Source organism: Roseixanthobacter glucoisosaccharinicivorans, assembly GCF_043195095.2.
Lineage (GTDB): Bacteria > Pseudomonadota > Alphaproteobacteria > Rhizobiales > Xanthobacteraceae > NCEH01.
Window position 1 is genome coordinate 4,312,815 of record NZ_CM195538.1, and the last position, 228,506, is coordinate 4,541,320.

At 67.0% G+C, this 228,506-nt stretch carries 206 protein-coding genes, 1 pseudogene and 1 riboswitch (2 of these 208 cut by a window edge); of the genes and pseudogenes, 125 read left to right on the forward strand and 82 right to left on the reverse strand.

Annotated features, from left to right (window positions below):
* Positions 1-969: the 5' portion of an alpha/beta hydrolase gene (locus V5F78_RS19980; protein ID WP_394070474.1), read on the reverse strand. The gene continues 267 nt to the left of window position 1, outside the view; 969 of the gene's 1,236 nt are visible here — the first part of the coding sequence; the start codon lies at positions 967-969; the stop codon falls past the left edge of the window.
* 193 nt (positions 970-1,162) lie between these two features.
* Here V5F78_RS19980 and V5F78_RS19985 point away from each other — a divergent pair, with 193 nt between their 5' ends.
* From V5F78_RS19985 to eda, 4 genes are all read left to right on the forward strand, one after another.
* A complete protein-coding gene (locus V5F78_RS19985) occupies positions 1,163-2,353 on the forward strand; it encodes an MFS transporter (protein ID WP_394070476.1) in 1,191 nt (396 codons plus the stop codon).
* Between the two features lie 159 nt (positions 2,354-2,512).
* Positions 2,513-2,677 (forward strand): Flp family type IVb pilin, encoded by a 165-nt coding sequence (locus tag V5F78_RS19990; RefSeq protein WP_348845587.1) that lies wholly within the window; start codon positions 2,513-2,515, stop codon positions 2,675-2,677.
* 5 nt (positions 2,678-2,682) lie between these two features.
* A complete protein-coding gene (locus tag V5F78_RS19995; protein ID WP_394070478.1) occupies positions 2,683-3,159 on the forward strand; it encodes a prepilin peptidase in 477 nt (158 codons plus the stop codon).
* 164 nt (positions 3,160-3,323) lie between these two features.
* Entirely contained in the window at positions 3,324-3,971 is a 648-nt protein-coding gene (gene eda / locus V5F78_RS20000; protein WP_394070479.1) for a bifunctional 4-hydroxy-2-oxoglutarate aldolase/2-dehydro-3-deoxy-phosphogluconate aldolase, read from the forward strand.
* Between the two features lie 47 nt (positions 3,972-4,018).
* On the opposite strand, the gene V5F78_RS20005 is transcribed toward eda, so the two are convergent.
* The 3 genes from V5F78_RS20005 to V5F78_RS20015 all read right to left on the reverse strand — a co-directional run bounded on the left by V5F78_RS20005 (position 4,019) and on the right by V5F78_RS20015 (position 7,112).
* Complete coding sequence (locus V5F78_RS20005; protein ID WP_394070481.1) at positions 4,019-4,942, reverse strand: sugar kinase; 924 nt, start codon at positions 4,940-4,942, stop codon at positions 4,019-4,021.
* 323 nt (positions 4,943-5,265) lie between these two features.
* Positions 5,266-5,889 (reverse strand): lysozyme inhibitor LprI family protein, encoded by a 624-nt coding sequence (locus V5F78_RS20010; protein WP_394070483.1) that lies wholly within the window; start codon positions 5,887-5,889, stop codon positions 5,266-5,268.
* Positions 5,890-5,927: 38 nt separating this feature from the next.
* A complete protein-coding gene (locus tag V5F78_RS20015) occupies positions 5,928-7,112 on the reverse strand; it encodes a pyridoxal phosphate-dependent aminotransferase (RefSeq protein WP_394070485.1) in 1,185 nt (394 codons plus the stop codon).
* Positions 7,113-7,255: 143 nt separating this feature from the next.
* On the opposite strand from V5F78_RS20015, the gene V5F78_RS20020 reads away from it, so the two are divergent.
* A complete protein-coding gene (locus V5F78_RS20020) occupies positions 7,256-7,822 on the forward strand; it encodes a type 1 glutamine amidotransferase domain-containing protein (RefSeq protein WP_394070487.1) in 567 nt (188 codons plus the stop codon).
* Positions 7,823-7,894: 72 nt separating this feature from the next.
* On the opposite strand, the gene V5F78_RS20025 is transcribed toward V5F78_RS20020, so the two are convergent.
* A complete protein-coding gene (locus V5F78_RS20025) occupies positions 7,895-9,124 on the reverse strand; it encodes a polyhydroxyalkanoate depolymerase (RefSeq protein ID WP_394070489.1) in 1,230 nt (409 codons plus the stop codon).
* A gap of 297 nt (positions 9,125-9,421) precedes the next feature.
* Between V5F78_RS20025 and V5F78_RS20030 the strand changes: the two genes are divergently transcribed.
* Positions 9,422-10,072: a glutathione S-transferase family protein gene (locus V5F78_RS20030; protein WP_394070491.1), complete on the forward strand. Its 651-nt coding sequence runs from the start codon at positions 9,422-9,424 to the stop codon at positions 10,070-10,072.
* 242 nt (positions 10,073-10,314) lie between these two features.
* Here the strand turns inward: V5F78_RS20030 and V5F78_RS20035 are convergent, their stop codons facing one another.
* A complete protein-coding gene (locus tag V5F78_RS20035) occupies positions 10,315-11,214 on the reverse strand; it encodes a LysR family transcriptional regulator (protein ID WP_394070493.1) in 900 nt (299 codons plus the stop codon).
* A 76-nt stretch (positions 11,215-11,290) separates the two neighbouring features.
* Here V5F78_RS20035 and V5F78_RS20040 point away from each other — a divergent pair, with 76 nt between their 5' ends.
* On the forward strand, positions 11,291-12,061 hold the full coding sequence (locus V5F78_RS20040) for a TSUP family transporter (protein ID WP_394070495.1): 771 nt from the start codon (positions 11,291-11,293) through the stop codon (positions 12,059-12,061).
* Positions 12,062-12,136: 75 nt separating this feature from the next.
* Here V5F78_RS20040 and V5F78_RS20045 read toward each other — a convergent pair whose 3' ends face one another.
* The 3 genes from V5F78_RS20045 to V5F78_RS20055 form a co-directional block, all read right to left on the reverse strand.
* Positions 12,137-13,288, reverse strand: a complete 1,152-nt coding sequence (locus V5F78_RS20045) for a patatin-like phospholipase family protein (protein ID WP_394070497.1) — start codon at positions 13,286-13,288, stop codon at positions 12,137-12,139.
* Positions 13,289-13,445: 157 nt separating this feature from the next.
* Positions 13,446-14,192, reverse strand: a complete 747-nt coding sequence (locus V5F78_RS20050) for an acetoacetate decarboxylase (RefSeq protein WP_394070498.1) — start codon at positions 14,190-14,192, stop codon at positions 13,446-13,448.
* Between the two features lie 368 nt (positions 14,193-14,560).
* Positions 14,561-15,553: a WD40 repeat domain-containing protein gene (locus V5F78_RS20055; protein ID WP_394070500.1), complete on the reverse strand. Its 993-nt coding sequence runs from the start codon at positions 15,551-15,553 to the stop codon at positions 14,561-14,563.
* Positions 15,554-15,703: 150 nt separating this feature from the next.
* Here V5F78_RS20055 and hrpB point away from each other — a divergent pair, with 150 nt between their 5' ends.
* The 3 genes from hrpB to V5F78_RS20070 all read left to right on the forward strand — a co-directional run bounded on the left by hrpB (position 15,704) and on the right by V5F78_RS20070 (position 20,966).
* A complete protein-coding gene (hrpB, locus tag V5F78_RS20060; protein WP_394070502.1) occupies positions 15,704-18,187 on the forward strand; it encodes an ATP-dependent helicase HrpB in 2,484 nt (827 codons plus the stop codon).
* A gap of 168 nt (positions 18,188-18,355) precedes the next feature.
* A complete protein-coding gene (locus tag V5F78_RS20065) occupies positions 18,356-19,783 on the forward strand; it encodes a sodium:proton antiporter (protein ID WP_394070504.1) in 1,428 nt (475 codons plus the stop codon).
* A gap of 121 nt (positions 19,784-19,904) precedes the next feature.
* Positions 19,905-20,966, forward strand: a complete 1,062-nt coding sequence (locus tag V5F78_RS20070; RefSeq protein WP_394070506.1) for a hypothetical protein — start codon at positions 19,905-19,907, stop codon at positions 20,964-20,966.
* A gap of 48 nt (positions 20,967-21,014) precedes the next feature.
* On the opposite strand, the gene V5F78_RS20075 is transcribed toward V5F78_RS20070, so the two are convergent.
* The 6 genes from V5F78_RS20075 to V5F78_RS20100 all read right to left on the reverse strand — a co-directional run bounded on the left by V5F78_RS20075 (position 21,015) and on the right by V5F78_RS20100 (position 25,946).
* Positions 21,015-21,824 carry a methyltransferase domain-containing protein gene (locus V5F78_RS20075; RefSeq protein WP_394070508.1) on the reverse strand — a complete coding sequence of 270 codons (810 nt, stop codon included), beginning with the start codon at positions 21,822-21,824 and terminating at the stop codon, positions 21,015-21,017.
* A gap of 172 nt (positions 21,825-21,996) precedes the next feature.
* On the reverse strand, positions 21,997-23,073 hold the full coding sequence (locus V5F78_RS20080; protein ID WP_394070510.1) for a CobW family GTP-binding protein: 1,077 nt from the start codon (positions 23,071-23,073) through the stop codon (positions 21,997-21,999).
* A gap of 103 nt (positions 23,074-23,176) precedes the next feature.
* Complete coding sequence (locus tag V5F78_RS20085; protein ID WP_394070512.1) at positions 23,177-24,133, reverse strand: metal ABC transporter substrate-binding protein; 957 nt, start codon at positions 24,131-24,133, stop codon at positions 23,177-23,179.
* An 11-nt stretch (positions 24,134-24,144) separates the two neighbouring features.
* Positions 24,145-24,969, reverse strand: coding sequence for a metal ABC transporter permease (locus V5F78_RS20090; RefSeq protein WP_394070892.1), 825 nt, complete (start codon positions 24,967-24,969; stop codon positions 24,145-24,147).
* A 51-nt stretch (positions 24,970-25,020) separates the two neighbouring features.
* The gene (gene aztA, locus V5F78_RS20095) at positions 25,021-25,767 is read right to left on the reverse strand and encodes a zinc ABC transporter ATP-binding protein AztA (RefSeq protein ID WP_394070514.1); all 747 of its coding nucleotides are present in this window, start codon (positions 25,765-25,767) and stop codon (positions 25,021-25,023) included.
* Positions 25,764-25,946 carry a hypothetical protein gene (locus V5F78_RS20100; protein ID WP_394070516.1) on the reverse strand — a complete coding sequence of 61 codons (183 nt, stop codon included), beginning with the start codon at positions 25,944-25,946 and terminating at the stop codon, positions 25,764-25,766. Before V5F78_RS20100 ends, aztA begins: the two co-directional genes overlap by 4 nt.
* Positions 25,947-26,109: 163 nt before the next feature.
* On the opposite strand from V5F78_RS20100, the gene mobA reads away from it, so the two are divergent.
* From mobA to V5F78_RS20155, 11 genes are all read left to right on the forward strand, one after another.
* Positions 26,110-26,760, forward strand: coding sequence for a molybdenum cofactor guanylyltransferase (gene mobA / locus V5F78_RS20105; RefSeq protein ID WP_394070518.1), 651 nt, complete (start codon positions 26,110-26,112; stop codon positions 26,758-26,760).
* Between the two features lie 34 nt (positions 26,761-26,794).
* The gene (locus V5F78_RS20110) at positions 26,795-27,187 is read left to right on the forward strand and encodes a group II truncated hemoglobin (RefSeq protein ID WP_394070520.1); all 393 of its coding nucleotides are present in this window, start codon (positions 26,795-26,797) and stop codon (positions 27,185-27,187) included.
* 413 nt (positions 27,188-27,600) lie between these two features.
* Positions 27,601-29,031 carry a homospermidine synthase gene (locus V5F78_RS20115; RefSeq protein ID WP_394070522.1) on the forward strand — a complete coding sequence of 477 codons (1,431 nt, stop codon included), beginning with the start codon at positions 27,601-27,603 and terminating at the stop codon, positions 29,029-29,031.
* Positions 29,032-29,297: 266 nt separating this feature from the next.
* On the forward strand, positions 29,298-31,190 hold the full coding sequence (locus V5F78_RS20120) for an extracellular solute-binding protein (RefSeq protein ID WP_394070524.1): 1,893 nt from the start codon (positions 29,298-29,300) through the stop codon (positions 31,188-31,190).
* Complete coding sequence (locus tag V5F78_RS20125) at positions 31,187-33,106, forward strand: extracellular solute-binding protein (RefSeq protein WP_394070526.1); 1,920 nt, start codon at positions 31,187-31,189, stop codon at positions 33,104-33,106. Before V5F78_RS20120 ends, V5F78_RS20125 begins: the two co-directional genes overlap by 4 nt.
* A gap of 46 nt (positions 33,107-33,152) precedes the next feature.
* Positions 33,153-34,265, forward strand: coding sequence for a microcin C ABC transporter permease YejB (locus V5F78_RS20130; protein ID WP_394070528.1), 1,113 nt, complete (start codon positions 33,153-33,155; stop codon positions 34,263-34,265).
* 3 nt (positions 34,266-34,268) lie between these two features.
* Complete coding sequence (locus V5F78_RS20135; protein ID WP_394070530.1) at positions 34,269-35,435, forward strand: ABC transporter permease; 1,167 nt, start codon at positions 34,269-34,271, stop codon at positions 35,433-35,435.
* 34 nt (positions 35,436-35,469) lie between these two features.
* Positions 35,470-35,694 (forward strand): hypothetical protein, encoded by a 225-nt coding sequence (locus V5F78_RS20140; protein WP_394070532.1) that lies wholly within the window; start codon positions 35,470-35,472, stop codon positions 35,692-35,694.
* Positions 35,678-36,160, forward strand: coding sequence for a type II toxin-antitoxin system VapC family toxin (locus tag V5F78_RS20145; protein WP_394070534.1), 483 nt, complete (start codon positions 35,678-35,680; stop codon positions 36,158-36,160). Before V5F78_RS20140 ends, V5F78_RS20145 begins: the two co-directional genes overlap by 17 nt.
* On the forward strand, positions 36,157-37,788 hold the full coding sequence (locus tag V5F78_RS20150) for an ABC transporter ATP-binding protein (protein WP_394070536.1): 1,632 nt from the start codon (positions 36,157-36,159) through the stop codon (positions 37,786-37,788). Before V5F78_RS20145 ends, V5F78_RS20150 begins: the two co-directional genes overlap by 4 nt.
* The gene (locus tag V5F78_RS20155; RefSeq protein WP_394070538.1) at positions 37,785-38,444 is read left to right on the forward strand and encodes an NUDIX domain-containing protein; all 660 of its coding nucleotides are present in this window, start codon (positions 37,785-37,787) and stop codon (positions 38,442-38,444) included. Before V5F78_RS20150 ends, V5F78_RS20155 begins: the two co-directional genes overlap by 4 nt.
* Before the next feature lie 330 nt (positions 38,445-38,774).
* Here the strand turns inward: V5F78_RS20155 and V5F78_RS20160 are convergent, their stop codons facing one another.
* Both V5F78_RS20160 and V5F78_RS20165 read right to left on the reverse strand, forming a co-directional pair.
* Positions 38,775-39,788: an Ldh family oxidoreductase gene (locus V5F78_RS20160; RefSeq protein ID WP_394070540.1), complete on the reverse strand. Its 1,014-nt coding sequence runs from the start codon at positions 39,786-39,788 to the stop codon at positions 38,775-38,777.
* Positions 39,785-40,600, reverse strand: a complete 816-nt coding sequence (locus V5F78_RS20165) for a creatininase family protein (protein WP_394070542.1) — start codon at positions 40,598-40,600, stop codon at positions 39,785-39,787. Before V5F78_RS20165 ends, V5F78_RS20160 begins: the two co-directional genes overlap by 4 nt.
* A 245-nt stretch (positions 40,601-40,845) precedes the next feature.
* Here V5F78_RS20165 and V5F78_RS20170 point away from each other — a divergent pair, with 245 nt between their 5' ends.
* The 4 genes from V5F78_RS20170 (at position 40,846) to V5F78_RS20185 (ending at position 44,310) form a co-directional block, all read left to right on the forward strand.
* Positions 40,846-41,337 (forward strand): MarR family winged helix-turn-helix transcriptional regulator, encoded by a 492-nt coding sequence (locus V5F78_RS20170; RefSeq protein WP_394070544.1) that lies wholly within the window; start codon positions 40,846-40,848, stop codon positions 41,335-41,337.
* Between the two features lie 297 nt (positions 41,338-41,634).
* Positions 41,635-42,387 (forward strand): SDR family NAD(P)-dependent oxidoreductase, encoded by a 753-nt coding sequence (locus V5F78_RS20175; protein WP_394070546.1) that lies wholly within the window; start codon positions 41,635-41,637, stop codon positions 42,385-42,387.
* Between the two features lie 41 nt (positions 42,388-42,428).
* Positions 42,429-43,358, forward strand: coding sequence for a DMT family transporter (locus tag V5F78_RS20180; protein ID WP_394070548.1), 930 nt, complete (start codon positions 42,429-42,431; stop codon positions 43,356-43,358).
* An 85-nt stretch (positions 43,359-43,443) separates the two neighbouring features.
* The gene (locus V5F78_RS20185; protein WP_394070550.1) at positions 43,444-44,310 is read left to right on the forward strand and encodes a type 1 glutamine amidotransferase; all 867 of its coding nucleotides are present in this window, start codon (positions 43,444-43,446) and stop codon (positions 44,308-44,310) included.
* A gap of 280 nt (positions 44,311-44,590) precedes the next feature.
* On the opposite strand, the gene V5F78_RS20190 is transcribed toward V5F78_RS20185, so the two are convergent.
* From V5F78_RS20190 to V5F78_RS20215, 6 genes are all read right to left on the reverse strand, one after another.
* A complete protein-coding gene (locus tag V5F78_RS20190) occupies positions 44,591-45,493 on the reverse strand; it encodes a hydroxymethylglutaryl-CoA lyase (protein ID WP_394070552.1) in 903 nt (300 codons plus the stop codon).
* Positions 45,490-47,493 carry an acetyl/propionyl/methylcrotonyl-CoA carboxylase subunit alpha gene (locus V5F78_RS20195; RefSeq protein WP_394070554.1) on the reverse strand — a complete coding sequence of 668 codons (2,004 nt, stop codon included), beginning with the start codon at positions 47,491-47,493 and terminating at the stop codon, positions 45,490-45,492. Before V5F78_RS20195 ends, V5F78_RS20190 begins: the two co-directional genes overlap by 4 nt.
* Positions 47,490-48,266, reverse strand: a complete 777-nt coding sequence (locus V5F78_RS20200; RefSeq protein ID WP_394070556.1) for an enoyl-CoA hydratase/isomerase family protein — start codon at positions 48,264-48,266, stop codon at positions 47,490-47,492. Before V5F78_RS20200 ends, V5F78_RS20195 begins: the two co-directional genes overlap by 4 nt.
* 178 nt (positions 48,267-48,444) lie before the next feature.
* Positions 48,445-50,052, reverse strand: coding sequence for a carboxyl transferase domain-containing protein (locus V5F78_RS20205; protein ID WP_394070558.1), 1,608 nt, complete (start codon positions 50,050-50,052; stop codon positions 48,445-48,447).
* Between the two features lie 154 nt (positions 50,053-50,206).
* Positions 50,207-50,887: a TetR/AcrR family transcriptional regulator gene (locus V5F78_RS20210; RefSeq protein WP_394070560.1), complete on the reverse strand. Its 681-nt coding sequence runs from the start codon at positions 50,885-50,887 to the stop codon at positions 50,207-50,209.
* 265 nt (positions 50,888-51,152) lie between these two features.
* Positions 51,153-52,778: an AMP-binding protein gene (locus tag V5F78_RS20215; protein WP_394070562.1), complete on the reverse strand. Its 1,626-nt coding sequence runs from the start codon at positions 52,776-52,778 to the stop codon at positions 51,153-51,155.
* A 168-nt stretch (positions 52,779-52,946) separates the two neighbouring features.
* Here V5F78_RS20215 and V5F78_RS20220 point away from each other — a divergent pair, with 168 nt between their 5' ends.
* The 7 genes from V5F78_RS20220 to V5F78_RS20250 all read left to right on the forward strand — a co-directional run bounded on the left by V5F78_RS20220 (position 52,947) and on the right by V5F78_RS20250 (position 61,782).
* Complete coding sequence (locus V5F78_RS20220) at positions 52,947-53,795, forward strand: ABC transporter ATP-binding protein (protein WP_394070564.1); 849 nt, start codon at positions 52,947-52,949, stop codon at positions 53,793-53,795.
* Between the two features lie 7 nt (positions 53,796-53,802).
* Entirely contained in the window at positions 53,803-55,761 is a 1,959-nt protein-coding gene (locus tag V5F78_RS20225) for a long-chain fatty acid--CoA ligase (protein WP_394070566.1), read from the forward strand.
* Between the two features lie 271 nt (positions 55,762-56,032).
* A complete protein-coding gene (locus V5F78_RS20230) occupies positions 56,033-56,926 on the forward strand; it encodes a branched-chain amino acid ABC transporter permease (RefSeq protein WP_394070568.1) in 894 nt (297 codons plus the stop codon).
* 4 nt (positions 56,927-56,930) lie between these two features.
* A complete protein-coding gene (locus tag V5F78_RS20235; RefSeq protein ID WP_394070570.1) occupies positions 56,931-58,001 on the forward strand; it encodes a branched-chain amino acid ABC transporter permease in 1,071 nt (356 codons plus the stop codon).
* A gap of 136 nt (positions 58,002-58,137) precedes the next feature.
* On the forward strand, positions 58,138-59,358 hold the full coding sequence (locus tag V5F78_RS20240) for an ABC transporter substrate-binding protein (RefSeq protein ID WP_394070893.1): 1,221 nt from the start codon (positions 58,138-58,140) through the stop codon (positions 59,356-59,358).
* 140 nt (positions 59,359-59,498) lie between these two features.
* Positions 59,499-60,338, forward strand: a complete 840-nt coding sequence (locus V5F78_RS20245; protein ID WP_394070572.1) for an ABC transporter ATP-binding protein — start codon at positions 59,499-59,501, stop codon at positions 60,336-60,338.
* Positions 60,339-60,534: 196 nt separating this feature from the next.
* A complete protein-coding gene (locus V5F78_RS20250) occupies positions 60,535-61,782 on the forward strand; it encodes a phenylacetate--CoA ligase family protein (RefSeq protein WP_394070574.1) in 1,248 nt (415 codons plus the stop codon).
* Between the two features lie 190 nt (positions 61,783-61,972).
* On the opposite strand, the gene V5F78_RS20255 is transcribed toward V5F78_RS20250, so the two are convergent.
* The 5 genes from V5F78_RS20255 to V5F78_RS20275 form a co-directional block, all read right to left on the reverse strand.
* Positions 61,973-63,085, reverse strand: coding sequence for an alanine racemase (locus tag V5F78_RS20255; protein WP_394070576.1), 1,113 nt, complete (start codon positions 63,083-63,085; stop codon positions 61,973-61,975).
* A gap of 116 nt (positions 63,086-63,201) precedes the next feature.
* A complete protein-coding gene (locus V5F78_RS20260) occupies positions 63,202-63,825 on the reverse strand; it encodes a YceI family protein (RefSeq protein WP_394070578.1) in 624 nt (207 codons plus the stop codon).
* A 351-nt stretch (positions 63,826-64,176) separates the two neighbouring features.
* The gene (gene ispG, locus V5F78_RS20265) at positions 64,177-65,472 is read right to left on the reverse strand and encodes a flavodoxin-dependent (E)-4-hydroxy-3-methylbut-2-enyl-diphosphate synthase (RefSeq protein WP_394070580.1); all 1,296 of its coding nucleotides are present in this window, start codon (positions 65,470-65,472) and stop codon (positions 64,177-64,179) included.
* Between the two features lie 114 nt (positions 65,473-65,586).
* The gene (locus tag V5F78_RS20270) at positions 65,587-66,069 is read right to left on the reverse strand and encodes a Fur family transcriptional regulator (RefSeq protein WP_394070582.1); all 483 of its coding nucleotides are present in this window, start codon (positions 66,067-66,069) and stop codon (positions 65,587-65,589) included.
* Positions 66,070-66,472: 403 nt separating this feature from the next.
* Positions 66,473-66,991, reverse strand: coding sequence for a hypothetical protein (locus tag V5F78_RS20275; RefSeq protein ID WP_394070584.1), 519 nt, complete (start codon positions 66,989-66,991; stop codon positions 66,473-66,475).
* Positions 66,992-67,188: 197 nt separating this feature from the next.
* Here V5F78_RS20275 and V5F78_RS20280 point away from each other — a divergent pair, with 197 nt between their 5' ends.
* Complete coding sequence (locus tag V5F78_RS20280; RefSeq protein ID WP_394070586.1) at positions 67,189-67,947, forward strand: RluA family pseudouridine synthase; 759 nt, start codon at positions 67,189-67,191, stop codon at positions 67,945-67,947.
* Between the two features lie 3 nt (positions 67,948-67,950).
* Here the strand turns inward: V5F78_RS20280 and V5F78_RS20285 are convergent, their stop codons facing one another.
* A complete protein-coding gene (locus tag V5F78_RS20285) occupies positions 67,951-68,859 on the reverse strand; it encodes a DMT family transporter (protein WP_394070588.1) in 909 nt (302 codons plus the stop codon).
* A 132-nt stretch (positions 68,860-68,991) separates the two neighbouring features.
* On the opposite strand from V5F78_RS20285, the gene V5F78_RS20290 reads away from it, so the two are divergent.
* Positions 68,992-69,858 (forward strand): LysR substrate-binding domain-containing protein, encoded by an 867-nt coding sequence (locus V5F78_RS20290; RefSeq protein ID WP_394070590.1) that lies wholly within the window; start codon positions 68,992-68,994, stop codon positions 69,856-69,858.
* A gap of 13 nt (positions 69,859-69,871) precedes the next feature.
* On the opposite strand, the gene V5F78_RS20295 is transcribed toward V5F78_RS20290, so the two are convergent.
* The 3 genes from V5F78_RS20295 to V5F78_RS20305 form a co-directional block, all read right to left on the reverse strand.
* On the reverse strand, positions 69,872-71,584 hold the full coding sequence (locus V5F78_RS20295; RefSeq protein ID WP_394070592.1) for a carbamoyltransferase C-terminal domain-containing protein: 1,713 nt from the start codon (positions 71,582-71,584) through the stop codon (positions 69,872-69,874).
* A 153-nt stretch (positions 71,585-71,737) separates the two neighbouring features.
* Complete coding sequence (locus tag V5F78_RS20300) at positions 71,738-72,499, reverse strand: ABC transporter permease (RefSeq protein ID WP_394070594.1); 762 nt, start codon at positions 72,497-72,499, stop codon at positions 71,738-71,740.
* Positions 72,496-73,422: an ABC transporter ATP-binding protein gene (locus tag V5F78_RS20305; RefSeq protein ID WP_394070596.1), complete on the reverse strand. Its 927-nt coding sequence runs from the start codon at positions 73,420-73,422 to the stop codon at positions 72,496-72,498. The genes V5F78_RS20300 and V5F78_RS20305 overlap by 4 nt, the downstream gene beginning before the upstream one ends.
* Positions 73,423-73,561: 139 nt before the next feature.
* Here V5F78_RS20305 and V5F78_RS20310 point away from each other — a divergent pair, with 139 nt between their 5' ends.
* A complete protein-coding gene (locus V5F78_RS20310; protein ID WP_394070598.1) occupies positions 73,562-73,816 on the forward strand; it encodes an Ada metal-binding domain-containing protein in 255 nt (84 codons plus the stop codon).
* An 87-nt stretch (positions 73,817-73,903) separates the two neighbouring features.
* Here the strand turns inward: V5F78_RS20310 and V5F78_RS20315 are convergent, their stop codons facing one another.
* Positions 73,904-74,629, reverse strand: a complete 726-nt coding sequence (locus V5F78_RS20315) for an FCD domain-containing protein (protein ID WP_509276332.1) — start codon at positions 74,627-74,629, stop codon at positions 73,904-73,906.
* 111 nt (positions 74,630-74,740) lie between these two features.
* Here V5F78_RS20315 and V5F78_RS20320 point away from each other — a divergent pair, with 111 nt between their 5' ends.
* The 8 genes from V5F78_RS20320 (at position 74,741) to V5F78_RS20355 (ending at position 83,160) form a co-directional block, all read left to right on the forward strand.
* Entirely contained in the window at positions 74,741-75,880 is a 1,140-nt protein-coding gene (locus tag V5F78_RS20320; RefSeq protein ID WP_394070602.1) for an ABC transporter substrate-binding protein, read from the forward strand.
* Positions 75,881-76,108: 228 nt separating this feature from the next.
* A complete protein-coding gene (locus V5F78_RS20325) occupies positions 76,109-76,984 on the forward strand; it encodes a branched-chain amino acid ABC transporter permease (RefSeq protein ID WP_394070604.1) in 876 nt (291 codons plus the stop codon).
* A 10-nt stretch (positions 76,985-76,994) separates the two neighbouring features.
* Entirely contained in the window at positions 76,995-78,749 is a 1,755-nt protein-coding gene (locus V5F78_RS20330; protein WP_394070606.1) for a branched-chain amino acid ABC transporter ATP-binding protein/permease, read from the forward strand.
* On the forward strand, positions 78,736-79,467 hold the full coding sequence (locus V5F78_RS20335; protein ID WP_394070608.1) for an ABC transporter ATP-binding protein: 732 nt from the start codon (positions 78,736-78,738) through the stop codon (positions 79,465-79,467). The genes V5F78_RS20330 and V5F78_RS20335 overlap by 14 nt, the downstream gene beginning before the upstream one ends.
* 79 nt (positions 79,468-79,546) lie before the next feature.
* Complete coding sequence (locus V5F78_RS20340) at positions 79,547-80,491, forward strand: 3-hydroxyacyl-CoA dehydrogenase (protein WP_394070610.1); 945 nt, start codon at positions 79,547-79,549, stop codon at positions 80,489-80,491.
* A gap of 52 nt (positions 80,492-80,543) precedes the next feature.
* Positions 80,544-81,824: a 3-oxo-tetronate kinase gene (gene otnK, locus V5F78_RS20345; RefSeq protein ID WP_394070612.1), complete on the forward strand. Its 1,281-nt coding sequence runs from the start codon at positions 80,544-80,546 to the stop codon at positions 81,822-81,824.
* A 3-nt stretch (positions 81,825-81,827) separates the two neighbouring features.
* Positions 81,828-82,460 carry a 3-oxo-tetronate 4-phosphate decarboxylase gene (gene otnC, locus V5F78_RS20350; protein WP_394070614.1) on the forward strand — a complete coding sequence of 211 codons (633 nt, stop codon included), beginning with the start codon at positions 81,828-81,830 and terminating at the stop codon, positions 82,458-82,460.
* A gap of 16 nt (positions 82,461-82,476) precedes the next feature.
* Positions 82,477-83,160 (forward strand): aspartate/glutamate racemase family protein, encoded by a 684-nt coding sequence (locus V5F78_RS20355; RefSeq protein WP_394070615.1) that lies wholly within the window; start codon positions 82,477-82,479, stop codon positions 83,158-83,160.
* 324 nt (positions 83,161-83,484) lie between these two features.
* Here the strand turns inward: V5F78_RS20355 and V5F78_RS20360 are convergent, their stop codons facing one another.
* Complete coding sequence (locus V5F78_RS20360; RefSeq protein ID WP_394070617.1) at positions 83,485-84,447, reverse strand: LysR family transcriptional regulator; 963 nt, start codon at positions 84,445-84,447, stop codon at positions 83,485-83,487.
* 346 nt (positions 84,448-84,793) lie between these two features.
* On the opposite strand from V5F78_RS20360, the gene V5F78_RS20365 reads away from it, so the two are divergent.
* The 7 genes from V5F78_RS20365 (at position 84,794) to V5F78_RS20395 (ending at position 93,311) form a co-directional block, all read left to right on the forward strand.
* A complete protein-coding gene (locus tag V5F78_RS20365) occupies positions 84,794-85,942 on the forward strand; it encodes an ABC transporter substrate-binding protein (protein ID WP_394070894.1) in 1,149 nt (382 codons plus the stop codon).
* 294 nt (positions 85,943-86,236) lie between these two features.
* Positions 86,237-87,112 (forward strand): branched-chain amino acid ABC transporter permease, encoded by an 876-nt coding sequence (locus V5F78_RS20370; protein ID WP_394070618.1) that lies wholly within the window; start codon positions 86,237-86,239, stop codon positions 87,110-87,112.
* Entirely contained in the window at positions 87,109-88,902 is a 1,794-nt protein-coding gene (locus tag V5F78_RS20375) for a branched-chain amino acid ABC transporter ATP-binding protein/permease (RefSeq protein ID WP_394070620.1), read from the forward strand. The genes V5F78_RS20370 and V5F78_RS20375 overlap by 4 nt, the downstream gene beginning before the upstream one ends.
* A complete protein-coding gene (locus V5F78_RS20380; protein WP_394070622.1) occupies positions 88,899-89,642 on the forward strand; it encodes an ABC transporter ATP-binding protein in 744 nt (247 codons plus the stop codon). The genes V5F78_RS20375 and V5F78_RS20380 overlap by 4 nt, the downstream gene beginning before the upstream one ends.
* Positions 89,643-89,696: 54 nt before the next feature.
* On the forward strand, positions 89,697-90,392 hold the full coding sequence (locus tag V5F78_RS20385; RefSeq protein WP_394070624.1) for a cyclase family protein: 696 nt from the start codon (positions 89,697-89,699) through the stop codon (positions 90,390-90,392).
* Between the two features lie 181 nt (positions 90,393-90,573).
* Entirely contained in the window at positions 90,574-91,980 is a 1,407-nt protein-coding gene (locus tag V5F78_RS20390; protein ID WP_394070626.1) for an amidase family protein, read from the forward strand.
* 251 nt (positions 91,981-92,231) lie between these two features.
* Positions 92,232-93,311, forward strand: coding sequence for a fumarylacetoacetate hydrolase family protein (locus V5F78_RS20395; protein ID WP_394070627.1), 1,080 nt, complete (start codon positions 92,232-92,234; stop codon positions 93,309-93,311).
* A gap of 45 nt (positions 93,312-93,356) precedes the next feature.
* On the opposite strand, the gene V5F78_RS20400 is transcribed toward V5F78_RS20395, so the two are convergent.
* Positions 93,357-93,767, reverse strand: a complete 411-nt coding sequence (locus V5F78_RS20400; RefSeq protein ID WP_394070628.1) for a VOC family protein — start codon at positions 93,765-93,767, stop codon at positions 93,357-93,359.
* A 72-nt stretch (positions 93,768-93,839) separates the two neighbouring features.
* A complete protein-coding gene (locus V5F78_RS20405) occupies positions 93,840-94,595 on the reverse strand; it encodes a GntR family transcriptional regulator (protein WP_394070629.1) in 756 nt (251 codons plus the stop codon).
* Positions 94,596-94,962: 367 nt separating this feature from the next.
* On the opposite strand from V5F78_RS20405, the gene V5F78_RS20410 reads away from it, so the two are divergent.
* From V5F78_RS20410 to V5F78_RS20495, 18 genes are all read left to right on the forward strand, one after another.
* On the forward strand, positions 94,963-95,661 hold the full coding sequence (locus V5F78_RS20410) for an HpcH/HpaI aldolase family protein (protein ID WP_394070630.1): 699 nt from the start codon (positions 94,963-94,965) through the stop codon (positions 95,659-95,661).
* Between the two features lie 46 nt (positions 95,662-95,707).
* Positions 95,708-96,589, forward strand: coding sequence for a polysaccharide deacetylase family protein (locus tag V5F78_RS20415; RefSeq protein WP_394070631.1), 882 nt, complete (start codon positions 95,708-95,710; stop codon positions 96,587-96,589).
* Positions 96,590-96,597: 8 nt separating this feature from the next.
* Positions 96,598-97,305 carry a fumarylacetoacetate hydrolase family protein gene (locus V5F78_RS20420; protein WP_394070632.1) on the forward strand — a complete coding sequence of 236 codons (708 nt, stop codon included), beginning with the start codon at positions 96,598-96,600 and terminating at the stop codon, positions 97,303-97,305.
* Positions 97,306-97,308: 3 nt separating this feature from the next.
* A complete protein-coding gene (locus V5F78_RS20425; RefSeq protein ID WP_394070633.1) occupies positions 97,309-98,205 on the forward strand; it encodes a polysaccharide deacetylase family protein in 897 nt (298 codons plus the stop codon).
* Positions 98,202-99,062 (forward strand): branched-chain amino acid ABC transporter permease, encoded by an 861-nt coding sequence (locus V5F78_RS20430; RefSeq protein WP_394070634.1) that lies wholly within the window; start codon positions 98,202-98,204, stop codon positions 99,060-99,062. Before V5F78_RS20425 ends, V5F78_RS20430 begins: the two co-directional genes overlap by 4 nt.
* Positions 99,062-100,036 (forward strand): branched-chain amino acid ABC transporter permease, encoded by a 975-nt coding sequence (locus V5F78_RS20435; RefSeq protein WP_394070635.1) that lies wholly within the window; start codon positions 99,062-99,064, stop codon positions 100,034-100,036. Before V5F78_RS20430 ends, V5F78_RS20435 begins: the two co-directional genes overlap by 1 nt.
* 37 nt (positions 100,037-100,073) lie before the next feature.
* Complete coding sequence (locus V5F78_RS20440) at positions 100,074-101,330, forward strand: ABC transporter substrate-binding protein (RefSeq protein WP_394070637.1); 1,257 nt, start codon at positions 100,074-100,076, stop codon at positions 101,328-101,330.
* 143 nt (positions 101,331-101,473) lie between these two features.
* The gene (locus V5F78_RS20445; RefSeq protein WP_394070639.1) at positions 101,474-102,229 is read left to right on the forward strand and encodes an ABC transporter ATP-binding protein; all 756 of its coding nucleotides are present in this window, start codon (positions 101,474-101,476) and stop codon (positions 102,227-102,229) included.
* Positions 102,222-102,926: an ABC transporter ATP-binding protein gene (locus tag V5F78_RS20450; protein WP_394070641.1), complete on the forward strand. Its 705-nt coding sequence runs from the start codon at positions 102,222-102,224 to the stop codon at positions 102,924-102,926. Before V5F78_RS20445 ends, V5F78_RS20450 begins: the two co-directional genes overlap by 8 nt.
* An 11-nt stretch (positions 102,927-102,937) precedes the next feature.
* The gene (locus V5F78_RS20455; RefSeq protein WP_394070642.1) at positions 102,938-103,156 is read left to right on the forward strand and encodes a hypothetical protein; all 219 of its coding nucleotides are present in this window, start codon (positions 102,938-102,940) and stop codon (positions 103,154-103,156) included.
* A complete protein-coding gene (locus V5F78_RS20460; protein WP_394070644.1) occupies positions 103,153-104,565 on the forward strand; it encodes an amidase in 1,413 nt (470 codons plus the stop codon). The genes V5F78_RS20455 and V5F78_RS20460 overlap by 4 nt, the downstream gene beginning before the upstream one ends.
* Positions 104,566-105,058: 493 nt before the next feature.
* Positions 105,059-105,907 carry an ABC transporter ATP-binding protein gene (locus tag V5F78_RS20465; protein ID WP_394070645.1) on the forward strand — a complete coding sequence of 283 codons (849 nt, stop codon included), beginning with the start codon at positions 105,059-105,061 and terminating at the stop codon, positions 105,905-105,907.
* Positions 105,894-106,745 carry an ABC transporter permease gene (locus V5F78_RS20470; RefSeq protein WP_394070647.1) on the forward strand — a complete coding sequence of 284 codons (852 nt, stop codon included), beginning with the start codon at positions 105,894-105,896 and terminating at the stop codon, positions 106,743-106,745. The genes V5F78_RS20465 and V5F78_RS20470 overlap by 14 nt, the downstream gene beginning before the upstream one ends.
* A 35-nt stretch (positions 106,746-106,780) precedes the next feature.
* Entirely contained in the window at positions 106,781-107,761 is a 981-nt protein-coding gene (locus V5F78_RS20475) for an ABC transporter substrate-binding protein (RefSeq protein ID WP_394070649.1), read from the forward strand.
* 30 nt (positions 107,762-107,791) lie between these two features.
* Positions 107,792-108,499, forward strand: coding sequence for a GntR family transcriptional regulator (locus tag V5F78_RS20480; protein ID WP_394070651.1), 708 nt, complete (start codon positions 107,792-107,794; stop codon positions 108,497-108,499).
* Positions 108,500-108,516: 17 nt separating this feature from the next.
* Positions 108,517-110,220 carry a thiamine pyrophosphate-requiring protein gene (locus V5F78_RS20485; RefSeq protein ID WP_394070653.1) on the forward strand — a complete coding sequence of 568 codons (1,704 nt, stop codon included), beginning with the start codon at positions 108,517-108,519 and terminating at the stop codon, positions 110,218-110,220.
* Positions 110,221-110,252: 32 nt separating this feature from the next.
* Positions 110,253-111,761, forward strand: a complete 1,509-nt coding sequence (locus V5F78_RS20490) for an aldehyde dehydrogenase (RefSeq protein WP_394070655.1) — start codon at positions 110,253-110,255, stop codon at positions 111,759-111,761.
* On the forward strand, positions 111,761-112,753 hold the full coding sequence (locus V5F78_RS20495) for an amidohydrolase family protein (RefSeq protein WP_394070657.1): 993 nt from the start codon (positions 111,761-111,763) through the stop codon (positions 112,751-112,753). Before V5F78_RS20490 ends, V5F78_RS20495 begins: the two co-directional genes overlap by 1 nt.
* Before the next feature lie 64 nt (positions 112,754-112,817).
* On the opposite strand, the gene V5F78_RS20500 is transcribed toward V5F78_RS20495, so the two are convergent.
* The 4 genes from V5F78_RS20500 to V5F78_RS20515 form a co-directional block, all read right to left on the reverse strand.
* Positions 112,818-114,329, reverse strand: a complete 1,512-nt coding sequence (locus V5F78_RS20500; RefSeq protein WP_348845699.1) for a tripartite tricarboxylate transporter permease — start codon at positions 114,327-114,329, stop codon at positions 112,818-112,820.
* An 11-nt stretch (positions 114,330-114,340) separates the two neighbouring features.
* Entirely contained in the window at positions 114,341-114,859 is a 519-nt protein-coding gene (locus V5F78_RS20505; RefSeq protein WP_394070659.1) for a tripartite tricarboxylate transporter TctB family protein, read from the reverse strand.
* Positions 114,860-115,009: 150 nt separating this feature from the next.
* Complete coding sequence (locus V5F78_RS20510; RefSeq protein WP_394070661.1) at positions 115,010-116,017, reverse strand: Bug family tripartite tricarboxylate transporter substrate binding protein; 1,008 nt, start codon at positions 116,015-116,017, stop codon at positions 115,010-115,012.
* 67 nt (positions 116,018-116,084) lie between these two features.
* A complete protein-coding gene (locus V5F78_RS20515; protein ID WP_394070663.1) occupies positions 116,085-119,051 on the reverse strand; it encodes an FAD-binding and (Fe-S)-binding domain-containing protein in 2,967 nt (988 codons plus the stop codon).
* A gap of 230 nt (positions 119,052-119,281) precedes the next feature.
* Between V5F78_RS20515 and V5F78_RS20520 the strand changes: the two genes are divergently transcribed.
* Positions 119,282-120,490, forward strand: a complete 1,209-nt coding sequence (locus tag V5F78_RS20520) for a pyridoxal-phosphate-dependent aminotransferase family protein (protein WP_394070664.1) — start codon at positions 119,282-119,284, stop codon at positions 120,488-120,490.
* Positions 120,491-120,567: 77 nt separating this feature from the next.
* Complete coding sequence (locus V5F78_RS20525) at positions 120,568-121,401, forward strand: GntR family transcriptional regulator (protein ID WP_394070666.1); 834 nt, start codon at positions 120,568-120,570, stop codon at positions 121,399-121,401.
* Here the strand turns inward: V5F78_RS20525 and V5F78_RS20530 are convergent, their stop codons facing one another.
* Both V5F78_RS20530 and V5F78_RS20535 read right to left on the reverse strand, forming a co-directional pair.
* The gene (locus V5F78_RS20530; protein WP_394070667.1) at positions 121,402-122,211 is read right to left on the reverse strand and encodes a carbon-nitrogen hydrolase family protein; all 810 of its coding nucleotides are present in this window, start codon (positions 122,209-122,211) and stop codon (positions 121,402-121,404) included.
* Positions 122,212-122,251: 40 nt separating this feature from the next.
* Positions 122,252-122,875 carry a TetR/AcrR family transcriptional regulator gene (locus V5F78_RS20535; RefSeq protein WP_394070669.1) on the reverse strand — a complete coding sequence of 208 codons (624 nt, stop codon included), beginning with the start codon at positions 122,873-122,875 and terminating at the stop codon, positions 122,252-122,254.
* 269 nt (positions 122,876-123,144) lie between these two features.
* Here V5F78_RS20535 and V5F78_RS20540 point away from each other — a divergent pair, with 269 nt between their 5' ends.
* From V5F78_RS20540 to V5F78_RS20565, 6 genes are read left to right on the forward strand one after another with little or no spacing between them, the layout of a single operon-like run.
* The gene (locus tag V5F78_RS20540; RefSeq protein WP_394070671.1) at positions 123,145-124,230 is read left to right on the forward strand and encodes a putative urea ABC transporter substrate-binding protein; all 1,086 of its coding nucleotides are present in this window, start codon (positions 123,145-123,147) and stop codon (positions 124,228-124,230) included.
* 30 nt (positions 124,231-124,260) lie between these two features.
* A complete protein-coding gene (locus tag V5F78_RS20545) occupies positions 124,261-125,079 on the forward strand; it encodes an ABC transporter permease (RefSeq protein WP_394070673.1) in 819 nt (272 codons plus the stop codon).
* Position 125,080: 1 nt separating this feature from the next.
* Complete coding sequence (locus V5F78_RS20550) at positions 125,081-125,929, forward strand: ABC transporter ATP-binding protein (protein ID WP_394070675.1); 849 nt, start codon at positions 125,081-125,083, stop codon at positions 125,927-125,929.
* A gap of 44 nt (positions 125,930-125,973) precedes the next feature.
* On the forward strand, positions 125,974-127,287 hold the full coding sequence (locus V5F78_RS20555; protein ID WP_394070677.1) for an NtaA/DmoA family FMN-dependent monooxygenase: 1,314 nt from the start codon (positions 125,974-125,976) through the stop codon (positions 127,285-127,287).
* Positions 127,288-127,337: 50 nt separating this feature from the next.
* Complete coding sequence (locus V5F78_RS20560; protein WP_394070679.1) at positions 127,338-127,943, forward strand: malonic semialdehyde reductase; 606 nt, start codon at positions 127,338-127,340, stop codon at positions 127,941-127,943.
* A 47-nt stretch (positions 127,944-127,990) separates the two neighbouring features.
* On the forward strand, positions 127,991-128,533 hold the full coding sequence (locus tag V5F78_RS20565) for a flavin reductase (protein WP_394070681.1): 543 nt from the start codon (positions 127,991-127,993) through the stop codon (positions 128,531-128,533).
* 54 nt (positions 128,534-128,587) lie between these two features.
* Here the strand turns inward: V5F78_RS20565 and V5F78_RS20570 are convergent, their stop codons facing one another.
* Positions 128,588-129,598, reverse strand: a complete 1,011-nt coding sequence (locus V5F78_RS20570; protein ID WP_394070683.1) for a 4-hydroxythreonine-4-phosphate dehydrogenase PdxA — start codon at positions 129,596-129,598, stop codon at positions 128,588-128,590.
* A gap of 166 nt (positions 129,599-129,764) precedes the next feature.
* Here V5F78_RS20570 and V5F78_RS20575 point away from each other — a divergent pair, with 166 nt between their 5' ends.
* The 9 genes from V5F78_RS20575 to V5F78_RS20615 all read left to right on the forward strand — a co-directional run bounded on the left by V5F78_RS20575 (position 129,765) and on the right by V5F78_RS20615 (position 139,133).
* A complete protein-coding gene (locus V5F78_RS20575) occupies positions 129,765-131,288 on the forward strand; it encodes an aldehyde dehydrogenase family protein (protein WP_394070685.1) in 1,524 nt (507 codons plus the stop codon).
* Between the two features lie 10 nt (positions 131,289-131,298).
* Entirely contained in the window at positions 131,299-132,240 is a 942-nt protein-coding gene (mmsB, locus tag V5F78_RS20580) for a 3-hydroxyisobutyrate dehydrogenase (RefSeq protein ID WP_394070687.1), read from the forward strand.
* A 194-nt stretch (positions 132,241-132,434) separates the two neighbouring features.
* Entirely contained in the window at positions 132,435-133,193 is a 759-nt protein-coding gene (locus tag V5F78_RS20585) for an ABC transporter ATP-binding protein (protein WP_394070689.1), read from the forward strand.
* Positions 133,180-133,899, forward strand: a complete 720-nt coding sequence (locus tag V5F78_RS20590; RefSeq protein WP_394070691.1) for an ABC transporter ATP-binding protein — start codon at positions 133,180-133,182, stop codon at positions 133,897-133,899. The genes V5F78_RS20585 and V5F78_RS20590 overlap by 14 nt, the downstream gene beginning before the upstream one ends.
* 21 nt (positions 133,900-133,920) lie before the next feature.
* Positions 133,921-134,808, forward strand: a complete 888-nt coding sequence (locus tag V5F78_RS20595) for a branched-chain amino acid ABC transporter permease (RefSeq protein ID WP_394070895.1) — start codon at positions 133,921-133,923, stop codon at positions 134,806-134,808.
* Positions 134,809-134,816: 8 nt separating this feature from the next.
* A complete protein-coding gene (locus V5F78_RS20600; protein ID WP_394070896.1) occupies positions 134,817-135,920 on the forward strand; it encodes a branched-chain amino acid ABC transporter permease in 1,104 nt (367 codons plus the stop codon).
* Entirely contained in the window at positions 135,917-136,933 is a 1,017-nt protein-coding gene (locus V5F78_RS20605) for a LacI family DNA-binding transcriptional regulator (RefSeq protein ID WP_394070692.1), read from the forward strand. Before V5F78_RS20600 ends, V5F78_RS20605 begins: the two co-directional genes overlap by 4 nt.
* 110 nt (positions 136,934-137,043) lie before the next feature.
* Positions 137,044-138,258, forward strand: coding sequence for an ABC transporter substrate-binding protein (locus V5F78_RS20610; protein WP_394070693.1), 1,215 nt, complete (start codon positions 137,044-137,046; stop codon positions 138,256-138,258).
* A gap of 125 nt (positions 138,259-138,383) precedes the next feature.
* Positions 138,384-139,133 carry an SDR family NAD(P)-dependent oxidoreductase gene (locus V5F78_RS20615; protein WP_394070694.1) on the forward strand — a complete coding sequence of 250 codons (750 nt, stop codon included), beginning with the start codon at positions 138,384-138,386 and terminating at the stop codon, positions 139,131-139,133.
* Positions 139,134-139,197: 64 nt separating this feature from the next.
* Here V5F78_RS20615 and pap read toward each other — a convergent pair whose 3' ends face one another.
* The gene (gene pap, locus V5F78_RS20620) at positions 139,198-140,706 is read right to left on the reverse strand and encodes a polyphosphate:AMP phosphotransferase (protein ID WP_394070696.1); all 1,509 of its coding nucleotides are present in this window, start codon (positions 140,704-140,706) and stop codon (positions 139,198-139,200) included.
* Between the two features lie 332 nt (positions 140,707-141,038).
* Between pap and V5F78_RS20625 the strand changes: the two genes are divergently transcribed.
* The 15 genes and pseudogenes from V5F78_RS20625 to V5F78_RS20695 all read left to right on the forward strand — a co-directional run bounded on the left by V5F78_RS20625 (position 141,039) and on the right by V5F78_RS20695 (position 158,528).
* Entirely contained in the window at positions 141,039-143,543 is a 2,505-nt protein-coding gene (locus tag V5F78_RS20625) for a glycoside hydrolase family 18 protein (RefSeq protein WP_394070697.1), read from the forward strand.
* Positions 143,544-143,746: 203 nt separating this feature from the next.
* Positions 143,747-143,859: riboswitch (guanidine-I (ykkC/yxkD leader) on the forward strand.
* Between the two features lie 76 nt (positions 143,860-143,935).
* A complete protein-coding gene (locus tag V5F78_RS20630) occupies positions 143,936-145,006 on the forward strand; it encodes a putative urea ABC transporter substrate-binding protein (RefSeq protein WP_394070699.1) in 1,071 nt (356 codons plus the stop codon).
* A 204-nt stretch (positions 145,007-145,210) separates the two neighbouring features.
* The gene (locus V5F78_RS20635; RefSeq protein ID WP_394070701.1) at positions 145,211-146,023 is read left to right on the forward strand and encodes an ABC transporter permease; all 813 of its coding nucleotides are present in this window, start codon (positions 145,211-145,213) and stop codon (positions 146,021-146,023) included.
* Entirely contained in the window at positions 146,020-146,838 is an 819-nt protein-coding gene (locus V5F78_RS20640) for an ABC transporter ATP-binding protein (protein ID WP_394070703.1), read from the forward strand. The genes V5F78_RS20635 and V5F78_RS20640 overlap by 4 nt, the downstream gene beginning before the upstream one ends.
* A gap of 16 nt (positions 146,839-146,854) precedes the next feature.
* On the forward strand, positions 146,855-147,658 hold the full coding sequence (locus tag V5F78_RS20645) for an urea amidolyase associated protein UAAP1 (protein ID WP_394070897.1): 804 nt from the start codon (positions 146,855-146,857) through the stop codon (positions 147,656-147,658).
* Positions 147,659-147,670: 12 nt separating this feature from the next.
* Positions 147,671-148,327 carry an urea amidolyase associated protein UAAP2 gene (locus V5F78_RS20650; protein WP_394070705.1) on the forward strand — a complete coding sequence of 219 codons (657 nt, stop codon included), beginning with the start codon at positions 147,671-147,673 and terminating at the stop codon, positions 148,325-148,327.
* A gap of 3 nt (positions 148,328-148,330) precedes the next feature.
* Positions 148,331-151,873 (forward strand): urea carboxylase, encoded by a 3,543-nt coding sequence (uca, locus tag V5F78_RS20655; protein WP_394070707.1) that lies wholly within the window; start codon positions 148,331-148,333, stop codon positions 151,871-151,873.
* 86 nt (positions 151,874-151,959) lie between these two features.
* A pseudogene (locus V5F78_RS20660) lies at positions 151,960-152,349 on the forward strand (allophanate hydrolase-related protein); the annotation flags it as partial.
* Between the two features lie 181 nt (positions 152,350-152,530).
* Entirely contained in the window at positions 152,531-153,739 is a 1,209-nt protein-coding gene (locus V5F78_RS20665) for a LacI family DNA-binding transcriptional regulator (RefSeq protein ID WP_394070709.1), read from the forward strand.
* Complete coding sequence (locus V5F78_RS20670) at positions 153,736-154,410, forward strand: amino acid ABC transporter permease (protein WP_394070711.1); 675 nt, start codon at positions 153,736-153,738, stop codon at positions 154,408-154,410. The genes V5F78_RS20665 and V5F78_RS20670 overlap by 4 nt, the downstream gene beginning before the upstream one ends.
* Before the next feature lie 10 nt (positions 154,411-154,420).
* A complete protein-coding gene (locus V5F78_RS20675; protein ID WP_394070713.1) occupies positions 154,421-155,074 on the forward strand; it encodes an amino acid ABC transporter permease in 654 nt (217 codons plus the stop codon).
* A gap of 86 nt (positions 155,075-155,160) precedes the next feature.
* Complete coding sequence (locus V5F78_RS20680) at positions 155,161-155,976, forward strand: transporter substrate-binding domain-containing protein (RefSeq protein ID WP_394070715.1); 816 nt, start codon at positions 155,161-155,163, stop codon at positions 155,974-155,976.
* An 80-nt stretch (positions 155,977-156,056) separates the two neighbouring features.
* A complete protein-coding gene (locus V5F78_RS20685; protein ID WP_394070717.1) occupies positions 156,057-156,881 on the forward strand; it encodes an amino acid ABC transporter ATP-binding protein in 825 nt (274 codons plus the stop codon).
* 79 nt (positions 156,882-156,960) lie between these two features.
* Positions 156,961-157,875, forward strand: a complete 915-nt coding sequence (locus V5F78_RS20690; protein WP_394070719.1) for a 2-dehydro-3-deoxygalactonokinase — start codon at positions 156,961-156,963, stop codon at positions 157,873-157,875.
* A gap of 23 nt (positions 157,876-157,898) precedes the next feature.
* Positions 157,899-158,528, forward strand: a complete 630-nt coding sequence (locus tag V5F78_RS20695; RefSeq protein WP_394070721.1) for a 2-dehydro-3-deoxy-6-phosphogalactonate aldolase — start codon at positions 157,899-157,901, stop codon at positions 158,526-158,528.
* Positions 158,529-158,538: 10 nt separating this feature from the next.
* On the opposite strand, the gene V5F78_RS20700 is transcribed toward V5F78_RS20695, so the two are convergent.
* The 15 genes from V5F78_RS20700 to V5F78_RS20770 all read right to left on the reverse strand — a co-directional run bounded on the left by V5F78_RS20700 (position 158,539) and on the right by V5F78_RS20770 (position 174,977).
* Positions 158,539-160,863 (reverse strand): putative bifunctional diguanylate cyclase/phosphodiesterase, encoded by a 2,325-nt coding sequence (locus tag V5F78_RS20700; RefSeq protein ID WP_394070723.1) that lies wholly within the window; start codon positions 160,861-160,863, stop codon positions 158,539-158,541.
* A gap of 78 nt (positions 160,864-160,941) precedes the next feature.
* Positions 160,942-161,691 (reverse strand): SDR family oxidoreductase, encoded by a 750-nt coding sequence (locus tag V5F78_RS20705; protein WP_394070725.1) that lies wholly within the window; start codon positions 161,689-161,691, stop codon positions 160,942-160,944.
* A gap of 196 nt (positions 161,692-161,887) precedes the next feature.
* Positions 161,888-163,039: an MFS transporter gene (locus V5F78_RS20710; RefSeq protein WP_394070727.1), complete on the reverse strand. Its 1,152-nt coding sequence runs from the start codon at positions 163,037-163,039 to the stop codon at positions 161,888-161,890.
* A complete protein-coding gene (gene ccoS, locus V5F78_RS20715; RefSeq protein WP_394070729.1) occupies positions 163,036-163,221 on the reverse strand; it encodes a cbb3-type cytochrome oxidase assembly protein CcoS in 186 nt (61 codons plus the stop codon). The genes V5F78_RS20710 and ccoS overlap by 4 nt, the downstream gene beginning before the upstream one ends.
* The gene (locus tag V5F78_RS20720; RefSeq protein ID WP_394070731.1) at positions 163,218-165,419 is read right to left on the reverse strand and encodes a heavy metal translocating P-type ATPase; all 2,202 of its coding nucleotides are present in this window, start codon (positions 165,417-165,419) and stop codon (positions 163,218-163,220) included. The genes ccoS and V5F78_RS20720 overlap by 4 nt, the downstream gene beginning before the upstream one ends.
* Positions 165,420-165,477: 58 nt before the next feature.
* Positions 165,478-165,981: a FixH family protein gene (locus V5F78_RS20725; protein WP_394070732.1), complete on the reverse strand. Its 504-nt coding sequence runs from the start codon at positions 165,979-165,981 to the stop codon at positions 165,478-165,480.
* A gap of 11 nt (positions 165,982-165,992) precedes the next feature.
* A complete protein-coding gene (ccoG, locus tag V5F78_RS20730; protein ID WP_394070734.1) occupies positions 165,993-167,468 on the reverse strand; it encodes a cytochrome c oxidase accessory protein CcoG in 1,476 nt (491 codons plus the stop codon).
* Between the two features lie 103 nt (positions 167,469-167,571).
* Positions 167,572-168,468: a cytochrome-c oxidase, cbb3-type subunit III gene (ccoP, locus tag V5F78_RS20735; RefSeq protein WP_394070736.1), complete on the reverse strand. Its 897-nt coding sequence runs from the start codon at positions 168,466-168,468 to the stop codon at positions 167,572-167,574.
* 4 nt (positions 168,469-168,472) lie between these two features.
* Positions 168,473-168,634: a cbb3-type cytochrome c oxidase subunit 3 gene (locus tag V5F78_RS20740; protein WP_348845743.1), complete on the reverse strand. Its 162-nt coding sequence runs from the start codon at positions 168,632-168,634 to the stop codon at positions 168,473-168,475.
* Between the two features lie 3 nt (positions 168,635-168,637).
* Positions 168,638-169,387, reverse strand: coding sequence for a cytochrome-c oxidase, cbb3-type subunit II (ccoO, locus tag V5F78_RS20745; protein WP_394070738.1), 750 nt, complete (start codon positions 169,385-169,387; stop codon positions 168,638-168,640).
* A gap of 11 nt (positions 169,388-169,398) precedes the next feature.
* The gene (gene ccoN, locus V5F78_RS20750) at positions 169,399-171,057 is read right to left on the reverse strand and encodes a cytochrome-c oxidase, cbb3-type subunit I (RefSeq protein ID WP_394070740.1); all 1,659 of its coding nucleotides are present in this window, start codon (positions 171,055-171,057) and stop codon (positions 169,399-169,401) included.
* Between the two features lie 152 nt (positions 171,058-171,209).
* On the reverse strand, positions 171,210-172,337 hold the full coding sequence (locus V5F78_RS20755; RefSeq protein ID WP_394070742.1) for an ABC transporter permease: 1,128 nt from the start codon (positions 172,335-172,337) through the stop codon (positions 171,210-171,212).
* A complete protein-coding gene (locus V5F78_RS20760; RefSeq protein ID WP_394070744.1) occupies positions 172,334-173,335 on the reverse strand; it encodes an ABC transporter ATP-binding protein in 1,002 nt (333 codons plus the stop codon). The genes V5F78_RS20755 and V5F78_RS20760 overlap by 4 nt, the downstream gene beginning before the upstream one ends.
* Entirely contained in the window at positions 173,332-174,315 is a 984-nt protein-coding gene (locus V5F78_RS20765; protein ID WP_394070745.1) for an HlyD family secretion protein, read from the reverse strand. Before V5F78_RS20765 ends, V5F78_RS20760 begins: the two co-directional genes overlap by 4 nt.
* Positions 174,312-174,977 (reverse strand): TetR/AcrR family transcriptional regulator, encoded by a 666-nt coding sequence (locus V5F78_RS20770; RefSeq protein WP_394070746.1) that lies wholly within the window; start codon positions 174,975-174,977, stop codon positions 174,312-174,314. Before V5F78_RS20770 ends, V5F78_RS20765 begins: the two co-directional genes overlap by 4 nt.
* A 235-nt stretch (positions 174,978-175,212) precedes the next feature.
* On the opposite strand from V5F78_RS20770, the gene V5F78_RS20775 reads away from it, so the two are divergent.
* The 4 genes from V5F78_RS20775 (at position 175,213) to croR (ending at position 178,395) form a co-directional block, all read left to right on the forward strand.
* The gene (locus V5F78_RS20775; RefSeq protein ID WP_394070898.1) at positions 175,213-176,535 is read left to right on the forward strand and encodes an HD-GYP domain-containing protein; all 1,323 of its coding nucleotides are present in this window, start codon (positions 175,213-175,215) and stop codon (positions 176,533-176,535) included.
* A 161-nt stretch (positions 176,536-176,696) separates the two neighbouring features.
* A complete protein-coding gene (locus V5F78_RS20780; RefSeq protein WP_394070748.1) occupies positions 176,697-177,116 on the forward strand; it encodes a cysteine rich repeat-containing protein in 420 nt (139 codons plus the stop codon).
* A gap of 42 nt (positions 177,117-177,158) precedes the next feature.
* Complete coding sequence (locus V5F78_RS20785; protein WP_394015422.1) at positions 177,159-177,749, forward strand: OmpA family protein; 591 nt, start codon at positions 177,159-177,161, stop codon at positions 177,747-177,749.
* A 178-nt stretch (positions 177,750-177,927) separates the two neighbouring features.
* The gene (gene croR / locus V5F78_RS20790) at positions 177,928-178,395 is read left to right on the forward strand and encodes a 3-hydroxybutyryl-CoA dehydratase (protein WP_394070749.1); all 468 of its coding nucleotides are present in this window, start codon (positions 177,928-177,930) and stop codon (positions 178,393-178,395) included.
* 260 nt (positions 178,396-178,655) lie between these two features.
* Here croR and V5F78_RS20795 read toward each other — a convergent pair whose 3' ends face one another.
* Genes V5F78_RS20795 through V5F78_RS20805 form a run of 3 tightly spaced genes read right to left on the reverse strand, consistent with a single transcriptional unit; the run spans position 178,656 to position 180,011 of the window.
* Positions 178,656-179,240, reverse strand: a complete 585-nt coding sequence (locus V5F78_RS20795) for a cob(I)yrinic acid a,c-diamide adenosyltransferase (protein WP_394070750.1) — start codon at positions 179,238-179,240, stop codon at positions 178,656-178,658.
* A gap of 12 nt (positions 179,241-179,252) precedes the next feature.
* Positions 179,253-179,447: a twin transmembrane helix small protein gene (locus V5F78_RS20800; protein WP_348845754.1), complete on the reverse strand. Its 195-nt coding sequence runs from the start codon at positions 179,445-179,447 to the stop codon at positions 179,253-179,255.
* A gap of 60 nt (positions 179,448-179,507) precedes the next feature.
* Complete coding sequence (locus V5F78_RS20805) at positions 179,508-180,011, reverse strand: TspO/MBR family protein (RefSeq protein ID WP_394070751.1); 504 nt, start codon at positions 180,009-180,011, stop codon at positions 179,508-179,510.
* A gap of 260 nt (positions 180,012-180,271) precedes the next feature.
* Here V5F78_RS20805 and V5F78_RS20810 point away from each other — a divergent pair, with 260 nt between their 5' ends.
* Positions 180,272-181,606, forward strand: a complete 1,335-nt coding sequence (locus tag V5F78_RS20810; RefSeq protein WP_394070752.1) for an MFS transporter — start codon at positions 180,272-180,274, stop codon at positions 181,604-181,606.
* An 86-nt stretch (positions 181,607-181,692) separates the two neighbouring features.
* Here the strand turns inward: V5F78_RS20810 and V5F78_RS20815 are convergent, their stop codons facing one another.
* Complete coding sequence (locus V5F78_RS20815) at positions 181,693-183,393, reverse strand: acyl-CoA dehydrogenase family protein (RefSeq protein WP_394070754.1); 1,701 nt, start codon at positions 183,391-183,393, stop codon at positions 181,693-181,695.
* 131 nt (positions 183,394-183,524) lie between these two features.
* The gene (locus V5F78_RS20820) at positions 183,525-184,580 is read right to left on the reverse strand and encodes an FUSC family protein (RefSeq protein WP_394070755.1); all 1,056 of its coding nucleotides are present in this window, start codon (positions 184,578-184,580) and stop codon (positions 183,525-183,527) included.
* A 126-nt stretch (positions 184,581-184,706) separates the two neighbouring features.
* Between V5F78_RS20820 and V5F78_RS20825 the strand changes: the two genes are divergently transcribed.
* Positions 184,707-185,591, forward strand: coding sequence for a YihY/virulence factor BrkB family protein (locus V5F78_RS20825; RefSeq protein WP_394070757.1), 885 nt, complete (start codon positions 184,707-184,709; stop codon positions 185,589-185,591).
* Positions 185,588-186,079, forward strand: a complete 492-nt coding sequence (locus V5F78_RS20830; protein WP_394070759.1) for an MmcB family DNA repair protein — start codon at positions 185,588-185,590, stop codon at positions 186,077-186,079. Before V5F78_RS20825 ends, V5F78_RS20830 begins: the two co-directional genes overlap by 4 nt.
* Positions 186,080-186,443: 364 nt before the next feature.
* Here V5F78_RS20830 and V5F78_RS20835 read toward each other — a convergent pair whose 3' ends face one another.
* The 3 genes from V5F78_RS20835 to V5F78_RS20845 form a co-directional block, all read right to left on the reverse strand.
* Positions 186,444-186,827, reverse strand: coding sequence for a DUF4174 domain-containing protein (locus V5F78_RS20835; RefSeq protein ID WP_394070761.1), 384 nt, complete (start codon positions 186,825-186,827; stop codon positions 186,444-186,446).
* Positions 186,828-186,982: 155 nt separating this feature from the next.
* Positions 186,983-187,540 (reverse strand): ActR/PrrA/RegA family redox response regulator transcription factor, encoded by a 558-nt coding sequence (locus tag V5F78_RS20840; protein ID WP_394070763.1) that lies wholly within the window; start codon positions 187,538-187,540, stop codon positions 186,983-186,985.
* Between the two features lie 69 nt (positions 187,541-187,609).
* Entirely contained in the window at positions 187,610-188,968 is a 1,359-nt protein-coding gene (locus tag V5F78_RS20845) for an ActS/PrrB/RegB family redox-sensitive histidine kinase (RefSeq protein ID WP_394070765.1), read from the reverse strand.
* 156 nt (positions 188,969-189,124) lie between these two features.
* On the opposite strand from V5F78_RS20845, the gene V5F78_RS20850 reads away from it, so the two are divergent.
* Positions 189,125-190,495 carry a polyhydroxyalkanoate depolymerase gene (locus V5F78_RS20850; protein WP_394070767.1) on the forward strand — a complete coding sequence of 457 codons (1,371 nt, stop codon included), beginning with the start codon at positions 189,125-189,127 and terminating at the stop codon, positions 190,493-190,495.
* A 340-nt stretch (positions 190,496-190,835) separates the two neighbouring features.
* A complete protein-coding gene (locus tag V5F78_RS20855) occupies positions 190,836-191,597 on the forward strand; it encodes a M48 family metallopeptidase (RefSeq protein ID WP_394070769.1) in 762 nt (253 codons plus the stop codon).
* Positions 191,598-191,614: 17 nt separating this feature from the next.
* Here V5F78_RS20855 and V5F78_RS20860 read toward each other — a convergent pair whose 3' ends face one another.
* From V5F78_RS20860 to V5F78_RS20870, 3 genes are all read right to left on the reverse strand, one after another.
* On the reverse strand, positions 191,615-192,022 hold the full coding sequence (locus tag V5F78_RS20860) for a DoxX family protein (protein ID WP_394070771.1): 408 nt from the start codon (positions 192,020-192,022) through the stop codon (positions 191,615-191,617).
* 104 nt (positions 192,023-192,126) lie between these two features.
* Positions 192,127-193,191, reverse strand: coding sequence for an AbrB family protein (locus tag V5F78_RS20865; RefSeq protein WP_394070773.1), 1,065 nt, complete (start codon positions 193,189-193,191; stop codon positions 192,127-192,129).
* 18 nt (positions 193,192-193,209) lie between these two features.
* Positions 193,210-194,448 carry a pyridoxal phosphate-dependent aminotransferase gene (locus V5F78_RS20870; RefSeq protein WP_394070775.1) on the reverse strand — a complete coding sequence of 413 codons (1,239 nt, stop codon included), beginning with the start codon at positions 194,446-194,448 and terminating at the stop codon, positions 193,210-193,212.
* Positions 194,449-194,716: 268 nt separating this feature from the next.
* Here V5F78_RS20870 and V5F78_RS20875 point away from each other — a divergent pair, with 268 nt between their 5' ends.
* Complete coding sequence (locus V5F78_RS20875; protein WP_394070777.1) at positions 194,717-195,307, forward strand: malonic semialdehyde reductase; 591 nt, start codon at positions 194,717-194,719, stop codon at positions 195,305-195,307.
* Positions 195,308-195,589: 282 nt separating this feature from the next.
* Here the strand turns inward: V5F78_RS20875 and V5F78_RS20880 are convergent, their stop codons facing one another.
* Together V5F78_RS20880 and V5F78_RS20885 are read right to left on the reverse strand one after the other, a co-directional pair.
* Positions 195,590-196,126 (reverse strand): D-glycero-alpha-D-manno-heptose-1,7-bisphosphate 7-phosphatase, encoded by a 537-nt coding sequence (locus V5F78_RS20880; RefSeq protein WP_394070779.1) that lies wholly within the window; start codon positions 196,124-196,126, stop codon positions 195,590-195,592.
* Positions 196,127-196,128: 2 nt separating this feature from the next.
* The gene (locus tag V5F78_RS20885; RefSeq protein ID WP_394070781.1) at positions 196,129-196,563 is read right to left on the reverse strand and encodes a GlcG/HbpS family heme-binding protein; all 435 of its coding nucleotides are present in this window, start codon (positions 196,561-196,563) and stop codon (positions 196,129-196,131) included.
* 179 nt (positions 196,564-196,742) lie between these two features.
* On the opposite strand from V5F78_RS20885, the gene V5F78_RS20890 reads away from it, so the two are divergent.
* Positions 196,743-197,258 carry a universal stress protein gene (locus V5F78_RS20890; protein WP_394070783.1) on the forward strand — a complete coding sequence of 172 codons (516 nt, stop codon included), beginning with the start codon at positions 196,743-196,745 and terminating at the stop codon, positions 197,256-197,258.
* Positions 197,259-197,321: 63 nt separating this feature from the next.
* Entirely contained in the window at positions 197,322-199,340 is a 2,019-nt protein-coding gene (locus V5F78_RS20895; RefSeq protein WP_394070785.1) for a SpoIIE family protein phosphatase, read from the forward strand.
* 16 nt (positions 199,341-199,356) lie between these two features.
* Here the strand turns inward: V5F78_RS20895 and V5F78_RS20900 are convergent, their stop codons facing one another.
* The 3 genes from V5F78_RS20900 to V5F78_RS20910 form a co-directional block, all read right to left on the reverse strand.
* Positions 199,357-200,271: a Rossmann-fold NAD(P)-binding domain-containing protein gene (locus V5F78_RS20900; protein ID WP_394070787.1), complete on the reverse strand. Its 915-nt coding sequence runs from the start codon at positions 200,269-200,271 to the stop codon at positions 199,357-199,359.
* A 59-nt stretch (positions 200,272-200,330) separates the two neighbouring features.
* Positions 200,331-201,527 carry a tRNA epoxyqueuosine(34) reductase QueG gene (gene queG, locus V5F78_RS20905; protein ID WP_394070789.1) on the reverse strand — a complete coding sequence of 399 codons (1,197 nt, stop codon included), beginning with the start codon at positions 201,525-201,527 and terminating at the stop codon, positions 200,331-200,333.
* 94 nt (positions 201,528-201,621) lie between these two features.
* Positions 201,622-202,311, reverse strand: a complete 690-nt coding sequence (locus V5F78_RS20910; RefSeq protein WP_394070791.1) for a glutathione S-transferase family protein — start codon at positions 202,309-202,311, stop codon at positions 201,622-201,624.
* 244 nt (positions 202,312-202,555) lie between these two features.
* On the opposite strand from V5F78_RS20910, the gene V5F78_RS20915 reads away from it, so the two are divergent.
* Positions 202,556-203,362, forward strand: a complete 807-nt coding sequence (locus tag V5F78_RS20915; RefSeq protein WP_394070792.1) for an undecaprenyl-diphosphate phosphatase — start codon at positions 202,556-202,558, stop codon at positions 203,360-203,362.
* Between the two features lie 10 nt (positions 203,363-203,372).
* Here V5F78_RS20915 and V5F78_RS20920 read toward each other — a convergent pair whose 3' ends face one another.
* A complete protein-coding gene (locus tag V5F78_RS20920) occupies positions 203,373-203,582 on the reverse strand; it encodes a DUF1674 domain-containing protein (protein WP_394070794.1) in 210 nt (69 codons plus the stop codon).
* Positions 203,583-203,715: 133 nt separating this feature from the next.
* On the opposite strand from V5F78_RS20920, the gene secB reads away from it, so the two are divergent.
* Positions 203,716-204,198 (forward strand): protein-export chaperone SecB, encoded by a 483-nt coding sequence (gene secB, locus V5F78_RS20925; protein WP_348845776.1) that lies wholly within the window; start codon positions 203,716-203,718, stop codon positions 204,196-204,198.
* A gap of 169 nt (positions 204,199-204,367) precedes the next feature.
* On the opposite strand, the gene dnaQ is transcribed toward secB, so the two are convergent.
* Genes dnaQ through V5F78_RS20950 form a run of 5 tightly spaced genes read right to left on the reverse strand, consistent with a single transcriptional unit; the run spans position 204,368 to position 208,056 of the window.
* Positions 204,368-205,102: a DNA polymerase III subunit epsilon gene (gene dnaQ, locus V5F78_RS20930; RefSeq protein WP_394070796.1), complete on the reverse strand. Its 735-nt coding sequence runs from the start codon at positions 205,100-205,102 to the stop codon at positions 204,368-204,370.
* 12 nt (positions 205,103-205,114) lie between these two features.
* Positions 205,115-205,723, reverse strand: a complete 609-nt coding sequence (gene coaE / locus V5F78_RS20935; protein ID WP_394070798.1) for a dephospho-CoA kinase — start codon at positions 205,721-205,723, stop codon at positions 205,115-205,117.
* 2 nt (positions 205,724-205,725) lie between these two features.
* Positions 205,726-206,574: a shikimate dehydrogenase gene (locus V5F78_RS20940; protein WP_394070800.1), complete on the reverse strand. Its 849-nt coding sequence runs from the start codon at positions 206,572-206,574 to the stop codon at positions 205,726-205,728.
* Positions 206,571-207,185 (reverse strand): Maf family protein, encoded by a 615-nt coding sequence (locus V5F78_RS20945; RefSeq protein ID WP_394070802.1) that lies wholly within the window; start codon positions 207,183-207,185, stop codon positions 206,571-206,573. The genes V5F78_RS20940 and V5F78_RS20945 overlap by 4 nt, the downstream gene beginning before the upstream one ends.
* 16 nt (positions 207,186-207,201) lie before the next feature.
* A complete protein-coding gene (locus V5F78_RS20950) occupies positions 207,202-208,056 on the reverse strand; it encodes a pyruvate, water dikinase regulatory protein (protein WP_394070804.1) in 855 nt (284 codons plus the stop codon).
* A gap of 340 nt (positions 208,057-208,396) precedes the next feature.
* On the opposite strand from V5F78_RS20950, the gene hemE reads away from it, so the two are divergent.
* From hemE to V5F78_RS20970, 4 genes are all read left to right on the forward strand, one after another.
* A complete protein-coding gene (hemE, locus tag V5F78_RS20955) occupies positions 208,397-209,443 on the forward strand; it encodes a uroporphyrinogen decarboxylase (RefSeq protein WP_394070806.1) in 1,047 nt (348 codons plus the stop codon).
* Positions 209,444-209,482: 39 nt separating this feature from the next.
* Entirely contained in the window at positions 209,483-209,908 is a 426-nt protein-coding gene (hemJ, locus tag V5F78_RS20960; protein ID WP_394070808.1) for a protoporphyrinogen oxidase HemJ, read from the forward strand.
* A gap of 245 nt (positions 209,909-210,153) precedes the next feature.
* On the forward strand, positions 210,154-211,419 hold the full coding sequence (gene rho / locus V5F78_RS20965; protein WP_348845784.1) for a transcription termination factor Rho: 1,266 nt from the start codon (positions 210,154-210,156) through the stop codon (positions 211,417-211,419).
* A gap of 163 nt (positions 211,420-211,582) precedes the next feature.
* Positions 211,583-213,019 (forward strand): glycosyltransferase, encoded by a 1,437-nt coding sequence (locus V5F78_RS20970; RefSeq protein WP_394070810.1) that lies wholly within the window; start codon positions 211,583-211,585, stop codon positions 213,017-213,019.
* 171 nt (positions 213,020-213,190) lie between these two features.
* Here V5F78_RS20970 and V5F78_RS20975 read toward each other — a convergent pair whose 3' ends face one another.
* Positions 213,191-215,206 carry a thioredoxin domain-containing protein gene (locus V5F78_RS20975; protein WP_394070812.1) on the reverse strand — a complete coding sequence of 672 codons (2,016 nt, stop codon included), beginning with the start codon at positions 215,204-215,206 and terminating at the stop codon, positions 213,191-213,193.
* A 32-nt stretch (positions 215,207-215,238) separates the two neighbouring features.
* Here V5F78_RS20975 and mnmE point away from each other — a divergent pair, with 32 nt between their 5' ends.
* The 7 genes from mnmE to mutS all read left to right on the forward strand — a co-directional run.
* A complete protein-coding gene (gene mnmE / locus V5F78_RS20980; protein WP_394070814.1) occupies positions 215,239-216,561 on the forward strand; it encodes a tRNA uridine-5-carboxymethylaminomethyl(34) synthesis GTPase MnmE in 1,323 nt (440 codons plus the stop codon).
* A gap of 2,673 nt (positions 216,562-219,234) precedes the next feature.
* Positions 219,235-221,151, forward strand: a complete 1,917-nt coding sequence (mnmG, locus tag V5F78_RS20985; RefSeq protein ID WP_394070816.1) for a tRNA uridine-5-carboxymethylaminomethyl(34) synthesis enzyme MnmG — start codon at positions 219,235-219,237, stop codon at positions 221,149-221,151.
* Positions 221,152-221,406: 255 nt separating this feature from the next.
* Positions 221,407-222,096, forward strand: coding sequence for a 16S rRNA (guanine(527)-N(7))-methyltransferase RsmG (gene rsmG, locus V5F78_RS20990; RefSeq protein WP_394070818.1), 690 nt, complete (start codon positions 221,407-221,409; stop codon positions 222,094-222,096).
* A complete protein-coding gene (locus V5F78_RS20995; RefSeq protein ID WP_394070820.1) occupies positions 222,089-222,931 on the forward strand; it encodes a ParA family protein in 843 nt (280 codons plus the stop codon). Before rsmG ends, V5F78_RS20995 begins: the two co-directional genes overlap by 8 nt.
* Positions 222,932-222,960: 29 nt before the next feature.
* The gene (locus V5F78_RS21000) at positions 222,961-223,845 is read left to right on the forward strand and encodes a ParB/RepB/Spo0J family partition protein (RefSeq protein ID WP_394070822.1); all 885 of its coding nucleotides are present in this window, start codon (positions 222,961-222,963) and stop codon (positions 223,843-223,845) included.
* Positions 223,846-223,995: 150 nt separating this feature from the next.
* Entirely contained in the window at positions 223,996-225,636 is a 1,641-nt protein-coding gene (locus V5F78_RS21005; protein WP_394070824.1) for an inorganic phosphate transporter, read from the forward strand.
* Between the two features lie 168 nt (positions 225,637-225,804).
* A protein-coding gene (mutS, locus tag V5F78_RS21010) for a DNA mismatch repair protein MutS (RefSeq protein WP_394070826.1) crosses the window boundary here: on the forward strand, positions 225,805-228,506 show its 5' portion. Its footprint extends 88 nt past the window's final position; the window shows 2,702 of its 2,790 coding nt (coding positions 1-2,702); the start codon lies at positions 225,805-225,807; its stop codon lies off the right edge, out of view.

The window sequence follows — 228,506 nt, forward strand, 5'->3', positions numbered from 1 at the left end:
AACGCCGTTGACGAGCAGGCCGCGCCGCAGGCCCCAACCCTTGGTGGGGTGGCGCATCATGCGTTCCATCATGCGGCTCAGCACCCGGCGGGTGAGGGGATTGCCCTTCGGCAGGCCACGCCCGAGCCAGCGCGGCAGGCGCGCCCGCATCTCGTCCAGCAGCGCATATTGGCCGGGATCGACCACCAGAGCGGCCAGGCGCGGCTCGCCGCTGGCGCCGCGCGCCGCCAGATGACCGCCGAGGCTGAGGCCGTAGAGCGCGATGCGCTCAGGATCCACCCCCGGCTGGGCGAGAACGAAATCCACCACCGGCCGCAGCACGTTTTCCCAATCCGGCCGCAAATATAGGCCTTGCTTGAACAGCGCCTCGCCCTGCCCCGGCCCGTCATAGAGCAGCACGTTATAGCCGCGCTCCAGCGCCGCCGCGCCGCTGAAGAAATAATTCTCCTCCGCCGTGCCGTCATAGCCCCCGGTGACGATCAGCGTCGCGCGCGGCGTGTCGTCCGCCGACGGGCGCAGGAACAGGCCGTGGAGGCTCGTGTCCTCGAACGGAATGCGCACGCTTTCCACCGGATGCGCCATCAGCGCGCAAGCGCGGGCAAAGGCTTCGGCCTGGCGCTCATAGGCCTTGACCGCGCGGGGATCGAGAGGCGCCGCCAGAAGGAACAGGGCCGAGGCACGGAAATAATTGGCGGCGCGCAAAAAGGCCTGGCGCGCGCTGGTGCCCCGGCCGGCGGCGAGGCTCGCCTGGCCGGCGTCATAGAGCCGTTCGGCCAGCGCATTCCATTCGCCATACCAGCGCTCGGTGTCGCCCTGCGGAATGCGGGCGGCGAGCGCCAGGCATTCGCCGATATCGGCGCCGCCGTAATACGTGTGGCCGAGCGTGCGCAGGAACTGGGCCTCAAACAGATCGTCCTTGAACCACAGCCCCATGGCGCGTGTCTCCCGCCCCGTCAAACGCAGCTTCATAGCAACATATCAGACACAAGCGCGCTGTCGCGATGCGAAGGCTTCGCCATTGGGAATGAGGGGCGTCGGCAAAACAGCACAGTGCTGCGCCACTGCATGGCTGGCCATACCGCAGCGCACTTGCTGCGGCGCATCAATTTGATCAAAGTCAAATCTTACGCTTCGCCCGGCCCCTCTCAGCGCGGACGTTCCCATGCCCTTGTCGCTCCTGTCCCTCGCCGTCGCCGCCTTCGGCATCGGCACCACGGAATTCGTGGTGATGGGCCTTCTGCCCGACGTGGCGCGCGACCTCGGCGTCACCATTCCCCAGGCCGGGCTTCTGGTGACCGGCTATGCGCTCGGCGTGGTGGTGGGCGCGCCGCTGCTCGCCATCCTCACCGCGAACTGGCCGCGTAAGACCACGCTGGTGGGGCTGATGGCGGTGTTCATCGGCGGCAACATATTGTGCGCGCTCTCGCCCAGCTATGGCCTGCTGATGGGCGCGCGCATCGTCACCGCCTTCTGCCATGCCGCCTTCTTCGGCATCGGCTCGGTGGTCGCCTCCGACCTCGTACCGCGCCACAAGCGGGCACAGGCGATCGCCCTGATGTTCGCGGGCCTCACCATCGCCAATGTGCTCGGGGTTCCGGCGGGCACGGCGCTCGGCCAATGGCTCGGCTGGCGCTCCACCTTCTTTGCGGTGGCGGTCATCGGGGCCGCAGCGCTCGCCGCCTTGGTGGTGCTGCTGCCGCGCGGCCTGCCCATGAAGAGCGGCCGCATCCTCAGCGAATTCCGCGTGCTGGGCGATGTCCAGGTGGCGCTGGCGATGCTCATCAGCGTGCTGTGCTCGGCCAGCCTGTTCAGCGTCTTCACTTATATCTCGCCCCTGCTGGCACAGGTGACCGGGCTTTCCGCGAACGCCATCACCGGCGCCCTGCTGCTGTTCGGTGTGGGGCTCACCGCCGGCAACATGCTGGGCGGCAAGCTTGCGGACTGGCGGCTGATGCCCTCGCTCATCGGGACCTTGGTGGCGCTGATCGCGGTGCTGGTGGTCTTCGTGCCCGCGAGCACCTTGCCCGCGCCCGCGCTCGCTGTGCTCACGGTGTGGGGCGTGCTCGCCTTCGCGCTGGTGCCGCTGCTGCAATTGCGCGTGGTGGACACCGCCGCCTCGGCGCCGAACCTTGCCTCCACCCTCAACCAGGGCGCCTTCAACCTCGGCAATGCGGCCGGCGCCTGGATCGGCGCCATCGCCATCACCCACGGCCTTCCTTATCAGAACCTGCCGTTCGTGGGCATTGCGCTGGCGTGCGCGGCGCTCTGCCTCGGGCTTGTCTCCCAGCGGCTGGACGCTCGCGCGCAGCGGCAGGAGGCTCGCGCGCAACCGGTCGCGGCCGAGGGCTGCTGAGGGAGCGTTAACCTTCCGCACAAGCTGTGCCGGCACGAGAGGTGCCGGGCGGGGCGCGTTTACCACTCGGCAAAGGAGCATCCCCTAGCGTCGGAACCAAGGACGGCATCTCACACCGTCTGAGACAGCCGCGCGGGACAGCGCGGACGAGGGTGCGCGATGAAGCTCTTGCTGGCCCGCTTCGTAAGGGAAGAACACGGCTCGACGGCCCTGGAATACGGGCTGATCGCCGCCGGGCTGTCCATTGCCATCGTCACCGTGCTGACCCAGATCGGCCTCACCCTGGCGCGCCTGAAGGCCGGCGCCGCAGCGGCGGGAAATTGAGCGGCGTGGTGCTTTTTCCGCTCGACCATCTGCTGGTGCTCGGGCTGTTTCCGGCGGCCCTGGCGGTGGCGATCGCCACCGATCTGTCGCGCCGCATCATCCCCAATCTCATCATCCTCGCCCTCGCCGGCGGCTTTGCCGTGCTCGCCGCCTCGGGACGGGTGGGCGACCTGCCGCTGCGGGCGATGCTGGCGGCCGGCGTGCTGGCGGCCGGCTTCTGCCTGTTCGCCCATGATCTGATCGGCGCGGGCGACGCCAAGCTCGCCGCCGCGCTGGCGCTGTGGCTCGATCCCTCCCAATTGCCGGCCTTCGCCCTGATCTGCGGCGTGTTCGGCGCGCTTCTGGTGGGCGGTGTCACGCTGTGGGCGCGGCGCGGATGGCGCGGATTCGCGGTGGCCGGAAGCCTGCCCTACGGAGTGGCGCTTGCCGGCGCCGGGCTGGCGCTGTTCCCAAGCTCCAGCCTGATGACCGCCCTGGTCTGACCCGCCGCGCGCCGGGCCGCCGATTTTCCGTCGAGCATTTCTTAAATCGTTTCAACCCCTTGACGCGCAACGCCCACGACCGCGCCGCCCGCCCCCGCGCGATGCCCCCTCGACAGCGGACGGCGGGTGGGGTTCAAAGGCGGCTCGGTTGAGAGAGACACATCATGAGCCTTCCAAGCCCGCTCCCCTTCGTCGCCCGCGCGCCCGTCATCCCGGTGGTGGTGATCGAGCGCCTGGAAGATGCCGTGCCGCTCGCCCGCGCCCTGGTGCAGGGCGGCCTGCCGCTGATCGAAGTGACGCTGCGCACGCCGGTGGCGCTGGAAGCCATCCGCCATATCGTGCGCGACGTGGAGGGTGCGCTCGCTGGCGCCGGGACGGTGACCGACCAGGCGCAGGTGGAAGCTTCCATCGAGGCCGGCGCGGCCTATCTGGTGAGCCCGGGCACGACGCCCCGTTTCGCCGAATCCCTGGCCCAGGCGCCGGTGCCCGTGCTGCCCGGCTGCGCCACCACGAGCGAAGCCATGGTGCTCTCCGGCCTCGGCTTCGAGGTGCTGAAATTCTTCCCCGCCGAGGCTTCGGGTGGCGTCGCTTTCCTGAAATCCGTCGCCGGGCCGCTGCCGCATCTGCGCTTCTGCCCCACCGGCGGCATCGGGCCGGCCAATGTGGCGAACTATCTCGCGCTGCCGAACGTGGTGGCGGTGGGCGGCTCCTGGGTGGTGCCGGCCGATTTGATCCGCGCCCGCGATTTCACCGCCATCCGCGATCTCGCCAGCGTCGCCGCCGCCTTGCCGCGCGCGGCGAAGTTCGGCTGAGGCTGGTTCTGCCGCAATAAAGCAGGGCGCCTGGAGCGCCCCGCCGCTCAATGCGCGGACACGCCCTCTTGCGCCGTCCGCGGGATGATGGCGCCGCGATGCAGGATCACCGTGCCGGCGAGGCGGTGGCCGGCGCGCGCCGCCTCTTCCGCGCTGGCGCCCTTCAGGCGGGCGGCGAGATAGGCGGCGTTGAAGCTGTCGCCCGCCCCCGTGGTGTCCACGGGCCGCACTTCGCGCTCCACCGGCACCTCGACGATGCGGCCCTCGGCATAGACCAGCGCGCCGCCGGCGCCGTTCTTCACCACCACTTCGCTCACCCCATAGGTGGTCATGCGCTCGATGGTGGCGTGCGGCGAGGCATCGCCCCAGAGCGCCGCCTCGTCCTCGAAGGTGGGCATGGCGATGGAGGCGCGTTTCAGCGCCTCAGCGAACACCAGGCGGGCGCGCGCGACGTCGCCACCCCAGCCGCGCGGACGATAATTGCCGTCGAACACGCGCCAGGCGCCGCGCTCGCCCGCCATCTCCAGCGCGGCGAGGAACCGGCCGAGCCCGACATTGGAATAGAGCGACAAGGTGATGCCGGAGAAATAGGTTGCGCGCGCATCCACGAGGATCTCGGCGACGCCCTGCCAGCCCTCGAATTCGAACAGCGAACGGGCGGGGGCGGTGTCGCGCCAATAATGGAAGGTGCGCTCGCCCCGGTCGTCGGTGGTGATGAGATAGAGCCCCGGCACCCGCCCCTTGGCGATCAGCACCGCATCGCGCTCAACGCCCTCTGTGGCGGCAAGGTCGAGGATCTGGGCGGAATAGGCATCGTCGCCGAGTGCGGTGGCATAAGCGGTCTCGATGCCCGCACGGGCCAGGTAAACGGCGGTGTTGAAGGTATCGCCGCCGAAGGCAAGGCCGAACCGGCCGTCATTGCCGCGCGCCAGTTCCACCATCACTTCGCCCACGCAAACCACTTTGGCCATTGTACTTCCTCGAACGCTTTCCGCCCGCACCTTTGGCGAAAGGCAGGGGGTGGCGCAAGTCTAATGGATTTAAGCGGAGGGATGGCTGCCCCCTCACCCCAACCCTCTCCCCGGCGGGGAGAGGGGGCATTCTCTCAACCGACCGACGATCTGACTTTCTGGAAACCTCACCTCTCCCCGACGGGGAGAGGTCGACCGCGCAGCGGGCGGGTGAGGGGGACCCTCGGCAGGAACGTGCCCGGCCCCGTTCTCCAGCCGCGCCCCCTCACCCCAGCCCTTTCCCCGGCGGGGAGAGGGGGTTTTCACTCTGGAAGCTCGCCCGGCTAATCCAGCGGCCGCGCCACAGCGGTCAGCCAGGTGGCGGGGCGGGTGCCGATATTCTCCACCACGACGGCGGGCACGGGGGCGGCGGGCGGCGGCACCTCGCCATAGCGGCGGCGCAGATCCTCCGCCCGGCGCTCGTTATTGGCGATCAGGCACAAGGCCCGCTGCTCGAAATTGCCGATGCCGCGCGGCCCCTCGAACGGCGCGACGCTCTGGCAATCGAAATTGCGGTACATGCCGTAGCGGATCTGCGCCTCGTCGAGCAGCAGGCGCCAGCGGTTGCGTTGCGAGGGCAGAAGGTCCGAGCGTGCCTCGATCACCGCGAAAGCATTGGCAAGCGCCGCTTCCATCCCCTTCTCGGACACCTGGATGGCATCGTAGAGGCAGCGATTATACTCGCGGGCCAGCACCTCGCCGCTGCGGCAGCGGGGGGCGGCGGCCCAGGGCTCCGCCGCCATCGTCTTCGGCGCCGGTACCGGCGGCTGGGCGTGCGCCGGCGCGCTCGGTGCGCCGAGCAGGAGCGCCGCCGCCAGCACAAGAGAGGCCGCCCCAGCCTGCCCCGGCGCGACGGGCGCCCGGGCACGGCCGGCAAACATTCTGCGGGCGAAGGCGCGGCGTATCATTCCCCCTCCGCCCGCCGGCCGCTCACGCGACCTGCCACTCAGGCTACTTGCCGCTGCGCCAGGAAGGCCGCGATGCGGCCAAGGGCGGCGCGGATGTTCTCGGCCGAATTGGCATAGGACAGCCGCAGATAGCCTTCGCCATAGACGCCGAAATCCGGCCCGCCGATCACCGCCACGCCCGCGTCCTCCAGCAAAGCGGAGGCGAGCGCCTTGGCCGAGGTCCACCCTGTGCCGGCGATGTTCGGGAAGGCATAGAAGGCGCCACCCGGCGTCGCGCAGGAGATGCCCGGCAGCGCGTTCAGCCCCTCCACCACGATGTGGCGGCGGCGGTCGAACTCCGCGACCATGGCATGCACCGCGTCCTGTGGCCCCTGAAGCGCGGCGATGCCGGCATATTGGGTCGCGGCATTGACGCAGCTCCAGGCGTTCACGGAGAGCTTGCGCACCTGCTCGTACAGGCCCTTCGGCCAGATGGAATAGCCGAGCCGCCAGCCGGTCATAGCATAGGTCTTGGACCAGCCGTTGAGCAGGATCAGCCGGTCGCGGATGTCCGGATAGGCGAGCAGGGTCTGGTGGGTTTCCCCATCGAACACGAAATGATCGTAGATCTCGTCCGACATGATCGCCACATGGGGATGGGCGGCGAGGCCCTTCACCAGCTTGTCGATCTCCGCCTTGGGCGTGACGCCGCCGGTCGGGTTGGCGGGGGAATTGATGATCAAAAGCCGCGTCTTAGGCGTGATGAGCGCCAGCGTCTCCTCGGCCGAGAAGGCGAAGGCATTCGATTCGCGGATCGGCACGGGAACCGGGGTCGCGCCGGTATGCTCGATCATCGAGCGGTAGATGGGGAAGCCGGGATCGGGATAGAGGATTTCCGCGCCCGGCTCGCCGAACAGGCGGATCGCCGCATACATGGTGACCTTGCCGCCGGGCACGATCATCACAAGGCCGGGATCCACGTCCACGCCGTAGCGCTTGTGGAGATCGCCCGCCACCGCCTCGCGCAGCGGCGCGATGCCCACCGAGGGCGTATAGCCGTGCTGCCCGTCGCGCAGCGCCTTGATGGCGGCCTCGACGACATGCTCGGGGGTGCGGAAATCGGGCTGGCCGATGCCGAGATTGATGATGTCGCGGCCCTGGCTCGCGAGCGTGGTGGCGCGCGCCAGCACGGCGAACGCATTTTCCTCGCCGATCCGGTCGAAGGCGGCGACGGTTTTCAACATGGGGTCTCTCCCTCGGGCTCCCGGCGGCGCCAGGAACCCCTTGCTGCTTCCTCGGGTTGTTCCCCGGGGCCGGACGGGGCTCGTCCTCTCGCCACAGGGCTTGAGCGCACCGATAGCACCAATGAGCAAAAAGGAGAATTTCCATGGCTAACCGTCTCGACGGACGCAGGATCGCAGTCCTGGTCGCCAACGGCTTCGAGAATGTGGAGCTGACCGAACCGGTGAAGGCCCTCAAGGCCGCCGGCGCCGACGTGAAAATCGTCAGCCCGGAGAAGGGTGAGGTGCAGGGCGTCAATCACGACAAGCCCGCCGACCGCATCAAGGTGGATGTCGCGCTCGACCAGGCCGACGCGAAAAACTTCGACGCCTTGCTGCTGCCGGGCGGGGTCATGAACCCCGACGCGCTGCGCATCAATGACAAGGCGCTCGCCTTCACGCGCGCCTTCTTCGCCGATCACAAACCCGTGGCCGCCATCTGCCACGGCCCGCAGGTGCTGATCTCGGCCGGGCTGGTGAAGGGGCGGTCGATGACCGGCTACAAGGCGATCCATGTGGATCTCGCCAATGCCGGGGCGAAGGTGGAGGACAAATCGGTGATGGTGGACCAGGGCCTCGTCACCAGCCGCAACCCGAAGGATATTCCCGACTTCAACGCCAAGATGATCGAGGAATTCGCCGAGGGGAAACACGGCCGCCAGCGCGCGGCGTGACGATGCCTGCCTGAATGAAACCGCCCCATGCGCGGCGCTTCGCCCCCGGCCGCCCGGCCGGGGGGAGTGGTGTCAATCGCTGGCGAGGATGTGGTTACGCACCAGGGGATAGACCTGTCCGGCCCATTTGCGCCCGCTGAACACGCCGTAATGCCCCACGCCCGCCTGCATGTGATGGCGCTTGCGATGGGGCCGCAGGCCCGAGCAGATATCCTGCGCCGCCATGGTCTGGCCGATGGAGCAGATATCGTCGCGCTCGCCTTCCACGGTGAGCAAAGCGGTGCGGCGGATCGCCTTGAAGTCGATGGGATTGCCGCGATAGGTCAATTCGCCCTTCGGCAGGAGATAATCCTGGAAGACGTATTTCACCGTCTCCAGGTAGAATTCCGAGGCGAGATCCAGAACGGCGAAATATTCATCGTAGAAATGCTTTGTGGCCTCGGCCTTTTCCAGCTCCCCGGCGGCGAGGTTCTCGTACAGCTCCATGTGCGCCTTCACATGGCGGTTCATGTTCATGCTGACGAAGGCGGTCAACTGGATGAAGCCGGGATAGACCTTTCGCCCCGCGCCCTTGAAGCCCATCGGCACGGTGGCGATGAGGTTCTTCTCGAACCATTCGATGGGCTTGGAGGTGGCGAGCTCGTTCACCTTGGTGGGATTGATGCGGCAGTCGATGGGGCCGGCCATCAGCGTCATGGAGCGCGGATAGGCGGGGTTGCCTTCCTGCGCCATCACGGCAGCAGCCACCAGCACCTGCACGCACGGCTGGCACACGCCGAGGATGTGGCAGCCTGGGCCCATGAATTCCAGGAACTTGATGACGTGCTCGACATAATCATCGAAGCCGAAGGCGCCGTGCTCCAGGCTCACGTCGCGGGCATTGTGCCAGTCGGTGATATAGACGTCGTGGTCCGGCAGAAGGGTCTTCACCGTGCCCACCAGCAGGGTCGCGAAATGGCCGGAGAGCGGGGCCACCACCAGCACCCGCGGCTGCGGCACCGTGGTGTCCTTCTTGAAGTGGAGCAGCGTGCCAAACGGCAGCACATGGGCCGGCTCCTCGGTGACCTCCACCTCCTGGTTGCCGACCATGGTGCTGGAAATGCCGAACGGCAGGCGCGCGTGGCTGAGCCCGGCGCGCTCCACCATCTCGAACGCGGCCGAGAGATGGCGCATGCCGGTGCGCATGCTCTCGGTGCTGAACAGGGAGAGGAAGGAATTGTCGAGCGCGCGCCGGGCCATGTGGGCCCCGAAGCGCAAGGGATCCATCAGATCGGACTGGGTCTGGTAAGCGAGGTACATCATGATGCCCTTCGCTGCCGGCAAGAGGGGGGCTGGGTCCTGGAAGACAGGTTCTTTTTCATCGCGTTTGAACGCCTTTTACCCGCTGGATACCCGCTGAGCGAGCCGCGCCGACAACCGGGCCGGCCCGCAATTCGACCTGTCCGAAAGAGCTAAGGCTTTGGCGCAATTTCTGTTCTACACTTCCCTACGCGCTCGTTCGGATGTACTTCTAGAAAGGATATTGGAGCGGGGGGTGGTGCATTGCAACACACAACCGCTAAGATTGCTCCAGATGCCTTCGAGCCAGCGGTGACGTTCATGAGCGCCCTCACCATTTCGAGCAAAAATTACTCCTCCTGGTCGTTGCGCGGCTGGTTGCTGTGCAAGATGGCGGGCCTCGCCTTCGAGGAGGAGCGGGTGCCGGTGGACGATCCGGACGCGAAGGCCGAACTGCTGCTGCTCTCCCCCTCCTTCCTCGTGCCGCGCCTGGTGCATGAGGGCGTGACCGTGTGGGATACGCTGGCCATCGCCTCCTATCTCAACGAAGTCTTCCCCGAAGCCCAGCTGCTGCCTGCCGACCGCGCGGCGCGGGCGCACTGCCTTTCCATCTCCGGCGAGATGCATTCCGGTTTTGCCAACATGCGCTCGGCCCTGCCGATGAACATGAAGGCGCATTTCCCGGGCTTCAAGGTGTGGGCCGGTGCCCAGGCCGACATCGAGCGCATTCTCGCCATCTGGCGCGGCTGCTTCGCCGCCCATGGCGGGCCGTATCTGATGGGCGCGAACATCACGCTCGCGGACGCCATGTATGCGCCGGTGTGCTCGCGCTTCTCCACTTATGACGTCGCCCTCGACGCCGCCTGCGCCGCCTATCGCGACCGCATGATGGCCCATCCGCTCATGCAGGAATGGATCGCCGGCGCGAAGGCCGAGCCGGAAGAGCTGGAAGAGCTGGACGTCGAATTTTAGGGCCGATCGACTTCAGCGGCATGGAGCATCGTCGAGGCGGGTGCCTTCGATGCTCATCGACCGATTGTCATCTCTCTCGCGTCATGGCCGGGCCTGTCCCGGCCATCCACGCCGGGCCGCGGGCGCGAGCCTGGAAACGCTGGCACCAACGGTGCCGCGTGGATGCACGGGACAGGCCCGTGCATGACAAAGCTCTGCTTCAAGAGCGCCAAGCCAGCCGTGAATGTCGTGTGTCCTAGCCGTCACGTCACCGGCCGCAGATAGGCGAGCAGGCGCTGGGCATAAGCGGGCAGCACGTCTTCCCGCCGCACGGCGATCACCAAAGTGCGGCGCGCCCAGGGTTCGTCCAGCGGCACGAAGGCGAGCGCGTGGCTCTCGCGCAATTGCTGCGCCACCGCCGCCGGAATCACCGCGATGCCCACATGGGCCTCGATGTGCGGCCCTACCATGGTGGCGACAGCGGCGAAGCCGTTCACCCGCACCCGATATTTGAGTGCCCCGCCGGCCCGCACCGCATTGCGTTCCACCAGGCTTTGCAGGCCGTTTCCCTCGGGCAGGCCGACGAACGGCTCGTCCAGCACATCGGCGATGCGCAGGCGCGCGCGTTGGCAAAGCGGATGGCCGCGCGGCATGGCCACCACCAGCTGGTCTTCCCGATACCGCGTCAGCTGCAGGCCCGAGGTGTCGGCGGCGTCCGAGGTGATGCCGAGATGGATCAGCCCCTCGGCCAGCGCCTGGGCGATCTGCCAGCTCGGCCGCTCTTCCAGGTCCATGTCGATGCTGGGATTGGCGGCGAGAAATTGCGCCAGCTGCGCCGACAGGCCATGGCCGAAGGCCGCGGTGTTGCACCACAGGCGCACATGGCCCTTCAACCCTTTGCCATAGCCGGCGAGTTCGCCGCGCATGCGCTCGCTCTGCGCCAGCATCAGGCGGGCGTGATGCACCAGCGCTTCCCCGGCCGGGGTGACGGCGATGCCGGCGCGGCCGCGCTCCAGCAGCGGCGTGCCGATCTCCGCCTCCATGTCGCGGATCCGCGCGCTCACCGAGGCCAGCGCCAGATGGGCGCGCGCGGCCCCGGCGGTCAGGCTGCCGGCCTCAACCACATTCAGGAACAGCCGCAGGTCCGAGAGGTCAAAGCGCATGGAAGGAGCTTATCCTACGGAATTTCCGAAGGCTAGAAGCGGAAGTTCCACATTGCCGCGATCGGGCGGAAGCAGCATGTTCGCGCCCATGTCCGACTGGTCTTTGCTCATCCTCATCTTCATCACCTTCGCGCTGGTCCTCGCCGGTGTCGTGAAGGGTGTCATCGCCATGGGCCTGCCGACCATCGGCGTCGGCCTGCTCAGCATCGTCATGCCGCCCTCCCATGCGGCGGCGATCATCATCATTCCGGCGACCGTGACCAACGTGCTGCAATTGTTCAGCGGTCCGCGCGTGCTGCCCAATGCGAAGCGGTTCTGGGCGCTGCTGCTCACGCTCATGACAGGAACGCTGATCGGCGGCTATTGGCTGGGCGGGCTCAGCTCCCATTGGGCGCCGCCGTTGCTGGGGCTGACCTTGTCGGTCTATGGCGTACTCGGCCTGCGGGCGATCCATTTCCACACGCCCAGCGCGTGGGAAGGGTGGCTCTCGCCGCTGATCGGCCTCGCCTCGGGCTTTCTCACCGGCACCACGGGTGTCACGGTCATGCCGTCCGCGCCCTATCTGCAATCGCTCGCGCTGGAGCGCGAGGACCTGATCCAGGCGCTCGGCCTCACCTTCACGGTGGCGAACTTCACCCTCGCCTTCGCGCTCACGGGAGGCGATGCGCCGCTCGCCGATCCGCACGCGGTGATGCTGTCGCTGATCGCCTTGGTGCCGGCGCTGATCGGCATGGAGGTCGGCCGGCGCATGCGCCTGACCTTCTCCCCCGCGACGTTCAAGACCTGCTTCTTCGCCGGTCTCCTCGGCCTCGGCATCTTCATGCTGGCGCGCGGCTTCCTCCTGTGAGGCACCCGCCGCGCGGATGAAAGCCCCAAGGCGCGGCGCCGCGGATGCTCGCGCTTCCGCGCCGCCTTGGCGCGCTCAGTCGTCGGTGCGATGCACGTCGTGGACGACGATGGCCGTGCTCTTGTCCGGCTTCACCAGCCATTGCGGATGGCGCAAGGTCTTCACCGTATCCTCGAAGCCCGACGCCCAATGGTCGCGCATGGAGCTGCCGGAGAATTCGTAATCCTTGAAGTCGCGCTCGTAATCCTTCTCCTGATAGATCAGGTGGCAGATATTGACGGCGCCCGACTTCTCGTAATCGGAGATCACCTGAAGGTCTTCCTCGGTGCGCAACTGCTCGGGAATGCGCAGCACCGCTTCCGCATGCTTGGAGCGCAGCAATTGCACCCGGCGGAACAGGTCCGTGGTGTAGCGCGTGCGGCTGGAATAACCGATGTCCTTCTGCCGTTCGATCACCTGGAACATGTCACGGGGCAGATCGCCGCGCGCGGAGAACAGATCCACCTGGAACACCAGCGCGCCGGGATGGTCCGGCTGGTCCAGCAGCCATTGCAGCGGGGTGTTGGAGACCACGCCGCCGTCCCAATAATATTCGCCGTCGATGCGCACCGGCGGGAATGCCGGCGGCAGGGCGCCGGAAGCCATCACATGCTCGGGACCGATGCGGTGGGTGGTATTGTCGAAATAGATGAAGTTGCCGGTGCGCACGTTTGCGGCGCCCACGGAAAAGCGCTTCGCACCATTGTTGATCAGGTCGAAATCGACCAGCTTCACCAGGGTCTCACGCAAGGGTTCGGTGTCGTACAGGCTGGTGGCGTTTGCCGAGCCGGTGGGCAGCAGCCAAGGATTGGGAAAGCGCGGCTTGAAGAAGCCCGGTTGACCCAGATTCATGGTGACCATCGCGCTCATCTGGTTGCGCAGCGCGCGGAACACGTCGCCATCGGGCGTGAACGGCCAGATCTTGCGGCCGGAGACCGTTTCCCAGAATTCCCGCAGGCGGGGAATGCGGTTTTCCGGCGTGTTGCCGGCAATGATCGCGGAATTGATGGCGCCGATGGAGACGCCGGAAATCCAGTTGGGCTCGGCGCCGGCGATCGAGAGCGCCTCATAGACGCCCGCCTGATAGGCCCCGAGCGCGCCGCCACCCTGGAACACCAGCGCGACCCGGTCGTAATCCTTGACGATCTCGCTGATATCGTTTGGATTTTCACAGATCCGCGTGCGCATGTCTTTCCCCATCAGCTTGCCGGCCAGCGGCCCGTTCAGCACGCGCGGGGTGAGGCGTCTGCGCCACCCCGCGCCGGATCATGCCGTCGTGTTTGAAGAAGGCAGAATCAGGCACCGGAGCGCAAGCGCCAAAAGGCGGCGCGCGCTCCGGGCCGGATCATTTCGGTTCGGCCATGTAGTCATAAACCACTTCGCCCATGCCGAGCGTCAGGTCGGCGCGCAGGTGCAGGGCGGAAACCACTTCCAGCACCGGCAGCTTGGCGACATCCGCCATCACATGCGGGTAGAGGCCGAGCGCGGCCGGGCCGGTCCAGCATTCCTTGAGCTGGATGTCTTCCAGATAATAACGCACCAGCTCGCAAATCCGCGGGGTGGCATCCACATGGGGGATGATCTTGATGAGGAAGCTCGGAGTCTTCAGGGCGGCGAGCACCGCGTCCTTGTCGGCCTGCTTGTGCTTGTAGCCCATGGTGGCTTCCACGCACAGGGTCTTGCCATAGTGCAGGCGGCCGACCAGGACGTCCTTTTCCACTTCCATCTTGGGGTGGGCATACTTCTTGGGGAAGCCCCACAGCTCGCGGCCGCCGGCGATCGGCGCCTCGTCGTCCAGATACATGGAATGGACGTAGCCGCCTTCCACGCCGTTGAGCTTCACCGGGATCACCTGTCCGGTCTCGGTATAATCGCCGAAGCCGGTGGAATCGGGCATGCGGATGAATTCGTACTTCACCAGCGGCTCGTACACCTCGAGCGGCTCGGGCACGACGCGGCGCAGGGCCTCGATGTCGGTGCGGTAGGTGATGATCATGAACTCGCGGTCGAAGAAGCGGTAGGGTCCCGGCGGATAAGCGGGATTCGTCAGGGGCATGGAGTAGGCGTTGCGGCGAACGTCCTCGATCTTCATGGAGCATCTCCGACCGGCATGGTGCATCTCGCGCCTGCGAGATGACGCTGACGTTAGCCGATAGCCGCTCGACGTGACAGCCCCGCGACGATCACAAGCAGGCAGCGGCGCGGGCGCGATCCATGCGGCCCCGCGGTGCAGGGCGCGAACTTCACCCCGCCCCCGTGCAGCAGAACCTCGTCATGCACGTGCTTGTCCCGTGCATCCACGCGGCACCGCTGGCATCGGCTTTTCAATCCCCGCGCGGGCGGCCCGGCGTGGATGCCCAGGACGCCCCCGGCCATGACGGCTTGTAAAAGAAAGACCATGTCGCGCACCCGCCGTCAGGTGCCTCGACGCGGCACCAGACTGCTGAAGGTCGATCGGTCCTAGAATTCCAGCAGCCCGGCGCTTCCGCCCGCCGTGCCGAACGCCACCGCGCCGCCGTCCTTGCGCCAGGCGATGGCCGAGACGGGGGAAGCGTCGGGCGCCCGCAGCAGGATTTCCGCGCCGTCGGTCAGGCGCACCATCAGCACCATGCCGTCGTCATAGCCGCACGCCATCACCGGGTCCTTGGGATGGCACGCCACCACCGTCACGCGCCCGCCGCTCGCCGAGGGCGCCTGCATGGAGGGCTGCTTGCCGATGGGGCCGTCCTTGGTGGCGAACGGCCAGAGCACCACCTCGGTGGAACCGGAGGAGGCCAGCCACTTTCCGTCATGGGTGAATTCGAAACTCTTCACCCGCGCCGGATAGCCGGTCATGCGCATGTGCGCGCCGTCGGCGAGGCGCCAGCCGTGCAGCGAGGGTTCCTGCATGGTGGTGATGATGAAGCGCCCGTCCGGCGAATAGGTGACGCCGAGATGGGAGCCCTTCCATTCCAGCACCTCGGGCTTCGCGTCGGCGGCGTTGGGATACCACAGGCTCACCCCGCCATAATGCGCCACCGCCACCCGCAACCCCTTGGGGGCGAAGGCAAGGCCGCCCACCGTCGAGGGTGCGGCAAAGCTGCGCACCTCGCCCTTCGCCGGCACCAGGAAAGCGCTCTTGCCGGCGGAATAGGCGACGGAGCCGTCCGGCCCCAGCGCGATCCGGTCGATCCAGCGGCCCTTCTGGGTGGCGATGGTCTTCGCTTCACCGGTGGCGAGCACCTCCCTCACCTTGCCGTCATCCCCGCCGGTGACAAGGCGCTGCCCGTCGCCGGCGGCGCACAGCACCACGCCGTCATGCAGCGCGAGCGTGCTGTCCGTCGCCGGGAACAGCGCGGCGCCAGCCTCGGAGATGAAGACGCAGGTGCCGCGCAGGAAGGCGGCGGCGGCGGTCGCCCCGTCGAGGGCGAAGGTGCGCACCTTGTCGGTGAGCGAGGACGGCGTGGACGGCATTTCGGGCGACATTCCATGAAGGCGGTCGGATGCCGCCTTCATAAGCCAAGGCCGCCGGCTTGTCCCGCCATTGGGCTGCGCGGAAGGCGCCGCTCTGGATTTCCCCGCGTTTTGATGGCCTAAGGGGCGGCTCCCTCGGTCGCCACGCTTATGTTCGACACCCGCCTGCCCATAGACGATGTGCTTCCCCTCCTGCGCGAGACGCTGCGCGCGCGGGTGAGTGCCGTGCTGGTCGCCCCGCCGGGCGCGGGCAAGACCACGCGCGTGCCGCTGGCGCTGATGGACGAGCCCTGGGTCGCGGGCCGGCGCATCCTGGTGCTGGAGCCGCGCCGCCTCGCGGCCCGCGCCGCTGCCCACCGCATGGCGCAGACGCTCGGTGAGCGCGTGGGCGATCGGGTCGGCTACCGGGTGCGCCTGCGCTCGGAAGTCTCCCGGCGCACCCAGATTGAGGTCATCACCGAAGGCGTCTTCACCCGCATGATCCTGGACGATCCGGAATTGTCCGGCGTCGCGGCGGTGCTGTTCGACGAATATCACGAGCGCAGCCTGGACGCCGACCTCGGCCTTGCCCTCTCGCTCGAGTCCCAAGGCGCGCTGCGCGAGGACCTGCGCCTGCTGCCCATGTCGGCGACGCTGGATGGCGCCCGCGTCGCCGCGCTGCTGGGCGGGGCGGGCGCGCCGGCGCCGGTGGTGGAGAGCGAGGGCCGGGCCTTTCCCGTCACCACCCGCTATCTCGGCCGCGATGCCCGCTCCCCCATCGACACCCAGGTGGCGGACGCGGTGAAGACCGCGCTTGCCGCCGAGCGCGGCTCGGTGCTGGCGTTTTTGCCCGGCGCGGGCGAGATCCGCCGCACGGAAAACCTGCTGCGCGCTCAAGTGCGCGATTCCGCCGTCGATATCGTGCCGCTCTATGGCGCGCTCGATGCCGCCGAGCAGGATCGCGCGGTGCTGCCCGCCCCGGCCGGACGGCGCAAGGTGGTGCTCGCCACCTCCATCGCCGAAACCAGCCTCACCATCGAAGGCGTGCGCGTGGTGGTCGACGGCGGGCTTGCCCGCGTGCCGCGCTTCGAGCCGGACGTGGGGCTTACGCGGCTGGAAACCGTGCGCGTGTCCCGCGCCGCCGCCGACCAGCGGCGCGGCCGCGCGGGCCGCACGGAGCCGGGCGTGTGCTATCGCCTGTGGGGCGAAGGGGAGACGGCGAGCCTTCAGCCCTTCGCGACCCCGGAAATCCTCGCCGCCGACCTCTCCGGCCTGGTGCTCGATCTCGCGGTATGGGGCGTGCGCGATGCCCGCAGCCTCGCTTTTCTCGATCCGCCGCCGCTGCCCGCCCTCATCGAGGCGAAGTCATTGCTGGGGCTGCTGGGCGCGCTCGACGAAGACGGCGCGGTGACGCCGCTCGGCCAGCGCATGGCCCGCCTGCCCCTGCCGCCGCGCCTCGCCCATATGGTGGTGATGGGCGCCGATGCCGGCGCGGCCGCGCTGGCATCCGAAATCGCCGCGCTCCTGGTGGAGCGTGGACTCGGCGGCGAGAGCGTCGATCTGCTCCACCGCCTGGAGGAATTCCGCCGCGACCGCTCGCGCCGCGCGGACGACGCCCGCCGCCTCGCGGAGCGCTGGGGCGATCTTGCCGGCGCACGCGGGGCGAAGACGGTGGAGCCTCCCTCCCCCGCGGCCTTGCTGGCCCTGGCCTTTCCCGACCGGGTGGCGAAGGCGCGCGGCGACGGCACGCGCTTCCTCCTGGCGAACGGGCGCGGCGGGGTGATGGAGCCGTCCGCCGCGCTCGCCAAGGCGCCGCTGCTGTCGGTCGCGGAGATCTCCGGCCGGGCGGAGGCGGCGCGCATCTCGCTTGCCGCCGCGCTGTCCGAGGAGGAGCTGGAGCGCCTGTTCGCGGGCGAGATCCGCACCGGCACCGAAATCGGCTTCGATGCCGAGGCCGCCGCCGTGCGGGCGCGCGAGACGCGGCGCCTGCGCGCGCTCGTGCTGGCGGACCGGCCGCGCCCGGTGCCGACGGGTGCGGAAACCGCGCGGGTGCTGGCGCAGGGGATCGCCGCGCTCGGCCTTGCCCGCCTGCCCTGGACGGCGGCGCTTGCCCAATGGCGCGACCGGGTGGAATTCCTGCGCCATGCGGAAGGCGAGGCGCAGGGCTGGCCCGACCTTTCCGACACGACCCTCGCCGCCTCGGCGGACGCCTGGCTCGCCCCGTTTCTCGACGGCAAATCATCGCTTGCCCAGATCGGCGCGGGTGATCTCGGCAACGCGCTTCACGCTCTGCTGCCCTATGCGCTCACCGCCCGCCTGGAGGCGGAGGCGCCGACCCATTTCGATGCCCCCTCGGGCTCGCGCCTGCCCATCGACTATGAAAATCCCGAAGGCCCGCTGCTGGCGGTGCGGGTGCAGGAACTGTTCGGTCTCACCCGCCATCCCGCCATCGCGGGGGGCAAGGTGCCGCTGATTCTCTCCTTGCTCTCGCCCGCGCACCGGCCGATCCAGGTGACGAAGGATCTGCCGCAATTCTGGCGCGGCTCCTGGCGCGACGTGCGCGCCGAAATGCGCGGGCGCTATCCCCGCCATCCCTGGCCGGAGGACCCGGCGAGCGCGCCGCCGACGCACCGGGCGAAACCGCGCGGCACCTGATCCCTCCTGACGCCGCAGCATCTCCAGTGCCGAAAGCGGAGGGCCCAGCTTGCGTTAGCTGCCGCCATCGTCCATCAAAAGGCCTGGGGCGAACTGGGAGGACGAATGGTGGGGCCAAATCCGGAACGTGAAACCGCAAGGCCGCATGCCCCCCGCACGGGGGCCGGATTGCGCCTTCTCACCGGCACCCTGGCCGCCCTCCCCGTCCTGCTGAGTGCCTCGCTCGCCCAGGCCGCCTTGCCCGGCGCGGCGAGCATCAACGGCGCCGACCTGAACCTGCTGTGGGGCCTGCCGTTCGCCGGCATGCTGCTGTCGATCGCGCTGTTTCCGCTGCTCGCCAACCATTTCTGGCACCATCATTACGGCAAGGTCGCGCTGTTCTGGGCCGCTTGCTTCGTGGTGCCGTTCGCGCTCACCTACGGACCCAGCCTGACCCTGCACGAAGTGGTGCATACGGCGGCTCTGGAATATATTCCTTTCATCATTTTGCTGTTCTCGCTGTTCACGGTGTCCGGCGGCATCCTGATCGCCGGCAACATCCACGGCACGCCGCTGACCAACACCGCGATCCTCGCCTTCGGCACCGTGATCGCCAGCCTCATCGGCACCACCGGCGCCTCCATGGTGTTGATCCGGCCGCTGCTGCGGGCGAACGACAACCGCCGCTACAATGTGCATGTGGTGGTGTTCTTCATCTTCCTGGTGTCGAACATCGGCGGCTCGCTGACCCCGCTCGGCGACCCGCCGCTGTTCCTGGGCTTCCTGAAGGGCGTCAGCTTCTTCTGGACCACCACCCATCTGCTGCACGACACGGCGGTGGTCGCCGGCCTCCTGCTGCTGGCCTTCTATTTTCTCGACCGCTATTTCTATTCCAAGGAAACCCCGCCGCCGCTGGTCGATCCCACACCGGATACCGAGCACGTCACGGTGCGCGGATTGCAGAACGTGCCGCTGCTGATCGGCATCATCGGCGCCATCCTTTTGAGCGCGCTGTGGAAGCCGGGCATCGGCTTCGACGTCTACGGCACCCGCGTGGAGCTGCAATGGGTGGTGCGCGACGTGCTGCTGATCGCCATCGCCTTCGTGTCGCTCGCCATCACGCCGCGCCTCGTGCGCGAGCGCAACGGCTTCGACTGGGAGCCAATCCTGGAAGTGGCGAAGCTGTTTGCCGCCATCTTCCTCACCATCATCCCGGTCATCGCCATCCTGCGCGCCGGCGCCACCGGCGCGCTCTCTCCCCTGGTGGACCTCGTCACCGACCCGAACGGCGAGCCGGTGAACGTCTGGTACTTCTGGCTCACCGGTATCCTGTCCTCGTTCCTGGACAATGCGCCGACCTATCTCGTCTTCTTCAACCTCGCCGGCGGCGATGCCTATCGCCTCATGGGGCCATTGCAGGTGACGCTGGAGGCGATCTCGGCGGGCGCGGTGTTCATGGGGGCCATGACCTATATCGGCAACGCCCCCAATTTCATGGTGCTCTCCATCGCGCGCCATCGCGGCGTGAAGATGCCGAGCTTCTTCGGCTATATGGGCTGGTCCTGCCTGTTCCTGCTACCCTGCTTCGCGCTCATCACCCTTCTGTATTTCATCTAGAAGACGATCCGTATCGCCGGCGTCCGGGAGGACGCATTCACCGGGGCGCGCCGGGCCGTTGCCGCGATTAACCGGGCTCTTCTCCCGTCCCGGGCGGGGCGGGAGAAGACGGAGCGAAGCCATGTCCTTCACCCGCGAACAGATCGCCGCCGCAGCCGCCGACGCCGCGATCGCGCCGGACGCGGTGGCGCGGCTGCTGGCCGCCTTGCCGGCCGACCCGTCCCCCCACGCCGCCGCGATGGCGCGGCCCCGCTTCGATCTGACCCATCTGCTCTGGTACGGCGGGGCGCTGACCATCATCGGCGCCATGACCCTGTTCGCCACCCTCGCCTTCGCGCAGATGGGCGGGACCGCCCTGGCGCTGACCGCCATCGCCTATGCCGGGGTGTTCCTGATCGCCGGCGAGCAATTGTGGCGGCGCGGGCTGACCACGCCGGGCGGATTGATGATCGCGGTCGCGGTCGGCATGGCGCCGCTCGCGGTGTTCGGCATCCAGGACACGCTCGATGCCTGGGGGCCGGGGGGGACCCCGGGCACCTATGTGGATTTCTATCGCTGGATCCACGGCAGCTGGCTGCCCATGGAGTTCGCCACCCTCGCGGCGGGCGCGCTCGCCCTTTATTTCTACCGCTTTCCCTTCATCGTCGCGATCATGGCATTCGCGCTCTGGTTTCTCTCCATGGACCTTGCCCCGGTGCTGTTCCACGCGCCGGACCTGAGCTTTGAGGAGCGGCGCGACGTCTCGCTCTATTTCGGCCTTGTGGTGCTGGCGATCGCCTGGGCGGTGGATCTCGCCGCCACGCGCGCCGATTTCGCCTTCTGGCTGCATCTGGTCGCGGCGATGACCTTCTGGGGCGGGTTGAGCTTGCACGACGGCGGCACCGAATGGGCGATGGCGCTTTATTGCCTGATCAATGTGGGGCTGGTGCTGCTCGCCATCTTCCTGGCGCGGCGCGTCTATGCCGTCTTCGGGGCGATCGGCATCTGCATCTATGTCGGGCACCTGGTGGGCGAGGTGTTCCAGGATTCGCTGCTGTTTCCGTTCGCGCTCTCGGTGCTGGGGGCGGCGGTGATGGGTGCGGGCCTGTGGCTGTACCCGCGCCGTCAGGCCTTCGCGGCCTGGATCGACCGCACCCTGCCCGCCCCGCTCCGGCGCCTGCGCCCGGCGCACGCGCGCGGCTGACCATCCGGATGAAAATCGCACCGGCGGTCGTTAAGGAAACGGCTCAGGTCAGGTCGTCGCCAGTTCGGCCTTTGGCATGAACAAATCAAGCGCCGGCGGAAGAAGCGGCTTTGCGGGCCGTGGCGCATCCCAGCGGGTGAGCGTTTTAATGCCGAAGGCTTCCCGCGAGTTCACGGGAACCTTGTCGCAAATGTCCTCAAGCGCTTCCCGCTTTAAGGTTTCCATTTCGGCGGTGATCTCAGCATCGGAGGCGGTCATCAGGCGCTCTCTAAGGCGAAAGCCCGTTTCTCTCCAATAAGTTCCCGCTGTCCAGATGGGGGTGCCGAACATCGAGGCCAGCGATTTTTCATCGTAGCCACAGACGAAATGCTCGCATTTATCCCAAGCGGCGATCCGTTTGCTCGCTGTGTTATTGGTTTCGTCGTCGGAGTAGGGAACAAGGCAATACACGTAATTCGAAGAGGCGTTTCTCATATTTGTGACGGCGCGGGGAGCGTCAGGTACATGCTCCAGCATTTCGGTGGAGCAAACCAGATCAAATTTACGCTTTGCTGGCGTCAGAACATTCCATATAGAAAAATTTAGATTATCTATGCTATTTTTAAAGCATAAATCCATCGTCTTATGGTAATTTGGATATCCCTTAGCAATAATGTCAGTCAATACGATCTTCAGATGGGGAAACTCAATCGCGATAGCAAGTTCTGCGTACCCATGCCCGCCGCCACACACGCAAATTGTCTCGATTTCAGAGCCAATTCGCAATATAAGATCGCGAAAATGTAAGTATCTTAGGTAACGCCATGTCCGGCCGCGGAGCAAAACGCACTGAATCTCAGAAAGTAAAGCCTCTGACATAATGCGCACCCAGCTGAAATTTAATATCCAAATTCTGGACGTCCCACGCTACGCGAAACACCTTGCAGTTGCAAGGCAATCCACATGGTAATCAGAAACCGTTACGGCGTGTTGCGCACTCTTCAGGGTCGTGCGCGCCGGCGGAGCGGCCGGCGCACACGTGCGCGTTCGCTCAGGCCGCGCAGCTGAGGAAGCCGTCTTCCAGCTTCGTGCGGTCGAGATTGCGGCCGATGAAGACGATGCGGCTCTGCAGCTTCTCCTCCGGCTTCCAGGGGCGCTGGTGATCCCCGTCCAGGATCATGTGCACGCCCTGGAACACGAACCGGTCCGGATCGTCCTTGAACGCCAAGATGCCCTTGGAGCGCAGGATGTTCGGCCCCTCGGTCGCCACCAGTTCCTGCACCCAGGGGAAGAATTTGTCCGGGTCCATGAGCTTGTCGGTCGAGATGGAGACCGACTGCATGTCCTCGTCGTGGAAATGCTTCAGCCCGCCATGGCCATGATGGTGGCCGTGCCCGTGGTCGTGCCCATGGTCGTGATCGTGTCCATGATCATGCCCGCAGTCCGGACCGCAGACATGGTCCGGGTCGTCCTGCTCCAGGAACGCCGGCTCCAGCGAGAGGATGCGGTCGAGATCGAACGCGCCACGGTCCAGCACCTGGTCCAAGGCGATGGCCGACTTCTGCGTGCGATGGAGCTTGGCATAGGGATTGATGGCGCGGATGCGCGCCTCCACCTCGGCCAGTTCCTCCGGGGTGACGAGATCGGTCTTGTTGAGCAGGATCACGTCGGCGAAGGCGATCTGGTTCTTCGCCTCGGGCGCGTCCTTCAGCCGGTCGGTGAGCCATTTGGCGTCGGCCACCGTGACCACCGCGTCCAATTTGGTGCGCGCGCCCATCTCCTCGTCGACGAAGAAGGTCTGGGCGACGGGGGCGGGATCGGCGAGGCCGGTGGTTTCCACGATGATGCCGTCGAAGCCGCCCTTGCGGCGCATGAGCCCGTCGATGATGCGGATCAGATCGCCGCGCACGGTGCAGCAGATGCAGCCGTTGTTCATCTCGAACACTTCCTCGTCGGCGCCGACCACCAGGTCGTTGTCGATGCCCACCTCGCCAAACTCGTTGACGATGACGGCGTATTTCTTGCCGTGCGGCTCGGAGAGGATGCGGTTGAGCAGCGTGGTCTTGCCGGCGCCGAGATAGCCGGTGAGCACGGTGACCGGGATCTTTTCAGATGCGGTTGCAGACATGATTTCTCCTGCGCGGGCTTCGGCCCCGCCTCATGCCGCACGGCCGGCGATGAAGCCGGCCGTGCGGGACCAATGAAAATCCTTTGCCCCCACCCGCTCGCGATCAGCTCGCCAGGGCGGCCGAAAGCTGGCGCAGGTTGTAGTGCACCATGTCGATGTAGGTGGTGGCGGGGCCTTTGTCATCGGACAGCGCGTCGGAATAGAGCGTGCCACCCACCTTGGCGCCGCTTTCCTTGGCAATGCGGTCGACCAAGCGCGGATTGGTGACATTCTCCAGGAACACCGCCGGCACCTTCTGCGCCTTGATCTGGCGGATGATGCGGCCGACGTCCTTGGCCGAGGCCTCGCTCTCGGTGGAGACGCCTTCCGGCGCCAGCAGCTTCAGGCCATAGGCATCGCCGAAATAGCCGAAGGCGTCATGGGAGGTGATGATGCGGCGGTGGTCGTCGGGGATGGTCGCGACGGCCTTCACCACATCCGCCTGGAGCGCGTCGAGCTTGGCGAGATATGCGGCGGCATTGGCGGTGTAGGCGTCCTTGCCGGCCGGATCGGCGGCGATCAGGCCATCGCGGATATTGGCCACATAGACCTTGGCATTGGCCACCGACTGCCAGGCGTGGGGGTCGATCGGGCCGTGGTCGTGGCCGGCGTGGGCGTCCTTCTTGGGCTTGTCGTCGTCGTCCTGCGGCTCGTCGGCGGTGCGTTCGCGCGGCGTGATGCCGACGGTGGCGACCACCACCGTCGCCTTGGTGCCGGAGGCCTTCACCAGGCGATCCATCCAGCCCTCGAAGCCGAGGCCGTTGACGAAGATCACCTTGGCGGCGGCGAGCTTCTTCGCGTCGCTCGGGGTCGGCTGGTAGACGTGGGTATCGCTATTGGGGCCCACGATGGTGGTCATGGCGATGCGGTCGCCGCCGACATTCTTCACGAAATCCCCGAGGATGGAAAAGGAAGCCACCACCGGCAGCTTCGCGGCGGGCGCGCCGGCATCGCTCTGGGCGAGCGCCGGGGTTACGCCGAGCACGAGTGCCGCGGCGAGCAGGGAACGACGAGAGAGCATGGTTTACTCCGTTAGGCTTCGAGATGCCGTCTTTGCACCCGGGCGGTCACGATGCCGCCGGCGGGACCGATGAGGACCGACACCGCATAGGCGGCACCGGCCACCAGGATGATGGCGGGCCCGGAGGGCGCGCCGAAATGGTAGGACACGAGCAGGCCGACAGCCCCGCTCGCAAAGGCGATGCAGGTGGCGAGCGCCACCAGCGGCGTCAGGTCGCGCACCCAGAAGCGCGCGGTGGCGGCGGGCAGCATCATCAGCCCCACCGAAAGCAAGGTGCCCAGCGCATGGAAGCCGCCCACGAGATTCAGCACCACCAGCGCCAGGAAGGCGATATGGCTCGGCCCGCCGGCCCGGCTCACCGAGGCGAGGAACGTCGGGTCCACGCATTCCAACACCAGCGGGCGCCAGATGATGGCCAGCGTCACCAACGTCAGCGTCGCGATGCCGGCCACCAGGATCAGCGTCGGATCGTCCAGCCCCAGCACGGTGCCGAACAGCACGTGCAGGAGATCCACGTTCGAGCCCTTGAGCGAGACGATCATCACCCCGAGCGCCAGGGAAATCAGATAGAAGGCGGCCATCGAGGCATCCTCCTTCAGTTCGGTCGCCCGAGCGATCACGCCTGCGCCCACCGCCACCAGCAGCCCGGCGGCGATGCCGCCGACCGTCATGGCGTAAAGGTTCAGCCCCGAGAACAGGAAGCCCAGCGCCGCCCCGGGTAGGATCGCATGCGCCATGGCGTCGCCGGTCAGGCTCATCCGCCGCAGCATCAGGAACGCGCCGACCGGCCCCGCCCCCAGCGCCAGGGCGAAGACGCCCACCAGGGCGCGGCGCATGAATTCGAACTCCGCGAACGGGCCGACCAGCAGGTCATAGAGGCTCACGGTTCAGGCCGCCGCACTGCACGGGGCGGCGCCAGTCTGCGGCGCTTCGGTCATGCGGCGCGCCAGCAGGAGATTGTCCGGCGCCAGAACCTCGGCGGTCGGCCCCCAGGCGACCGGCCCGCGCGCCAGAAGCAGGGTCTGCGGGAAATGCGCGCGCACCAGTTCGAAATCGTGCAGCACCGCGAGCACGGTGCGCTTTTCCCCGTGCCAGCGGCGCACCAGGTCCAGCAGGTCGGACACGGTCTTGGCGTCGAGCGCGTTGAACGGCTCGTCCAGCAGGATCAGCCGCGCGTCCTGCAACAGCAGGCGCGCGAAAAGGGTGCGCTGCATCTGCCCGCCGGAGAGCGTGCCGATGGGCCGGCGCTCAAAGCCTGTGAGGCCAACCGCAGCGATGGCGTCGGCGATGCGGGCATGGTTTGCCTTGCCGATGCCGCCGAACAGGCCGGCACGGCGCCACAGCCCCATCGCCACCAGGTCATAGACGCTGATGGGGAAGGAGCGATCCACCTCCGCCCCCTGGGGCAGATAGGCGATGTCGCGGGAATCGAGCCCGCAGCGTTCGATGGCACCGCCGAGCGGGCGCAGCGCGCCGGAAATCGCCTTCATGAGGGTGGATTTTCCGGCCCCGTTCGGCCCGCACACCGCGAGCAGCGCGCCTTCCTCCACCGCGCCGTCCAGATGATGAACCGCCGGGTGGCGCTCATAACCGAGCGTGAGATCGCGGAAGCGAAGCTGGACCGGCGCGCTCATGCGATCACCCACAAGACGAACACCCACATCACCGCGCTGAGCCCGAGCACGAAAACCAGCCGGGCTCCGAGCGAGGAGCGCAGCACCGAGAACGGCGCCGGCAACGCCTGCGCCAGCGCGCCGGAATGGCGGTGGGCGCCGTGCGCGGAGGCCTGGGAGCTGGGATCAATCAATGTCATGGGAGTTTTGATACAGAGTATCTTTATAGCTGTCCAGCATGACCAAGCGCGAGCCGCTCCACTTTTTCGCGAGCCGCGCCGCGCGGCGCGGCGCGTGCCTTGCCAGGGGCGGACGGCGCGTCCATATCCGGCCGGCCACGGGGGGGCGGGTGGAGCGGAACGGATGGGTGAGCAGCGCATTTCCGGCCTCAGCGCCGCCATTCTCGCCGGCGGCCAGGCCCGGCGCATGGGCCACGTCAACAAGGCGCTGGTGACGGTAGGCGGCGTGCCGGTGATCGACCGGCTGATCGCCCGCCTTTCGCCGCTGTGCGAGGAACTGATCGTGATCGCCGCCGATCCCGAGCCCTATGCGGCGCGCGGGCTCGCGGTCTATCCCGACATCGCGCCCGGCAACGGGGCGCTGGGCGGGCTAGAGGCGGCGCTGACATACGCGCGGGGCGACAAGGTGTTCGTATGTGCCTGCGACATGCCCTTCATCTCGCCGCCGCTGATCCACCATCTCAATGCCAGCATCGGCGCGCACGACGCCGCCGTGCCGCGTGACGGCTACGGGCTCCAGCCCCTACACGCCATCTATGCCCGCCGCATCGCGCCGCTGATCGCGCCCTTCATCACCCGCCGCACGCTGCGCATGGACGGCTTCGTCGCCGCCCTCGACGCGGTAATCCTGCCGCCGTCCGATGTGGCCGCCTATGCGGCGGAGGCGGAGATCTTCTTCAACGTCAATACCCCGGCGGACCTCGAACAGGCGCGGCTCAAGGCGCGGGAAGCTCCGCAATCGCCCCAGGATGAGCCGGCGCGCGGGCCGCGCTAGGTTCGTCGCGACAAGCGAAAAACGGGAAGGAAACATGCCAGACGTCGAGGAGCCCAGCCTCTATGCGCGGATCGGCGGCGCCGCCGCCGTGCACGCGCTCGTGGGGCGCTTCTATCATTTGATGGACACGCTGCCGGAAGCTGCCGAATGCCGCGCCATCCACCCCGCGAGCCTGGACGGCAGCGCGCGCAAGCTGGAGGAATATCTCACCTATTGGCTGGGCGGCCCGTCCGACTACGTGGCCCGCAACGGCCATCCGCGCCTGCGCATGCGCCATTTCCCAGCCGCCATCGGGCCGGCGGAGCGCGACGGCTGGCTGGCGTGCTTCCGCCAGGCGCTGGCCGAAACCGTCACGGACCGCACCGCCGCCGCCGAGCTTCTGCCCCGCGTGGAGGCGCTCGCCGCCCATATGCAGAATCGGGCCTGACCGCCGGTCGCCCCCTTTTAAAGCGCGGGCCAGCTGCGTTCACAGGCGCGCCATCCGGGCGGCAAAGCGCCACGCCGCGCGCGTTGGGGCCATCGACCGGTCCTGCGGCGCGCGCGACCCGACCCGCCCCGCCCCGCCCGTAGGCGCCGGAGGTGCGCGGCGCTCGCGCGCACGACGCTGCGGCAGCTTCCCGAAGGGCCGCGCCCGGTTCTCCCGCGCCGCGGGCGGTGTGCCCGCACCGGCGCCCCACATGACATTTTTATGTCGTCTCGGCCCCGTGCTGCGCCCGCAAAATCCCGTCCCAAGCCTTGTGTTTCTTCACTTTTCACCGGGCAAGTGTTGACGGCGGGACCCGCCGTCCGCATGGTGCGGCCGCGCTTACATCTGGGCGTTGACGAGGAGTATTCCCCATCATGAGCCAATGGCCGGTTCACGCGAAAATCGATGGACCCATTGTGATGATCGGCTTCGGGTCGATCGGTCGCGGCACGCTGCCGCTTATCGAGCGCCACTTCGAATTCGATAAATCCCGCTTCGTGGTTATCGATCCCGTGGACAAGGATCGCGCTCTGCTGGACGAACGCGGCATCCGCTTCATCCAGTCCGAGGTGACGGCGGAGAATTATCGCGACCTGCTCACCCCGCTGCTGACGGCGGGCGGCGGACGCGGCTTCTGCGTCAATCTCTCGGTGGACGTGTCGTCGATCGCGATCATGGAAATGTGCCGGGAAATCGGCGCGCTCTATGTGGATACGGTCATCGAGCCCTGGAAGGGCTTCTATTTCGACAACACCCTCGGCCCCGAGGCACGCTCCAATTACGCGCTACGCGAAGGCCTGCTGGACGCGCGCCGGCGCTCTCCCGGCGGTCCCACCGCCGTCTCCACCTGCGGCGCCAATCCGGGCATGGTGTCCTGGTTCGTGAAGCAGGCGCTGCTCAACATCGCCGCCGATACCGGGCTCGACCGGCCGGAACCCGCCAGCCGCGAGGAATGGGCGCAGCTTGCCCGCGCCCTCGGCGTCAAGGGCATCCATATCGCCGAGCGCGACACCCAGCGCGCCCGCGACCCCAAGCCGGCCGACGTGTTCGTCAACACCTGGTCGGTGGAGGGCTTCGTCTCCGAGGGCCTGCAGCCGGCCGAGCTCGGCTGGGGCACGCACGAGAAGCAGCTTCCCCCGGACGGGCGCACCCATGCCAGCGGCTGCGGCGCCGCCATCTATCTGATGCGGCCGGGCGCAGATACCCGCGTGCACAGCTGGACCCCGACCCCGGGGCCGCAGTTCGGCTATCTGGTCACGCACAATGAGGCGATCTCGATCGCCGACTATCTCACCGTGCGGGACGGGGCGAACGTGCTCTACCGCCCCACCTGCCATTATGCCTACCACCCCTGCAACGACGCGGTGCTGTCGCTGCACGAGATGTTCGGCAATGGCGGCGTGCAGCAATCGTCCTGGAAGATCCTCGACGAGAACGAGATCGTCGACGGCCGGGACGAACTGGGCGTGCTGGTCTATGGCCATGCCAAGAACGCCTATTGGTACGGTTCCCACCTCTCCATCGAGGAAGCGCGCGAGCTTGCGCCCTATCAGAACGCCACCGGCCTGCAGGTGACCTCCGCCGTGCTCGCGGGCATGGTGTGGGCGCTGGAAAATCCGGAAGCCGGCATCGTCGAAGCCGACGAGATGGACTTCCGCCGCTGCCTTGAGGTGCAGTTGCCCTATCTGGGCGAGGTGAAGGGCACCTATACCGACTGGACCCCGCTCACCAAGCGCGTGGACCTGTTCCCCGAGGATATCGACCTCGAGGATCCCTGGCAGTTCAAGAACATCATCGTGCGCTGACCGCGCGGGTCGCATCGTGCGCTGACCGCGCGGCTCGCATCGTGCGCCGCCCGAGACCCGCACTCCTGTGCCCCTGAACGAGGCCCTCCCTACCGGGAGGGCCTTTTTTCGTTTCCCGTCGCGCGCTCGCTCACCGCAACGTGCACGCCGGCTGGGGAGAATGTGGCGCCGGCCCGCGGCCTCGCCATTTTTATGCCGTCGCGGCAGGTGCCATAATCGGATATTGGCTGAAGCACGCTCGCTTATCCCAGCCTCCGGAGCCGCTGATGCATGTGAAGGTCCGCCTCGCCGCCCTCCTCGTTTCCCTCCTGCCCGTCCTGGGCCTGCCGGGGACGATCCGCGACGCGGCCGCACAGGGCGCCTCGGCGCCCGCAGCGCCGGCGGACGCCGGCCCCTTCCGCTCCGCGACCTCCTTGATGGGCACGCCGAAATATCCTGCGGACTTCAAGCATTTCGACTATGTGAACCCGGATGCGCCCAAGGGCGGCACCGTGCGCCTGTCCGAGAACGGCACGTTCGACAGCTTCAACGCCATCATCACGCGCGGCACGCCCGGCGCCGGGATCGGCCTGATCTACGACACGCTCACCACCCAGTCGCGCGACGAGGTGGCGACCGCCTATGGCCTGATCGCGGACGGCGTGCGCTTCCCGCCGGACTTCTCCTCCGTCACCTATCGCCTGCGGCCGGAAGCGAAATGGCATGATGGAACCCCCATCACGCCCGACGATGTGATCTGGTCGTTCGACGTCCTGACCAAGAACAATCCCGGCCAAGCCTTCTATTATCGCCATGTGAAGGACGTGCAGAAGACCGGCGAGCGCGAGGTGACCTTCACCTTCGATCAGGGCGGCAATCGCGAATTGCCGCAGATCGTCGGCGAAATGATGGTGCTGCCCAAGCATTGGTGGACCGGCACCGACGGCACCGGCCGCAAGCGCGACATCACCCAGGGCACGCTGGAAGCCCCGCTCGGCTCGGGCGCCTATAAGATCAAGTCCTTCGTGCCCGGCCGCACCATCGTCTACGAGCGGGTGAAGGATTATTGGGGCAAGGACCTGCCGGTGAATGTCGGCACCAATAATTTCGATGAGATCCGCTACGAATATTATCGCGATGACACGGTGGAGCTGGAGGCCTTCAAGGCCGACCAATATGACTTCCGGGTCGAGAGCTCGGCCAAGAACTGGGCCACCGCCTATGATTTCCCGGCCAAGGCCGAAGGCAATGTGCTGCTCGAAACCTTCGAGAACCGCGCCTCGGGCGTGATGCAGGCCTTCGTGCCCAATCTGCGCCGCGCCAAGTTCCAGGACCCACGCGTGCGCCGCGCGCTGAATTACGCGCTCGACTTCGAGGGCATGAACAGGACCCTGTTCTTCGGCCAGTATGAGCGCGTGAACAGCTATTTCAGCGGCACGGAGCTGGCCTCCTCCGGCCTGCCCACCGGCCGCGAGCTGGAGATCCTCACCCCGCTGAAGGACAAGCTGCCGGCGGGCGTCTTCACCACCCCTTATACCAACCCCGTCAGCGGCACCGACCAGGACCGCCGCAGCAATCTGCGCAAGGCGGCCGAGCTGCTGAAAGAGGCCGGATACGAGGTGAAGGGCAAGCAATTGGTGGATGCCTCGGGCGCCCCCTTCTCCATCGAATTCCTGCTGGCCAGCCCCGCGTTCGAGCGCGTCGCGCTGTACTACAAGCCGGCCCTGGAGCGGCTCGGCATCAGCGTGTCGGTGCGGATGGTGGACACCTCGCAATATATCAACCGCATCCGCTCGCGCGATTTCGACATGATCGTCGCGAGCTGGGGCCAGTCGCTCTCGCCGGGCAATGAGCAGCGCGATTATTGGGGCTCGGATTCGGCCACCCGCGACGGCTCGCGCAATTATGCCGGCATCGCCAATCCCGCCATCGACACGCTGATCGAGAAGGTGATCTACGCCACCAGCCGCGAAGATCTGGTGGCCGCCACCCACGCGCTCGACCGCGCGCTGCTGTGGAACGAATATGTCATCCCCGCCTGGACGCTGCACTATACCCGCACCGCCCGCTGGGACCGCTTCGGCCACCCGGAAAAGCTGCCGCGCTATTCCTATGCCTTCCCGGAAATCTGGTGGTGGGATGCGGCCAAGGCGGCCAAGATCGGGACGCGCGGGCAATGAGCGATTTCGATCGGCGCGCGGTGCTGCGCCTGGCCGCCGCCGGCGGGGCGACGCTGCTCGCCCGGCCGGCGTTCAGCCAGGCCCGGGCGGTTCCCGACGGCAAGAGCGCGGCGGAGGCCGAGGGCGGCGCATCGGCCGCGCCGGGCGCGGAGCGGCACGGCATCTCGTCCTTCGGGGAGCTGAAATATCCCAGCACCTTCCCGCATTTCGACTATGTGAACCCGGACGCTCCCAAAGGCGGCACGTTTTCGCAGATCGGCCCGACGGCGGCCTATAACCAGTCGTTCCAGACTTTCAACTCACTCAACGGCTATATCCTGCGCGGCGACGGCGCCCAGGGGCTGGCGCTGATTTTCGACAGCCTGATGGCCCGTGCCTATGACGAGCCGGATTCGCTCTACGGCCTCGTCGCCGCGAGCGTCGCGATCGGGGACGGCGGCCAGCTCTACACCTTCCGCCTGCGCCCGCAGGCGCGCTTCCACGACGGCTCGCCGCTCACCGCCGAGGATGTCGCCTTCTCGCTCAACACGCTGAAGGCGCAGGGCCACCCGCTGATCCGCCAGGCACTGCGCGAGTTCACCGGCGCCGAGGCGGACGGGACGGGCACCGTGAACCTGCGCTTCACCGCCCAGTGTCCGCGCGACGTGCCGCTCTATGCCGCGAGCCTGCCGATCTTCTCCAAGGCCTATTACACCAAGCACAAGTTCGAGGAGACGACGCTGGTGCCCCCGCTCGGCGGCGGCGCCTACAAAATCGGCCGCTTCGAGTCCGGCCGCTATATCGAATACGACCGGGTGACGGACTATTGGGCCAAGGACCTGCCGGTGAATGTGGGTCGCAACAATTTCGACACCGTGCGCTTCGAATATTTCCGCGACCGGGATGTCGGCTTCGAGGCGTTCAAGGCCCGCGTCTATCTGTTCCGCGAGGAATTCACCTCGCGTGCCTGGTCCACCCAATATGATTTCCCCGCGCTGCGCGACGGCCATGTGAAGCGCGACGTGCTGCCGGACGAGACCCCCTCGGGCGCGCAGGGCTGGTTCTTCAACACCCGCCGGGCGAAATTCTTCGATCGCTCGGTGCGCGAGGCGATCTCGCTCGCCTTCGATTTCGAATGGACCAACAAGAATCTGATGTACGGCCAGTATGAGCGCACCTGGTCATTCTTCCAGAATTCCGACCTGATGGCGCAGGGCAAGCCCTCGCCGGCCGAAGAAAAGCTGCTGCGCCCCTATGCCGAGCGCCTGCCGCAGGATGTGTTCGAGGAGGCCTATGCGCCGCCCATCACCGATGGCTCGGGCCAGGACCGCGCGCTGCTGCGCCGGGCTGCCGCCTTGCTGAAGGAGGCCGGCTATACCATCCAGCAAGGCAAGCTAGTGGATGGCAAGGGCCAGCCGCTGCAGATCGAGTTCCTCGACGACGAAGGTTCGTTCGAGCGCCACACCTCCCGCTTCATCGGCAATCTGAAGCTGCTCGGCATCGACGCGACCTATCGCATCGTCGATCCCGCCCAATATCAGGCGCGGCTGAAGGATTTCGACTTCGACATCGTGGTGCGCCGCTATTCGGTCTCGCTCAATCCGGGGGAGGAATTGCGCGCCTATTTCGGCAGCGAGGCGGCGCGCACGCGCGGATCCAACAATCTCTCCGGCATTTCCGATACCGCCGTGGACGGGCTGATCGACGTGGCGCTGGCCGCGCGGACCCGTCCGGAGCTGGTCACCGCCGCCCGCGCGCTCGACCGGGTGCTGCGTTCGGGCCGCTATTGGGTGCCGCAATGGAACAAGGCATCCCACTGGATCGCCTATTGGGATGTGTTTGAGCGGCCCGCCGTGAAGCCGAAATATGAGCGCGGGGTGCTCGACACCTGGTGGCAGAAGCCGGCATCCTCGCCACCGCCCGCAAAGGGCGGTTGACGCCGAAGGCGAGAGCCCGCACCGTCGGCGCGAACCTGGAGACCCGATGCTCGCTTATATCATCCGCCGTGTCGCCCTCATGATCCCGACCATCCTCGGCATCATGCTGGTTTCCTTCGTGGTGGTGCAGTTCGCGCCAGGCGGCCCGGTGGAGCGTGTGATCGCCCAATTGACCGGCGACGGCGCCTCCGCCACCTCGCGCATTTCCGGCCAGGGCGGCGATTTCGCCGGGGGCGCCGCCATGCCCGGCGGCGGCGGGGCCGACGCCTCGGCCTCGAAATATCGCGGCGCCCAGGGGCTGGACCCGAAATTCATCAAGGAACTGGAAAAGCAGTTCGGCTTCGACAAGCCGGCCTATGAGCGCTTCTGGATCATGATCAAGAATTACGCGACCTTCGATTTCGGCCGCTCCTATTTCCGCGACATCCGCGTCATCGACCTGATCGCCGAGAAGATGCCGGTCTCGATTTCGCTCGGCCTGTGGATGACTTTGCTCACCTACGCCATCTCGATCCCGCTCGGCATCTCCAAGGCCATGCGCGACGGCTCGCGCTTCGATGTGTGGACCTCGGCGGTGATCATCGTCGGCTATGCCATTCCCTCCTTCCTGTTCGCCATCCTGCTGATCATCCTGTTCGCTGGCGGCTCGTTCCTGGACTGGTTCCCCCTGCGCGGCCTCACCTCGGACAATTGGGCGCAATTGTCCTGGCCCGAGCGGATTCTCGATTATGGCTGGCACCTGGTGCTGCCGCTCACCTCCATGGTGCTCGGCGCCTTCGCCACCATGACCTTGCTGACCAAGAATTCGTTCCTGGAAGAAATCCGCAAGCAATATGTCACCACCGCCCGCATGAAGGGGCTCTCCGAGCGCAGCGTGCTCTATCGCCACGTGTTCCGGAACGCGATGCTGATCGTCATCGCCGGCTTTCCCGGCGCCTTCATCTCCGCCTTCTTCACCGGCTCGCTGCTGATCGAGACCATCTTCTCGCTCGACGGGCTCGGGCTGCTGGGATTCGAGAGCGTGCTGAACCGCGATTATCCGGTGGTGTTCGGCACGCTCTACATCTTCTCCTTGGCGGGCCTCGTGGTCGGCCTGCTGTCGGACCTCACCTATATGCTGGTCGATCCGCGGATTGATTTCGAGACGCGGGACGTCTGAGCCATGACGGCCCTGCCCACCCTCCCCCAGACCGAGCCCGCCACCCCGCCGGCGGCGAAGCCGACCAAGCGGCCGTTCTTCTCGCCGCTCAACCGGCGGCGGATCGCCAATTTCCGCGCCAACGGGCGCGGCTGGTGGTCGTTCGTGCTGTTCATGATCCTGTTCGTGCTCAGCCTGTTCGCGGAATTCATCGCCAACGACCGGCCGATCCTGGTGCGGCTTGACGGCGCCTATTATTTCCCGGTGCTGAAAGCCTATCCCGAGACCACGTTCGGCGGCGATTTCGAGACCACGGCGGATTATCGCGACCCCTATCTGCGCAAGCTGATCGCCGAGAAGGGCGGCTGGATGCTCTGGCCGCCGGTGCATTTCAGCTATTCCACCCACAATCTCGACCTGCCCACCCCCGCCCCCTCGCCGCCCACCTGGATGCTGAGCGAGGAGCAGTGCAAGGCAGTCGCCGAGCGCAAGGGGGTCTCGGGCTGCTCGGGGCTCGAATACAATTGGCTGGGCACCGACGACCAGGGCCGCGACGTGCTGGCCCGCCTGATCTACGGCTTCCGCATCTCGGTGCTGTTCGGGCTCGCGCTCACCCTGGTCTCCTCCGCCATCGGGGTCGCGGCGGGGGCGGTGCAGGGCTATTTCGGCGGCTGGGTGGACCTTCTGTTCCAGCGCTTCATCGAGGTATGGACCTCCATCCCCTCGCTCTACCTGCTGCTCATCATCTCCTCGGTCCTGGTGCCCGGCTTCTGGGTGCTGCTGGGCATCCTGCTGCTGTTCTCCTGGGTCTCGCTGGTGAGCCTGGTGCGCGCCGAATTCCTGCGCGCGCGCAATTTCGAATATGTGCAGGCGGCCCGCGCCCTGGGCGTGAACAATCTCACCATCATGGTGCGGCACCTCTTGCCCAACGCCATGGTGGCGACGCTCACCTTCCTGCCGTTCATCCTCTCCTCCTCGGTGATGACGCTGACCGCTTTGGACTTCCTCGGCTTCGGCCTGCCGCCCGGCTCGCCCTCGCTGGGCGAACTGCTCTCGCAAGGCAAATCCAACGTCCAGGCCCCCTGGCTGGGCCTTGCCGGCTTCTTCACCGTGGGCTTGATGCTGAGCCTTCTGATCTTCATCGGCGAGGCGGTGCGCGACGCCTTCGACCCGCGCAAGACCTTCGGGTGAGGTGTGGTAGGATGCGCACCATGGAGACGAAGCCATGAACAGGATCGTGCGGGAGCATTATCCCGTGGAGAAATTGCCGGAGGATCTGCGGGTGACCGGCAATGACAATACCGACGTTCGGGTCGTGATTGAGCGCGTGCCGGCTTCCGTGCCCGAGGAGAAACTGCGGGCGCTGCTTGCCTTAGCTCGCCGCGTCGAGCCCATCGGAGACGATTCTGTGGAACGCATCAGGAAACTGCGGGATGAATGGGACGACTGACGCCCTCGCTCGTTCGCGCATCTACCTCGACACTAATATCTTCATCGAAGCTTTCGAAGGTCGGGGACCGACATCGGAAATGCTGGTGTCCCTACTGCTTGCCGGGTGGGATGCCGAAATCCCGCCCTTGGTAACAAGCGAACTCACTCTCAGTGAACTCCTAGTGAAACCGCTCGAACTGGGCCGACTCGATCTCGTTCAAATCTATGACAATTGGACAATCTCCAACCGTCATATCGAAGTAATCCCAGTCTTCCGTGGCGTGTTACGCGATGCTGCGGATTTGAGGGCACGCGATAAAGCACTCAAGCTTCCGGACGCCATTCACCTGGCAACGGCCCTCGGGCTGGGCTGTGGAGTGTTTTTGACCAAGGATGAACGGATCAAGCCACCACCTGAGATCGATTTGGTTCGCTTGAACGAAGCGAATATTCGTAAGCTTCTTGAAAGGGGCGCCCCCGTATGACCCCCTCCCCCCTCCTCTCCGTGCAAGACCTGTCCGTCGCCTTCCGCCGGGTGGGCGGCGATTTTCTGGCGGTAAAGAACGTCTCGTTCGATGTCGCACCCGGCGAGACGGTGGCGCTGGTCGGCGAGTCCGGCTCGGGCAAGTCCGTCACCGCGCTCTCGGTGCTCAAGCTCCTGCCCTATCCCGCCGCCAGCCACCCCACCGGCAAGATCCTGTTCAAGGGCCGCGACCTACTCACCTTGCCGGAGCGCGAGTTGCGCGGCGTGCGCGGCAATGACGTGACCATGGTGTTCCAGGAACCCATGAGTTCGCTCAACCCGCTGCACACCATCTCCCAGCAGATCGGCGAGATGCTCATCCTCCATCGCGGCATGGGCGGCACGCAGGTGCGCGAGCGCACACTGGAATTGTTGCACGAGGTGGGCATTCCCGATCCCGAGCGGCGGCTGTCGGATTATCCCCACCAGCTCTCCGGCGGCCAGCGCCAGCGCGTCATGATCGCCATGGCGCTCGCGAACGAGCCGGATCTCCTGATCGCGGATGAGCCGACCACCGCGCTGGACGTCACGGTCCAGGCGCAGATTCTCAGGCTCCTGAAGGACCTCCAGGCCCGCATGGGCATGGCCATGCTGTTCATCACCCACGACCTCGGCATCGTGCGCAAGATCGCCGACCGGGTGTGCGTCATGAGCAAGGGCGAGATCGTCGAACAGGGCGGGGCGGAGGAAACCTTCCTCCATCCCAAGCACCCCTACACCCAGGCGCTGCTGCATGCGGAGCCCAAGCCCGATCCCGCCCCCGCCGCGCCGGACGCGAAAGTGGTGGTTTCCGCCCAGGACCTGAAGGTGCATTTCCCCATCAAGCGCGGCATCCTTCGCCGCACCATTGGCTACGTGAAAGCGGTGGACGGGGTGACGCTCGACATCCACGAGGGCGAGACCCTGGGCGTGGTGGGCGAATCCGGCTCGGGCAAGACCACGCTGGGGCTGGCCTTGCTGCGCCTCATCTCCTCCAGCGGCCCCATCGCCTTCCTCGGCAACCGCATCGACGGCCTGCGCTTCAAGCAATTGCGGCCCCTGCGGGCGGACATGCAGATCGTGTTCCAGGACCCCTACGGCGCGCTCTCGCCGCGCATGTCCATCGAGGACATCGTCGGCGAGGGCCTGCGCGTGCACCAGAAGGGGCTCGACGCCGATGCGCGCGAGCAGCGGGTCATCGCCGCGCTCGCCGACGTGGGCATCGACCCGGAAAGCCGGCACCTCTATCCGCACGAATTCTCCGGCGGCCAGCGCCAGCGCATCTCGATCGCGCGGGCGATGGCGCTCGAACCCTCGTTCGTGGTGCTGGACGAGCCCACGAGTGCGCTCGACATGCTGGTGCAGGCGCAGATCGTGGAATTGCTGCGCGCCCTGCAGCGGCGCCGGTCGCTCACTTATATGTTCATCTCCCACGACCTGCGGGTGGTCTCCGCGCTGGCGAGCCGCATCCTGGTGATGCGCAACGGCAAGATGGTGGAGGAAGGCCCGGCGCGAGAGGTGTTCCAGAACCCGAAGGAAGCCTATACCCAGGCCCTGTTCGCCGCTGCCTTCAATCTGGAAACCGCCCAGCCGGGAGTGACCGCGCAATGAGCGAGCCGAGCAAGACCGCCCCGCCGCGCGCCCATGGCGATGCCGCAGCCGAGGTCGCGGTCTCTCCGCCCCATCTGCTGGGCCAGGGGTTTCGCGACTATCTGCGCTATGAGGTGAAGCTGCATCACGAGCCGGGTGGCGCGGCGGAGACGTCGCAACGCGATATCGTGGTCGGGGGACGGGTGGTCGGGGTGCTGTGCTTCGATCCGGCGCGCGACCGCGTGGTGCTGATCCACCAGTTCCGCCTCGCCGCCCATCTCGCCACCGGCCTCGGCCGGATGGTGGAAATCGTCGCCGGGCGGGTCGAAACGGGCGAGGCGCCAGCGGCCGCAGCCCATCGCGAATGCCTGGAGGAGATCGGCGTCGCGCCGACGCGCCTGGAAGAGCTGTTCAAATTCATGCCGACGCCGGGCGTGACCGACGAAATCTGCACGCTCTACCTCGGCATCGTGGATTCCCACGCTTTGCCCGTCCGCGCGGGTCTCGCCCATGAGCACGAGGTCACGGCGCCCTTCACTCTCGGCCTGGATGATGCGCTCGGCCTGCTCAGCCCCGGCTGCGTGATGAACGGCTATACCCGCATCGCGCTGCAATGGCTGGCGCTCAACCGCCCGCATCTGGCCGAGCTCGCCGCCAGGGCCCGGGCCGAAGCCTGAGCTTCGCCCCTGGAGCCGCCCTCTTGCCCTAGACCGATCGACAGTCAGCGGCGGAGTATTTCGTCGAGGCGCACTACTGCAGGTGCGCGGCAGTGTCTTTGTCTGACCATTCGTCATGGCCGTGCCCGTCCCGGCCATCCACGCCGGACCGCCCGCGCAGGCCTTGAAAAGCCCGTGCCAGCGGGGCCGCGTGGATGCACGGGACAAGCCCGTGCATGACGAACGATCCTAGAACCTTTCATCGTTTCTTAGAAACAATGAAAGGCTCTAACTTATTGTGATGCCGCATTTTCTTCCCGCGAACCGGTGTCCACTTCGCTCGAAAATGCTCTAGCCCGCAAACCCGAGTTTCGCGAGTTCGCGCTCCAGGGCCGCGCTCACCAGCACCCCCTCCTGCGCGGCATGGGCGCGGGCGGCGATGCGGCGCGAGCCGGGCAGGCGCGCGCCCTCCTGGCCCTCGATGGCTTCCACCAGCCGCGCCAGATGGTCGAGATAGCCGGGCCCGCCCAGCGCGCCGGGATTGATCGCCACCAGGGTCTGGCCGATGGCGGGCGGCGGGCCTTCGCCGTCGAAGAAGGACGGGGCATCGATGGCGAAAGTGGCCGCGTTCAGCGCGGCGGAGAGCACCTCGACCATGAAGGCGAGCGCCGTGCCCTTGGCCTCGCCCATGGGCACCATGGTGCCGGCCAGACCCGCCTTGGCGTCGGTGGTGGCGCGCCCCTCGGTATCCAGCGCCCAGCCCTCGGGGATCGGCTCGCCCTTCTGCGCGGCGGCGAGGATATAGCCGCGCGCGACCTTGGAGACGGACAGATCCACCACCGCCGGCGGCCGGTCCAGCAGCGGGGTCGCGAACGCGATGGGATTGGTTCCGAACACGGGACGCCGTCCGCCCCAGGGCGCGATGGAGGCGGGCGCATTGGTGAAGGCGAGCGCGATCAGCCCCGCCTCCGCCATGCGCTCCACCGGATGGCCGGCGACGCCGAAATGACTGGAGCGGCGGATGCCGGCAATCGCGATGCCCATTTCCTTCGCCAGCGGCACGAGGTGCTGTTCCGCGAGCCGTACGGCGGGATAGGCAAAGCCGTTGGCGGCATCGACGCCGACCACCGAAGGCGCGGCCTTGCGGTGCGTGGGCACGGCATGGCCGTCGATCTTGCCGGCGAGCGCCTGGAGGCCATAGCTCGGCAGCCGGGCGAGCCCGTGGCTGGGCAGGCCGTCGGCTTCCGCCGCCACCAGCGCCTCGGCGACCACGGCCGCGTTTTCCGCACTGGTGTTGAAATGCTGGAGCGCGGCGGCGGCATAGGCACGCGCGCCGTCCATATCGAGCCTGCGGCCCTCGGTCATAACGGGTCTTCTCCTTCAGGCCGCGCATCGAACCGTGTGAGGTCGAAGGCGGCGACATCCTCAAGCAGGGCCACGAAGGCGCGGGCACCGAACTCCGCCGCCGCCGCGCCCTTTTCCGCGCTGGCCGGGCGGGCATCGCCCATGGCGCCGGCGGGGCTCAGATCCTCGCTCATCCAGCCGAAGCCGACGGGATGGTTCGCGCGCAGCTGGGCGAACTCGCGCTCCATGGCGATGCTCCAGGGCGCGAAGTCGCGCGCCTGCGCCATGTCCACCAGATCGGGGCGGAAGGCGAGCATCAGCGAGGTCTCGATATCCCCGCCATGGATGCCGTGCGCCCGCTCCTGCGGCGCGAACAGGCCGTCCGGATAGCCGAAACGGTGCATGGAGACGTTCACGGCCAGCATCTTGTGGCGCACCCGAAGCGTGCGGGACACGAGATCCATCACCGGCACGTTGCCGCCATGGGTGTTGAGCAGCACCAGCCGGCGGATGCCGGCGCGGGCCACCGCATCGCCCAGTTCCGTCCAGGCACGCAGCGCGGTTTCCGGCGACAAGGTGAGCGTGCCGGTGAAGGATTGATGCTCGTCGGACTTACCCACCGCCTGGATCGGCAGGAACAGGGCGGTCATATCGGGACGCAGCAAGGGCAGGATACGGTCGATATAGCCCTGGGAAATGAAGGTGTCGGTGCCGAGCGGCAGATGGGGCCCATGCTGTTCCACCGCCGCCACCGGCAGGATGGCGATCGCCGCCGCGCGGTCCAGCGCCGCGAGCGCCGGCGAGGACAGCGCGGCCCAGAATCGGTGTGTCATGGAAAAACCCGTGCGGTCATGCCGGCGTCATCATGGTCGCGAGGCGGGCGCGCCCGGCCCGGCGCCCGCATTTCGGCGCGGACATTAGGAGCGCGCCTGCGGCGCCGCAAGCAGGCGGCCGACACTTGTCTCCCAATCGGCACAAGACCTTCGCAAAATTGTAAGCCGGCGCGTGGATAAGGTAGGCTGCGCGCGGCAATCGACGGCCTGCGGACGATTGTGCTGGGGCGCGCCAGGGGGTTGGGATGAAGGATCCGATCGCAAAGACCATCGGCTACCGCCTCACGCACACGGCGCGGCTGCAAAAGGCCTTGTCGGCGCGGCTGCTGGCGGACCTCGGCTTGTTTCCGGGGCAGGAATCGGTGCTGAAGCTGCTGATCGACGAGGATGGCCGCACCATGGGCGACTTGGCCATGGCGTTGCGCGTGCGCCCGCCCACCGCTTCCAAGACCATCGCCCGCCTGACCACCCAGGGCCTGGTGGAACGCCGCGCCACCGACGGCGACGGGCGCCTGGTGCGCGTGTTCCTCACCGCCGCCGGCCGCGACAAGGGTGGCGCCATCGACCATGTCTGGGAAACCCTGGAAAACGAGATGGTCGCCGGCCTCGAGGGCAAGGAGCGCAAGCGGCTGCGCAAATTGCTGCGCAAGGTGGAAAAGAACCTCGCCTTGCGCCTCGGCGCCGACGGCGGCGTGGATGACGAGGCCGAGCCGGCAGACGACGACGACGATAACTGAGCGTCGAGCGCCCCTCTCCCCGGCGAGGAGAGCGTTGGGTGAAGGGGCCCGCCCGCGCGCGGGCGGGTCGCGGCGCATGGCCCTTTGCCGCGCAAAGGTGCGGCTTTTGGGCAAAACCGTCGATATCGCGGCGATGGCTTCCTCTCCCCGGCGGGGAGAGGGCGGCTGCGCTTCGCGCGCATGGGGGATTTCCCGATCCATGCAAGATTAGAGCTTTGCCCCCGTCGCAAGCTCGCGCTATTGCTGGAAATCTAATCGATTAAGAGCCGAGACTTCATTTCGGCCGGAAAGGGAGCCATGTCCAACGCCATTGATCTTGCCGGACGCTGCGCCGTCGTCACCGGAGGCGCGCAGGGCATCGGCCGCGCCGTCGTCGAGCGCTTCCTCGCCTCCGGCGCCAAGGTCGCCATCTGGGACCGCGACGCCGATCTCGCGCAGAGCCTCGCCAACACCCTCGGCCGCGAAAAAGTGGTGCCCGTGGCGGTGGACGTCACCAGCCTTCCCGAAGTGGAGCGCGCCCGCGACGCGACCCTGGCGGCGCTCGGGGCGATCCATATCCTGGTCAATAATGCCGGCATCGCCGGACCCAATCATAAGACGTGGGACTATCCGGTCGATGCCTGGGCGCAGGTGATGGCGATCAATCTCAACGGCCCGTTCAATTGCTGCCGCGCCGTGGTGCCGGGCATGATCGCCCAGAATTACGGACGCATCGTCAATGTCGCTTCCATCGCGGGCAAGGAAGGCAATCCCAACGCCTCGGCCTATTCCGCCTCCAAGGCCGGCGTGATCGCGCTGACGAAATCCCTGGGCAAGGAACTGGCGGAATATGATATCGCGGTGAATTGCGTCACCCCCGCCGCCGCCAAGACCGCCATCTTCGACCAGATCAGCGAACAGCACATCGCCTATATGCTCTCCAAGATTCCCCGCAACCGCTTCCTCCAGGTGGACGAGGCGGCCGCGACCATCGCGTTTGCCGCCTCGGCGGACTGTTCCTTCACCACCGGCGCGGTCTTCGACCTGTCGGGGGGTCGCGCCACCTATTGACCAGATGCGCCGCGCCGACGCGTGGTGCCGGAAAGCCGTTCATGACCATCGCCGGACACAAGGTGCAGGTTTCAAGGCGACGCGATTCGACGCTCGTCGGCATCGGCCTCATGTGCCTGGCGGTGGTCTGCTTCGCGCTGTGCGACGCCACCGCCAAATGGCTGAGCGGGCATATCAACGTGTTCATGGTGGTGTGGGCGCGCTATGTGGTGCAGTTCGTGCTGGCGCTTGTGGTGTTCAACCCCTGGACCGTGCCGGGCCTGATGCGCACCCGCCGTCCATGGCTGCAATTGTTCCGCTCGGCCCTGCTGTTCGCCTGCACGGCGCTGAATTTCTGCGCCCTGCAATATCTCCAGCTCGACCAGACCGTCTCCATCATGTTCTCGACGCCGTTCTTCGTCGCCTTGTTCGCCGGGCCGATGCTGGGCGAATGGATCGGGATGCGGCGGTGGGCGGCGATCCTGGTGGGCTTCGCGGGCATCATCCTGGTGGCGCGGCCGGGGGTGGGCGGCATCCATCCCGCCGCCTTGCTGATGCTGGCGGCGGCGGTGTGCTATTCGCTCTATGGCATCACCACGCGCATGCTGGCGGCGACCGACGCCTCCCAGACCACCTTGTTCTATTCCTCCCTGGTGGGCGCGCTGGTCGCCTCGGTGCCGCTGCTCTGGGTGTGGGAGACCCCGCGCGAGCCGATGGTGTTCGGCGCCATGCTGGAACTGGGCGCGGTGGTGGGCGCCGGGCATTTCCTGCTCATCCTCGCCCATGCCCGCGCACCGGCGGCGACGCTCTCGCCCTTCATCTACACCCAGATCATTTCCATGATCGTGCTCGGCTGGCTGATGTTCGGCAATCTGCCGAGCGGATGGACGCTGGCGGGCGCGGCGGTGGTGGTGAGTTCGGGAATCTATCTCCTCTTGCAGGAGCGAAAAGACCGGGCGCGCAAGACCCTCTATGCGACGACGCCCGAGTGAGGAAACAGGGAAAAGTCCCGCCGCTTCCTCGCTTTCGTCAAAATAGGCCTTATGCTGCAAGGCACAGAGTTCGGACCTTGCCCCCATGCCCGCCCCCCATTTGCTCGTCGTTGAAGGAAATACCGCAGACGCCCGCGCCCGCCAGGTGAAGTTCGGCGGCGAAGCGGCGAGCGAAGGGTATGCCCGCCTGCTGCGCGACCTGTGCCCCGGCGCCGTGGTCGACATCTGCTATCCGGCGGACCCCGGCGCCAATCTCCCCGACGCGGGGGGCCTGGAAGGCTATGACGGCATCGCCATCACCGGCTCCTCGCTCAACATCTATAATGGCGGCCTGCCCATCGAGCAGCAGATCGAACTGCTGCGCACCGCCTTCACCACCGGCACGCCGGTGTTCGGCAGCTGCTGGGGCCTTCAGCTCATCACGGTTTCGGCCGGCGGCGTGGTGCGGCGCAATCCGCGCGGGCGGGAGGTCGGCTTCGGCCGCCGCATCCGCATGACCGAGCATGGCGCGCAGCATCCCATCTTCATCGGCAAGCCGCGCGTGTTCGAGGCCATGACCGTGCATCTGGACGAGGTGGAAACCTTGCCGGAGGGCGCGCGCCTGCTCGCCACCAACGATCATTCCCAGGTTCAGGCCGCCGAAATTCCGGCCGGCGCCAGCACCGCCTGGGCCGTGCAATACCATCCCGAATATCCGTTCCGGGAAATGGCCGCCATCTTCCGCCGGCTGAGCCCCTCGCTGGTGGCGGAGGGCTTTTTCACCGACGAGGAGGCCCAGGAGAGCTTCATCGGCGATCTGGAAACCCTGGAGCGCGAGCCCGGCAACCAGCCCCTGGTCTGGCGCCACGGGGTGGACGGGGCGGTGATCTCCAAGGATCTGCGCACGGTGGAAATCCGCAACTGGATCGAACAGCTCGTGCTCCCCACCCGCGCGGCGCGCGGGCGGGGCTGAGGCGCCTTCGCGCACCGACCGCCCCCTCTCCCGCTTGCGGGGGAGGGCTGGGGTGGGGGCCTTCGCCCGCGCCGTCCTACGGCCTGTGGAGCGAGCGTGCACGGCCGCCTGTTTAACACCACCGCCCTTTCCACCGCCCCTTCCCCCTCCCTAACCCTCCCCCGCAAGCGGGAGAGGGAATTGACGAGCGCTCGGAGAGGTATAGCCCGTTTTCTGACGGGGAATTGGTCCGGATCGACCAGATCAGCGGCTGGGCCAGATCCACCGACCTCGGCGCACGCTAGAGCTTCGCCGCCAACGCCTGCGCCACCTTGGAAGCTGGAACGCGCCCCAGCGCGGCGGTGATGGCGCGGCCGGCGGCGGCCAGCTTGTCCAGGTCGACACCGGTCTCGATGCCGAGCCCGTTCAGCATATAGACCAGATCCTCGGTGGCGAGATTGCCGGAAGCGCCCTTGGCATAGGGGCAGCCGCCGAGCCCTGCCACCGCGCTGTCCACCACGCCGATGCCGAGATCGAGGCACGCCAACACATTGGCGAGCGCCTGTCCGTAAGTGTCGTGGAAATGCACCGCCGTGCGCTCCACCCCGATGGCCTCCACCACCGCGCCCGCCATGGCCTTCGCCTTGTCCGGCGTGCCGACGCCGATGGTGTCGCCGAGCGAGATTTCGTAGCAGCCCATCTCCACCAGGGCGCGCGAGACCTCCACCACTTTCTCCACCGGCACCGCGCCCTGATAGGGGCAGCCGAGCACGCAGCTCACATAGCCGCGCACCGCGATGCCGGCGACACCCGCCGCCGTGAGGACCGGCACGAAGCGCTCCAGGCTCTCGGCGATGGAGCAATTGATGTTGCGCTGGCTGAAGGCTTCCGAGGCGGCGGCGAACACAGCGATTTCGGTGACGCCACTCTCAAGCGCGGCTTCGAGCCCCTTCATATTGGGCACCAGCACCGGATAGCGCACGGTTTCGCGCGGCTGGATCGCCGCCAGAACCTGCGCCGTATCCGCCATCTGCGGCACCCATTTGGGGGAGACGAAGCTGCCCGCCTCGATGGTGGTGAGGCCGGCATCGGCCAGCGCCTCGATCAGCGCCACCTTGGCGGCAAGCGGAACGGTGCCCGGCTCGTTCTGCAGGCCGTCGCGCGGCCCCACCTCGACGATGCGCACCCGCCCCGGCCGGCTCACGCCACATCCTCCAGCACCAGCAGTTCCGCGCCTTCGTCCACGAGATCGCCGACGCCGAAGGCGACGCTCTTCACTCGCCCGTCGCGCGGGGCGGTGACCGTGTGCTCCATCTTCATGGCCTCCACCACCACCAGGGCCGTGCCCTTGGTCACCTCTTCCCCCGCGCTCACGGCGACGCGGATGATGGTGCCCGGCATGGGGGCCACCAGCCGCCCGGCGGTGCCGGTGGCCTCGATGCTGGCGAGGCGCGGGTCGATATGGTCGAGGCTGCGCTCGGTGCCGGCGGAGAAGATGGTCAGCCGCGCGCCGCTGCGCACCACGCGCGCTTTGGTACGCACGCCGTCCAGCCGGGCGATCAGGCCGCCGTCCTGCGTGCTCGTGCCCTCCACCGCCCTGCGCCCGCCCGGCAGGTCCAGCAGGAAGCCGCCGTCGGTATAATGGGCGCGCACGGGGATGCGGGTCTCATGGTCGGCGAAGGTCAGGTCCACGAAGGCGGAGCGGTTCAGCCGCCAGCCGGGCGCAAGGCCCCAGGGCGACCAGGGATCGGCGGGATCGGCCGCACCGGCGGAAATCCGCGCCTCGTCCAGCAGCAGGAACAGCGCCGCGAGCGCCAGCACCCGGTCGCCCACCGGCATCGGCTCTGGCAGCAGCGTCGCGCGGTGCCGCTCGATGAAGCCGGTGTCCAGCTCGGCCGCCGCGAACGCGGGCTCGGCGACGATCGCCTGGAGAAACATGCGGTTGGTGGGCAGGCCGACCACTTCGGTCGCCGCGAGCGCCGCCGCGAGCCGCCCCAGGGCCTCGGTGCGGTCGGCGCCCGAAGCGATGATCTTCGCGATCATGGGGTCGTAATGGATCGACACCTGATCCCCCGCGCGCACGCCGCTGTCCACCCGCAGGCCGGCGAGATCGAACGGCAGGCGCAGATGGTCGAGCCGGCCGACCTGGGGCAGGAAATCGCGCGCCGGGTCCTCGGCATAGAGCCGCACCTCGATGGCGTGGCCGATGAGGGGAATGTCGGCTTGCGCCAGCGGCAGCTTTTCGCCGCGCGCCACCCGGATTTGCCATTCCACCAGGTCCTGCCCGGTGATGGCCTCGGTGACGGGATGCTCCACCTGGAGGCGGGTGTTCATCTCCATGAAGAAGAAGTCGTCGCCCTCGGCGATGAATTCCACCGTGCCGGCGCCCACATAGCCGACCGCCTTGGCGGCATCCACGGCCGCCTTGCCCATGGCCGCCCGCCGCTCCGGTGTGAGGCCCGGGGCCGGCGCCTCTTCCACCACCTTCTGGTGGCGGCGCTGGATGGAGCAGTCGCGCTCGTGCAGATAGACCGCATTGCCGTGGGTGTCGGCGAACACCTGCACCTCGATATGGCGCGGCTTGGTCAGGTATTTCTCGATCAGCACCTGATCGTCGCCGAAGGCGTTCTTCGCCTCGCGCTTGGCGGAGGCGAGCGCCTCGGCGAACTCCTCGGCCGCGCGCACCACCTTCATGCCCTTGCCGCCACCGCCGGCGGACGCCTTGATGAGCACGGGATAGCCGATCTCGCCGGCCTTGCGGGCGAGCAAGGCTTCGTCCTGGTCCTTGCCGTGATAGCCGGGCACCAGGGGCACGCCGGCCTTCTCCATCAACGCCTTGGCCGCGCTCTTGGAGCCCATGGCGCGAATGGCGGAGGCCGGCGGGCCGACGAACACGATGTCCGCCCGCGCGCAGGCGTCCGCAAACTCCGCATTCTCCGACAGGAAGCCGTAGCCGGGATGGATCGCGTCCGCCCCGCTCATGCGCGCGGCATCGAGGATCGCGTCGATCTTCAGATAGCTCTCGCGCGCCGGCGCCGGGCCGATGGGATAGGCCTCGTCCGCGCTCTCCACATGGAGCGCGTGGGCGTCGGCTTGCGAATAGACCGCGACGGTCTTCAGCCCCATGGCTTTGGCGGTGCGCATGATCCGCACCGCGATCTCGCCCCGGTTCGCCACCAAAAGGGTGCGGATGGGTCGGGTCATGCTTGCCCCCATTCGGGTTTGCGTTTTTCCAGGAAGGAGGAGACGCCCTCGCGGCCATCGGCGCTGGCGCGCGCGTGGGCGATGCGCTCTGCGGTGTCCGCGATCAGATCGGGGGTCAGCGGCCGGTCCACCGCCGCCACCAGTTCCTTCGCCGCCTTGAGCGCCGCCGGGCTCGCCGCCTTCAAGGCCTTGAGATGCTGGGCGATGGCGCCGTCCAGCTCCTCCGCCGGCACCACCTGGTGCACGAGGCCGAGGGCAAGCGCCGTCTGCGCCGAGAAGCGCTCGGCGGTGAGAAAATAGCGCCGCGCCTGCCGCGCCCCCATGGCCCGCACCAGATAGGGGCTGATGACCGCCGGGATGAGGCCGATGCGCACCTCGGTGACGGCGAATTCCGCTTCCGGCACGGCCACCACGATGTCGCTCGCCGCGATCAGGCCGACAGCGCCGGCAAAAGCCGAGCCGTGCACCCGCGCCAGCGTCGGCTTGGGGCAGGTGTCGATGACGTGGATGAGATGGGCGAGCGCGCCCGCATCCGCGACATTCTCCTCGTGGGAATAGCCGGCCATGCGGCGCATCCAGTTGAGGTCCGCCCCGGCGCAGAAGGATTTGCCATTGGCGCGCAGCACCACGGCGCGGATCGCCGGATCGTTGCCGGCGTGATGATAGGCGGCGATCAGAAGGGCGATCAGGGCGTCGTCGAAGGCGTTGTGCACCTCCGGCCGGTCGAGCGTGAGGGTGGTGATGCCGTCTTCATGGGAAACGATGAGGCTCATGGACCTGTTCTCCGCCCGTGCTCCATGTCCCCTCCCCCCTTGCGGGGGAGGGTTAGGGTGGGGGGTATGGCCCCGCCAGGAACGCTGTCGTCGGTGCAAATGGAGAGATACCCCCCACCCCGCCCCTCCCCCACAAGGGGGGAGGGAGAGCGCCGAGCGGAGCGGAAATCGACGCCGCTCACATGCGGAACACGCCGAAGCGCGTCTCCCTGTCCGGCGCATTGAGCGCGGCGGAGAGCGCGAGCGCCAGCACCATGCGGGTGTCGGCGGGGTCGATCACCCCGTCGTCCCAGATCCGCGCGGACGAATAATACGGGTGGCCCTGGCGGTCGTATTGGGCCTGGATCGGCGCCTTGAAGGCGGCCTCCTCCTCCGCCGGCCAGGTGCCGCCCTTGCCCTCGATGCCGTCGCGCTTCACCTGGGCGAGCACGTTCGCCGCCTGCTCCCCGCCCATCACCGAGATGCGGGCATTGGGCCACATCCACAGGAAGCGCGGATCGTACGCGCGCCCGCACATGCCGTAGTTTCCGGCGCCGAAGGAATTGCCGATCACCACCGTGAATTTCGGCACGCTGGCGCAGGAGACCGCGTTCACCAGCTTGGCGCCGTCCTTGGCGATGCCGCCGGCCTCGTATTTGCGGCCCACCATGAAGCCGGTGATGTTCTGCAGGAACACCAGCGGGATATTGCGCTGGCAGCACAATTCCACGAAATGCGCGCCCTTCAGCGCGCTCTCGGAAAACAGGATGCCGTTATTGGCGATGATGCCCACGGGATAGCCGAAGATGCGGGCAAAGCCCGTCACCAAGGTCTGGCCATAGAGCGGCTTGAACTCGTCGAACTCGGAGCCGTCGACGATGCGGGCGATGATCTGGCGCACGTCGAACGGCTTCTTGGGGTCTTCCGAGACGATGCCGTAGATCTCTTCCGCATCATAGAGCGGCGCCTTGGGCGGGCGGATGTCGAGGTCGTGCCGCTTCATAAGGTTGAGATCGCCGATGATGGTGCGGGCGATGCCGAGCGCGTGGGCGTCGTTCTCCGCCATATGATCGGCGACACCGGAGACGCGGGTGTGCACGTCCGCCCCGCCCAGTTCCTCGGCGGTCACCACCTCGCCGGTCGCGGCCTTCACCAGCGGCGGGCCGCCGAGGAAGATGGTGGCCTGATTCTTCACCATGATGGACTGGTCCGCCATGGCCGGCACATAGGCGCCGCCGGCGGTGCAGGAGCCCATGACCACCGCCACCTGGGCGATGCCCTCGGCGGACATATTGGCCTGGTTGAAGAAGATGCGGCCGAAATGCTCGCGGTCGGGGAACACTTCGTCCTGGTTGGGCAGGTTCGCGCCACCGCTGTCCACGAGATAGACGCAAGGCAGGTGATTTTCCCGCGCGATGGCCTGGGCGCGCAGGTGCTTCTTCACCGTCATGGGGAAATAGGTGCCGCCCTTCACCGTCGCGTCATTGGCGACGATCATGCATTCGCGGCCCGAGACCCGGCCGATGCCGGTGATGATGCCGGCGGCGGGCACATCGCCGCCGTACATGTCATAGGCGGCGAGCTGGCTGAGTTCGAGAAAGGGCGAGCCGGTGTCCAGCAGGGTGCGGATGCGGTCGCGCGGCAGCAGCTTGCCCCGCTTCAGATGGCGCTCGCGCGCGACGTCCCCGCCGCCTTGGGAGATGCGCTCAACCTTCTCGCGCAAATCGCTGACGCTGGCGAACAGCGCGGCGCGATTGCGCTGATAGGCTTCGGAGCGGCGGTCCACCGCATCCTCGATGATTGCCATGAGGCCTCACCCCTGAGTGTCGATTGCGGAAGGACGCACGCCCGAATCCCGCGCCGGAAAGGCGGGCGGGCCCTCGAACCATGTTTCCTCCCATGCCGCTCGCGGTCGGCTTAGAAACGATCGTACGTTTTTTTATGAGAACCGCAAGGGCAAATCAGGCGCGCGCCTTGCGCTTGGCGCGGGCGGGCGGCACCTCTGCCGCAAGGCGCGGCGCTTCCAGAGCCGCCGCCGGCGCCTGCGGTGCGCCCGGCGCGACGCCTTGGGTGACGAGATCGCCATAAATGCCCACCAGATCGTCCTGGCTCAGCCGCCCATCGGGCCGGTACCACATGCAGATTCCGGTGAGCATGGAGATGATGGCGTAGGTGGAGACCCTCGGCTCGCTCACGCGGAACACGCCCTGCGCCGCCCCCTCGCGCAGGATCTGTTCCAGCAGCCCTTCGTAGCTGCGCCGCATCTCGACCACGACGGCTCGGTGCTCGTCGTCCAGCGAGCGGATTTCCATGTTGGCGATGAAGACATGGGCGCGCCGCGTCATGTGATAGCGCAGGTGAAAGCCCGTGAAAGCCCGCAGGCGCTCCAGCGGATCATCCAGCCCTTCCAGGGCCTCCCGCGCCCGGGCGATCAGGTCTTCCATGTGATCGCGCACGATGTCGAACAGCAGGCTCTGCTTGTTCTCGAAATACTTGTACAGCGAGCCGGACTGGAGCCCCACCTCGGCGGCGAGCTGCCGCAGGCTCATGGCCTCGTAGCCGTGCTTGTAGATCAGCAGCACCCCCGCCTGGCGGATTGCATGGGCGGTGCGGGCACCGTTGGAACCGACTGTACGCGCCATCTTCTTCTCAATTTGCGATCGCGCTCTTTGGCGCGCGAGCCTTGGGTGATGGATGCGGCCGCCGACCCCGGCGCCCGACCTAGAGTGGGCGCAGCGCGGCGGCGGCGCAAGACGCAAGCGGCCAAAAATGACCTTGACCGGGAGAGAAAAAGAACGTTCGATTGTTTCCAGATAACCCGACGGAATGATCGGGAACCGCGCGCCACGCCAGCCGAGACGGCCGCCATTATGGGAGAGAAAGCATGACCCGCGCACGGACGCGCCTTCAATCTTTCTGCATCAATATGGCATGGGATGCCCGGCCGCTGTAGTGGACCCATCCCTCGTCGTCGATGAAACCTGTATCGCCAAGAATATAATAGTCGCCACCGAACTCAAATCGCATCCTCGTCCTGGCATCATCCTTGAAATAGGACCGGAACCAGAACAGGGGCGAGCGTTCCACGTCGACGGCCAGGATGCCTTCGGCGCCGGCAGGCAGTTCGGCGCCATGCTTGTCCAGCACCGCAAGCGCGAAGCCGGGCATGACGCGGCCGACCGAGGACCGCCGCGAGGCGGCAGGGTCGCGGGGATCGTATTTCATCCCCACGATCATCCCGGTCTCGCGGTGTCCATATTGGTTGATCAGCGGCACCTCGAGCTTCTGCGTGACCCAGGAAATGACGTCGGGCGGCAGCGGTTCGCCGCCCACCGTGACCGTCCGGATGGCGAAGGGGGAGGTGGCATCGTTCGGATCGCCGCGCCGCCACGCCTTGATCTGGGAGGGGGCCGCCGTGAGGTTGGTGACGCGGAACTTCGACAGCACGCGATAGCCCTGCGACACATCATAAGGTCCATCGCAGAACAAAATAGAACAGCCAATCAGGAGCGGGCCGATGAGACCGTAATAGATGCCGTATTCCCAGCCCTGGTCGGCCATGTTCCAATAGACATCGTCGTCGCGGACATCCATGCCGATCCGCATATATTGCTCGATCGCCGCCAATGCCCGCACCGGCGTCAGAAGACCGAGCCGGGCCTCCACGAAGCTTGGAGCATAAGTCATGATGAAGGGGTCGTTGGCACCGTAGGTTTCCACCCCTTCGAGCGGCTCGGATGCATAGATGGACGACCAGAACTGGGTGACCTTGCCGTCGATCCGGTTGATCTGGTCGCCCTCGATCAGACAGACGAAGGTCTTCTCGTTGATGTAGCGGGAGGCGCGATCAATGAGGAACCGGTTCGCGACCACGGCCTTGACGCCACCGGCCTTCAGCCGGGCTTCGACGGCCGCGGGCGAATAGGTGGAGAAGAGCGGCATGTAGACCGCCCCGATCCGCCAGATGGCAAGCGCCGTGATGACCAGTTCCATGCCCTTGGGCAAAAGGACGGCGACCCGGTCGCCCTTCCTGATGCCCGCCGCCGCCAAGACACGGGCAAATCGAGATGAATATTCCGCGAGCTTGCCAAAGCTCAATTCAGAGGTCTGGCCCGAGACGGTCTCGTGGATCATCGCGGGATGGGCGCGTTTTACGGCCAGGTGCCGGTCGCACAGCAGGTGCGCCAGGGGGATCTTGCTGCCGCTGTACCGGTCCGGATGCGCCGCCGGGCGGGCGCCGGTCTCGGCCACGGGAAGATGGGAGGCGACATGAGCTTTGCCGGTCACGAACTTCGAGAAGAAGCCACCAAGGGAATAGCATCGCTCGCGGGGATCATAGGCCAGCAAGGTCTCGAACACCAAGGTCGTCGCCAGGCGGTGGGCGGTGGCCTTCGATAACCCGGTCCCCTGGATCAGCTCGGCGAGGCGCACCGGGTGCGGGGCGGCATTGGCCACCACCCGCAGCACCGAAATGGCGCGCCCGAGGCTTTGCGCGCCCTTGGGCGCGGCCGGATCAAGTTCGTCATCGCTCATGTCCTACAATGTGAGACAAAAAGCGCCCCACCGCAATATTTCGGACCGTGACACGCGATCACCCTTGAAAGAACCGAACGCTCGCTAGATAATCAAACCAATTCATCTCACAATGTGGGATATGGCCAAAGAAGCCAACCGCTCATATGCGGACTCCGGGAGGGGAATATGTCGACAGGCAAGGGTCCTGGCGCATCCGTCGCCGATTCGTCGCTGTTGAATGTCGATGGCATTTCGCTGCGCTTTGGCGGACTGAAAGCGCTGAGCAATGTCGGGTTTTCCGTCCGCAGCGGCGAATTGTTCTCGGTCATCGGGCCGAACGGAGCGGGGAAGACCTCGCTGCTGAACTGCATTTCCGGGCGCTACTCGCCCCAGGAAGGCAGGATCTCGTTCGACGGACAGGACATCACGCGCCTCAAGCCCAACAAGCGCGCCGCCGCCGGCATCGGCCGCACGTTCCAGAACCTCGCGCTGTTCCACCACATGAGCGTGCTCGACAACATCATGGTCGGCCGCCACCATCTGCTGAAGAACAATCTGTTCACCGGCGCGATCTATTGGATCGGCGGCGCGCAGAAGGAAGAATTGGAGCATCGCAAGGCGGTCGAGGATGTCATCGACTTTCTCGAAATCCAGCACGTGCGCAAGGCCACCGCCGGCACGCTCTCCTACGGCCTGCGCAAGCGCGTGGAACTGGCGCGCGCCGTCGCCCTGCAGCCCAAGCTGATCCTGCTCGACGAGCCCATGGCCGGCATGAACCTCGAAGAGAAAGAGGACATGGCCCGCTACATCGTCGATCTCAACGAAGAATGGGGCATGACGATCATCATGATCGAGCATGACATGGGCGTGGTCATGGACATTTCCCACCGCGTGATGGTGCTCGATTTCGGCCGCAAGATCGCCGAGGGCCTGCCCGCCGATGTGCTCGCCAATCCCAATGTCCGCAAGGCCTATCTGGGCGAGGAGGACCTCGTCGTCGAAGATGCGCCCGTTCTCCAGGCCGTATCCGCGTGAGGCAGCCATGAGCGTGAATACCCCCGCCTCCGCTTTGCCCGACGTGGCGATCTACGACACGTTCCCCAAGCTGCTCGCGCTCAATGCGCGCCAGCACCCCACGGATACCTGGCTGCGCGAGAAAGATCTCGGCATCTGGAATGCCTATACCTGGCAGCAGGTGAATGCGCGCGTGCAGAACATGGCGCTCGGCCTGATCGACCTTGGGGTCGCGCGCGGCGACGTGATCTCGCTGCTCGGCGACAACCGGCCGGAATGGCTGATGGGCGAAATCGCCATCCATGCGGTGGGCGGGCAATCGCTCGGCATCTATCGCGATGCGCTGGCGGACGAGGTCGCCTATCTCGTCACCTATGCGGACGTGGCGGTCCTGTTCGCCGAGGACGAGGAGCAGGTGGACAAGCTGCTCCAGCTGGAAGACCGCATCCCCACGGTGCGGCACATCATCTATTCCGACCCGCGCGGGCTGCGTAAGTATGAGGATGCCCGCCTGGTCTCCCTGGCGGATCTGGAAGCGCTCGGCGCCGCGCGCGCGGCGGCGGAGCCGCAAGCCTACCAGCGGCTCGTGGACCAGGGCTCCGGCGCCGACGTGGCGATCTTGTGCACCACCTCGGGCACCACGTCCCATCCCAAGCTCGCCATGCTCACAGGCGGCGCCGTGCTGCGCCATTGCGCGGCTTATCTCGCCGCCGACATGCGCGGGCCGGACGATGAATATGTCTCCGTGCTCCAGATGCCCTGGATCATGGAGCAGATCTACGCGTTCGGTCAGGCCCTGCTCTCCCGCATGAAGGTGAACTTCGTCGAGGAGCCGGAAACCACCATGGCCGACATGCGCGAGATCGGCCCCACCTTCGTGCTGTTCGCCCCGCGCGTGTGGGAGCAGATCGCCGCCGACGTGCGCGCGCGCATGATGGATGCCTCCGTGCTGAAGCGGGCGATGTTCGACTTCGGCATGAAGATCGGCCTTGCGGCGCTCGATCGCGGGCAGCGCTCCGCGTTCGCGGACTTCATCCTGTTCCGGGCGCTGCGCGACCGCCTGGGCTTCTCGCACCTGAAATCGGCGGCCACCGGCGGGGCGGCCCTGGGGCCGGATACGTTCCGCTTCTTCCTCGCGCTCGGCGTGCCCATGCGCCAGCTCTACGGCCAGACGGAACTGCTGGGCGCCTATACCATCCACACCGCCAGCGACGTGGATTTCGACACGGTCGGCGTGCCGATGAACGGCGTGGAAATCCGCATCGACGATCCCGATCCCAACGGCCTGGGCGAAATCGTCACCCGCCACGGCAATACATTCACCGGCTATTACAACAACCCGGAAGAAAGCGCGAAGTCGTTCGTGGACGGCGGCTGGATGCGCACCGGCGATGCCGGCTTCGTCAATCCGCGCGGCCATCTGGTGGTGATCGACCGCGTGCGCGACATGGCGCAGACCGCCCATGGCGATCGCTTCTCGCCGCAATATATCGAGAACAAGCTGAAGTTCTCGCCCTATGTGGCGGAAGCGGTGATCCTGGGCGATGGGCGCGAGCATCTCGCCGCCATGATCTGCATCCGCTTCCCCATCGTCTCCAAATGGGCGGAGAAGAACCGCATCTCGTTCACCACCTATACCGATCTCTCCGCCAAGCAGGAGGTGACGGACATGCTCCGCCGCGAGGTGGAGCAGGTGAACAAGACCTTGCCCGAGAAGCAGCGCATCTCGAAATTCCTGCTGCTCTACAAGGAATTGGATGCGGACGACGGCGAGCTGACGCGCACCCGCAAGGTGCGGCGCGGGGTCATCAACGAGCGCTATGGCGAGATCATCGACGCCATGTATCGCGGCGATCCGAACATCGACGTGGACACCACCATCGCCTTCCAGGATGGCACCAAGCAGCGCATCCGCACCACGCTCAAGGTGGTCGACCTGAAGCTCGCGCCCCCCGCCGCCGGTTCGAGCAAGAAGAGGGCCGCGTGATGGAGACGGCGACGCCCCGCAGCGCAACGCCCAACCCCAGGCGGCGCCATACCCCCCACCCCAACCCTCCCCCGCAAGGGGGGAGGGAGCTTGAGCGCATCCGACGGCAGCGCTCAGTCCAGCGCGGCATAACTCCCTCTCCCGCGTGCGGGGGAGGGTTGGGGAGGGGGCCCTCGCCGGCCTCTGCCCCGAGCGCCGCTCGCTCTTCCGCGTCCTTCCCCCTCCCCACCCTCCCCCGCACGCGGGAGAGGGCTTTTGCGGGCGCACGGCAATGACTTTTCAGCTCTTCATTCAGCTCTGCATCAACGGCCTCATCATCGGCACGCTCTATGGCGTGGTGGGCATGTGCTTCGTGCTCATCTACAAGGCCTCCCAAGTGGTGAATTTCGCCCAGGGCGAATTCCTGCTGATCGGCGCCTGGACCTGCTGGTGGCTTTTGACCTATTGGCAGATCCCGTTTCTCTGGGGCTTCCTGATCTCGCTCGCCTTCATGATGCTGTTCGGCCTGGCGTTGCAGATGCTGGTGCTGCGGCCCCTGATCGGCGAGCCGGTGATCTCCGTGATCATGGTCACCATCGGCCTCTCCATCTTCTTCCAGGCGCTGATGAAATGGATGTTCGGCACGTTCGCTCAGCCGTTCCCGCCGATCTTCGCGGTCAGCAAGGTGGATATATTCGGGCTCCAGGTGCAGAGCGCCTATCTGATGTCCACCGGGGTCAGCGTGCTGATCATGGCGGGCTTCGCCTGGTTCTTCAAATATTCCAAGATCGGCCTCGCCATGCGGGCCACCGCCTTCAACCAGCAGGTGGCGCAATCGCTCGGCATCTCGGTGCGCCAGATGTTCGCCCTCTCCTGGGGCATCTCGGCGGCGGTCTCTGCGGTCGCCGGCGTGGTGGTGGGCATCGTCAACGGCGTGTCCTCCGCCCTCTCCTTCTTTGGCATCAAGGTGTTCCCGGCGGTGATCCTCGGCGGGCTCGATTCGGTGTTCGGCGCGGTGGTGGGCGGGCTCATCATCGGGCTCTTGGAAAACATCGCGCATTATTTCGACAGCCAATTCCTGCACTGGGGAAACCTGTACGAAATCGTGCCCTTCTACGTCCTCATCATCATCCTCATGATCAAGCCTTACGGCCTGTTCGGCACCCGCGACATCGAGAGGGTCTAGCGCCATGGCCATCGACACCATGCGCCCGTGCGGCGACTATCGCACCAGCTACCGCGCCGACCAGACCATCTTCGATACGCGGTTGACCTTCGCGTTCATCGTCGGCGGCATCATCCTGCTGGCGCTGGCGCCGCTGGTCCTCAGCAATTATTACCTGAGCCTGATGATCCAGATCGGCTATCTCGGCATCGCCGCGCTGGGGCTCAACATATTGGTCGGCTTCTCCGGCCAGATCTCCATCGGCCACGCGGTGTTCTTCGGCTTCGGCGGCTTCGCCTCGGCGTTCCTTGCCGAACATGGCGTGCCGGTGCCCATCGCCATCGTGCTGGCGGGGCTTTGGACCACGGCGGTCGGGCTTTTGTTCGGCCTGCCGGCGACGCGGGTGAAGGGGCTCTATCTCGCCATCGCGACGCTGGCCGCCCAGTTCATCCTGCAGGACTTCTTCGTGCGGGCCGCCTGGTTCACCGGCGGCTCCTCGGGCGCGGTGGCGGCGCCGTTCACCATCCTCGGCTTCGACATGTCCGGCGACACGCGGTATTTCTACGTGGTGCTGGTGTTCGTGGTGGTGATGTATCTGTTCGCCGCCAATCTCATGCGCACCCGCGACGGGCGGGCGCTGATCGCGGTGCGCGACCATTATCTCTCGGCCGAGATGATGGGCGTGAACCTTGCTAAATACCGCACCATGGCGTTCGGCATTTCCTCCTTCTACGCCGGCATCGGCGGCGCGCTCTATGCGCACTATATCGGCTACATGTCGGTGGAGGGGTTGGACATCCTGTTCTCCATCCAGTTCCTGGCGATGATCATCATCGGCGGGCTGGGCTCCATCATGGGCTCGCTGCTGGGCACCATCTTCATGGTGCTCCTGCCGGAGCTGACCGGCGCGCTGGCCGGCGCGCTCCAGGGCAGTGCCATCGACAAGGCGCTGCACCTGAAGGACGGCATCACCTACATGCGCGAAATGCTGATCGGTGCCACCATCATCCTGTTCCTGATCTTCGAGCCGGACGGCCTCGCCCACCGCTGGAAGCAGATCAAGCCCTATTGGAAGCTCTACCCCTTCTCCTATTGAGCGGGATCGCGGACCGACGCCACCAACGAGCGCCGGCCGCACCAGGAAACGCGGACACACACCCAAGGAGACACCCATGAAACGGATCGCCACCACCTTCGCCAGCCTGCTCGCCCTCACGGCGGCCGTGCCGGCCATGGCCCAGTCCATCAATATCGGACATCTCGCCGATTATTCCGGCGGCACCTCGGACGTGGGCACGCCCTACGGCCAGGGCGTGCAGGACGCCATCGCCTATATCAACAAGAACGGCGGCGTGAACGGCAAGCCGATCAATTCCGATTTCACCGAATACGGCTACCAGGTGCCGCGCGCGCTGGCGGCGTTCAAGAAATGGGTCGGCAGCGACAAGGTGGTCGCCATCCAGGGCTGGGGCACGGCCGATACCGAGGCGCTGGTCGCCATGGTGACCAAGGAAGAAATTCCTTATTATTCCGGCTCCTATGCCGCGACCCTGACCGACCCCACCGGCAAGGGCGGCCCCAAGAGCGAGCGCGCCGCGCCGTATAATTTCTTCTACGGCCCGTCCTATTCGGATGCCGCCCGCGCCGAGGTGCAGTGGGCCGCCGAGGATTGGAAGAAGAAGGGCGGCCAGGGCAAGCCCAAGTGGGTGCACATGGGCGCCAACCATCCCTTCCCCAATTCGCCCAAGGCGGCGGCGGAAGCCTATGCCAAGGAACTCGGCTTCGAGGTGCTGGACCCCATCACCTTCGCCCTCACCCCCGGCGACTACACCGCCCAGTGCCTGACGCTGAAGCAGTCCGGCGCGAACTACGCCTATCTCGGCAACACCGCCGGCTCCAACATCTCGGTGCTCAAGGCGTGCGAGACCGCGGGCGTGAAGGTGCAGTTCTTCGGCAATGTGTGGGGCATGGACGAGAATGCCATGAAGGCCGCCGGCAGCGCCGCGAACGGCGTCATCATTCCGGTGCGCACCGCCGTGACCTGGACCGGGGACGCGCCCGGCATGGCCACCTTCAAGGACATTTCCAAGATGTCCGACCCGAGCGGCAACACCTATCGCCCGGTGCACTACATGGCCGCCATCTGCACCGTCATGTACATGAAGGAAGCGATGGAATGGGCCGACAAGAACGGCGGCGTCACCGGCCCGAAGATCCGCGACGGCATGTACCAGAAGGCAAACTGGGTGCCTAAGGGCACGGAGGGCGTGTGCAATCCCTCCACCTGGACCGCCACCGACCATCGCCCCACCACCAAGGTCGATCTCTATCGCGCCGTGGTCTCCGGCGCGACGGAAGGCACCGTGTCGGAGCTCGTGAAGAGCGGCGCCATCAAGCTGGAGAAGGTCACCACCATCGACCTGCCGCGCAAGATCGAACTGCTCGGCTGGTGATCTGACGGCCTGCGCAACGCGCGCCCTCTCCCGCTTGCGGGGGAGGGTTGGGGAGGGGGCCACGCGGGCCGCCTCCCGGCATTCCCCCTCCCTGCCCTCCCCCGCAAGCGGGAGAGGGTTCTGCGCCCAGGACCTGACCCATGTCCAACGCCGCTTTGAAGCTCGACATCCGCCCCGAGGCCGCGCCGGCGCCCATGCTGGCGGTGAACAATATCGAGGTGGTCTATAACGACGTCATCCTGGTGCTGCGCGGCCTGTCGCTGAAAGTGCCGGAGGGCAAGATCGTCGCTCTGCTGGGCTCCAACGGCGCCGGCAAGTCCACCACGCTGAAGGCGATCTCCGGCCTGCTGAAGACCGAGGACGGCGAGATCACGCGCGGCGACGTGACCTTCCTCGGCGAGCGGCTCAACGGCATCGAGCCGGACAGGATCGTGCGGCGCGGCATCTTCCAGGTCATGGAGGGCCGCCGCATCATCTCGGACATGACGGTGCTGGAAAATCTGCGGCTCGGCGCCTTCACCCGCAAGGACAATGGGGTGAAGGACGATATCGAGCGCGTCTACGGCTATTTCCCCCGCCTGAAGGAGCGCACCGGGCTCGCCGGCTATCTCTCCGGCGGCGAGCAGCAGATGCTGGCCATCGGCCGGGCCATGATGGCGCGCCCCAAATTGATCCTGATGGACGAGCCCTCCATGGGCCTCTCGCCGCTGATGGTGAAGGAGGTGTTCTCCATCATCAAGCAGCTCAACCAGGACCTGGGCGTGACCATCCTGCTGGTGGAGCAGAACGCCCGCGTGGCGCTCTCCGTGGCGGATTTCGGCTACATCATGGAGCAGGGCAAGATCGTGCTCGACGGCACCGCCGAGCAGCTCGCCAACAATGAGGACGTGAAGGAATTCTATCTCGGCCAAGGCGGCGGAGAGGAGCGCAAATCCTTCAAGAACCTCAAATCGTTCAAGCGCAGGAAAAGGTGGCTGTGAGGCGTTCCCGGTCTGCCGGCGAACGCGGGTCAAAAGAACCGCCGTCATCCCCGGGCTTGACCCGGGGACCCACGGCCAACCGTTCGCCGCGACCGGTCAAGTCATTCCCGGCGGCGCCGCGTGGATGCCCGGGTCAAGCCCGGGCATGACGGTTTGAAGGGACGCGTAACGGCCCGAAGCGAATGAGAGAAGCACGATGAACGACCGCAGCCGCCATTACGACGCCGCCGAAACCCGCGATCCCCACGTGCGCGAAGCCGCCCTCATGGAGGCGTTGGCCGCGCAGGTGGCCACCGCCAAGGCCCGCTCGGCCTATTTCGGCGCGCTCCTGAAGAACGTGGATGCAGGCGCCATCACCAGCCGCGCCGCGCTCGCGCAGCTTCCCGTCACGCGCAAGTCGGACCTGCTGGAAATCCAGCCGAAAAGCCTGCCGTTCGGCGGCCTCAACGGCGCCGCGCCAGGGCAGATGGCGCGCATCTTCATGTCGCCGGGGCCAATCTATGATCCCGAGGGCCGCCGCCCCGATTACTGGCGTTTCGCCCGCGCTTTGTTCGCGGCCGGCTTCCGGGCCGGCGAAATCGTGCACAATTGCTTTTCCTACCACCTCACCCCCGCCGGCTCGATGGTGGAGAGCGGCGCCCATGCGCTGGGCTGCGCGGTGGTGCCCGGCGGGGTCGGGCAGACCGATCTGCAATTGCGCGCCATCGCCGACATCCGCCCGCACGGTTATGGCGGCACCCCCTCCTTCCTCAAGATCCTGGTGGACAAGGCGCGCGAGGGCGGCATCGACATCTCCTCGCTGAACAAGGCGCTGGTCTCGGGCGAAGCGTTCCTGCCCAGCCAACGGGCGGAGATGAAGGCCGCCGGCATCCTCGCGCGCCAATGCTACGGCACCGCCGACCTCGGCCTCGTCGCCTATGAGAGCGAGGCGGAAGAGGGGCTGATCGCCGACGAGGACCTCATCATCGAGATCCTGCGGCCCGGCACGGGCGACCCGGTGGAGAACGAGGGCGAGGTGGGCGAAGTGGTGGTGACGCTGCTGGAGTGCGACTATCCCCTGATCCGCTTCGCCACCGGCGATCTCTCCGCCGTGCTGCCCGGCATCTCCCCGTGCGGGCGCACCAATACGCGCCTGCGCGGCTGGCTCGGGCGGGCGGATCAGGTGACCAAGATCCGCGGCATGTTCGTGCACCCGGTTCAGGTGAGCGCGGCGGTGAAGAAGCATCCCGCCATCGCGAAAGCCCGCCTGGTGGTGGACCGCGCCGGCGACGGCGACGACATGCTGCTGGAAGTGGAAGTGGCGGACGCCGGCGCGCTCTCCCAGGACGCGGTGCTGGAGGATCTGCGCGCCTCTACCAAGCTGCGCGGCCGCCTGGCCCTGCTCGCGCCCGGGACTTTGCCGGCGGACGCGAAGACCATCGAGGACCGCCGCACGGTGGGCTGACCCGCCGCGCCGAACGCCGGTTTGCCCCCTCCCCACCCCTCCCCCGCACGCGGGAGAGGGAGCAGGGCGGCGCGTATGGGACACGCCCTCTCAGCCCATACGGTAAATCCCCTCTCCCGCGTGCGGGGGAGGGTTAGGGAGGGGGCTTTCGCCGGTCGCGCGTGGCCAATTCCAACTCAGCTCAAGCCCTTCAGCGGTTGGCGCCGAGCTGGTCGCGATATTCCCAGCTGCCGTCGACGCGCCGCACCAGGGCGCGGGAATAAAGATAAGCCGCCGTGCAGGCGTGGCGCGGCACCAGGGGCACCTGCGCGCCGACGCTGAGCGCCTTGGTTTCCACCACCACGTGCTCTTCCTTCATCATGCGGATGGCACCGCCGCCCTCGAACCGCTTGGCGAGCGGAATATCCGGCGAGATCGCCTTGGAGCCGGCATCGAGCGTCGCCGTCTCCGCGCGCACCGAGAGCACGGTCGCGAGCACATAGGCCGCCACCTGCCAATCGAGATCGGAAAGGTCCGCGCCGTGCTGGGCGCTGGAATAGGTGAAGCTGCCGGGCGAAACCCAGCGCGCGAGATCCTCCGGCCACAGGTTGAAGGAATAGCTGCCGCCGGCGATCAGATCGGTGGAGAGGCCGCGCGCGGCGGCAAGCGCCATGAGCGCGCGCACCGCCTGAATCACGTCCGCGAGCTGCCCCTCGCGCGCGGTGCGATCCCCCTCGTGGATATGGCCGTCATAGGCGTGCCAGCCGGCGAACAGGCCGGCCGCCGCGATGCGCTCGGCCAGTTCCACGGCTTGCGGCCCGATCGCCATGCCGGTGCGCCCGAAGCCGGGATCGAGATCCACCCGAAGCCCGATATTCCCGGCGGGAGCCGCCTCCAGCTCGCGCGACCAGGCGGCGAAGCCTTCCGGGGAATCCACCAAAGCCTCGATGCGCACCGCCGGATGGTGCCGCGCGGCGGCGGCGACGCGGCGGATCGCGACCGGATTGACGGTGGGATAGGCCCACACCACCAGCGCCGCTCCCGCTTCGCTCGCCATCTCCACTTCCGCTGGCGCCGCCGCCTTGAAGGCGCGCACGCCGCGCGCGATCATCAGTTCGGTGATCCAGGGGGCGCGATGGGTCTTCACGTGCGGCATCAGCCGGGCAATGCCGCCGGCGTGGGCCGCCGTGCGCTCCAGATTATGGAGCACGCCCTCCTCCAGGATGACGAAGCACGGCGTCTCCACGGGGAAAGGCGGCAGCGGCAGCGCGCCCGGCTGGTCGGTGGCCGAGGGCATGTGAGGGGTGTGATCCGGGCTGAGCATGGCGCATCCAATCTAGCGCGACGTGCGCAGCCGCGCCATGGCGTGTCCCCAGGTGCCCCCTGGGGCAAGCCGCCCCGGCCAGCTGCACCCCGGGACGACCCGCCGAAGCGGGGCGGCTATTTCGCCTTCAGCTCGGTCTCGATCTGCAAGGTCACCTCGTCGCTCACCGCCGGCACATAAGTCTTCATGCCGAAATCCGAGCGCTTGATCACCGCCTTCGCGTCGAAGCCAATCGAATAGGTCTTGTCCAGCGGGTTGGTGCCGGCCTTGTTGAAGGTGGCATCCAGCGTGATGGGCTTGGTGACGCCGAGCAGGGTGAGATCGCCGGTGATCTTCGCGGTCTTGCCGGTGGCGACGATCTGGGTCGCCTTGAAGGTGGCGGTGGGGAATTTCTCCACATTGAAGAATTCCGCGCTCTTCAGATGCGTGTCGAGCGCGGCATCGAGCGTGCCGACCTTGCCGGTGTGCAGGGTCACGGTGAGCGTGCTCTTTTCCGGCGCGGCAGGGTCGAGCACCAGCGTGCCCTCGGCGGCGGGCAGAAGGCCGGTGTAGGTGGAAAAGCCGAGATGGGTCACGCTCCAGCTGACGCGGCTGTGGCCGGGATCCAGAACATAGGTGCCGGCCTTCACCGCGCCGGGATCGCTGGTGCTGCCGCCACCGGAGCCGGCAGTCTGGGCCTGCGCCGGCAGGGCGATCAAGGCGAGGGCGAGGGCAGCGGCGGAAAGGCGCGCGAGCTTCATTCTGAAATGTCCCGTGGGGGCGCGGCCAGCCGGCCGGCGCCTGGAGAAGGCGACGCTACGTTGCGTCAGGGGAAGGTTCAAATGAAGGCTGCGTGAGGCGCCTGCGGCGCGCCTCGGGCCGATCGACATTCAGCGGCGTGGCGCATCGTCGAGGCGCCTAACGTTAGCGTGCGATGGTCTTTCTTTCACCGGTCGTCATGGCCGGGCCTGTCCCGGCCATGCACGCGGCGCCGACCGCACCAGCCTTCGAAAGCCAGCTCCAGCGGTGCCGCGTGGATGCACGGGACAAGCCCGTGCATGACGTTTCTCTCCTAAACAGCGTCAAGCCATGAATGTCGATCAGCTCTAGAGCTATTCCGCCGCGTCGATCTCCGCGACCGGGCGGCTGGCGGCGACGCCGTAGCGCTTGGCGACGTACTCTTCCACCATCGCGCGGAATTCGCTCTGGATGTGGGGGCCGCGCAGGGTGGCGACCTTCTTGCCGTCCATGAAGATGGGGGCGGAAGGGGTTTCCCCCGTGCCGGGCAGCGAGATGCCGATGTCGGCATGCTTGCTCTCGCCCGGGCCGTTCACGATGCAGCCCATCACCGCCACGTTGAGCGCCTCGACGCCGGGATAGGATTTCTTCCATTCCGGCATGCGCTCGCGGATCATGTCCTGCACGCTCTGCGCCAGCTCCTGGAACACGGTGCTGGTGGTGCGTCCGCAGCCGGGGCACGCGGCGACCAGCGGCACGAAGGTGCGCAAGCCCATGGTCTGCAGGATTTCCTGCGCCACCTGCACTTCGCGGGTGCGGTCGCCGTTGGGCTCCGGGGTGAGCGACACGCGGATGGTGTCGCCGATGCCGGCCTGCAGCACCACGCCCATGGCGGCGGTGGAGGCGACGATGCCCTTCGATCCCATGCCGGCCTCGGTGAGGCCGAGATGCAGGGCATAATCCGCGCGGCGGGAGAGCTCGGTATAGACGGCGATCAAATCCTGCACCGCCGAGACCTTGGCGGAGAGGATGATGCGGTTGCGGGGCAGGCCGATATCCTCGGCAAGCTGCGCCGAGAGCAGGGCCGAGCGCACCAGTGCCTCGCGCGTCACGGCGCGCGCTTCCGCCGGGCGATCCAGCTTGGCGTTCTCATCCATGAGGGCGGTCAGCAATTCGCTGTCCAGCGAACCCCAATTGGCGCCGATGCGCACCGGCTTGTCATATTTGATGGCGGTCTCGACGATGGCGGCGAACTGCCGGTCCTTCTTGTCGCCGAAGCCCACGTTGCCGGGATTGATGCGATATTTGTCCAGCGCCTCGGCGCAGGCGGGATGATCGGCCAGCAGCTTGTGGCCGATATAATGGAAATCGCCCACCAGCGGGGCGTCCACGCCCATCTTCAGCAGGCGGTCCTTGATGCGCGGCACGGCGGCGGCGGCTTCGTCCCGGTCCACCGTGATGCGCACGATCTCCGAGCCGGCGCGGGCGAGCGCGGCCACCTGGCGCACCGTGCCGTCGATGTCGGCGGTGTCGGTATTGGTCATGGACTGGACCACCACCGGCGCGTTGCCGCCCACCATGACCTTGCCCACGGGAACGCCCACGGTGGCGCGGCGCAGCGCGGGGCCGGCTTCCAGCAATTCGGTGGGCACGACGGGCTGCTGCGTCATGGGAGCGTCCTGTAATGGGCGGCGGCACCCCCGTCCCGCAGACGGCGGCGCGATTTGGCTAGCAGGTAGGCCGCGCGCGGGCGAGCGTCAATCTTTCACGCGCCGGCCGCGATCTCACTCGCGGCAACGTGCGCAGCTGCCGGCGATCTCCAGCACCCGCTGGCGCGGCTCGAACCCCTCGGCGCGCGCGGCCCAGGAGAGATCGCGCCCCACCGCGTGGGAGCGCACCTCGCGGGTGTCGCCGCACTGCTCGCAGATGAGGAACACCACCACCTCGTCCTTGTCGTGCTCATGGCCGCAGGCGAGGAACGCGTTGCGGCTTTCGATGCGGTGGGCGAGCCCTTCGTTCACCAGGAAATCCAGCACCCGATAGACCGACATGGGCGGCGGCCGCTCGCCCGCAGCCCCGAGCCGGTCCACCAATTCATAGGCGCCGAGGGGCACATGGCTCTGGGCCAGCGCCTCCATCACCCGCCGGCGCAGCGGCGTGAGGCGCATGCCTTTCTGGCTGCACAAATGTTCGATCCGCGCCATCGCGCCGGAGACGCAGGCGTCATGATCGTGGTGATGGTGCGGCGAGGCGGCGGAACCGGGCATCTGGATCTCGACCTGCATCCTGGCTTTGGCGGCCGGCGGAAAAGGCCGGGCCGCGGGCGGATGCGCCCATGGGGCAGCATCTGATGAAACAATGTAGCAATGCCCGGCGCGCTTTTCCATGGCCGCCCCGTCCGAATGCGCACGCCCGGCCCTCGCCCCGATCTCGGCGCCCGAGGAACCCTCGGGGCCAGCGGACGCGGCGGCGGCCGTCGCGGCTTGCCGAAATTCAACGGCGAAGCTTCGTCCGAAATGGCGGTTTCTTCACCCGGAAAGGCGCGGTACAGCGCCACGAAACTCCTGTTCGTCTGCGCCAACCCATTGTTTCACGTGAAACATTTTGGGCGCAACGGGCGCAATCCCAAGCGCTCCGCCAAAAAAGGCGGCGGGCGGAGCGCCCTTTGCCTCAGCGATTGTCCTTTTTCGCCTGGGCGGTGGCGACGAACTTGGTCACGCGGCCGGCTTCCGCCGGACGGGCAAGCGAATCCACCCGCTTGCGGGCCTTGGCCCGCATGCCCTCATTGGCGGTAGGCCCGCCATCGGGATGATGCGCCCCGCCCGCCGCCTGCTTCAGCGCCAAGGCGTGGCGGGCATTGGCCATCAGCTCCTCACGGGCCGCCTTCTCATTGCGGCGGGTCATCTCGCGGCGGGCGCGGGTGAGCGCATCGGTGAGAACAGAGGCTTTCTGGCGGTTGCCGAGATCGGCCTTGTCATAGCGCACCTCGCCCGGTCCCTTGCCGCGCAAGGCCCTGCGCTGGCCGTTAGCGATGGTCTGCGCCCGGTCCCGCCGCTCGCGCAGATGGCCGATGAGGGCGTGCAAGTCGGCATGGGGCATCTCGGCAAGCACGGGATGGCGGGCCTTGTCCACGAACGCCAGCTCGGCATCCGACAGCACGCGGCGCTCGTTCTTTCTTGTATGGGCCATGGCGGACGCTCCTCTTCCCAGGCTCGATGGCCGACAGTGCCACGTCTTCACCGCGCCGTCATGACACCGCGCAACAGCTAATCGCCTTGAATCGCGTATGTTTTTATTGCGGCGCGATAGGTCGAGCGCAGCCGGGCGCCCCGCATGGGCGAAATCGTGCTATGCGGGCGCATCGCATCCAGCTTGAAACACCGCCGATGAACGCCGCTCCCGCCGTCCCCGCGGACACCCCCTCTCCCCTCGCGGCCCGCATACTGCATCGCGACGGCATGGTCCTGGTGCTGGACAAGCCGGCGGGCCTGCCGGTGCATCCGGGCCCCAAGGGCGGGGAGACGCTGCACGACCATCTGAACGGCCTGCGCTTCGGCCTGCCGCGCGCGCCCGAGCTGGCGCACCGGCTGGACAAGGACACCTCCGGCTGCCTGGTCCTCGGCCGTCACGCCAAGGCGCTGGCCTTGCTGAATAAATTGTTCGCGACGGGGCAGGTGGACAAGACCTATGTGGCGCTCACCAAGGGCGCGCCGGAGGCGGACGAAGGCCGCATCGACCAGCCGCTCGCCAAGCGCTCGCCCCATCGCGGCTGGTGGATGCAGGCGGTGCCGAAAGGGTCGCCCGGTGCGCTCGAGTCCGTCACCGACTGGCGCGTGCTCCATCGTGGCGACGGCCTGAGCGTGCTGGCCTTGTCGCCGGTGACCGGGCGCACCCACCAATTGCGGGCGCACCTCTCCCATCTCGGTTTCCCGATCCTGGGCGATGCCATTTACGGCGGCGCCTCGCGCCTTCCCGGCGGTCCGATGCTGCACCTGCATTCCCGCCGCATCGTGCTTCCGGTGGCGAAGAACGGGCCGAAGCTGGACGTCAGCGCCCCCCTTCCGGCCCATATGATCGAGACACTCCAGGCGCTTGGCCTCGACGCGGACGATATCGGCGCGAAGGCGGACGCCGCCTTCTCCTGAGCCTCACCGCGTCACGAGGCGGATGCCGAGCGCGATCGGCACGATGCCGGCAAGATCCAGCAAGGGCACATGCTCGCCCAGCAGCAGCCAGCCGAACAGCAGCCCGAGCGGCGGCATGAGGAAGTGCAGCGCACTCGCCTCGGTGGCGCTGGCGCGGCCGAGGATGAAATACCACAGGCTGTATCCGCCGATGGAGACCGCCAGCACCATATAGGCGAACGATCCGACGAGTGCGGGAGTAAGATTTACAGCGCTCAGGCTCTCGGTGGCGAGGGCGACGGGCAGTAGCGCCAGCCCGGCGGCAAGGCTCTGCACGCCGCTCGCCATGAAGAGGTCGGCGCTGATGCGCACCCGCTTGTAAACCAGCGTGCCCGCCGAAAGCGCGATCAATGCCGCGAAGATGAAGAGCGTTCCGACCACGTTTTCGTGCCCGCCCGCGATCCTCGACCGCAGCACGATGGCGACCCCCAGCAGGCCGAGAACCAGCCCCAGCAGTTTGCGCCGGGTGAGGTGCTCGCCAAGGACAGGCCCGGCCAGAAACGCCACCAGCAGCGGGTTGGCGCTGATGATCACGGCGGCGAAGCCGGAGGAAACGGATGCGATGCCGACGAAGCTAAAGCCCAGATAGACCGCATTGTTCAGCACGCCCGAGACCGCGAGCATCCCCAGTTCCCGGCGCGGGATCGGCTTCAGCCTGCCCGTGAGCGCGCAACCGGCAAGCAGGATCGCACCCGCCAGCAGGAACCGCACGGACAGCAGCAGCAAGGGCGGGCAATCCACCACCGCGATCTTCGCCGAGACGAAAGCCGAGCTCCACAGCACGCAGAACAGGGCCACCAGCGCCGGCGTCGCGGCGGCCGGGGCGCCACTGGCGGGGCGAGGAGCGGCGAGGGAAGCGGTGGTCGGTTTCATGGCAGCGATCTTCAGTCGGCGATAGGAGCGCGGCGGAAGCCGCGCCGCGCGGCCTTGTTAGCGATCCCCGCGCGCATTGAAAAATGGAATGTCATGATCTTTAATAGTGGAAAATCGAATGAATGACCGACCATGCTGGATCTCGATCTGCTGCGGGCCTTCGTCAGCGTGGTGGATGCCGGCGGCTTCACCCGCGCCGGTGAACGCGTCCATCGCACCCAGTCCACCGTGAGCCAGCAGATCCGCCGGCTGGAGGAAGCGGCCGGCTGCGCGATGTTCCATCGCGCCGGCCGGGGCGTGCGGCTGACCGAGGAGGGCGAGCGGCTGATCGGCTATGCGCGCCGCATCCTGGCGCTGAGCACCGAGGCCAAGGCCGCGCTCCGGCCGAATACGCCCCAGGCTCTGGTGCGGGTCGGCATTCCCGACGATTTTGCCCTGGTCGCTCTGACCCGCACCGTCGCCGCCTTCGCCCGGATGCGGCCGGATGTGCGGCTTTCGGTGCGCTGCGGCATGTCGCGCGAGCTTGCGGCGGACCTTGCCCGCGGCGATCTCGACGTCGCGCTGCTGAAGCGAGAGCCCGGCCCGGCGGAGGCAATGGCGGTATGGCCGGAGCATCTGGTCTGGATCGCCGCCGCCGATCACCCCATACCCGCGTTGGCGCCGGTGCCGCTGGTGGCTTTCCCCCAGGGCTGCATTTATCGCAACCGCGCCATCCATGCGCTGGAAGCGGCGGGGCTCGCCTGGCGCATCGCCTATGAAAGCCCCAACCTCATGGGCCTCCAGGCGGCCTTGGCGGGAGGGCTCGGCATTGCGTTGCTGGAGCGGCGCAGCCTCACCACGACCCACCGCCTTCTCGGCGCGGCGGAGGGCCTACCCGATGTGCCCCCCGGCGAGCTGGCCCTGTGCCTCGCCCCCGGGGTGGATGAGGCGGGGCGGGCGCTGGCCGGCATCCTCGCCCGCTTCTGCGACACCGCGACCCCGGCGGAGCTGGCGGCCTGAGCCGCGCGTCCTGTCAGGCCTCGGATTTGGTCACCAGAAAAGGGCCGATGGCGAGCACGTTGAGGCCGGAATTCAGCAGCACGTGCACGGCATCGGCCGGACGATGCACAAGCGGCAAGCCGTGCAGATTGAGCGACGTGTTCAACAGCCCGCCGACCCCGGTGCGGGCCGCGAAGCACTGGATCAGGTCCCAATATTCGGCATTGGCCTCCCGCATCACCACCTGTGGCCGGCAGGTCCGATCATAGGGGTGAATGCCGGCCTTCAGCACGTCGGCGCCGAGCTGGGTGGTATCGAACGACAGGATCATGTGCGGCGCCGCCACTTGCTTGGCATTCGCCAGATAGGCCGGCGCATGGCTGTCGGCGATCGAGGAGGCGAACGGCATCCAGAAATCCCGGCTTTTCACCATCTCGTTGATGGTGCGGATCACCTCGGGATTGCGCGGGTCGGCGATGATGGCGCGATTGCCGAGGGAGCGCGCGCCGAATTCCTCGCGGCCGGCAAAGCGGCCGACCACGGCTCCCCCCACCAGCAGGTCCGCCACTGCCTCATTGAGGGAATCGGGCCGCGCGACGCGAATCTCGCCGCGCGCGAGGTGCGGTTCGAGATCGGCGTGGATCTCCTCTTCGCTCCAGTCCGGGCCGAGATAGAAACTGCCGAGCGGCGGCACGCTCGGCCCGCCGGATCGTTCCGCCCGCGCGAGATAAGCGGCGCCGATGGCGTTGGTCTCGTCGCCGCAGGACGGGAAGATGAAGAGGTGCTCCACCTCCTCAAGCTCCATGATCTTCTTGTTGGCCTTCACATTCATGAAGACCCCGCCCGCCAGTGCCACGCGCGTGATGCCCGTGGCCTTGACCGCGCGGCGCACCAGTTCGCACAGCATCTCCTCGGTGAACAGCTGCAGACCGCCCATGATGGCGTCGAAGCGCTGCTCGAAGAACAGCTTCTCCAGCACCGGCTGGATATGCATCGTATGCGGCACGCCGGGCCGGCGCTGCCAGCTCGGGCTGCCGTCATCCGCCCAGGCGAACAGGCCGTGCAGCCGGTCCGCGATCCTCCGTGAGGCCGAGGGCGAGGCATAGGGCGCCATGCCCATGAGCTTGTATTCGTGCTCATTGGGCACCATGCCCATCATGTAAGTGACGACCCCGTACAAGGTGCCGAAGGAATGGCTCCAATGGGTCGCGAAACGGCGCTCCAGCCGGTGGTCGCGGCCGATGCTGACGGTAGAGCACAGCTCATCTCCCGAGCCGTCCACCGTGATCACCAGCACCGGAGCGTCGCGGACCTCCTGGCCGAAATAGGCCGTGGCGGCATGGCATTCGTGGTGCTCGTAGGTCTTGATGGCATCCGGACGGAAGCCGAGCGCCAGATAGGCCTCGCGCCGCTTGCGCCTCTTCTCGCCTTGCACGATCGCCCGCAGCGGGGTGTGGCGCAGCAGGTCGCGCGCCTTGCCCTGCCAGCGGCCGGATTTGCGGAACAGGCGGATCCAACCCTCGCGGTCCAGCGGCGGAATGGGCAGATGGCCGGCGAGCGCCACCACCTCCACCTGCTCCGGCTTCAGCGCGTGCCGCTGGAGGAGCCATTCCATCGAAAGGGTGGGCGTCTGGTGGAAGTTCTTGATCCGCCGGGGCCGTTCCTCCTGCAAGGCGTCCAATGTGCCGGTGGGGGTGAGAATCGCCGCCGCCGCATTGTGCGAATCGGAAATGCCGAGGATCGTCATACGCGCGCTCTGTTCTTGTTCGTTGAAGACCGCCCCCGGCCCGTTCGGCGCCTTAGTTGCATACTTCGCCGGTGCACGCGACGCCATTTTAATGGTCGTGTCGCCCTATTCGGGTAATTCTCTCGCGCGACCGGGCTACCTCCCCATACGGCGTCAGCTCTTCAGGCGATAGCCGGTCTTGAACATCCACATGACGATGCCGAGGCATATGCACAGGAACAGCAGAGTCATGGCCAGGCTGATCTCCACACCCACGTCGGAGATGCCGAAGAAGCTCCAGCGAAACCCGCTCACCAGATAGACCACGGGATTGAACAGCGTGACGGTGCGCCAGAACGGCGGCAGCATGTCGATGGAATAGAAGCTGCCGCCAAGGAAGGTCAGCGGCGTCACGATCAGCAGCGGCACCAGTTGCAGCTTCTCGAAATTGTCGGCCCAGATGCCTATAACGAAGCCGAACAGGGAGAAGGTGACCGCCGTCAGCACCAGGAATGAGAGCATCCAGAACGGGTGCACGATGTGCAGGTTGACGAACAGCGAGGCCGTGCCGAGCGTGATGAGCCCGAGAATGATGGATTTCGAGGCCGCCGCCCCCACGTAGGCGATGACGATCTCCACCGCCGAGACCGGCGCCGAGAGCAATTCGTAGATAGTGCCGACGAAGCGCGGGAAATAGATGCCGAACGAGGCATTGGAGATGCTCTGCGTCAGCAGGCCCAGCATGATGAGGCCCGGCACGATGAAGGCGCCGTAGCTGACCCCGCCGATCTCAGCCATATGCGAGCCGATCGCGGATCCGAACACCACGAAATACAGCGAGGTGGAGAGAACCGGCGAGATGATGGATTGCAGCAGGGTCCGGCCGGTGCGGGCCATTTCGAAGATGTAGATCGCGCGGATGGCATGGATGTTCATTGCGCGTCTCTCATCAGGCTCACGAAAATATCCTCAAGCGAACTCTGCTCCGTATGCAGATCCTTGAAGGTGACGCCGGCGTCGGCGAGATCGCGCAGCAGATCGGCAATGCCGGATCGTTCGCCATCGGTTTCGTAGGTGTAGATCAGGTCCGTCCGGTCGGCGGAGAGGGCCAGCTGGTGGGCGGACAGGGAGGGCGGAATCGCTGGGAGCGGCGTCGCCAATTGCAGGGTGAGGTGTTTCTTGCCGAGCTTGCGCATCAGCGTGCGCTTCTCCTCCACCAGGATCAGCTCGCCCTTGCGGATCACGCCGATGCGGTCCGCCATCTCCTCCGCCTCTTCCAAATAATGGGTCGTGAGGATGATGGTGACGCCGGATTCGCGCAGGGTGCGCATCACCCGCCACATGTCGCGGCGCAGTTCCACGTCCACACCCGCCGTCGGCTCGTCGAGGAACAGGATGCGCGGCTCGTGGGAGAGCGCCTTGGCGATCAGCACGCGGCGCTTCATGCCGCCGGACAGCGTCATGATCTTGCTGTCCTTCTTGTCCCAGAGGGACAGGTCCCGCAGCACCTTTTCGATGTGCGCGGGGTTCGGCTTCTTGCCGAACAGGCCGCGGCTGAAGCTCACCGTGCCCCACACGCTCTCGAACGCGTCGGTGGTGAGTTCCTGCGGCACGAGGCCGATCTGGCTGCGGGCGGCGCGATAATTCTTGATGATGTCGGCGCCGTCCACGGTGACCGTGCCGCCGGTCGGATTGACGATACCGCAGACGATGGAGATGAGCGTCGTCTTGCCGGCCCCATTGGGGCCCAGCAGGGCGAAAATCTCGCCGCGCCGGATATCGAGGGAGACGTCCTTAAGGGCGCTGTGGCCGGACGCATAGGTCTTCGACAGATGACTGATGGAAAGGATCGACTGCATGGGCGGGGGTATAGCGCGGGAGGGCTTCCGGGTCGATATCGCAAGGTCGTGAACGCACCGCCGCTCCGTTCAAACCGGGCTGCGCCCCGGCGGTGAAAGCCGTATCGAAAAGCAGAACCTACCCGTGCGGGAGCAGGCGATGCCGAACGAACCCTTCAGCAGCGAGACCGCGGAGGCCATGTGGCGCGCAGTCCAGACGCGGGACCGCGCGCGGGACGGCACCTTCGTCTATGGCGTGCGGACCACCGGAATTTACTGCCGCCCGTCCTGCCCATCCGGTCCGGCGCTGCGGGCGCACGTGAGCTTTCATGCCGATCCGATCGACGCCGAAGCTGCCGGCTTGAGGGCCTGCCTGCGCTGCCGGCCGCGTATGGATGCGACCGCGAACTCTTAAGCGGCGGTCAGGGCGACAGCCGGGCGGTAAAACATGTTCCCTTCGCGCCCCCCACGCGTGCGGCCCGAAGGTGCGCGGCGCGGCGGCTCAGCCGTCGAACACGGTCTTGAAGCGCGCGTGCGCATTCTCGATGTGAACGCGCATGGCGGCGGCGGCGGCCTCGGCGTCCCGCTCGGCGAAGGCGTCCAGAATCCGCGCATGCTCAACGATCGCATCCTGGGTGACGCGGGCATGGAAGCGCAGGCGGAACAGGTGCAGATGCACTCTCTGCTGGGTGATGATGTCGTGCAAAAGGTCGTTCTGGCTCGCCTTGGCAATGGCCGCGTGGAAGCGCGCATCCTCCTGGGCGAATGCATTATAGGCGGATTGCGCGTCCTCGGGCTTGGAGTCGCGCATGTGCGCGGCGAGCCCCGCTATCCCCTGAAATTCTTCCGACGACATGAGTACGGCCGCCTTGGCGGCCGCCGGCGGCTCGATCAACAGGCGAAGTTCGCACAAATTGTCGAATTGCCTGCGCGTCAATTGCGAGGCGGCGCGATAACCGGAGAGGTGGATCTTCACCACCAGACCCTGCGCCTCAAGTTGAGAAAGTGCTTCGCGGATCGGGGTCTGCGATACGCCAAGCTGGCGCGCGAGTCCGTCGACACCTATGCGCTCACCGGGCTGTATTTCCAGCGACATCAACTTCTTGAGCAGAATGTCATAGACTTCGTTGCCCAAGCGGATGGGCTTGGAAATCTGATAAGTACTGCTCATTTGGCGCCCAGCCGTCGATCTTGAGGCATTTTCTCTCAATAACAGTAAAAAAGGCAATGATATGTCCGCTCGCGGACCTCAATCCCCTTGACTCAGGGAAATCATAGCAGCCATGTTCGCGGCCATCAATTCCGATATCAAATCGGATCGGATATAGGGAGACGTATTATGGGCCTGTCCCGCCGCACGGCCATCGGCCTGCTTTCCGCCGCTGCCCTCCTGGGCTCCTTCGGCGCTGCCTCGGCGCAGGAAACCATCAAGATCGGCCTCACCGCGCCGCTCACCGGCCCGGCCGCCGAGATCGGCCATCTCCAGACCGAAGGCGCCAAGCTGGGCGTCGAGAAGGTGAACGCCGCCGGCGGCGTGCTCGGCAAGAAGTTCGAATTGGTGATCGAGGACGACCAGACCACCAATCCCGGCATCGTGCTCGCCTTCTCCCGCCTGGTCAGCCGTGGCGATCTCGTCGCAGTGCTCTCCTCGGTGCGCTCCACCCAGGTGAACGCCATTTCCGGCGATGCCAAGAAGGCCGGCATCCCGGTGTTCTTCGGCGGCACCGACCCCACGCTGACCCATTCCGGCAATCCCTGGCTGTTCCGCACACGCCCCAATGACAGCTATTCGGCCAAGGTGATCGCCGATTTCGGCGTCAACCAGCTGAAGAAGAAGAAGTGGGCAATTCTGCATTCCACCGACGCGTTCGGCACCAATGGCGCCAAGGCGCTGGTTGAATCCCTCAAGGCACTGGGCGTCGAGCCGGTGCTGGTGCAGGGCTTTAACAACGGCCAGGCCGATCTCACCCCGGTGGTGCTCGCGGTGCGCCAGTCCGGCGCCGATATCATCGCCACCTATACCGCGTTCGAGAACGACGTCGCCGTGCTGGCCCGCCAGCTCAAGCAGTTCGGCGTGACGGCCCCGTGGGTTGGCTCGGCTTCGGTCGCCTCGACCACCGCCATGCAGCTCGCCGGCCCCGCTCTCTACGGCACCTATGCCGTTGCCGACTTCAACGCGGATTCCAACGCACAGGCGAAGGCCTATTTCGAGGAATTCTCCAAGAAGGTCGGCCGCGCGCCCGACTACACCTCGGCCTGGGCCTATGACGCGATCATGGTGCTGGCGGAAGCCATCAAGAAGGCCGGCAGCACGGATCCCGCCAAGCTGCGCGAGGCGCTCCTGTCCATCAAGGACTTCCCGGGCACCGAGGGCACCTATAGCTTCGACGAGAACGGTGACGGCCTGCGTGGCTACAACATCGTCAAGAACGAAAACGGCAAGATCGTCTTCGATCGTCACATCGCCTTCGACAAGTGATCGCCCGGCCCTTTTGAAGGGCACGGCGTACGCCTGAAATAGCCGTGATGCCCGGGCTCGTCCCGGGCATCCACACGGTTGCATCGGAACACCCGATACGGCTGGAACAGGCGGTGCCGCGCGGATGGCCGGGGCAAACCCGGCGCCGACGAACGGTTTGACGGCGCGGACGGGCCGCTTTCCCCCCTTCCAGACAGTCCTCGTATTTTCTCGCGCACAGGATCGGCGATGAGCTTGCTTCCTCAGCTTCTATTCACCGGGATTGGCATCGGCAGCATCTATGCCATGGTCGCCCTCGGCTTCGTTCTGCTCATTCGCTCGGCCAATGTGGTGAATTTCGCCCAGGGCGAGTTCTCCATGCTCGGCGCCTATTTCATGGTGATCCTGTTCGCCGGTTTCGGCGTGCCCTATCCCATCGCCCTGATCGGGGCGGTGGTGCTGATGGCGGTGTTCGGCGTGATCTTCGCCGGCATCACCTATTGGCCGCTGCGCGACCGCGGCCAGATCCCGGTGATCATCTCCACCATCGGCGCGACCATCCTCCTGTCGAACCTGATCCTCGCCACCTACGGGCCGAGCCCGCAGGTGCTGCCCGGCCTGTTCGATGGCGCCGGCTTCCTGGTCGGCAACATCTTCATGGACACGCAGTATCTCTCCATCATCGCGGTCACCATCGCATTGGTGACGCTGCAATATCTGGTGTTCGAAAAGACCATGGTCGGCAAGAAGCTGCAGGCCACCTCGCAGGACAAGGAAATGGCCAGCCTGCTCGGCATTCCGGTCATCGCCATGATCCTCGGCACCTTCGCCTATAGCGCGGCGCTCGGCGGCCTCGCCGGCATCCTGGTGGCGCCGATCCTGTTCGTATCGGTCGGCATCGGCCCGCTGATCGCGCTGAAAGCCTTTGCGGCCAATATCATCGGCGGCTTCGGCTCGATCCCGGGCGCGATCTTCGGCGGCCTGCTGATCGGCATCGTGGAGACGCTGGGCGCCGCCTACATCTCCGTTCCCTACAAGGACGCCTTCGCGTTCCTGATGCTGCTCGCCGTGCTGCTGGTTCGCCCGCAGGGGCTGTTCGGCGAACGCATCGCCGAGAAGGCGTGAGGAGGCATTCATGAAAACCGCAGCCTCGCACCGCAACCGCGCGCTCCTGTCCGGGGGCATCGCCATCCTGGCCGTGATCGCCATCGCCTTCGTGGCGCCGACCCACGGCTATTATCTCAACATCATGATGCAGGCGGCGACCTATGCGATCGCCGTCGCCGGCGTCGTCATCGTGCTCGGCTATTGCGGCCAGCTCGCCTTGTGCCAGGCCGCGTTCCTGGGCATCGGCGCCTATTGCGTCGCCCTCGGCACGGTGGATTACGGCCTGCCCTTCTTCGTCGCGCTCGGCATGGGCGTGGTGGTGACCGGGCTTGGCGGCATGTTCCTGGGCTTCGCCTCGCTGCGGCTCGGCGGGCATTATCTCGCCATGGTGACCATCGGCTTCCAGATGATCGTCACCATGGTGCTGACCAATTGGATCAGCCTGACTCGCGGACCGGACGGGGTTTCCGGCGTGCCCCGGCCGATGCTCGGGCCGCTCGATCTTTCGGGCGGGTCCACCTATCTCGGCCTGTGCATGGTGTTCCTGGTGGTGGTCACGCTGTATGCCGCCTTGCTGAAGACCAGCCGCCTCGGCCGGGCCATGCAGGCGGTGCGCGACAATGAGATCGCCGCCTCCACCTGCGGCATCAACGTGTTCCGTACCAAGACCGTGGCTTTCGGCATCAGCGCCGCGCTCGGCGGTCTCGGCGGCGGGCTGTTCGCCGGTGCCTTCTCCTACATCTCCCCGGACCAGTTCACCTTCAACGAATCCATCGTTCTGCTCACCATGGCACTGCTGGGCGGGGTGCAGTCCCCCATCGGCGCCCTGCTCGGAACAGTGCTGCTGGTGCTGCTGCCCGAATGGCTGCGCTTCCTGCGCCAAGCCTATCTCGCCGTGTACGGCGCGGCGGTGATCGGCATCATGATCTTCCTGCCGAACGGCGTCTGGGGTCTTCTCACCAAGCGCTTTTTCAAGTCCGCACCCGCCGAGACGGGTCCGGTGACGCCCCTGCCCCTGCTGAGCCGCACCGGCACCATGTCGTCCGATGTGGTGCTGGAGGTGACCGGGCTCGCCAAGCACTTCGGCGGCCTCAAGGCCCTCGACGGCGTGGACTTCAAGGTCCGCAAGGGCTCGGTGCATGCGCTGATCGGGCCGAACGGCTCGGGCAAGACCACCATGCTCAACGTCATCACCGGCCTTTACGTGGCGACGGCAGGCCGGGTGAAGCTGCTCGGCGATGACATCACCGCCTTGCCGCCCCACGAGCGCACCCGGCGCGGCATGTGCCGCACCTACCAGAACATCCGCGTGTTCCGCGGCCTTTCGGTGCTGGAGAATGTCACCATCGGCGCCGAGCGGCCCGGCAACGACATTTCCGGCTCCGATGCCACGGTGGAGCGGGCGCTTGCCGCGCTCGACTTCGTCGGCCTGCGCAACGTCGCGCATCTGCCGGTGGGCGATCTGCCCTATGGCCACCAGCGCTATGTGGAGATCGCGCGCGCGCTCGCCGGCTCGCCGGAAATCCTGTTGCTGGATGAGCCTGCCGCCGGCCTCAACCTGACCGAAAAGGGCGAGATGGCGGAATTGCTCAAGCGCCTGAAGGGCCATGGGCTGACCATCGTCATCATCGACCACGACATGAAGCTGATCGAGCAGGTGGCCGACCGCATCACCGTGCTGAATTTCGGCCGCGGCATCGCCGACGGCGATCCCAAGTCCGTGCTCAGCCATCCCGAAGTCATCGCCGCCTACCTGGGGGAGCCGCAAAATGAAGCTGCTTGAGATCAAGGGGCTCACCGCGCGCTACACCGCGAGCGACGTCCTCAAGGGGTTGGACCTTACGGTGAACGAGGGCGAGATCGTCGCCCTGCTCGGTTCCAACGGCGCCGGGAAGAGCACCACGCTGCGCTCCATCTCCGGCCTCATGCCCAACACGTCGGGCGAGATCCTGTTCGCGGGCGCGCCGATCCTCGGCATGAAGACCGGTGCCATCGCCCGCCTCGGCATCGCCCATGTGCCGGAGGGCCGGCGCCTGTTTCCCGGCCTCACGGTGCGCGACAACATCCTGCTCGGCTCCTCCAACCGCTCGGGCGTCAGCCGCGCCCAATTGGAGCGGGAAGCCGACGAGATGTTCGCCTTCTTCCCCGATCTGCAACGCCTGGAGCATGCCTATAGCTGGACGCTGTCCGGCGGACAGATGCAGATGGTTGCAGTCGCACGCGGCCTGATGGCCAAGCCCCGCCTGCTGTTGCTCGACGAGCCCTCGCTCGGCCTCGCGCCGAAGATCGTGCAGCAGGTGTTCCGCATCATTGCCCAGATCCGCGAGCGCGGCACCACCGTGCTGCTGGTGGAGCAGAACGCCAACATGGCGCTCTCCGTCGCCGACCGCGGCTATGTGCTGGAGGCCGGCTCCCTGCTGGTGTCGGGCAAGCCGGATGAATTGTGGAACAACGCCCAGGTGCGCGCTGCCTATCTCGGCGGGTTCGCGGCCTCGGCGTGATGTCCGGCGGCGCGCCGCCTCTCTCGAACCGGCGGCACGGCCCGCCGCCGGCTTCATCTTCCAACCGGGACATTCCCAGATGACGAAAATCGCTCTTGTCGGCTGTGGCCTTGTGGGGGGCTCCTGGGGCCTCGTATTCGCGCGCGCCGGCTTTGACGTGACGCTTTATGATCCCTCGCCCGCTTCCCTCCAGGCCGCGCTCGACTTTGCCGCCGGCGCCGCGCCCGGCCTTGCCGAACAGGGCCTGCTGAACGGCGAGACGCCCGCCGCCGTGCTCGCCCGCCTCAAGCCCGCCGCAAGCCTGGCGGAAGCCGTGGCCGATGCCGATTACATCCAGGAGAGCGCGCCGGAGCGCCTTCCCATCAAGCAGGCGCTTTACCGGGAGCTGGCCAAGCTGGTGAAGGCGGATGCGGTGATCGCCTCGTCCACCTCCGGCTTGCCCGCCTCCTCCTTCACCGCCGAGATCGAGGGCCGCGAGCGCTGCGTGGTGGCCCACCCCATCAACCCGCCGCACCTCATTCCGCTGGTGGAAATCATCCCCGCCCCTTGGACCGCCGCGAGCGTCGTCGAGCGTACCGACGCGCTGATGAAGCAGGTCGGCCAGGTGCCGATCCGCCTCAACCGCGAGATCGCCGGCTTCGTGGTCAACCGCCTGCAGAGCGCGGTGTTGGGCGAAGCCTTCCGCTTGGTGGAGGATGGCATCGTCTCCGCCACCGACGTGGATGCCGCCATCTCCGAGGGCCTTGGCCTGCGCTGGTTCTTCATGGGTCCGTTCGAGACGATCGACCTCAATGCCCAGGGCGGGGTCGCGGATTATTGCGCCAAGCTCGGCCCCATGTATTACGATCTCGCCAAAGAACAGGCCGACCCGCGCCCCTGGAGCGAAGCCCTGGTCGCGCAGGTCGAGGCGCAGCGGCGCGCGAAGACCCCGGCGGACAAGCTCGATGCCCGCAAGGCGTGGCGCGACCGTTGCCTCGCCGCCCTGGTGAAGGCCAAGCGCGCGGTCCTGAAGGAAAACGCCTGACCGGCGGCGGAGCGATCCGCCGCCCCTCGCCATCTCTCACAGAGTGCCCGCCATGCTGCTTGGAGTGATCGCCGACGACTTCACCGGGGCGAGCGACATCGCCAATACCATCGCCAAGGGGATCGCGCCGGAAGGCGGCCTCAAGACGGTGCAATATCTTGGCATTCCGACCGTGCCGGCGGCGGATGACGTGGAAGCCTGCGTCATCTCGCTGAAGAGCCGCTCCATTCCCGCGGCAGAGGCGGTGGCGCAGTCGCTGGCCGCGCTCGACTGGCTGGAGGCCCAGGGCTGCCGGCAGGTGATCTTCAAATATTGCTCCACCTTCGATTCCACACCGGAAGGCAATATCGGCCCGGTGGGCGAGGCCCTGGCGCGGCGACTGGGCGAAATGGGCGTGATCGCCTGTTCCGCTTTCCCCGATGCCGGACGCACCATCTACAAGGGCCATCTGTTCGTCGGCGACCGGCTGCTGAACGATTCCGGCATGGAGCATCATCCGCTCAATCCGATGACCGACGCCGATCTGCGGCGCTGGCTCCAGCTTCAATGCCAGGATCCGGTCGGCCTGGTGGATTGGCCCGTGCTCCAGCGCGGGCCTGAGGCGATCCGGGCGGGCCTTGTGGCCGCGTCGGAGAAAGGCGAGCGGCTCGTCATTGTCGATGCCCTGACCAATGCCGATCTGCTCGCCATCGCCGCCGCCTGCGCCGATGCCCGCCTGATGACCGGCGGCTCGGGCATCGCGCTCGGCCTGCCGCGCAATTTCATCAAGGCCGGCCTCGCCAAGGGCGGCAACCCGGCGGTGGACCTGATCGGCGGGCCGGAGGCGGTGCTGGTGGGCAGTTGCTCGCGCGCCACGCTCCAGCAGATCGACGTGCACGGCAAGGACCATCCGGTGCTCGCCATCGACGTGGACAAGGTGATGGACGGCTCCATCACGTCCGCCGATCTGGTCGCCTTCATCCAGGCGAACCCCGGCCACGCGCCGCTGGTCTATTCCTCCTCCAAGCCCGAGCAGGTGGCGGCGCTTCAAGAGAAGTACGGCCGCACCGAGGTCGCCCACAAGCTGGACGGCATCTTCGCGCAGACCGCCAAGGCGCTCTATGACGCCGGCATGCGGCGCATCGTGGTGGGGGGCGGCGAGACATCGGGCGCCGTGGTCTCGGCGCTCGGCGTCACCTCGTTCCGCATCGGCCCGGAGATCGACCCCGGCGTACCAGTCCTGGTGGCGGAAGATGGCACCGGCCTTGGGATGGCGCTCAAGTCCGGCAATTTCGGCGCGCCCGACTTCTTCGGCAAGGCGCTCGGCGCCATCGCCGGCACGGCGGAGGCCTGACCCATGGATGAAGCCGCCACCCGCGACCTTCTGGTGCGCCTGTCCCGCTCCTTGTTCGAGCGCGGCTATTCGGTCGGCTCGGCGGGCAACATCTCCGTCGCGGTCGAGGACGGGGTGCTCATCACCCCCACCAATTCCTGCCTCGGCTTCCTGGAAGCCGGCCGCATCTCCAAGCTGGACCGGGACTGGCAGCACGTGTCGGGCGACAAGCCCTCCAAGGAAGTGTTCCTGCACCGCGCCTATTACGAGACCCGCCCGGGCACCGGCGCGGTGGTGCATCTGCATTCCACTTATGCGACCGCGCTCTCCTGCTTGCCGGAGATCGACCCCGCCGACTGCATCGCCCCGCTGACGCCTTATGTGGTGATGCGGGTCGGCAAGGTGCGGCTCCTGCCCTATGTGCGGCCGGGCGATCCGGCCATGGGCACGCTGATCCGGGAGCTGAACGGGGAATGCGCGGCGGTGCTGCTCGCCAATCATGGGCCGGTGGTCACCGCCAAGGACCTCCAGGGCGCCGTCTATGCCGCCGAGGAGCTGGAGGAAACCGCCAAGCTGCTGGTGCTGCTGCGTGATCGCAATCCGCGCCTGCTCACGGCGGCGCAGATCGACGAGCTGAACACCGCATTCCCCAAATAGCCAGAGCCGCCCACCGATGACGACCTCCGCATCCGCGCCCCGCTCCTTGGCCCTCATCCACACGGTCGCCGGCCTCGTGCCGGTGTTCGAGGATCTCACGCGGCGCCATCTGCCCGGCTGGGAACCCTTCAACATCGTGGATGAAAGCCTGCTGCGGAACACCATCCGCACGGGGGAACTCTCCCGCCTCACCATGCGCCGGCTGGCCGGCTACGTGTGGTCGGCGGTCGATGCGGGCGCCGATGCGGTGCTCGTCACCTGCTCCTCCCTCGGCCCGGCGGTGGATGCCGCGATCCCGCTCTGCCCGGTGCCGCTGTTCCGGGTCGATGACGGCATGGCATTGGCGGCATTGGAAAAAGGCACTCGCATCGGGGTGCTGGCGACGCTCTCCACCACCCTCGTTCCCACCACCGATCTTCTGAAGCGGCATGCGGCGCAAAAGGGGGTTCGGGTGACGTTGAGCAGTGGGGTGTGCGAGGGGGCGTTCGACCGGCTCGCGGCGGGGGATCGGGCCGGACATGATGCGCTGGTGCGGGCCGAACTTGCCGCCCTGGCGCCCAAGGTGGATGTGGTCGTCCTGGCCCAGGCATCCATGGCGCGGGCGTTGGAAGGTCAAGGGGATAACGGCTTTTCCCTCCCCATCCTCACCAGCCCCGAACTCGGGATCCAGCACGTACGGCGGGCGCTGGAGCAGGCCTGACACCGGCAATGCCGAACGCCGGGCGCGGGCCGCGCATTCGGACATGTTTCACGTGAAACCAAGGACTTGCCGTAGACGAACAGCGGTTTAAAGACCCGTTTCCGCGCTCCACAGCGCGACGACACCGCGAGTTCGCCCAAGGTTCGGCACATATTTCCGAAGGCCTGCGAAAAACGTTCGGCGCGCGCATCCCCCGCCGGCTGCCGCGCCGGCTGCTGCCCCCGCCCGACGGCGCCGGACGACCGCGCCGGAGGCATCGGGCGATGATGGGGCGGGCGGATCGGGAGCGCGGCATCGCCCACCGCGCCCGGCGGGAGGTGCCCGCTATTTTGCCAGCGCGCGGGACGGCTCCCCGCGCGTCTTCTCGGCCCGCAGCCGGGCGCGCCAGACGCCGGCCTCCACCATGCCGGCGATGACATCGGCCATCACCTGCGCCACCGCCTCGCTGCCGCGCACGTTCATGGTGCGCTGGGAGACCACCACGGAGAGCCTCCAGGACGGGGTGGGATCGACGATCCGCACCGCCACCATCTCGCCGCGCGCCATTTCCTCGGTCAGGGCGAAATGGGGCATGACCGCGAACGCGGTGGACTGGCGCACCAGCTTGGCGATCGCCGGCAGGCTGTCGCAATCCATGGCTGTGGGCACCACGTCGTGGCGGGCGGCGAACTGTTCCACCACCGTGCGCAGCACGTTGGGGCGGCCCGGCAGCACGATCGGCAATTCGAACATGCGCTTGAAGGAAACCTCGCCTTCCGCCGCGAGCGGATGGCCGGGCGGGACGAACAACATCAGGTCCTCGACCATCATCTCGGTCCAGGCCACATGCTCGAACGCCTTGTGGTCGTACAGCAGCGCCACGTCCAGCCGGCCGAGCTGGAGGAATTCGTCCAGATAGCCGGTCATCGCCTCCACCACGTGCAAGGTGATGTTGGGCTGGTGCACGGCCAGGGCGTTGATGAGGGGAATAGACAGGCCCCGGCAGGCCGAGGTGGGCAGGCCCACGGAGACGCGGCCGGAGGGGTTCGCCGATTGCGAGCGCACCACGTCCTTCACCCGGTCCACCTCCTGAAGGATGCGGCGGGCATGATCATAGAGTTGCTGGCCGATTTCCGTAGGGGTCACGCCGCGCGCATGGCGCACCAAAAGGTCGACGCCCAGTTCATCCTCCAGGTTTTTCATCTGCTGGCTGAGGGAGGGTTGGGCGACCCGCAGGATTTCCGCGGCACGCGAGAAGTTTCCGCTTTCCGCAATCTGGACGAAGTATTTGAGCTGGCGAAGATCCATGGACCACCTTTGCAGACCCAGAATTCTCACGAGCAGATTCGATTTGTCAAACGACTTCCCACGCGCCAAGCTGCTTAAACTATGGGCAGCATTTTGTAAAAATCTGATATTTTTCAATTATTTATATCATTCTCACTAACATCGCTTCTGCCTATAAAATGCCTTCATAGGCCCACCCTATATCGACGATTGGAAAATCATCTTTGTCGATGGCCGGATCTTGTCGGTAGCTTTATTGTGCAGATGGGAACAGGGGCGAAATGCCCACACATCCTGTAGACAACAGGAGAATAAATACATGCCTTCACACAGCTTTTTACGTGGCCAGCTGCTGGCCGCGACGGTGATGCTCGGCCTGTCGTCCACGCTGGCGATGGCGCAGCAGCAGCCCTGCATCGGCAATTCCGCCGCCACCACCGGCCCCGCCGCATTCGGCGGCGCCGCCATCAAGATGGGCGCCGAGATCGCCATCGACGAGATCAACGCCAAGGGCGGCGTGCTCGGCAAGAAGCTCAGCTTCGTGCAATATGACGATGCCGGCGCCCCGCCGCGCGGCGTTGACAACACCCGCCGCATCGCGCTCGCCGACAAGTGCGTCGCCATCCTCGGCGGCTATCACTCCACCGTCGCGGTCGCCCAGGCCGAGCCGGTGAACGAGATCGGCATTCCCTATGTGGGCGTGCTCGCCGCCAACACGAAGGCGATCGAAAACGGCGCCAATCCCAATTACATGTTCCGCGTCTCGGCGAAGGACAAATGGGTGGCGCGCTTCCTGGTCGAACAGGCGCTGAAGGCCTCCAAGACCGGCAAGATCGCGTTCTTCTACGAGAACACCGGCTGGGGCAACGGCGCCCTGCCGGACGTGAAGGACGCCATGGCCAAGGCCGGCAAGGAGCTGGTGGCCACCGAGACCTTCAACTGGAACGACCAGGACATGAGCCCGCAGGTGATCCGCGCCCGCGACGCCGGGGCGGACGTGGTGCTGTTCTGGGCCCTGGATCGCGAAGGCAACCAGATCCTGCGCTCCATGGACAAGGTGGGCTACAAGCCCACGATCATCGGCGCCTGGGGCATCGCCGGCAATCTCGGCGAACTGGCAGGGCCGCTCGCCGACGGCGTGGAAGTGATCCAGACCTACACCTTCATGGGCGACATGGATGCCAAGAAGAAGGCGCTGTGGGAAAAGCTCCAGGCCAAGTACGGCCTGAAGCAGCCCTCCGACGTGAAGATGCCCTCGGGCGTCGCCAATGCCTATGACGCGGTCTATATCCTCGCCGCCGCCATCGAGAAGGCTGGCGCCTTCGATTGGAAGAAGGTGCACGACGCGCTCTACACGGTGAATCTCGACGGGCTGGTGGCCGAATACAAGCCCGCCTTCGACGCCAAGGACCCCGAGCGCCAGGACGCCATCCTGCCGAAATACTACAAGCTGACGGTGTGGGTGGACGGCAAGCTGCTGCCCATCGAGCAGACCAAGTACGGCAAGACCAACTGAGGTCCTGCCGGTCCCTTGGTCGTTCTCCTCCGGAGGACTCGGTCCTGCCCGGTCCTCCCCGGCCTTCCCCCTCCCTAGCCCTCCCCCGCAAGCGGGAGAGGGGACGTGTCCCGCGGCTTCAATTCGGCACGACATTGAAGCCAGGCGCGCCCTGCTCCCTCCCCCCTTGAGGGGGAGGGGTGGAGAGGGGGGTACGGCAGCGCCGGGATAACGGCTTCAGGTTCCTAGCGGAACCCCACCCCCCACCCTGCCCTCCCCCTCAAGGGGGGAGGGTGAAATGGGCACCGCAGCGCAATGACCACCTTCATTCAATACACCCTCTCGGGCCTCGCCATCGGCGGCATCTATGCGCTCGTCGCGCTCGGCTTCCACATCATGTGGACCGCCGCCAAGGCGGTGAATTTCGCCCATGGCGACACGCTGATGATCGGCGCGGTGCTCGCCGTGCTGGGGGTGGATGCGGGCCTGCCGCTGTGGCTCGCCTGCTTGCTGGGCGTCGCGGCCGGCGCGCTGTTCGGCATCTTGCTGGAGCGCTTCGCGGTGCGCCCGTTTACCGGCGGCACCACCTCCATCGGCTGGATGCTCACCACCATCGCGGTCGGAATCATGATCGAGAGCCTCGCCACCATGCAGTTCGGCGGCTTCTCCCGGCCCCTGCCCTCGCCCGGCGTGGAAAAGGCGGTGCACATTCTCGGCGCCGGAATCTATCCGCAGGAATTGCTGATCCCCCTGGTCGCGATCCTCGCCATGGTCGGCCTCAAATTCATGCAGAAGCACACGCTGGTCGGCCGCGCCATGCAGGCCGTGGCCCATGACAAGCGCGCCGCCGCCCTCATGGGCATCAATGTCAACCGCATCGTCGCCTTCTCCTTCGGGCTCGCGGCGCTGTTCGGCGCGGCCGCCGGCATCCTGGTGGCGCCGGTCATCCAGGTCTCCGCCACCATGGGCACGCTGCTGGGGCTGAAGGGATTTGCGGTGGCCATCATCGGCGGCATCACCTCCGCGCCCGGCGTGGTGATCGCCGGCCTGCTGTTCGGCGTGATGGAGAAATTCGTCGAGGGCTACATCTCCACCGCCGCCCGCGAAATCATCGGCTTTTCCTCCATGATCCTGGTGCTGCTGGTGTTTCCGCAGGGCCTGTTCGGCAAAAGGGAGGTGCTCAAGGTATGAGACACCTCACCAGCCTCGGCTTCCTCGTCTTCGCCGCGATCCTCGTCGCGGTGCCGCTCACCGCCGGCAATGAATACGAATTGCGCCTGTTCATGCTGTTCCTGATCTACGGCGTCATCGCCGTGGGCCTGAACGTGCTGGTGGGCCTCACCGGCCTCGTCTCGCTCGGCCAGGCGGGCCTGTTCGCGCTCGGCTCCTACACCGGCGCAATCCTCGCGGTGCGGCTCGGCTTCGACATGCTGAGCGCCAGCATCGCCGCCGCGATCGTCTCCGGGGTGTTCGGCGTGCTCTTGGCCTATCCCACGGTGCGGGTGCGCGGGGTTTATCTCGCCGTCGTCACCATCGCCTTCGGCATCATCGTGGAGAATGTCGCCATCGAGTGGCAGTCGCTCACCGGCGGCACCACGGGCCTCTCCTCCATCCCGCGCCCCAACATCTTCGGCTATCGCATCTCCGGCTTTGCCTTCTACGGCGTGCTCGCGGTGACGCTGTTCCTGGCGACGCTCGCCACCCACAATCTCAAGCGCTCCCGCTACGGCCGGGCCATGCTGGCGGTGTCGCAAAGCGAGACGGCGGCGCGGGCGCTCGGCGTGAATGCCACCGCCATGCGCACCCTCGCCTTCGTGGTGGCGTCGGTCACGGCGGGGATCGCGGGCAGCTTCTACGCCTTCCTCAATTCCTACATCTCGCCCGACATCTTCACCTTCTCGGACAGCGTGCGCTTTCTGCTGATGGTGATCCTGGGCGGGGCGGCCTCCACCTTCGGGCCGGTGATCGGCGCCTATATCCTCACCTATCTCCCGGAATTCCTGCAGCAATTCCAGCTCTGGCAGAAGTTCGCCTATGGCGCGCTGCTGCTGGTGGTGATGTTCGCCTTGCCGCGCGGCATCGTCGGCACGCTGTGGATGCTGGTTCAGCGCCTCAACCCCGAAAAGCGGGAGGCGGACCCCGCCGAGGGGATCAGCGCCGAACAGAGCCTGCGCCACGACGTGCGCGCGGGCGAGGCGGAGCTGGTGGCGCGCGACCTCACGGTGCGCTTCGGCGGCCTGACCGCCCTCTCCAAGGCCTCGCTGCGGGTGAAGCCGGGCGAGGTGCATGCCCTGATCGGACCGAACGGCGCCGGCAAGTCCACCTTCGTCAACACCATCTCCGGCTTCTACAAGCCGACGGAGGGCGAGTTCGAGCTGGACGGCATCCAGCTCACCGGCAAGCGCTCCCACGAGATCGCCCGCATCGGCTTGGCCCGCACGTTCCAGAACACCGAATTGTTCGGCGAGCTGACGGTGCTGGAAAACGTCATGGTCGGCTATCAGCAGCGCCTGACCTACGGCATTGCCGACGCGCTGCTGCGCACCCCGCGCCTGCGGCGCGAAGAGAAGGAAAGCCGGCGCGCCGCCATCGGCCTGCTCACCTTCGTCGGGCTCGATGCCTATGCCAACGAGCAGGCCCGCTTCCTGCCCTTCGGCCTGCAGCGCCGCCTGGAGATCGCCCGCGCGCTCGCCGCCAAGCCCCGCCTGTTGCTGCTGGACGAGCCGGCCGCCGGCCTCACCACCCAGGAGATCGACGCGCTGGAGGACATGATCCGGCGCATCGCCGCGCTCGGCATCTCGGTGCTGCTCATCGAGCATCATGTGGAGCTGATCATGGCGGTCGCCGACACCGTGACCGTGCTCGACTACGGCCAGGTGATCGCCAGCGACACCCCCGCGATCGTGCAGGAGGACCCGCGCGTGATCGAAGCCTATTTCGGCGCCCCCCTCGATGCCGCCAAGGCGGAGGACGTGGCATGAGCGAGAACGACATCCTGCTCGATATCCGCAGCCTGGAACTGCGCTACGGCGCGGCGGTGGCGGTGCGCGACATCTCGCTGAGCGTGAAGCGCGGGCAATTGGTGGCCGTGATCGGCAATAACGGCGCCGGCAAATCCTCCATGGTGCGCGGCGCCACCGGGCTCGTGCGCCCCTCGGGCGGCCAGGTGCTGTTCAAGGGCGAGGACACCACCCGCCTCTCCGCCGACAGGAAGGTGGCGCGCGGCCTCGTGATGGTGCCGGAAGGGCGCCTGCTGTTTCCCGACCAGAGCGTGGAGGACAATCTCATCCTCGGCGCTTATGCCCATGGCGGGCTGAAATCCGAGCGCTCCAAGGCGACGCTGGAGAAGGTGCTCTCTCTGTTCCCGCGCCTGAAGGAGCGGCTGCCCCAGCAGGCCGGCTCCATGTCCGGCGGCGAGCAGCAGATGCTGGCCATCGCGCGCGGCCTGATGGCGGAGCCCGAGCTGCTCATCATCGACGAACTCTCGCTCGGCCTCGCGCCCAAGATCGTGGACCAGCTGATGCGGGTCCTCGCCGACCTCAACGCGGCCGGCCTCACCATTCTGCTTGTCGAACAGCTGGCCTCCTACGCGCTCGCCATCGCCGACCACGCCTATGTGATCGCCAACGGGCGGGTGGCGCGCCACGGGCCGAGCGCGGAGCTCGCGCGCGACCCGGAGGTGATGGAGGCCTTCCTCGGCAAGAAGAAGACAGCCGCCTGAACGACGGCCGTCGCACCCGCTTCACCCGAAAACCAAGCCCGCCAAGGAGCGACCATGTCCAAAGTCATCGACCTCTCCCTCCTCATCGAGGACAATATGCCGGCCCACAAGCTGTTCCAGCGGCCGATCATCACCACCCATATGAGCCATGAGAGCTCCAAGGCGCTCGACCTCGGCGTGCCCGGCGACGCCATGACCTTCCAGACCAATTTCATCGCCATGCTCGACCATGTGGGCACCCATGTGGACGCCTATCGCCACGTGAACCCGGACGGCGCGCCGGTGGACGAGATGCCGCTCGAACAGTTCATGGGCAAGGCGGTGTGCTTCGACCTGCGCCATATTCCCGACCTCGGCGAAATCACCGTCGCCGACATGGAAGAGGCGGAGAAGAAGGCCGGCGTGAAGGTGGACGGCCACATCGTTCTGCTGTGCACCGGCTTCCACAAGCGGAATTATCCGAGCCTGGATTCGGTCTGGAAGAATCCGCTGCTCACCGCCGAGGCCACGAAGTGGCTCTATGATCGCGGCTCCAAGATGCACGGCGTGGAAGGTCCCTCCACCGACAAGCCCACCGACAACATCTTCGCCCAGCACCGGCTGTGCCGCGACCTCGGGGTCAGCCATTGGGAATGGCTGGTGAACCTGGAAGAGCTGGTGGGCAAGGGCGAGTTCCAGTTCTTCGGCGCGCCGCTGAAGTTCAAGGGCGGCTCCGGCTCCCCGGTGCGCGCGTTCGCCATCCTCAACTGAACGGGGCACAACGCCCCCTTTAATCGCAATATGCCCCCCTCTCCCGCGTGCGGGGGAGGGTTGGGGAGGGGGCAAAAGCCATCTCCCCATTTCCCGCACCTTCCGGCCTGCGGCAGACCCCCTCCCTAACCCTCCCCCGCAAGCGGGAGAGGGAATCTTCGTTCGCCTCCGGAGACTGCCCATGTCCGCCGCATTCGACACCATGAGCGCGCTGGAGCTGCGCCGGCGCATCCGCACCCGCGAAATCTCGCCCGTGGAGCTGACGCGGCGCGCGCTCGACAAGGCGCAGGCGACGCAAGGCACGCTGAACGCCTTCTTCGTGCTGATGGAGGACGAGGCCATGGCCGCCGCCCGCGTCGCCGAAGATGCGGTGATGAAGGGCGCGCCACTGGGCGTGCTGCACGGCCTGCCGTTCTCGGCCAAGGACCTGATGGCGGTGAAGGGCCAGCGCTATGCCTCCGGCTCGCGCGCCATGGCCGACAATGTCGCGAGCGTGGACGCGCCTGCCGTGGAGCGCGCCAAGGCGGCGGGCGGCATCCTCATCGGCAAGACCACCACCAGCGAATTCGGCTGCAAGCCGGTGGGCGACAGCCCGCTGACCGGCATCACGCGCCACCCCTGGAACCTCGACAAGACGCCGGGCGGCTCCAGCGCGGGGGCGGCGTCCTCGGTGGCGGCCGGCATCACGCCGTTCGCCCTCGGCACGGACGGCGGCGGCTCGGTGCGCATTCCCTGCGCCTTCACCGGGCTTGCCGGCATCAAGGGGCATTTCGGCCGGGTGCCGGTGTGGCCCACCTCGGCGACGCCCACGCTCGCCCATGTGGGACCCATCGCCCGCTCCATGGAAGACGCGGCCCTGCTGTTCTCGGCCATCGCCGGGCCCGACCGGCGCGACCCGTTCGGCGTCGCCGGCCCGGTGCCGGACGTGATGGGAGCGACCAAGGCTTCTGTTGCCGGCATGCGCGTCGCCTACAGCCCGACCCTCGGCTATGCCCGGCCCGACCCCGAGGTGGTGGCGATCACCGATCGCGCGGCGAAGACCTTCGAAACGCTCGGATGCGAGGTGGACTTGGTCGAAAGCGTGTTCGACAGCGATCCGGCCGATCTGTGGACCGCGGAATTCTATGCCGGCGTGGGCATTCGCCTGCGATCCTTCATGGAAAATCAGCGCGATTTGCTGGACCCGGCGGTGGCCGAGGTGCTCGCCCCCGCGCTCGCCCAGGAGATGCGCAGCTATTACACCAGCGTGTTCGAGCGCTACGCCTTGCGCGAGAAGCTGCGGACCTTCTTCGAGCGCTACGACATCCTGATCTCGCCGGTTCTGCCCGTGACCTCGCTCGACGCCGGCAAGAACATTCCCGACAGCCTGCCGGACCGCAATCTCGTGTCCTGGGTGTTCTATACCTATCCTTTCAATCTCACCGGCCAGCCCGCTGGCGCGGTGTGCGCGGGGATCGCGGGCGACGGCATGCCGGTGGGACTCCAGATCGTCGCGCGCGCCTATTGCGAAGAGGATGTGGTGCGCGCCGCCTGCGCCTATGCCCGCACCCAGCCGGCCGGCTACAATTTGCGGCCGTTCAACGCCTGAGCCAAGCGCCGGTGCCCATGGCCCGGCGGCTCGATCCCCGATGGTCTTGTTTTCGCTTGCGCTTATCGCCGCGACGGCGCGGGCAGCGAAAGCTTTGGCATGGATGACGAACCGGCTTTTGCTTTGCGGTATACTTCCGTAGGGTCATATATGCAGCGCACACCAGGCATTTGACACTGTCATCTGGCGTCCATAACGTCCCGCTACAATAATGTAATTAAGAATTACATATAAATGTAGGGATGAACGCCATGGACAAGACCCGCCGATCTTTCATCACCTCGATGGCGGCTGCGGCCGCCACCACCCCGCTGATCCTCTCCGCCAATGCGCAGACGGCGGCCAGCACACCGGCCCAACCCGCCAATGCCCCCGCCGCCAAGCCCGCGTCCGCGCCGGATGCCGACAACACCTTGAAGCTGTTGAGCTTTAAGCTTCAGAACGGCGCGCCCGCGCGGGTCGGCGTCGCGCTCGCGGACGGGACCGTGGTCGACCTGGTGGCGGAGGCGGCGCGGACCGGCAAGACGTTATCCTTTAATCCGGGCGACATGGTCTCGCTGATCGCGGCGGGCGATGCGGGTCTCGTCGAGGTGCGCGAGCTGGTGCGCGGCGCTGCGGCGGGTCGGCCGAAGCTCACCGAAATCGTCTATCTCGCGCCCATCCCCGATCCCCGGCGCAATATTTACGCGGTCGGCTGGAATTACCTGGAGCATTTCGCCGAAGGCCAGGCGGCGCGCAACACGGACGTGAAATATCCCGAGCATCCGGTGTTCTTCACCAAGGGCACCCATTGCATCAATGGCCCCTACGATTCCATCCCGTTCGACCCCAAGGTCTCCACCATGATCGACTGGGAGGGCGAGCTGGCGGTGATCATCGGCAAGCACGGCCGCAATATTCCCGAGGCCGAGGCCATGGATTACGTGTTCGGCTATTCGGTGATCAACGACACCACCGCCCGCGATGTGCAGAACGCGCGCCACGGGGGCCAATGGTTCAAGGGCAAGAGCCTGGACGGGCACGGCCCCATGGGTCCCTGGATCGTGACCAAGGGCGCGTTCGATCAGAACGACCTGCACCTCGTCACGCGGGTGAACGGGGTGGTGAAGCAGGACGCCAATACGAGCCAGATGTATTTCAAGGTGCCGCGCATCATCGCCGAACTCTCGCTCGGCCTCACGCTGGAGCCCGGCGACATCATCGCCAGCGGCACGCCTCCGGGCGTCGGCTTCGCGCGCAAGCCGCAGGAATTCATGAAGCCCGGCGACGTCATGGAAACCGAGATTACCGGCATCGGCCTGATCCGCAACGAGATCAAGTCGGTCGGCTGACGCGGGGATGAAAGCGCCCCTCCCTGCGCGGGGAGGGGCGCCAGCTCATTGCGCGGCCGGCTCTTCTTCTTCCCAGCGCACGGAAATCTCGATCAGATTCGCATCGGGATCGCGGATATAGACCGAGCGCAGCGGCATGGTTGCGCCGGTGCGGCGCACGGGGCCGGCGGCGATCGGCACCTGGCAGGCCGCGAGATGGGCGATCACGGCATCCAGCGGCACCGCCGAAAGCAGGCACAGATCCACCGAGCCGGGCGTCGGATGGGCCGCGACGGCGACGATATCCTGCTTCGAGCGGCCGTCCTGAAGATTGAATTTCTGCGCCCCGAACGCGAGCGCCACGCGGTTTTCGCCGAACACCTCTTTGCGCATGCCGAGAACGCGCGTGTAGAAGTCCACGGTGCGGTCAATGTCCGCCACCGTCAGCACGATATGGTCGATGGATGCGATCTGCACGCCTTGTCTCCGGCCGGTGTTTTCGGGCGCCGGAGGTTAGAACAAGCCGGCGCGGCCCGCCAGCGCGCGCGCTCAGCGCCGGCTTCTGGTGGGCGCGCGCCCGCTGATGGAGCGCACGAGGCCGGTCTTCACGCTCGCCACATGCTCGCGCATCAGCATTTCCGCGCGATACGCATCGCGCAGCAGGATGGCGTCATAGATGCGGTGGTGGTCCTCGTGGCGGCGGCGCACCTCGAGATATTCGAACGAGACCACATTGCGGTGGGAGGATTGCGGCACGCTCTGGCACATGCGGATCATGTCGCCCAGCATGCGGCAGCGCGAGGCGGCGTGGATGGTGTCGTGGAAGGCGAAATTGACCGCGCCATAGCCGATGCGGTCGGATTCCTCCAATTCCTCCTTGGCGAGAATGGCGTCGCCATCGGCGAGCGCGCCCTCGATCACCGCCCGCTCCGCGTCGCTCAGGCCGCGCTCGGCGGCGAGCCGGGCCGCGAGCGATTCCAGCATGGTGCGGATCTCATAGGCATCGACGATCTCGGACGTGAGGAACCGGCGCACCGAATAGCCGCGGTTCGGCGCATATTCCAGCAGCCCTTCACTGGCGAGCGATTGCAGCGCCGAGCGCACCGGCGTGCGCGACACCCCGAGCCGCTCGCTGAGGCGCACCTCATGCAGCCGCGCGCCGGGTTCGAAATCCCCCGAGAGGATCGAGGCGCGGATCCGGTCGGCGACGGAGAGCGAGCGGGTGGGCGCGCGCTCCGTGTCCACGCCGTCGGCGAAAGAGTCCGGGGCGGTTTCGCCGAACGCGTCGGAAACGGTCGCTGACATGCCCGGTGGTCGCTCCTTTTGATCAGCCATAGCCGCCATACCCGAACCCGCGCGAGGATACAATCCGACCCATGAGCGAAGCCTGCCTCCGGAGCGGAACCAGCTCCAGCTAGGACCGGGAAATGAACGGCTTCAAGCCTATATTGCGGGCAGAAGCGGGTGAATTTTTGAGCAAAAATTGTATACATTAATTATTGACGGTCACCGGATTGTACGCAATTTTTGACAGATCCAATCGTGCCAGGAAGGACTTTCGGCCCATGTCCGCCCCCCTCGCCTCCGCAGGATCAGCCACGCCCCCCGGGCGCGTTTCGCGCGCGTCGGCGGGACGGGACGGCGCCGCTGCGTGCTGTGGCGGAGCGGGCGCATGAGGGTCCGCGTCAGCCTTCCGCGCACCAAGGCGACGATCCTCGCGGGCCGGCCGATCCTGGCGGTGAATCCCGGCGGGGTCTCCTTGTCGGCGGTCGAGGCGCTTGCCGCCTGCGGCGCCGACTGCCTGTTCATTGATTGCGAGCGCACGGCGGTTTCGGTGGAAAGCGTGCCCATGCTCGCCCGCGCGGCGCAGGCCTGCGGCATGAGCGCGGTGGTGCGCTCGCCTTCCAAGGACCCCGCGATCCTCACCCGCTATTTCGATTGCGGCATCGACGGGCTGGTGCTGCCGCAGGTCGAGAGCGTGGAAACCTGCGCGATGCTCCATGCCACCGCCCGCGCCGCCACCCGCGGCCGGGAAGCCGACCTGATGCTGATCGCCCAGATCGAAAGCACCGAGGGCCACGCCCGGCTGGACGCCATCGCCGCCGCCCCCGGCATCGACCTGATCCTGGTGGGGCCCAACGACCTCGCCCATTCCATGGGTTTCCTCGGCAATACCAGCCGCCCCGAACTGGTGGCGGCGGTGGACGACATCACCACGCGCCTCGCCGCCGCCGGCCGCGCCTTCGGCCTGCCGGTGACCGAGCAGACCACCGCGCACTGGGTCGGGCGCGGCGCCACCTTCCTTTATGCGACGCTCGAATCCCTGCTGCGGCCCGGCCTGGCCGCCATCCGGCAGGCGGCCGTCGCATGAGCCACGCGCTTTTTTCCCGCATCGCTGAACTTCGCGGAGAGTTTCAATGACCATGCTGCCGCGCGACCGCGCGCCCTATTCCGCCATTGTGGACCGCCCGCCGCTCAAGCTGCCCGGCACGGCGCGCGTGGTTCTGTGGACCATCGTGAATTTCGAAGTGTGGGACATCGCCCGCCCCATGGCGCGGCAGGTTCTCCCCGCGCCCACCGGGCAGGTCCTGCTGCCCGACGTGCCGAACTGGAGCTGGCACGAATACGGCATGCGCGTCGGCGCCTGGCGCTTCTTCAAGCTGTACGAGAAGCTCGGCATCCGCCCCACGCTCTCCATCAATGCGCGCGTCACCGAGGATTATGAGCGCGTGGCCGCCCAGGCGCGTGATGCGGGCTGGGAATTCATGGGCCATGCCTATGACCAGGGGCCGATCCACAAGCAGGAAGACCAGCGCGGCATGATCTTCCGCTCCATGGACATCCTGGAGAAATTCACCGGCAAGCGCCCCAAGGGCTGGCTCGGACCGGGCCTGACGCAGACCCTCGAAACCCCGGAAAATCTCGCCGAGGCTGGCGTGAAATATATCGGCGACTGGGTGTGGGACGACGAGCCCTGCGACATCACCACCGCCAAGGGCCCGCTGGTGACGCTGCCCTATACGGTGGAGCACAACGACATTCCCATGATGGCGGTGGCCCATCATGAATCGCCCTATTGGGTGCAGCGCTTCAAGGACAGCATCGACCGCCTGCACGCCGAGGGCGCGGACCGCGCCAAGGTGCTGGCGGTGGCCATCCACCCCTACATCTCCGGCCAGCCGCACCGCATCAAGTATCTGGAACAGATCTACGATTATGCCGCCAGCCTCGGCGACGTGCTGTTCTGGAACGGGGAAGAGATCCTCGACTGGTACCAGGCGACCAAGACAAAGGCGTGAGTGTATCCATGAGCACCGCCTTTGCCGTTCCCGTCCCCGAGATCGTCGCGCTGCCCGTGGTGGGCCGCGCGACGCGCTTCCCGGTGCGCCGCGTCTATTGCGTGGGCCGCAATTATCTCGCCCATATCCGCGAGATGAAGGAAGCCGAGGACGAGCGCGACCCGCCGTTCTTCTTCCAGAAGCCGCGCGACAGCATCGTGGCGGACGGCGCAACCATCCCCTATCCGGCGGATACCAGCGATTTCCAATATGAGATCGAGCTGGTGGTCGCCATCGGCGCCGGCGCCCGCAACATCACCGTTGACCGGGCGCAGGACGCCATCTTCGGCTATGGCATCGGCATCGACCTCACCCGCCGCGACCGCCAGCGCGACTGCCGCGACAAGCGCCTGCCCTGGGAAGCGGGCAAGGCGTTCGATCTTTCCGCCCCCTGCGGCCCGCTCTATCCTGCCGGCACGGGCGGGGATCCGGCGCGGGGCGCCATCACGCTCAGCGTCAACGGCGTCGAGCACCAGCGCGGCGACCTCGCGCAGATGATCTGGAACGTGCCGGAAATCGTCGCTAACCTCTCGCGCTCCTATCGCCTGGAGCCGGGCGACATCATCATGACCGGAACCCCGGCCGGTGTCGGCGAAATGCAGCCGGGCGACCGCATCGTCGGTGCCATCGCCGGGTTCGGCACGCTGACGCTGACCATCGGCGAACCGGAGGCCTGAGACATGCTGCCCACCGAGCGCATCGCCTTTTCCCCGATCTCCCGCCGGCCCAAACTCACCTTGCCCGGCGGCGCCCGCATGGCGGTGTGGGTGATCGTCAATATCGAGGAATGGAACCCGCGCGAGACCATGCCGCGCACCGTCCTCACCCCGCCGGCCGGCGGCTCCCCGACCCCGGACATTCCGAACTGGGCCTGGCACGAATACGGCAATCGCGTCGGCTTCTGGCGCATGCTGGAAGTGTTCGATGAGTTCGCCCTGCCGGCGGTGCTGGCCATCAACGGTTCGGCCATCTCCAGCTACGCCCCGATCGCGGAAGCCGCGCTGGAGCGCGAATGGGAATTCATGGGCCACGGCTTCTCGCAGAAGAACATGCAGAAGGTGCCCGACGAGCGCGAGGACATCGCCAAGACCACCCAGGCGATCGAAGCCTTCACCGGCCGGCGCCCGCGCGGCTGGCTGGGGCCCGGCCTGACCGAGACCTGGGAGACCCCCGACATCCTGGTCGAGCAGGGCTATGATTATGTCTGCGACTGGGTGCTGGACGACCAGCCGGTGGTGCTGAAGACCCGCACGACGCCGATCGTCAATATTCCCTACACCCAGGAATGCAACGACGTGGCGATGATGCTGATCCAGCATCACAAGGCGAGCGAATATTACGATCGCGCCATCGACCAGTTCGAGCAGATCCACCATGACAGCCGCGACAGCGCGCGCATCATGGCCCTGGTGGTGCATCCCTACATCATGGGCGCGCCGCACCGGCTGAAGCATTTCCGCAAGATCTTCGAGACCATGAAGGCGAAGGACGACATCGCTTTCATGACCGGCGAGCAGATCTACGACTGGTACCTCGGCCAGCGCCCGGACGCCCTCAGCGCGGCGGATGCGGGATGAACAGCCTCAACGCCTTCCAGCTCCTCAACGGGCTCACCTTCGCGGCGCTGCTGTTCATCGTCGCCTCGGGCTTCACGCTGATCTTCGGCCTGCTGCGGATCGTGAATCTCGCCCACGGCGCGCTCTACCTCCTGGGCGGCTATGCGGGCTATGCCGCCGCGAGCGCCTCCGGCAATTTCTTCCTCGGCATCCTCGCCGCCATGGCGGTGGTGGCGGCGACCGGGCTGGTCCTCGACCAGGGCCTTTTGCGGTTCGTGCGCGGATACGAGCTGCGCCAAGTGCTGCTGACGCTGGGCGTCGCCTTCATCCTGAACGACATGACGCTGGTGATCTTCGGCGGCGATACCTACACGGTCCCGGCGCCGCAATTCCTGCGCGGGGCGGTGCGCTTCGCCGGGCTGTTCTATCCCAAGTATCGCCTGTTCGTGCTGGCGCTGGGCATCCTCATCTTCGTCGCGCTCTGGCTGCTGCTCAACAAGACCCGGCTCGGCGCCCTGATCCGCGCCGGCGTCGACGATCCGGAAACCATCGAGGCGATGGGCATCAACATCCGCCGCATCTTCCTTCTCACCTTCATGCTGGGCGCCGCCTTGGCCGGGCTCGGCGGGGCGGTGGGCGGCGCCTTCCTCACCCTTTACCCGAGCGCGGATGCGGAGATCCTGGTGTTCTCGCTGGCGGTGGTGATCATCGGGGGGCGCGGCAGCCTCGTCGGCGCGGCGGTGGGGGCGCTGATCGTCGGGCTGCTGAATACGGTGGGGCAGGTGATGTTCCCGGAATTCGCTTATTTCGTCATCTTCGGCCCCATGGCGGCGATCCTCGCCTTCCGCCCCCTCGGCCTGTTCGGAAAGGCGGCGTGATGACGTCCCCGGTTCCCAATCCCGCGCCGCTGCCCGCCCGGGACACCGGCATGTCCCGTCTCGCCATGGGCGCCGTCGCGGTGGGCGCCTTGGTGTTCGCGGTGCTGCCGCTGCTCCTGCCCACCTATCAGGTGAGCATCCTGACCGAGGTGCTGATCTTCGCGGTGCTGGCCATGGCGGTGGATGTTCTCGCCGGCTACACCGGCCGCACGCCGCTGTGCCATGGCGCCATCTTCGGCGTCTCCACCTATGTGGTGGTCTATTGGACCGCCCATATGGGCGGCTCGCCTTATGTGGGCGCGATGGTGGGCATCCTCGCGGCGACCGGAGTCGCGGCGATCTTCGCGCTGCTGGCGATCCGCACCTCCGGGGTTTACTTCCTGCTGCTCACCCTCGCGCTCGGCATGATCGTGTGGGGCGTGTGCCTGCGCTGGACCAGCGTCACGGGCGGGGAGAACGGCCTGCGCGGCGCGGTGCGGCCCTCAGCCCTCGCCGATGGCTTTGCCTTCTATTACGCGGTGTTCGTGGCGGTCGCCGTGGTCGCCTTTGTGATGTGGCGGTTCGTGCGCTCGCCGTTCGGGCTGACGTTGCGCGGCATCCGCGACAGCGAGAGCCGCATGCGCTCGCTCGGCTACAATGTACCGGCGCATCTGTTCCTGGCCTTCACCGTCTCCGGCTTCTTCGCGGGCATCGCGGGGGCGCTCTACGCCATGTTCAACGATTTCGTCAGCCCCTCGACGGTGGGCCTCTCCCAATCTGTGGAAGGGCTGCTGATGGCGATCACCGGCGGGGTCGGCACGCTGTTCGGCGCGTTCATCGGCTCCTTCGCCATCATCGGGCTGGAAAACATCGTCAGCCTCTACACCGAGCGCTGGCAGAGCGTGCTCGGCGCGATGTTCGTGCTGATCATGATCTTCGCCCCCGAGGGCATCCTCGGGCGCATTCGCAGCTTTGTGGCGCAACGACGCCGCTGAAGACGACAACAATCAATTCCAGACAGGAGCGGGACAGATGGATCGCAGGACGTTTCTGAAATCAAGCGCCGCGCTGGCCGCCGTCGGCACCGTGGCCATGCCCTATGTGGCGCGCGCGCAGGCCAGCGGGCCGATCAAGATCGGCGTCATGGCGCCGCTCACCGGGGTGGTCGCCGCCGGCGGACGCGAGATGGTGGACGGCTTCAACATGTATTGGGAAGAGCGCGGCTTCCAGTCCGGCGGCCGCAAGGTGGAGATCGTCGTGGAAGACGACGCCTCCAACCCCGATACCGCGCTCCAGAAGGCCCGTCGCCTGGTCGAACAGGCCAATGTGGACATGCTGTTCGGCAATCTGCTGGCCAACACCGGCCTTGCGGTGGCCAATTACGTGAAGGGCAACGGCATGCCCTATTTCATCCCGATCATCGCCGCCGACGATCTCACCCAGCGCCACCGCATCAAGAACGTGATCCGGGTGGCCGGCTATACCGCGAGCCAGTTCCCCCGTCCGCTCGCCGACTGGTGCCTCAAGCAGGGCTATCGCAAGGTCGCCACCATCAGCCAGGACTATACGTTCGGGCACGAGCAGTGCGGCGGCTTCTGCCAGACCTTCACCGAGGGCGGCGGCAAGGTGCTGGGCCAGTTCTGGCATCCGCTGAACACCTCGGACTTCAGCCCCTATCTCGGCCAATTGGCCAATCTCGGCGCCGACGTGATCTTCTGCATGGAAACGGGCGCCGACGCCGCGCGGCTGATGCAGCAATATGCGAATTTCGGCCTGAAGGGCCAGATCCCGCTGGTGGGCGCCATGAACGTCACCGACCAGTCGGTGATCCGCACCATGGGCGACGAGGTCGAGGGCGTGGTGGTCGCCGCGCATTTCGCGGAAGGCTCGGACAATCCGCGCACCAAGGAATTCGTGGCGGCCTACGGCAAGAAATTCTCGAAGCTGCCCTCGCTCTACGGCTTCTCCATGTATTCCGGCGCCATGTGGATCGACGAAGCGCTGAAGCCGCTCAACGGCGCGACGGCGGACCGCGATGCGTTCCTGGCTTCGGTGATGAAGACCGAACTCGTCAATTCGCCGCTCGGCACCACCGTGAAGCTCGATGCCTTCGGCAATCCGATCTACGACGTGTCGATCCGCAAGGTGGTCAAGAATGCGGATGGCAAATATTGGAACGTGCCGATTGCCTCCTATCCGCAGGTGTCGCAATTCTGGAAATATGATCCGGAAACCTACATGAAGCAGCCGCCCTATTCGCGCGACTTCCAGGGCATCAAGAAAAGCTGAGATGCCGCAGCGGAGCCACCTTTTCCCCATTTGGAGGCTCCGCATCGGCTGGCGAGAGGGGTGGGCTCAGCCCTGACGCCGACCCCTCTCGCTTTCCCCTTCGCCGGCAGGCTCGCCGGCATCGAACCGAGGCGCCCCGCGTCGTGACCGATTTTCTGCAACTCGATTCCGTCACCGTCCAGTTCGGCGCGTTGCGCGCCGTCGATGACGTGTCGATCCGTGTCCGAGAGGGCGAGCGGCGCGCCATCATCGGCCCCAACGGCGCCGGCAAGACCACCTTGTTCAACGCCATCACCGGCGTGGTCGCCGCCACCTCCGGCCGGGTGATCTTCTCCGGCAAGGACGTGACCCGCGCGCCGGTGCACGTGCGCGCCCGGCGCGGCATGAGCCGCACCTTCCAGATCACCAATCTGTTTCCCAATCTCACGGTGGCGGAAAACATGCGCCTCGCCGTGCGGGGCCTCTCGCCGCGCAAGTTTTCCTTCTTCGGCCAGGATGCGCTGGATGGGGAGGAAACCCGCCGGGCGGGGGCGGCGCTGGAGATTTCCCGCCTGCACACCCGGCGCGACGCGGCGGTGAAGGAACTCTCCTATGGCGAGCAGCGCCAGCTGGAAATGGCCATGGCGCTGGTGGCTCAACCCAAGCTGCTGCTGCTGGACGAGCCCGCCGCCGGCCTCTCCCCGGCCGAGCGCGTCATCGTCTCCGACATCATCCGCGCCCTGCCGCGCGAGCTGACACTGGTGCTGATCGAGCACGACATGGACCTGATCCTCTCGCTGGTGGACTACGTCACCTGCCTCAACAACGGCAAGCTGCTGGTGGAGGCGCCGCCGTCGGAAATCCGCGGCAATAGCGACGTCCAGGACGTCTATCTCGGCAAGGCGCGCCACAATGCTTGAGGTTGAGGACATCCATTCCTATTACGGCGACGCCCATGTGCTGCACGGCGCCAGCCTGAATGTGGGCAAGAGCGAAGTGGTCGCCCTGCTCGGCCGCAACGGCATGGGCAAGACCACGCTCATCCGCTCCATCATGGGCCTCTCGCCCCCGAACGTGCGGCAGGGCGCGGTGCGCTGGAAGGGCAAGAGCCTGCTCGGCGTCGCGCCCCATCTGATCGCCCGCAGCGGCATCGCCTTGGTGCCCCAGGGCCGGCGGCTGTTTCCCTCGCTCACCGTGACCGAGCACCTCACCGTGCTCAAGCCCGCCAGCGCCACCCATGGCTGGACGGTGGCCAAGGCGTTCGAATTCTTCCCCCGCCTCGCCGAGCGGCGCTCTCATCGCGGCAACCAGCTCTCCGGCGGCGAGCGGCAGATGCTCGCGGTGGCGCGCGCGCTGATGATCGACCCCGAGCTGATCTTGATGGACGAGCCCTCCGAGGGCCTCGCGCCGGTGATGGTGCAGCATCTGGAAGGCATCATGATGGAGTTGAAGCGCGCCGGGCTCTCGATCCTGCTGGTGGAGCAGAACCTCTATAGCGCCCTGGCGGTGGCGGACCGGGTCTACATCCTGGAAACCGGACGCGTGGTACACGAGGCGCCCGCCGCCGAGATCGCCCGCCAGCCCGAAACCCTCACCCGCTTCCTCGGCGTGCACTGAAAGGCCTCACCATGACCGAAGATGATTGGACGAGCCGCATGCGCGCGCTCAATGGCGTGACCCTCGATGCCGCCCAGGCGGCGGCGGCGCGCGACGTGGCGCTGGGGATCAACGCGACCATCGAAGCCGGCGCGCGCGAGCGGATCACGCTCGCCGATGCCCCGTGGAGCTTCGCGACTTTGTGCGCCAGCTTCACCGCGCCGACCCCCGACACGAAGGCCAAGCCATGAGCGAAATGCAGGAATGGGGTGTCGTCGCGACCGCCGACGCCATCGCGAAGGGTGAGGCTTCCGCCGAGCAGGTGGCCACCCTTGCCCTCGACCGGCTGAAGCGCATGGGTCCGCGCTTCAACGCCATCATGCTGATCACCCGCGACAGCGCGCTGGAAGCCGCGCGCGCGGTGGATCAGGCGCGGGCCCGGGGCGAGACGCTCGGCCCGCTCGCCGGCGTGCCGCTCGCCCATAAGGATCTCTATTACCGGGCGGGGCGCGTGTGCACCGGCGGATCGCTGATCCGCAAGGATTTCGTGCCGGACGTCACGTCCACCGCTCTGGAACGTCTGGACGCGGCGGGCGCGCTGGATCTCGGCACGCTCCACCTCGCCGAACTCGCGCTCTCGCCCACCGGCTTCAACGCCCAATACGGCCACGGGCTGAACCCCTGGAACACCGCTTATGGCGCGGGCGGCTCGTCGTCCGGCTCGGGCGCGGCGGTGGCGGCGCGGCTGGTGCCGGCGGCGCTCGGCTCGGATACCGCAGGCTCCATCCGCCATCCCGCGGGCATGTGCGGCATCACCGGCATCAAGCCCACCCACGGCCTGGTGCCGCTGTATGGCGCCATGCCGCTCGCCCCCTCGCTGGACACGCTCGGCCCGCTCGCCACCAGCGCGCGGGACGCGGCGCGCATCCTCTCCGTGATCGGCGGACCGGATGCCCGCGACGCCTCCAGCGTGAACGCGCCGGTGCGCGATTACGAGACCGCGCTGACGGGCGATCTGGCCGGCCTCACCATCGCGGTGCCGCAGGCCTATTATCGCGAGGCCGCGACGCCCGAGATCAACGCCCTTCTGGACGAAAGCCTGCGCGTGATGAAGGACGCCGGCGCGCGCGTGGTCGAGACCGCCGTGCCGGACATGGCGCTGGTCAATGCGCTCATCATGCTGGTGATGGCGGTGGAGGGGGCGACCCTGCATCGCAAGGCGCTGGTGGAGCGGCCGCAGGACATCGGCGCCCAGGTGCGCGCACGCCTGATGCCGGGCCTCTCCTACCCCGCGACCCGTTACGCCGAGGCGCTGATGATGCGCGCCACCATCGCCCGCGAATGGCTCGCCGCCGCCATGGGCGAGGCGGACATGGTGCATATCCCGACCTTCGCCATTCCGGTGCCGACGATCGCGGAGACCACCCAGGCCGATTTCGCGACCGTGCTCGGCAAGCTCACCCATTGCACGCGCGGCATCAATTATCTGGGCCTGCCGGCGGTGGCGGTGCCGTGCGGCTTTACGCAGAACGGCCTGCCCGCCTCGTTCCAGCTGGTTGGCCGTCCCTATGCCGAGGGCGTGCTGCTGCGCGCGGCCGACGCCTATCAGCACCGGACCGATTTTCATACGCGCATCCCGCCGGATTGCGGCGCGCTATAGGCCGGCTCGACCTTCATGGCTCGACGCTGTTGAGGAGAGAAACGTCATGCACGGGCTTGTCCCGTGCATCCACGCGGCACCGCTGGCACCGGCTCTTCAAAGCCTGCACGTTCGGCCCGGCATGGATGGCCGGGACGCGCCCGGCCATGACGACCGGTGAAAGAAAGACAATGGCGCGCACGTGCCGTCAGGCGGCTCGACGATGCACCACGCCGCTGAATGTCGATCGGCGCGTGCTCTAACGAATGTTTCGGGCCGATCCGGCCCAGCCACACCGGCGGCACGGCCGCCAACACATGCGGCGGGGAGACTTCCCCGCCGTCCGCGCCGGAAGAACGTCCCTCCAAAGCGGAGGCGGCGCGCTTCGGCGCGTCTGCGTTTTGCGAAATCTATTTTATAATCAATAGCTTGCATAAAATTTGAGCTTGACCAAGCCGGCGCCATTCCCTCTGATGTGGACAGATATCTGATCCGATATATCGCTGAGGATGACATGTCCCGCGTCGAAATCCGTAATCTGCGAAAGACCTATTCGACTCCGGGGGGAAGCCAGGTGGTGGCTCTCCAGGACTTCAGCCTGGACATCGCCACCGGCGAGTTCATCTGCCTGCTCGGCCCGTCGGGCTGCGGCAAGACCACCGCGCTCAACATCGTCGCCGGCCTGCTCAAGCAATCGGGCGGTGAGGTGCGGGTGGACGAGCGCAAGGTCACCGGCCCGGGTCCCGACCGCGCCTATGTGTTCCAGGACTATGCGCTGTTTCCCTGGCTGACGGTGGCCGAGAACGTCGCCTTCGGCCTGGAATCCCAAGGCTGGGAGAAGACCGCGCGGCTTGAGCGGGCGCGCGCGATCCTCGCCGTCATGGGGCTCGACAAGTTCGCCGACGCCCATCCCAAGCAGCTCTCCGGCGGCATGCGCCAGCGCGTCTCCATCGCCCGGGCGCTCGCCGTCAATCCCAAGGTGCTGCTGATGGACGAGCCGTTCGCCGCGCTCGACGCCTTCACCCGCGCCCAGCTCCAGGACGAACTGCTCTCCATCTGGGAGGCGCTCAACAAGACGGTGCTGTTCGTGACCCACAATATCGACGAGGCGGTCCAGCTCGCGGATCGCATCGTCGTCATGACCTCGCGGCCCGGCCGCATGAAGCTGGTGGTGGAGAACGACCTGCCCCGGCCGCGCGACGTGACCTCGCCGGCCTATCTGGAACGCGTCAATCAGGTGCGCGACTCGCTCGGCGAGGAGATGGGCCTCGGCCATCACAAGACCTATCGCGGCCTCGCGGACATTCTCGGCGCCGGCGTGCCGGCTCCGGCGCAGGAAGGAGCCAGCCATGTCGCCAATTGATGCGACCCCCTCCGCCGTCACGGAACGTGGCACCCGTTCCATGATCGACCGCCTGCGCGGCCCGCGCGCCACCCGCTTCGCCCATGCGGCGGTGGGATATCTGTTCCTGGTCGGTGTGATCCTGCTCTGGCACCTCGCGGCCACCAGCGGCATCTATCCGCGCCATCTCCTGCCGACCCCGATGGAAGTGGCGCAGGCGGTCCGCGAAGCGTTCGACGACGGCGATCTGATCCACAATGTGACGCGCTCCCTGGAGCGCCAGGTGGTCGGCTATGTGGCCTCGGTGATCGTGGGCCTGCCGCTCGGCCTCGTGGTCGGCTGGTCCCGCTGGACGCAGAGCGCGCTGCAGACCACCATCCGCATCATCTATCCCATCCCCGGCGTCGCCTGGGTGCCGCTGGCCATCCTGTGGTTCGGGCTCGGCTTCAAGTCGATCATCTTCGCGATCTTCATCACCGCCGTGTTCCCGATCCTGGTGAACACCGCTGCCGGCGTCGCCGCCATCGACGAGCAATATATCCGCGTGGTGAAGGTGTTCGGCACCAAGCCGCTGCGCGCCTTCCTGCGGGTGGTGATCCCGGCCGCCATGCCGTTCATCCTCACCGGCCTGCGGCTCGGCTACGGCACCGGCTGGCGCGTCATCATCTCCGCCGAGATCCTCGCCGCCACCGACGGGCTCGGCTTCATGATCGACAATGCCCGCTGGCAGCTGCGCCCGGACCTCGTCATCGGCGGCATGCTCATCATCGGCATCGTGGGATTGCTGGTGGAGACCGTGTTCTTCGACTGGCTCGAACGCCGCACCATCGGGCGCTGGGGCATGCAGCGGACCGACTGACCCCTCCCTTCCAGAGCAGAACAGGAAAAGCCGACATGACAAGGCACGGATTTTCGTTCCGACCCGGGCGGTTGATCGCTGCCCTTTCGCTATGCGCCGCCACGCTGTTCGGCGTGACGCAGGCAAGCGCCGAGCCCTATCGCCCGCGCATCTTCGCCGGCTATCCCGGCTGGGATCACCTGATGCCCTTCCTCGACGAGGAGCTGGGCATCTGGAAAGCCTATGGCATCGACCCGATCTTCGACAGCGGCTCCTCCCAGCGCGTGAGCCAGGTGCTCCAGACCGGGGAATGGGACGCGGCCTATACCCAGGTCGCCACCGCCCTCACCTATCGCGCACGCGGCCTGCCGATCGTCATCGCCGGCGCCTCCAGCTACGGCTCGGCGACCGTGGTGGCCCGCAAGGACCTCGCTTCCGACAAGGACATCAAGAATTTCGGCATCGTGCGCCAGCTCGATACCATGCATCTGCTGGCGGCCGAGCACATCCTGCCGAGCCACGGCATCGATCCCAAGAGCGTGAAATTCATCCAGGTGCCCCCGCCCGAGGCCGGCATCGCGCTCGAGCGCAAGGACATCGACGCCTATTACGTCTACGAGCCCTATGCTTCGCAGATGATCGAGAAGGGCCAGGCGAAGCTTCTGTGGGACTGGCGCGAGGTGTTCGCGAACGGCCAGATCTACCGCAACGCCCTGGTGCTGAACGAAGACTTCATCAAGGCGCACCCGGAAGAAGCGCGCAAGGTGGTGTGGGCGCACCTCGCCGCGCTCGACATCATCCAGAAGGATCCCAAGCGCGCCGCCGAAGTGCTCGCCCGCCGCGCCAAGACCACCGTGGACGAAGCCATGCTCGGCTACGCCAAGGCGGGCTGGGACCAGCGCACCATTCCCGAGGACTTCCTCAAACTCACCGAGGACGACCTGATCAAGTGGAAGGTGCTGCGGTCTCCGGTCGATCTGAAGGCGGCGGTGGATTTTTCGCTCCAGCAGGGATACCGCCCGCCTGACGCGAAGTGAGCGGATGAATCCGGAGCGAGGACGACCATCATGGGCCTGACGGACGGCGAAAAGCTGCTGCTCGGCAGCATTCCAAGCCGCAAGGATGCGGTGCTGCAAGTGCTGCGCGCCGCCATCATCGAGGGGCGGCTGGGACCCGGCGCGCGCCTCGAGCCCGACCGCATCGCGGCCGACCTCGGATGCAGCCGCATGCCGGTGCGCGAGGCGCTCAAGGTGCTCGAAGTGGAGGGCCTCGTCACCTGCTACCCGTTCCGCGGCACCGAGGTGTCGCAGCTGCGGGCCGAGGAGGTGGCGGAGCTGTTCGCCATGCGCACTGCCCTCGAATGCCTCGCGCTGACGCGGGCGATCCCCAACCTCACCGACCAGGAACTCGCCAAGATGGGCGAGATCCTGGCCACCATGGATGCCCCGCAGGACCGGGAGCGCTGGCGCGAGCTGAACCAGCGCTTCCATTCCATCATCAACGCCGCCAGCGGCTGGCCGCGCCTCGTCGAGCAGATCGACGTGCTGCGCCGGAACGTGGAGCGCTACGTGCGCATCTGGGTCGACAGCGAGGGATATGAGACGCCCCAGCGCCAGCACTGGGCCTTGTACGAAGCCTGCCGCACCCGCGACGTGGGCGCGGCACAACGGGTGCTGACGGAACATTTCCGCGACACCGCAGACATGGTGCAGCGGGTGGCCGCCGAACGCGCGATCGCGTCCCCCACCCTGCCGCATCCCGCCGAGACGCTCTGATTTTTAAAGGACCGAACATGCCGACAGTCGCGGAATGGTTCCTGCGGGGCCTCGCGCTCCATGACGTGGACGCCATCTTCATCAATCCCGGCACCGATACCCCGGCGCTCCAGGAAGCCTATGCCAGCCTGACCCACCAGCAGGTGAAGCTGCCCAAGCTCGTCACCTGCCCGCACGAGGTCATCGCCTGCGCGGCGGCGCAGGGGGCCTATCTCACCACCGGCCGCGCCCAGGTGGCGCTGGTGCATGTGGACGTCGGCACGGCCAATGCCGCCGGCGCGCTCAACGATGCCCGCGCCTCGCAGATCCCGGTGCTGCTGTGCGCCGGCATGTCGCCGTCCGCGCTGGATTCCTCGGTGCCCGGCGGGCGCTCGAAATTCATCAACTGGCACCAGGACGTGCCGGACCAGCATGCGCTGGTGCGCAATTACACCAAATGGACGCAGACCATCGCCGTCCCGGCCGCCATCGGCCCGGCGGTGGACCGCGCGTTCCAGATCGCCAATAGCGAGCCGCAGGGCCCGGTCTATATGGCCTTCCCGCGCGAGACGCTGATGAGCGAGCTGGAGGACGGCGGGCTCGTCGGTCCGGCGCGCATCCGCTCGGTGCGCCAGGGCACGCTGTCGCTGGACGAGGCGGAGGCGATCGTCGAGCGGCTCATCGCCGCCCGCAACCCGCTGCTCGTGACCGCCTATGTCGGACGCACGCCGGAACTGCGGCGCGCCTTCGTGGAGCTGGCGGAACTCACCGGCGCCGGCATCACCGAATATCGCGGCCGCTTCAACGCCCCGCTGGAGCACCCGCAGCACCTGGGCTTCAACCCCGAGCAGCAGGTGGTGGATGCCGACCTGATGGTGGTGGTGGATCACGACGTGCCGTTCGTGCCCGCGGACCTCAAGCTGCAGGACGACGTCCACATCATCCACATCGGCAATGATCCGATCATGCAGCGCTGGACCACCTGGGGCTTTCCCAGCGATACCGTGCACAGCGTGAACGTGGGCCGCGCGCTCGATGCCCTCATCGCCTTCGCCCGCACGCGGCAGGACGATCCGCGCATCGCGGCCCGCAAGGCCGCGCTTGCGGCGCGCCATGACAAGATGGTCGTCGACCGTGACCAGCGCCGCGCGGCGGCGCTTTCCGGCGGCGCCATCTCGCCCATGGAAGTCGGCGCGATCCTCGCGCGCGTCGCCCCCGAGGCGATGGTGATCGAGGAGGCCGTGACCTCCGGCAATCCCTTCGCCTATGGCTTCACGCCGGGCGAGGAGGGCAGCTATTTCCGCAATGGTGGTTCCTATCTGGGCTGGGCGCTCGGCGCATCGTTCGGCGCCCGGCTCGGCGATCCCGACCAGCTCGTGGTCACCGTGGTCGGCGACGGCGCCTTCATGTTCGGCGCCCCGACGCCGGCCCTGTGGGCGGCGCGGCAGAATGGCGTGCCGCTGCTGGTGATCGTGCTGAACAACGAGAGCTACAATTCCGTGGTCCTCGCCTCGCGCCAGGATTTTCCGAACGGCGCGCAGGAGCAGTTCGGCCACGTGGGCAGCCTGCTGCCCCAATCGCCCGCGTTCGAGACCCTGGCGGAAGCGTGCGGCGCCTTCGGGCGGCGCGTCACCCGCATGGAGGATGTGGAGCCGGCGCTTCTTGAGGCGCTCGCGGCGGTCCGCTCGGGCCGCAGCGCGGTGCTCAACATCATGACCGAAGCCTCGCGGCGGCCGCTCTGAGCCCGTCGCCATTCCTGATCGAGGAGAGTGCCATGTTCACCCCCGGTGGAGCGGAACCGCTCGGCCTTTACATCAACGGCGCCTATGAGCCCTCGGCCTCGGGCCGTGTGCTCGATGTGCGCAATCCCAAGAACGGCACCCTGGTCGGCCGGGTGGCGGAGGGCGATGCCGCCGATATCGAGCGTGCGGTGCAGGCGGCGGAAGCCGCCTTCCCCATCTGGTCCGGCCTCACCGGGGCCGAGCGCGGCGACATCATGCATCGCGCCGCGGCGATCCTGAAGGCCCGCCTTCCCGAGATCGTCGGCATCGAGGTGGACCAGATCGGCCGCGCGCGGCGCGAGATGACCGCCCAGCTGGCCCGCCTGCCGGAATGGTTCAGCTATTTCGGTGCCGTCGCCCGCACCCATGAGGATACGGTGCCCCCGTTCGGCGGCAGCTATCTCAATTACACGCGCCGGGTGCCGCTCGGCGTGGTGGGGCATGTCACACCCTGGAACCACCCGCTGCTGATCCTGGTGAAGAAGGTCGCGCCCTCCATGGCCGCCGGCAACACCATGGTGGTCAAGCCGAGCGAGCTGGCGCCCATCACGCCGCTGCTGCTCGCCGAAGTGTTCAAGGAAGCCGGCGTGCCCGACGGCGTCTATAATGTGGTGCCGGGCTTCGGCGGCACCGCCGGCTATGCCCTGACCACCCATCCCCGCATCAAGAAGATCGACCTGACCGGGGGCACGGAGACCGGCAAGGCGGTGGCCGCGCTCGCCGCGCAGAACCTGACAAAGGTTTCCGCCGAGCTCGGCGGCAAGGCCTCGGTGGTCGTGTTCGGCGATACCGATGTGGATCGGGCGGTCTCCGCCACCTTGTTCGCCTCCTTCATCGCCGCCGGCCAGACCTGCGTGCAGGGTGCGCGGCTGGTGGTGCATCGCTCGATCCACGACGCGGTGGTGGAAAAGCTGGTGGCTCGCGCCAATGCGATCCGCATCGGCGATCCCCAGGATCCGGCAACCCAGATGGGCCCCCTGGTCTCCGAGAAGCAGCGGGCGCTGACCGAGCGCTATGTGAACATCGGCCTCGCCGAGGGCGCGACGCTCGCGGCCGGCGGCAAGCGGCCGGAGGGCGCGGCGTTCGACAACGGCTTCTTCTTCACGCCGACCATCTTCACCGACGTCACCAACGACATGCGGATCGCCCAGGAGGAGATCTTCGGGCCGGTGGTGTGCGTGCTGCCGTTCGAGACCGAGGCCGAGGCGATCGCGCTCGCCAACGGCACGATCTTCGGCCTTGCGACCTCCATCTGGACCCGCGACCTCTCCCGCGCCCACCGTGTCGCCCACGCCATGCAGAGCGGCATCGTGTGGATCAACGACCACCACCGCATCGACCCCTCCTCCCCCTGGGGCGGGTTCAAGATGAGCGGCATCGGGCGCGAGAACGGCCTGATCGCCTACCAGGAATACACCCAGATCCAGAACGTGATCGTCAACCTCTCCGATGCGCCGTTCGACTGGTACGCGGAAGACGGTGTCGAAAAGAGGTATTCGTGATGCGTATCGACATCCACAGCCACGTCATTCCCCCGCGCATTCTCGACGCCATCGCCGCCGATCCCAAGGGATTTGCGGCGCGCGTCGAGGGCACGGGCGCGCAGCGGCGGATGGTGCACGAGCAGGGCTATGTCTATCCCCTGTTCGAGGAATTCATCGACCCCGCCGCCAAGCTGAAAGTGATGGACCGCAAGGGGCTCGATCTCTCCATCGTCTCCACCGCCCCGCCCATGTTCTATTATTGGGCCGAGCCGGAGCTGGCGGCCACCGCCGCGCGGCACGTCAATGACGGCATCGCCGAGATGGTCGCGACCGCGCCGGACCGCCTGCGCGGCATGGCGAGCGTGCCCATGCAGCATCCCGAGCTGGCGGTCGCCGAGCTGGAGCGCGCGGTGAAGACCCACGGCTTCCGCGCGGTCGAGATCGGCACCACCATCGAGGGCGTGCAGCTCGCCGACCCGCGCTTCCGCCCGTTCCTGCGCAAGGCCCGGGACCTTGGCGTGCTGGTGTTCATCCACCCCTATTATGTGGGCGCGAAAGCGGGGCTGGAGGCCTATTACCTCACCAATCTCGTGGGCAACCCCGTCGACACCACGGTGTCGCTGGCGAACCTGCTGTTCTCGGGCGCGCTGGATGAACTCGCGGGGCTGAAGCTGCTGGTCGCCCATGGCGGGGGCTATCTGCCCTATCAGATCGGCCGCCTCGTGCACGGGCAGAAGGTGCGCGCCGAACCCAAGGCGCTCACCACCACCTCGCCGCGCGATCTGCTGCGCACGCTCTATTTCGACACCATCCTGTTCGACCCGCAGGCGCTGCGCCATCTGGTGGACGTGGTGGGTGCCGATCACGTGGTGCTCGGCACCGATGCGCCGTTCGATATGGGCGACGAGACCCCGCTGGAGAGCCTCGCCGCCGTGCCCGGCCTTACGGATGCGGAGCGCGAGCGGATCGGCGCCGGCACCGCGCTGGCCTTGCTGGACGGGGCAGCCTGACCCGGCCCGATCCTCGACGTCTGAACGAAAACGCGGCCCCGGTCACAAACCGGGGCCGTTCGCATTACGCGGTGCGCGGTGCACGATCTCCCCGCACCATGCCGACCAGCTTCATGATCACCGGCCAGAACAACATGAGCAGGGCGAGCGTGGTGATGGTGCCCACCAGCCCGTTGGACCAGAACACCCCCATATTGCCACGCGCGCCGATCATGGCCTGGCGGAACGCATCCTCCGCCTTGTCGCCCAGCACCAGGGCGAGCACCATGGGCGCGAGCGGATAGTCCAGCTTCTTGAACACATAGCCCACCACGCCGAACGCCAGCATCAGCCAGATGTCGAACATGGCGTTCTGCACCGCGAACGCGCCCACCGCGCACGACACGATGATCATCGGCGCGATGGTGGCGAACGGCACGCGCAGCACCGCCGCGAACAGCGGCACCGTGGCGAGCACGATGATCAGCCCCGCGATATTGCCGAGATACATGGAGGCGATGAGCCCCCAGACGAAGTCCGCATGCTCGGTGAACAGCAGCGGACCGGGCTGGAGCCCCCACACCATCAGCCCGCCCAGCAGCACCGCCGCCGTGCCGGAGCCGGGAATGCCGAGCGCCAGCATGGGCAGCAGGGCCGAGGTTCCGGCGGCATGGGCGGCAGTCTCGGGCGCCAGCACGCCGTCGATGCGGCCCTGGCCGAAGCCCTCCTTGTCGCGGGCGAAGCGCTTGGCGAGATTGTAGCCCATGAAGGAGGCCGCGATCGCCCCGCCCGGGGTGATGCCGAGCCAGCAGCCAATCGCCGACGAGCGCAGCAACGTCACCCAATAGCGCGGCAGCGTCTTCCAGGTCTCCCACACCACCTTCATGCGGATGACCGCCTTCTGCCCCTTGAAGGCCAGCTGGTCCTCCATGGTGAGCAGGATTTCGCTGATGCCGAACAGGCCGATGACCGCCACCAGGAAATCAAACCCGCGCAGCAGCTCCACCGAGCCATAGGTCATGCGCAGCTGGCCCGAAACCGTATCCATGCCCACCGCCGCCAGCAGGAAGCCGACGATCAGCGAGATGACGATCTTGTGCTTCGCTTCCCGGCCCAGGCCGACGAACGAACAGAAGGTGAGCAGATAGACCGCGAAGAACTCCGGCGGCCCGAACCAGATGGCGAATTCCGCGATGCTCGGCGCAAGAAAGGTGATGAGCAGCACCGCCACCAGCGAACCCACGAACGAGGCGGTGAAGGCCGCCGTGAGCGCCTCCGCCGCCTGCCCTTTCTGCGCCATGGGATAGCCGTCGAACGTGGTCGCCACCGACCAGGCTTCGCCGGGAATATTGAACAGGATGGATGTGATCGCCCCGCCGAACAGCGCGCCCCAATACAGGCAGGAGAGCATCACGATGGCCGAAGTCGGATCCATCGAGAAGGTGAGCGGCAGCAGGATGGCGACGCCGTTTGGCCCGCCGAGCCCCGGCAGCACGCCCACCAGGATGCCGAGCGTGATGCCCACCAGCATCAGCAGCATCTTGTCGAACGTCAGCAGGACTTCGAAACCGTGCATCAGGGAGAGGAGTGCGTCCATGTCGATACTCCTCAGAGACCGAAGGCCGCTTCGAGCGGACCCTTGGGCATCAGGACGGTGAATTGCACGTCGAAGACGTAGAACATGAAGGCCGTGAAGATCGCGGCGGTCAGCAGAGCCTTCCACACCGGCGCCTTGCCGAGCCAGATCATGAAGCCGCTCACCAGGATGAAGCTCGCCACATAGATGCCGAGCACCTGGATCAGCGCGACGAACACAAGGGTCGGCACGAACACCTGCATCACCCGCCGCGCCTGTCCGCGCGTGACGAAGCCGTCCCGTCCGCTGGCGTCGGTGAGGCTGCGGGCCACGCCGACCAGCGAGGCGGCCGCCATGATCATGCAGAGATAGAACGGAAAATAGCCCGCCTCCGGCCCGTCGGGGGCCCAGGCGATGCCGACCTGCCAATTGTCATAGGCCAGCGCGAGCGCCACCAGGAACAGCAGCACCGAAACCGAAAGATCGACGGCGCGGCGGGAGATCACGGCCCGGTCGTCGGCCGCGGGAGAAGAATGAAGGTCGGCGGACATGGCGCGCTCCGCTGAAGAAAAAGGGTGAAGGTTTCCCCGACGGGGAAGCTGGCGATGGCGCGCTCCCGCGAGCGGGCGGCGCGGGGGCGTCCCGTCGCACCGGGTGCGATGGCGCCCTCTCCCGCGTGCGGGAAAGGGCGCGCGCACACCTCAGTGCGAGGCGATGAAGCCGGCCTCGGTCATCAGCGCCTTGTGGCGGGCCTCGTCCTCCTGGAGGAACTTGGTCATGGCCTCGCCCTCGATATAAGCGGCCTTCAACGCCTGGTTCTTCAGGTAATCCTTGTATTCAGGGGTCTGCGCGATCTTGCGGAACAGATCCTGATAGAAGGCGACCTGATCGGGCGTGACCTTGCCCGGCAGGAAGATGCCGCGCAGCATCGTGTAGTCGATGTCGAGCCCGACTTCCTTGCAGGTGGGGATGTCCTTCCACGCCATGTCGGGCGTGACCTTCTCGTCATAGGGCAGGCGGGTGGTGTCGAACAGGCAGAGCGCCCGCACCTGACCGGCCCGCCATTGGGCGACATTCTCGGACGGGTTGTTGACGTTGGCCTCGGTGTGGTTGCCCACCAGCTGGGTCGCCGCCTCGCCGCCGGACTTGTAGGGGATGTAGGCGAACTTCGCGCCCGTCGCCTTCTCGATGGCGGCGGTGAGGATCTGGTCCTCGCGCTTGGAGCCGGTGCCGCCCATACGCAGGGTCTCGGTGCCGGCCTTCTTGGCGGCGGCGGCGAATTCGGCCGTGGTCTTGTAGGGCGAGCCCGAATTCACCCACAGCACGAATTCATCGAGCGCGATGATCGCCACCGGCGTCATGTCCTTCCAGGAGAAGGGCAGTTTCGCGGAAAACGGCAAAGTATAGATCGACGACTGGGCGATGATGAACTTGTAGGGATCGCCCGCGCTCGCCTTCATGTCCATGAGGCCCTCGCCGCCGGAGGCGCCGCCCTTCAGCGAGACCACGGTGGGCACCTTGAGCAGATTGTTCTTCTGCACGGCGGCCTGGATCATGCGCGCCATCTGGTCGGTGGCGCCACCGGCGCCGGCCGGCACGATGATCTCGATGGGCTTGGTGGGCTCCCAGGCAAGGGCGGGGGCGGCGGCGCACAGGCCGCCGGCGAAGATGGCGGCGACGGCACCGCGTTTAAGCTCGGCACTCCACATGGCTTCCTCCTTGGTTTCCGGCGCCTTTGCGGCGCTCGTTCCGGCTTTGGATGGTTCGGTTACGCACTTATTGCGCGGCCTCCTGCGCCTCCTGGTTCTGGTCCACGCCGGCCGCGAGGCTGCGGGAGAGGAGGCGGGCGACATGGATCGCGGAACGTTTGGCGCCGTCCGCGATCTGATGCCGGCAGGAGGTTCCGTCGGCCACGACAATGGTGTCCCCGCCCGCCGCGCGCACCGCCGGCAGAAGCGAGAGTTCCGCCATGGCGAGCGACACGTCGATGGTGTCCGCCCCATAGCCGAACGCACCGGCCATGCCGCAGCAGCTGGATTCGATGGTTTCCACCTTCAGCCCCGGCACGAGGCGGAGCGTCTTTTCCACCGCGCCCATGGCGGCGAACGCCTTCTGGTGGCAATGGCCGTGCAGCAGCGCCGTGCCCTCGATCGCGCCGAGCGGCAGGGCGAGCCGGCCCTGGTCGTGCTCGCGGGCCAGGAACTCCTCGAACAGCAGCGCATGTGCGGCAAGCCTCTCCGCCGCCGGGCTTTTCAGCAGCGCCGGCACCTCGTCGCGGAAGGTGAGCAGGCAGCTCGGCTCCAGTCCTACCACCGGCACGCCGCGCGAGATGAAGGGATCGAGCGCGGCAATCACCCGCTCGGCCTCGGCCTTCGCCAGATCCGGCCGTCCCACGGACAGAAAGGTGCGCCCGCAGCACAAGGGCCGCTCACCGGCCGGCGGCAAGGCGAGATGCACCCGGTAGCCGCCGGCGACGAGCACCTCGAGCGCGGCGTCGAGATTCTCCTTCTCGAACGCCCGGTTGAACGTATCGGCGAACAGCACCACGTCGCGCCCGTCGGGATCGCCGAACATGCCGCCCTTGGGGGCGAACACATCGCGCCGCCAGCGCGGCAAGGTGCGGCGGGCGCTGAAGCCGGTGAGCTTTTCCGACAGCTTCGCCGCGCCCGGCAAGCGATCCCGCAAATTCAGCAGCGGCGCGAGCTTCGCCGCGAGCGGGGCATAATGCGGCAGCCAGCCCACGAGCCGGTCGCGCAGGGAATGGCCGTATTTCGCCGCCCGCGCCGCCAGCACCTCGATCTTCATGCGGGCCATGTCCACGCCCGTCGGGCATTCGCGCCGGCAGCCCTTGCAGGAGACGCACAGCTTCAGCGTCTCGGCCATTTCGTCGGAGGTGAAGGCATCCGAGCCCAATTGGCCGGTGACGGCGAGGCGCAGCGTATTGGCGCGGCCGCGCGTCACGTCCTTCTCGTCGCGGGTGACGCGATAGGAGGGACACATGGTGCCGCCCGCGAGCTTGCGGCAGGCGCCGTTGTTGTTGCACATCTCCACCGCGCCCTGGAACCCGCCGCCGGCGCCAGAATAGGCCGACCAGTCGAGCTGGGTTTCCATGGGCAGGCCGGCATAGCCGGGGCCGTAGCGCATCACGCTGCGATCGTCGAACTTCGGCGCCCGAACGATCTTGCCGGGATTGTAGAGCCCTTGCGGATCGAAGCGGTCCTTCACCTCGGCAAAAGCGTTCACGAGGCGCGTGCCGAACATGGTCTCGTGGAATTCCGAGCGCACGATGCCGTCGCCATGCTCGCCGGAATGGGACCCCTTGTAGGATTTCACCAGCGCAAACGCCTCCTCGGCGATCGCGCGCATGGCTTTCAAATCCTTATCCTGGCGCAGGTTGAGCACCGGGCGTACATGCAGGCAGCCTTCCGAGGCGTGGGCATACCAGGTGCCGCGCGTGCCGTGCTTCTCGAACACTTGCGTGAGTTGGTTCGTGTATTCGGCGAGATGCTCCAGCGGCACGGCGCAATCCTCCACGAAGGACACCGGCTTACCCGCTTCCTTCATGGACATCATGATGTTGAGGCCGGACGTGCGCACATCGGCGATGGCCGCCTGGAGCGCCGGGTTCAGCACATCCACCACCCCGCCCCATTTGGCGCCGGTGCGGTCCCAGCCGAAGCCGAGATCGCCCATCATTTGGTGCAGGCGCTCCAGGCGCAGGGCGTTTTCCTCCTCGGTTTCGGCGAACTCCACCAGCAGGATCGCTTCCGGCGTGCCGCGCACGAACTGGCGCAGCGTCGGGCGGAACATGGCGATGTCGGAAGCGAGCGCGAGCAAGGTGGAATCCACCAATTCCACCGCGATGGGCTTCAGCTTCACCAGATGCTGGGCCGCGTCCATCGCCTCGTAGAAGCTGCCGAAATGGCACGCGCCGAGCGCCCGCTTGCCGAGCACGGGCCAGAGCTTCAATTCGATGCGGGTGGAGAAGGCGAGCGTGCCTTCCGAGCCCACCAGCAGATGGGCAAGGTTCAGCGGCTTGCCGGGCAGCAGGGCATCGAGATTATAGCCGCCGACGCGGCGCTGGACCTTGGGAAAGCGGGCCGCGACCTCGTCCGCCTCGCGGGCGCCGAGCGCCAACAGATCCTGGGCCAGGGGAAGCAGCGGCGAGCCGGTCTCGATCTCGTGCAGATTGGGGGAGACGGCGCCGAAATGCGCGGGCGTTCCATCCGCTAGCACGGCGTCGAGCGAGATCACATTGTCCCGCATGGTGCCGTAGCGCAGCGAGCGGCCGCCGCAGGAATTATTGCCCGCCATGCCGCCGATGGTGGCGCGCGAGGCCGTGGAGACATCCACCGGGAACCACAGGCCGTGCGGCTTCAGTTGGCGATTCAGCTCATCCAGCACGATGCCCGGCTCGACCACGCAGCGTCGCCCCTCCACGTCGAGGTCGAGGATGCGCGTCAAATGCTTGGAGCAATCCACCACCAGCGCATCGTTGAGCGTCTGGCCGCATTGGGAGGTGCCGCCGCCGCGCGGCAAGACGCGGGCGCCCTCTTCCCGCGCAAGGGCAATGGCGCGCTCGGCCTCGTCCACCGAGCGGGGCACGACCACGCCCACGGGCATCATCTGGTAGACCGAGGCGTCCGTGGCATAGCGGCCGCGGCTGAAGCGATCGAACAGCACGTCGCCGGTGGTCTCGGCGCGCAGCCGACGTTCCAGCCCGGGCATCAGACGTGCCGCCATCCTCGCTTCTCCCACCCTGGCGCCTTCGGTTCCGGTCTCATCGCCGGACTTGAAACTGATTTTGCATTCATAATTCATTTCATGCAAGATGCGTTTCGCGCGCTGCCGTCGCCGCGCCGCGTCCGGCTTCCGGCCGGCGCCGGTCGACGAGGGCCAATGGCCTGAAACAGCGCGCTAAATCGCGGCGGGATTTTTCCGGTCGCCAAACGATCCAAGGGGAGCCAAACCCGATGGCCAGCAATTCCGCCCGCGTCGCGGGGCGCCATTTCCTGCAGATTCCCGGCCCCACGCCGGTGCCCGACCGCATCATGCGGGCCATGGACATGCCCGTGATCGACCATCGCGGACCGGATTTCCAGAAGCTCGGGCGCCGGGTGCTGGACGGCATCAAGACCATCTTCCGCACCAGCAGCCCGGTCATCATCTACCCCGCCTCCGGCACGGGGGCGTGGGAAGCGGCGCTGGTGAATACGCTCTCCGCCGGCGACAAGGTGCTGATGTTCGAGACCGGGCATTTCGCGACCCTGTGGAAGAACATGGCACTGAAGATCGGCATCCAGCCGGAATTCATCGCCTCCGACTGGCGCATCGGCGCGGATGCCGCCGCCATCGAGGCGCGGCTGCGCGAGGACAAGGCCCACGAGATCAAGGCCGTGTGCGTGGTGCACAACGAGACCTCCACCGGCTGCATCACCCTGGTGCCGGAGATCCGCCGCGCCATTGATGCCGCCGGCCATCCCGCCCTGCTGATGGTCGACACCATCTCTTCCCTCGCTTCGATTGATTATCGCCACGACGAATGGGGCGTGGACGTCACGGTGGCGGGCTCGCAGAAGGGGCTGATGCTGCCGCCCGGCCTCTCCTTCACCGCCGTGAGCGAGAAGGCGCTGGCCGCCACCAAGTCCTCCAAGCTGCCCAAGCTGTTCTGGGCGTGGGAGGAGATGCTGGGGCCCAACCGCAACGGCTTCTTCCCCTATACGCCGGGCACCACGCTGCTCTACGGCCTCGCCGAGGCCATCGACATGCTGCACGAGGAGGGGCTGGAGAATGTCTTCGCCCGCCACGACCGCCATGCCGAAGCCACCCGCCGCGCCGTGCGCGCCTGGGGGCTGGAGGTCCTGTGCCGCGAGGCGAAATATTATTCCTCGTCCCTGACCGCCGTGCTGGTGCCGGAAGGCCATGACGCCGACCGCTTCCGCCAGGTGGCGCTGGAGCATTTCGACATCTCGCTCGGCACCGGCCTCACCAAGCTCCAGGGCCGGGTGTTCCGCATCGGCCATCTGGGCGATACCAATGACCTGACCATCCTGGGCGCGCTGGCGGGCGTGGAGATGGGCCTGGAGCTCGCCGGCATCCCCCATCGCAAGGGCGGCGTGCAGGCGGCCATGGACTATCTCGCCGCCGCCGCGCGCCACCAGGTGCCGGTCGCTGCCGAATAGCGCGCATCACCCCGGCGCGGGACCCCTTGCATTCCGCGCCGGACCGGGACACTTCTCCTAAGGAGAGGACGCGTTCCATGCCCGAGAAGGCCATCATTACCCGGCGCAGCCTGCACGGCGAACTCGTACCGCTGCTGCGCGACATGATCCTCGGCGACGAATTGCAGCCGGGCGACAAGATCCCGGAACTGGCGCTCTGCGCCCGCTTCGGGGTTTCGCGCACGCCTTTGCGCGAGGCGCTGAAGGTGCTCGCGGCCGAGGGGCTGCTGGTGCTCACGCCCAATCGCGGCGCCATGGTCGCGTGCATCTCGAACGAGGAAATCGACGCCTATTTCCCCATCATGGGCGCGCTCGAAGCGCTCGCCGGGGAAATCGCCTGCGCCCGCATCACCAAGGCGCAATTCGCCAAGCTGAAGGCCATGCACGATGCCATGGTCGCCCATTACCAGGCGAGTGAGGTTGCGCCCTATCTCAACCTCAACAAGGCGATCCATGCCGCCTTCTTCGAGATCGCCGACAATGCGCCGCTGACCCAGCTCTATAACAATCTGATGGTGCGCATCCATGCGGTGCGGTTCGTCGCGAAGAAGTCGCCCGCCCGCTGGCGCGAGGCGGTGGACGACCATGAACGCATGATGGAAGCGCTGGCGGAGCGCGACGGCCCCCGGCTCGGCAGCATCCTGCGCGACCACCTGCGCCACAAGGCCGGCATGGTCCACGAATCGCTCGCCGGCCTCGATGCCAAGGAACACCCCGCGCCGCGCGGTGCGGGAAAGCGCGCGGCGGCCAAGGGTACCGCCAGCGCGGTCGGCGCGGATGCGGACGAAAGCGAACCGCCTGCCAAGCCGGCGCGCGGCAAGGCCGCATCCCGCGTGCCGCGCACGAAGGCCGGGACCGTCCCGGCCTCCTGACTATCCTTCCGCCGGGACCGGGCGCCGCGTCGCGTACAGCGCCGGCCGGCGGTCTTCCTGATAGGGATTTTCCGCCCGCGCCGCCGCATAGGCGCCGGGCACGATGCGCGCCATGAGCAGGGCCTCAGCCTCTCCCGCCCGCGCCAGATCCTCCCCGTCCGGCGCCGCGATCACTGAGCAGCCCTGATAGGTCAGCCCACGCTCGCTGCCGCAGAGGTCCGCATAGGCGATGAAGACGTGGTTCTCCAGCGCCCGCGCCGGCACGAGGCTGAGCGCGATGCGCCGGCAGGAGGGGGTGGCGGCGAGCGCGGTCGGGACCACCACCAGGTCCGCGCCGGCGAGGGCGAGCCCCTGCACCATCTCGGGAAATTCCACGTCGTAGCAAATAAGGAACCCCACCTTCAGCCCGGCGATTTCGACGAGGTCGGGCAGGGCGTTCGAGGGCGTGAAGGCCGCCCTCTCGTCCGGCCCGTAAAGATGGCATTTGCGATAGACCACGGTGCCGCCGTCCGGCCGCGCAAGGACGAGGCTGTTATAGATCGCCCCGTCCGCCCGCTCGGGAAACCCCGCCACCAGCGCCAGCCCGGCGCGCGCGGCAATCTCGCCCAGGCGGGCCACCAGCGGGCCGTCGCGCGGCTCGGCGAGGCGGGCGATGTCGGCGCCGATATTGTACCCCGTGACGCCCATTTCCGGCGTCACCAGCAGATCGCAGCCGAAGGCCCCCGCCGCCATGGCCGCCTGCGCGATGCGGGCGAGATTGGCGGCCGGATCGGCGGCGACCGGCGTCATCTGCAATAAAGCGATCAGCATGGACGCTCCGTCGGATGCGTGTTCGGGGAGGAAATGGTGCTCAGGCCGCAACCGGCCGCACGCCCAGGAAATGAAGGATGAACTCGCGCAATTCCTCAATGTCGGCGGCGATGCGGTCATCGCCACGGCTGGCGGAAGCATGGAAGATGCCATCGAGATGCAGGCCGATCAGCCGGGCCATCTTGCTCGTGTCCACGGGCCGATAGAGGCCGGCGGCGATGCCCCGCGCCAGGGTCTCTTCCACCAGGACGCGCTCGTCGCGATAGAAATCCGCGATCAATTGGTCGACCTGCGCATCACGGGCGTTCAAGGCCGCATAATCGGCCATGATCTTCACCATGCGCGTGACCGTGGGCGCGATCTCGATCTGGATATCGAGCCAAGCGCCGATATCGGAGAGCGGGTCCGTGTCGCGCGCCCCGCGCCGCGCCTCGTAGCCGGCCATGATCTGGTTCAGCGCGTGGGCGAGCACGCTGCGGAACAGGTGATCCTTGTTCTCGAAATAATGGTAGATCAGCCCGACATTGATCCCGCAGGCCAGCGCGATATCTCGCACCGTGACGATGCTGTAGTGGGAGGTGCCGAAGAGTTTCAGCGCTTCATCCAGGATCAGTTCGGACCGCTTGGCCGGATCGAGGCGCTGGCGCACCGCCTTCACATTCATAGAAACTCTCCCTTCGGGCGTAGCATCGCACGCCCCGCCTGACGCGGCCACTTGGGGTTATCCCGTAGGTCATAGGGCGAAAACCCCGGTCTCGCTGCTGATATCGCAGGCATCGCCGGCTTTCCATTGCACAAGATAGGGCCTTTCGCGCCTTATGCCGTAAGGTTTTGCATAAATGTTGTGCGGCGCAAAAATCTCTCTTGCAGGTGCGTATTAAACACTCGCTTAATAAGCGTCGTCTTGTCGCATTCGACCGTCGGAGTTCGCTTATGAACCGCTTTTTACGCGCCGTGGTCCTGCTCTCCCTCCTCAGCTGCGCCCTCTTTGCCACCGGCGCGAATCGCGCCGAGGCCGCCGAGAAGAAATCCTTCAAGATGGGTTATTCCATCTATGTCGGCTTCATGCCGCTCGCCTACATGAAGCAATCCGGAATTCTCAAGAAGTGGGCCGACAAATACGGCATTGATATCGACCTTGTTCTGGTCAACGACTATGTCGGCTCCATCAATCAGTTCATCGCTGGCGACCTCGACGGGGTCGGCGTGGCCGGCATGGACGGGCTCACCATGCCGGCCGCCGGCGGGGTGGATACGTCCATCTTCCTCATCACGGATTTCTCGAACGGCAACGATGCGTTGCTGTCGAAATCCGCCAAGTCGGTGGCGGACCTGAAAGGCCAGGACGTCTATCTGCTCGAATTCAGCGTCTCCCATTATCTGCTCGACCGCGCGCTGGTGATGAACGGCCTGCATGGCGTCGGCGCGGTGAAGACCATCAATATCTCGGATGCCGACATCGCCTCCGCCTATCTCACCAAGCCGGAACTGAAGAACGCCGTCTCCTGGAAGCCGATGACCGCCGACATGCTCGCCGGCAGCAAGGACACCAAGATTCTGTTCGACAGCTCCAAGATCCCTGGCGAGATCATGGACGTGTTCATCGGCAAGACCGAGGTGCTGAAGGACAATCCGAGCTTCGCCAAGGCCATTACCGGCGCCTGGTATGAGGCGCTCGCGACGCTGAAGGCCGGCGGCGATGCGGCAAAGCCCATCAATGAAATCATGGCCAGCGCCATGGGCACGGACGTCCCGGGCCTGCAGTCGCAGGTGGAGACCACCCACTTCTTCTACACGCCCGCCGAGGCGGCGAGCTTCCTCACCGCCGCCAGCACCAAGAAGGCGTGGGACTATATCCGCACCTTCTGCTTCGATCGCGGCCTGTTCGGCCAGGGCGCGAGCAGCGTGGATGCCATCGGCATCATGATGCCCGACGGCAGCGTGCTCGGCGATGCGAAGAACGTGAAGATGCGCGTCAACGCCTCGTTCGCCCAGGCGGCGGCCGACGGCAAGCTCTGACACCCCAGCGAGAGAAGGGAGGGCTGATCCTTGCGACGCATCATCAATTATCCGCCCGCGCGCGGGCAGAAGCTGATCCTGGGCATCCTTCCCTTCATCGCCATCCTGCTGATTTATCTGATGGCCTCAGAGGCCCGCCTCGCGGCCAATCCGGGGGACAAGCTCATCCCCGGCTTCGCGTCCTTCTATGCCGCCATGGAGCGCCTGATGGCGCAGCCGGATCGGTCCAGTGGGCAATACCTGTTCTGGTTCGACACCTATCTCAGCCTCTGGCGGCTGTGCGTCGGGCTCGGCATCTCGGCCCTGTTGGGCTGCGTGCTCGGCATCCTGATCGGCTTCATCCCCCATCTGCGCGCCATGTTCGAGCCGGTTCTGGCCGCGCTCTCCCTGGTGCCGCCGCTGGCGGTGCTGCCGATCCTGTTCATCATCTTCGGCCTCGGCGAAGTGTCGAAGATCGTGCTGATCGTGTTCGGCGTCGCTCCGTTCCTGATCCGCGATGTGGTGCTGCGGGTGGAGAGCCTGCCGCGCGAGCAGATCATCAAGGCGCAGACGCTCGGCGGTTCCACCTGGCAGATGATGACCCATGTGGTGCTGCCGCAGGTGATGCCGAACCTCATCAATTCGGTCCGCCTCTCGCTTGGCGCCACCTGGCTGTTCGTGATCGCGGCGGAAGCCATCACGGCGGAAGGCGGGCTGGGCTATCGCATCTTCCTGGTGCGCCGCTATCTCGCGATGGACGTCATCCTGCCGTACGTCGCCTGGATCACCCTGCTGGCCTTCCTGATGGATTACGGCCTGCGCCGCCTCAACACCCGTGCCTTTCCCTGGGCCGCGCTGAAGGAGAGCTGAGGTGACGGCGATCAAGATCGACAAGGTCTGGAAGGAATACGGCGACACCATCGTGCTGGAAAACATCAGCCTGGAGCTGCCGGACCACGAGTTCCTGGTGATCATCGGGCCGAGCGGTGTCGGCAAGACCACCTTGCTGCGCCTGCTGCTGAGCCAGGAGACCCCGACGCGCGGGGAGATCCTGATCGACGGCAAGCCGATCGCCAGCGAGCCGACCGCCGATCGCGGCGTGGTGTTCCAGCGCTACTCGGTGTTTCCCCACAAGACCGTGCTGGGCAATGTGATGCTCGGCCCGCAATGGGCGCAGGCGCCCGTGCTCGGCCGGCTGTTCGGCCGCAAGCACCGCGAGCTGAAGACGCACGCCCTTGCGCTGCTTGAGCGCGTGGGACTCGGCGCGGCGGCGGACAAATATCCCCAGCAGCTCTCCGGCGGCATGCAGCAGCGCCTGGCCATCGCCCAGGCGTTGATCATGGAGCCCAAGGTGCTGCTGCTGGACGAGCCGTTCGGCGCGCTCGATCCCGGCACGCGCAAGGCGATGCACGTGCTGGTGCGCGACCTATGGGAAGAGCACGCCATGACCATCGTGATGGTCACCCACGATCTCGCCGAGGCGTTCGCCCTCGGCACCCGCGTGATCGCCGTGGACCGTCCGCGCCGTGATCCCCAGGCGCCCGGGCGCTATGGGGCGACGATCACCTCCGATTTCGAAGCCAAGTGCCGGATCGTCCGCGAATCCGAGCGCTTCGAAGCCGCCCGCGCCAAGGCGCGGCAGGACCACGGCCAGAGCGGGGCCTCGCCTCCGTCGGCGGCGGTGATCCACCCCTTCCCCCTCAAGGCCGGCGCCGCCTAACAGCCTCGCCCGCCTTCAACATCAAACGCCTCGGAGCACGCCTCATGGTCGCGCAACCCTTTCACTTGGCCTGGTTCATGAACTTCACGCCCGACGAATGGCGCGAGCCGTTCGGCAATGGCGGGTATCCCTGGGACGGCCGTTTCTACATGGAAATGGCGCAGACGCTGGAGCGCGCCTGCTTCGACTACATCATGATCGAAGACAAGCTCATGGTGCCGGAGACCTTCGGCGGCTCGCGCGACTTCGCGCTGAAGAACGCCATGATGGTGCCGAAGCACGACCCCGCCCCCCTCGCCACCGCCATGGGCATGGCCACCAGCCGCCTCGGCGTGGTCGCCACCATGTCCACCCTCGCCTATCCGCCCTATCTGCTGGCGCGGCTGTGCTCCACCATCGACAGCCTGACGCGGGGGCGCTTCGGCTGGAACATCGTCACCTCGGCGGAAGATCTCGCCGCGCAGAATTTCGGTTTGGACAAGCTGCCGCTGCGCGAAACCCGCTACGAGATGGCGGACGAATACATGGAAGTGGTCAGCAAGCTGTTCGACAGCTGGGATAGCGACGCCGTCGTGCTCGACCGGGAGAACGGCATCTATGCCGATCCCTCCAAGGTTCGCACCATCGACCACAAGGGCAAGTATTTCCAGGTGCGCGGCCCGCTCAACACGGTGCCCTCGCCCCAGGGGCGGCCGGTCTATGTGCAGGCCGGCGCCTCGCCGCGCGGCCGCGACTTCGCGGCGCTCCACGCGGATTCCATCATCTCGGTCGCCAGCGGCGTCGCGGAGATGAAGAAATTCCGCGACGACATTCGCGCCCGCGCCGTAAAGCTCGGCCGCGATCCCAACGCCATCAAGGTGCTGTTCTGCATCACCCCGACGCTGGGCGAGACCGAGGAGGAAGCAAAGGCGAAGTATCAGCGCCTGGTGTCCTCGCCCCATTTCATCAACGACACCTTGTCCTCGCTCTCCGCCATCACCGAGATCGACTTCTCCAAATACGACGTGGACAAGCCCCTGCCGGAAAAGCTCGTCACCAATGGCGAGTCGGGCACGCTCGACAAGTTCCAGCAATGGGGCTCGGGCAAGACCGTGCGCGAGCTGGTGGTGGATGGCGGCGGCGGCCTCGTCTCCTCGGTGGAGCTGATCGGCACGCCCGACCAGGTGGCGGACCGCATGGGCGAGGTGATGGAAGAAGTGGGCGGCGACGGCTTCCTCATCACAACGCCGGTGCTGCGCGTCTCGCGCCGCTACATCATGGAGGTGGCCGACGGCCTCGTTCCCGCGCTCCAGCGCCGGGGCCTGACCCGCACCGCCTATACCCACGAGAAGCTGCGCGACAATCTGCTGGAATTCTGACGACCCGGCGGCGGCCGTGTCGCCGCCGCCCCCATCTTGGAGAGAGGCACATGAGCGAAGCATCGCACCCCGGGGTCATCGGCCCGGATGGTCTCGACATCTTGTTCCGCACCGCGCGATCCCACAATAAATGGCGCGACGGCACGGTTTCCGACGAAACGCTGGTCGAACTCTACGACCTGCTGAAGATGGGCCCCACCTCGGCCAATTGCTCACCCGGCCGCTTCGTCTTCGTGCGCACGCCAGAGGGCAAGGAAAAGCTGCGCCCGGCGCTCTCCAAGGGCAATCTCGACAAGACCATGGCCGCCCCGGTCACCGTGATCGTGGCGCGGGACGAAGCTTTCTACGACCATTTGCCCAAGCTGTTTCCCCACGCCGACGCCAAATCCTGGTTCACCTCAAGCCCGGACGCGGCACGCGAGACGGCCTTTCTGAATGGCACCTTGCAGGGCGCTTATCTGATCCTCGCTGCCCGCGCGCTGGGGCTTGATGCCGGCCCCATGGGCGGCTTCGACAAGGCCAAGGTTGACGCGGCCTTTTTCGCGGGAACGACCTGGAAAGCGAATTTCCTGGTCAATCTCGGCCATGGCGACCCGTCCGGCGTGTTCGGCCGGTTGCCGCGCTTTGATTTCGCGGAAGCCTGCGTGCTGGCATGAGCCCGGCCGCGCCTTCCGCCAACCCCCGCCATCCTGGAGGGACCCCCATGACTCTCAGCCACACCCCGCCGGCCGACGCCGGCGCGCCCGAAGCTCCGGCCGTGACCCAGCAGGGCTATCGCGACGCCATGTCCCGCTTGGGCGCGGCGGTGAATGTCGTCACCACGGACGGGCCGGGCGGAAAGGCGGGGTTCACCGCCTCGGCGGTGTGCAGCGTCACCGACAGCCCGCCCACCTTGCTGGTGTGCCTCAATCGCGGCTCGTCCGTCAGCCCGGCCTTCGCGGCCAACGGAGTGCTGTGCGTCAACACGCTGGCGCCGAGCCACAAGGGCCTGTCCAACCTGTTTGGCGGCAAGACGCCCATGGAAGAGCGCTTCGCCGCCGCGCAATGGGCGCCTTGCGCCACCGGCGCGCCGATGCTGGCGGACGCGGTAGCGGCATTCGATTGCCGGGTGGCGCGCACCGTGGATGTGGGCACCCATTGCGTGCTGTTCTGCGAGGTGGTGGGCATCGCCGCCGGCGGAACGCCGGAGGCGCTGATCTATTTCGGCCGGCGCTATCACGCGGTGCACGACGGCACCTCGCAATGAGCGCGCTGGCGGGCTTCCGGGAGACCTGAACCGGGAGACCGCGAGGACCGGCGATCAGGCGGCGACCTGTTCTCCCCGCCAGGCCGGCCCGACGCCCGCCAGGCGCACCACGAGATCGAAGGCGTGCTGCAACGCCGAGGGATCGGCCTTGTTCTGGCCGACGATGTCGAAGGCCGTGCCCTGCGACGAGGTCACGATGGGCACGGGCATGCCGCCGAGCACGGTGACGTTCTCGCCGAACGCGACGGTCTTCAGGGCGATCTGGCCCTGGTCGTGATACATGGTGACGATCAGGTCGGCATCGCCGCGCAGGGCGGTGCGGAAGATGGTATCGGCGGGGAAGGGGCCTTCCACGTCGAGCCCGTCGGCCTTCATCCGCGCCACGGCGGGGGTGAGCACCTCGATCTCCTCCTGTCCCATCGCCCCGCCTTCGCCCGCATGGGGATTGAGCGCGGCCACGCGGATGCGCGGCTTGGCAATGCCGCCGGCACGCGCCGCGCGCACGCCGATCCGCGTCGCCTCCAGGATGCGCTCGACCGTGATCGCGGCGGCGACGTCCTTCATGGGAATGTGGGAGGTGACGCGGGTGGTCCAGAGCGGACCGCGATTGATCAGCTCGAAACAGGTCTCGCGCCAGTTCAGCAGGTCCTGGAAATAATGCATCTCATCCAGCGCCTGATGCCCGGCGAGCTTCATCGCCTGCTTGTTCAGCGGGCCGTAGAGGATGCCGTTCACATGCCCGGCGGCTGCGGCCGCGGCCACCGCCTGGAGGCTCGCGAGGGTGTGGCGCCCGGCCTGCGCCGAGGCGATGCCAGGCCGCAGGCTCTCGCCTTCCGCCAGCGGCACCTCGATCAGGGTCACGAGCGCATCGGAGGCGGCACTGGCGGCGCTGTCGGCGACCGGCTGAACATCAATGCTCACGCCCGCGATCGCCTGCGCGCGCGCGAACACGCCGGGATCCGCGAACAGGGCCACCGGTACGTTTTGATTGGCTGAAAGTACCTTTGCAACCACTTCCGGGCCCACGCCGGCGGGGTCGCCGAGCATCATTCCAATACGCGCCATTTGCGTCTCCGATCACCTGATTGACTTCTTGTTAGCCGTCGATTAGCACTAGTGCATACGTATGCGCAAGCTGAGCAGGATCCCCCTCCCGCCACGCCGAAGCGCAACGGAATGGCCCGCCGGCACACCCAAAGAGCGGAGCCAGGGCGGAAACGAGAGGAAGCCAATGCTCGATATCAGCGAAGCGATATCGCCCGTCCAGCGCGCCGAAGCGGCGGCTGCGGAAGCGAAGCGTCTTTCCGGCATGGTGGTTTGCGAAGGCCGGCTCCAGGCCGCGCTGACCGACCACACGTTCGACGTCGATAATCCCGCCACCGCCCGTATCATCGGCCACGCGCCGCGCTGCGGCGCCGCCGACGTGGACCGCGCGGTTGCCTCCGCCCAATCCGCTTTCCAGGGCTGGCGCCATCTCACCGCCCGCGACCGCGCCGCCTTCCTGGTGAAGGCCGCCGCGCGGCTGGAGAGCGAGGCGGAAGCGATCGCCCAGCTTTCCGCATTCGAGACCGGCAACGCGCTCGCGACCCAGACTCGCGGCGAAGCCGCCACCATGGTGGACATCCTGCGTTTCTTTGCCGGCCTCGCCGGCGAGGTGAAGGGGCAGACCATTCCCTATCTGGACGGCCGCCTGCTGTTCACCAAGCGCGAGCCGCTTGGCGTGGTCGCCGCCATCATTCCCTGGAATGCCCCGCTGATGCAACTCGCATCCAAGATCGGCCCGGCGCTCGCGGCTGGCAATACGGTGGTGCTCAAGACCGCCGAACAGGCGCCGCTGGCCGTGCTGCGCTGTTTCGAGCTGATGCAGGAAGTGCTGCCGCCGGGCGTCACCAATTGCATCTCGGGTCTTGGCGAGGAGGCCGGGCGCCTGCTGTGCGAGCATCCTCAGGTGCGCAAGGTCACCTTCACCGGATCGAGCGCCGTGGGCGTGAAAATCCTGCATTACGCTGCGGATAAGATCGCCCCCGTCACGGCTGAACTTGGCGGCAAGAACCCGAGCGTTTTCCTGCCCGACATGGATCCGGCGGCCGCCGCCGACGGCGTGGTGCGCGGCCTGCGGCTGCAGCGCCAGGGGCAGTCCTGCACCGCCGGCACGCGGGTCTATATCCACGAGTCCCTCTATGACGACGTGGTGGAGCGGGTGCTTGCAATTATCCCCACTTTCCGCGTCGGCGATCCGCTGGACGAGCGCACGCAAGTGGGTTCCATCATCTCCAAGTCCCAGTTCGACCGCGTGGAGCGCTATGTGCAGATGGCGCGCCAGACCGAGGGCGCGCGCATCCTCACCGGCGGCGCGCGCCCACAGGACCCGGCCCTGAAGGACGGCTATTTCTACCAGACCACCCTCATCGAAGGCATCCCGCATTCGTCGCAGGTGTGCCAGGACGAGATCTTCGGCCCGGTGGCGACGCTCGCGCGCTGGACCGACTTCGAAGTCGTGATCAAGGAAGCCAACGACGTCAAGTTCGGCCTCGCCGCCACGGTCTGGACCAATGATCTGTCCAAGGCCTTCCAGTTCATCGAGCAGGTAGACGCCGGCTTCGTGCAGGTGAACCAATATGCGGTGGCCGAAGCGAACATCGAATACGGCGGCACCAAGATGAGCGGCATGGGGAAAGAGCTTTCCCTCGAAAGCATGTTGCATCATTTCACTTGGTCGAAGACCGCCATCATCAATCCGAATATTTCGGCCTAGGGAGCCCGTCATGCGTGTAGCTTTCATCGGCATCGGAAACATGGGGCGGCCCATGGTCCGCAACCTGATCCATGCCGGTCACACCGTCTTCGCCTACGACCTTTCGGTGTCCGCTCTTGACGAGGCCGTGCGGCTCGGCGCCCATGCGGCGGTGTCGCCCCACGGCGCCGCAACCGAGGCGGACGTGGTGATCTCCATGCTGCCCACCGGGCAGAATGTGCGCGACCTCTATCTCGGGCCCGACGGCCTCGTGGCCAAAACCCGCGCCGGCACGCTGCTGATTGATTCCAGCACCATCTCGAGCACCGTGTCCTCCGAAATCGCGATCGCGGCTCGCGCCGCCGGCAAGAGCATGATCGACGCGCCGGTCTCCGGCGGCACCCCGGGCGCGGAAGCCGGCACGCTCACCTTCATGGTGGGCGGCAGCGCCGAGGACCTGGAACGGGCCCGCCCGCTGCTGGAAGCCATGGGCAAGCGCATCTTCCATGTGGGCGGCAACGGCGCCGGGCACACCGCGAAGCTCTGCAACAACATGCTCTCCGGCGTCTGCATGGCCGCCACCGCCGAGGCGCTGGCGCTCGGCGTCGCCAATGGCCTGGACCCGGCGGTGCTCTCGGAAGTGATGCGCAATTCATCGGGCACCAATTATGCCCTGGAGCGCTATCATCCCTATCCCGGCATCATGCCGAACGTGCCGTCCTCCCACGGCTACCAGGGCGGCTTCCGCTCCGAGTTCCAGCTCAAGGACATGCGCTTGGCCAAGCAATTGTCGGCGGAATACAAATCCTTGAGCCCGCTCGGCGATCTCGCGTGCGACCTGTTCGCGCTGCATTGCCAGAGCGGCAACGGACATCTCGATTACGGCAGCATCATCAAGATGATGATGAAGGTGCCCGAGGCCGCGGCGGCCGGTGCCGCGGGCGAGGACGAAACCATGAGGCGCGCCGTCTAAGACCGGACGAGGTCTCCCACCGCCATAAAACAAAAGGCGGGGGAGGAGGAAACGCTGAACGCCAAGGACGACCTGCGCGGTGCGACGGAAGCGGACTTCCCACAAGGATTCCGCGCTCCCCGCGCCCTGCCTCCGCCGCGTCACGCGGCCGGAGGATGGACCGCGCCCGGTCTCCACACCACCGGAGGAGGGACATGGGCTACGCGATCGAAGCGCGTGACCTGAGCAAGCAGTTCAACGGCTTTTTCGCCGTCAAGGACGTCAGCCTGCAGGTCGCGGAAAACACCATACACGGCATCATCGGCCCAAACGGGGCCGGGAAGACCACGCTGTTCAACCTGTTGACCAGTTTCCTCAAGCCGACCCACGGCTCGATCCATTATCGCGGGCGCAACATCACCCATCTGGAGCCGGCGGCGGTGTCGCGCCTCGGCCTGGTGCGCTCGTTCCAGATTTCCTCGGTGTTCGACCAGCTCTCGGCGCGGGACAATGTGCGCGTCGCGCTCCAGGGGAAGGAGGGCGGAAGCTATTGCTTCTGGCGCTCCACCGCCGCGCTCGCCCGCTTCGACGACCGCGCCGACGAACTGCTGGAGATGGTCGGGCTCACCGCTTATGCCGACACCGCCTCCGGCTCCCTCGCCTATGGCAGGAAGCGGGCGCTGGAGCTTGCCACCACCCTCGCGCTGGAACCGGAAACCCTGCTGCTGGACGAGCCCATGTCCGGCCTCGGCCCGGAGGATATCGGCCCGATCACCGAGCTGATCCGCACCGTGGCGAAGGGGCGGACCGTGGTGATGGTGGAACACAATCTCCCGGTCGTCGCGACCCTCTCCGACACCATCACGGTGCTGGCGCGCGGCCAGCTTCTGGCCAGCGGCACCTATGCGGAAGTCACCGCCAATCCCGAAGTCATCACCGCCTATCTCGGGGAGGACGAGGATGACGATGAATGAGGCCAGCCCCGCCGTCCTGTGCGTGCGCGACCTGCACGGCTGGTACGGCGATTCCCACGTGCTGCATTCGGTCGCCTTCGACGTGCGCCCCGGCCAGCTGGTGACGCTGCTCGGCCGCAACGGCGCCGGCAAGAGCACCACGCTCAAGGCCATGATGGGCCTGCTGGACAAGCGCCGCGGCTCGATCCTGTTTCGCGGCAAGGAGACCATCGCGGCCCAGGCCAACCAGATCGCCCGCCAGGGCCTTGCCTATTGCCCGGAGGATCGCGGCATCTTCGCGACCCTCTCGGTGGAGGAAAATCTGCGCCTTCCTCCCAAGATCCGAGACGGCGGCATGGGGATCGACGCCATCTACCGCTTGTTTCCCAACCTCAAGGACCGGGCCAAGAGCGTCGGCACCAAGCTTTCGGGCGGCGAGCAGCAGATGCTCGCCATCGCCCGCATCCTGCGCACCGGCGCCGACACGCTGTTGCTGGATGAGCCGACCGAAGGGCTCGCCCCGGTCATCGTCAAGCAGATCGGTGCCGTGATCCGCGAGCTGAAAACGCTCGGCTACACGATCTTGCTGGTGGAACAGAACATCAAGTTCGCCGCCAAGGTGGCCGATCAGCATTACGTCCTGGAGAACGGCCGCGTGGTGGAGCACATCCCCCATGCCGCGAAAGCCGACGAAGTGCGCGCCGTCGCCAACTATTTGCACGCTTAGGAGGGCCATATGCATAATATAATGGACACCCTCTCCAACCTGCCGATCGACGCCTTCATGGGCCAGCTCATGCTGGGTCTGATCAACGGCGCATTCTATGCCATGCTGAGCCTGGGCCTTGCCTTGATTTTCGGCATGCTCAACATCGTGAACTTTGTGCATGGCGCGCAATACATGCTGGGCGCCATGCTGGCCTGGATCCTGCTGCAGACCCTCGGCATCAATTATTGGGTCTCGCTGCTGCTTGCGCCCTTCATCGTCGGCGCGTTCGGTCTGCTGCTGGAGCGTTTCGTGCTGCGGCGGGTCTATGCGCTCGATCCGGCCTACGGCCTGCTGCTGACCTTCGGCATCGCCTTGCTGCTGGAAGGCAGCTTCCGCCAGAAGCTCGGTTCCTCGGGCCAGCCTTATGCCATTCCGGCGGAATTGCGCGGCGGGTGGGATCTCGGCTTCATGTACATGCCCACCTATCGCGCCTGGGTGCTGGTGGCCTCCATCACCATCTGCTTCGCGGTCTGGTACGTATTCGAGCGCACCCGCCTCGGCTCCTATCTGCGTGCGGCGACGGAGAAGCCCCAATTGGTGCGGGCCTTCGGCATCGACGTGTCGAAGATGATCAATCTCACCTATGGCCTCGGCGTCGCGCTGGCTGCGGTGGCGGGCGTGCTCGCCGCGCCGATCTACCAGGTGAGCCCGCTCATGGGCTCCAACATCATCATCGTGGTGTTCGCGGTGGTGGTGATCGGCGGCCTCGGCTCCATGTCGGGCGCCATCGTCTCCGGCTTCCTGGTGGGGTTCGTGGAGGGATTGACCAAGGTGTTCTATCCCGCCGCGTCCAGCACCGTCGTGTTTGTCCTCATGGCCTGCGTGCTGCTGGTGAAGCCGGCCGGCCTGTTCGGAAGGAGGGCGTGACCATGCTCATGGCAAGTCCCGTCACCACCCCGCTCACTTCGTCCCTCGCCACCAAGGCCGCCGCCGCGCGGCGGCGGCAGATCCTCGCTTGGGGGCTCGGCATCGCCGCGCTCGCGGTGTTCCCCTTCATGGTCTACCCGCTGTTCGCCATGAAGGTGCTGTGCTTCGCGCTGTTTGCCTGCTCCTTTAACCTGCTGTTCGGCTTCGCCGGCCTGCTCTCGTTCGGCCACGCCGCCTATTTCGGCATCGCCTCCTATGTGACGGCGGAATCGGCGAAATACTGGGGCCTCACGCCCGAGCTCTCGATCCTCGCCGGCACCGGTGTCGCGATCGTGCTGGGCGCGGCGTTCGGCTGGCTGGCGATCCGCCGGCAGGGGATCTATTTCTCCATGATCACGCTCGCCCTGGCGCAGATGGTGTTCTTCTTCTGCCTGCAGGCGGAATTCACCGGCGGGGAAGACGGCATCCAGAGTGTGCCGCGCGGGGACCTGTTCGGGCTGATTCCGCTCAGCAGCCACATGGCGATGTATTATTTCGTCATGGGGGTGTTTCTGATCGGCTTCCTGATCATCTACCGCACCATCAATTCCCCGTTCGGCCAGGTGCTGCGGGCTGTGCGGGACAATGACATCAAGGCCACCTCGCTCGGCATCAAGACGCGCCACGTGAAGCTGGCGGCCTTCGTCATCTCCGCCGGGGTGGCGGGGCTCGGCGGGGCCACCAAGGCGCTGGTGTTCCAGCTCGCCTCGCTCACGGACGTGAGCTGGCAGGCCTCGGGCGAAGCGGTGCTGATGACCGTGCTCGGCGGCGCGGGAACGCTGACCGGCCCGGTGATGGGGGCGTTCATCGTCACCGGCATGCAGCAATATCTCGCCCAGTTCGGCTCCTGGGTCACCATCATCCAGGGCGCGATCTTCGTGGTCTGCGTTCTGGCGTTCCGGCGCGGGATCGTCGGCGAGCTGGACCGGCTCGCCAATATTCCCCTGCCCTGGCGGCGGGCGGCGGCATCGCCCGCGCAGGCCACGGCGCCGGCGCGCCGTTTGGAGCGCGGCGAGGGACCGGGCTATAACGTGGCCGGGCGCAAGCGCCAGGCCGGTGCGGAGGACGGATGAGCAAGATTACCTCGCGCGACGTGGCGCGTGCCGCGGGCGTTTCGCAGTCCACGGTCTCGCGGGCGCTGGCCGGCGACGAGCGCATTTCCAGCGATACGCGCGAGCGCATCCTCTCGACCGCGCAGAGCATCGGCTATACGCCCAACGAGCTTGCGCGCAGCCTGCTGAGCAACAAGTCCAACATCGTCGGGCTGGTGATGGGTGACCTGCTCAACCCGTTCTATCCGACGGTGCTGAACGGCTTCGTCGCGGCGTTGCAGAAGCGCGGCAAGCGGGTGCTGCTATTCACCGTGCCGCCGGGCGGGGAGGTGGACGACGTGCTGCCGTTCCTCCTGCAATATCAGGTGGAAGGGGTGATCATCACGTCCTCCGCCCTGTCCAGCAAGATGGCCAATGCGTGCGAGCGCAACAAGACGCCGGTCGTGCTGTTCAACCGCGCCACCTACAAGGAGGCGGTCTGCTCGGTGTGCTGTGCCAATGTGCAGGCCTCCTTCGACCTGGCGGAACGCCTGATCGAGGCCGAGCACGACCGCTTCGCCATCATCGGCGGGCGGGCCGATACCTCGACCCATATCGAGCGCAAGCAGGGCCTGGAGGAGGCGCTCGCGCGCCACGGGCTTTCGCTGGTGGGCGACGAGATGGGCGACAACACCTATGAGGGCGGCTTTGCCGCCGCCCTTCGGCTGCTGCGCTTCCGCAGGCGCCCCAATGCCATCGTGTGCGTGAGCGACGTGATGGCCATGGGCGCGCTCGATGCAGCGCGGTTCGAACTGGGCCTGCGCGTGCCGCAGGACCTTTCCATCGTCGGCTTCGACGATATTCCCTCGGCCTCCTGGCCGAGCTACCAGCTCACCACGGTGCGCCAGCCGATCGACGCCATGATCGACCGGTCCCTGGCGCTGCTGTTCGATCCGGAGCGCAAGACCAAGCGCAAGGCCATCACCGAGCGGCTTCCGGGCGAACTGATCGTGCGCTCGTCCGCGCTCATCGCCGCGAAACATCCCGCGGAATAACCCCGCGCGCGCCGGGACAAGGCCCATTGACACGCGCGCATGCCTATGAATGCATACGTATGCACTGGCCATCAGGCCAGAAAAACAAAACGTAAGGGGAGATGCCCAAAATGAAGAAACTGTTCTCGCTTCCCGCGCTCGCGGTGGCCCTGGCGGCGGCCCTGCCGTTCAGCACCGCATACGCCGAAGACGGCGTGAAGATCGGCGTGCTCACCGACATGTCCGGCCTGTTCTCGGATATTTCCGGCCAGGGGTCCGTCACCGCCGTGCAGATGGCCATCGACGATTTCGGCGGCAAGGTGCTCGGCCAGCCCATCGGCCTCGTCTATGCCGACACCCAGAACAAGGCCGACATCGGCGCCGGCATCGCCCGGCAATGGTACGAGACCGATCATGTCGACATGATCACCGACATTTCCAACTCCGCGGTCGCGCTCGCGGTGGTGGATATCGCCGCCTCGCTCAAGAAGATCGCCATCGTCGTCGGCGCCGCCACCTCGCGCATCTCCAACGACAAGTGCACGCCCTATTCCATCCATTACGCCTTCGACACGATTTCCTGGGCCAATGTCACCGGCAAGGCGATCCTGAAGGACGGCGGCGACAGCTGGTTCTTCCTCACCACCGACTATGCCTTCGGCCTGGCGCTGGAGAAGGACACCGCGCAGATCGTCAAGGATGCGGGCGGCAAGGTGATCGGCTCGGTGAAGACGCCGCTCAACACGCCGGATTTCTCCGCCTTCCTGCTCAGCGCCAAATCCTCCGGCGCCAAGGTGATCGCGCTCGCCAATTCCGGCGGCGACACCATCAATGCGGTGAAGCAGGCCGAGGAATTCAAGATCACCAAGGACGGCAAGCAGCGCCTCGCCGTGCTCGGCGGCTACATCACCGACATGCACTCCATCGGCCTGAAAACCGCCCAGGGCCTGCTCTACACCGAAGGCTTCTACTGGGATCTCAACGACGAGACCCGCGCCTGGTCCAAGCGTTTCTTCGAGAAGATCGGCCGCATGCCCACTGTCACCCAGGCGGCGGATTATTCCTCGGTGCTGCATTATCTGAAAGCGGTCGCCGCCGTCGGGTCCAAGGACAGCGACAAGGTGATGGCGCAGATGCGCAAGACCCCGGTCAACGACATGTTCGCGAAGAACGGCATCATCCGCGCCGACGGCCGCATGGTCCACGACATGTACCTGCTCCAGGTGAAGAAGCCGGAAGAGTCCAAGTATCCGTGGGACGACATGATCGTCAAAGCCGTGGTGCCGGGCGACGAGGCGTTCCAGTCCATGGAAAAGGGCTCCTGCCCGCTGGTCAAGCGCGGCTGAGGACCGAGAAGCCGGTGCCTCGCCTGCCGCCCGCTCCGCGCCCGTTCGCAGCCTGACAGCGAACACGGGCGCGGACCGCCGGCTGCGGGCGGGGCACCGGCCCCCAACAACCAAGGGACACCATCATGTTGCTGGAACGAAAGGTCGTGGTCGTCACCGGCGCGGCCACCCCGCGCGGGATCGGATTTGCCACCGCGACCCGCTTCGCCCGCGAAGGCGCCCGCATCGCCATCCTCGATCTGGACGGCAAGGCGGCCGCCGATGCGGCGGCGCGCCTTGGCGCCGCGCACGTCGGGCTCGCCTGCAACGTCACCGACCCGGCGCAGTGCGCCCGCGCCGTGGATGCGGTGCTCGCCCATTTCGGCGCGCTCGACATCGTGGTGAACAATGCCGGCGTCAGCCAGCCCACCCGCCTCATGGACGTGGACCGCGCCAATTACGATCTGGTGATGGATGCGAGCCTGCGCGGCACGTTCAACATGAGCCAGGCCATCGTGCCCTATTTCCGCGAACAGCATGCCGGCGTCATCGTCTGCATCGGCTCGCTCGCGGCCCTGCGCGGCGGCGGGGTGTTCGGCGGCCCGCATTATGCCGCCGCGAAGGGGGGCGTGCACAGTCTCGCCAAGTCCATGGCGCGCGAACTGGCCGCCGACGGCATCCGCGTCAACGCGATCGCGCCCGGCCTGGTGGATACCGACATTTTCCAGGGCCAGCTGACCCCCGAGCGCCGCCGCGCTGTGGAAGAGGCGGTGCCCATGGGCCGGCTCGCCCGCGCGGAAGAGATCGCGGATGCCTGCTTGTTTCTCGCGAGCGATCTCTCCAGCTACGTCACCGGCGCCGTGCTGGACGTGAACGGCGGGCTGCACATGCATTGAGGCCGGCGATGCCGCATGGCGCGGCCGAGGCCGCCGGGATCACACCCGGCTGGCCCCGCCGGCCTCAGCCCAACGCCTCTTCCAGGCGGTCGGCGATGGTGCGCAGCACCTTCACCCGGGCGAAATGCTTGCTCTCGGCTTCGACCAGGGTCCAGGGGGCATAGAAGGTACTGGTGCGGTCCACCATGTCGGTGACCGCCTGTTCGTAGAGCGGCCATTTCTCCCGGTTGCGCCAATCCTCCGGGGTCAGCTTGAAGCGCTTGTAGGCGACGCGCTCGCGCTCGGCGAAGCGACGGGCCTGCTCGTCCGGGCTGATGGCGAGCCAGAATTTCGCCAGCACATAGCCCCCTTCATAGAGCTGGCTTTCGAAATCATTGATCTCGCCATAGGCCCGCGCCCAATCCTCCTGCGGGGTCAGTTTCTCCACCCGCTCCACCAGCACCCGGCCATACCAGGAGCGGTCGAACACGGCGGTGGAGCCGCGCGCAGGAATGCGCCGCCAGAAGCGCCACAGATAGGGCCGCGCACGCTCCTCGTCGGTGGGCGCCGAGATGGGGTGCACGCGGAAATGGCGCGGATCCAGCGCCTCGCGCAGGCGCATGATGGTGCTGCTCTTGCCGGCCGCGTCGCTGCCCTCGAACGCGCACACCAGGCCCCGCTTGGCGAACGCGCGCGAATTGGTGAGATGGGTGATGCGCTGCTGCTCCACGTCGAGCTCGGCGCGATAGCTCGCCTCGTCGAGCTTATGGCTGAAATCCAGCGTTGAGAGAATGCTGACCGCCGGAAGGCTCGCCGGGGTCGGCGCGGGATGGGCCGGCTCGCTGGCGGCCGGCGCTTCGACGGCGCATTCCGCGGGCGGCGCGGCGGTGGCGTGCGCCAAGACCTCCATCAGCGCATTTCCCGCCGCGATCGCGCAATAATGGGGATCGGCCGCCGGCACGATGGTCCAGGGGGCGATGCCCGTGGAAGTCTGCCGGAACGCCTCGGCGGCGCTCTCCTCCAGCCGGCGCCGCTTCTTCCTGCTGGAAATAAGCGCCCATTCGCGCACCACGGGCCGGTCGCAAGGCCCCTCGTCCAGCGCCTTCAGCCGCGCCTTCGCGTCCTCGGGATCGAGATAGAGCCACAATTTCAGCAGCAGCACGCCTTCGGCATGCAGCATGGCCTCGAAATGATTGATCGCGTCCAGCGCCTGGGTCAGCTCCGCCCCATCGGGCCCGCCGAGGGCATTGGTTTCGAGCGGCGCGTGATACCACGAGCCGAGCACGATGCCGATTTCCCCGTGGGCCGGCATGTCGCGCCAATATTTCCAGATCGCCGGGCGCGCCCGTTCCTCGTCGGTGGGGGCCTCATAGGTGAGGGTCGTGAGCTTGCGCGCATCCAGCCAGCCGTAAAGCTGGTTGAGGATCGCTCCCTTGCCCACGCCATCCGCGCCATTGATAAGAATGAGGATGGTGCGCCGCTTCTGCGCGATCAGCTCGGATTGGAGATCCAGCAGCCCCTCGCGCAAGCCGGGTTCCAGGGCCTTGAAGCTCGCCTTGTCGAGGCTGCGCTCGATCTTCATGGAATCGAACATGAAATTCCTGTCTGCTGCCGAGCGCCAATCTCCGGCGGCGGGCACACAGCGTCAAGGGGACTCTGCGCGGGCGCCTGGGGTGGCCATGGGGTGCGCAGGGACACCATGCTACCTCCATTCAATGAGCGTCTTCAGGCGGTCGCATAGCTTCCTTTACTGTTCTTTGGAAAATACTCATTGGCTCATTTTTGCAGAATGAACCAATTGGTTGAGTAACCCGCCTGTAAAAGCCGCTCGACAACCCCCGCTCGCTTCCGCCATGCTGGCGTCACCCGAATGCGTTAGTGATTCAGAACATTATGCATTCGTCAGTGACAGGGTAGGAGGCGGGCATGTCGAGCGGCAACACTGAAACCGTCACGAGCGCGCCAGCTGATGACGAATGGGATGCGGAAGCGCAACGCCAACAGGGCGACCCCGGCATCGTTACCGCCCTGACCTGGGCGTGGGGCACGAATACGGTGCTCGACTTCGATCCCACCTGCGATACGCTGGATTTCGGCTGGTTCACGGCCGACACGTTCACAGTGGCGGAAGTCGCCGGCTCGGTGGTTATTTCCATCCCCTCCAGTGCCGAAACCTATACGCTGCGCGACGTCACCCTCGCAGAGCTTTCGCTTGCCAATATCTCCGCCCTGAACGCTTCCGCGCTGGTGGCCTGGAGCCGCATCCTCGATCCCGGCGACGGGGCCTTCGGCGGCAATGCGGGCCTCGGCACGGAGGTCGACATCAATTGGGGCTGGGCGACCCACGAAACCATCGCCTTCGACCCCGCCCACGACCTCCTGAATTTCGGCTGGATCGGCGCCGCCAATTTCACCCTGTCGGAGGTCGACGGCTCGACCGTCATCGCGCTTCCGGCCAGCGACCAGACCTATACGCTCGCCGGCGTCGGGCTGGCCGAACTCTCCTTGTCCAACATCACGGCCGACGACGTCTCCGCGCTGACGGCCTGGAGCACCGCGCTCTCCGCCGCCCATGCCGCCCAGGATGACACGGGCGGCGCGAGCGGCACGCAGGCGCCCGCCGAACTCCCGGCCGAGCCGGTGCCCGCCACGCCGCAAGAAGCCCAAATCCCCGTCGTCGAAGTTCCCGTGGTGGAAACGCCCGTGGTCGAGACCCCGGTGGTGGAAACGCCGGTGACCGAAATGCCTGTCTCGCAAACCCCGGTGGCGGAGGTGCCGCCCACCGAGACGTCTTCCGGCAGCACGCCCGTGGACACGCCCGCCAGCGCGGCGAAGGGGCCGATCCTCGCCGGCTATTATGCCGACTGGACCGTCTACGACCACAATTACACGATCTCGGACGTTCCGGCCGACCAGCTCACCAATCTCATCTATGCCTCGGCCAATATCGACGCCAACGGCCACATGGTGCTGGTGGATCCCTATAGCGACACGCAGATGCTGTTCTCCGCCGCCGACAGCGTGGACGGCATCGCCGACACGGCGGGCCAGGGCTTGGCGGGCAGCTTCAACCAGATCGTGGAACTGAAGGCGGAGCATCCCGACCTCAAGGTCTCCATGATGATCGGCGGCTGGACCCTCTCCGCCAATTTCAGCGACACTGCCGCAACGGCGGAAGGGCGGGACACGTTCGCCCAATCGGTGGTGGATTTCCTCAAGACCTATCCCATGTTCGACGGTGTGGACCTCGACTGGGAGTTTCCGGGCGGGGAAGGCGCGGCGGGCAATTCGGTGCGCCCGGACGACGGCGCCAATTACGCCCTGCTGGTCGCGGACCTGCGCCACGCGCTCGACGGGCTGGAGGCCGAGACGGGGCGCGACTACACCATCTCCGTGGCCTCCCCGGTGGGCGCGACCAAGATCGCCAATTTCAACCTCGCCGGCCTCGATCCCTATGTGGATTGGTTCAATGTGATGGCCTACGACTTCCACGGCACCTGGGAGACCACCACCGGCCACCTCGCGCCGCTGGTGGATTCCGCCGATGGAACGGGCATCGAAAGCGCGGTCGCGCAATATCTCGTCCAGGGCATCGACCCCGGCAAGATGGTGCTCGGCGCGCCGCTCTATACCGCCGCCTGGAGCGGGGTGGCGGACGGCGGGGACGGCGGGCTCGATGCCGCCAGCACGGGATTTCCCGTGGGCTCCTCGGTCGGCCATTACGACTATGCCGACATCCTCGCCAAGCTCGAGGATCCGAGCAGCGGCTGGTCGCTCTATTGGGACGACAATGCCCAGGCGGCTTATGTCTATAACGCCCAGCTCGGCATCTTCTCGTCGGTGGAGACCCCCGCCTCGGTGGCGATGAAGGCGGAATGGGCCCAGTCCCAGGGCCTCGGCGGCATGATGTTCTACGATCTCTCGGGCGATGCCACCGGCAGCGCGGAGAGCCTGGTGAAGGCGGCCTATGAGAGCTGGGTGCAGGGCAAGTCGTTCGCCGACATCGTCAGCGCCTCCAGCCTGACGCCGGACCACATCATCGGCGGCAATGGCGTGCTGGACAGCGTGGTGTCCGCCGCGCCGGTCGCCCATGCGCCGGAGACCATCGACATCACCTGGAACTGGGGCAAGCAGGAAGTGATCACCGACTTCCAGCCCTCGACCGACGTGCTGAACTTCGGCTGGGTGCCGGCCGACAGCGTGGTGCTGAGCGAGGTCAACGGGTCCACCGTGATCGCCCTGCCGGAGAATCTGCGCACCTATACGCTGAAGGGCGTGGCGCTGGATCAGCTGAGCCTCGCCAATGTCACCGGCTATGATTCCAGCATCATCGACGAATGGGCCGCGACCCTCGACGCCGCGCACAAGGCCGCGGATGCGCAGGCCACGCTTCTCGGCGCGACCACCGACACCCATGTGGCGATCGGTTGAGGCGGTTAGCGCGGCCATACGCTGGAACGGCACGCCGATCTGAAGCCGGCTGTCCTTTGCATGCACGGCGGCTCTTAAGGGCTAGTTTTGCCTATTTTCCACCCACATTGCTCGCCCTGCGTGCACGGCCTGGCGCGAACATCGTTGAAACCCCTTGAATCTGCGTCGGCGGCAATTGGCACGCGATTTGCTGATTTAAGGGCAGAGTTGGCGGCTAGGGTTCCGGCATCGCCTCGCGCGATGTGCTGGTCCGAGAGCTGCCACCGGTCCGGGAGACATCCGGCCGGGTGCACGGCGGGATAAAAGCCCGGGAGACCTCGGTGGCCAAGGAATTGGCGGCACTGGAGTCTCGCCAATTCCTCATCGTTTGACCTAACGAAGGGGAATAGAATATGCGCTCTCGCTTCTCGAAATTCTTGGGCCTTGCCTGTGCCGCCGCGCTGATTGCCGGCGCCTCCCCGGCGCTTGCCGCGCCGAAGAAGGAATTCAAGGTCGCTTGGTCGATCTATGTGGGCTGGATGCCCTGGGGCTATGCCGCCGAAAACGGCATCGTCAAGAAGTGGGCCGACAAATACGGCATCAAGATCGACGTCACCCAGTTCAACGACTATGTCGAATCCATCAATCAATACACGGCCGGCGCCTTCGATGCCCTGACCGTCACCAATATGGACACGCTCTCCGTGCCCGCCGCCGGCGGCGTGGACACCACCGCCGTGATCGTCGGCGATTTCTCCAACGGCAATGACGCCGTGATCCTCAAGGACAAGACCAAGCTGGCCGACATCAAGGGGCAGAAGGTCAATCTGGTCGAGTTCTCGGTCTCCCACTACCTGCTCGCCCGCGCGCTCGAATCCGCCAAGATGAGCGAGCGCGACGTGAAGGTGACCAACACCTCCGACGCCGACATGGTCGCCGCCTACAAGACCAAGGCGGTCACCGCCGTCGTCACCTGGAACCCGCTGGTCTCCGAAATCCTCGCCGACAAGAACGCCCACAACGTGTTCGACAGCTCCAAGATCCCCGGCGAGATCATGGACCTGCTGGTGGCCAATACCGAGACGCTCAAGGACAATCCGGACTTCGGCAAGGCGCTGGTCGGCATCTGGTACGAGACCATGGCGCTCACCACCGCCAAGAGCGAGGCCGGCATCGCCGCCCGCACCGCCATGGGCAAGGCCTCCGGCACCGACCTTGCCGGCTTCGAGAGCCAGCTTGCGGCCACCAAGCTGTTCGACAAGGCTTCCGACGCCGTGGCGTTCGTGAAGTCTCCGGCCGTTGGCACCACCATGGACCGGGTGCGCAAGTTCCTGTTCGAAAAGAAGCTGCTCGGCAATGACGCCAAGTCCGCCGACGCGGTGGGCATCGAGCTGGCAGACGGCAAGATCCTCGGCGATGCGAAGAACGTGAAGTTCCGCTTCACCGACACCTACATGGCCGCCGCCGCCGACGGCAAGCTCTAGCCTCGCGCTTCCCCCTCCCCCCTTGCGGGGGAGGGTTGGGGAGGGGGGTATGGTGCCGCAAGCATCTCCCTCACCAGCATAAACGGAGAGACACCCCCTCCCTGCCCTCCCCCACACGGGGGGAGGGATAAATCAGATTCGCGGAGCCCCCCCCCCTTGTGGGGGAGGGAAACGAGGCAACGGCAGATCGGAGAAGTTCCCTCCATGCGTCTCATCAATCGCAGACCGGACCGCACGGCGGGGCTTCTGCTCGCGATCCTGCCGTTCGCCCTGGTTCTGCTCGCCTATGTGCTCGGCTCGGCCGAGCGCCTGGCGGAGAACCCGGCGGACAAGCTGCTGCCGAGCCTTGCAACCATCGGCGACGCCATCGTCCGCGTCGCCTTCACCGCCGATGCCCGCACCGGGGATTACATTCTGTGGGCCGATACGCTCGCGAGCCTGGAGCGGCTGGCCAGCGCCCTCGCGCTCTCGACGCTCATCGCGCTGGTGGCGGGCCTGCTGATCGGCCTGCTGCCGGGGGTGAGGGCGCTGCTCGCCTCCTTCGTCGGCATGGTCTCCATGGTGCCGCCGCTCGCTTTGCTGCCCATCCTGTTCATCGTGCTGGGCCTCGGCGAAACCTCCAAGATCGCATTGATCGTCATCGGCGTGACGCCCTTCCTCATCCGCGACCTCGCCATGCGGGTGCAGGAATTGCCGCGCGAGCAGATCATCAAGGCGGAGACGCTCGGCGCCACCACCTGGCAGATCGCGCTGCGCATCGTGCTGCCGCAGATCCTGCCGCGCCTCATCGACGGTGTGCGGCTCTCGCTTGGCCCGGCCTTTCTGTTCCTGATCGCGGCGGAGGCGATCGCGGCGGATTCCGGCCTCGGCTATCGCATCTTCCTGGTGCGCCGCTATCTCTCCATGGATGTGATCCTGCCCTATGTGGCGTGGATCACGCTGTTGTCCGTGCTCATGGATTTCGCCCTCGCCAAGCTGCGCGATGCCGCCTTCCCCTGGTTCGGAGGCGCGAAATGACCGCGATCCGCGTCGAGCATCTCTGGAAGGAATATGGCGAGCAGATCGTGCTGGAGAATATCTCGCTCGATTTCGCGCCCCGTTCCTTCGTTGCCTTGGTCGGTCCCTCCGGCTGCGGCAAGACCACTTTCCTGCGCATCCTTTTGAGCGAGGAGACGGCGACGCGCGGCCGCGTGCTGATCGACGGCAAGCCGCTCGCCGGGGAACCGGGCGCCGACCGGGGCGTGGTGTTCCAGCGCTACAGCGTGTTCCCGCACCTCACCGTGCTGGGCAATGTGCTGCTCGCCACCGAAATTCCCGGCGCCCCCTTCACCGGCCGCCTGTTCGGCGCCGCCCGTCGGCGCGCGCAGGAGGAGGCGCGCGCCCTCATCGCCGAAGTGGGCCTCACCGGCGCGGAGGATAAATATCCCGCCGCCTTGTCCGGCGGCATGCAGCAGCGCCTCGCGCTCGCCCAGGCGATCATGCGCAAGCCCAAGATCCTGTTGCTGGACGAGCCGTTCGGCGCGCTCGATCCCGGCATTCGCGGCGATATCCATGCGCTGATGCTCAAGCTCTGGCACAGCTGCGAGATGAGCGTGGTGATGGTGACCCACGATCTGCGCGAAGCTTTCACCCTCGCCACCCGCGTCATCGCCTTCGAGCGCAAGCGCAACCGGAGCGAGGAGCGCGAGCGCTTCGGCGCCACCATCGCCCACGACATCGAGGTCTGGCCCCGGCGCATCGCCGGCCGGCCGCGCATTCCATCCTCCGATCGGGACGGCCCGATCAGCCCCGAGGACATCGGCCGGGACGACCCGGCGCTTCTATCGGTCTGAGGAGAGACGCATGACGATGAATGACGAGACACGCGCCCTCATCGAGGCGAACAAGCGCCGCTATGAGGAATTGAAGGCCGCCGGCCAGGACCACGCCCCCCGCGCCCTGCCGCCCCCCACCGAGCGCTGGAGCGTCATGCTCCCGCCCGGGCCGCTCCATCGGGAAACCATTCCCGGCGGCTGGTACTGGACCGTAAAGGTGCTGGCGGGCGAAGCGCTGCGCCTTTCGCTTCCCGAAGGGCCTTCCGCCGTTTCCATGATCGCCTGGAACGCCGCCGACACCTCCGAGCGGCTGAACTATGCCGACACGGTGAAGGTCCAATGGACCGCCGCTTTGGGCAAGGGCCGGGTGATCTTCTCCGACATGGGCAAGGTCATGTTCTCCATCGTCGAGGACACCACCGGCGCCCACGATGCCCTGATGGGCGGATCCACCCCCGCCTCGAACCGCACCCGTTACGGCGCGGGACCGCTGCGCAACACGCGGGACAATTTCATTCTCGCCGCCGGCAAGCTCGGCCTGGACCGGCGCGACATCCCGCCCTGCATCACCTTCTTCGCGCCCGTGCGCACCAATGAGGCGGGCGGCTTCGTGTGGCTGGAGGACAAGCGCCAGCAGGGCGATTTCGTCGACCTGCGCGCGGAGATGGACCTGCTCGTCGCGCTCTCCAACTGCCCCCATCCGCTCGATCCGAACCCGGCCTACGACCCCAAGCCCGTGGAAGTGGTGCGCTTCCAGGCGCCCGCCCCCGCCGCCGACGATCTGTGCCGCACCGCCACCCAGGAAGCCGTGCGCGGCTTTGAAAACCTCGCGCGCTGAGGGAGAGCGATCATGAACAGCACCCCATTCTTCGCCGCCCCCGTGCACGACCCCGCCAAGGCCCTCCAGGTGCACGACATCCCCGCCCAGGCGCCCTGGTCCGGCCTCGTCAAGCGCGGCCAGTCCATCCGCATCATCGACCTGGACGGCCAGCAGGCGGTGGACACCCTGTTCTACCGCGCCGACGACTTTGCCGAGCGCTATTCTTCCCAAGACACGCTGCGCGTGCAAGGCTCGGCCTATGTCTCCACCGGCACGCGGCTGATCTCCAACGAGGGGCATCTGATGCTCACCGTCACCGCCGACACCTGCGGACGGCACGACACTTCGGCGGGCGCGTGCTCGTGCGAGGCGAATACGGTGCGGTTCGGCCATCACACGAAGTACCTGCACGCGTGTCGCGAGAATTTCGTCGTAGAAGTGACGAAACACGGCATGTCGAAGCGCGACATCGTGCCGAACATTAATTTCTTCATGAACGTGCCGGTGGAACCCTCGGGCGAGCTGGCGATCGTGGATGGGGTTTCCAAGCCCGGCGATTATGTGGAACTGAGGGCGGAGATGGATGTCTTGTGCGTCATCTCCAATTGTCCGCAGATCAACAATCCCTGCAACGGCTTCAATCCGACGCCGATCCGCGTCCTCATCTTCGCCGCGACCGAGGGCTGAGCTTTGTTTACCAAGGTCCTCATCGCGAACCGGGGCGAAATCGCCGGCCGGATCATCAAGACATTGCGGCGGATGGGGATTTCCTCCGTCGCCATCCATTCCGACGCGGACCGCTTCACGCGGCCCGTGTTGGACGCGGACGAAGCCGTCCGCGTCGGCCCCGCCCCCGCCAGCGCGAGCTATCTCGACGTGGAGGCGGTGATCGCCGCTTGCATCACGACCGGCGCCCAGGCGGTGCATCCGGGCTACGGCTTTCTTTCGGAAAATGTCGCTTTCGCGCAACGGCTTGCGGAAGCGGGGATCGTGTTCATCGGCCCCCGGCCGGAGCATCTCACCGCCTTCGGCCTGAAGCACACGGCCCGCGAGATTGCGCAGAAGAGCGGCGTGCCGCTGCTGCCGGGCACCGGACTGCTGGAGGACGAGGAGGAAGCGCTGAAGGCGGCGGACGCCATCACCTATCCCGTGATGCTCAAGAGCACGGCCGGCGGTGGCGGCATCGGCATGCAGCTGTGCCATACGCCGCAGGAGCTGAAGGAGACGTTCGCGCGCGTCCAGCGCACCGCCCGCGCCTCCTTCGGTGATGCCCGCGTCTATCTGGAGCGGTTCGTCTCCGAGGCGCGTCATGTGGAAGTGCAGATCTTCGGCGACGGCAAGGGCAAGGTGATCGCGCTCGGCGAACGCGATTGTTCGCTCCAGCGCCGCAACCAGAAGGTTGTGGAGGAGACGCCGGCGCCTCTTCTTTCGCCCGAGACACGCGCCCGATTGCACGACGCGGCGGTGAAGCTCGGGGAAAGCGTGTCCTATGCTTCCGCGGGCACGGTGGAATTCATCTATGACCCGGCACGAGAGGATTTCTACTTCCTGGAGGTGAACACCCGGCTTCAGGTCGAGCACCCCGTCACCGAGGCGGTGTTCGGCATCGACCTCGTGGAATGGATGATCCGCCAGGCCGCCGGCGAGACCGTGATCCCCGCCGTCCCTCTCGTGCCCAAGGGCGCGGCGATGGAGGTGCGCGTCTATGCGGAAATCCCCCACGCCAATTTCCAGCCCAGCGCGGGACTGCTCACGCAGGTGAAATTCGGCCCCCAGGCGCGGGTCGATACCTGGGTCGAGACCGGCACGGAGGTGACGCCCTTTTACGATCCCATGCTGGCCAAGGTGATCGTCTCCGGAGCCGACCGCCCGGCCGCGCTCGCCGCCCTGCGCGCGGCGCTGGAAGAGACCGCCATCAGCGGCATCGAGACCAATCTTGCCTATCTGCGCGCGATTGCGGCCTCCGATCTGCTGGCCTCCGGCAAGGTGGCGACGACGGCGCTGAGGGATTTCGCCTTCCGCCCGGAAAGCATCGAGGTGCTCAGCCCCGGCGCGCAATCGAGCCTGCAAGAACTGCCGGGGCGCCTGCACCTGTGGCACGTGGGCGTGCCGCCGAGCGGCCCCATGGATGCGCGCTCGTTCGCCCGCGCCAATGCTTTGGTGGGCAATGCGGAAACCGCCGTCGCGCTGGAAATGACGGTGAACGGCCCGACCCTGCGCTTCCACACCGACGCGGACGTCGCCATCTCCGGCGCCCATATGCCGGCAACCCTGGACGGCGTGCCCGCGCCCCACGATGCGGCCTTTGCCGTGAAGGCGGGGCAATTGCTGGCGATCGGCGCCATTTCCGGTGCCGGCCAGCGCGCCTATCTCGCCGTGCGCGGGGCATTCGCGGCGCCGGAAGTGCTGGGCTCGCGCGCCACCTTCGCCCTCGGCCTGTTCGGCGGCCATGCCACCGGCAATCTGAAGGGCGGCGACGTGCTACACCTCAACCCGCCCGTCACGCGCCCGCCCCTGCCGGAAACGGTATCGACGCAACCCGCGCCGCTGACGCGCGAATGGGAGATCGGCGTCGTTTATGGCCCCCACGGCGCGCCGGACTTCTTCCAGGACGACGACATCGCCGACCTGTTCGCAGCCACCTACGAGGTGCATTTCAACAGCGCCCGCACCGGCGTGCGGCTTATGGGCCCGACCCCGCGCTGGGCGCGCACGGACGGCGGAGAGGCGGGGCTTCACCCCTCCAATCTGCACGACAATGCCTATGCGGTGGGCGCCATAGATTTCACCGGCGACATGCCCATCATCCTCGGCCCGGATGGTCCCTCGCTCGGCGGCTTCGTCTGCCCGGCGGTGATCGCGCGGGACGAGCAATGGAAGATCGGCCAGCTGAAGCCCGGCGACAAAGTGCGCTTCCATCCCCTGGCCCGGCCGCACGACCCGGTCGCGGGACCCGCGGTGAAGAGCGTGCCCGAGGCCGCATCCCCCATCCTCGCCCAGCGCGACGACGGGCCGGTGCGGGTGGTCTATCGCCGGCAGGGCGACGATAACCTGCTGGTCGAGTTCGGCGACATGACGCTGGACATCGCCTTGCGGCTGCGCGCCCATCTGCTGGCGGCGGCGGTGGAAGAGGCCAAGATCCCCGGCCTCATCGACCTCACCCCCGGCATCCGCTCGCTCCAGCTCCATTATGACGGCACGCAGGTCTCGCGCGGAAAGCTGCTCGGCCTGCTGGATGAGATCGAGCGGTCCCTGCCTGCGGCCGAGGACGTGGTGGTACCGAGCCGCACCGTCCATCTGCCGCTGTCGTGGAACGATGAGGATGCGCAGCTCGCCATGCGCAAATACCAGGAGCTGGTGCGCCCGAACGCGCCCTGGTGCCCCTCGAACATTGAGTTCATCCGCCGCATCAACGGGCTGAAAGACGAGCAGGCGGTGCGCGACGTGGTGTTCGATGCGCGCTATCTCGTGCTCGGTCTTGGCGACGTCTATCTCGGCGCGCCGGTGGCGACCCCCATGGACCCGCGCCATCGCCTGGTGACCACCAAATACAATCCGGCCCGCACCTGGACGCCCGAAAACGCGGTGGGCATCGGCGGCGCCTATATGTGCATCTACGGCATGGAAGGGCCGGGCGGCTACCAGCTCTTTGGCCGCACCATCCAGGTGTGGAACACCTGGCGCACCACGCCGGTGTTCAAGCCCGGCACGCCGTGGCTGCTGCGCTTCTTCGACCAGATCCGCTTCTTCCCGGTGAGCCACGCCGAGTTGATGGAGGCGCGCGCCGCCTTTCCCCACGGCGCCTATCCCCTGCGCATCGAGGAGACCCAATTCTCTTATGCGGACTATGCGGCGGAGCTTGCCCGCAATGCCGGCGAGATCAATGCCTTCAAGGCGCGCCAGCAGGCAGCGTTCGATGCCGAGCGCGCCCATTGGAAGGAACAAGGGCTCGACAGCTTCGTCGCCGACGAGGGGGTCGCGGGTGGCGAGGAGGAGGCCATTCCCGAAGGCTGCTTCGGGGTGAGCGCCAATGTTCCGGGCAATGTCTGGAAGGTGCTGGTGGAAGAGAATGCCGAAGTGGCGGCGGGGGAGACCATCGCCATCATCGAATCCATGAAGATGGAAATCTCCATCACCGCCCATGCCGCGGGGCGCGTGCGCGCCGTGCGCATGGTGCCCGGCCGCACGGTGCGCACGGGGGACGTGGTGGCCGTTCTGGAGGCAATGTCGTGACCAGCAAGTTCAGCGAGAGCCCGCTCAGCGGCCTCCCTTCCGCGCCCGTTTCTCCCTTCGAGCCGCACGCCGTCGCGGGCGGGCAAGTGCCGATCGCCGTGGTCGGAGCCCACCTTTCGGGCATGCCGCTCAATGGCGAACTGACGGGCGCCGGCGGCGCGCTCGTCAAGCGCTGCCGCACTGCGCCGGATTATCGCCTGTTCGTGCTGCCGGACACGGTGCCCGCCAAGCCGGGCGTGGTGCGCGAGCCGGGCTTTTCCGGGCCGGGCCTGGATGTGGAAGTGTGGACGCTGGATGCCGCCGCGTTCGGGGCATTCGTCGCCCGCATCCCGGCGCCGCTCGGAATCGGCAAGATGACCCTGGAGGACGGTTCGCAGGTGCCCGGCTTCCTGTGCGAGGCCCATGCGGTGGCGGGCGCACAGGAGATCACCGCGCTCGGCGGATGGCGCGCCTATATCGCATCGCGGCAGAGCTGACCCGGTGCATCGGAGGCGCGGCGGCAAGCGCCCTGCGCCTCCAATCCCTTGCATCATGCTGCACCGCAAACGTGGCGCAGGACCGATTTAGACCGATCTAATTTTTCGTTGACCGTCGCTTTTGCCTCCCCTAGAGAAGCCCCGCCGAGCGCGAAAACAGCCTCGGCGGGGAGAACGCCGCGTGGATCTGAGGAAAGGCAAAGGCGCGTCCGCGCCCGCCCGCGCACCGGGCGAAACCGCCTCCGGCGGCGCTGCCCTTCCGCTCGCCCATCGCGTCACGCTCAACGACATCGCCGCCCATGCCGGCGTCTCGCGCGCCACGGTCTCGCTGGTGCTGCGCAAGAGCCCGCTGGTGAAGGAAGACACCCGCCAGCGCATCGACCAGGCGATGGCGGACCTCGGCTATGTCTACAACCGCCGCGCCGCGAACCTGCGCTCAGGCGCATCCCGCACCATCGGCCTAGTGCTGTGCGAGATCATCACGCCGAATTATTCCCAGTTCACCGCCGGCATCGACGATGTGCTGGATGCCGAAAACTACGTCGGCTTTATCACCAATACGGCGGAAGACGCGGCGCGCCAGAAGCGCGTGCTGGTGCGCATGCAGGAGCATGGCGTCGACGGCATCGTGCTCGTGCCGGCGGAGGAGACCCGCGCCGATGCGCTGGAGGACGCCCATTGCGGCGGCCTGCCCTGCGTGCTCGCGCAACGCCGGGTGGACGGCTTTGCCGCGGATTATGTCGGCCCGGACTATGCCGCCGGCATGGAACTCGTCACCGAGCATCTGATCGGCCTCGGCCATCGCCATATCGGCTTCATCGGCGGCGTGCGGCGCATCGCGCCTTTGAGCGAGCGGCTCAGTGGATTTCGCAAGGCGCTGCGCCGGCACAAGCTGAAGATCGGCCCCATCGTGCCCTGCCCGGTGCTCGACCGCTCCTCGGGCTATGCCGCCGCGCGCGACCTGTTCGCGGAGGAAAATCCGCCCACCGCCCTCGTCTGCTACAATGACATCGTCGCCTTCGGCGTCATGCTGGCTCTCAGCGAGCGGGGCCTTGAACCCGGCCGCGACGTGGCGGTGGTGGGCTGTGACGATGTCGCCGAAGCCGGGCTCCACCGCCCGGCGCTGACCACCTTCACCACCGATCCGCGCGTGGTCGGCCGCGAGGCCGCCAAGCAATTGCTGCGACGGATCGAGAATCCCAGCCGGCCGCCGGAGCAGATCATCGTGCCGCCGCGCCTGATCATCCGCCAATCCTGTGGCGGCGCCGGCCCGCGCCGGGCGCATACCGCGCGACCGGCTGCCGAAGCGGAAGCGGAAGCGGAAGCGCCAAAGGCCCGCCGGCCCCGCCGCTCCTCTCCTCAAGCCCTCAAGGGAAGCGCAGGGACATGAACTACGTCTTCCAGTTCGGAGAAGTCTTCAACGCCTGGCAGGACCTGCTCTATGGCGCCTGGCTGACAATCCAGCTCTCGGCCATGGCCATGGTGCTCGGCCTCATCGTCGCGGTGGCCGGCGCGCTCGGCAAGACTGCCGGTCCGCGCCCGGTGCGCTGGCTGGTGGACACCTATGTGGAGATCATCCGCAACACGCCGTTCCTGGTGCAGATCTTCCTGATCTTCTTCGGCCTGCCGCGCGCCGGGGTGCGGCTCGACGCCAATGAGGCGGCGCTTCTCGCCATGGTGGTGAATGTCGGCGCCTATGCCACGGAGATCGTGCGCGCGGGCATCGAGACCATCCACAAGGGCCAGATCGAGGCGGGCAAGGCGCTCGGCCTCAAGCCCATGCAGGTGTTCTCCTATATCGTCATCTTCCCGGCGCTCAAGGCGATCTACCCCGCGCTCACCAGCCAATTCATTCTGCTGATGCTCACCTCCAGCGTGGTCTCGGCCATCTCGGCGGAGGAATTGACCGCGATCGCGAACAATCTGCAATCCCAGACCTTCCGCTCGTTCGAGATCTACCTGGTGGTGACCGGCATGTATCTCGCCATGTCGCTGATGTTCTCTGGCGTTTTCGCGCTCATCTACAAGGTGGTGTTCGCGCCCACCGATGTGGCCCGCTGAGGAGGATGCCATGATCCGTCAATTCACCTCCGCGGAACTCATCTTCCTCATCTCGTCCGTGCGCTGGACGCTGCTGCTCTCGCTGATCGCCTTCATCGGCGGGGCGACCGGCGGGCTTCTGGTGGCGTTCGCGCGCACCTCCACTTGGCCCTGGCTGCGGGCGACCGCCGCCGGCTATATCCAGATCTTCCAGGGGACGCCGCTGCTGATGCAGCTGTTCCTGGTGTTCTTCGGCGCCACCTTCCTCGGCCTCAACATCGATCCCCTGGCCGCCGCCGCCATCGGCCTCACGCTGAACGGCGCGGCGTTCCTGGGCGAGATCTGGCGCGGCTGCATCCAGGCCATCCCCAAGGGCCAGTGGGAGGCCTCCACCGCGCTGGGCCTGCATTATTTCACCCGCATGAAGGACATCATCCTGCCCCAGGCGGCCAAGATCGCGGTGGCGCCCACGGTCGGCTTCCTGGTGCTGCTGGTGAAGAGCACGTCGCTCGCCTCCATCATCGGCTTCGTCGAACTGACCCGCGCCGGGCAGATCGTGAACAACGCCACGTTCCGCCCGTTCCTAGTGTTCGGCGTGGTGGCGGTGATCTACTTCATCCTGTGCTGGCCGCTCTCGCTTTATTCGCGCCATCTGGAGAAGAAGTTCGGAACCGTCTCGCGCTGAAGGAGCGGGGCGAACGAGATCGATCCAATCCGCGCCGCCCTTCATCGGCGCGCCTGCCCCGCACGGGGCCAATCGGAGGAAAGCACATGTCCCTGACGTCCGTCCTGACCACCACGCGGCGCGCCTTCGCCGCCCTCGGCCTCGCGGCGCTGGCCGCGAGCGCCCTTCCGCACGGCGCCTCGGCCCAGAGCATCGACGACATCCTGTCGAAGAAGAAGCTCCAGGTCGGCATGCTGGTGGACCTGCCGCCGTTCGGCCTGCTCAATACCGAGGGCAAGCCGGAGGGCTATGACGCTGACGTCGCCAAGCTGATGGGCAAGTATCTCGGCGTCGAGGTCGAGATCGTCCCGGTCACCGGGCCGAACCGCATCCCCTACCTGCTCACCAACAAGGTGGACGTGCTGGTGGCCACCTTCGGCATCACGCCCGAGCGCGCCAAGCAGGTGCAGTTCTCGATCCCCTATTCCACCATCGAAATCCAGCTGATCGGCCCGAAGAAGCTCGACATCAAGAGCATCGAGCAGACGGTCGGCAAGAAGATCGCGGTGGCCCGCGCCTCCACGCAGGATACCGCGCTGACGGCCTCGGTGCCCAAGGGCGCCACCATCATGCGCTTCGACGACGATGCCACCGCCGCCCAGGCCTTCATCTCGGGCCAGGTGGACCTGCTCGGCGCCAACAATCTGATCGGCGTGCAGCTCGCCGAGGCGAACCCGGACATGGGCATCGAGCGCAAGATCACCCTGCGCAGCCAGTACAACGGCATCACCGTGCGCCGCGGCTCTTCCGACTTCCTTCAGTGGATCAACACGTTCCTCTATTTCGTGAAGAACAACGGCGAGCTCGACGCCATCAACCAGAAGTGGTTCAAGACCCCGCTTCCGGTGATGCCCACCTTCTGATCCTCCCGACCCTGGGGCCATGGACGTCGCGCGCCCATGGCCCGTTCCCAGACTTGGCACCGCCGTTCGGAGACTTCGTCATGAACACCGCCCATGAAGGCCAGAGCCACGGCCACAGCGAAGGCCAGAGCCCGGACCCGGCCGTGGCCGCGCCCTCCAAGCAGAACGGGCCGGTGATGATCCGCATGGAAGCCGTCGAGAAGCATTACGGCACCTATCACGCGCTGAAGAACGTGAACCTTACCGTCACCCACGGTGAGCGGATCGTCATCTGCGGGCCCTCCGGCTCCGGCAAGTCCACGCTGATCCGCTGCATCAATGCGCTGGAACACCACCAGAGCGGGCGCATCGAAGTGGACGGGGTGGAAGTCGGCACCTCATCGAAGAACCTCGACAAGGTGCGCGCCGAGGTGGGCATGGTGTTCCAGTCGTTCAACCTGTTTCCCCATCTGACCGTGCTCCAGAATTGCACCCTCGCCCCCCGCAAGGTGCGCGGCCTCGCGCCCAAGGAGGCCGAGGCGATCGCCATGAAATATCTGGAGCGCGTGCGCATTCCCGAGCAGGCGGGGAAATATCCCGGCCAGCTTTCCGGCGGCCAGCAGCAGCGCGTCGCCATCGCCCGCGCGCTCTGCATGAGCCCCAAGATCATGCTGTTCGACGAGCCCACCTCCGCCCTCGACCCGGAAATGGTGAAGGAGGTGCTCGACACCATGACCTCGCTCGCCCAGGACGGCATGACCATGATCTGCGTGACCCACGAGATGGGATTTGCCCGGCAGGTCGCCGACCGGGTGATCTTCATGGACAAGGGCGAGATCGTGGAGGAAGGCGCGCCGGAGGATTTCTTCGCCCATCCCAAGAGCGAGCGCACCCGCGCTTTCCTCGGCCAGATCCTGCACCGCTGAACCGGCGCCGGCCGCCGCCCCCCCCACCCGAGCCCGTGCACCCCGAGCCCACGCACCCCCAGCAGAAGCGAGATCCGCCGTGAGCCGCGCGTCCCTCATCGCCCTGGACTGGGGCACGTCCTCGCTGCGCGCCTATCTGCTGGATGGGGACGGCGCCATCCTGGCCCGGATCGAATCCGCCGAAGGGCTGATGGCGGTGAAGGACCGGGCCTTCGCGCCGGTTCTCACGCGCATCGCCGGCCCGTGGGCGCAGGCGCACGGACGCCTGCCGATCCTGCTGTCGGGCATGATCGGCAGCCGGCAGGGCTGGGCGGAAGCCCCCTACGTCACCTGTCCCGCCGGCCTCGGCGATCTTGCCGCCGGGCTGATGCCGCTTCAGGTGGAAGATGCCGCCGTCGGCCCGGTGCATATCGTGCCCGGCCTGCTGGTGGACGATCCCAAGACGCCGGACGTGATCCGTGGGGAAGAGACCGAGCTGTTCGGCGCCCTCGCCATGCTGGGCCGCACGGAAGGGCTGTTCGTGCTTCCCGGCACCCATTCCAAATGGGTGCTGGTGGAAGCCGGCCGCGTGACCGGATTCGCCACCTTCATGACCGGGGAAATCTTTGCCGCCCTGAAGGGGCACACCATTCTCGGCCGCATGATGGGGCAAGGAGCGCCCTCGCCCGCCGGCTTCCGGGCCGGGGTCGCCGCCTCGCGCGATTTGCACGGTCCCGGCGCGCTGCTATCGCGCCTGTTCACGATCCGCGCGCTCGGCCTGACCGGCGGCCTCGCCGATGCCGATGCGGCGGATTTCCTCTCCGGCCTGCTGATCGGCGCGGAACTGGCCAGCGTCACCGATGGCCGCGAGACCTTTACGCTCATCGCCAATGCCGCGCTGACGCAACATTATTCCACCGCCGCCGCGCTGCTCGCCTTGCCGCACGACCGCGCGCCGCCCGATTGCGCCGCCGCCGGGCTATGCGCCATCGCGCGGGCCGCCGGTCTCCTGTGACCTCCCGTGCCGGAACACATTCGATGACCATCACCTTCACCCAAGCCATGGCGCGTTGCCCCCTGGTCGCGATCCTGCGCGGCCTGAAGCCGGAGGAGGCGCTGGACGTGGGTGCCGCGCTGGTGGATGCCGGCATCGCCATCATCGAGGTGCCGCTGAATTCGCCCGATCCGCTGCGCTCCATCGCGCTGCTGGCGGAGCGCTTCGGCACGGACACGCTGATCGGGGCGGGAACGGTGATGTCGCCGGCCGACGTGACGGACGTGGCGCAGGCCGGCGGCCGGCTGATCGTCATGCCCCATTCGGACGGGGAGGTGATCCGCGCCGCCAAGGCCGCCGGGCTCGTCTGCACGCCGGGCGTCGCCACCCCCACCGAGGCGTTCGCCGCCCTGCGCGCCGGGGCCGACGCGCTCAAGCTGTTCCCCGCGGAGGGCCTGCCACCCCAGGTGCTAAGGGCCTGGCGCGCGGTGATGCTGGGCGTGCGGCTGCTTCCGGTCGGCGGCATTGATGCCAGCAATATGGCCGCCTATCACGCCGCGGGTGCCGACGGCTTCGGGCTGGGCTCGGCGCTCTACAAGCCCGGCAAGCCGGTGGAGGCGATCGCGCGGGATGCCGCCGCGCTGGTGGCCGCCGCGCGCGCGGTGTTTCCCTGAGCGGACGCTCTCACCGCCCCCACAGATCGCACACGCGGCTGGCGGCGGTGTCGCGGGTCTCTTGGGCGAGGAATTCGGCGGTGGCGGCCGCCGGCATCGGGCGGGCATAGAGGAAGCCCTGCGCCACCTCGCATCCCCGCTCGCGCAGGAAACGCGCCTGGCCCACCGTCTCCACGCCCTCGGCCACCACGCACATGCCGAGGTTCTTTCCCAATTCAATCACCGTGCAGACGATGGCGGCATCGAAGGAATCGCTCTCCGTGTCCTGGACGAAGCTGCGGTCGATCTTGATGGTGTCGATGGGCAATTGCTTGAGATGGGTGAGCGCCGCATAGCCGGTGCCGAAATCGTCCAGCGCGAGATTCATGCCGGCGTCGTGCAGCTGACCGAGGATCGGCGCGACGAAATCCGAATTGCGGCCGAGGAACACGGTCTCTGTGATCTCGACGTCGAAATGGCTCGGCGTCACGCCCTCCGCCGCGAGCAAGTCCAGGATCTGGTTGGCAAGGTCGCGATGGGTGAACTGGGCCGGCGAGAGGTTCACCGCCACCCGTCCCACGGGATAGCCCTGGTCGAGCCATTTGCGCACATCGCGCGCCACCTGCCGCAGCATGGTGTCCCCCATGAGCAGGGCAAGCTCTGGATCCTCGAACGCGGTCAGGAAGCTTTGCGGCTGGAGCACCTGGGTGGTGGAGCGCTTCCAGCGCATGAGCGCCTCGAACCCCATCAGCTGGCCGGTGATGAGCGACACCTTGGGCTGGTAATAGGGCGTGATCTCATTGCCGGCCACCGCGTTCGCGAGCGAACGATTGAGCGAGATGCGCTCGTTCATGGCCCGCCGCATGGCGGGGGCATAGAGCACCGCGCGGTTGCGCCCCTCCTGCTTGGCGGCATAGAGCGCGAGGTCGGCATCCTTCATCAGTTCGCCCGGGGCGTAATCGGCATTGGGGCAGGCGGCGAGGCCGATGCTCGCCTTGGTGGAAAGCGAGCGGTCCTGATAGACCAGCGGATGGCGAAAATCGGCGATGATCGCCTGGGCGAGGGCCTGCGCCTCCTCCAATGAGATCACCCCGCGCAGCAGGATGACGAATTCGTCGCCGCCGAGCCGGGCCACCACCGCCCGCTCGCCCGCGAGCCGCTCCAGCCGCCGCGCCGTCTCCACCAGCAGGGCATCGCCGGCGGCATGGCCGAGCGTGTCGTTCACGTCCTTCAGCCCGTCGAGATCCACCAGCAGCAGGAAGATCGCGCCGGGCTTGGTGCGCGCCTCGCGGATCGCGGCATCCAGCTGGGCCTGGAAGGCGGCGCGATTGGTCAGCCCGGTCAAGGCGTCGTGGCTCGCCGCATAGCGGATCTTCTGCTCGGCGGCGAGGCGGTCGGTAATGTCGATGACGCCGGAGACCAGGCACGCCTCGCCGTCGATCTCGATGAAGGTCGCCGCCACCAGGACGCTGCGCAGCTCACCGTTGCCGAGACGGATCTTGGTCTCGAAATTGGTCACCGAGCCGTCGCGGATCAGCCGTTCCAGGAAGACCCGGCGCGCGCCGAGGTCGGCATAGATCTGCCACACCGACTGGACGCCGAACTCGTGCGGCTCTCCGCCGAAATAGCTCACGCCGGCGGCGTTGTAGCGCACGATGCGCCCGCTCTCCAGTTCGGTGATGAGCAGCGGGATGGGCACCGCCATGAAGGTGCGCTCCAGCAGGCGCTCGCTCTGCGTCAGCACCTCGCGGGCGGCCTTCTGGTCCTGGGTCGCCACCCATTCGAGCCGGCTCTGGCGGTTGTTGCGCACCAGCACCAGGATCAGCGCGGCGTTGAGCATCACCACCGCCAGCGCGAGCCCGAGCGCGGTGTCCGTCTTCGGCGGCACACCGAGATAGCTCGCCAGCATCAGAATGCTGCACAGAACGCCGCCCGCGACCGCCCAGCGGAACGACACCGGCACCACGAGATAATAGATGGCCGGCAGCAGGAGCACCACGAACAAGGCGATGTCGGTGCGCGAATGCACCAGCACGGCCACCCCGATGGCCGTGATCCATTGCCAGAGGATGATGATCCGCTGCGCCGCACGGAAACTCACGGCGCGGTTGACCAGGGCGGCGCATGCCAGCGACACCACGATCACCGCGCATCGGGCATAAATCGCCTCGAAGAAATGCCATTGACCCTCGAAGCGCCAATCGCTGAACAGGAAGAGGGCGTTGAGGATGGCGGAGAGAACGAACAGCACGCGCGCGTGCCGAACCAGCTCGCCGAAACGCTGGCTCCGGAAGATCTGTTCGCGGATCGGCTCGACGAATTCCCCCGTCAAGGAGTTGAGTCGTCCGTCATCCATCGTGATCCCGTCGCCTCCCCTTTTCGATGAATTTATCTCTCAAACGTGACGCAGGGATAGTGAGGCCAAAGCGGATCTCTAGAAATGCGCGAGGTATCCACCATCCACCACCAGCACATGCCCGGTGACATAACTTGCGGCGGGCGATGCGAGGAACACCGCCGCCCCGGCGATTTCTTGCGGCTGCCCCCATCTTCCCAGAGAGGTGCGGCGCGAAAGCCAGTCGCCGATCGCGGGGTCCGATACCATGGCGGCATTCGCGTCGGTGGCGAAATAGCCCGGCGCGATGGCATTGACCGTGACGCCGCGCGGCCCGAACTCGGCCGCCAGCGCACGCGTCAGGGCCTCGAGGCCACCCTTGGCGGCGGTATAGGCGGCATCGCCCGCGCGTGCGATCGGCCCGGCGATGGAGGTGATGTTGATGATGCGTCCCTCGCCCCGCGCCGCCATGCCGCCCGCGACCGCCCGCATCAGGCGCGCGGGGGCGATCAGGTCCACCTCCAGAAGGCGCTGGAACGCCGCGTCGTCCAGCTCGAAGAACGAGCGCCGGTCCCGGGCACCGGCATTGTTCACGAGGATGTCCACGGGCGGGGCATCCTCCAGCGCAAGGGCCACCGTGGCGGCGTCGGATATGTCGAAGGGCAACAGGCTCACCTTGCCGAAATCGGCGAGGCGGGCGGCCGCCGCAATCAGGCGGGACCGGTCACGCCCGTTCAGCAGCACATGGGCCCCCGCCTGTGCCATGCCCTTGGCGATTTCAAACCCCAGGCCCGCCGCGCTTCCCGTGACCAGGGCCGTGCGCCCGGCGAGCGAAAAAAGCTGAGACATGCCGCGCTCCCACGCACCGTAATCACGAGCCTTGGCAGATCGCTCCCGCGATCACAAGACGGCGCTGAAGACCGATCCCATCCTGCGGCGCCGCGATTGGCACCTCAGGAGCGGTGAACCGCCCTTCAAAGCTTGAAAGAAACGGGTTGATCGCGCCTTGAATCGCACCCGCGACGCAATCGGCGCGGGTCCGGGACTAGAGCAATCTGCCCGCGAGCAAGGCGCCGAGAATGGCGGACAGGAACAGGACACCGTCATGCACGGCGAGGGCGAGGCGCGACGGCGCGCCTTTCTGGTAGATCCAGCCAGTGCAGCCGATGGTAGCGAGCGACCAGCCGGCGCCGACCAGGATCAAGGCCACGGTCCAGCCCCAGGTTTCCGCTGAGAGCCGCGCCGGCAGAAGCGCGCTCGCGCCGGGCAGGGCGAGCGCCGCCGCCACCAGTGCGAGCCCAGCAAGCGCGAGCGGACGCGGCGCAAGCCGGGCGCCGAAATAGGCCAGCGGGGCCGCCGGCGCGTACATGGCCGCCACGTGCAGGGCGATGAAGCCGAACACCGCGCCCTCGCCTATGCCGCAGCCGAGCAGCGCCAGGGGGGCCTGCGCCATCAGAAGGCTCATGCCGAGCCAGGCCAGCGCGCCGCAGAGCGTCGGCACCGCGATGGCGGCCAGCGGAAGGGTCGCCTTTTCGCGGAAGCGCGGCGCGGCATCGGGCGCCATCAGCACCGCGACGGCGAGCGACAGCGTGTGGGCGAGCGCGGCCAGCACGGCCGAGCCCACCAGGAAGAAGGGCGAGAACAGCCATTCCGCGCCCATCGCCAGCAACGGCCCGGCGAAGGCGGCGAGCAGGCCGCCGGTGAGCACGCCCGCGGCGGCGGCGACCGGCCGTCCGGCGGTGGCCGCCGCCTCGTGCCGGTAAAAGAAGGAAAAGCCCTGGGCCATGCCGAGCCAGAGCGCCCCGAGGCACACCCAGGCGAACTGCATCTGCAGCAGCCCGACCGCCAGCAGGGCCCCGCCGCCGACGCCGAGCGAGGCGCCGAGGGCAAAGCCGGTGCGCCGCCCGAAGGCATCGCCCAGAAACGAGGCAGGGAAGGAGGCCAGCGCCGCGCCCACCAGCATGGCGGCGAACGGCACGGTCGCGTAATGGGGATCGCGCGCCAGCGCCGCGCCCGCCAGGGGCAGGATGCCGCTCGCCAGCGTCTGCGCCAGAACTGCGAAGGCAAACCCCAGCGCAAGGCCGAACGGCGGCGCGCGCCGCGCGGCATTGTCATTGGCCGGCGGATCGAACTGCGGATCGCAGACGCAAACCAGCATGCCGGCGCGCGGTCCCGGCAAGGGCGTCGCGGGCCTCATGGGCGCGGATCCCGCTTGGCGGGAGGGCGGGGCGTGGTTGGAAGGTCGTCGTCGCTCAGCACGCGGAAGGCGGCGCCGTCGAGATCCTCATATTGCCCGCTCTTGAGGCTCCACAGGAAGGCGAACAGGCCGATCAGCCCGAGCCCGAGCGCGATCGGCACCAGATAGAGCAGCACCGTCATGCGTGCACCTCCTCCACCGTCGCCTCGGGCACCGGCCCGGCGGCGGACGTGCCGGCGCGCAGGGCGTTGAGCGTGACCAGGATGGACGACCCGGACATGGCGAGCGCCGCCACGAGGGGCGTCACATACCCCGCCACGGCGAGGGGCACCGCAATGAAATTATAGCACACCGCGAGAGCGAGATTCTGCCGCATCAGCCGCCCGGCGGCGCGCGCGCCGTCGAGCGCGGCGAGCACCGGGGCGAGCCGCTGGCCGATGAAGACGGCGTCGGCCTGGGCCTGCGTCACCGCCGCGCCGCTGGCGGGAGAGAGCGAGACGTCCGCCGCCGCGAGCGCGGGCGCATCGTTCAGCCCGTCGCCCACCATGCACACGCGATGCCCCGCCACCTTCAACTTTTCGAGGACCGCGATCTTGTCGGCCGGGCGCAGGCCGCCCTGATAATCGGCGATGCCGAGCTGGGCCGCCACCGGCGCGACCGCCTCCGGCCGGTCGCCCGAGAGGATGCGCACGGCGATGCCGCGCGCCTTGAGCCCGTCCACCACGGCGCGGGCATCGGGCCGCACTTGCTGGGCGATGCCGATGACGAGCCGCGCGTCGCCGAGCCGGAAGGCGATCAGCGAGCAGTCTGCCGGCAGGTCCGCCGGGATTTGCGCCTCGCAGAACTCCAGGCTGCCGAGCCGGGCCTCGCCCGCCGGAAGCACGGTCATGACCCCGGCGCCGGCCACTTCCTCCACCTCGGCAAAGGCCGGGCCTTGGGCCGAGCGCGCCAGCGCGGTGGCGAGCGGATGGCGGCTCGACAGGGCAAGGCGCGCGGCAAGCGCGAGCAAACGCGGATCGGCGTCCTGCGGCAGGCGCAGCACGGCCTCGGGCAGGGTCAAGGTGCCGGTCTTGTCGAACACCACCGTGTCCACGGGCGCGAGGCGCTCCAGCATGTCGCCGGCATTCACCAGCAGGCCGGCCCGGAACAGGCGCCCGGTCGCCACCACCTGCACCACCGGCACCGCCAGCGCCAGCGCGCAGGGGCAGGTGATGATGAGCACGGCGACGGCGATCATCACCGCATCATGCAGGCTCGCGCCGAGCACCAGCCACAGGATGGCCGAGACCAGCGCGGTCAGATGCACCATTGGCGCATAGAGGCGCGCCACCCGGTCGGCTAGGCGCACGTAGGCCCCGCGCGCGCTCAGGGCGCCGTCCAGCAGGCGCTGCACGTCGTCGATCAGCGTGCCCTCGCCGCCGGCGGTGACGCGCAAGGTCAGCGCGCCGGAACCGTTGAGGCTGCCGGCATAGACGCGCGCGCCGGGGCCGACGAGGCGAGGCAGGGTCTCCCCGGTGATCAGCGCCTCGTCCACCGCCGAGGCGCCGGAAACCACTTCCCCGTCCGCGCCCACGCGCTCACCCGCCGCGACCAGGATCGTATCGCCCGCAACCAGCGCCTGCACCGGCACCAGAACAGGCACCCCGTCGGCGCCGAGGCGATGCGCCATCTCCCCGCGCAAGGCGGCGATATTGCCGGCGACCGCGCGGGTGCGCCGGCGCGCCTCATGGTCGAGGTAGCGGCCGGCCAGAAGAAAGAACAGCAGCATCACCGCGCTGTCGAAATAGGCGTGTTCCTTATGCAGCGCGGTTTCCACCACCGACATGCCGAGCGCCAGGATCACGCCGAGGGAGATCGGCACGTCCATGTTCAGCTTGCGCGTGCGCACGGCGCGCAGCGCGCTCTGGAAGAAGGGCTGGCCGGCATAGGCGGCGGCGGGCAGGGCGATGAGAGCGGAGAGCCAGTGGAAGAAATCCCGCGTCTCGGGCGTGATGTCGGTGACGTTGCCGGACCAGACCGAGACCGACAGCAGCATCACGTTCATGGCGGCAAAGCCGGCGACGCCCATGCAGCGCAGCAGCCAGCGGGCGCGGCGCGCTTCTTCCTCCTCCACCCGACCCGCGAACGGGTGGGCGCGATAGCCCAGCGATTCCAGGCGCTGCACCACCTCCGCGGGCGCGCCCTCGCCGCTCCAGGCGACGGTCAGGCGGTGGGTGGTGTAGTTCAGCCGGGCATGCACCACGCCGGGCAGGGATTTGACGCCGTTCTCGATGTCGCTGATGCAGGCGGCGCAATCCACCCCGTCCACGGCGAGACTCACTTCGGCGCGGCCCTCCGCGTCACGGGCGAGAAAGATGGAATAATCGACGGCCTCGGCCATGTGCGCAGCACCCGGAAATCACGCGACCCCCGCACCGGCGCCCCTACGGCGGGCGCGGCTAGTGCAGTTGAACCCGGTTCTTGGACCGAAACAGGCGCTGCCCGCCTTGCGCAAGATCAAGCATGAGATCCCATTGGCCGGAATGGGCGGTGGCGGCGCCCTTGTAGCGGCCGTTGCCGAGGTCCGCGAGCGCCAGGATCACATCGCCGCGCGCGTCGGTGGGATGGAACAGACGCCCCGTCACCTCAAGCCCACTCAAAGGCTTGCCGGCCGCGTCGCGCACGATCAGCACGATGTGGCGCTCCGCGCCCTGGCTCTCGACATCCGCTTCCACATTCCAGCCGCGCGTCGCCTGCTGGGCCGCCGCCTCTTCCTCGCTGCGGAAGGCAAGGCCCGCCTTGTAGGAGCTTTCAGTCTCCACGCCGCCGAACGTGGTGACGGCGAACCTTGCCATGACCACGTTCACGCTCACCACCACGCCGAAGAAGGCGAGGGTGATGAACAGGACCATGCGGCCGGTGAGTTCCCGCGGCGGCTTCTGAGCAAGGCCGAGCTGTGCCATCGTCTATTCCCCTACGGCGCGATGAAATGATCGCTGGCACGGGCGGCGACGCCGGTCGCCGTGTCGCGGATCTCGAAGGTCACCGGCAGGGAGGCGCCGGCGGCGAGCTTGTCCTTGGTGGTCACCAGCACGCGCACCTCGCGGGTCGTATCGGGGCCGACGAGCAGGGCGTCGTGCTCCGATCCGGCGTCGGTGCCGACCACGGTGAGGCTGGCGCCTGGCACGCCCGACACCGAGAGCGCGAACGTGCGGTCATACAGCTTCTTGTTGATCAGCCGCAGCGTATAGGCGTTGCGCAGCGCTCCGTCAGACAGGCGCACGAACACCGGGTTGCGATCATGGATGGCGGCGAGGCCCTCGCTGGAACGGTTCACAAGCGTCGTCAGCATCAGGGCGCCGATGCCGCAGATCAGCGCCGCATAGAGAATGGTGCGCATGCGCACGATGCGCCGCACCGGTGCCTCGCCGCGCGCCCGCGCCTCCAGATTGGCCTCGGATTCATAGGTGATCAGCCCGCTCGGGCGGTGGATCTTGTCCATCACGGTATCGCAGGCATCAATGCACAGGCCGCACTGGATGCAGTCCAGCTGCAGACCCTTGCGGATATCCACGCCGGTGGGACAGACGTTGACGCACTGGTTGCAGTCGATGCAATCGCCCGCCGGCTTGCCCTCGGCCCGCAGCTGCGCGACCTTCTTCAGCGATCCGCGCGGTTCGCCGCGATCGAGGAGATAGGTGACGTTGAGCGCGTATTCGTCGGTCAGCGCCGCCTGTATGCGGGGCCAGGGGCACATATAGGTGCACACCTGCTCGCGCATGTGGCCGGCCAGCACGTAAGTGGTGAAGGTCAGCACCGCGATCGAGATATAGGCGGTCGCCGAGGCCTGGAAGGTGGCGAGCTCGCGCACCAGGGTCGGGGCATTGTCGAAATAGAGCACCCAGGCGCCGCCGGTCCACCAGGCGATGAGCAGCCACAGCGTATGCTTCAGCGCCTTGTGGGCGAACTTGTCGATGGTCCAGGGGGCGTTGTCGGCGGCGATGCGCTCGCGCCGGTCGCCCTCGATCAGCCGTTCCACGGCCATGAACAGATCGGTCCACACGGTCTGCGGGCACAGATAGCCGCACCAGACGCGTCCGGCGACCGCATTCATCAGGAACAGGATCAGCGCCGCGAGGATCAGCAGGCCGGCCACATAATAGAATTCCTGCGGCCAGATCTCGATGAAGAAGAAATAGAAGCGCCGGGCGGGGAAGTCGATCAGCACCGCCTGGTTGGGCGCATCCGGCCCGCGATCCCAGCGCACGAAGGGGAGGAAGTAATAGATGCCGAGCGTGACGATGAGCACGATCCACTTGATGCGCCGGAAGGTGCCGTGGACGCTCTGGGGATAGATCGCGCGGCGCGCGGCATACAGCGGCGCATCGTCGGCGTCGATGTCCGGTGCTGCCGGCGGGGTCGTGCGGGTCTTGGCGGCGGGAACGGTCATCACATCACTGATCTTTTGCCCGCCCCCATGGGGGAAGGCGTGGACGACGCGGGATCCCTCCGCCGTGCGGCCCGCAGGCCGGCTCCGGCGGAGGGCCGGCTTGCTATTGGCCGCCGCCCAGCGTGTGAACGTAGACGGTCAGGGCCTTGAGGGTCGTGGGCGAGAGGCGCGCCCCCCAGGCCGGCATCACGCCGCCCCGGCCGTAGGTGATGGTCTGGACGATGGTCGCCTTGTCGCTGCCGTAGAGCCAGATGCCGTCGGTCAGGTTCTTGGAGCCAAGCTCCTGGTTCCCCTTGGCATTTTCACCGTGGCAGACGGCGCAATTGGCTTTGAACACCGCCGCGCCCTTCTGCACGCTCGGCGTATCCGCCGGCACCAGGCCGGTCAGCGAGCGCACGAAATCCGCCGCATCCGAAATCTCGGCCTTGGAGAGCACGGCGCCGAACGGCGTCATGTTGCCCTGGTGGCCAAGATCGTCGCCCGAGCGGATGCCGTGGGTGATGGTTTCCTGGATCTGCGCCAGCGTGCCGCCCCACAGCCAGTCATCGTCATTGAGGTTGGGAAAGCCCTTGGCGCCGCCGCCGCCCGCCCCGTGGCAGGGCGCGCAATTGTCGGCGAAGGCGACCCGCCCTTCGGCCCGCGCCAGCGCCAGCAGCTCGGGGCTCTTCTCGATCTCCTGGAGGGAGGCCGTTGCGAGGCGTTCGGACGTTGCCGCCCGCAGCGCCCGCAGGTCGGCGAGCTGGCCCTGGACCGCGCTGCGCGAATTCCAGCCGAGCACGCCGGTGGTATAGTTGGAGACCAGCGGCCAGGCGGGGAAGGCGATCCAATAGCAGACCGCCCAGAAAATGCAGGCGTAGAAGGTCCACAGCCACCAGCGCGGCAGCGGATTGTTGAGTTCGCGGATGCCGTCCCATTCGTGGCCGGTGGTGGCGGTCCCGCTGGCGGCGTCCACGTGTGCGTGATCCACGTGTGCGTCGTGGCTCTCGTGTGCGGTGCTCACGGGATCAATCCTCCTTCAGCGGAATTTGGGCGGCTTCGTCGAAGTTCTTCTGCATCTTCTTCGAAGGCCAGAAGGCGTAGACAATCACACCGACGAAACCGAGGAAGAACAGCATCAGTCCCCAGGTCTGCGCGAATGACGCCAAGAACATGTAGATGTCACGCATGGGTCACCTCACATTCGCCTTGTCGTCGTAGAGCTTGAAGTCCACGAGCGTGCCGAGCATCTGGAGGTAGGCGATCAGGGCGTCGGCTTCGGTCAGCTCACCCGGATTGCCGTCGAAATCGCGCACCTGGGCCTTGGGATAGCGCTTCTGGAGCGCATCCATGTCGTCGGCGTCGGTGGTGGACTGGGTCTTCAGGTCGGCCTGCGCATTGGCGATCATCTCGTCGGTGTAGGGCACGCCCTCCACCCGCAGAACCTTCATGTCGTCGGCGATATGCTTGGCGTCGAGCTTGTTGTGCGCGAGCCAGGGATAGCTCGGCATGATCGAGGCCGGCACCACCGAGCGCGGGTTGTTGAGATGCTCAAGCTGCCACAGGTCCGAATACTTGCCGCCGACGCGGGCGATATCAGGCCCCGTGCGCTTGGAGCCCCACTGGAACGGGTGGTCGTACATGCTTTCCGCCGCCAGCGAATAATGGCCGTAGCGCTCCACTTCGTCGCGCAGCGGGCGGATCATCTGGCTGTGGCAATTGTAGCAGCCCTCGCGCAAGTAGATGTTGCGCCCCGCCAGTTCCAGCGGCGTGTAGGGGCGAATGCCATCCACCTTCTCGATGGTGCTCTTGAGGTAGAACAGGGGCACGATTTCCACGAGGCCGCCGATGGAGATCACCACCAGCACCCCCAGGAGCAGGATCAGCGAGTGCTTCTCGAAGATCGCGTGCTTGCTCCAGATCGAAGCGGTCTTGGTCGACATCTCTATCTCCGTCATTCGGCGGGAGCGAGCGCGGCGCCAGTCGTCTCGGCGACGGTCTCCGGCGAGCGGATGGTCATGATCACGTTCCAGGCCATGATCAGCGCGCCGATCAGGAACAGGATTCCGCCCAGCGCCCGGATCACATAAAGCGGATGCATCGCCTCGACGGTCTCGATGAAGGAATATTCAAGGAAGCCGAGCGAGGTATAGGCGCGCCACATGAGGCCCTGGAGGATGCCCGCGACCCACATCGAGGAGATGTAGAGCACGATGCCCAGCGTCGAGATCCAGAAGTGCCAGTTGATGGCCTTCACCGAATACATGTCCTTCTTGTTCCACAGCCAGGGAACCAGGCAATAGATGGCGCCGAAGGAAATGTAGGCGACCCAGCCGAGCGCGCCGGAATGCACGTGGCCGATGCCCCATTCCGTATAGTGGCTGAGCGAGTTGACCGCCTTCACCGACATCATCGGGCCTTCGAAGGTGGCCATGCCGTAGAAGGCGACGGACACCACCATCATGCGGATGACCGGGTCGGTGCGCAGCTTGTCCCACGCGCCGGAGAGGGTCATCAGGCCGTTGATCATGCCGCCCCAGGAGGGCATCCAGAGCATGATGGAGAAGGTCATGCCCAGCGTCTGCGCCCAGTCCGGCAGCGCCGTATAGTGCAGGTGATGCGGGCCGGCCCAGATATAGAGGAAGATCAGGGCCCAGAAGTGCACGATCGACAGGCGATAGGAATAGACCGGCCGGTTCGCGCGCTTGGGGATGAAGTAATACATCAGCGCCAGGAAGCCCGCGGTCAGGAAGAAGCCCACCGCGTTATGGCCGTACCACCATTGCACCATGGCATCCTGCACGCCCGACCACAGAATGTAGGACTTGGGCGAGAACACCGAGACCGGGATCGCGGCATTGTTGCCCAGATGCAGGACCGCGATGGTGAGGATGAAGGCAAAGTAGAACCAGTTCGCCACATAGATATGCGGCTCCTTGCGCTTCAGCACCGTGACCAGGAACACGAGGAAATAGGTGACCCACACGACGGTGAGGAACAGGTCGCTATACCATTCCGGCTCGGCGTATTCCTTGCCCTGGGTGATGCCCAGCAGATAGCCCGTGCCCGCGATGACGATGAAGAGATTATAGCCCCAGATCACGAACCAGGGGGCAAGATCGCCCGCGAGGCGCGCCTGGGAGGTGCGCTGCACCACGTAGAACGAGGTGGCGATCAGCACGTTGCCGCCGAAGGCGAAGATCACCGCCGAGGTGTGCAGCGGCCGCAGCCGGCCGAACGAGGTCCAGGGCAGGTCGAAGTTCAGGAGCGGGAACGCCAGCTGAAGGGCGATGATGACGCCCACCAGGAAGCCCGCGATGCCCCAGAACACGGCCAGCAGCGTGCCGACCTTCACCGGGCCCATATTGTAATTGGGCTTCCCGTCGATGGTCTGCGGCGGCAGCACCGCGTCGCGGTCCATGTAGCGATTGCCGATGGCGAACACAGCGGCGACGCTCGCCGCGGCGAACACGAAGGCGTGGAAAGCATAAGCCGACGTGTGGGCCTTGGCGGCCACCACAACGGCGAAGAAAGCGAAAAACGAAAACACGACCAGGAGACCAACTTCCCCAAATGTCATGCTCTTCGTGGTCGGTGTCTGGACAATGGACATTGGGCACCCCTTGCGCGGGGGCGGTGCAAACCCGCCCTGCAAGCCTTGGGGGCAAAATGGGCCGCGAACGCTCTTTCTCCTTGATACAGGTCAAAGCTACGGGATCACCCGGAGGCCGCATTGCCGCACCCGTGGCGAAAGAGTGGCGTGGATCAGTCCAGAGTTTGGCGAAACCGCGCCACCGCAATGCCCATGGCGATCAGCATGAGAAGCGCCAGAATGGCGATGTCGAGCTGAAGGTCGGCGAAGGTGGAGGCCTTCAGCAGGATGCCGCGCACCATGCGCAGATAATGCGTCAGCGGCAGGCATTCGGAGATCCACTGCGCCCACACTGGCATGCCGGCGAAGGGAAACATGAATCCGGAGAGCAGGATGTTCGGCAGGAAGAACATGAACGACATCTGCACCGCCTGGAGCTGGTTTTGCGCCAGGGTGGAGAAAGTATAGCCCACCGCGAGATTGGCGGTGATGAACAGCAAGGTCACGATGCACAGCAGAAGCAGCGAGCCTTCCACCGGAACACCGAACAGCACCACCCCCGCGCCGAGGATCAGCACCGCCTGGAGGACGCCCACCAGCACATAGGGGATGATCTTGCCGAGCATGATCTCCACCGGGTGGATCGGCATGGAGAGCAGGCTCTCCAGCGTGCCGCGCTCCACCTCGCGCGTCACCGACAAAGCGGTGAAGATCAGCATGGTCATGGTGAGGATGGTGCCGAGCAGGCCCGGCACGATGTTGAGCTGGGAGGTGCCGGCGGGATTGTAGCGCCGGTGCTGGACGATCTCGAACGGCATCGTCCCGGCCGCATCTACGTACCGGATCTGCTTGAGCGCCGTGCCGACGATGCCGGCGAGCGCACCGAGCGCATTGCCTGCCGCCACGGGATCGGTCGCATCCGCCGCCACCAGCAGCTGCGGGTCCTCGCCACGCCGCAGCGCACGTTCGAAGCCGGCGGGAATCTCCACCAGGAACAGCACCTCCCCGCCACGCACCAAATGCTCGGCCTCCGCTTCGCTCTTCGCCTCGCGGGTGAATTCGAAGAAGGCGGTGTTGCGCAGCGCGGCAAGGATCGCCCGCGTCACCTCATTGTTCTCGTGGCTGAACACGGCCGTCGGCAGATGGCGCGGCGTGGTGTTGATGGCATAGCCGAACAGCACCAATTGCAGCAGCGGGATCATGATCATGGTCGCGAACGTCACCCGGTCGCGCCGCAGCTGGATGAATTCCTTGCGCACCATCGCCGACACGCGGCGGGCAAAGCCGGGAATGCCGATCATCGCAGCGTGTCCTTCGACCGGCTCATGAGGTCGATAAACACATCTTCCAGCGTGGGGGAATCCTTCTGGAAGGCAAGGTCCGGCCGCGTGCGATAGGGCGCCAGCGCGGCATCGAGGGCCTTGAGGTCGCGCCCGGAAATGTGCAGGCGGTTGCCGAACGGCGCCACCATGTCCACCCCGGCCGCGGACTCCAGCTCGCGCGCCAGCACCGCCATGGTGCGGCCGGGATCGGCGCCAGCCACCGCTTCAACGGTATAGGTGGAGAGGCCGGAGGCGGCGATCACGTCCGGCACGCGCCCTTCCGCCAGCAGATGGCCATAGGCGATGTATGCGATCTCGTGGCAGCGCTCCGCCTCGTCCATGTAATGGGTTGAGACCAGCACGGTCAGCCCTTCCGCCGCGAGCGCGTGGATCTGCGACCAGAATTCGCGCCGCGCCTGGGGATCGACGCCGGCGGTGGGCTCGTCCAGCAGCAGCAGTTCAGGCGAGGGCAGGATGCAGGCCCCGAGCGCCAGGCGCTGCTTCCAGCCGCCGGACAATTCCCCCGCGAGCTGCTTGCCGCGCCCCTCCAGGCCCAGGCGCTCCAGCGCCTGCTGGGCGGCGCGCTCGGGCTTCGGCACACCATAGAGGCGGGCGACGAATTCCAAATTCTCGCGCACCGAGAGGTCGGCATAGAGCGAGAATTTCTGCGTCATGTAGCCGACATGGCTGCGGATCTCGCGCGCCTGGGTGAGGATGTCGAGCCCGAGGCAGGTCCCGCGCCCGGCATCCGGGGTCAGCAGGCCGCACAGCATGCGAATGGTGGTGGTCTTGCCGGAGCCGTTGGGCCCGAGGAAGCCGTAGATCTGCCCCTTGCGCACGCGCATGGAGAGATTGTCCACCACCACCCGGCTGCCGAAGGATTTGCGCAGCCCCTCCACCTCGATGACGATCTCGCGGCCGTTGGCCTCGTCCGGAGGCGGCGCGGGCGCCGGGGCGGTCGGACCGGGCGCGCTCACCGGGGCGGCCCCGCCAGGGTCACCGTGACCGGCTGTCCCGGCCGCGCGGCGGAGGGATCGCGCGGGCGCGCTTCCACCAGATAGACCAGCTTGGCACGCTCCTCGCGGCTGTAGATCACCGGCGGGGTATATTCGGCGGCATCGGCAATGAAGGTGATGTCGGCGGTAAGCTGAGGGCAGCTGTCGCATGAGACGTCGACAGGGGCGCCGAGCGCGATCTTGGCCAAGGCCGCCTGCGGCACGAAGAAGCGCACCTTCACCAGCCCCGGCGGCAGCAGCGAAGCCACCGGCCGCCCTTCCGGCACCAGTTCGCCCACGCGATAATAGAGTGTCTGCACAGTGGCGTCCGACGGCGTCTTCAGCGCGCGCCGGTCGAGCCGGATCTGGGCGGCGTCGCGATTGGCCTGCGCCTGCTTCACCGCTTGCTGAGCGGCGGCGATGTCCTCATCGCGCGAAGCGATGCGAGCATTGTCGATCTGGCGCTGCACCTCGTCGAGGCTGGCCTGGTTCTGGTCGTATTGGTGCTGGGCCGTGTCGAGGTTCGCCTGCGAGGAGGCGCCCTTCGGCACCAGGGCCTTCTGGCGTTGAAGCTCGATGCGCGAGAGATCGAGCGCCGCGCTCGCCCGGCGCTGGGAGGCCTCGAGAATGGCGATTTCCTCCGGCCGCTGCTGGGCCGCCTGCGCCTTGTCGAGCCGCGCCTGGGCCTCGCCCAATGCGGCGACCGCGGCAGCGAGGTCCGCCTTCTGGACATCGTCCTCCACGGTCGCGATCACCGAACCCGCCTTCACGGCGCTGCCTTCGGCGACCGGCAGGGTCACCACGCGCCCGGCCTCCTGCGGGCCGATGAACAGCAGATCGCCTTCCACATAGCCGGTGAACTGGTTGTCCGGCGGTGCCGAGCAGCCGGCGAGCGCGAGCAGCGCCAGCACGGCGAACGGGGACAGGCGCGCACAGGCGGCGCGCACACGGGCGGGGCTCATGCGTCGGTGCTCCCGAGGCCGCGCAACAGCACGTCCCGATAGGTTTGGATGAAGGCGCGCACGTCGAGCGGCTCGATATGGGCGAACAGGCTGTTCCAGACCAGAGACGTCATGGCGGGGGCGATCACGATCTGCGGGAAGCGGACGGCGGCGTCGGAGGTGATCTCCCCGCGGGCAAGCCCGCGCTCGGCAATGGCGCGGATCAGCGCCACCCCCCGCGAGACGACCTCGCGATAATGGAACGCTGCGAGCTCCGGGAAGCGCGGCCCCTCCGCGATCATCAGCAGCAAAATAGCCCGTGGCGGCCCCTCGACGATGCGCGAGATCAAGATTTCCGAAATCGTGTGCAGCAGCTCGCGCGTGGTGCCTTGATAGGCGGGCAGCAGGGCCGCCGCATCGCTCAACACCGGCGCCACGGTGGCTTTCACCACCGCCTCGAACAGCGCCTGCTTGTCGGGGAAATAGAGATAGAGCGTACCCTTGGCGATGCCGGCGGCGCGGGCCACATCGTCCAGCCGGGTCGCCGCATAGCCGTGCTCGGTGAATTTCGCCAAGGCGGCGGCAAGGATCGCCGCCTGCCGCGCCTCTCGGCTGTGCGGATCGTTGGCTGCCGCGGCGCGAGGGCGCTTGCGGGATTTCGACGGCGGGGGAGGATCACTCATGCCGCCACCCTATCATATACATGACTGACTCGTCAGTCAGTCGTCCGTAAAAAAATCGCCATGCAAGCCTCGCCGAGGCCTTGGGGCGTATGGAACCTTTACAGCCGAGCTTGGTTTCTTAGAATTGACCTAAAGTAAAAGGCATACGCCCATGGAGGCGCTCCTCGACACGTCAGACGCGTTCTCTGTCGCCTCCGTCCCCGAAACGGAGTGTGCGCGTGCGCCGCTGTCGGAAATGCTCAGCGCCTTGAGCTTTGCGCTCGATCTTACGGAAGGCCAGCCCCAAGGGCATTGCATGCGGGCATGCTGGATCGCCATGGCCGTCGGCCGGCAGATCGGCCTGCCGCGCCCCGCCATGTGGGAGCTTTACTATACAACCCTGCTCAAGGACCTCGGCTGCAGCAGCAACGCCTCCCGCCTGAGCCATCTCTATATGACCGACGACATCGCCTTTAAGCGCGATTATAAGAAAGTCGCCGGCTTTCCCGACACCGTCTCCTTCCTCCTGAGCCACACCGGCAACCGCGCGTCGTTCACCCAGCGGATGGGCCAGTTTGCCCGCGTGGTGCGCGGCGGCAAGGCGGCGGCGCGCGAACTCATCGAGACCCGCTGCATGCGCGGCGGTGCCATCGCCCGGCGCATGCGCTTTTCTGACGCGGTGGCCAAGGGCATCGAGTCCCTCGACGAGCATTGGAACGGCAATGGCCTCCCGCTGGGTCTCAGCGGTTCCGAAATACCGCTTTATGCGCGGGTGGCGCTACTGGCGCAGGTGGTCGATATCTTCCACCTCAGTGCCGGCCGCAAGGCGGCTCTTGCGGAGGTCAGGCGGCGGTCGGGAAGCTGGTTCGATCCCGATCTCGCGGCCGCCCTGGAAGCGGCGGCCGGAGAGCCCGGCTTCTGGAGCGCGCTCGATGCGCCGGATCTGGAGCAGCGCTTGCTGAACCTCGCCCCGGCGCAGCATTGCACCGTAATGGACGATGCGTTCCTGGACGATATCGCGGTCGGCTTCGCGAGCGTGATCGACGCCAAGAGCCCGTTCACGGCGGGGCACAGCGAGCGCGTGGCGCTGCTCTCGGACGCCATCGCCCAGCAATTGGGATGCGACACGCGGCAACGGCGCTGGCTGCGCCGCATGGCGCTGCTGCACGATATCGGCAAGCTCGGGGTCAGCAATGTCATCCTCGACAAGCCGGGCAAACTGGATGCCGCCGAACGGGCCACGATGGAACGGCACGCGGTCCACACCGGCGAGATCCTCAGCCGCATTTCGGCCTTCGCGAAGCTCGCACCCATGGCGGCGGCGCATCACGAGCGGCTGGACGGAAAGGGATATCCGCTCGGCCTGAAGGGCGACGAGATCGCGTTCGAGACCCGCATTCTCACCGTCGCCGATATTTTCGATGCGCTGTCCGCCGACCGTCCCTATCGCCCGGCGATGCCGTTGCAGCAGGCGCTGGCGATCCTGCGCGCCGGCATCGGCACCAGCGTCGATGGCCGCTGCGTCAGGGCGCTGGAGGCGGTTCTCCAGGCGGAAGGTGTGCTGACGGCGCCGTTTTGAGGTGTCCCGGCACCTGTCCGCGTAAACCATATCGGCCGAGTGTGCGGCGCAACCTTATGAAAAAACACGATTCACGGCCAAAATCGGCCCCATCGCCCTTTTGAGGGTAGAGCGCTTCTGATAAGCCGAGTCTTCCCCTTGGGGTACTGGGAGGATGAAGGATGACGCGCTTTCGAGTGATGCTGGCGGCTGCGCTGCTGGCAGGTTCCGTTGGCGGCGCTAGCGCGCAGACCATGAGCTACGCGGACGCCGCCGGCATGCTGGCGAAAAGCTGTGGCAAGGACATTCAGAAGTTCTGTCCCACCGTCAATCTGGGCGGCGGCGCCCTGGTGGCCTGCATGGACAAGAACATCACCAAGGTGAACGCGCAGTGCAAGGCGGACTATGCGGCCGCCGAAGCCTCGATCGCCAAGCGCCAGGCCGCGCAGATGAACATCATCAAGGTCTGCAATGCGGACGTGGCGCGGCTGTGCCCCGGCATGGTGCCCCAGGACGGCAACCTGCTGTCGTGCCTGCTCGAAGCCACCAAGGTGGTCTCGGCCGCCTGCAACCAGACCATCACCGACGCCGGCTACCGGTGATCGTCCGCCAATCCCGCACTCGCTAAGACAAGGACGACCCCAATGACGTCGCCTCTGATCCGTTTCGCGCTGGCGGCAGCGCTCACCTTCGGCGCGGCTCCCGCCTTCGCCCAGACCGCGCTGAACGATGGCCAGATCCTCCAGGGCCTCCAGGGCCTCACCGACACCGCACCCGTGATCACCGCGCAGCAGATGCGCGACCAGGTCAAGCAGCACATGGTGCAGTATCCCGGCGAAGCCCTCACCCGGCCCTCGCTGGCCCTGCATCTCGACAAGCTCCCGCAGATCAACGTGCAGATCCAGTTCCGCCTCAACTCGGCGATCATCGAGCCCTCGTCCTACCGGACGCTCGGCTCCATCGCCGATGCGATGCACAACCCGATCCTGCACGGCTACAAGTTCATCGTCACCGGCAATACCGACGTGACCGGCCCGCGCGAGCTCAACCTCAAGCTCAGCCAGGCGCGTGCGGATGCGGTGGTGAACGCGCTTGAGACCACGTTCAACGTCAGCCCCAATCGCCTCGAAGCGGTGGGCCTCGGCGAAGAAGTGCTGCTCGACCCCAAGAACCCCACCTCGGCCATCAACCGCCGGGTGCAGATCTTCACCGTCGGGCGCGTCGGCGTCAAATGAGCCAACAAGGTCGGCGCGGGACCCGCAAGCGTCCCGCGCCGCCCTTTCCGCTCTCACTCATCTGGCTGTTCGGGCACGCCCCGCTCTCCCCCGATGGTCGCGCTTGAAACCCGCGCGCTTTGCGACCCTTATGCCTGCCCGCCCCGGAAGAAGGGCAAGCCCAGCCAAGGAGTCGTTCATGCTGCCCGAATTGCGCGTGCTGTATTTCGAGGACCTCACCGTCGGCATGTCGGAGGAGTTGCGCAAGACCATCGTCTCCACGGACGTGGTGGGGTTCGCCGAGGTGACCGGCGACCGCAATCCGATCCATCTCTCCGAGCATTTCGCCGCCAAGACGCCGTTCGGCACCCGCATCGCCCACGGCCTCTATACCGCCAGCCTGATCTCGGCGGTGCTCGGCACCCGCCTGCCCGGCCCGGGCGCGGTCTATATTTCCCAGACGCTGAATTTCCGCGCGCCGGTGAAGATCGGCGACGTGGTGGTGGTGCGGGTGGAAGTGGCCGAGCTTATTCCCGAGCGGCGCCGCGCGCGGCTCGCCTGCACCTGCAAGGTGGGCGACGAATTGGTGCTGGATGGCGAAGCCTGGGTGAAGGTGCCCGCCAAGGCCGAAAGCGCGCCGAACCCGCTGCGCTCCGCCGCCCTCTGATCGCCCGCGCACCGGGCGTCAACGCCGCACATCAGTGGCGGGGTGCATTGTCGAGGCGCCTGACCGCAGTGCGCGCGATTGTCTTTCTTTCACCAGCCGTTGTCTTTTGCGCGTCGTGGCCGGGCTCGTCCCGGCCACCCACGCCGGGCCGCGCGGGCCTTGAAAAGCCGGTGCCCGCGGCGCCACGTGGATGCACGGGACAAGCCCGTGCACGACGATGCTCTGCTGCAACGGCGTCAAGCCATGAACGGCGATCGGCTCTAGCGGCTGGCGCCCGGCACCCAGAGCACGTCGCCCGCCCCGTGCCCGTTCACATAACGGCTCGCCACGAACAGCAGGTCGGACAGGCGGTTCATATATTGGATCGCCGCCGGCCCCACCTTTTCCCCCGGGGCCTGGGCGAGCGCCACCATCTGCCGCTCGCCGCGCCGCGCGATGGTGCGGGCCAGATGCAGATAGGCGGCAGCCGGTGTGCCGCCCGGCAGCACGAACGAGCGTAAGGGCGCAAGGTCCGCGTTCAACCGGTCGATGTCGGCTTCGAGTTTCTCCACCTGGGCCGGCACGATGCGCAGGGCCTCATAGGCCGGCGGCGGCGCGCCGGGCCGCTCGGGCGTGCACAGGTCGGCGCCGAGATCGAACAGGTCGTTCTGGATCCGCGCGAACATGGCGTCGAGATCGGGCGTGTCCGCCAGATGCAGGCGCACCAGGCCGATGGCGGCGTTGGTTTCGTCCACGGTGCCATAGGCTTCCACGCGGGCATCGTATTTCGCCACGCGCTCGCCGGTGCCGAGCCCGGTGGTGCCGTCGTCACCCGTGCGGGTGTAGATCTTGTTCAGCTTGACCACGCAGCGCCCCCGTCACCGGCCCATGGCGAAAATGGTGATCATGATGAGCACGATGGCCAGGAACTGGAACAGCACGCGCAATTGCATCAGCTTCTGCGAGCGCTGCGGCGACCCGCCGGCCGCCAGATTGACCAGCCCGAGCACGAGCACCCCGGCGACGCTGGCCAGCGCCAGCGGAATGATCAGATAGATGGTCCAATGCAGCATGTCGGGTACTCTATGGCATGTTCATGCGGCTTGGAAACCGCTTGTTGCGCCGGCGGCCTTCTAGTTCAGCACGGCGATGGCGCCGTTGAGGCTCGCGGCATAGCAGCCCCATATCAGATAGGGCACCAGCAGCCAGCCCGCGAGGGCGTCCACCCGAAAGCAGGCACGCAGCGTCGCTAAGAGCGTGACCAGCAGCGCCAGGATGATCAGCAGGCCTGGCCAGATGGCGTGAAGGCCGAAGAAGACCGGCGACCAGATCGCATTCAGCGCCAGTTGCAGCAGGAACAGCACGATCGCCCGGTGCCGCGCGGGCGAGGGCGGCACCTTGTCCCACAGCCGCCACAGGCACACCGCCATCATCGCGTAAAGCAGGGTCCAGGCGATGGGGAAAGTGGCGTTGGGCGGGGTCCAGGCGGGCTTCACCAGCGTCGCGTACCAGGTGGGGATCTGCGGATAGGTGGTGAGGCCGCCGACCAGGCTCACCACGGCCACCAGCGCGAGGCAGGCGAGCAACCGCAGGACCGATCTCAGGACAGGGGAAGCTCCGGCCGGGGCGGCGGACATGGGCACTCCGTCTTCAGGGCCGCGGGCGACCGGAAAGGCACAGAGCCTCGCGGCCCGAACGCCGGCCGTCAAGGGCACCCAATGCGGGGAGGGAGAAGGCCGCGGCCGGCGAGGCTTTGCGAACATTGCTGAAAACGCGGGTCCGCCATGCGTCAAAGAACCCGGAAGGTGCGCTTTCCTGCTTGAATATTGCTGCATCGCAGCGCAAAGGGCTGTCAACGCACTGTCATCATCGGCCCCCGCGCCCAGAAGAGTTCGCCATGTCCAAGCCTTCGGCCGCTTCCCCCTCCGCCGCTTCAGGCCATCGCCGCCTGAATGCCTCGGATTATCGCACCCTGGTGCTGTCCGCCCTCGGCGGCGCGCTGGAATTCTACGATTTCATCATCTTCGTGTTCTTCGTCACTGTGCTGGGGCATTTGTTCTTTCCGCCGGGCATTCCCGACTGGCTGGTGCAATTGCAGGCGTTCGGCATCTTCGCCGCCGGCTATCTGGCGCGCCCGCTGGGCGGCATCGTGCTCGCCCATTTCGGCGATACGCTCGGCCGCAAGCGCATGTTCACGCTCTCCATCTTCCTGATGGCGCTCTCCACCCTGGGCATCGCCTTTCTGCCGAGCTACCAGAGCATCGGCATCGCCGCCCCAGTCCTGCTGCTCGCCATGCGGGTGCTGCAAGGCGCCGCCATCGGCGGGGAAGTGCCGGGCGCCTGGGTGTTCGTGTCCGAGCATGTGCCCGCCGGGCGGGTGGGCCTTGCCTGCGGCATCCTCACCTGCGGGCTGACCTCGGGCATTTTGCTGGGCTCGCTGGTGGCCACCGCCATCAACCGCAGCTTCACCCCGGCCGAGATTCACGATTGGGCTTGGCGCGTGCCCTTCCTGCTGGGCGGCATCTTCGGCTTCTGCGCGGTCTATCTGCGCTCCTGGCTGGAAGAGACCCCCATCTTCAAGGAGATGAAGGCGCGCAAGGCGCTCGCCGCCGAACTGCCGGTGAAGCTGGTGATGCGCCGCTATGGGCCGCAGGTGCTGCTGTCCATGGCGCTCACCTGGATGCTCTCCGCCGCCATCGTGGTGGTGATCCTGATGACGCCGACCCTGCTGCAGACCCGCTATGGCATCAGCGCCGCAGATGCGCTCACCGCCAACAGCCTCGCCACGCTGACGCTGTCCATCGGCTGCGTGCTCACGGGCCTGATGTGTGACCGGTTCGGCGCAGGCCGGGTGCTGGCGCTCGGCAGCTTCTGCCTCGGCGCCTCGGTCTATGCGCTGTATGCCCTGGTGGGCGCGCAACCGGGGCTGCTGCTGCCGCTCTATGGGCTGGCCGGCTTCTTCGTCGGCATCATCTCGGCGACGCCGTTCGTGATGGTGCGCATTTTCCCGCCGGCGGTGGCGTTCTCGGGCGTGTCCTTCTCCTACAATGTGGCCTATGCGGTGTTCGGCGGCCTGACGCCCCTGCTGGTGACGCTGGCGCTGCAGATCGACCCCATGGCGCACGCCCATTATCTGGTGGCCGTGTGCGTGATGGGTGGGCTGATCGGCATCAATCTGTGGGCGCGCGAGGCGGCCGGCGCCAAGGTGACGACACCGCTGCCGAGCGCTTAAGGGCGCAAACGGCGCTCTGAAACCAAGCTGAAACGAAAAAAGGCGGTCCGGGCCGAAGTCGGGACCGCCTTTTTCGTGCGGAAAGCTCAGTTCCCGCCTTCCAGCAGGCGGCGGGCGATGACCTGGGCCTGGATCTCCGCCGCGCCCTCGAAGATGTTGAGGATGCGCGCGTCGCACAGCAGGCGCGAGACCGGATATTCCAGCGCGAAGCCGTTGCCGCCGTGGATCTGCAAGGCGTTGTCCGCCGCCGCCCAGGCGACGCGGGCGCCCAGCAGCTTGGACATGCCGGCCTCAAGATCCGTGCGGCGCCCCTCGTCCTTGGCGCGGGCCGCGAAATAGGTGATCTGGCGGGCGATCATGGTCTCCACCGCCATCATCACGATCTTGTCGGCGACGCGGGGGAAGGCGATCAGCGGCTTGCCGAACTGGATGCGCTCCTCGGCATAGCGCAGCGCGGTTTCCATGGCCGCCTGGGCGACGCCCACGGCACGCGCGGCGGTCTGGATGCGGGCGGCCTCAAACGTGTTCATGAGCTGCTTGAAGCCCTGCCCCTCCTCGCCGCCGAGCAATTGGCCCGCCGGCACCTCGAAGCCGTCGAAGCCGATCTCGTATTCCTTCATGCCGCGATAGCCGAGCACCTCGATCTCGCCGCCGGTCATGCCCTTGGCGGGGAACGGCTCTTCGTCCGTGCCGCGCGGCTTTTCCGCGAGCAGCATGGAGAGGCCGCGATAGCCCGGCTCGGCCGGATTGGTGCGCACCAGAAGCGTCATCAAATCGGCGCGGACGGGGTGGGTAATCCAGGTCTTGTTGCCGTTGACCTTGTAGACCGCATCCTCCCCTTCGCCCTCCTTCACCGCGCGGGTGCGCAGGGAGGCGAGGTCGGAGCCGGTATTGGGCTCGGTGAACACCGCCGTGGGCAGGATCTCGCCCGAGGCGAGCTTGGGCAAATAATGGGCCTTCTGCTCCTCGGTGCCGCCGCCGAGGATGAGTTCGGCCGCGATCTCCGAGCGGGTGCCGAGCGAGCCGACGCCGATATAACCGCGCGACAGTTCCTCGGTGACGACGCACATGGCCTCTTTCGAAAGGCCGAGGCCGCCGTATTCCTCGGGAATCGTGAGCCCGAACACGCCGAGGTCCGCGAGCCCCTGGATGATCTCCATGGGGATATAGGCGTTCTTCAGATGCCATTCATGCGCGTGGGGGGCGACCTCCGCCTCGACGAAGCGGCGGATTTCCGTGCGCATGGCCGCCATGGTCTCGTCGAGGCCAGTTTCGCCCACCGTGCCGCTGTGGCTCTCGCGGATGATGGCGGCCAGCGCGGCGCGGCTCTCGGCGGTGTTGCCGGCGCGGGCGAGTTCGGCGATCGCCGGCTCGGCGCGCAGGGCCGCGATGGTCTCAGCGCCGAGGAACAGGTCCTCCAGCCGCACGATCTCGCCCTGGCTCATGGGAATGCCGCCGAGGATCTGCGCCACATATTCGCCGAGGCCGATCTGCACCAGCAGCCGCTCGGTCTCGCCGAAGGTGCCGGCGGCAGTCAGGCTGTCGGCATAATGCACCAGCTCACGCACCCCGAAGACGTAGGTGGCGAGCCAGGCGAGGCCGTGGGAGGCGCGCTGCTCGGCGTCCAGCAGCTTTGACGACAGCTTGCCGCCCTCGCTGACGCGCGCGCGCACCTGGGAGGTGGCTTCCGCGAGCACGCTCTGCAGGACATTGGTCGCCGTCCGGCCGAGGGCCACGGCGTCGATGGGGGCGGCATCGAGCGCTTGAAGCGCGGCACTGCTGGACATGGCGGGATTCCTCTGGTTGTGCGGTGCGGAATTTTCTTGTCAGATTATCCCGCGACCGCCGCGACGCAACGGGAGATTTGGCTAAGACGGCCCGGCACCGCTCCCGCTGCGATCCCGGGCGGCCCGCCGGGTCAGGCGGCGTCCTTGCGCGCTTCAGCGAGCCGGGCGGCCAGTTCGTTGAGATTGTCGTGGATATAGGCGCAGCCGGCCGCCGCCCCATAAAGCTGCATCAGGCTCGCCCCCTCGCCGGCGAGCGCGCCCGAACTGGCCAGTCGCTCCAGCTCGGCCTGGAGCGCGGCCACGGCGGCATCGGTTGCGGCAAGCACCGGCGCCGGGCCGCCCCGCAACGCGGACGCAATGCCGCGCACGCCCTGTCCCAGCGCCTGCGCCGCCGCCGAGAGCACGGGCCGCACCTGCTCCGCCACCGCCGGCGGCAAGGGCCGATCCGCCCCGCGCAACAGGATGATCACCGAATGCCACAGCCGCCGCCCCCCGCGCACGATGGGGCCGGGATCGGGCGCGGCGCTGAACGGGCCAAGCCGCTCGCGCCGAGCCTCCCCGGCCCGCACGTCCGCCGCCCGCAGGGTCACGCGCACCTTATGGTTGAGGGCGTCCATGCGCGCGGGATCGAGGCCGCCGTCGAGCAGCGCGGCAATGCCGGCCTCCAGCAGGTCCGCGCTCGCCTCCAGCGCATCGGCCACATGGGGAAACAGATAGCCGAGCGCCTTGTCCGGCAGCACCAGCAGGGCGCAAGCAAGGCCCACCGCGCCGCCGAGCGCGATTTCGAATACGCGCTCCAAGCCGGAAATCCAGGGTTCGGCATGGGTCGGGTCCGCCAGCATCACGATCACCACCGTCACCGGGGCGAGCTTGAAGCTGGGATTGCGGGCCGCGAGAAAGGCGGAGAGGAAGGTGCCGAGCAGCAGCAGCGCGAAGGTGAGGCTAAAGGACGGGCCGGCGAGCATCGCCAGCGCCACGCCGAGGGCGCCGCCCGCCAGCGTCCCGAGGCAGCGATCCACCGCCACCGCGAGGCTCGCGCCGATGGAGGATTGCACCACCAATATGGCGGTCAGCACCGCCCAATAGCCCTTCGGCATATGGAGCAGCCACGCCAGCAGGAAAGCGACGGCCGCCGCCACGGTGGCGCGCACGGCCAGGCGCAGATGGGCCGGATCAATATGCGGCAAAGGGAGTTACCTCTGGACAGATGGCTCCGTGACAGGCTTCTCCTTATCATGTGCGCGCCGTAGAGGAATGCGCGTCGCGCCGGCAACCCGGCGCGCGGCGAGCGGCCATAGGAGACGAGCCCGGGGATGGTGAAGCGTGCCTACCGAATCGTGATGGATGCGGTGTGGACCTTCGTCGCCGACGACGGCTGGGCCATCGCCAGCCATATCGCCCTGTCGATCCTCATGTCGCTGTTCCCGTTCCTGATCTTCGTCACCGCGCTGGCCGGATTTCTGGATCTGCGGCCGCTCGCCAACGAGACCATCCAGCTCATCCTCGACACCTGGCCGCAGCAGGTGGCGGCGCCCATCGCCCAGGAAATCCGCAGCGTGGTGAGCCACGTGCGCACCGATGTCATCACCTTCGGCGTGGTGCTGGCGCTGTATTTCTCCTCCAACGGCATCGAGAGCCTGCGCATCGGCCTCAACCGCGCCTATCAGGTGAAAGAGGCGCGCTCCTGGTACCGGCTGCGGCTGGAATCCATCGTGTTCGTGGTGATCGGCGCCGCCGGCATGCTGGCGCTCTCGTTCCTGGTGGTGCTGGGGCCGCTGATCTGGCGCACGGTGCTCTATCATGTGCCGGCGCTCCAGCCGCTGAGCGGCATCGTCACCGCCGCCCGCTTCGGCGCCACCACCATCATCCTCATTATCGGCCTGCTGGTGGCGCATCTCTGGCTGCCGGCCGGGCACCGCTCGCTGCGGGAGGTGACGCCGGGCATCGTCATGACGCTGACGCTCTGGCTGGTGGCGGCCACCGTGTTCGGCATCTATCTCGCCGAATTCCCGGCCAATTACGTCACCACCTATGCCGGGCTCGCCTCGGTGATGATCGCGCTGGTTTTCCTCTACCTCACCGCCACCATCTTCGTGTTCGGCGGCGAGTTCAACGCCGCCATCGCCCGCGCCCGGGCAGCGCGCCATCTCGCACGCCAGAACGCCGCCTCCCGCGAACAGATGGTGATGGACCTGTGAGGCCGGAGGACGCACTCGCCCCTCCGGTTCCCCCGCCGGACGGGCGTCAGTCCCCCACGGCGCTGGCGTTGCAGCGCGGCGTGCTGCGCCATTTCGCGGCGATGGGGCTGATCGGCATTCCCGAATTCTGCCTCGCCTCGGGCCGGCGGGCGGACATCGCCGCACTCGATCTCAAGGGCGAGGTGAGCATCGTCGAGATCAAGTCCAGCGTCGCCGACTTCCGCGCCGACACCAAATGGCCCGAGTACCGGCGCCATTGCGACCGGCTCTATTTCGCGGTGACGGTGGAGTTTCCGCTGGAGCTGCTTCCCCCGGACGTCGGCATCCTGGTGGGGGATGCGTTCGGCGCGGCGGTGATCCGCCCGGCGCCGGCCCATCCCCTGCCGGCTGCGACCCGCAAGGCGCTGCTGATCCGCCTCGCCCGCGCAGGGGCAGGCCGCCTCGCCGCCCTGCACGATCCCGAGCTGAGGGGCATGGGCGACCTTTAGGACCGATCGCCAGTCATGGCTTGACGCTGTTCAGAAGAGATCGTCATGCACGGGCTTGTCCCGTGCATCCACGCGGCACCGCTGGTACCGGCTTTTCAAGGCCCGCACGTTCGGCCCGGCGTGGATGGCCGGGACGCGCCCGGCCATGACAATCGGTGAAAGAAAGACAGTCGCGCGCACCAGACCGCATGCACCCGGCGTCAGGCGCCGCGATGCGGCACCGCACCGCCGAGGTCGATCGGTCCTAGCGCCTTTCATCGTTTTACGGAAATGATGAAATGCTCTAACCCATTGCGTTATGGCATTTTCTTTACGCGAACCGGTGTCCGCTTCGCTCGAACATGCTTTAGGCGCCGAACCCGCGCTATTTGCCCGCCGCGTCGATGCGCGCGAACAAGGTGGCCGGCGCCACCGGCGCGTCCCAGCGCTGGAGCACCGTGCCGTCGATCCCGACGAGAATCACCTGGAAAGCGCCCTGCGCCACGCCGAAGCGCTGCCGCTGGTCGTCCGTGAGGTCGTCCAGTTCGATCACCACGAGGTCGCGCGCGAGCACGCCCGCCACCGCCGCCTTCAGGCTTTGCGCCTGCGCGGCAAGCTCCGGGGAGTGGCTGTCCGGCGCGACGATGAACACCGCCGGCGCGCGCCCGCGATAGGTATCAAGCGTCTGCGCCCGCACGGCGCAGGGCACCTGGAGCGCCACCGTGAGGGCGAACGCAAGGGCCAGGCGAACGAGGGTGGGTCCTGCCATGCCGCCGGAAGTCCGCTTCGTCGATGAGGGTGCGCCGTCCCGCGGGCACGGGGCGGACGGATCGCGGGAACCCGCGCCGGAAGCCGAAACGCCGAAAGCCGGCGCCGGTTCCCGCTTATTGCAACCGTAGAGTCAGATTGCAACCAAAGGCCGCATCACCGCGGTGCGCGCTTGGCCAGGATACGCTGCAACGTGCGACGGTGCATTGACAGCCGGCGGGCGGTCTCCGAAACGTTCCGGCCGCACAATTCGTAGACCCGCTGGATATGTTCCCAGCGGACCCGGTCGGCGGACATGGGATTTTCCGGCGGCGAGGGCTTGTGATCGGCATTGGCCATCAGCGCCGCGACGATATCGTCGGCGTCGGCCGGCTTGGCGAGATAATCCACCGCGCCGAGCTTCACCGCCGTCACCGCCGTGGCGATGTTGCCGTAGCCGGTGAGCACGATGGCGCGCGCGCCCGGGCTCTTCTTCTTCAGCGCCGAGATCACGTCGAGCCCGGTGCCGTCGCCGAGCCGCATGTCCACCACGGCATAGGCCGGGGCGCCGCTCTCCACCAAGGCCAGGCCCTCGGCCACGCTCTCGGCGGTGGACACCTCGAAGCCGCGCGCCTCGAGCGCACGCGCCAGGCGCTGGAGAAACGAGCGATCGTCATCGACGATCAGGACGGAGCGCGGGCCCTCGATCTCGGGCAAGGTGGGTTCAGGCATCATCTCGTTTACCTCTTGGGCGCCTGTTCTTCCAGCGGCGCCTGTTCCGGCCGGGGTGACCTTGCGGCCGCCTCAGCCCGGCTTGGCTTCAGCATAGGGGGCGGGAGATGGGTTTGTCCCGCCGTCGTCGGGGTCCATCTCAATGGTGTTGCGCAGCCAGGAGATCTTCACCTCGGCGCCACGGCCCGGCATCGCCCGGTTTTCCACCACCAGCGCGGCGCCGGTGCGCTCCAGCAGCGTCTTGGCGATGAAGAAGCCGAGGCCGAGCCCGCTTTCCTCCTCGCTGTTCTGGCGATCGCGGGCGCGGCTGGTCACATAAGGCTGGCCGATGCGGTCGCTCACCTCGGGCGAGAAGCCGGGTCCGTCGTCGCGCACCAGGATTTCCATCCGGGTGGTGGTCCAGCGCGCCTCGATCTCCACCCGCGCGGTTGCGAAGTCCACCGCATTCTCCACCAAGTTTCCCAACCCATAGATGAGGCCGGGATTGCGCGCCAGTACCGGCTCGGCGCTGCGATCCTCGGGCAGGGTCACGGAAATGAAGATGCCGAAGTCCCGGTGCGGGCCCACCACTTCCTCCAGCAGGAGCGACAGCGGCATGCGGTCGAACGGCGCGTCGCCCGAGCCGAGCGAGGTCAGGGTCTGGAGAATGTCGCGGCAGCGCTGCACCTGATCGCGCAGCAGGGCGATGTCCTCGGCCATGGGATGGTCGGGCGCGGTGCCGCGCGCCATCTCCTTCACCACCAGGGCGATGGTGGCGAGCGGGGTGCCGAGCTCATGGGCGGCGGCGGCGGCGAGGCCGTCCAGCTGGGAGAGATGCTGTTCGCGCGCCAGGACAAGCTCGGTGGCCGCGAGCGCGTCGGCGAGTTCGCGCGCCTCCTCGGTCACCCGCCAGGAATGCAGGCCGATGAAGCCGATCGACACCGCGATGGAGACCCAGGTCCCCGCCAGGTACAGGTCCGGCAAGGCCGGAGCATCCGGGCCGGACCAGGGCAGCGGCTGGTGCCACAGCCCCACCGCCCCCGCGCATCCCATGGCCAGCACGCCCAGCGCCACCGTGGTGCTCCAGGACAAGGCGGTGGCGGAAATGGTCACCGGCGCCAGATAGAGCAGGGCGAAGGGATTGTTCAGCCCGCCCGTCAGATAGAGCAGGGCGGTGAGCTGGAGCACGTCATAGGCGAGCAGCGGGCCGGCGGCGGCATCCTCCAAACGGCGGGCGATCGGGAACCGAACCCGCAGCAGAAGGTTAACCAATGCGGAAAGCGACACCACCAATAGGCAAGAGATGAGCGGAACCGGAAATCCCAGCAGGCCATGGACCACCAACAGGGCCAGAACCTGCCCGGCCACCGCCAGCCAGCGCAGACGAATCAGCGTGTCGAGCCGAAGTCCGAATGATCTTCCGTAGGGGAAGGTCGCAGATCCGTATTGCATGCCGGGTTCTCTTTAAGGCGTCAGGATATCGTTAGGCTGGCGCAAGCATAATGGTGGATGACATGGGTCAACCGTTTAGTAGACCTTTTGTCGAGATTGACCGCTCGAAAACCCGGCCACACTCTCCTGCGATAAGAAAGAACGTGAGGGACGACCATGGCTATCGGTGAATTTGGCGGCGCCGCGCGCCAGCCAACCGCGAACGGAAGCAGTCTGTCCGCGCCTTTGTACTGGATGTACGAGATGACGCATGCGGCGCTCAACCCCTCGCGGGCGCTTGCCGATGCCAGCCGCATGTTCTTCGCCAATCCCATGAATCCCGCGTCCCACACCACCGCCGGCAAGTCCATGGCGGCGGGCTTCGAACTGTTCGAGCGCACCACCCGCCGCTACGGAAAGCCGGAATGGGGGATCACCCATACCACGGTCAGCGGCATGAAGGTGCCGGTCCATATCAACCCGGTGTGGAGCCGCCCGTTCTGCCGGCTGCTGCATTTCTCGCGCGCGTTCGAATATCCCCCGCGCCGGCCCCAGCCCAAGCTGGTGATCGTGGCGCCCATGTCCGGCCATTACGCCACCTTGCTGCGCGGCACGGTGGAAGCCTTCCTGCCCACCCATGACGTCTACATCACCGACTGGACCGACGCCAAAATGGTGCCGCTCGCCGAGGGCCGCTTCGGCCTCGACGATTACGTGGATTATCTGATCTCCATCTTCCGCAGCTTCGGTGGAGACTGCCACGTGCTCGCGGTGTGCCAGCCGGCGGTGCCGGTGCTGATGGCGGTCTCGCGCATGGAAGCGGAGCAGGACCCCAACGCGCCGCGCTCCATGATCCTGATGGGCGGCCCCATCGACACCCGCGAGGCGCCCACCGCCGTGAACCGGCTGGCCATGGACAAGGGCATCGAATTCTTTCGCCGCAATGTCATCACCACCGTGCCGTGGGCCCATCCCGGCGCCATGCGGCAGGTGTATCCGGGGTTCCTCCAGCTCACCGGCTTCATGAGCATGAACCTCGATCGCCACGTGAAGGCCCATTACAACCTGTTCCAGGACCTCGTGAAGGGCGACGGCGAGCCGGCCGACAAGCATCGCGAGTTCTATGACGAATATCTCGCCGTCATGGACCTCTCGGCCGACTTCTATCTTGAAACGGTTGAAAAGGGCTTCATCACCCACGCCCTGCCCAAGGGCGAGATGACCCATCACGGCCATCTGGTTCGGCCGGAAGCGGTGCGCAGTGTCGCGCTGATGACGGTGGAAGGCGAGAAGGACGACATCTCCGGCGTCGGCCAGACATTCGCCGCCCATCGCCTGTGCGCCAACATTCCGGAAGACAAGCGCGCCCATTATCTTCAGCCCGGCGTCGGCCATTACGGCGTGTTCAACGGCTCGCGCTTCCGCTCGGAGATCGCGCCGCGCATTTCCGACTTCATCATGAACCAGGAGCGCCCCCGCACCGACGCGCACCCCGCGACCGGCCCGCGCGCCAGTGCCGATAATGTAACGCAGCTGTTCCCGAGCTGAAGCCGGCCCCGACCAGGGTCATGGCCGGGCCCGTCCCGGCCATGCACGCCGCGCCGACCCCGCCGGTCTTGAAAGGCTGGCACCAGCGGCGCCGCGTGGATGCACGGGACAAGCCCGTGCATGACGATAGGCTCATGCAGGCGATGACGCCCTTGCACGGGCGTCAAGCCATTATTGTCGATCGGTCCTAGGGCGGGGCGGGAGTCGGCACTCTTTGGCCAATTGGGCTTTTCCCCCGGGGTGATGCGGCTGGGGGGTAGCGTTTCGGCGGCGAATCTTTTCAGATTCGGCGGTAAGCTTGTCCCTGGCCGCTCCTGGCCCACCCAATCGTCGGAATGCCATGCTCTTTCGCAGGCAGGATACATCGCCGGCGGCGCGGCGCGGCGCCGAATGGATCGACCTTCTGGTGGATGGGGAACCCGTGCGGGTCAGCGTCCGGCGGCATCCCACCGCGCGCCGGCTCACCTTGCGGGTGCGCACCGTCTCGCGCGACGTCACCCTTACCGCCCCGCCCCATGTGCCGCTTTCGGCCGCCAACGCCTTCGTGCAGCGCCATCTCGACTGGGTGCGCACGCGCCTCGTGCGGCTGCCGCAGCGCGTGCCGTTCGCGCCCGGCGAGATCATTCCCGTGCGCGGCACGCCCCATCGCATCGTCCATCGCGAGAGCCTGCGCGGCACCTGCTCGGTGGAGATCGACCCGCAAGACGGCATGCACCTGCTGTGCGTGTCCGGCGACCTGCCCCACATCGCGCGCCGCATCGCCGATTATCTGAAGCGCCAGGCGCGCGCGGACCTGACCGCCGCCGTGCGCCGCCACGCCGCCGCGCTTCAGGTGGAGATCGGCGCGCTCACGCTGCGCGACACGGCGAGCCGATGGGGCTCATGCGCTGCTTCGGGCGACCTGTCGTTTTCCTGGCGGCTGATCTTCGCCCCGCCCCATGTGCTGGATTATCTCGCCGCCCACGAGGTGGCGCACCGGCTGGAAATGAACCACGGCCCGCGCTTCTGGCGCGCCGTGGAGCGTGTTTTCCCCGAGCGGAAGATCGCGGAAGCCTGGCTGCGCGCCAACGGCGCCGGCCTGCACAGCTACGGCGCCGAATAGCTCCGGCCGTTGAAGCCTCAGCGCTTGCGGCCGGAGAGCGAGAACGCGCCCGCGCCGGAGACGAAATAGAACATGGTGCCGCCAACGATGGCCACGTTCTTAAGGAAATGGATCTGCTGGCCCATGGCGGCGGCAGGGTCCGCCACATCCCAGAAGCGATGCGCGATCAAGCCGGTCAGCAGCACGAAGCCGCCGGTAAGGAACGCGGTCAAGCGCGGCACCACGCCCAGCACCAGAAGGATCGGCAGGCCGATCTCCGTGGTGGCGGCGGCGATCGCCATCAGATCCGGCGCGGGCAGGCCGAGCCCGGCGAAATATTGCGCGGTTCCGCCAAGGTTGGTGGCCTTGCGAATGCCCGAGGGCAGAAGCAGCGCGGCCATCAGCAGGCGGCCCACCAGCAATGCGAGATCGTCGATACGGTTCATGAGTGCCCCTCCGGCATGTCAGGATATGGGCTCTCTTTGGGCCGCGCATCCGGCACAAGGCAACACGGCCGCGCTCACGATGCGGTGACACCGCGCCCGCGTCGCTAGTCCGGCGTGTGCTGTCGACGAATCGTGAACATCAGATGAGCCGCGAGCGGCAGGAACACCGAAATTCCGGCGAAGCGGAACAGGTGATGCGCGCTCATGAAGGCCGGGTCGTAGCCCATGGCGAAGCCGAGCACGGTCATGGTCTCCAGCGCGCCGGGCGAAAATGCCGTGATGAGCTTGCCGGGATCGTCATGGGTCAGGTGCGCCGCCAGCAGCGCGCAGGCCACCGACACCACCAGCGCCACCGCGAACGCGCCGAGCGAGGCGAACAGGCACGAGCGCAAGGTCGCCCGGTCGGTGCCCTGGAACCGCATGCCCACGCCCGCGCCCAGCACCACATAGCTCGGAATCAGCAGGATCGGCGGCACGAAGGCATGCGACAGGCCGAAGGCGTGCAGCAGCGCGCTCCCGGTCATGGCGCCCACCAGCATGCCGCCGGGCACCCGCAGCCGGTTGAACGCCACCCCGGTCGCCAGGCTCACCGCCAGCAGGATCGCCACGTCCGGCAAGGACGAAAGCGGCGCCGCCGCCGGCGCGCCGGCGGGATGGCCGACCCGGCCCATCACATGGGGCAGGGCCGCCACCAGCAGGAACAGCCGCATCGCCTGGGAAAAGGCCACCTTGCGCATGTCGGCCGGCGTGGTCGCGGCCATGGCCACCACCGTGCTGAGCGCGCCCGGCGCGGAGGCATAGAAGGCCGATTGGGCATCCCACCGCGCCACCCGCACCAGGAACGCCATGCTGCCGGCCATCACCCCGACCACGCTGACCGCGAGCAAAGCCATGGAAATCGGCCAGGTGGCGGCATGGGTCAGCATATCCGGCGACATGGCGGTGCCCATGGAGGCGCCGAGCACCAGGAAGCCCATGAACCGCACCGGCGTCGGCACGGCCAGCCGCGCGCCGCACAAGGCGAGCGCCGTGGTGACGATCAGCGCGCCCGACATCCAGGCGGCCGGCATGCCCATGCGGAAGAAGGCCAGCCCCCCGAGCGCGCCGCTGGCGAGGGTGAAAAGGCTCGCCACCAGGACACCCCGGCGCGAGGGGAAAGTGAGGGTCATGAGATCGGCCTGAACGCTTCACCGGCCCGGGGGGCGGGCCTCCAGCCAGCGCACCAGCCGGTCGGCGGCGGTACGCAGCTGCGCTTCGCCGCGGGCATAGCACAGGCGCATGAAGCCTTCACCACCTATGCCGAAGGCGGTGCCGGGGGCGAGGCCCACATTCGCCTCGTCCACCAGCCGCAGGCCGAGCGTGCGCACGTCGCGTTCCCCTTCGATGCCGAAGAACAGATAGAAGGCGCCGTCCGGCTTCACGAGATCGACCTTTCCGGTGGCCAGCAGCGCGTCGGCCACCAGGTCGCGGCCGTGGCGGGCGCGGGCGATTTGCGCGGCGACGAACGGCTCGCCCTGCGTCAGCGCCGCCACCGCGCCGCGCTGCATGAAGGCGGCGACGCCGGAGGTGGAATATTGGATCAGGTTCTCGATCACCTGCCCGAGCGCCGCCGGCGCCTCGATCCAGCCGATGCGCCAGCCGGTCATGGCCCAGTTCTTCGAGAAGGTCTGCACGAACAGGATGTGATCGTCCGCGTCCATCACGTCGTGGAACGAGGGCGAACGCGCGCCTTCCCCATAATGGAAGCGGCCGTAGATCTCGTCGGCGACGATCCACAGGCCATGCTTGCGGGCGAGCGCCAGCACGGCTTTGAGATCCTCCAGCGAGGCGACGAAGCCGGTGGGGTTGGCGGGCGAATTGAGGAAGATGGCGCGGGTGCGCGGCGTCACCGCCTGTGCCAGCCGCTCATGATCCAGCGCGAAGCCGCCCGGCCCATAGGCAAACGGCACATAGACCGGGTGCGCGCCGGCCTTCAGCGCCGCCGCCGCCGCATTGGGCCAGGTGGGCGAGGGGATGATCACCTCGTCGCCCGCTCCGAGCGCCAGCGCGAAGGCGATCTGGATCGCCTGCATGCCCGAGCCGGTGACGAAAAAGCGCTCGGGATCGCAGGGCACGTCATAGAGGCCGGCGATATAATCGGCGATCGCCGCGCGCAGATCCGGCAGGCCGCGTTGCCAGGTGTAGAAGGTTTCGCCCGCGTGCAGCGCCTGCGCCGCGGCCTCGCAGATGAAGGCGGGGGTCTGGATATCCCCCTCGCCGGCCCACATGGGCACGATGCCCTCGCGGTTGCGCCCGTAATTCATCACTTCCACGATGCCGCTCTCCGGCAGGGCGCGCACATGGGCGCGCACCGCGTCCAGCAGGGGATCGGCGGCGGAAACGCCCGAGGGAGCGACGGACGCGGAGGCGGAGGCGGGTGCGGTCATGAGGGGACAGCCTGGGCAGAAGCCTTTGGGCGCGACGGCGCGGTGGGACGCTCGCCGCGTGAAGCGCGCGGGCAAGCGCGGCGACCATACTCATGTTCGCCCGTGAGCACCCATCAAATGGCGTGACACATCAATCAGCATTCTTGATGCGTGATTTGCATTCTTGCAAATGGCCTTTGCATGGCGACCCCCTATTCCGGGCTGCCTCGCAAGCTTAAGTCGAAGGCCTTACCGGGCTTGAGGCCCGGCTCCTCCATCGGGTGATGCCATGAGCTATAAGATTGATCAGGCCGCTTTGGACACTCTGTTCCTGAAGGCGCGCTCGCAGAACGGCTGGACCGACCAGAAGGTGAGCGAAGCCGAGCTGCGCGCGCTCTACGATCTCGCCATCTATGGCCCGACCTCGGCCAACACCCAGCCCGCGCGCATCCTGTTCCTGGCGTCCGAGGAAGCCAAGGCGCGCTTGAAGCCGGCGCTGATGGAAGGCAATCTCAAGGCGCTCGCCGCGCCGGTCATCGCCATCATCGCCTATGACCTGGAATTCTACGAGAAGATCCCCCAGCTGTTCCCCCATGCGCCGGGCTTCAAGGATCTGTTCGTGAACAATCCCGCTATGGTCGAACCTCACGCTTTCCGCAACTCCGCGCTGCAAGGCGCCTATTTCATGCTCGCCGCCCGCGCGGTGGGGCTGGACGTCGGCCCCATGTCCGGCTTCGACGCCGCCAAGCTGGATGCGGAATTCTTCCCGGACGGCAAGGTGAAGACCAATTTCATCACCGCCCTCGGCCATGGCGACCCGGCGAAGGTCATGCCCCGCCTGCCGCGCCTGCCCTTCGAGGAAGGTGCGAAGATCCTCTGAGGCACGCCCGGCCGACCGGTCGATCGTCCCCACGCTCGCGGGGGGCGCCTGTCACCAGGCGCCTCTCGCCGCAGACCGCGCGTTCACCGAACTTCGGCGCGCGGAATTCGGCCGAAACGGCCGTTTCATCGCCCGAAAACGCGGCGTGATCGCCTGCGAATCCGCCGTTCGTCTGCGCCGCCCGAATGTTTCACGTGAAACATTCTGAGGAAAACACAGGGTTTGCGGGGCCTTCTGCCGGGTCCGCCCCCCGTTGCCCCAGCTTGGGGCGGAATTTTCGTTTCAATCCCCGCCGATAATCTCGCGCACCAGATCGTCCAGGTTTCCCCCCGCATAGAGATGCCCCGGCAATGCGGCGCGGCGGGCGGCTTCCAGGTCCGTGTCCTTGTCGCCGATGAGGAAGGAGCGGGCCTTATCCACCGGCCATTCTGCGAGCGCACGCAGGATCATGCCGGGATTGGGCTTGCGGTCGAAAGGGTCGAATGCATCGTCCGCGACGCTGCCTTCCGGGTGAAACGGCGCGAGATAGAAGCGGTCCACATGGCCGCCGTGGCGGGACAGTGCTTCCGCCAGCGCTGCGTTGAACGCGTGCGCCTGTTCCAGCGTATACAGCCCGCGTGCGATGCCCGACTGGTTGGTGACCACGAACACCAGATAGCCGGCCGCATTCAGCCGCGCCACCGCTTCCCCCGCGCCCGGCATCAGGCACAGGTCCGCCGGGCGGAAGGCATAGCCGATATCGACGTTCAGCACGCCATCACGATCCAGGAACGCGGCGGGACGCAGGGCTTGCGCCCCCGTCCCGCTTCCTTCGCCCACGCTCAGTCCTGGCCGGGATCGGCGCGGAAGCTTGCCGCCTCGATGCCGGCGACGGCGCAGGCCTCGTCATTGTCCGAGGTGTCGCCGGAAATGCCGACCGCGCCGCAGATGGCGCCCTGCGCATCGCGAATCAGCACGCCGCCCGGCACCGGAATGAGATCGCCCACCACTTCGCCGGCCGCGGCGATGAAGAAGGGCTGCTCCTTGGCGCGGCGGAACAGCGAGCGCGAGCCCATGCCCAGCGCCAGCGCGCCGCGCGCCTTGCCGATGGCGATCTCGCCGCGCTTCAGGCTGGTGCCGTCCTGGGCCGCGAACGCCTTGAGCGCGCCGCGTCCGTCCAGCACCACGATGGCGAGCGGGCTGAGATTCTGAGCCGCTGCCTGGCGCAGCGCCGTGGACAGGATGGTCTGGGCCTGGTCGAGGGTCAAAACCGACATGCGCGTCTCCCGTGCCGCCCCGTGCGACGGCAGGAGGAGTATTACAAGCCCGCGGTCAGGGAAAGCCACCGGGGAAAGACGCCAGCGAAACGCGGGAGGCGGTTGCGCTGGCGCGGTTTTTTGTCGATGGCAGGGGCGGCGCGTGGCAGCATCGCGGCGAGGCGGGAGAGGGCCGGATCATGCATCCCATCACCAACACCAATCCCAAGCGGCAGATCAACGAGCCGGGGCACCGCCGCAAGTTCCTGGTGGTGATCGACGAAACCCCGGAATGCGACCGCGCGGTCTATTACGCCAGCCGCCGCGCCGCGCGCACCGCCGCGGGGGTCGTGATGCTGGGCATCCTGGAACTGGAGGGCGCGCGCCAGCAATGGCTCGGCATCGCCGATTTGATGCGCGCGGAAGCCACCGAGGCCATGCAGGCGCATCTCGACGATTATGCCGCCCGTGCCCGCCAGCTCGCGGGCATCGAGGCGGAAACCGTGATCCGCGAGGGCGGCAAGAGCGCCGCTCTGCTGGACTTGATCGGCGAGGACCGCGACATCGCCATTCTCGTGCTCGCCGCCGGAACCGGATCGGAAGGGCCGGGCCCCCTGGTCGCGGCCGCCGCCGGGCCGCATGCGGCGCGCTTTCCCATTCCCGTCACGATCGTGCCCGGCGCGCTCTCGGACGAGGAGCTGGACGCCCTCGCCTGACGCGGCCGGGGGAACAGCGCCGCGCCGCAAGGCCATAAGGGATGGAACGGGAGGGGACGGGCGTTGGAATTGTTCGAGGCGCGCAGGCCGGCCACGCTGGAGAGCATCTCCTGGATCCGCAAGGCGTTGCGCCGCCAGCTGGCGCAATTGCGCATCGGCGCGGACATCAGCGACGAGGTGGTGCTGGCGCTGGTGGAACTCGCCACCAACACCGTTCAGCACGCCCGCCCGCCGGCGCGCGAAATCGCCGTGCGGGTGCGCCTGGAAGGCATCGTGCTCACCCTCGACCTGGAGGATGACGGCGGCCCGTTCCTCGGCTTCGCGGCAGCCTGGGAGGCGGCGAGCCTCACCCGCATGGCGCCCGATGCCGAATCCGGCCGCGGCCTGCCGCTGGCCCGGCATTTCCTCGACCAGGCGCGCTACCAGCCCGGCCCGCCCAACCGCTTCGTTCTGCGCCGCCAGCTGGCGCGCCGGCGGCCGCAGGTGCTGGTGGTGGAGGACGAGGAAGTTCTTCTTGAGACCTATCTCGGCCTGCTGGAGCCGCATTATCGCGTGATCGCCGCGCGCGACCTGCGCAGCGCCCTGCTGCTGACGCGCGAAACCAAGGTGGACCTGATCCTCACCGATTTCCATCTCGGCGCCGAACCGGGCACCGCGCTCGTGGCGGCGCTTGAGGAAGACCGCGACCGGCCGCCCATCCCCATCGTCATGATCACGGCGGATTCCAGCGTGCGCACCCGCGCCCTGGAGCTTGGCATCGACACCTTCCTCACCAAGCCGGTGACGCCGGAAGCCCTGCTGGAGACCATCCAGCTCGCGCTCACCCGCGCCCTGCGCCAGCGGGTGCGGCTGTTCCGCTATTTCGGCACCACCCTCGGCCAGCTGGTGCAGCCCAACCTGCCGCAGGCGCTCGGCCCGTTCGCCCTGGCGCTGCTGCACGAAACCGCCGACATCGGCGGCGGCGACCTGGTGGTGCACCTGCCCCGGCCGGGGCGCGAGCGCATCGTGATGGTGGATGTGATGGGCCACGGCATAGACGCCAAGGCCGGCGCCATCGCCCATGCCGCCATGGTGCGCGCGCTGGATCTCGACCCCAGCCTCTCGCCCGGGCAATTCCTGGCCCGCTGGTCGGACCTGATCTTTGGCGAGCCGGCCTTCGATGCCGCCATCGCCACCGCCCTGGTGGTGGACCTGCTGGCGGACGGGACGATCGAGATCGCCTCGGCCGGCCATCCCCACCCCATGATCCTCAGCGCCACCTCGGCGCGGGCTGTGGCCTGCGAGGGGCCGCTACTCGGCTTCGCCGACCGGCCGCGCTACGCGGAAACGCGCCTGACGCTCGCCCCCGGGGAACGCCTGCTGCTCGCGACCGACGGGCTGGACCCGGCGGAACTGGCGAGCGGCGGGACCTGCCCGGACTGGCTGGTGGGCGAAGTGCAGAGTCGCGCCGCTTTGCCCCTGCCGGCGGCCGCCGGGCGCACCGCCGCGCGCATCTCGGCCCGCCTCGGTCCCGATCCGCAGGACGATTGGATGCTGATCCTGCTGGAGCGCAGCGACCCCGCCGGCACCGGGATCGCTCCGGCACCGGCGGCTCGCATCCCCGCCGAACCGCACCGCGAGGCCGCCCCACAAACGCTTGATCCGGCCGGCGCTGCGGACCATCGCGCCACCCCCCTCCCCGCAGGCCCGGCGCCCGAACCCGTCCCGCCTCAAGGCGCCGTCGATCTTCCCGCTGTGGCCGACGCGGATGGGCTCGAGCTGTCCGGCGTCGCCGCGCTGCGCAATGCGGTGAGCCCGGCGGCCTTCCAGGGCCTTGCCGAGCGGTTCATGGAGAATGCCGCGCGCCGATTTGAGACCTGGGCCGCGCTGGTCGAGGCGGGGGACGGGGCCGCGCTGCGGCGCGAAGCCCATGCGCTCGCCGGCCTGCTCGGCCAGTTCGGCCTTGCCGGCGCCGCCGACCTGGCCCGCCAGGTGGAACACGCTCCAGACGATGCCGCGCAGCTCGGCCCCGCGCGCGCGCTTTCGCTCCAGGGCCCGCGCCAGCTGGCGCTGCTGAAATCCTGGCTGGAACGGGAACCATAGCCCCGCAAAGGGACGGCTATTTCAGGTCGCGTCCTTCGCCGGCGGCATAGAGCGCGGCGAGGCCCTGGCGATAGGTGGGATAGCCGAGGGTGACGCCCAGCTCGTGCTTCAGCCGATAATTGGCGACCCGCTTGTTGGCTGCCCAGAAGGATAGCGCCATGGGCGTCATGTCCCGCGCCGCTTCGTCGAACGGGATGGCCGGCGGGGGTTCCACCCCCAGCAGCGTTGCTGCGGCAAGGATCGGCTCGCCGGGCGCGGTGGGCAGATCGTCGGTCACATTCACCACGCCATGGAACCGCCGCTTCACCGCATTGCGGATGCTGGCGGTGATGTCGTCCACATGGATGCGGTTGAACACCTGGTCGGGCTTGTCGATGCGCCGCGCCTCCCCGCGCGCCACCTGCACCAAAGCGTTGCGGCCCGGCCCATAGATGCCGGCAAGGCGCAGGACCGCCACCGGCACGTCGCGCGCGCCACCGAACTTCAGCCATTCGGCTTCCGCCGCAAGGCGCCGTTCCAGGCGCAGCGAACCCGGCTTCGGCACGGCGCGCTCATCCACCCAGGCGCCCTTATGGTCGCCGTAAACCCCGAGCGTGGTCAGATAGATCACCGAGCGCAGATGGACATTGGCCATCAGCGCCGCGCGCCCGACCGCCAGAACCGGATCGCCCGCTTCGCCGGGAGGCGCCGAAAGCAGCAGGACGTTGGCTGTGCGCAAGGCCTGTTCGAGCGTGGCGGACAGATGAACGCCATCGAACGGCAGGCCCGTGACCGAAAGGCCGGGCCGCGCCAGCGAAGCGAGCGCCTGCGCCCCTTCGCGCGTACGGCTGGTGCCGATGACGCGCGAGAACGGCACCGGATCGCGCGCCAGCAGGGCGCGTCCGCAATATCCCAATCCCACCGCCAGCAGCGTGCTCATGTCATCGGTCATGACGCAGGCGCGCGCTTCCGGCAAGGGCGAAAGCGGCCGTTCTGCCGGGAGACCCTTCCTCAGGGGCGGCCCGCCGCCTCCCATTCCGCCCGCACCGCGCTGTCCGGATCTTGCGGGCGCGATGCCGCGAGCCGCGCGAATTCGCCCGCCGGCATCAGGCGCGAGAGCGCCCACACCGCCGCCCCGCGCACCAGCGGCGCGTCATCCTCCAGCAGGGAGAGGATCTGCGGCAGGAAACCGGCATGGTTCGAATTGCCCATGGCGATCAGCACATTGCGCACCATGCGCACGCGCCCGGTGCGCTTGATGGGGCTTTTGGCGAAGCGCGCGCGGAACGCCGCATCGTCCAAAGCGGCCAGCTCCGCCAAGGCGGGCGCGCGATTTTCGTCCCGCGCGGCGAGCTTCATCTCGCGTCCGGTCTGGGCGAACTTGTTCCAGGGGCAGGCGGCGAGGCAATCGTCGCAGCCATAGATGCGGTTGCCCATGAGCGGGCGCAGGTCGCGCGGGATCGGCCCGGCATGCTCGATGGTGAGATAGGAGATGCAGCGCCGGGCATCCATGCGATAGGGCGCGGGAAAGGCGGCGGTGGGGCAGGCATCGAGGCAGGCGCGGCAGTGCCCGCAATGATCGCCCTCCGGCGCATCCACCGGCAGGTCGAGCGTGGTGGCAATGGCGCCGAGGAACAGCCACGAGCCGCGCGCCCGCGATACCAGATTGGTGTGCTTGCCCTGCCAGCCGAGGCCCGCCGCCTGGGCGAGGGGCTTTTCCATCAGCGGCGCAGTGTCCACGAACACCTTCACGTCGCCGGTCCCCGCCTTGGCGAGCAAAGCGCGGGCAATGCGCTTGAGCTTCGCCTTGATCAGCTCGTGATAATCCTCGCCCCGCGCATAGACGGAGATGACACCGCCCGTGCGCTGGGCCAGCGCGGCGCGCGGGTCCTCGTCCGGACCATAGTTCAGGCCCAGCATGACGACCGTGCGCACCTCACTCCACAAAGTGCGGGCGTCGGCGCGGCGATCAAGCGTGTCCGCCATCCATCCCATGTCGCCATGGTTTCCCTCCGCCACCCATTGGCGCAGGCGCGGCCCTGCGGCCGAGGCGGCATCGGGGTCGGCGATGCCGAAGGCGTCGAACCCCTCGATAAGGGCGAGCGCGCGCAGGTAGTCCTTAAGGGTGGCCCGATCCGGCGGCGTATCCACCGCCGAAGCCTTCTCCCGGGCGCGGGGAAGGGTTTGCGGGGGAAAGGTGCCGCTCATGACGGGCGGCATGGAGGCGAGGGAAGGAGAATTCCCCCTCCCCAGCCCTCCCCCGCACGCGGGAAAGGGGGATTTTCACGCACCGCCGGTCCGCTCAGAAATCCAGGTCCGCATAGGTGCTGGAGGCCGGCATGCCGGGAATGGAATCGTTCAGCAGGCCGCGAAAGGTCGGGCGCGATTTCAGCCGCGCGTACCAGGCCTTTGCGTCCTCGTCCTCGTCCCACGGCACGTCGCCCAGATAATCGGCCACCGAAAGATGCGCGGCAGCGGCAAGGTCCGCATGGCTCATGCGCTCGCCGGCCAGCCAATTGCGGCCTTTCGCCAGCCAGCCGATATATTTGAGATGGTAGCGCAGATTGCTGCGCGCCGCACGCAGCGCCTGGGCGTCCGGCGGGCCGCCGCCCTGGTCCGATTTCATATAGCGCTTGTAGATGCGCTCACGCACCAGATGCTCGGTGCTTTCCAGGAACAGCTTGTCGTTGAACCACGCCACCAGACGCCGCACCTCCACGCGCCCGGCCGGGTCTTCCGGCAGCAGGCGGCGGTCGGCGAGGGCAAGGCCGCGCGTCTCGTCGAGATATTCCGCGATGATGCTGGCGCCGGGAACGGAAGGCGCCTGCTGCTCCACCATCACCGGCGTCTCCCCGGCGGGGTTGAGCGTCAGGAACTCGGGCTTGCGCTCCCACACGCGCACTTCCACCAGCTCCGGCTCGATGCCGTATTCGGCAAGCAGGAGGCGCACGAAACGCGAATGAGGGCAGAAAGGATGATGGTGCAGATGCATGTCTGGGGGGTTTCGCCGCTGCGGCTGGCACCCGGTCTAGATCGGTTCTCGCAGTGCCGCAAGACCGAATGGCCGCCCGCGCTGTGGCAATAGGGCCACATGGTGAACCAAACCAAACGCCTGACGCAAGGTCCGCGCCAGCGCCCGCGGCTGCTTTTGCATTGCACCGGTTAAGCGAAAATTTCAGGATGCCGCCGCTTCATGGCCCCTGGCCATTCCCCCATCACGCCCGGACTCCCGCGCCATGACCCTCGGCACCATGCTCGAAGCCCTGCTCCTCGGCCTCCTGGAAGGATTCACCGAATTCATCCCCGTGTCCTCCACCGCCCATTTGCTGCTGGCCGGGCATTTTCTCGGCTTCGAAAGCACGGGCAAGACGTTCGAGGTGCTGATCCAGCTCGGCGCGGTGCTGGCGATCCTCACGGTCTATTTCCAGCGGTTCCTGAAAGTGGCGATGGCGCTGCCCACCAGCCCCGGCGCCCGGCGCTTCGTGCTCGGCGTGCTGATCGCCTTTCTCCCGGCGGCGGTGATCGGCGCCGCGCTGCACGGCTTCATCAAGGCGGTGCTGTTCGAGAGCCCGATGCTGATCTGCTTCACGCTGATCTTCGGCGGCATCGTGCTGCTGTTCGTGGATCGCATCGTGCCGGAGCCGCGCTACAACAACGCCATGGGCTTCCCGCTCCCGCTGGCGCTGAAGATCGGCTTTTTCCAGTGCCTCGCCATGATCCCCGGCATGTCGCGCTCGGGCTCGACCATCGTCGGCGCCATGCTGATGGGCGTGGACAAGCGGGCGGCGGCGGAATTCTCCTTCTTCCTCGCCCTGCCCACCATGTTCGGCGCGTTCGTCTATGATCTCTACAAGAGCCGCAACATGCTCTCGCTGGACGACGGGCTGCTGATCGTCATCGGCTTCGTCGCGGCCTTCTGCGCCGCGGTGCTGGTGGTGCGCTCGCTGCTCGATTTCGTCTCGCGCCACGGCTATGCGGTGTTCGGCTGGTGGCGGATTATCGTGGGCGTGGCCGGGCTGATCGGCCTCGCCGTCGTGCACTGAGCCTTAGCCTTCAGAAGTCGGAGGCGATGCCGCCGACTTCCCAATCGCCATAGCGCACAGGCTCGGTGCCGCCGCGCCCGTTCACCTCCTTCGGCATGGATTTCGCCACCGCGTCGATCGCCGCGCGCCGTTCGGCCGCCTCGGCCAAGGCGCGCTGGGCTGCCGGGGAAAGGGGCTTGCCGGGCGCTGCCGCCGGCGCCCGGGTTTCGGTTTCGCTCATGCTGGTCTTCCTCATGTCATAAGCGGGGCTGCCTATGAGGCATCCCCGCCGGCGTCCTTGCCCCTGATCCTGAGGCATGCTAGCGACCCGCCACCTCGCATGGGGACGAGGATCAGCCTCAAGGGAGACGAGCATGGCGACTCAAAATGGCAGCCCGGCGGACAATGTGGCGCCTTCGCTCAATGTCCTCGCACAATATATCAAGGATCTCTCGTTCGAGAATCCCAACGCCCCGAATTCCCTGGCCTCCCCGGCCGGCCAGCCGGACGTGAGCGTGCAGATCAATGTCAACGCCCGCCCGCTCGCGAACAATGAGTTCGAAGTCGAGCTGAAGGTGGATGGCAAGGCCTCGGTCCAGGGCAACACCATGTTCGCCTTCGACCTGACCTATGGCGGCATCTTCCGCATCCAGGGCATTCCCGAGCAGAGCCTCCAGCCGGTGGTGCTGATCGAGTGCCCGCGCCTGCTGTTCCCGTTCGCCCGCCAGATCGTCGCGGACGCGGTGCGCAACGGCGGCTTCCCGCCCCTGATGATCGACCCCGTAGACTTCGCCAGCCTGTACCAGCAGCGCATGATGGCCGAAGCCCAGCGCCTGCAGCCGGTCGGCCAGGCCTGAGGATTTCCAAGCGGGTTGGGGCTTTCGCTGATTGCGGCGGCGCCCCTCACCCCACCCCTCTCCCCGTGGGGGAGAGGGAGATTTCTGCGGTTCACGGCCCTCCACCTCTCCCCGAGGGGGAGAGGTGGGCCGTGCAACGGCCGGGTGAGGGGGGTCGCGCGCGAATTCTTCAGCCCCGCGCGGCCTCTTCCGCCCGCGTTTCGTCCACGAGATATTGCGCCCATAAGGCTTTATCGCCCATCTGCTCGACGAAGGCGCGATGGATGTCGCGCTCCTCCGGGGTGAGGCGCGGCGCAAGCGGCACCGGGCGCGCGCGAGCGGCGATCACCGTATCGGCCACAAGGCGCGGCGCGGCATTGCCGCTTTCCTCCACCAGCCCGACAAGCATCGCCTGCCGGCCACCCAGCAATTCGCTATAAACTTCCGCCAGCAGCTCGGCATCCAGCAAGGCGCCGTGCTTGACGCGGCGCGAGCTGTCGATGCCATAGCGGTTCATCAGAACGTCGAGGCTGTTCTGCGCGCCGGGATGCTTGCGGCGGGCCAGAGCCAGCGTGTCGATCACCCGGTCGCGGGCGATCACCGGCCGGCCGGAGCGCGTCAGTTCGGCATTCAGGAAGCCGATGTCGAACGCGGCGTTGTGGATCACCAGCGTATCGTCGGCGATGAAGTCCAGGAACGCGTCCGCCACCTCGGCGAATTTCGGCTTGTCGGAGAGGAACTCGGCGGAGAGGCCGTGGACGTTGAACGCCTCCACCGGCATGTCCCGTTCCGGGTTGATATAGACGTGGTAGACCGTGCCCGTGAGGATGCGGTTGACCATCTCCACGCAGCCGATTTCCACCAGCCGGTCGTCCTTATTGGCGTCGAGGCCGGTGGTTTCGGTGTCGAGGACGATTTCCCGCATTGTCTTTTCCGTTCAATCCCGCACTGCCGGCCGCCGGCCCGGCCCGCTCAGTGCGCGCACGATGCCGCGCACCTGATGGCGGGCACTCTCGAACCCGCGCCCGGTATCAATCAGGAAATGGGCCCGCGCCCGCTTCTGCGAATCAGGCAATTGGCGCCCCAGGATGGCGGCAAAACGCTCCGCCGTCATGCCGGGACGCTCCAGCACGCGCGTCCGCTGCACGTCCGCAGGCGCGCTCACCACCGCAACCGCATCCACCCTCTGTTCGCCATGGGTCTCGAACAGGAGCGGAATATCCAGCACCACCAGGCGCGCGCCGGCGGCCCGGGCCCGATCGAGAAATGCCATCTCCTGGCCCCGCACCAGGGGATGAACGATGGATTCCAGCCGCTTCATCGCCTCCGCGTCGCCGAGCACGCGGGCGGAAAGGGCGGGGCGGTCAATGGCACCGTCCTTGGTCACGCCGGGAAAGGCGGCCTCAACCGGCGCCACGGCCGCGCCGCGATAGAGCGCATGGACGGCGGCATCGGCGTCATACACCGGCACGCCTTCGGTGCGGAACAGGCCGGCGGTGGCGGATTTTCCCATGCCGATGGAGCCGGTGAGGCCGAGAATCCACATAATCAGGCCTCCAGCTGGCCCTTGGCACGCAGGTCCGCGACGATCAGCTCGCGCAGCGGCGCATCGACTTCCGGCCGCACGCCGAACCAGCGCTCGAAGCCCGGCACGCCCTGGTGCAGCAGCATGCCGAGCCCGTCTACGATGCGATGGCCGCGCGCCCGCGCGGCCTTCAGCAAGGGTGTCTCCAGCGGCACATAGACCGCGTCCGTCACCACAGCCTCGGCCTTCAGGGGCGAAAAATCGAGTTCGAGCGGCGGATGCCCCTTCATGCCGAGCGAGGTGGTATTCACCAGCAACGCCGCATCCGCCAGGGGCGCGGCGATCTCGCCAAGGGAAATCGGCACCACGCGGGGGCCGAACTGGTCCGCCAACGCCTGGGCACGTTCCACCGTGCGGTTCGCGAGCCAGAGCTTCTCCACACCGCGTGCGAGCAGGCCATAGACGATGGCCCGCGACGCGCCGCCCGCGCCGAGCACCAGCACCGGGCCGCCGCTCTTGTCCCACCCCGGCGCGCCGGCATCGAGATTGGCCATGAATCCATAGACGTCGGTATTGCCGCCGTGGAGGCGCCCATCCTCGAACCACAGCGTGTTCACCGCTCCGAGCGCGCGAGCGGTCTCGTCCGCCTCGGCGACCGCGCGAAAGGCGATTTCCTTGTTCGGCGCGGTCACATTGCCGCCCGCATAGCCCCGCGCGGCGAAATCCGCGTAGAATGCCGCGGCTTCCTCCGGCGGGACGTCCTCACGGCCATAGGTGCCGGAGAGGCCGTGCTTTTCCAGCCAATAGCCATGCAGCATGGGCGAGCGGGAATAGGCCACGGGATGGCCGCTGATGCACAGGTTCACGCTCACAGCAAAACGCCCTCGTCGCGCAGGAATCCCAGCAGCGGCAGCAGCGGCAGGCCGAGGATGGTGAAGTGATCGCCCTCAATGGCCGCGAACAGGTTCACACCCAGCCCTTCCAGCTGGTAGCCGCCGACGCTGGTGAGCACAGCCGGCCCCGCAGCGTCGAGATAAGCGTCGAGCGCGGTATCGGAGAGGGTGCGCAGGGTCAGCCGCGCGGTTTGAACCGTCTCGAACACCACCTCCTCGTTCTGCACCACCGCCACGGCGGAATGCAGCGCATGGGTGCGGCCGGCGAGGCGGGCGAGCTGGGCGCGAGCGCTCGCACGATCCTTCGGCTTGTGGAACACCGCGCCGCCCAGCGCGAGGGTTTGGTCGGCGCCGATCACCAGGCGGTCGGCATCGAGCTTGCGGGCGCCGGCGAACGCCTTGGCGCGGGCGAGCATGCGGGCGACATCGTCCGCCCCGGCCTCGCAGGCCGGCGCGGCGGTCTCGATGGCGCGCTCGTCCACCTCGCCGTCAACCAGTTCCACTGGAAGCCCGGCAGCTTCCAGCAGGGCGCGCCGGGTGGCGCTGCGCGAGGCGAGCACGAGGGGAGAAGGGCCGCACCAAAGGGTCATGGCCAGGTCCCTCCGCTCAGGTTTCCACGATGGCGCGGCGCCGGCGCTCGGAGAGATGGCCGATGATCGCGGCCGCCGTCTCCTCGATAGAGCGGCGCGACACGTCGATCAGCGGCCAGCCATGGCGCGCGCACAGCCGGCGCGAAAGGGCGAGCTCCTCGGACACCGCCTCGCGATCCACATAAGCGGTGTTCGGGTTCGCGGCATTCAAGCCCAGAAGGCGGTTCTGGCGGATTTCCACGATCCGTTCCGCGCTGGCGACGAGGCCGACGATCAGCGGCTTTTTCAGCCGTTCCAGGCCCGCGGGAAGGGGAACATTGGGCACGAGGGGAATATTGGCGGTCTTGATGCCGCGATTGGCCAGATAGATCGAGGTCGGCGTCTTGGACGTGCGCGACACGCCGAGCAGCACCACGTCCGCCAGTTCCAGATCGTCGGTCATATGGCCGTCGTCGTGCATGACGGTGAAATTCAGCGCGTCGATGCGCTTGAAATAAGTGGCATCCAGCGCGTGCTGCCCGCCGACGCGCGGCTGCGGCTCGCCGCCCAGATAGGACTGGAACATCTGCACCACCGGCGCCAGCACCGAGAGGAACGGCACGCCGAGTTCCCGGCAGCGCTCCTTCAGCCGTTCGCGGACTTCCTTGTCCACCAACGTGTAGAGCACGATGCCGGGATTGTTCTCGATGTCGATGAGCACCCGCTCCAGCTGCTTCATGGAGCGCACGAGCGGGTAGACGTGCTCGATCGGCAGCACATTGGCATATTGGGCGCAGGCGGCGCGGCCGACATTGATCAGCGTCTCGCCGGTGGCGTCCGACACCAGGTGCAGATGGAAATAGCTTTCGTTGGGAACGCGCGGTGCCGTCACGTCATATCCTGCCACTTATCCACCGGCCTGTGGACGGTCGGTGCAGAAACGCACGCCCAAGGGGGTCATGCAAGGCCGGCGAAAGAGTCATGGGCATCGTCGTCCACAATTGAACCCGTGGGGACTGACTCAAAGGCACCCTCTGTGGGCTTGTGGGGAAATCTCCCGACGCGGGGCAATTTACCTTTTGTTAACGATTGTTGGCCGGCTCATCGGGCAGGGTGCGCGGACGTGTCAGCCTGTGGACCGGTTGTCGACGGCGCTGCGAATAGTTAATCAACCGTTAAGACATAAAAGACTCTCTCTTAAATAAGATTCCTTTTTAGATAGTTGGAGCGGGATGACGAACAGCGCGGCGCAGCCTTCCCCCTTTCTCGCCGTGCTCGATGGCGTGCCCCAGGCGATCCCTCCGCTCTGGATGATGCGCCAAGCGGGACGCTATCTGCCCGAGTATCGCGCGGTGCGCGCCACGGCCGGTGATTTCCTCACCCTGTGCTACACCCCCAAGCTCGCCGCCGAGGTGACCCTTCAGCCGATCCGTCGCTTCGCCTTCGACGCGGCCATTATTTTTTCCGACATTCTGGTCATTCCCCACGCGCTCGGGGTGGATGTGCGCTTCGAGGCCGGCGAGGGCCCGCGGCTGGAGCCGGTGACGAGCGGTGCGGACGTGGCGGCGCTGCGCGATGCGCTCGACCCTGATCGCGTCCAGCCGGTCTATGAGGCGCTTTCGCTGGTGAAAGCGGCCCTGCCCCGTGAAACCGCGCTGATCGGCTTCTGCGGGGCGCCCTGGACCGTGGCGACCTATATGGTGGCCGGGCAAGGCACCGACGACCAGGGGCCGGCGCGTTTGCTCGCGCTGCGCGATCCCGCGCTGTTCCAATCCTTGATCGACGTGCTGGTGGAGATGTCCATCGCCCATCTCAACGGGCAGATTTCCGCCGGCGCGGACGCGGTGCAGATTTTCGATACCTGGTCCGGCGTGCTCGATCCGGCCTCGTTCGAGCGTTGGTGCGCCAAGCCCCTGGCGCGGATCGTCGCGGGGGTGCGGGCTGTGCATCCCGAAGCGCGCATCATTTCCTTCCCCAAGGGCGCGACCATGGAGGCGCTGGAGAAGCTGGCCGACCTGGGTCTCAATGCGATTGGCCTCGACTGGAGCGCGGATCGGCGCGTTGCGCGGGAACGGCTTGGGGATAAAGTGGCACTCCAGGGCAATCTCGACCCGCTGCGGCTGATCGCCGGAGGGGCGCAGCTGGATGAGGAAATCTTCAATATCCGCAAGGATTTTCAGGGCGCGCGGCACATCTTCAACCTGGGTCACGGCATCAAGCCGGAAACCCCGCTCGCGCATGTGGAAAACCTTGTGGAAAAAGTGCGGATAAGCCTGTGATCTTCCGGTGCACAGACGCCGTACGAGGCGGACGCTGAGATGCTCTATCTCTGGATCAAGGCGCTGCACGTAATGGCGGTCATCTCGTGGATGGCCTCGCTGTTCTACCTGCCGCGCCTGTTTGTCTATCATTGCGACGCGCCGAAGGGCTCAGCGCAATCCGAGACGTTCAAGGTCATGGAGCGCCGCCTGCTGAAGGCGATTTCCAACCCGGCCATGATCGTGACGTGGCTGGCCGGCGCGTTCCTGATCTATGAGGGCGGCTGGATCTCCTCGCCCTGGCTGCACGCGAAGCTGGTTCTGGTCCTCGCCTTGTCTGCTTTCCACGGGGAATGCGCGAAATGGACGAGGGTCTTCGCCGAGGACCGCAACACCAAAAGCGCCAAATTCTACCGTATCGCCAATGAGGTGCCGACGGTTCTGATGATCGGCATCGTGATCCTGGTGATCCTTAAGCCCTTTTGATGAGCCGGCAGGCCGCGACAGGGCTTGCATAAGGGCCCGCGATTCCGGTATTGTTCTCGGGCTTTCCTAAACGCAGGCAGCGCGCGTTTCGTTTTTACGGCCACGTCATGGGGCCGACACGGAACGTCAGGTGAGATCCCGGTATCCCGGTGTTTCCTGAAGATCTGCGATTCCCCGCCCTTCCATCTGCCCGGCTTTGGTTCACGAAGCCGCCGGCCCAATTCAAGATTTCGAGGCTTTCCCATATGCGGGAAGTGAAACTCCAGGATCTCAAGTCCAAAACCCCCGTCGAACTGCTCGCCTTCGCTGAAGAAAACGAGGTCGAAAACGCGAGCACCCTGCGCAAGCAGGAACTGATGTTCGCGATTTTGAAACAGCTCGCCGCCAGCGAAACCGAGATCATCGGCGAGGGTGTCGTCGAAGTGCTCCAGGACGGCTTCGGCTTCCTGCGTTCCCCCGACGCCAATTATCTGCCCGGCCCGGACGACATCTATGTCTCCCCCTCCCAGATCCGCCGCTTCGGCCTGCGGACCGGCGACACGGTCAACGGCCAGATCCGCAGCCCCAAGGAGGGCGAACGCTATTTCGCGCTTCTCAAGGTCAATACGATTAATTTCGAAGACCCCGAGAAGACCCGGCACAAGATCAATTTCGACAATCTGACGCCGCTCTATCCCGACGAGCGCCTGAAGCTGGAATTCGAGGATTCGTCCAAGAAAGACTATTCGGCGCGCATCATCGACATCGTCTCGCCCATCGGCAAAGGCCAGCGTGGACTGATCGTCGCGCCGCCGCGCACCGGCAAGACCGTGCTGCTGCAGAATATCGCCAAGTCCATCACCGCCAATCATCCGGAATGCTTCCTGATCGTGCTGCTCATCGACGAGCGGCCCGAGGAAGTCACCGACATGCAGCGCTCGGTGAAGGGCGAGGTCATCTCCTCCACCTTCGACGAGCCGGCCTCGCGCCACGTGCAGGTCGCCGAGATGGTGATCGAGAAGGCCAAGCGCCTCGTGGAGCATGGCCGCGACGTGGTGATCCTGCTGGATTCCATCACCCGTCTTGGCCGCGCCTACAACACCGTGGTCCCCTCCTCCGGCAAGGTGCTGACCGGCGGCGTGGATGCCAACGCCCTCCAGCGGCCCAAGCGCTTCTTCGGCGCGGCGCGTAACATCGAGGAAGGCGGATCGCTCACCATCATCGCGACCGCACTCATCGACACCGGCTCGCGCATGGACGAAGTGATCTTCGAAGAGTTCAAGGGCACCGGCAATTCGGAAGTCATCCTGGACCGCAAGGTGTCCGACAAGCGGGTGTTCCCCGCCATCGACATCACGCGCTCCGGTACCCGCAAGGAAGAACTTCTGGTTCCCGCCGACGTGCTCAAGAAGATGTACGTCCTGCGGCGCATTCTCAATCCCATGGGTACGGTGGACGCCATCGAATTCCTCATGGACAAGCTGCGCCAGACCAAGACGAACCAGGATTTCTTCGATTCCATGAACACCTGATCGAAAAATTCCGAGCAGACCTGAAATCAGCCGCACCTTCTGCGGCTGATTTTTTTTGTGGCCATGCCCATGGACCGATCATGCATTTATTCGGATCCATGCGAATGATGCCGGGCCGCCTGGAGCGCCCGAAGGTCCGGGCATCTTGAGGAATGTGAGTGCGATGCGCGATCCGGTGAGCCAGCAGGACGACGCGCGGCCTCGGGCCGGGGTGCGCCGGGTGCTGCTGGACACATCGTTCGTGATGGCCGATCCGGCGCCGCTCGGCATCCATCGGGTCCTGGCCCAATATGCCACCTATGGCGCCCGCTTCGCGGCCCAGGCCGGTGTCGGCTTCGATCTTGTGGAATGCACCCCAGACGGCGGTTTCACGCGTCGCGTGGCACCACTCATCGGCAGTCCCTTGGAGCCGCCAGAACCCGCTCCCGCTGTTCGCCTCGCCTTGCGGACCAGCGTTGAGGCATTGCGCTATGGCAGCCGCGTGCTGTCAGCGGGGGGCCATTTCCTTGCCAGCCTGGTGCCGGCGGCGCCGCTGAAACGGGCCAGCGCGGCGTTTTCCCGAAGGATGGACGGGCTTGTTCCGGCGGTGCGTGCCGCGCTCACGCCGGCGCCCATACGCGGGGAGGCCATCGCCTTTGCGCCGGGTGACGTGCTGTTCTGCCCCGGCTTCTGGCACGAGATGGAGTTCAGCGCCTATCGGCGGGCATCCGCCGCCGGGGCCGAAATCGTCTTTCTCGTCCACGACATCCTGCCCGCGCTCCTGCCGAACTTTTATCAATATCCCTGGCGGCTGAAATTCGAGCGTGCCCTGATTCAGGCCCTGGCGCTGGGAGGACATTTTTATGCAGTGTCCGGCCAGAGCCTGGACGACCTGCGGGACTTCGCCCGTTGGCACGGCACGCAGGTGCACGGCTCCGTCGCCTATAATGGCTTTGAGCGGGGGCGGGACGGGCAGGGCGCGAGCGCGCCCGTCCTGCTGAGCGATGCGCGCCGCGCGGTGCTGGCGCGGCGGCCCTGGCTGATGGTGGGCACGGTGGAGCCCAAGAAGGGCCATCGCGATGCGGTGGCCACCTTCGAGCGGCTCTGGCGCGAGGGCTATGAGCGGCCGCTGGTGATCATCGGCCGTCGCGGCTGGATGAGCGAGGACATGCTGGAGATCATCTGCGGCTCGCCTTGGTACGGGCAGCGGCTGTTCTGGTACCAGGACCTCGGAGACGCGGAGGTGGCCGCCCATTATGCCGGCGCCCATGCGCTGCTGTTTGCCTCTGTGGCCGAGGGGTTCGGATTGCCCCCCTTGGAAGCGGCCACGCGCGGGCTTCCCGTGCTCGCGCGCGACATTCCCGTGGTCCGCGAACTGCTGGGCGCGGCGGGCTGTTATTTTTCCGGCAGACGCGAGATGCCCGGCGCCGTCCGCGCGCTTGAGGATGTTGCGGCTTATGCTGCGGTGCAACATCGCCAAGCCGAGCTGACCTGGTATTCCGCGCAGGCGGTGGTGGACCAGGTGATGACGGACCTCTTGCGGCCCGCGCCGGAGCGTGCCGAGGGGATGGATCTGCTGCGATCGGTGACGCGTCTCCCGGTGCGGACAAATGCACAATAAAAGTGCATTTGCAACTCGGCTACCCGTAAAAGTTGATGGTCTCAGGTGGTCGCTGGCGGCAAAATCGAGGATCGGACGATCCTTTCTTTGTCCGATCTGAACTTGCCGTCCTGAGGCTCCTGACGCGATTTCAGAGGCATCCGCCTTTTTTCGCTGCCGAACCTTCTCCGATCAGGCGCGTGCGGCCTCCAACGCCGGCCCAATCGCCTCCGGCTCCGTGATCGGCAGCGTGCAGCGCCCCGCGACGCAGATGAAAGCCGCTCCGGAGGGTGGGGCGCTCTCCATCCGGGCGCGGGCGAGGCTTCCGGGTGGCAGGTCGTCCGCCTGCGCGGCGCGGATCACGACGCGCGCGAGGAAGGATTGGCGCATGCCGGCCTGCGCCAGGGCCTCGCCCGCGGCCCCGGTGGTGACGATTTCCGCCAGCCGCAGGCGGGTGTCGATGGCATTGAGCAACGCTCCATGGGCCAGGGCATTTCCGGCGGCTGCGGCGGACAGGCCACGCAGAATACGGTCCGCCCGCTCCCGCAACGCATCGTCCCCCACCAAGGCGGACAGGCGCACCAAGGCATCCGCCGCCACCGCATTATAATTCGGCTGGGCCTCATCCATGGTGGTCAATGGACGAACGACCAGGGCGTCGGCATCGTCGGCGGTGAGGAAATAGGCGCCGCTGGCGCTATCCAGATGGTGGCGCTCCAGGATGGTGAGAAAGGCCACCGCGCGGCTCAGGGGGTCGCCGGCGCCGGTTGCTTCATGCAGGGCGATGCCGGCGCGGGCCATGGCCGCAAGATCGCTGGCAAGGCCGGGAAAAAGCGTGCGGCCGGCGCGATAGGAATGGCCGATCCGATCGCCTTCGCTCATGAGATCGACCACGGCGGCGAACGCGCGCTCGGCCAGGGCGATCCAGCCGGGTTCGTTCAGCAGCGCGCCGGCGCGGGCAAGGGCGGCAATCATCAGGCCGTTCCAATCCGCCAGAACCTTGTCGTCGAGCCCCGGCCGCACCCGTTTCGCCCGCGCCGCGAGGAGCTTTTCGCGCAGCGGGGCGAGGCGGGCCTCGTCCTCTTGAGCCACGTCACCGGCCTTGGTGCGGTTGAGGATTGTGGCCGCTTCCCAGTTTCCGCCCGGCGTCACATCATAGAATCCGGCGAGAGTGGCGGCATCCTCCGCGCCCAGGACCTCCTCGATCTGGGCCTTCGTCCACACATAGAACTTGCCTTCATGGCCCTCGCTGTCGGCGTCCAGGCTCGCGCAGAAGGCGCCGCCATCGGTCAGCATTTCCCGTTCCAGCCACCCGACGGTTTCGCGCGCGCGGGCGAGAAACAGCGGGTCGCCCGTCTCCTGGTGGGCGAGGGCCAGCAACTCCAGCAGCAGGGCATTGTCGTAGAGCATCTTCTCGAAATGCGGCACCAGCCAATATTCGTCCACGCTGTAGCGCGAGAAGCCGCCGCCGAGATGATCATAGATGCCGCCCTCGCACATGCGGTTGAGGGTGAAGGCGCAGATCGCCTTCAGCTTCTCGTCGCCGGTGCGCTCGCCCGCCCGCCAGAGCATCTCCATCAACCCGGTCTGGGGAAATTTCGGCGCGCCGCGCAGGCCGCCATTGGCCCTGTCGAACAGGCCGGCGACCTGTTGCGCGGCCCGGTCCAGCTCGGGCAGGCCGATCACCACCTCGCCCTGGGGGCGGGCCGCCTTCTGGAGGCGCTCGAGGATGGCGTCGCGGTTATGGGCGATCTTTTCGGGGGTCTCGCGATAGACCTGGGAGACCTGTTGCAGCACATCGGTAAAGCCGGGGCGGCCATAGCTCGCGGTGCGGGGAAAATAGGTGCCGCCCCAGAACGGCTTTCCATCCCCATCCAGGAACATGGTCAGCGGCCAGCCGCCCTGTTCGCCCAATTGGTGGAGCGCGGCCATATAGATCTGGTCCACGTCGGGCCGTTCCTCGCGATCAACCTTGATGTTCACGAACAGGTCGTTCATGACGCCTGCCACCAGGGGATTTTCAAAGCTTTCATGGGCCATGACATGGCACCAATGGCAGGCCGCATAGCCCACGGAGAGCAGAACCGGCTTTCCCGTGCGCCGGGCTTCCGCGAACGCTTCCGGGCCCCACGGCCACCAATGGACGGGATTGTCCTGATGCTGAAGCAGATAGGGACTGGTCTCGGACCCGAGGCGGTTTTCGGTCATCGTCCCAACTCCAGTTTCAAGGCCGGCGCGTGATGCGGTCATCGGACACCATATTCGCTTTGTCCAGCGGGCGGCTGCCCTCCGGGGTTGCGCTCGTGCGCATTTCCGGCCCCTCGGCCCGCGCGGCCGCCGTGGCATTGGCCGGCACCGTGCCTCCGGCCCGGCAGGCGACCTATGCCGTCTTGCGGGCGCCGGGAACGGGGGAGGCGCTGGACCGGGGGTTGATCCTGTTCTTCGAAGGCCCGCGCAGCGCCACGGGGGAGGATCTCGTGGAGCTTCACCTTCATGGCGGCCGGGCGGTGGTTGCCGCCATTCTTTCAACCTTGTCCGCGCTGGATGGGTTCCGCCCCGCGCAGGCGGGCGAATTCACCCGCCGCGCCCATGCCAATGGCAAGATGGACCTGGCCGAGGTGGAGGGCCTCGGCGATCTGATCGCGGCGGAGAGCGAAGCCCAGCGCCGGCAGGCTCTGGCGCAAGCGTCCGGCGTCCTGTCCCGCCGCGTCGCCGGCTGGCGCGAACGGCTGATCCGCGCCCTGGCCTTGGTGGAAGCCACCATAGATTTTGCCGACGAGGATGATGTGCCGGAGGATCTCACCGGTCCGGCGCTGCTGGAAACCGGCCTGTTGCGCGGGGAGCTGGCGGCGGCGCTGGCGGACGGCGCGCGGGGGGAGCGGGTGCGCGACGGCCTTTCCATCGCCATCGCCGGGCCACCGAACGCGGGCAAATCCACTTTGCTCAACCGCCTTGCGGGGCGCGAGGCCGCCATTGTCTCGCACCGGCCGGGCACCACGCGGGACGTTCTGGAGGTGCATCTGGAACTGGCCGGGCAGGCGGTGACCCTCATCGACACCGCCGGCCTGCGGGATACGGACGACGAGGTGGAGGCCGAGGGCATTCGCCGCGCCCGCGCGCGCGCCGCCTCCGCCGACCTCGTGCTGTGGTTGAGCGAGGAGGGCACCCCGTCGCCGCCCGAGCTGGCACATGCGCTCGCCGTGCGCACCAAGGCGGACCGAGCGCAAGCACAGCCCGCCGCGCCGGACGCAGCGGGGCCGGTGCTCACGATTTCCGCCGCCACGGGGCAGGGGATGGATGACTTGATAGCGCTGATGGAGGCGCGGGCCGAGACCCTTGGGGGCGGCGAGCCCGCCCTGATCACGCGCGAACGCCAGCGGCTCGCGCTGCGCGATGCGCTGGCGCACCTTGATCGCGCGCTGGCCCGGGCCGGAGGCGGGAGCGAGGACTTGCTGGCGGAAGACCTGCGCCTCGCCGCCCGCGCGCTGGATGCGCTGGTGGGGCGGGTGGATATGGAGGATGTGCTCGACGCCTTGTTCCGCACCTTCTGCATCGGCAAATGACGTCGGGGCGGGGCGAATGTTTCACGTGAAACATTGTGCCTCACTCAGGCCCTGCCGCCTTCTTCGGTGCAGGAGGCTGCGCGGCATTGTCATTCGGGGATGTGACGCGCGGCGCGGCGAGACGCTCCGGCATTTTGCGATGTTGGGCGGTGAGCGCCAACCGCCTCCCATCGCGGGGGCGCCTTGAGCAAATGTTTCACGTGAAACATTTTCGCTGGCCGTCCGAAGCGTCGGGCCAGCAGCTCTGTCCGATCCCGGAATGTTTCACGTGAAACATCGGTCCCCGCGTGCGCCAGGCGAGCGCGATATGAAGGCGGTCTAAGAGCCTGTCGCCCGTCCGCGATGAGCCATCCCATCCGGCGAAAAATGTTTCACGTGAAACATCGCCGCCCGTGGCGGGCTGGGTATGAAGCCACGACCGGTCGAGGGGCGCCTGAATGTTTCACGTGAAACATTTCCCGCACCGTTCGAAATGCGGCCTTTCGGAAGCGCCGAGAGGTCATCGCTGGGCGCAACATTCCAAGGGCCGTCGCTGAGACCCCAGCGATGTTTCACGTGAAACATTCCACGCCACCCAGATCCGGATTTCGCGCAACGGGCGGGCGCGGCTAATGATCAAACGCAATCTGGAGGAGCGCCGGGCCGAAGGGCAGGGGGCGTCATCTCTCTGCCGGATCTGGGTGGAATGTTTCACGTGAAACATTTCAGGTGGACCGGACCCGTTGCCCCCGATCTCGCCGAGAGGGATGTCCGTCCCTCCGTAGATGAAGCGCGAGCTTATCGACGCCCGGAGCTGGAATTTTTGGAGGCCGACTCGCACGCGAGGTCGATCCGATCCTGTGCGCGCACGATGTTTCACGTGAAACATTTTCGCCTGGATCTGCGGTCTGGCAGGGGGCGGGTGGGTGGGGCTAGCCCGGAATGTTTCACGTGAAACATTCAGCGCCGACTGCTCGGATAAAGGTGCGGCAAACGCTGATTTGGGTGCCCTCTGTTGCCGCCTATCGCGGGGGCGATGCTGCGGATCACTCCGATGCACCGTCGGGCGAGAGTAGGACTGTAAGGGCGCGTGGACATCTCGCGCTTCTCTAAAGTCAGCGTCGCCTGTCCACTGTCGCGCCGTTTGCTGGATCTGATCGTCGTTCAATGTTTCACGTGAAACATTTTTGGCGTCGCGGCTGTGGTTCGTGCGCGAGGGGCCTGGATTCACGGGGATGTTTCACGTGAAACATTCCGGCCCCCGCCCGTGGCAGACGTGGCGCGCGCAGATCAAGGGTGGCGCCCGTGAACGGAGCCGCCCGGCGCGATGCTGAAGAGCTTGGATGCGCAGCTCTCCGAGGTCAGAGGAACTAGGACCCAGCGACAGTCAGCGGCGTGGGAGATTGTTGAGGTGCCTGACCGCAGGTGCGCGCGATTGTGCTTCATTGATCGGTCGTCATGGCGGGGCCTGTCCCGGCCATCCAGGCCGGGCCGCCGGCGCGGGCCGTGAAGCGCGGTTGTCAGAGGTGCCGCGTGGATGCCCGGGACAGGCCCGTGCATGTCCGTGCTCTGTTGCAACCAGGTCAGGCCCGGAATGTCGATTGGTTCCGGAGCCAATAGGGCGTGGCGCCGATGCTGGGGCGAGGGGCGTAGCTGAGCAGTCCGTCCGGCCCCGATCGCCGCGCAATTTTTCACGTGAAACATTATTACGGGAAGTTCCGGATTCAGGAGGGAGGCCTGGGGCGCTTGAATGTTTCACGTGAAACATTCTCGGTGCCGGTCCACGGCGTGCTGATGAAGGGTCGGCGCCCGCGAGGCTGAGCCCGACGCGAGGCAAGTCGCGCTCTGGTGCCTACTGAGCGAGATCAGCAGAGCTTAAAGGGCGACGAGGACATCCATCTCTTCTCCGCAGGCCCCATGAGGCGAAGCGGGCGGTGCCTCCGGGCTGATTGCCCCGCAATGTTTCACGTGAAACATTTTTGCGGAAGTTCCGGATTCAGGTGGGAGGGGCCTGGGTGCTCGAATGTTTCACGTGAAACATTCTCGCGAACGCCGCACGGGCGCGCGCTTATGAAGGGCCGGGGCTCGCGTGCTGAGCCGGCGCGAAGCAATGGCGCCCTCTGGTGCCTACAACGAGATCAACTGCGCTTAAGGGGCGACGAGGGCATCCATCCCTTCTCCGCCCGGCGCCCCGTAAGGCGTAGCGGGCGGTTCCTCCGGCTCTGATTGCCCCGCAATGTTTCACGTGAAACATTTTTGCGGAAGTTCCGGATTCAGGTGGGAGGCCTGGCGCGCTAATGAAGGGCTGGCACCCGAGTGGCGGAGCCTAACCGCGTGAGGCAAAGGCGCGCTCCGCTACCTGCTGAGCGAGATCAGGTGATCTAGGCGACGAGGGCGTCCATCCTTTCTCGCGCGGCGCCCCGTGGGGCGTAGCGGGCGGTGGCTCCGGGCTGATCGCCGCGCAATGTTTCACGTGAAACATTTTTTACGGGAAGTTCCGGATTGAGGAGGGAGGCTCGGTGGCGCCGCGCAATGTTTCACGTGAAACATTCTCCCGACCGAACGCCCTGGCCCCGCATCCCCCGCGCCTTGACCGCGCCGCGAAAGTGCCGTTCTTGTCGGGCCAATCCAAAAAACCGGCGGCATGTCCGCCCACGGCCTGGGTCACGAGATGTGGCTGGCCACGAGATGCGAATGAGCAAGCTGGAAACCGTGTTCGATGTGATGGTGGTCGGCGGGGGCCATGCGGGTTGCGAGGCGGCGGCGGCCGCGGCGCGCCTTGGCGCGCGCACCGCGCTGGTCACGCATAGCGCCGCCACCATCGGCGCCATGTCCTGCAACCCGGCCATCGGCGGTCTAGGCAAGGGCCATTTGGTACGCGAGATCGACGCGCTGGACGGGCTCATGGGCCGGGTGGCGGATCAGGGCGGCATCCAGTTTCGGGTGCTCAATCGGCGCAAGGGCCCGGCGGTGCGCGGCCCGCGCGCCCAGGCCGACCGCAAGCTCTATGCCCGCGCCATGCAGGCTGCCCTTGCCGCGCAGGAAAATCTCACCATCCTGGAAGGGGAGGCGGACGATCTCATCCTCGAGGGTGGGCGCGTCGGCGGCCTGCTGCTGAGCAATGGCCGCGCCTTTGCGTGCGGCGCCGTGGTGCTCACCACCGGCACCTTCCTCAATGGCCTGATTCATATGGGCGAGGTGCAGATCCCCGCCGGGCGTATGGGCGAGAAGCCCGCGCTCGGGCTCTCCGGCACGCTCAAGCGCCTCGGCCTCGCGCTCGGCCGGTTGAAGACCGGCACGCCGCCGCGCCTCGATGGCCGCACCATAGATTGGGCGGGCCTGGAGATGCAGGACGGGGACGAACCGCCGGAGGCCTTCTCCAGCCTCACCGTGCGCCTGCCCAATCCGCAGGTTCAGTGCGGCATCACCCGTACCACGCAAGAGACCCATGATGTGATCCGCGCGAACCTCTCGCGCTCGGCCATGTATTCCGGCCGCATCGAGAGCACCGGCCCGCGCTATTGCCCCTCCATCGAGGACAAGGTGGTGCGCTTCGGCGATCGCGACGGCCACCAGATTTTCCTGGAGCCCGAAGGCCTGGACGATCCGACCATTTATCCCAACGGCATGTCCACCTCGCTTCCCGAGGAGGTGCAGCATCTCTTCTTGCGCACCATTCCGGGCCTGGAGCGGGTCGAGGTGCTGCGGCCCGGCTATGCCATCGAATATGACCATGTGGACCCGCGCGAGCTTGCCCCGACCCTGGAGGCCAAGCGTGCGCCCGGCCTGTTCCTCGCCGGCCAGATCAACGGCACCACCGGCTATGAGGAAGCCGCCGCCCAGGGCCTGCTCGCCGGGCTGAACGCCGCGCGGCGCGCCGGCGGCGGGGCAGGGGAGGCGGGCGACGGCATCGTCATCGACCGGGCGGAAGGCTATCTCGGCGTGATGGTGGACGATCTCGTCACGCGCGGCGTCACCGAGCCCTATCGCATGTTCACCTCGCGCGCCGAATATCGCCTCACCCTGCGCGCCGACAATGCCGACCAGCGCCTCACCGCGCGGGGCCTGGCGCTCGGGCTCGTGGGGGCGGAGCGGGCGGCCCATTTCTCTGCCAAGATGGCGGCGCTCGACGGCGCGCGCGATCGTGCCCGCGCGTTGAACGTGACGCCCAACGAGGCGGCGGCATTCGGGCTGAACGTGAACAAGGACGGCCAACGCCGCAGCGCGTTCGATCTTCTGGCCTATCCGGACATCGGATTGGAGCAGGTGGCGCGCATCTGGCCAGAATTTGCCGCGCTGACCCCGGCCATCGCCGAGCAATTGGAGATCGACGCGAAATACGCCGTCTATCTCGACCGCCAGGCGGCGGACATCGCCACCTTGCGGCGCGACGAGGATCTGATCCTGCCCGAGGCGCTGGACTATGCGCCGCTGCCGGGCCTGTCCAACGAGCTGAAGCACAAGCTCGCCCACGTACGCCCGCGCACCATCGGCCAAGCCGGCCGTATGGAAGGCATGACGCCCGCCGCCCTCGCGCTGCTGGTGACCTATGCGCGGCGGCAGGGGAGCGGCGCTGCTGCGGTCGCGGGCGCGGCACAGGTGGCGGGCTGAGGAGCGGGGGCAAGCACGGCCGCCGCGAATCACCGGCGGAATTTTCCTCCCTTCCGGAACAGGGGAGCGGCGTCGCCGGGGCTGCATCCGAGGAGCGTGGATCCGGCGCTGGATCGGCGGACGCCGGTGTGAATCCTGGGGAACGTAACCCGTAACCTGGCTCAAAACCGCGGCGCGCACATTTCGGCAAAAAACGTTCTGCCGAATCTGCGGTTTCACGTGCGATAAAGCCGCGGAAATGGGCACGAAAAGCGCATGAAAAAGACCCCGGATTCGGCGAAGGCGGCGATCGCGCAAAATGTTTCACGTGAAACATTTTCGCGGCTGGAAACCATCGCCGCCCTGCTAACCAAATGGCAGAAAACGATAAATCTCGTTTCGCCGGGAACGATCCCGGAGCTGTGGACGCGCCATATCGCCGATTCCCTGCAACTTATGACCCATGTGAGCGAGGACGTGCGCGCCTGGGTAGACCTTGGGTCCGGCGGCGGATTTCCCGGTCTGGTGGTCGCGGCAGTGCTGGCTGAGCGGGAGGGCGGCCATGTGGACCTGGTGGAGAGCGATAGCCGCAAGTCCGCCTTCCTGCGGGAGGCAGCGCGCCTCGCGGATCTTCCAGTGAGCGTGCATCCCCAGCGCATCGAGCAGGTGGCGGGCGCTCTGGCGCCTGGAAAACAGGTGGTTTCCGCCCGCGCGCTGGCGCCGCTGCCCAAATTGCTGGCGCTCGCGGCGCCGTTTTTCGACGCCGGCGCCATCGGAATCTTTCCCAAGGGCAAGGATTGGCAGCGCGAATTGACCGAAGCCCACAAAGACTGGACACTCGAGCTCGAACTGCGCGACAGCCTCAGCGATCCCCACGGGAAGATCCTGGTTGTGACGCGCGCCCTCAAAGCGGTCCCGTCCCCGGCCGTCCCCGGCGGACACATACGCGGAAGCGCACATGACTGATCATTCCGTCACCGCCCCCATCACCGGCGGCGTCACGCCGCGCATCCTGGCGCTGGCGAACCAGAAGGGGGGGGTGGGCAAGACCACCACGGCCATCAATCTCGGCACCGCGCTAGCGGCGATCGGCGAGAGCGTGCTGGTGGTGGACCTCGATCCCCAGGGCAATGCATCCACCGGCCTCGGCATAGATCGCGGACGGCGCAAGCTGTCCACTTATGATGTGCTGAGCGGGGAAGCGACCATGGCGCAGGCGATCGTCGATACCGGCGTGCCCTCGCTGTTCGTGGCACCCTCCACGCTGGACCTCTCGGGCCTGGAGCTGGAGATCGCCAGCGAGCGCGACCGCGCCTTCCGCCTGCGTAACGCCTTGCGCGACATGGCGAATGATCCCGCGGCGCCGAAATTCACCTATGTCCTGATCGACTGCCCGCCCTCGCTCTCGCTCATCACGGTGAATGCCATGGCGGCGGCCCATGCCATATTGGTGCCGCTGCAATGCGAATTCTTCGCGCTGGAAGGGCTCTCGCAATTGCTGAAGACCGTGGAGCAGGCGCGCACCGCCCTCAATCCCGATCTCACCATCCACGGCATCGTGCTGACCATGTACGACGCGCGCAACAATCTCTCCGACCAAGTGGTGGCGGACGTGCGCCAGTTCATGGGCGACAAGGTGTATGAGACCGTGATCCCGCGCAATGTGCGGGTCTCGGAAGCGCCGTCCTATGGCAAGCCGGTGCTGCTCTACGATCTGAAATGCGCGGGCTCGCAGGCCTATCTGCGGCTGGCCTCCGAAGTCATCCAGCGCGAGCGGGCGGCGCGCGCGGTCGCGGCCTGAGGCGGCACGTTCCAATGGGGAAGAAGGACATGGCGGAAGAAGGCCGCTCGCGGCTCGGCCGGGGGCTCGCGGCTTTGATCGGCGACATGGGGCAGGACGATACTCGTCCCGCGCCCAGCCAGAAGAGCGCTGGTGTCCGTAAGGTGCCGATCGAATTCGTGCGCGCCAACCCGCGCAACCCGCGCCGCACCTTCCTGGAGGAGGGGCTGGATGATCTTGCCAGCTCGATCCGCGAGAAGGGCATCATCCAGCCCATCGTGGTGCGGCCGGTGGCGGATCATCCGGGCAGCTTCGAGATCGTCGCCGGCGAGCGGCGCTGGCGCGCGGCCCAGCGCGCCGGCCTGCACGAGGTACCGGTGGTGGTGCTGGAGCTCACCGACCGTGAGGCGCTGGAAATCGCCATCATCGAGAATGTGCAGCGCGCCGATCTGAACCCGGTGGAAGAAGGCCTCGGCTACGAGGCCCTGATGGCGCAGTTCGACTATACCCAGCTCGACCTGTCCAAGGTCATCGGCAAGAGCCGCTCGCACATCACCAACACCTTGCGGCTGCTGAAACTGCCCGAGAGCGTGAAGGCCTATCTCGCCGACGGCCGCCTGTCCGCCGGCCACGCCCGCGCGCTGCTCGCCCATGAGGACCCCGCGGCCATCGCCCACGACGTGGTGGAGAAGGGGCTCAGCGTGCGGGACGTGGAGGCCATGGGCAAGGTGCGGGAGGCCCTTTCGGCCGCGCCGGCGCCCAAGCCCGCGCCGGCCCCCAAGGATGCCGACACCCGCGCGCTGGAAAAGCGCCTCACGGATGCGCTGGGGCTGGCGGTGAGCCTCCAGGCGAAGGGGGAGGCGGGTGAGCTTCGCATCCGCTATGGCGACCTCGACCAATTGGACCTGATCTGCCGGCGGCTCGGCGTCGCGTGACGCCGCAGGCCTGACCCGGCAAAGAATTTTCGCTTCGCGCCCCCAACCCGGCCCGACCGCACAAAGCCTTATGTTGCAACGCGTCATGCCCATGTCACGGGCTGGTGCGAGGTAACCGGAGGTTTTTCCCGATCGGTTGAGGGGGTTCGGATGACGGCGCACACCGCTGCGAAACCGGCGCATGCCCATGGGGCAGCGCACGGCCATGCGCATCGCGAAAAACCGGTGAGGCTCGATCGCAAGAACGGCGCACCGGAAGTTTTCATCTTCTTCGCCCTGCTCATCGGAGGGCTCAGCTACACAATATGGTCCATCTGGACCGACGTGCAGGCGGCCTCTCCGGGCGAACTCACCTTCGCCCCGTTCATGCTGCTGCTGCTAGCGCTGCTGATCGCGCTCGGCTTCGAATTCGTGAACGGCTTCCATGATACCGCGAACGCGGTGGCGACGGTGATCTACACCAATTCGCTCCCCGCCCATTTCGCGGTGGTCTGGTCCGGCGGCTGGAACTTCATCGGCGTGCTGGTCTCCACGGGCGCGGTGGCGTTCGGCATCATCTCGCTGCTGCCGGTGGAGCTGATCCTGCACGTGGGCACCGGGGCCGGCATGGCGATGGTGTTCGCTCTGCTGATCGCCGCGATCATCTGGAACCTCGGCACCTGGTATCTCGGCCTGCCGGCGTCCTCCTCCCATACCCTGATCGGCTCGATCATCGGTGTCGGCATTGCCAACCAGCTGATCCAGGGCAAGAGCGGCATCGCCGGCGTGGATTGGGGCCAGGCCGCCAATGTGGGCTATGCGCTGCTGCTCTCCCCGGTGGTCGGCTTCTTCGCCGCCGGCCTGCTGCTGCTGACCATGAAGGTGCTCATCAAGAACCCCGCGCTCTATGCCGAGCCCAAGCCCAATCATGCGCCGCCGTGGTGGATCCGCGGCTTGCTGGTGCTCACCTGCACGGGCGTTTCCTTCGCCCACGGCTCGAACGATGGTCAGAAGGGCATGGGCCTCATCATGCTGATCCTGATCGGCATCGTGCCCACCGCCTATGCGCTCAACCGCGCCATCGATTCCACCGACGTGGCGCAATTCCGCGCCCTCGCCTCGGTGACCCAGGCCTCGCTGGTGAAGGCCTCGAACGGTGCAGCCGCGCCCGCCGATCCGCGCCAGGCCCTCACCGACTATGTGCGCGACCACAAGCTGAGCCCCGAGACGGTGCCGGCCCTCGCTGCCGTCGCGGGAGAAATCTCCACCCTGGTGGGCAATCACGAGACGCTGGCCCAGGTGCCGGCCGCCGCCGTGCCCAACATGCGCAACGACATGTATCTGGCCTCCGAGACGATCCGCCTGATGGGTCGCCAGAAGGAGCCGACCTTCGATACCGAGACCAGCGACAATCTCTCCGCGTTCAAGCGCGCGCTCGATAACGCCACGAAGTTCATTCCGCTGTGGGTGAAGGTGGCGGTGGCGATCGCGCTCGGCCTCGGCACCATGGTGGGCTGGAAGCGCATCGTGGTGACGGTGGGCGAGAAGATCGGCAAGACCCATCTGACCTACGCCCAGGGCGGTTCCGCCGAACTGGTTGCCATGGGCACCATCCTGGCTGCCGATATGTACGGCCTGCCGGTCTCCACCACCCACGTCCTCTCCTCGGGCGTCGCGGGCACCATGGCGGCCAACAAGTCCGGCCTCCAGCTCTCCACCGTGCGCAATCTCGCCATGGCCTGGGTGCTCACGCTGCCGGTGGCGATCATCCTCTCCGGTGGGCTCTACATCCTGCTGCGCCAGCTGATGTGAGCTTGCGTCTCCCGATCACAGGGCGCGGCATCGCGAGGTGCCGCGCCCTTTTGTTTGCCGGGGCCGCTCCAGCCTCCGGAGGGATTCGCGACGGGAGAGGGCGCCAATGACAGGGGAAAGCCCGGCGGCGCGATTTCCTTGCCCGGCCGCGTGCTCTAGCCTGCGGCCATGACCAGCGAAGGCCTCCATCCGCAAGCCGATCCCATCGAAAGCGATCCCGTCCCGGCCGGGGCGGGGGAGGACGCGCGCGCCGCGAAGGCGCAGGCGCCGCGCGGGGGCGAGGGCCATGTGACCCCGGTCATGGCCCAGTTCGTGGAAATCAAGGCGGCCAATCCGGACTGCCTCCTGTTCTACCGCATGGGCGATTTCTACGAATTGTTCTTCGAGGATGCCGAGCAGGCCTCCCAGGCGCTGGGCATCGTGCTGACCAAGCGCGGCAAGCATCTGGGCGAGGATATCCCCATGTGCGGCGTACCGGTGTCGCGCGCCGAGGAATATCTCCACAAGCTGATCGCGCTCGGCTTCCGCGTCGCGGTGTGCGAGCAGCTGGAAGATCCGGCGGAAGCGCGCAAACGCGGCGGCAAGAGCGTCGTGCGGCGGGACGTGACCCGCCTCGTCACGCCGGGCACCCTCACCGAGGACGCCTTGCTGGATGCGCGGCGCGACAATGTGCTGCTCGCCGTCGCCCGCACCCGCGCCGGCGGGGAGGGCGAGGCCCATGCCTATGCGCTCGCCTATGCGGACGTCTCCACCGGCGGCTTCCGCGTGGTCTCCACCAGCCGCGCGGACCTTGCCGCCGACCTTGCCCGCATCGAGCCGGCGGAGGTGCTGATCTCGGACGCGCTGTACGAGGACGGCGACCTGCGTGAGATCTGGGACCAGCTGCCCGCCGTCACGCCCTTGCCGCGCCAGGGGTTCGAGGGGGCGGGCGCGGAAGGCCGGCTGGCCGGCTTCTTCGGGGTGGCGACGCTGGAGGCGTTCGGCGCCTTCTCCCGCGCCGAGCTGATCGCCGCCGCCGCCATCGTCGCCTATGTGGAGCGCACGCAGCTCGGTGCGCGGCCCGCCTTGGCGCCGCCGGTGCGCGAGGCCGACGGCGCCCTGATGCTGATCGACGCCGGCACGCGCGCCAATCTTGAGCTGGTGCGCACGCTGTCCGGCGAACGGCGCGGCTCGCTCCTGGCGGCGGTGGACCGCACGGTCACGGCAGCGGGCGCCCGCCTTCTGGCGCGGCGGATCTCCGAGCCGCTCACGAGCCTTCCCGCCATCCGCGACCGGCACGATGCGGTGGGGTTTCTGGCTGACAATGCCGAGATCCTCGCCATCCTGCGGCGTGGCCTTGCCGGCGCGCCGGATCTGGCGCGTGCGCTCTCCCGCCTCTCGCTCGGCCGCGCGAGCCCGCGCGACCTCGCCGCCGTCGGCCGGGGCCTGGAGGAGGGGTTCGCGCTGGCCGCCGCCTTCGCCGAAGAGCCGCCGCGCGACCTTGCCCGCGCCATCCTCGCGCTGGCCGGCATGGACCGGGAGCTGGCCCGCGATCTTGCCGCCGCGCTGGAGGACGAGCCGCCGCTCACCCGCCGCGACGGCGGCTTCATCCGTGCCGGCTATGATGCCGATCTCGACGCCACCCGCGCCCTGCGCGACGAGAGCCGGCGTGTGGTGGCCGCGCTGGAGCGGCGCTATGTGGACGAGACCGGCATCCGCTCCCTGAAGATCCGGCACAATGCGGTGCTGGGGTATTTCGTCGAGGTCACCGCCCAGCACGGCGACCGGCTACGCGAGGCGCCGTTCTCCACCACTTTCGTGCATCGCCAGACCTTGGCCGGGGCGGTGCGCTTCACCAGCGTGGAACTGGGCGATCTGGAAAGCCGCATCGCCAGCGCCGGCGAGCGGTCGCTGGCGCTGGAACAGCATATTTTCGATCGCCTCGCCGCCGCGGTGGTGGCGCAAGCGGGCGAGATCCGCGCCGCCGCCGAGGCGCTTGCTGAGCTGGACGTGTTCGCCGGCCTTGCCCGCCTCGCCGCGGACGAGCGCCATGTGCGCCCCGAAATGACCGGCGGGGTGGATTTCGAGGTCCAGGGCGGGCGCCATCCGGTGGTGGAACAGGCGCTGGCGAAGGGCGGCGGGCCGTTCGTCGCCAATGATTGCGATCTGTCCGCCCCGCCCGGCAAGGAGGCCGGCCGGATCTGGCTGGTCACCGGCCCGAACATGGCCGGCAAATCCACCTTCCTGCGCCAGAACGCGCTGATTTCCGTGCTGGCGCAGGCGGGCGCCTTCGTGCCGGCGCGCGCGGCGCGGCTGGGGGTGGTGGACCGCCTGTTCTCCCGCGTCGGCGCGGCGGACGATCTCGCGCGCGGGCGCTCCACCTTCATGGTGGAAATGGTGGAGACCGCCGCCATCCTGAACCAGGCGACGCCGCGCTCGCTGGTGATCCTCGATGAGATCGGTCGCGGCACCTCCACCTTCGACGGCATGTCGATCGCCTGGGCGAGCCTTGAGCATCTGCACGAGATCAATCGCAGCCGGGCCCTGTTCGCCACCCATTTCCACGAATTGACCGCACTGACCCAGCGCTGCGACCGGCTGATGAACGCCACCGTTAAGGTGGCGGAATGGCAGGGCGACGTGGTGTTCCTGCATGAGGTGATCGCGGGAGCGGCGGATCGCTCCTACGGCATCCAGGTGGCGAAGCTTGCCGGCTTGCCGCCCGCCGTCATCGCCCGCGCCAAATCGGTACTTGCGGAGCTGGAAGCGGCCGAGCGGGCGGCACCCGCGCAGCGGCTGCTGGACGAATTGCCGTTGTTCGCGGCGGCGGTGCGCCGGTCGGAGCCGAGCGGCCCGGCGGCTTCGTCGGATCCCGCGCTGGAGGCGCTGGA

Coding starts and splice junctions, on each gene's coding strand:
- V5F78_RS19985 (WP_394070476.1), top strand. CDS start 1,163: ATGCCCTTGTCGCTCCTGTCCCTCGCCGTCGCCGCCTTCGGCATCGGC.
- V5F78_RS19990 (WP_348845587.1), top strand. CDS start 2,513: ATGAAGCTCTTGCTGGCCCGCTTCGTAAGGGAAGAACACGGCTCGACG.
- eda (WP_394070479.1), top strand. CDS start 3,324: ATGAGCCTTCCAAGCCCGCTCCCCTTCGTCGCCCGCGCGCCCGTCATC.
- V5F78_RS20005 (WP_394070481.1), bottom strand. CDS start 4,942: ATGGCCAAAGTGGTTTGCGTGGGCGAAGTGATGGTGGAACTGGCGCGC.
- V5F78_RS20010 (WP_394070483.1), bottom strand. CDS start 5,889: ATGATACGCCGCGCCTTCGCCCGCAGAATGTTTGCCGGCCGTGCCCGG.
- V5F78_RS20015 (WP_394070485.1), bottom strand. CDS start 7,112: ATGTTGAAAACCGTCGCCGCCTTCGACCGGATCGGCGAGGAAAATGCG.
- V5F78_RS20020 (WP_394070487.1), top strand. CDS start 7,256: ATGGCTAACCGTCTCGACGGACGCAGGATCGCAGTCCTGGTCGCCAAC.
- V5F78_RS20025 (WP_394070489.1), bottom strand. CDS start 9,124: ATGATGTACCTCGCTTACCAGACCCAGTCCGATCTGATGGATCCCTTG.
- V5F78_RS20030 (WP_394070491.1), top strand. CDS start 9,422: ATGAGCGCCCTCACCATTTCGAGCAAAAATTACTCCTCCTGGTCGTTG.
- V5F78_RS20035 (WP_394070493.1), bottom strand. CDS start 11,214: ATGCGCTTTGACCTCTCGGACCTGCGGCTGTTCCTGAATGTGGTTGAG.
- V5F78_RS20040 (WP_394070495.1), top strand. CDS start 11,291: ATGTTCGCGCCCATGTCCGACTGGTCTTTGCTCATCCTCATCTTCATC.
- V5F78_RS20045 (WP_394070497.1), bottom strand. CDS start 13,288: ATGCGCACGCGGATCTGTGAAAATCCAAACGATATCAGCGAGATCGTC.
- V5F78_RS20050 (WP_394070498.1), bottom strand. CDS start 14,192: ATGAAGATCGAGGACGTTCGCCGCAACGCCTACTCCATGCCCCTGACG.
- V5F78_RS20055 (WP_394070500.1), bottom strand. CDS start 15,553: ATGCCGTCCACGCCGTCCTCGCTCACCGACAAGGTGCGCACCTTCGCC.
- hrpB (WP_394070502.1), top strand. CDS start 15,704: ATGTTCGACACCCGCCTGCCCATAGACGATGTGCTTCCCCTCCTGCGC.
- V5F78_RS20070 (WP_394070506.1), top strand. CDS start 19,905: ATGTCCTTCACCCGCGAACAGATCGCCGCCGCAGCCGCCGACGCCGCG.
- V5F78_RS20075 (WP_394070508.1), bottom strand. CDS start 21,824: ATGTCAGAGGCTTTACTTTCTGAGATTCAGTGCGTTTTGCTCCGCGGC.
- V5F78_RS20080 (WP_394070510.1), bottom strand. CDS start 23,073: ATGTCTGCAACCGCATCTGAAAAGATCCCGGTCACCGTGCTCACCGGC.
- V5F78_RS20085 (WP_394070512.1), bottom strand. CDS start 24,133: ATGCTCTCTCGTCGTTCCCTGCTCGCCGCGGCACTCGTGCTCGGCGTA.
- V5F78_RS20090 (WP_394070892.1), bottom strand. CDS start 24,969: ATGCGCCGCGCCCTGGTGGGCGTCTTCGCCCTGGCGCTGGGGGCGGGG.
- aztA (WP_394070514.1), bottom strand. CDS start 25,767: ATGAGCGCGCCGGTCCAGCTTCGCTTCCGCGATCTCACGCTCGGTTAT.
- V5F78_RS20100 (WP_394070516.1), bottom strand. CDS start 25,946: ATGACATTGATTGATCCCAGCTCCCAGGCCTCCGCGCACGGCGCCCAC.
- mobA (WP_394070518.1), top strand. CDS start 26,110: ATGGGTGAGCAGCGCATTTCCGGCCTCAGCGCCGCCATTCTCGCCGGC.
- V5F78_RS20110 (WP_394070520.1), top strand. CDS start 26,795: ATGCCAGACGTCGAGGAGCCCAGCCTCTATGCGCGGATCGGCGGCGCC.
- V5F78_RS20115 (WP_394070522.1), top strand. CDS start 27,601: ATGAGCCAATGGCCGGTTCACGCGAAAATCGATGGACCCATTGTGATG.
- V5F78_RS20120 (WP_394070524.1), top strand. CDS start 29,298: ATGCATGTGAAGGTCCGCCTCGCCGCCCTCCTCGTTTCCCTCCTGCCC.
- V5F78_RS20125 (WP_394070526.1), top strand. CDS start 31,187: ATGAGCGATTTCGATCGGCGCGCGGTGCTGCGCCTGGCCGCCGCCGGC.
- V5F78_RS20130 (WP_394070528.1), top strand. CDS start 33,153: ATGCTCGCTTATATCATCCGCCGTGTCGCCCTCATGATCCCGACCATC.
- V5F78_RS20135 (WP_394070530.1), top strand. CDS start 34,269: ATGACGGCCCTGCCCACCCTCCCCCAGACCGAGCCCGCCACCCCGCCG.
- V5F78_RS20140 (WP_394070532.1), top strand. CDS start 35,470: ATGAACAGGATCGTGCGGGAGCATTATCCCGTGGAGAAATTGCCGGAG.
- V5F78_RS20145 (WP_394070534.1), top strand. CDS start 35,678: ATGAATGGGACGACTGACGCCCTCGCTCGTTCGCGCATCTACCTCGAC.
- V5F78_RS20150 (WP_394070536.1), top strand. CDS start 36,157: ATGACCCCCTCCCCCCTCCTCTCCGTGCAAGACCTGTCCGTCGCCTTC.
- V5F78_RS20155 (WP_394070538.1), top strand. CDS start 37,785: ATGAGCGAGCCGAGCAAGACCGCCCCGCCGCGCGCCCATGGCGATGCC.
- V5F78_RS20160 (WP_394070540.1), bottom strand. CDS start 39,788: ATGACCGAGGGCCGCAGGCTCGATATGGACGGCGCGCGTGCCTATGCC.
- V5F78_RS20165 (WP_394070542.1), bottom strand. CDS start 40,600: ATGACACACCGATTCTGGGCCGCGCTGTCCTCGCCGGCGCTCGCGGCG.
- V5F78_RS20170 (WP_394070544.1), top strand. CDS start 40,846: ATGAAGGATCCGATCGCAAAGACCATCGGCTACCGCCTCACGCACACG.
- V5F78_RS20175 (WP_394070546.1), top strand. CDS start 41,635: ATGTCCAACGCCATTGATCTTGCCGGACGCTGCGCCGTCGTCACCGGA.
- V5F78_RS20180 (WP_394070548.1), top strand. CDS start 42,429: ATGACCATCGCCGGACACAAGGTGCAGGTTTCAAGGCGACGCGATTCG.
- V5F78_RS20185 (WP_394070550.1), top strand. CDS start 43,444: ATGCCCGCCCCCCATTTGCTCGTCGTTGAAGGAAATACCGCAGACGCC.
- V5F78_RS20195 (WP_394070554.1), bottom strand. CDS start 47,493: ATGACCCGACCCATCCGCACCCTTTTGGTGGCGAACCGGGGCGAGATC.
- V5F78_RS20200 (WP_394070556.1), bottom strand. CDS start 48,266: ATGAGCCTCATCGTTTCCCATGAAGACGGCATCACCACCCTCACGCTC.
- V5F78_RS20205 (WP_394070558.1), bottom strand. CDS start 50,052: ATGGCAATCATCGAGGATGCGGTGGACCGCCGCTCCGAAGCCTATCAG.
- V5F78_RS20210 (WP_394070560.1), bottom strand. CDS start 50,887: ATGGCGCGTACAGTCGGTTCCAACGGTGCCCGCACCGCCCATGCAATC.
- V5F78_RS20215 (WP_394070562.1), bottom strand. CDS start 52,778: ATGAGCGATGACGAACTTGATCCGGCCGCGCCCAAGGGCGCGCAAAGC.
- V5F78_RS20220 (WP_394070564.1), top strand. CDS start 52,947: ATGTCGACAGGCAAGGGTCCTGGCGCATCCGTCGCCGATTCGTCGCTG.
- V5F78_RS20225 (WP_394070566.1), top strand. CDS start 53,803: ATGAGCGTGAATACCCCCGCCTCCGCTTTGCCCGACGTGGCGATCTAC.
- V5F78_RS20230 (WP_394070568.1), top strand. CDS start 56,033: ATGACTTTTCAGCTCTTCATTCAGCTCTGCATCAACGGCCTCATCATC.
- V5F78_RS20235 (WP_394070570.1), top strand. CDS start 56,931: ATGGCCATCGACACCATGCGCCCGTGCGGCGACTATCGCACCAGCTAC.
- V5F78_RS20240 (WP_394070893.1), top strand. CDS start 58,138: ATGGCCCAGTCCATCAATATCGGACATCTCGCCGATTATTCCGGCGGC.
- V5F78_RS20245 (WP_394070572.1), top strand. CDS start 59,499: ATGTCCAACGCCGCTTTGAAGCTCGACATCCGCCCCGAGGCCGCGCCG.
- V5F78_RS20250 (WP_394070574.1), top strand. CDS start 60,535: ATGAACGACCGCAGCCGCCATTACGACGCCGCCGAAACCCGCGATCCC.
- V5F78_RS20255 (WP_394070576.1), bottom strand. CDS start 63,085: ATGCTCAGCCCGGATCACACCCCTCACATGCCCTCGGCCACCGACCAG.
- V5F78_RS20260 (WP_394070578.1), bottom strand. CDS start 63,825: ATGAAGCTCGCGCGCCTTTCCGCCGCTGCCCTCGCCCTCGCCTTGATC.
- ispG (WP_394070580.1), bottom strand. CDS start 65,472: ATGACGCAGCAGCCCGTCGTGCCCACCGAATTGCTGGAAGCCGGCCCC.
- V5F78_RS20270 (WP_394070582.1), bottom strand. CDS start 66,069: ATGCCCGGTTCCGCCGCCTCGCCGCACCATCACCACGATCATGACGCC.
- V5F78_RS20275 (WP_394070584.1), bottom strand. CDS start 66,991: ATGGCCCATACAAGAAAGAACGAGCGCCGCGTGCTGTCGGATGCCGAG.
- V5F78_RS20280 (WP_394070586.1), top strand. CDS start 67,189: ATGAACGCCGCTCCCGCCGTCCCCGCGGACACCCCCTCTCCCCTCGCG.
- V5F78_RS20285 (WP_394070588.1), bottom strand. CDS start 68,859: ATGAAACCGACCACCGCTTCCCTCGCCGCTCCTCGCCCCGCCAGTGGC.
- V5F78_RS20290 (WP_394070590.1), top strand. CDS start 68,992: ATGCTGGATCTCGATCTGCTGCGGGCCTTCGTCAGCGTGGTGGATGCC.
- V5F78_RS20295 (WP_394070592.1), bottom strand. CDS start 71,584: ATGACGATCCTCGGCATTTCCGATTCGCACAATGCGGCGGCGGCGATT.
- V5F78_RS20300 (WP_394070594.1), bottom strand. CDS start 72,499: ATGAACATCCATGCCATCCGCGCGATCTACATCTTCGAAATGGCCCGC.
- V5F78_RS20305 (WP_394070596.1), bottom strand. CDS start 73,422: ATGCAGTCGATCCTTTCCATCAGTCATCTGTCGAAGACCTATGCGTCC.
- V5F78_RS20310 (WP_394070598.1), top strand. CDS start 73,562: ATGCCGAACGAACCCTTCAGCAGCGAGACCGCGGAGGCCATGTGGCGC.
- V5F78_RS20320 (WP_394070602.1), top strand. CDS start 74,741: ATGGGCCTGTCCCGCCGCACGGCCATCGGCCTGCTTTCCGCCGCTGCC.
- V5F78_RS20325 (WP_394070604.1), top strand. CDS start 76,109: ATGAGCTTGCTTCCTCAGCTTCTATTCACCGGGATTGGCATCGGCAGC.
- V5F78_RS20330 (WP_394070606.1), top strand. CDS start 76,995: ATGAAAACCGCAGCCTCGCACCGCAACCGCGCGCTCCTGTCCGGGGGC.
- V5F78_RS20335 (WP_394070608.1), top strand. CDS start 78,736: ATGAAGCTGCTTGAGATCAAGGGGCTCACCGCGCGCTACACCGCGAGC.
- V5F78_RS20340 (WP_394070610.1), top strand. CDS start 79,547: ATGACGAAAATCGCTCTTGTCGGCTGTGGCCTTGTGGGGGGCTCCTGG.
- otnK (WP_394070612.1), top strand. CDS start 80,544: ATGCTGCTTGGAGTGATCGCCGACGACTTCACCGGGGCGAGCGACATC.
- otnC (WP_394070614.1), top strand. CDS start 81,828: ATGGATGAAGCCGCCACCCGCGACCTTCTGGTGCGCCTGTCCCGCTCC.
- V5F78_RS20355 (WP_394070615.1), top strand. CDS start 82,477: ATGACGACCTCCGCATCCGCGCCCCGCTCCTTGGCCCTCATCCACACG.
- V5F78_RS20360 (WP_394070617.1), bottom strand. CDS start 84,447: ATGGATCTTCGCCAGCTCAAATACTTCGTCCAGATTGCGGAAAGCGGA.
- V5F78_RS20365 (WP_394070894.1), top strand. CDS start 84,794: ATGCTCGGCCTGTCGTCCACGCTGGCGATGGCGCAGCAGCAGCCCTGC.
- V5F78_RS20370 (WP_394070618.1), top strand. CDS start 86,237: ATGACCACCTTCATTCAATACACCCTCTCGGGCCTCGCCATCGGCGGC.
- V5F78_RS20375 (WP_394070620.1), top strand. CDS start 87,109: ATGAGACACCTCACCAGCCTCGGCTTCCTCGTCTTCGCCGCGATCCTC.
- V5F78_RS20380 (WP_394070622.1), top strand. CDS start 88,899: ATGAGCGAGAACGACATCCTGCTCGATATCCGCAGCCTGGAACTGCGC.
- V5F78_RS20385 (WP_394070624.1), top strand. CDS start 89,697: ATGTCCAAAGTCATCGACCTCTCCCTCCTCATCGAGGACAATATGCCG.
- V5F78_RS20390 (WP_394070626.1), top strand. CDS start 90,574: ATGTCCGCCGCATTCGACACCATGAGCGCGCTGGAGCTGCGCCGGCGC.
- V5F78_RS20395 (WP_394070627.1), top strand. CDS start 92,232: ATGGACAAGACCCGCCGATCTTTCATCACCTCGATGGCGGCTGCGGCC.
- V5F78_RS20405 (WP_394070629.1), bottom strand. CDS start 94,595: ATGTCAGCGACCGTTTCCGACGCGTTCGGCGAAACCGCCCCGGACTCT.
- V5F78_RS20410 (WP_394070630.1), top strand. CDS start 94,963: ATGAGGGTCCGCGTCAGCCTTCCGCGCACCAAGGCGACGATCCTCGCG.
- V5F78_RS20415 (WP_394070631.1), top strand. CDS start 95,708: ATGACCATGCTGCCGCGCGACCGCGCGCCCTATTCCGCCATTGTGGAC.
- V5F78_RS20420 (WP_394070632.1), top strand. CDS start 96,598: ATGAGCACCGCCTTTGCCGTTCCCGTCCCCGAGATCGTCGCGCTGCCC.
- V5F78_RS20425 (WP_394070633.1), top strand. CDS start 97,309: ATGCTGCCCACCGAGCGCATCGCCTTTTCCCCGATCTCCCGCCGGCCC.
- V5F78_RS20430 (WP_394070634.1), top strand. CDS start 98,202: ATGAACAGCCTCAACGCCTTCCAGCTCCTCAACGGGCTCACCTTCGCG.
- V5F78_RS20435 (WP_394070635.1), top strand. CDS start 99,062: ATGACGTCCCCGGTTCCCAATCCCGCGCCGCTGCCCGCCCGGGACACC.
- V5F78_RS20440 (WP_394070637.1), top strand. CDS start 100,074: ATGGATCGCAGGACGTTTCTGAAATCAAGCGCCGCGCTGGCCGCCGTC.
- V5F78_RS20450 (WP_394070641.1), top strand. CDS start 102,222: ATGCTTGAGGTTGAGGACATCCATTCCTATTACGGCGACGCCCATGTG.
- V5F78_RS20455 (WP_394070642.1), top strand. CDS start 102,938: ATGACCGAAGATGATTGGACGAGCCGCATGCGCGCGCTCAATGGCGTG.
- V5F78_RS20460 (WP_394070644.1), top strand. CDS start 103,153: ATGAGCGAAATGCAGGAATGGGGTGTCGTCGCGACCGCCGACGCCATC.
- V5F78_RS20465 (WP_394070645.1), top strand. CDS start 105,059: ATGTCCCGCGTCGAAATCCGTAATCTGCGAAAGACCTATTCGACTCCG.
- V5F78_RS20470 (WP_394070647.1), top strand. CDS start 105,894: ATGTCGCCAATTGATGCGACCCCCTCCGCCGTCACGGAACGTGGCACC.
- V5F78_RS20475 (WP_394070649.1), top strand. CDS start 106,781: ATGACAAGGCACGGATTTTCGTTCCGACCCGGGCGGTTGATCGCTGCC.
- V5F78_RS20480 (WP_394070651.1), top strand. CDS start 107,792: ATGGGCCTGACGGACGGCGAAAAGCTGCTGCTCGGCAGCATTCCAAGC.
- V5F78_RS20485 (WP_394070653.1), top strand. CDS start 108,517: ATGCCGACAGTCGCGGAATGGTTCCTGCGGGGCCTCGCGCTCCATGAC.
- V5F78_RS20490 (WP_394070655.1), top strand. CDS start 110,253: ATGTTCACCCCCGGTGGAGCGGAACCGCTCGGCCTTTACATCAACGGC.
- V5F78_RS20495 (WP_394070657.1), top strand. CDS start 111,761: ATGCGTATCGACATCCACAGCCACGTCATTCCCCCGCGCATTCTCGAC.
- V5F78_RS20500 (WP_348845699.1), bottom strand. CDS start 114,329: ATGGACGCACTCCTCTCCCTGATGCACGGTTTCGAAGTCCTGCTGACG.
- V5F78_RS20505 (WP_394070659.1), bottom strand. CDS start 114,859: ATGTCCGCCGACCTTCATTCTTCTCCCGCGGCCGACGACCGGGCCGTG.
- V5F78_RS20510 (WP_394070661.1), bottom strand. CDS start 116,017: ATGTGGAGTGCCGAGCTTAAACGCGGTGCCGTCGCCGCCATCTTCGCC.
- V5F78_RS20515 (WP_394070663.1), bottom strand. CDS start 119,051: ATGGCGGCACGTCTGATGCCCGGGCTGGAACGTCGGCTGCGCGCCGAG.
- V5F78_RS20520 (WP_394070664.1), top strand. CDS start 119,282: ATGGCCAGCAATTCCGCCCGCGTCGCGGGGCGCCATTTCCTGCAGATT.
- V5F78_RS20525 (WP_394070666.1), top strand. CDS start 120,568: ATGCCCGAGAAGGCCATCATTACCCGGCGCAGCCTGCACGGCGAACTC.
- V5F78_RS20530 (WP_394070667.1), bottom strand. CDS start 122,211: ATGCTGATCGCTTTATTGCAGATGACGCCGGTCGCCGCCGATCCGGCC.
- V5F78_RS20535 (WP_394070669.1), bottom strand. CDS start 122,875: ATGAATGTGAAGGCGGTGCGCCAGCGCCTCGATCCGGCCAAGCGGTCC.
- V5F78_RS20540 (WP_394070671.1), top strand. CDS start 123,145: ATGAACCGCTTTTTACGCGCCGTGGTCCTGCTCTCCCTCCTCAGCTGC.
- V5F78_RS20555 (WP_394070677.1), top strand. CDS start 125,974: ATGGTCGCGCAACCCTTTCACTTGGCCTGGTTCATGAACTTCACGCCC.
- V5F78_RS20560 (WP_394070679.1), top strand. CDS start 127,338: ATGAGCGAAGCATCGCACCCCGGGGTCATCGGCCCGGATGGTCTCGAC.
- V5F78_RS20565 (WP_394070681.1), top strand. CDS start 127,991: ATGACTCTCAGCCACACCCCGCCGGCCGACGCCGGCGCGCCCGAAGCT.
- V5F78_RS20570 (WP_394070683.1), bottom strand. CDS start 129,598: ATGGCGCGTATTGGAATGATGCTCGGCGACCCCGCCGGCGTGGGCCCG.
- V5F78_RS20575 (WP_394070685.1), top strand. CDS start 129,765: ATGCTCGATATCAGCGAAGCGATATCGCCCGTCCAGCGCGCCGAAGCG.
- mmsB (WP_394070687.1), top strand. CDS start 131,299: ATGCGTGTAGCTTTCATCGGCATCGGAAACATGGGGCGGCCCATGGTC.
- V5F78_RS20585 (WP_394070689.1), top strand. CDS start 132,435: ATGGGCTACGCGATCGAAGCGCGTGACCTGAGCAAGCAGTTCAACGGC.
- V5F78_RS20590 (WP_394070691.1), top strand. CDS start 133,180: ATGACGATGAATGAGGCCAGCCCCGCCGTCCTGTGCGTGCGCGACCTG.
- V5F78_RS20595 (WP_394070895.1), top strand. CDS start 133,921: ATGGACACCCTCTCCAACCTGCCGATCGACGCCTTCATGGGCCAGCTC.
- V5F78_RS20600 (WP_394070896.1), top strand. CDS start 134,817: ATGGCAAGTCCCGTCACCACCCCGCTCACTTCGTCCCTCGCCACCAAG.
- V5F78_RS20605 (WP_394070692.1), top strand. CDS start 135,917: ATGAGCAAGATTACCTCGCGCGACGTGGCGCGTGCCGCGGGCGTTTCG.
- V5F78_RS20610 (WP_394070693.1), top strand. CDS start 137,044: ATGAAGAAACTGTTCTCGCTTCCCGCGCTCGCGGTGGCCCTGGCGGCG.
- V5F78_RS20615 (WP_394070694.1), top strand. CDS start 138,384: ATGTTGCTGGAACGAAAGGTCGTGGTCGTCACCGGCGCGGCCACCCCG.
- pap (WP_394070696.1), bottom strand. CDS start 140,706: ATGTTCGATTCCATGAAGATCGAGCGCAGCCTCGACAAGGCGAGCTTC.
- V5F78_RS20625 (WP_394070697.1), top strand. CDS start 141,039: ATGTCGAGCGGCAACACTGAAACCGTCACGAGCGCGCCAGCTGATGAC.
- V5F78_RS20630 (WP_394070699.1), top strand. CDS start 143,936: ATGCGCTCTCGCTTCTCGAAATTCTTGGGCCTTGCCTGTGCCGCCGCG.
- V5F78_RS20635 (WP_394070701.1), top strand. CDS start 145,211: ATGCGTCTCATCAATCGCAGACCGGACCGCACGGCGGGGCTTCTGCTC.
- V5F78_RS20640 (WP_394070703.1), top strand. CDS start 146,020: ATGACCGCGATCCGCGTCGAGCATCTCTGGAAGGAATATGGCGAGCAG.
- V5F78_RS20645 (WP_394070897.1), top strand. CDS start 146,855: ATGAATGACGAGACACGCGCCCTCATCGAGGCGAACAAGCGCCGCTAT.
- V5F78_RS20650 (WP_394070705.1), top strand. CDS start 147,671: ATGAACAGCACCCCATTCTTCGCCGCCCCCGTGCACGACCCCGCCAAG.
- V5F78_RS20670 (WP_394070711.1), top strand. CDS start 153,736: ATGAACTACGTCTTCCAGTTCGGAGAAGTCTTCAACGCCTGGCAGGAC.
- V5F78_RS20675 (WP_394070713.1), top strand. CDS start 154,421: ATGATCCGTCAATTCACCTCCGCGGAACTCATCTTCCTCATCTCGTCC.
- V5F78_RS20680 (WP_394070715.1), top strand. CDS start 155,161: ATGTCCCTGACGTCCGTCCTGACCACCACGCGGCGCGCCTTCGCCGCC.
- V5F78_RS20685 (WP_394070717.1), top strand. CDS start 156,057: ATGAACACCGCCCATGAAGGCCAGAGCCACGGCCACAGCGAAGGCCAG.
- V5F78_RS20695 (WP_394070721.1), top strand. CDS start 157,899: ATGACCATCACCTTCACCCAAGCCATGGCGCGTTGCCCCCTGGTCGCG.
- V5F78_RS20700 (WP_394070723.1), bottom strand. CDS start 160,863: ATGGATGACGGACGACTCAACTCCTTGACGGGGGAATTCGTCGAGCCG.
- V5F78_RS20705 (WP_394070725.1), bottom strand. CDS start 161,691: ATGTCTCAGCTTTTTTCGCTCGCCGGGCGCACGGCCCTGGTCACGGGA.
- V5F78_RS20710 (WP_394070727.1), bottom strand. CDS start 163,039: ATGAGGCCCGCGACGCCCTTGCCGGGACCGCGCGCCGGCATGCTGGTT.
- ccoS (WP_394070729.1), bottom strand. CDS start 163,221: ATGACGGTGCTGCTCTATCTGGTGCCGATCGCGCTCGGGCTCGGGCTG.
- V5F78_RS20720 (WP_394070731.1), bottom strand. CDS start 165,419: ATGGCCGAGGCCGTCGATTATTCCATCTTTCTCGCCCGTGACGCGGAG.
- V5F78_RS20725 (WP_394070732.1), bottom strand. CDS start 165,981: ATGGCACAGCTCGGCCTTGCTCAGAAGCCGCCGCGGGAACTCACCGGC.
- ccoG (WP_394070734.1), bottom strand. CDS start 167,468: ATGACCGTTCCCGCCGCCAAGACCCGCACGACCCCGCCGGCAGCACCG.
- V5F78_RS20740 (WP_348845743.1), bottom strand. CDS start 168,634: ATGCGTGACATCTACATGTTCTTGGCGTCATTCGCGCAGACCTGGGGA.
- ccoO (WP_394070738.1), bottom strand. CDS start 169,387: ATGTCGACCAAGACCGCTTCGATCTGGAGCAAGCACGCGATCTTCGAG.
- ccoN (WP_394070740.1), bottom strand. CDS start 171,057: ATGTCCATTGTCCAGACACCGACCACGAAGAGCATGACATTTGGGGAA.
- V5F78_RS20755 (WP_394070742.1), bottom strand. CDS start 172,337: ATGATCGGCATTCCCGGCTTTGCCCGCCGCGTGTCGGCGATGGTGCGC.
- V5F78_RS20765 (WP_394070745.1), bottom strand. CDS start 174,315: ATGAGCCCCGCCCGTGTGCGCGCCGCCTGTGCGCGCCTGTCCCCGTTC.
- V5F78_RS20770 (WP_394070746.1), bottom strand. CDS start 174,977: ATGAGTGATCCTCCCCCGCCGTCGAAATCCCGCAAGCGCCCTCGCGCC.
- V5F78_RS20775 (WP_394070898.1), top strand. CDS start 175,213: ATGCTCAGCGCCTTGAGCTTTGCGCTCGATCTTACGGAAGGCCAGCCC.
- V5F78_RS20780 (WP_394070748.1), top strand. CDS start 176,697: ATGACGCGCTTTCGAGTGATGCTGGCGGCTGCGCTGCTGGCAGGTTCC.
- V5F78_RS20785 (WP_394015422.1), top strand. CDS start 177,159: ATGACGTCGCCTCTGATCCGTTTCGCGCTGGCGGCAGCGCTCACCTTC.
- croR (WP_394070749.1), top strand. CDS start 177,928: ATGCTGCCCGAATTGCGCGTGCTGTATTTCGAGGACCTCACCGTCGGC.
- V5F78_RS20800 (WP_348845754.1), bottom strand. CDS start 179,447: ATGCTGCATTGGACCATCTATCTGATCATTCCGCTGGCGCTGGCCAGC.
- V5F78_RS20805 (WP_394070751.1), bottom strand. CDS start 180,011: ATGTCCGCCGCCCCGGCCGGAGCTTCCCCTGTCCTGAGATCGGTCCTG.
- V5F78_RS20810 (WP_394070752.1), top strand. CDS start 180,272: ATGTCCAAGCCTTCGGCCGCTTCCCCCTCCGCCGCTTCAGGCCATCGC.
- V5F78_RS20815 (WP_394070754.1), bottom strand. CDS start 183,393: ATGTCCAGCAGTGCCGCGCTTCAAGCGCTCGATGCCGCCCCCATCGAC.
- V5F78_RS20825 (WP_394070757.1), top strand. CDS start 184,707: ATGGTGAAGCGTGCCTACCGAATCGTGATGGATGCGGTGTGGACCTTC.
- V5F78_RS20835 (WP_394070761.1), bottom strand. CDS start 186,827: ATGGCAGGACCCACCCTCGTTCGCCTGGCCCTTGCGTTCGCCCTCACG.
- V5F78_RS20840 (WP_394070763.1), bottom strand. CDS start 187,540: ATGATGCCTGAACCCACCTTGCCCGAGATCGAGGGCCCGCGCTCCGTC.
- V5F78_RS20845 (WP_394070765.1), bottom strand. CDS start 188,968: ATGCAATACGGATCTGCGACCTTCCCCTACGGAAGATCATTCGGACTT.
- V5F78_RS20850 (WP_394070767.1), top strand. CDS start 189,125: ATGGCTATCGGTGAATTTGGCGGCGCCGCGCGCCAGCCAACCGCGAAC.
- V5F78_RS20855 (WP_394070769.1), top strand. CDS start 190,836: ATGCTCTTTCGCAGGCAGGATACATCGCCGGCGGCGCGGCGCGGCGCC.
- V5F78_RS20860 (WP_394070771.1), bottom strand. CDS start 192,022: ATGAACCGTATCGACGATCTCGCATTGCTGGTGGGCCGCCTGCTGATG.
- V5F78_RS20865 (WP_394070773.1), bottom strand. CDS start 193,191: ATGACCCTCACTTTCCCCTCGCGCCGGGGTGTCCTGGTGGCGAGCCTT.
- V5F78_RS20870 (WP_394070775.1), bottom strand. CDS start 194,448: ATGACCGCACCCGCCTCCGCCTCCGCGTCCGTCGCTCCCTCGGGCGTT.
- V5F78_RS20875 (WP_394070777.1), top strand. CDS start 194,717: ATGAGCTATAAGATTGATCAGGCCGCTTTGGACACTCTGTTCCTGAAG.
- V5F78_RS20885 (WP_394070781.1), bottom strand. CDS start 196,563: ATGTCGGTTTTGACCCTCGACCAGGCCCAGACCATCCTGTCCACGGCG.
- V5F78_RS20890 (WP_394070783.1), top strand. CDS start 196,743: ATGCATCCCATCACCAACACCAATCCCAAGCGGCAGATCAACGAGCCG.
- V5F78_RS20900 (WP_394070787.1), bottom strand. CDS start 200,271: ATGACCGATGACATGAGCACGCTGCTGGCGGTGGGATTGGGATATTGC.
- queG (WP_394070789.1), bottom strand. CDS start 201,527: ATGAGCGGCACCTTTCCCCCGCAAACCCTTCCCCGCGCCCGGGAGAAG.
- V5F78_RS20910 (WP_394070791.1), bottom strand. CDS start 202,311: ATGCATCTGCACCATCATCCTTTCTGCCCTCATTCGCGTTTCGTGCGC.
- V5F78_RS20915 (WP_394070792.1), top strand. CDS start 202,556: ATGACCCTCGGCACCATGCTCGAAGCCCTGCTCCTCGGCCTCCTGGAA.
- V5F78_RS20920 (WP_394070794.1), bottom strand. CDS start 203,582: ATGAGCGAAACCGAAACCCGGGCGCCGGCGGCAGCGCCCGGCAAGCCC.
- secB (WP_348845776.1), top strand. CDS start 203,716: ATGGCGACTCAAAATGGCAGCCCGGCGGACAATGTGGCGCCTTCGCTC.
- dnaQ (WP_394070796.1), bottom strand. CDS start 205,102: ATGCGGGAAATCGTCCTCGACACCGAAACCACCGGCCTCGACGCCAAT.
- coaE (WP_394070798.1), bottom strand. CDS start 205,723: ATGTGGATTCTCGGCCTCACCGGCTCCATCGGCATGGGAAAATCCGCC.
- V5F78_RS20945 (WP_394070802.1), bottom strand. CDS start 207,185: ATGACCCTTTGGTGCGGCCCTTCTCCCCTCGTGCTCGCCTCGCGCAGC.
- hemE (WP_394070806.1), top strand. CDS start 208,397: ATGACGAACAGCGCGGCGCAGCCTTCCCCCTTTCTCGCCGTGCTCGAT.
- hemJ (WP_394070808.1), top strand. CDS start 209,483: ATGCTCTATCTCTGGATCAAGGCGCTGCACGTAATGGCGGTCATCTCG.
- rho (WP_348845784.1), top strand. CDS start 210,154: ATGCGGGAAGTGAAACTCCAGGATCTCAAGTCCAAAACCCCCGTCGAA.
- V5F78_RS20970 (WP_394070810.1), top strand. CDS start 211,583: ATGCGCGATCCGGTGAGCCAGCAGGACGACGCGCGGCCTCGGGCCGGG.
- V5F78_RS20975 (WP_394070812.1), bottom strand. CDS start 215,206: ATGACCGAAAACCGCCTCGGGTCCGAGACCAGTCCCTATCTGCTTCAG.
- mnmE (WP_394070814.1), top strand. CDS start 215,239: ATGCGGTCATCGGACACCATATTCGCTTTGTCCAGCGGGCGGCTGCCC.
- mnmG (WP_394070816.1), top strand. CDS start 219,235: ATGAGCAAGCTGGAAACCGTGTTCGATGTGATGGTGGTCGGCGGGGGC.
- rsmG (WP_394070818.1), top strand. CDS start 221,407: ATGAAAAAGACCCCGGATTCGGCGAAGGCGGCGATCGCGCAAAATGTT.
- V5F78_RS20995 (WP_394070820.1), top strand. CDS start 222,089: ATGACTGATCATTCCGTCACCGCCCCCATCACCGGCGGCGTCACGCCG.
- V5F78_RS21000 (WP_394070822.1), top strand. CDS start 222,961: ATGGCGGAAGAAGGCCGCTCGCGGCTCGGCCGGGGGCTCGCGGCTTTG.
- V5F78_RS21005 (WP_394070824.1), top strand. CDS start 223,996: ATGACGGCGCACACCGCTGCGAAACCGGCGCATGCCCATGGGGCAGCG.